This is a genomic window from Pseudomonas sp. URMO17WK12:I6 (assembly GCF_003253625.1).
Taxonomy (GTDB): Bacteria; Pseudomonadota; Gammaproteobacteria; order Pseudomonadales; family Pseudomonadaceae; genus Aquipseudomonas.
In genome coordinates, this window is record NZ_QKYZ01000013.1 from 1 (window position 1) to 198,441 (window position 198,441).

The following is a 198,441-nucleotide window of genomic DNA, read 5'->3' on the forward strand; positions in this document are numbered from 1 at the left end:
ACTTTGTTCGTCCATCGGTCGGCTCCTCTGGGCGCGAATAGAGGCGCCTTGGCTCCAGTCCTGCCGCCCATGCTTGCGTAACCACACCAGCACAGTCGACCGCCCCTGAATCCCGTAGCGCCGTTGAGCCTCTTTATAACTCAACTCGCCTTTTTCGACCTGATCGACGACTGCCAATTTAAAGCCCAGCGTGTAATCTCGCTGGCTGCGCCTTTTCCCCGTATCCATTGGTTCCTCCTGAAGATAAGTCAGAAGGTGTAAACCTTATTCAGGACGAGACAGGTAATCAAAAAAAGGCCCATCTTCGGATGGGCCTTTTTTATTGGCTACAGCATTGTGTTTAAAGGATCGGGGCTTGCAAAATGTTTGACCAAAAGGTCAGACATCAGTTGATTGACTGTTCCTTACACCGCCGCCGATTCCTGCACCACGCGAATAACCCGCTGCGGAAATGGAATATCGATGCCGGCAGTCTTCAAGCGATCGCGCGATTGTTCGTTAAACATGAACATCACATTCCAGTAGTCGGCAGTCTTCACCCACACCCGTAGAGAAACAGTGATCGAACTGTCGCCCAGTGTGGAAATCACCGCTTCCGGTGCCGGCTCAGTCAACACTCGCGGATCCTTGGCCAGGTCCAGCAACACTTCACGGGCCTTCTGCAAGTCCGCCTCGTAGTCCACACCCACATCAAATACTACTTTGCGGGTCGGCTGGCGGTTGGTGTTGGTGATGATGCCATTCGACAGATTACCGTTAGGCACGATGATGGTTTTGTTATCGCCTGTGCGCAGAACAGTGTGGAAGATCTGGATGCTGTCGACAGTACCGGCAACACCTTGGGCTTCGATCCAGTCACCGATACGGAACGGACGGAACAACAGAATCAACACGCCGCCGGCGAAATTCGCCAGGCTGCCCTGCAGGGCCAGACCGATGGCCAGGCCGGCCGCACCGATAGCCGCGACGAAGGAGGTGGTTTCCACACCGATCATCGACGCCACGCTGACGATCAGCAGAACCTTGAGGATGATGTTCGCCAGGCTGCTGATGAAGCCTTGCAGCGCCAGGTCGGCGTTGCGCAACGCCAGCAGGCCGCCCAGTTTTTGCGTGACTTTGTTGATCAGCCACCAGCCAACGGCCAGGGTGATCACCGCCAGCAACACGCGGCTGCCGTATTCCATGATCATCGGAATCCAGGCTTGAGACGCCTTGACGAGGTTGTCCACTTCAGCATTCAAATCCATCTTCTTTCTCCTGATTTCCGGCTACCCGGCACGCAAAAAATGAGCGGCAGAAAGACCGACCCCATAAGGCCCGATCGTTTCTGCCGTTGCTTGGGCCTCGGACGTCGAAATCGCCGAGAGGTTCCCGCTTGAAAGGTCAGTCGCGGAAGTTATTGAACTGCAGCGGCATGTCGAAAGTTTTGGCGCGCAGGGCGGCGATGGCTTCCTGCAGATCGTCACGCTTTTTACCGGTGATACGTACCTGCTCACCCTGAATGGCAGCCTGGACCTTGAGCTTGGCATCTTTGACGTGGGCGACGATTTTCTTCGCCAGCTCTTTGTCGATGCCTTCCTTGAGGACCGCTTCCTGCTTCATCAGCTTGCCCGACGCGTAGGCATCCTTGACTTCAAGGCATTGCACGTCGATCTTGCGCTTGACCAGGGCCAGCTTGAGGATCTCGATCATCGCTTCGAGCTGGAAATCGGCTTCAGCGGTCAGGTTGACGGTCAGGTCTTTTTCCTTGAACTCGAAGCTGCCCTTGCCTTTCAGGTCATAACGACGATCGAGTTCCTTGACGGCGTTCTCGACCGCGTTGGTGACTTCGTGTTTGTCCAGTTCGGATACCACGTCGAACGACGGCATGTAATTTCTCCAATAAAAAGGCGCGCTCGATAACGATGGAGCGCGCTTGGCTTGCGGTTAAAATCGGGCTCATTATAACGGGTCTTTTCCAACCGATACTGCGAGCCTCACATGCCAGCGACAAACCGAGTAAAAAGCTGATGTCTACCCCTTGGCATGTTCTGGGCGCCGGCAGCCTCGGCACGTTGTGGGCCACCCGTCTGGCACGGGCTTCAGTACCGGTCAGGCTGATCGTACGGGACGCGGCGCGCCTGCAGGCCTATCAGGCGGCGGGCGGGCTGACGCTGGTCGAGCACGGCGAAGCGCAGCTGTACCCGGTGCCCGGCGAAACAGCCGACAGCGACGGACCGATCAGCCGTCTGCTGGTGGCCTGTAAAGCCTATGACGCCGTAACAGCCGTGGCCCAACTCTCCCACCGACTGACACCGGACGCCGAACTGATCCTGTTGCAAAACGGCCTTGGCAGCCAGGACGCCGTCGCCGCGCAAGTCCCGCATGCCCGCTGCATCTTCGCTTCCAGTACCGAAGGCGCGTTTCGCGATGGCGACTGGCGTGTGGTGTTTGCCGGTCATGGTTACACCTGGCTGGGAGATGCCGGCCATCCAGTGGCACCGTTCTGGCTGGAGGACTTGAGCGACGCCGGCATTCCCCATGAGTGGAGCACCGACATTCTCATCAGGCTGTGGCGCAAGCTGGCGCTCAATTGTGCGATCAACCCGTTGACCGTCCTGCACGAATGCCGCAACGGCGGTTTGCAGCAACATCAGTGCGAAGTGGCCACCCTGTGCGCCGAACTCACCGAACTGCTGGAGCGCTGCGGCCAGCCGGCGGCAGCCGAAAACCTCCGGGAGGAAGTCGAACGGGTGATCAAGGCTACCGCGACCAATTTCTCCTCGATGTACCAGGATGTCGCCAATCAGCGCCGCACCGAAATCAGCTACCTCTTGGGCCATGCCTGCAAAGTTGCGTCGCGGCATCAGTTGAACCTGCCCCACCTCAATCAATTGCAGCAGCGCTTGATCGATCATCTGCACAGCCTTGGATTGCCCAGCGACTGAGCAGCGGCTACGCTGGCCACTTGTTCCTTTTCAGCGATGAACCTGATGCCATTGCGCCAGCGCCTTGAAAACCTTCCGGTCGGCCAGAAACTGCTGGCCGCCCTGCTGGTGCTGTTGACCACCGTTTTGCTGGTCGCCAACCTGACCTTTATCAGTGCCGCGTATTACATCTCCCAGGAAAGCATGGCCCCCCAGGCCCTGCAGACCATCGGCCGACTGGTGTCCAACCCGAGCCTGGTGTCCGACGCCCTGAAGTCGCCGCAAAACGCCGAACGCCTGCTCAACGAACTCAACAGTTATTCACCACTGCGTGCGGCAGCCCTTTACGACGGCACGGGTACGCGTCTGGCGCAGCTGCAACACGGCGACATGCTGAGCCTGCCAGAGCACTACCAGCACCTCGAAGCCTGGCAAGCCACGGAGTTTCGCAGCAATCAAGTGATCACCCTGCCCCGCCCCGGCACCGCTCCCGGGCATTTGCTGCTGGTGGCCAGCAGCGAATTGCCGATGGCGTTCTACACCGGGACCCTGACCGCCAGCCTGGGGATTCTGATCTTCAGCGTGCTGTTGTGGCTGGTGATCGCCCGGCAGATCAAACGCCTGATTACCCGCCCCATCCATCAGCTCGAAGAGCTGTCCCGGCAAGTCACCCGGGAAGAGAACTACGCCCTGCGCGCCTCTCGCGGCAACCACGACGAAATCGGCAGCCTCGCCGAAGCGTTCAACACCATGCTCTCGCGCATCGAGGCCCGGGAGCAGCAGCTCAAGCGCGCCCGCGACGATTCCCAGGCGGCTTACGACCAGGCCCAGGGGCTGGCCGAAGAAACCCGTCACACCAACCGCAAGCTGGAACTGGAAGTTCAGGTGCGGAGCAAGATCGAGAAAAAACTTACCGGTTTCCAGAACTACCTCAACAGCATCATCGACTCCATGCCATCGGCACTGATCGCCCTCGACGAGCAGCTTTACGTGACCCAGTGGAATCAGGAGGCCAGCGCACTGTCCGGCACGCGCCTGGACGAAGCCTTGAACCAGCCGATCTTTCTCGCCTTCAAACCCCTCAAGCCGTTCCTGCCGCAGCTCAAGCAAACCGTCGAGCAGCATACGGTGGCCAAGATCGAACGCGTTACCTGGCCCAAGGACGACGAACCCCGGCATTACGCCCTGACGTTCTACCCGTTGATGGGCGGTGCCGGACGTGGCGTGGTCATCCGGATCGACGACATCACCCAGCGTCTGTCCCTGGAAGAGATGATGGTGCAGTCGGAAAAAATGCTCTCGGTCGGCGGCCTCGCCGCCGGTATGGCCCATGAGATCAACAACCCGCTGGGCGCAATCCTGCACAATGTGCAGAACATTCGTCGACGTCTGTCCCCCGACCTGCCGAAGAACCTCGAACAGGCCGAGCAAATGGGCATCGAACTGGAAACGGTCAATAAGTACCTGAAAGCGCGTGAAGTACCGCAGCTGCTCGACGGCATTCAGCAGGCTGGCGCCCGGGCGGCGAAGATCGTGACCCACATGCTCAGCTTCAGCCGCCGCAGCACTCGGCAAATGGCGCCATGCGACCTGCCGGCACTGATCGATCAAGCGGTGGAAATCGCCGGCAACGACTTCGACCTGGCCATCGGCTTCGACTTCAAGGGCCAGGCGATCATTCGCCAGTTCGATCCGGCGCTGGGCCCGGTACCCGGCACCGCCAACGAACTGGAACAGGTGCTGCTCAACCTGCTGAAAAACGCTGCGCAAGCCATTCACCAGCGTACAGACGACCGCGAACCGGGGCGGATCATTCTGCGCACAAAACTGAATCCGCCGTGGGCGGAAATCCAGGTCGAGGACAACGGCATCGGCATGAGCGAAAGCGTGCGCAAACGCACGTTCGAGCCGTTCTTCACCACCAAGGAAATCGGTCAGGGCACCGGTCTTGGGCTCTCGGTTTCGTATTTCATCATCACCAACAACCACAAGGGCCAGATGGAAGTGCAATCGACGCCGGGCCAAGGCACTTGCTTCACCTTGCGCCTGCCTTTGTCGGGCACTGCGGTGAACTCTCAAGAACTCAATCAGCTGTCGAGGTAACCATGGGCTTTCGTTTGTCGAAGATTTACACCCGCACCGGTGACAAAGGCGAAACCGGGCTTGGTGACGGCCGCCGGGTGCCCAAGGACCATCCGCGAATCGAGGCCATTGGCGAGGTCGATACGCTGAACAGCCAGGTGGGCGTGCTGTTGGCCGGGTTGGCGGCGCAAAGTGGCGAGTTTCCCGGGCTTGGCGAAGTGATCGAGGTATTGGCGCCCTGCCAGCATCGGTTGTTCGACCTCGGTGGCGAACTGGCGATGCCGGTGTATCAGGCACTGAACACGGCAGAAATCGAACGGCTGGAAGCGGCCATTGATGTGTGGAATGAAGAGCTGGGGCCGCTGGAGAATTTCATTCTGCCCGGCGGTTCGGCGCTGATTGCCCAGGCCCACGTGTGCCGCAGCCTGGCGCGTAGTGCCGAACGCCGGTGTCAGCAGTTGAATACGATCGAACCGTTGGCCGGGGTGGGCCTGGCGTATATCAATCGGTTGTCGGATTTGTTGTTTGTGGCGGCACGGTTGATTGCCAAGCGCCAGGGGATTGCCGAGATTTTATGGCAGCCTGCGGCGAAACCTTCAAACTGATCGACTGATCATTCCCACGCGGAGCGTGGGAATGATCACAGCACTGCAAATCAAGCCTCAGGCCAGAACGCCCGAATCCCCGCCACACCCTGCGCGCCCGCTTCCCAGGCTTTCTGCCGCTCTACCGGGCCAACACCACCCAACAAGAACACCGGTTTGCTGAAGCCTTCGATCAAAGTCGACGCCAGCTCCCAACCCAGCGGCTGAGCATCCGGGTGCGTCTGGGTCGGCTGCACCGGCGACAGAGTCACAAAGTCCACGCCCATCTGCTCGGCCAGCGCCAGTTCTTCAGCGTTGTGGCAGGACGCCGCCAACCAGCGCGACGCCGGTAGCGGTCGGCCGGCCGCCGCGTACTTGCGCAACTGCGCGGCAGTGATGTGCCAGCCGGCGGACGGAAAGTCCCCCAGCCATTCAAACGGCCCCTTGATCATCAACTGCGCCTTGCCGGCACACAGCCCTGCCGCGTCCACCGCCAAATCGCGGTATTGCGGGTCATAGCCATTGGGCGCACGCAACTGAATCAGCTTGATGCCGCCCGCGATGGCTTTCTGGATACCGCGCAGCAAGGCCGGGGTTTCCAGACCGTCCGGGGTGATCAGGTACTCGCCGGGCAAGCGTGCAGCCGCGACGATCGGCTGGTTGGCGGCCGGAAACTCGTAGTCCAGCAGTTCCCGCGCAGTCACCCAGGCCAAAGGCTGGCCTTCGGCACCATGGGGTTCGCCGGTAAACGCCGAGACTTCCCAGACATCCAGCAACACCTGCTTGTCCGGGTAGTCGTGGCGAACCTTGATCAACGGTCGCGCGGTATTGACCACGATGCCCAACTCTTCGTGAAGCTCGCGGGCCAGGGCGGTTTCGACGGATTCGTTATCCTCGACCTTACCACCGGGGAACTCCCACAAGCCGCCCTGATGCTGGGTGTCGGCACGCCGGGCGATGAGGATCTTGCCGTTGCTATCGCGGATAACCGCCGCGGCCACGTGTACTCGTTTCACTGCCCGACCTCCTCCAGACCTGCCTTCTGCCAGGCCTTGAAAGCTGGCCATTGGTAAATGGTTTCGACATAGGCTGCATCGACCTCGGGCAGCTTCACTTGATAGGTGCGCAGGCGGACGGCGATCGGTGCGAAAAACGCATCGGCCAGGGTCGCGCCACCGAACAGGAACGGGCCGGCTTCAGTCGCGGCCGCACGACATTCAGCCCACAACGCCAGCATGCGCTCGATCTCGGCCTGAACGTCAGGCGGAGTCGGCAACAACGGCGCATTGTGGCTCAGGTCGAACGGCATGTTGCCGCGCATGGCGAAGAAACCGCTGTGCATCTGCGCGCAGGCCGAACGCGCCTGGGCTCGGGCGGCGGTGTCTTTGGGCCAGAGGCCGGCATCGGGAAATTGCTCGGCCAGGTACTCGGCAATCGCCAGCGAATCGGCGATGGTGCCGTGTTCGCTTTTCAGCAGCGGGACTTTCCCGGTCGGCGAATGCTTGAGCACGCGTGCGCGGGTGTCCGGCTGGTTCAGCTTGATCAGTTCTTCGGTGTAGGACGCGCCGGTCAGGTCGAGGGCCAGCGCGGCGCGCAGGGACCAGGAAGAATACAGTTTGTCGCCGATGATCAGGTGGAGGCTCATGTTCGGGCGCCTTTTGGTAAGAGTACAAGCCAGAATCTTTAGCGTCTGGTGGTCCGTCTTCGTGGGCAAGTCGGATCGCCGCACCGCTCGGCCCTACAGGTGGTGTGACCTGTAGGAACGAGGTTTGCCCGCGAAAGCGATCTGTCTTACGTGCGGTACTCGGCGTTGATCTTCACGTATTCGTGGGACAGGTCGGTGGTCCAGATGGTTTCGCTGCAATCGCCGCGACCCAGCTCGATGCGGATGGTGATTTCTTCCTGCTGCATCACCGCCGCGCCCTGGGCTTCGGTGTAGGTGGCAGCGCGCGCGCCACGGCTGGCGATGCATACCTCGCCAAGGAATACGTCGATCTTGCTCACGTCCAGGTTCGGTACACCGGCACGGCCTACAGCGGCCAGGATGCGGCCCCAGTTCGGGTCGGAGGCGAACAGCGCAGTCTTGATCAGCGGCGAGTGGGCCACGGTGTAACCGACGTCCAGGCATTCCTGGTGATTGCCGCCGCCGTTGACTTCAACGGTGACGAACTTGGTCGCGCCTTCGCCGTCACGCACGATGGCCTGGGCCACGTCCATGCACACTTCGAATACCGCTTGTTTCAACTTGGCGAACAGCTCGCCTTCGGCACGGGTGATTTCCGGCAGTGCGGCCTTGCCGGTGGCGATCAGCATGCAGCAGTCGTTAGTCGAGGTGTCGCCGTCGATGGTGATGCGGTTGAACGACTTGTTGGCGCCGTCCAGCAGCAGGTTTTGCAGCACCTCGCGGGAGACTTTGGCGTCGGTGGCGATGTAACCGAGCATGGTCGCCATGTTCGGGCGAATCATGCCCGCGCCTTTGCTGATGCCGGTGACAGTGATGGTCACGCCGTCATGCTGGAACTGACGGCTGGCGCCCTTGGGCAGGGTGTCGGTGGTCATGATGCCGGTGGCGGCAGCTTCCCAGTTGTTTTCCGACAAATCATCGAGGGCAGCTTGCAACGCGCCTTCGATTTTCTCGACCGGCAGCGGTTCGCCGATCACGCCGGTGGAATACGGCAGCACCAGGCTGGCATCAACGCCGGTCAGCTCAGCCAGCTTGGCGCAGGTGCGCTCGGCGGCGGCCAGGCCTGGTTCGCCGGTGCCGGCGTTGGCATTGCCGGTGTTGGTCAGCAGGTAACGTACCGGACCTTGCACGCGTTGCTTGGCCAGGATCACGGGAGCGGCGCAAAAGGCGTTCAGGGTGAACACGCCCGCCACTGTGGAACCTTCGGCACAGCGCATGACCACGACATCCTTGCGCCCCGGGCGCTTGATACCGGCCGAGGCGATACCGAGTTCAAAACCGGCAACCGGGTGCAACGTTGGCAAAGGACCAAGACCAACAGCCATGAATGCGCTCCTTAAAAAATGTTGGCACCGTCAGTGCGATGGACGGTGGTTTAAATGGCAAAACGCCGCGACGGCAGAAGCCGGTCGCGGCGCGGGTATTTCAGCGTTTGAAACGGGGTTTACTGGATCTGCCCGTGGCAATGCTTGTACTTCTTGCCCGAGCCGCAGTAGCACAGCTCGTTGCGGCCCAGCTTCTGCTCGTTGCGTACCGGTGCGGTGGCGAGAGCTACATCGATCTCTTCACCCAACACTTCCGGTTGCTCCAGGCCAGGCGCTTCGTCGTGCTGGAACTGCATGCGCGCAGCCAGCGCCTCGGCTTCCTGACGCAGACGTTGCTCTTCGGCTTCCGGATCTTCGCGGCGCACCTGAACGTGCGACAGCACACGAATCGAGTCGCGCTTGATCGAATCCAGCAGCTCGGAGAACAAGGTGAAGGACTCGCGCTTGTACTCTTGCTTCGGGTTCTTCTGCGCATAACCACGCAAGTGAATGCCGTGACGCAGGTGATCCATGGTCGACAGGTGGTCTTTCCACAGGTCGTCGAGCACGCGCAGTACGATTTGCTTCTCGAAGGAGCGCAGTGCTTCGGCACCGGCCTGGTCTTCTTTCTCGTTGTACGCGGCGATCAGTTCGTTGAGCAGCTTCTCGCGCAGGGTTTCTTCGTACAGGTGGTCGTCTTCGTCGAGCCATTGCTGGATCGGCAGCGCCACACCGAAGTCGCTCTGCAACGCCGCTTCCAGACCGGACACGTCCCACTGCTCAGGCAGCGATTGTGGCGGAATGTGTGCGCTGACGGTTGCGTTGAGCACGTCCTGACGGAAATCGGCAATGGTTTCGCCAATATTGTCGGCGGCCAACAAACTGTTACGCATGTGATAGATCACTTTACGTTGTTCGTTGTTGACGTCGTCGAACTCAAGCAGCTGCTTACGGATGTCGAAGTTGCGGCCTTCAACCTTGCGCTGAGCCTTCTCGATGGCGTTGGTCACCATGCGGTGCTCGATCGCTTCACCGGACTGCATGCCCAGCGCCTTCATGAAGTTCTTCACCCGGTCAGAGGCGAAGATGCGCATCAGGCTGTCTTCCAGCGACAGGTAGAAACGGCTGGAACCGGCGTCGCCCTGACGACCGGCACGACCGCGCAACTGGTTGTCGATACGGCGCGATTCGTGACGCTCGGAAGCGATCACCTGCAAGCCGCCCGACTCCAGCACTTGCTGGTGACGTTTCTGCCAGTCGGCCTTGATCTGGGCAATCTGCTCAGGGGTCGGGTCTTCCAGCGAAGCCACTTCCACTTCCCAGTTACCGCCCAACAGGATGTCGGTACCACGACCGGCCATGTTGGTGGCGATGGTCAGTGCACCCGGACGACCGGCCTGAGCGATGATTTCGGCTTCTTTTTCGTGGAACTTGGCGTTCAGAACCTTGTGTTCGATGCCTTCCTTCTGAAGCAGGCCGGACATGTGCTCGGACGTTTCGATGGTGGCGGTACCCACCAGCACTGGACGGCCCTGAGCCATGCACTCCTTGATGTCGCCGATGATCGCCGCGTATTTCTCTTCGGCGGTCAGGAACACCAGGTCGTTGTAGTCTTTACGCGCCAACGGCTTGTTCGGCGGGATGACCATGACCTGCAGGCCATAGATCTGATGGAATTCGAACGCTTCGGTGTCCGCGGTACCGGTCATGCCGGACAGCTTGTTGTACAGACGGAAGTAGTTCTGGAACGTGGTCGACGCCAGGGTCTGGCTCTCGGCCTGGATGTTCAGGTTTTCCTTGGCTTCGATGGCCTGGTGCAGACCTTCGGACAAACGGCGACCCGGCATGGTACGGCCGGTGTGTTCGTCGACCAGCACCACCTGACCGTCCTGCACGATGTACTCGACATTGCGATGGAACAGTTTGTGCGCACGCAGGCCGGCATAGACGTGAGTCAACAGGCCCAGGTTATGCGCCGAATACAGGCTCTCGCCTTCAGCCAGCAGGCCGACGCGGGTGAGCATTTCTTCGATGAACTGGTGACCGGCTTCGTTGAGTTCGACCTGACGAGTCTTCTCGTCGATGGTGTAATGGCCGGCCTTGGTGACTTCCCCTTCGACTTCCTCGATGTGCAATTCAAGCTGCGGGATCAGTTTGTTGATCTCGATGTACAGCTTGGAGCTGTCCTCGGCCTGACCGGAGATGATCAGCGGGGTACGGGCTTCGTCGATGAGGATGGAGTCGACTTCGTCGATCACGGCAAAATTGAGTTCGCGCTGGAATTTTTCTTCCATGCTGAACGCCATGTTGTCGCGCAGGTAGTCGAAACCGAATTCGTTGTTGGTGCCGTAGGTGATGTCGGCGGCGTAAGCGGCGCGCTTCTCTTCCGGCGGCTGGAATGGCGTGACCACCCCGACCGTCATGCCGAGGAATTCATAGAGCGGACGCATCCAGTTGGCGTCACGACGGGCCAGGTAGTCGTTCACCGTCACAACGTGCACGCCCTTGCCGGACAGCGCGTTGAGGTAAACGCCCAGTGTTGCCACCAGGGTCTTGCCTTCACCGGTACGCATTTCCGCGATCATGCCTTCATGCAAGGTCATGCCGCCGATCAGCTGGACATCGAAGTGGCGCATACCCATGACGCGCTTACCGGCTTCGCGGGCGACCGCAAAGGCTTCTGGCAGCAGCTTGTCGAGGGTTTCCCCTTTGGCGAGGCGGGCCTTGAACTCGTTGGTCTTGGCACGCAATTGATCGTCCGAAAGGGCCACCATTTGCTCTTCGAAGGCATTGACGAGCTGCACCGTCTTGAGCATGCGTTTGACTTCACGCTCGTTCTTGCTTCCAAAAAGTTTCTTTAACAAAGGCGCAAACATATCGGCAGGATCTTCCACACTAAAGGGATGGAGGGCGGCCCCGTGAGTCGCCCGTGCAGCCCTCATGGCCGCATGCGAACGAGCATTCTACCCGGAAACGATGGTGAGGAAAGTGGCGTTGTTCCACGATGCATGCACTGCGCTGTGACGGGGCTCACTTAAAATAAGGGCTTTTTACTGAACTTCAACCCATTGAGGGTACAAGTTACTCGTTGATTTAATGGGTAAAGCGCTCGTAAAGCAATGGGTCGGGACCAGCGGGTGCTTTCTGTTACCATGGCCGTTCTGTTACTTCAGGTGTTCGATCATGGCATTTCGCCCTCTCACGGCCAGAGCACCCGCCGTTCTGCTTCGCGAAGCCAAACCGCTGAAAGCCATCTTTGGCCACGCTCAACGCCTGGGTCATTTGCAACGTCTGGTGGAAAGCCAGCTGCAACCGGCCGCCCGCGAGCATTGCCATGTGGCGTCGTGGCGCGAAGGCAGTTTATTGCTGATTGTCACCGACGGTCACTGGGCCACCCGCCTGCGTTATCAACAAAAGCGTCTGCAACGCCAGTTACAGCTGTTCGACGAGTTCGCCAGCCTGACGCGGATCCTGTTCAAGGTGCAGCCACCGACCGTTCAGCAAGGAGCGGCTGGGCATACCATGGATTTGTCGACGGATGCCGCGGCGACCATTCAGGCGACGGCTGACGGGATTACCGACCCGAATCTAAGGGCGGCGCTGGAGCGCCTTGCGGCGCACGCAAAACCTAAATCCTGACTCAAATTTAATGTGGGAGCGCCACACCGCCGCTCCCACATTTTGACTGCGTACACTCGCTAGCGGCGCTTGCTGCCCCCAAGCAATGACCCCATCAACCCGCGTACCAGTTGTCGGCCCAATTGATTGGCCGCCTGTCGCATCGCCGATTTAAGCGCCTGTCCTGCGGCCGTACCGAGGAATTCCCCAGCCTGTTCGGTGAAACTCGGCTCTTCGGGGGCAGGTTTGCCCGGCGCGGTTTCAGGCTCCGGCGCCAACCCCTTGCGCCCCATCAGCACTTCATAGGCCGATTCGCGATCAACCGGTTTGTCATATCGCCCTTTAAACGGCGAACCGGCAATCAGCACCGTGCGCTCAGTCTCGGTCAGCGGCCCGATCCGCGATTGCGGCGGTGCGACCAGTACACGCTGGACCATCTCCGGCGTGCCCTTGTCCTGCAAGGTGCCGACCAACGCCTCGCCGATGCCCAGCTCAGTCAACACCGACAAGGCATCAAATGCCGGGTTCGGCCGGAAGCCCTCGGCCACTGCCCGCAGGGATTTCTGCTCTTTGGCGGTGAACGCGCGCAAGCCATGCTGAACACGCAGGCCCAACTGAGCCAGCACATCATCCGGCAAGTCCCCCGGCGATTGGGTGACGAAATACACGCCCACGCCTTTCGAACGGATCAGCCGCACCACTTGTTCCAGACGATCCTGCAACGCCTTGGGCGTACCGGCGAACAACAAGTGCGCCTCGTCGAAAAACAGCGCCAGCAGCGGTTTATCGGCATCGCCGCGTTCCGGCAGTTGCTCGAACAATTCAGCCAGCAACCACAGCAGGAACGTCGCGTAGACCTTCGGCGCTTCGTGCACCAGACGGCTGGCGTCGAGCAAATGGATGCGCCCGCGACCGTCCATCGCCGGTTGCAAAATATCTTCCAGTTGCAGTGCCGGTTCACCGAACAACGCTTCGGCGCCCTGCTGTTCCAGCGTCGCCAAACGGCGCAACAGTGCCTGGCTGGAACCGGTGGTCATCAGTGCCGCGTCATCGCCCAGTAATACGGGGTTATCACGCAGGTGATTGAGCAGAGCCTTCAAATCTTTCAAATCCAGCAGCAACAGCCCTTCGCGGTCGGCCACCTTGAACGCCGCATAAAGTGCCGACTGCTGACTGTCGCTCAGCTCCAGCAGGCTGCCGAGCAGCAACGGCCCCATTTCGCTCAAAGTGGTGCGCAATGGATGACCGGACTGACCGTGAATATCCCACAGGGTTACCGGATACGCCTGAGGCTTATGGTTCAGCCAGGGCATGCCGGCGATCCGCTCCGCGACCTTGCCTTGAGGGTTACCGGCGGCGCCCAGGCCGCACAAGTCGCCTTTGATGTCCGCCGCGAACACCGCCACGCCTGCATCGCTGAACGCTTCGGCCAGGCGCTGCAACGTAACGGTTTTACCGGTCCCGGTAGCGCCCGCTACCAAACCGTGACGGTTCGCCAGGCGCATGGCCTGGGCGATTGGCTGGCCAGCGAGGTCAGCGCCGATAACGAGTTGCGATGAGTCAGGCATTTTGTCACCCATGGTTAATCTTTGATCCTGCATGGCCGATAACAACCGAGAGACCAGACTGAAAATAGCGTCGGTAATTCCCTAAGGAGAGACGGAACTATCAGCTTACTTTCAACACTGCCCAATTTGCGTGCCTTTATAAAAGCACGCCCTGGACATTAAGACCTAGCGGACCCCAAGCCATGAATAAAAACCTGCGCTTCAGCCATAAAATACTGCTTGCCGCCGCCCTGATCGTTATCGCCGCATTCGCTTCGTTCACACTGTACAACGACTATTTGCAGCGCAATGCGATACGCCGCGACCTGGACAACTACCTGCAAGAAATGGGTAACGTCACCGCCAAGAACATTCAGACCTGGCTGGCGGGTCGTAGCCTGTTGATCGAAAACCTGTCACAGACCGTTGCCCTGAACGCCGAGACCGACAACGTCGCCAAACTGCTGGAACAGAAGGCTGTCACATCGACCTTCATGGGTGCCTACCTGGGCAACAAGGATGGCACCTTCATTATCCGTCCGGACAGCAAGATGCCCGACGGCTATGACCCTCGCGTCCGCCCTTGGTACAAGAGCGCGCAAAGCACCAGCGGGTCGGCCTTGACCGAACCTTACATCGACCTGGCGTCTGGCCAGTTGGTGATTTCCATCGTCGACAGCGTTCTCAAGGACGGTCAGAACATCGGTGTGGTCGGTGGCGACCTGAGCCTGCAAGCGATCACCGACAGCCTCAACGCGCTGGACTTCGACGGCATGGGCTATGCGTTCCTTGTCAGCGCCGACGGCAAGATCCTGGTCCACCCGGACAAAACGCTGGCGATGAAAAACCTCAAGGACGTCTACCCACAAGACACGCCCGTCATCGGTAATAAGCCGAGCGAGATCGAAGTCGACGGCAAAACCCGCATCGTGACCTTCACCCCGATCAAGGGACTGTCCTCGGTCAACTGGTACATCGGCCTGTCGGTGGACAAGGACAAAGCCTTCTCCATGCTCAGCGAATTCCGCACCTCGGCGATCATCGCGACCCTGATTGCAGTGGCCATCATCATTGGCTTGCTGGGCATGCTGATCCGCCTGCTGATCCAGCCGCTGCACGTGATGACCCGCGCCATGGAAGACATCGCCGACGGTGAAGGCGACCTGACCAAACGCCTGACCATCCAGAATCAGGACGAATTCGGCGTCCTTGGCACGGCGTTCAATCGTTTCGTGGAGCGAATTCATACATCGATCCGCGAAGTGTCCTCGGCCACCGGCCAGGTCAACGAAGTGGCCTTGCGGGTGGTGGCGGCCTCGAACTCGTCGATGTTCAACTCCGACCAGCAAGCTTCGCGCACCAGCAGCGTCGCCGCGGCCATCAACCAACTCGGCGCCGCGGCTCAGGAAATCGCCCGTAACGCCGCCCAGGCATCGAATCAGGCCAGCGATGCCCGCAGCCTGGCCGAAGACGGCCAGCAAGTGGTGGATCGCAGCATTGCCGCGATGAATCAGCTGTCGAGCATGCTCAGCGCTTCGAGCACCAACATCGAATCGCTGAACAGCAAAACCGTGAACATCGGGCAGATTCTCGAAGTGATCACCAGCATTTCCCAGCAAACCAACCTGCTGGCGCTCAACGCCGCCATCGAAGCAGCGCGGGCCGGTGAAGCCGGGCGCGGTTTTGCCGTGGTGGCCGACGAGGTACGCAACCTGGCGCACCGCACGCAGGAATCGGCGCAACAGGTGCAGACCATGATCGAAGAGCTGCAAGTCGGCGCCCGCGAATCCGTCAGCACCATGAGCGACAGCCAGCGCCACAGCCAGGACAGCGTGGAAATCGCCAACCTGGCGGGCGAGCGCCTGAACAGCGTGACGTTGCGCATCGGCGAAATCGACGGCATGAACCAGTCGGTGGCCACGGCGACCGAGGAACAGACGGCGGTGGTGGAGTCGATCAACGTGGACATCACCGAGATCAACACGCTGAACCAGGAAGGCGTGGAAAACCTGCAATCGACCCTGAGGGCGTGCTCGGACCTTGAGCAACAGGCTTCTCGATTGAAGCAATTGGTAGGCAGTTTCCGTATCTAGCGTCTGTTCACAGACACCGTGGCGAGGGAGCTTGCTCCCGCTGGGTCGCAAAGCGACCCCAAAATCGGGATTGAAGGTGTGTCAGATTGAACACACCAGCTGATTCTACGACTGCTTAGCAGCCGAGCGGGAGCAAGCTCCCTCGCCACTCAACGGTCCAAAGCCCTCGGCATCGCCGCAAAACCCAACCGAACATCTATCCTTCATATAGGTCAACCAAAGGGAGCACATCGAACCCGGAGGGATGTTCATCGTGCATATCGCTGACATAACCATGTTCTACGCCCCTGCCAGCGGTGGCGTGCGCACGTATCTGGATGCCAAGCACCGTCGTTTGGGCATCAAACCCGGCATTTGCCATAGCCTGCTGGTCCCAGGGGCGCATTTGAGTGAACAGGATGGTGTCTATACGGTTCCGGCCCCCGCCCTGCCCTTCGGCAAGGGTTATCGCTTCCCCCTCCGTCTCGGACCGTGGCGCAATGTTCTGCGAGATTTACAACCCGATCTGATTGAAGTCGGCGACCCTTACCTGACCGCCTGGGCCGCTTTGGACGCCAAGCGACAACTCGATGTGCCGGTAATCGGTTTTTATCACTCCGACCTGCCGATGCTGGTCAGCAATCGCATGGGCAACTGGGTTACACCCAATGTCGAGGCTTATGTCAGCAAGCTCTACGGCAACTTCGACCGGGTTCTGGCGCCAAGCCAGGTCATGGCCGACAAACTGATCGGGTTGGGGGTGAAGAACGTTTTCGTACAGCCCTTGGGCGTCGACCTGCAAACGTTCAACCCCAGCGTTCGGGATCCAGGCCTGCGGGCCGAATTGGGCATCGATGAAAACACTCACCTGCTGATCTTCGCCGGCCGCGGCTCCAAGGAAAAAAACCTGCCGGTGCTGCTCAACTGCATGAAACGCCTGGGGCGTCGCTACCACTTGCTGCTGGTGGGCTCGTCGATGCCGACCCTGGTGCCGCGCAATGTCACCGTCCTCGATGAATTCTGCCCGGCAGCGCAAGTCGCACGCCTGATGGCCAGCGCCGACGCGCTGGTGCATGCCGGCGATCAGGAAACCTTTGGCCTGGTGGTTCTCGAAGCCATGGCCAGTGGCATTCCCGTGGTGGCCGTGGCGGCCGGGGCTTTTCAAGAGATTGTTACCGATCAATGCGGCCTGCTCTGCGCGCCGAACAATCCAGTGGCGATGGCCAACACCGTTCGCGAACTGTTCAGCCAAGGCAGCGCCGCGTTGGGCAAACAGGCCCGCCGACATGTCGAGCAACATTACGCCTGGGACACCGTGGTCCACAGCCTGCTGGGGCACTATCACGCCGTACTCGGCACGCAATGGCCGCTGATCGCCAATGGCTGAGCCCATGAACACACCCAGTCTGTTGTTGGTGCTACACGACGTTGCACCGCAGACCTGGCCCGATTACCAGGCCTTCGTCGAAGCCGTCGACGCATTGGGTACAGTGCCGATGACCTGGCTGGTGGTGCCGAATTTCCACAAACATGACGACCTTGACGCACATCCGGAGTTTCGACACTTGCTGAGCCGTCGCGTCGCTCGCGGCGACGAACTGGTACTGCACGGTTACTACCATTGCGATGAAGGGTCGATTCCCACCACTCCCCGAGACTGGTTCATGCGCCGGATCTATACCCATGAAGGCGAGTTCTATGACCTGCCTCTAGACGCCGCCCTCGCCCGCCTGCGCGCCGGAATCGAGGTATTCCATCGCTACAACTGGCCGCTCGAAGGCTTTGTCGCCCCCGCCTGGCTGATGAGCGAAGGCACCCGTCAGGCGTTGCGTCAGTTACCGCTGCGCTACACCAGCGATTCGCAGCACCTGTATCGTTTGCCGGATTTCACTGCGATCGATGCCCCAGGCCTGGTCTGGAGCGCACGCAGCGCCTGGCGCCGTGGCCTGTCGAAAATCGTCAGCGATCAACGCGAACAGCGCTGGTGCCAGGCGCCGGTGATTCGTCTCGGCCTGCACCCGGTGGACATGCGCCATGAGTTCTCGCGTCAGTATTGGCTGCAAACGCTCAAGCGCTTGCTCGACGAGGGCCGTGTGCCGATGACCAAGGCCGGTTGGTTGAAACTGCAACGCGACCCCATCGGTCGCGCAGCATGAGCCGGGGAATTCTGCTGGTCATCGCGCTGCTCGCTGCGGTGCTCATCCCGTCGTTGCTGGGCGGCGGCGAGACATGGTCGCGGCTGCAAAGTTTTCCGTTGGAATGGCTGCTGATCATGTTCGGCATGATCCTGTTGTGCTGGGTGCTCAACACCCTGCGCTTGCGCCTGTTGCTGGGCGATCAGCGTGACAAGGTGAGCCGACTCAAAAGCCTCGGGGTGGTGATGTCCGCCGAGTTCGCCTACTGCGCCACCCCCGGCGGCAGTGGTGGACCGCTGACCATCATGGCCCTGTTGGCGCGCCACGGCGTGCGGCCGGCCAGGGGCAGCGCCGTGTTCGCCATGGACCAGTTGAGCGACTTGCTGTTTTTTCTCTGCGCGCTGAGCGCGATTCTGATTTATGCACTGTTCCAGCACCTCAGTCAGCGCCTGGAATGGATGCTGACGGTCAGCGCCATCTCGTTGTTCGGCGGGCTGTTCAGCTGTGTATTGATGGCTCGCTGCCACCGTTCGCTGATTCGCCTGAGTGGTCGGTTGCTCGCCCGTTTCAATGTCAAGGAAGCGACCCGGCTTCGTTGGGCGCGAAAGCTCCTGCACTTCCTGGCGGCGTTCACCGACACACTGAAGTTACCCTTTCAAACATTGATCACGGTGTTTGCCCTGACCTGTCTGCATTGGGTCTTGCGGTATAGCGTGCTGTATCTGGCGTTACGCGGGCTGGGCGTGGACTTGCAATGGGCCTGGTGCTTTCTGATCCAGATGCTGTCATTGAGTGCGGGGCAATTCAGTCTGTTGCCGGGCGGTGCCGGGGCGGCGGAACTGACATCGGCGGCGCTGCTGGCGCCGATGGTGGGGAAATCCACCGCGGCGGCAGCGATTCTGATCTGGCGGACGGTGACTTATTACTTCTATCTGGTGGTCGGTGGCCCGGTGTTTCTACTGATGCTCGGGCGGCCATTGCTGAAGAAGTTGATGAAGTTCAAGCAAGCTTAAAGATCGCCACAGGATCTTTTCAGGCCTCCCTGGCTGTATCGTCGGAATCGTCCTGCAACTGCTCCCACAACTCGGCGGCGCCGGGAAACTCCGTGCCGTCTTCGGGGCTCAGGTCGTCCGGATCGTAGCGGCTCAAACAGCCCTCGCCCAATGTGGCGGGCGCCTTGGAAACGGCTTTATCCAGCGGATCGGCCATGGTCATGTCCTCGGTGCAGAAACGGCGAAGGGCCTGAAGCGATTGAACGCCCAGGCCCTTCGGATTTCAACCGTATGGTTGTCAGAACACGACGGTTTTGTTGCCGTGCACCAACACCCGGTCTTCCAGGTGATAACGCAGACCACGGGCCAGCACCATTTTCTCGACGTCACGACCGAAGCGCACCATGTCTTCAATACTGTCGCTGTGGCTGACACGCACCACGTCCTGCTCGATGATCGGACCGGCGTCCAGCTCTTCGGTGACATAGTGGCAAGTGGCACCGATCAACTTCACACCGCGCATCGAAGCCTGATGATACGGCTTGGCGCCGACGAACGACGGCAGGAAGCTGTGGTGAATGTTGATGACTTTGTGGGCATATTCGCTGCACAAGTCGGGCGGCAGAATCTGCATGTAACGGGCAAGTACCACCACTTCGGCGTCGTGCTGTTTGACCAGGCGCGAGACTTCGGCGAAGGCCGGCTCCTTGTCCTGCGGGTTGACCGGTACATGGTAGTAAGGAATACCGTGCCACTCGACCATGCTGCGCAAATCGTCATGGTTGGAAATCACGCAGGCGATTTCGCAGTCCAGTTCGTCGCTGTGCCAGCGGTGCAACAAGTCAGCCAGGCAATGGGACTCACGGCTGGCCATCAACACCACGCGCTTCTTCTGCTCGGTGTCGGTGATGCGCCAGTCCATCGAGAACTCTTGGGCAATCGGTGCAAACGCTTCGCGAAAGGCTTCGATACCGAAAGGCAGCGAATCGGCACGAATTTCGTGACGCATGAAGAACCAGCCACTCTGATTGTCCGAGTGATGGCTCGCTTCAGTGATCCAGCCGTTATGTGACGCCAGAAAGTTACTGACTTTAGCAACGATACCGACGCGGTCCGGGCAAGCAATCACCAGCCGAAAAGTGCGCATGAGGGGGAAACTCCAGAACTTCGCAAAGGCCGCCATTCTAGCGATTGCGCAGCAAAACTGCAGTATTGATGACGCGCGGCTGCGGATTGCGGCCATCGACACAGGTTCCGGCGGTGCCATACGCCAGTGCATGGTGCTCTTGTAGCCAGCCTTCAAGAGGTTAACTGTGAATATTTGTGACGCTATTTAACTGCCTCTCCAATGTGTGTCCTATTCACCGCAACTAATTTAAGTAAAACTTCGGTTAAATGTTTACTTGATGAAACACCCTGACTATTATTGTCGCACTGTCACCCTGTCATCCAGCGCCAACATAAGGTAGTCCTCATGTCCTTGATCAACGAATATCGCGCCACCGAAGAAGCTATCAAAGAGCTGCAAGCCCGTTTGAAGAACCTGTCCCAAGACGACAAACTGCAAACCGAGCTGGAATTCGAAGGCAAATTGCGCACCCTGATGGGCGAATACTCCAAATCCCTGCGTGACATCATTGCCCTATTGGATCCAGAGTCCAAAACCAAGGCTCCACGTGGCGGCGCAGTAAAAACTACTGGCACCAAGCGTGCTCGCAAAGTTAAACAATACAAAAACCCGCACAACGGCGAAGTCATCGAAACCAAAGGTGGCAACCACAAAACTCTGAAAGAGTGGAAAGCCAAGTGGGGCGGTGACGTGGTTGAAGGCTGGGCTACCCTGCTGGGCTAAGCCACAAGCGCGTCGCAGACTGATCCGCGACCAAAAGAACGCCAGCAAATGCTGGCGTTTTTTTATGCCCGGAATTCAATCGCAAGTCATTTTCGTTTTCAAATATTCAAACGTTTGCGTAATGCCTGGACATGAATCTGCCATTCATCCAGAACCTCTTGCTGAAACGATGTAGGACTAATCGTCAATTGGGCGGCAGCTGTCAGAAAACTTTCCAGCGTATTGGGAGCGCCCCACTCCGGTGCGGACAAACGTTGCTGACAGAATATTCGCCAGCGCTCTTGCTCTTCCAGGCTCAACGTATCGGGAAAGTTGCGTGCGCGATAAAGAAACAATAATTCGGGCAAGCGTTCATCATCGAAAGGCCACTGCTCTTGTGCTAATTGCGCAGGGTCGGCGGCTCTGACTTGCTCACATAGACGTCGATCCCGATCGCCAATAAAACCGTCGTATAACTGTTGCTCGGGGTCCAGGCTCGTGGCGAAATCCTCGCGGGCATAAATTCCCGAGACTTTATCTTGCCAAAGTTGTTGTGCGGCACTTAGCCGCAGCGCCCGTTCCTGATAGAGCGCCATGTCCAGCCCCAAACGTTGCTGATCTTCGGGACGAAGTACCGATAACGGCGCCACGACCGGGCACTTGTTGATGTGTATGAGCTTGAGCGGCACGGGCAGTTCGCCTTCGGCCAGATCGTCACGGCGTGTATAAAGCCGCTGACGCAAGGCTTCGGTATCCAGATCGAGCAGCCCCTGAGGGTCCAGGTGCAGGTCACAGACAATCAGCGCGTTGCGATTGCGTGGATGCCAGGCCAGTGGCAGTACCACGCCGACATAATGGCGGGCCGCCGAAAAGCGTCCGGAAATGTGCACCATCGGCTGCAACAGCCGAATCTGGTCCATCACCTTTTGTTTGCTGCGTAACTGAAACAGCCAGTCATACAACTTCGGCTGTTTTTCACGAATCAGACGCGCCAGGGCGATTGTGGCGCGAACATCCGACAGTGCCTCGTGGGCATTCCCGTGATCGATGCCGTTGGCGGCGGTCAGGCGTTCGAGCTTGAGCGTCACCCGCCCTTCGTCATCCGTGGGCCAGACGAAGCCATCGGGACGCAACGCATAAGCCGCGCGCACGATGTCGATCAGGTCCCAGCGGCTGTTGCCGCCCTGCCACTCCCGTGCGTAGGGGTCGAAAAAGTTTCGATACAGGCTGTAACGGGTCATCTCGTCGTCGAAACGCAGCGTGTTGTACCCTGCCCCACAAGTGCCGGGCAGGGCGAGCTGGGCATGAACCCGTGTCATGAAATCAGCTTCGCTCAAACCTTGCTCGGCCAGAAGGCCAGGCGTGATACCGGTGATCGCGCAAGCCGCCGGATGCGGCAGGATGTCGTCACTGGGCTGGCAGTAGAGATTGACCGGCTCGTCTATTTCATTGAGATCGAAGTCGGTGCGAATCCCCGCCACTTGCAACGGACGGTCGCAACGGGGGTTGATGCCAGTGGTTTCGTAGTCGTACCAGAAGATCGAGGTCACGGGTTGTTCCTGAACAGAAGACCGGCGAAGTCTAGGCGCACACAGGCTGCCTCGACCAGAAATGTTGTCATTCAATCACCTCCGGCCGCATACCGTGCAATACATAGTTATGTCGTTTCCCCCCGAGAGGCTGCTAGCATCGAACGGACATCGAATCGCAAACCGGCCACAGCAAGGTTGCCCATGCTCGAGACCACAGCACTGCCACGGAAAGCAACGCTGGCCCCGCCACTCGACACGCGGTATCAGGTCGAAACGCCCGAAGGCATCGACTTGCCACTGCGCCCGGCCGGGTTGATGGTCCGTGCGCTGGCGTTCACCATCGACCTGGGCCTGCGCGGGTTGATCCTGGGCCTGCTGTTCATGGTGCTGGCGTTCCTCGGCAAACTCGGCGCGGGGCTTGGCTCGATTTTGCTGTTCGTGGTGAGCTGGTGGTACATGGTGCTGTTCGAGGTGCTCAATCAGGGGCGCTCGCCGGGCAAGCAATGGATGGGATTGCGCGTGGTGCACGACGATGGCACCCCGATCGGCTGGTCCGCGTCCTTGCTGCGCAACCTGTTGCGATTTGTCGACATGTTGCCGTTCGGCTACTTCCTCGGGGCGATCAGTTGCCTGCAACATCCCACCTTCAAACGCCTCGGCGACCTGGCCGCCGGCACGCTGGTGATCTACCGCGAACAACCGCTCACCCGACCGCAGTTACCCGATGCCCCGCCGCGGCGTGCCGCTTTCGCGCTGACGCTGACCGAGCAACGCGCCATCCTCGGGTTTGCCGAGCGCCAGGGTGAACTCTCCGAGGCGCGGGCAGGTGAACTCGCCTCGATACTCGCGCAACCGCTGCACGTTTCAGCGCCGCAGGCCGTGGCCGAACTCAACGGCATCGCCCGCGGACTGTTGGGCCCGACATGAAGCAAAGCCTATTCGAAAGCCGCCACAAGACCGAATGGGAGCAGTTTGCACTCATGCTCGAACGGCTGGAACGCGGCAAGGAAACCTCGCGAGTCGCCAGCTTCCCCAGCGACTATCGACGGCTCTGCCAACACCTGGCCCTGGCTCAGGAGCGTGGTTACAGCAGCTTTTTGGTCGACTCGTTACAGCAACAGGTGCTGCGCGGGCATCAACAGCTTTATCGGCATCGCAGTTGGCTGAGGGCCAACGTACTGAGCTTCATCCTTGCCGACTTCCCGCGACTGGTGCGCGAACAATGGCCCTTCGTGCTTGCCGCCAGCCTGATATTTTTTGGCAGCCTGATTGGCATCGGGCTGCTGGTGTATCTGTTCCCGGAACTGGTCTACAACCTGATCCCGGCCGAGCAGGTCAGTGAAATGCAAAGCATGTACGACCCTGTCGCCGGTCATCTGGGGCGCTTGGCAGAACGGGCGGCCAGTGAAGACTGGGAGATGTTCGGTTACTACATCATGCACAACATCGGCATCGCGTTTCAGACCTTCGCCAGCGGTTTGCTGTTTGGTCTGGGCAGCGCGTTTTTCCTGTTCTTCAACGGCTTGATGATCGGTGCGGTGGCCGGGCACCTGACGCACATCGGCTACGGGCAAACCTTCTGGTCATTCGTGATCGGGCACGGCGCCTTCGAACTGAGCGCCATTGCCCTGGCCGGTGCCGCCGGCCTGCAACTGGGCTGGGCGTTGATCGCGCCGGGACGTTTGCCCCGCGCCGAAGCCCTGCGAGTGGCGGCGAGCAAGAGCGTGTTGCTGATTTGCGGGGTCATGCTGTTTTTGTTGATTGCAGCGTTTATAGAAGCCTACTGGTCGTCGCGGACCGGAGTCACGCCGCTGACCAAATACCTGGTCGGCGCAGCGCTCTGGGTGTTGGTCGCGACTTATCTGCTGTTTGCCGGACGGACCCGCCATGCGCCTGAGTGACGCCAGTGCAGTGATTCGCCCACGCACAAACTGGGAAGCCATGGACCTGGGGGTGCTGCTGAGTCAGCGCCATCGACGCCTGTTGATGACCAGTTGGGCGATCGTGACCCTACCGATTTTTACCTTGCTCAGCCTGATGCTGTGGGAGTCGCCCTCCCTCGCCCTGTTCCTGTTCTGGTGGCTCAAACCGGCGTTCGACCGGCTACCGCTGTACATCCTGTCCAAAGCCATGTTCGGCGAAACACCCACGCTGAAACAGGCCCTGTGCCAATGGCCGCGCCTGCTCCCGCCGCAACTGCTGGCCAGCCTGACCTGGCGCCGCCTGAGCCTGAGCCGCAGCTTTCTGATGCCGGTGGTACAACTCGAAGGCCTGGAGGGCGAAGCACGACAACAGCGTTTACGCGTGCTGTTGCAGCGCAATGCCGGTGCCGCGCAATGGCTGACAATCATCGGCGTGCACCTGGAAACCGCGTTGTGGATCGGCCTGATGGTGCTGTTCTACATGCTCTTGCCGCTGCAGGTCGAACTGGACTGGGGCTGGCAGACCTTGATTGCCGCCGCCACACAAGACTGGCGCTGGCTGGAACACCTGACCAATGCTTTTTACGCCCTGGTGCTGGTGGTCTGGGAACCGATTTATGTCGCCTGTGGTTTCAGCCTTTACCTGAACCGGCGCACACGGCTGGAAGCCTGGGACATCGAACTGGTGTTCCGCCGCTTGCGCCAACGCCTGAGCAGCGCAGTCATCACGCTGCTGCTGGCGGCGTGTGTGCTGGTGCCGACGGGGCAAAGCGTCTGGGCCGCCGAACCGGGCATGTCACCGGACAGCCCGCGTCTGCTGGAGCAACCGCTGACCAGTCAGGCATCCCGAGACAGCATCAAGGCCATCCTCGATCAGCCACCGTTCAAGAACAAGGAAACGGTGACCCGCTATCGGTTCGGCGAAGACAAGCCCGCCGACGATACCGCGCACGGTGGTCAAACACCCGCCTGGCTGAAAGCGCTGTTCGGTTTGCTCGACAGCCAACGTTTCGGCGCATTGGCCAACCTGATCGAGGTGTTGCTGTGGGGCGCGGTGATCGGCGCCATTGGCCTGTTGATCTGGCGTTACCGCGACTGGTTGCAGGCGTTCGTCAGCCGCCGGCCAGCGCTCAACCGAAAAGTGACGCGACCATTGCCGCAGCAGGCGTTCGGCCTGGACCTCAACCGAGAAACCCTGCCCGCCGATATCGCGGCCAGCGCCGAAAGCCTCTGGCAAACCAACCCGCGTGAAGCCCTTGGCTTGCTCTATCGCGCCTTGCTCAGCCACTTGCTGAACGACTTCGACATGACGCTCAAACCCGCCGACACCGAAGGCGAAGTGCTTCAGCGCGTTGAACAATTGAAGCAACCGGCGTTGCTGGCCTTCAGTAAAAACCTGACCGCACACTGGCAGAACATGGCCTACGGGCATCGCCTGCCACCGGCGCATTTGCAACAGGAACTGTGTGACGGCTGGCGCGCATTGTTCGGCCCCGGAGCGGTCCGTTGAACCGCAAGGCATGGCTGGCGGTCGGCGGGTTCATCGTCGTGCTCTTGGGTGCGCTGAGTGCTTACCTGTATTTCAAGGCCACGCCCTATCAGGTACAAATCGAACACGGCCCGTCCCCTGAAGCCCAGGCCAATCCCTACCTGGCCGCCGAGCATTTTCTGCGCAAACAGGGCCTGACCGTCAGCCACGCCAACAGCCTCGACATCCTGCCGACCCTCGAACCGCGTCAGCACAGCCTGTTGTTGCTCGGCGACCGCTCGAACATGTCGCCGCGCCAGGTGGATCAGGTGTTGAACTGGACCCGGGCCGGTGGGCGCCTGGTATTCGTCGCCGAAGCCCTGTGGGATGAAAAGAACGGCCAAAGCAATGACCTGCTGCTCGACCGGGTGCAGTTGCACCAGTTCCTGAGCAAAGACCTCAAGGACTCGCCTCCCGATCTGCGCGATGATCCCTACCCCAAACTGACCAAGCTCTATCTGGAAAACGAAGAGGCGCCGGCCTACTTCAGCTTCGATACCGCGTTCCACCTCGACGACCCGAAAAACCTCGCCCAGGCCTGGGCCAACAGTGGCAAGGCCACGCACATGATGCAGCTGAGCCACGGGCTGGGTTCGATCACCGTGGTCACCGATGCCGACCTCTGGAAAACCCCGGCCATCAACCAGTACGACAACGCCTGGCTGCTGTGGTACCTGACGGCCGACACCGATGTGACCCTGCTGTTCAATACCGAGCACGACAGTCTGCTGACCTTGTTGTGGCGTTACTTTCCCCAAGCCCTGGTGGCCCTGATCGCCTTGATCGCTTTGGGTTTCTGGCACGTTGGCGTGCGCAGCGGCCCGTTGCTGGAGCCGGCCCCAAGGGCGCGTCGGCATCTTCAGGAACACCTGCGCGCAAGCGCCGATTTCATGCTGCGCCGCAGCGGTCAGCACAGCCTGTTGCACGCCTTGCAGCAAGACATCCTGCGTCGTGTCCGCCACCGTCATCCCGGTTTTGAACAACTCGGCGTCGCCGAACAATGGCTGGTGCTCGCACGCCTGACCGGCCACCCCACACGCGCCATCAGCCAGGCCATGAGCCCGAGACCGAAACAGCGGCTGTCCAGCGCTGAATTCAGCCGTCAGGTCGCCCACCTGCAAACCTTGAGGAACGCCTTATGAGTGAACAGATCGAGCCCGGCACCCAGACCCACGCCGCCCAGCAGCGCCAGCGCGCCGGCCAGTTGGCCCAGGCGATAAGAACGGAGTTGCAAAAAGCGGTGATTGGCCAGAACACCGTGATCGACGATGTGCTCACCGCCCTGATCGCCGGCGGCCATGTGCTGCTCGAAGGCGTGCCGGGGTTGGGCAAGACGTTGCTGGTGCGCGCCCTCGCCCGTTGCTTCGGTGGCGAATACGCCCGCATCCAGTTCACCCCGGACCTGATGCCCAGCGACGTCACCGGGCACGCGGTGTACGACCTGCAAACCGAGCAATTCAAACTGCGCAAAGGCCCGTTGTTCACCAACCTGCTGCTGGCCGATGAAATCAACCGCGCCCCGGCAAAAACCCAGGCCGCGTTGCTCGAAGCCATGCAGGAACGCCAGGTCACCCTCGAAGGCCGCGCCCTGCCCATCGCCCAACCGTTCATGGTGCTGGCCACGCAAAACCCGATCGAACAGGAAGGCACTTACCCGTTACCCGAAGCCGAACTCGACCGCTTCATGCTCAAGGTGCGCATGGATTACCCCGAGGCCGATCAGGAATTGGACATGGTGCGTCAGGTCAGCCGCTCGACCCGCGCCGACATGCTCGATGTACAACCGCTGCGCACCGTGTTGCAAGCCAAGGACGTGCTGGCCTTGCAGCGCATTGCCAGTGACCTGCCGCTGGACGATCAGGTGCTCGATTACGCCGTGCGCCTGGCCCGCACCACCCGCACCTGGCCGGGTTTGACCCTCGGCGCCGGGCCTCGCGCCTCCATCGCCCTGGCACGTTGCGCCCGCGCCCGCGCCTTGTTGCGCGGAGGCGAGTTCGTGATTCCCGACGACATCAAAGGTTGCGCCCTGGCGGTACTGCGTCACCGCGTGCGGATTGCCCCGGAGCTGGACATCGAAGGGCTGGACGTCGATCAGGTGCTCAAGCAACTGCTCGACCAAGTGCCGGCGCCACGCCTGTGAACATGGCCATCCGGACCACCCCTGTGGCGAGGGAGCTTGCTCCCGCCGGGCTGCGAAGCGGCCCCAACATTTCTGATAGGGCGAAGAACTTGCCAGCACTGCGCACTGGAGCGGGAGCAAGCTCCCTCGCCACAGGAACTGTGTGCCGATGAAACCATCCCGGCTTCTACTGGCCTGGCTTGCGGCCTTGCTAGCCATCGGCATCGTGCTGGGCGCCTTACGGGCGCTGGACATCGCCGTTCCATCAAGCCTTTTATCGATCAACTGGGGATTACTGCTAGCCCTGTTGGCCCTGGCGATACTCGATGCCATTCGCCTCAAGCGTTTGCCCTCACCGCGCCTCCAGCGACAAATGCCCGGCAGCCTGGCACTCGGTCGCTGGAGCGAAGTGCGATTGGAGGTCGAGCATGATTTTACCCAACCACTGAACATTCAGATCTTCGACCACGTACCCGACGGCCTGAGCGTCGAAAACCTGCCCCTGTCGGTCGAACTGCAACCTGGCCAACAGAGCCAGATCAGCTACCGCCTGCGCCCGCTCATGCGCGGCCATTTCAGCTTCGAATACTGCGAAATCAACCTGCCGAGCCCCATGGGGTTGTGGTCCGACAAACGCCTGCTCAACATACCCGACACCACCCGCGTCTACCCCGACTTCGCCCGCCTCTACGGCGGCCAGTTGCTGGCGGTGGACAACTGGCTCAGCCAACTCGGCGTACGCCAGCGCCAACGTCGCGGCCTGGGCCTGGAATTCCATCAACTGCGCGAATTCCGCGAAGGCGACAGCCTGCGCCAGATCGACTGGAAAGCCACCGCCCGCCAACGCACCCCCATCGCCCGCGAGTACCAGGACGAGCGCGACCAGCAAATCATCTTCATGCTCGATTGCGGCCGTCGCATGCGCAGCCAGGACGGCGAGCTCGCGCATTTCGATCACGCTCTCAATGCCTGCCTGTTGCTCAGCTACATCGCGTTGCGCCAGGGCGACGCGGTGGGCTTGAGCACCTTCGCCAGCAATCATCCGCACTACCTTGCCCCGGTCAAGGGCACAGGCCAGCTCAACGTGTTGCTCAACACCGTCTACGACCTCGACAGCACCCAACGCCCGGCCGACTACCAGGCCGCCGTCACGCAACTACTGGCCCGACAAAAACGCCGGGCACTGGTGGTGCTGGTGACCAACCTGCGGGATGAAGACGATGAAGAACTGCTGACCGCCGTCAAACGCCTGAGCAAACTGCATCGGGTGCTGGTGGCGAGCCTGCGCGAAGACTTGCTCGACAGCCTGCGGCAAACGCCGGTGCAAACCTTGCCGGAGGCGCTGGCCTATTGTGGGACGGTGGATTATTTGAATGACCGGGCGCAGCTCCATGAGCGGTTGAGTGCTCATGGAGTGCCGGTGGTGGATGCTCGGCCCTCAGAGTTAGGGGCCGAGTTGGTGACGGCGTATTTGGGGTGGAAAAAAGCTGGAACGATGTAACGTCGAATCGTATATAAAATCGTCATATCACGATGCCGACATGGATATGACGTGCGAGCACGTACGACAAGCCCTCAATCCGGGTACTTACGAAAATCAGTCCCACTCAACAACCTGAAAGCTCTATCGCAAGGAATCCATCATGGACGAGACAAAACTATTTGCTTCAGTGCTAACGCAGATCAATGAGAACCAACTGGCTTTGGGTGCCGCTATAGAAGAACTATCGAATTGGATAGCGCAACGAGGTGCTACCGAAATAGCGAATAACATCCGATGTGCATTGCAAGCGATAGATCGAAACCAAGAATTCATCTCTTTGGCACTTATTTCTATCTCCACCGATTTTAAAGAATCACAAGCTCCAAAAAAGCATGACCCTAATGACTAGCTAACCATCAAGAGTCGTAATTCTCCTCGGCTGTTACCCGATGCTCCTCATCGGGTAACAACTGACGTTCATGGTCAGTAATATGCTTGTTGTCCTCCTCCCGACTTCTCGAATAGCAGCGCTAACGGCTACAGAATGAAGCGCATCTGCCTACAAGTGTCAGCGACCCAGGCTGATTGTGGGTGGTGTCCGTCCCAACATAAGGTTCTCCTTCCCTCGCTGCCGTCCATTCGTCTACCTCCGAATCGGCGGTAGCTCCAACAAGGAGTTAACCGTGTCAATGCCTCGACCCAATTCACTCAATACCATCCCGCGTTCCCCCTACGGAACCCTCGACTCAAGAAAACTCCAAGACGCTGCCAACAGGGCTCTAGATCACTATCTCAAACAGGAAAACACTGAGCCGTGTTTTGCCAACGAACGCCCCACCGAGGAACGATCCATGAAAATGTTCACCGTTGTCCCCGATGCCAATCCCGAAGCCTTGACCATCGAGACCTACGAAACCTTTTCGACGGTCAGCATTCTGCTACTCGACCTGGCGGAAAGCCTGGACGACAAGCCGCGGCATCTGGCCATGGCAATTTACCGGATGAGTGAGTTGGGGCTGATGCTGGTGGAACGGTCGCTGGATAACGAGAAGGCGATTAAAACGACGTAGCGACGAATCCCAGTAGCAGCAGGCTGCGCCAGCTGCTACTGGTTGCGGATTTGTCAGGCTGAAGCAGGCAATGGCTGAAAGCTGAAGTACTGCGTCAACGCCTCCACCAATTGCCCGTACTCCGGCGGTGCCCGTTGCAGGCTGAACCCGGCGTCGTAATGATGGGGCGTGACGTCTTCATGGCACCACAGGCAACACGCCTTCAGGTCAATGACCTGCTGGCAGCCGTCGCTGGCGGGGATTTTCAATCGCAGGTCAAAATCGACGCCCACCATCATCGGCAACTGGCTGATGAGCATCAGCCCGTCGCTGGACAAGTTGCCCAGAAAGCCGATGGGTTTGTCGGTGACGCTGTTGAACACTTTCAGAAAAGACGGCAGTTGATGCCGCTCGATCCGGCGGTCGGTAAACATGCGCAAATGGCCCAGCAAGGCCCTTAAGCAGGGCCGCACTAATGCTTCGGAACGTGCCGGCTGCTTGATAAGCCTGGGCGCGCTCTCCCCGATCCTGGTGCGTCAGTCCTTACCACGCTGACGCTTACTGCTGCCGATCACAGGTATCACCTCGGTTTAGAGGCAAGGCTCTAAAACCGATCCATTCGACTATAGCTCACCACCGCCGGGCGGCCAGCCGTTGCATGACAGCTGCCATCAGAACTGCGTCGGGCGCACGGCCGCCGCGCTACGCGTCGGGTAATGGCCCAGGCTCTGCAAGGTTTCCAGACGGGCGCGAGCGCGGTAGGCGTATTCGCTTTGCGGGTACGAGGCAATGATGAACTGATAAGTCTGCGCCGCATCGATGAACAGCTTCTGCCGTTCCAGGCACTGGCCGCGCATCATCGACACTTCCGGCTGTACGTAGCGACGGGAACGACTTTCACGATCGACCTTGGACAGTTCGAGCATCACCTGTTCGCAGTTGCCGCGTTCGTAGGCGCTGTAGGCATTGTTCAAATGATGGTCCATCGACCAATGGGTGCAGCCCGCAGCACTGAGGGCAAGGACGGCAATGAGCACGAATCGCATAGGGGGATCTCCTGTCTTGCGCTCTGTATCGACCCGTTGTCGGAAATCTTCAGGATGGCGTGCTGCAAAGTTGTCACGTTCAATAAAGAAAGCAATAAGTAGTGCAAACGAACAATGACTACACCCAAAGACCATAGTAGCCTCTGCTAGCGCTTGAACTCAGGAGTCTTTGCATGTCCGTCCGTCGTACCAAAATCGTCGCTACCCTTGGCCCGGCCAGTAACTCGCCGGAAGTTCTCGAACAGCTGATTCTGGCTGGCCTGGACGTCGCCCGCCTGAACTTCTCCCACGGCACCCCCGACGAGCACAAGGCTCGCGCGAAGCTGGTGCGTGACCTCGCTGCCAAGCACGGCCGCTTCGTCGCCCTGCTGGGTGACCTGCAAGGCCCGAAAATCCGTATCGCCAAATTCGCCAACAAGCGGATCGAGTTGAAGATCGGTGATCAATTCACCTTCTCCACCAGCCATCCGCTGACCGAAGGCAACCAGCAAGTGGTCGGCATCGACTACCCGGACCTGGTGAAAGACTGCGGCGTGGGCGACGAGCTGCTGCTCGACGACGGCCGCGTGGTGATGCGCGTCGATACCGCCACTGCCACCGAACTGAATTGCACCGTGACCATCGGCGGCCCGCTGTCGGACCATAAAGGCATCAACCGTCGCGGTGGTGGCCTGACGGCACCGGCCCTGACCGAGAAAGACAAGGCCGACATCAAGCTCGCCGCCGAAATGGAAGTCGACTACCTCGCGGTGTCCTTCCCCCGTGACGCCGCCGACATGGAATACGCCCGTCAACTGCGCGACGAAGCCGGCGGCACCGCCTGGCTGGTGGCGAAGATCGAACGCGCCGAAGCCGTGGCCGACGACGAAACCCTCGACGGCCTGATCAAAGCCTCCGACGCGGTGATGGTGGCCCGTGGTGACCTGGGCGTGGAAATCGGCGACGCCGAGCTGGTGGGCATTCAGAAGAAAATCATTCTGCACGCACGTCGCCACAACAAGGCCGTGATCGTCGCGACCCAGATGATGGAGTCGATGATCCAGAACCCGATGCCGACCCGCGCCGAAGTGTCCGACGTAGCCAACGCCGTACTCGACTACACCGACGCCGTGATGCTCTCGGCTGAAAGTGCTGCTGGCCTGTACCCGCTGGAAGCGGTGCAAGCCATGGCGCGCATCTGCATCGGCGCTGAAAAGCACCCGACCAGCAAGACCTCCAGCCACCGCATCGGCAAGGAATTCGAGCGCTGCGACGAGAGCATCGCGCTGGCAACCATGTACACCGCCAACCACTTCCCAGGCGTGAAAGCGATCATCGCGCTGACCGAAAGCGGCTACACCCCGCTGATCATGTCGCGTATCCGCTCGTCGGTGCCGATTTACGCGTTCACCCCGCACCGCGAAGCCCAGGCCCGCGCAGCGATGTTCCGTGGCGTGTACACCGTTCCGTTCGACCCGGCCTCGCTGGCACCGAACGAAGTCAGCCAGAAAGCCATCGACGAGCTGGTCAAGCGCGGCGTCGTGCAGAAAGGTGACTGGGTGATCCTGACCAAGGGCGACAGCTACCACACCACCGGCGGTACCAACGGCATGAAGATCCTGCACGTGGGCGACCCGCAGGTCTGAGTGACCGATTGCTGAAAAACAAAAGCCCCGCCATGTGAATGGCGGGGCTTTTTTTCGTCTGTGGTGATCGTTCCCACGCAGAGCGTGGGAACGATCGGTTAGTGTTTGCTGATAAACGCTGACAACGCCGCCATCGCTTCCGGCGAGCGCAACCGCTGGGTGAACAACGCGCCCTCTTCTTCTATGACCTGGCGCAGCTGTTCCCGGTCCGGCGCTTCCTCGGGATCGCTGTCGGCAAGTCGTAACCCCTCCGCCAGTTGGCTGAGCATGGCGCGGGTCAGGGCGTTTTTCTTTTCCGGGCGGTTGAGGCGCAGGGTCAGTAAACCGCGCTCACGTTCAAACTGGATGGCGTCGGGCATGGCGTGTCCTGATCTGAGAGGATCAACTGTGGCGAGGGAGCTTGCTCCCGCTTGACCGGGCTGGCGCTCCAGTGCGCAGCGCTCACAAACTTTTGGGGCCGCTACGCAGCCCAGCGGGAGCAAGCTCCCTCGCCACAAAAATCAGCGCTCAACCATGGGGTACAAAGACATCCGCCAGCAGTTGATTGCGCGGCAAACCCGCCAGGTACAGGCGCCGGGCAAAGGCGTCGACGCTGTCGGGTGCTCCGCAGACTAAGGCCAGGGTTTGCCGGGAAACAAGGCGCAGTTGCGCCAAAGCCACGGGCAACTCAGCCGCCGTCCATAGCTCGACATTAAGGTTTTCACGGCCCTCGGCCATGGCTTGCAGGGGTTTGGCCAGATAATGCTCACTGGCATCATGGGCCAGGTGAATGACGCGGATGGCGCCCTGGTGATGCTGACGCAACGCTTCACGCAAGATGCCGAACAACGGCCCCAGACCGGTGCCGGCCGCCAGCAACCACAGCGGGCGGGTGTGCCAGTCCGGATCGTAATGCAGCGCCCCGCCGCGCAACTCGCCGAGGCGGATCGGATCGCCGATTTTCAAGCGACGCGCCGCGTCACTGAACTCCCCCGGTTGGCGGCAATCGAGGTGGAATTCCAGAAAGCGGTCTTCTTCCGGCAGGCTGGCCAGGGAATATGGCCGCGCCACCTGCCCCGCCCACAACACCAGATGCTGCCCCGCCTGATAGCGCAACGGGCGCTCGCTGCTCAGGCGCAAGCGCAACACGCTGGCGCTCAGCCAATCGCTGGCGACCACTTGCGCGGCAAGACCATCGCGCAGCGGGTCAAAAGTTTCGACTTGCAGATCGTCAACCACCTGGCACTGACAGGCCAACCGCCAGCCCTGTTGGCGCTGTTCATTGCTCAAGGCATCGGGACGGCTGTCGCTGGGCAGGCCCTCGACACATTTGACCAGGCACGCGTGGCAACTGCCGGCGCGGCAGCTATAGGGCACCGGCACGCCGTTTTGATTGAGGGCATCGAGCAGGTTACTGCCCGCCGCCACTGCCCATTGGCGTTCGCCGACCCGTAACTCAGGCATCGACATTCTCCCAGGCGGCCGCGCAACGGTTACGGCCGTCACGCTTGGCGCGGTACAGCGCCTGATCGGCGCGGTGCAAGGCGTGATCCAGATCGTGGCCCAGTTCCAACAAGGTCATGCCCGCCGACAGGCTGAGATGGGCGATCTCCAGGCCGACCAATTCGACATCCATGAAGGCTATGCGCAAGCGCTCGCAACAGGCCGTCAGGCGCTCGGCATCGCAATCGGGCAACAGCACCACGAATTCTTCACCGCCGTAACGGGCCAGAATATCGCCATCGCGCAGGCAGGCCGTGGCCACTCCGGCGAACGCTTGCAGCACCTGATCGCCGGCGGCGTGGCCGTGAACATCGTTGATGCGTTTGAAGTGGTCGAGGTCGATCAGCGCCAGGCCATGCACCACACCGACTTCCATGGCATTCAACTCGCGGGAGGCCAGGCGCAGGAAATGCCGGCGGTTGAACAGCCCGGTGAGTTCGTCGGTCGCCACCAGGCCTTCGAGCTGGCGCATCATCCCGCGCAGGGTGTCTTGATGCGCCTGCAAGGCGAACCGCCGCTGCCGCATACGCTGGCGCGACACCTGGACGTAACGGGCATAAAGCACCAGCCAGCCGAGCACCACAAACAGCACGCACACCTGCAACAGGGACTGCGTCGGGTCGTGCAGCTCGAAGTGGTAGAGCTCCCATAACGTGATGGCGCTGAAACTGAAAAACACCAGCAACGCGCAACGCACAAAAGCAATACGCGACAGATGAAACAGCCCGAACAACAGGATCAGCAGGTAAAACACCAGAAATGCACCGCGCGCCTCGTCCAGATGGGCGATCAGCCAGGATTGCCAACCCAGCCCCAGCAGAATTTGCACTTCGGTCAGGCTGGGGTCGGAACACCGCAGGTTCGTGCCGCTGTAAAAAACCGCGAACAACACGGCCTGACTGAACACCGTCAACACGCTGCCGATCACCATGCCAGCAAGGGAGTCGTTGTAATGGCCGGTGAAAAACGCCAGCCACACCAGCAGCAAGGCCAGGGCATAAGTGCCGGCCGCAAGGGCAAAGCGTTTGAGCAAAAGCCGCTGGATGGCGTTATGGGTCAATCGTTGATTCACCGTGCGAAAGGAGGCTGATCGAGTGTCCTACTCTACAGGCCGGATGCCACTTTAGTGGCGAGTCTGATAAATGACCATTCAATTTTTGTGGCGAAAATCTGGCGTCAAACCCATGACCCGCTTCCTGTGAGTCGAGCCTTGCTGCATTCCAGGTAGCAGCTGCCGAAGACTGCGTTCGCTGTAGCAGCTGTCGAGCTTGCGAGGCTGCGTTCGGCTGCGAAGCAGTCGTGAATCCGGCTGACACGGTCTGCCTGACATACCGCAAATCTCTGATATTACGACTGCTTCGCAGCCGAACGCAGCCTTCGGCAGCTGCTACAGGTTCGCGTTGTGCGGCTATATCAGGATTCGTGGCGATCCGCACCGGCGATGTATGCGACCAACGTTTGACTGTCAACGGATGTACCCGCCTTTGATGCGCGGTATACTGCCGCGCCTTTTTAGCGTCGCGCCAGCATGCCCGGCGTGCCTTGAAAGGTGTCTGCGACCGACCGATGCACCCAAGCCGCAGGCACCTTATTGAATGTTCCCGTCTTTTAGAGGAGCGCGACTCGATGACCGTGATCAAGCAAGACGACCTGATTCAGAGCGTTGCTGACGCCCTGCAATTCATTTCTTACTACCACCCCGTGGATTTCATCCAGGCGATGCACGAGGCCTACCTGCGTGAAGAATCGCCGGCAGCCCGCGATTCCATCGCGCAAATCCTGATCAACTCGCGCATGTGCGCCACCGGCCACCGCCCGATCTGCCAGGACACCGGCATCGTCACCGTGTTCGTGCGCGTAGGCATGGACGTACGTTGGGATGGCGCCACCATGGGCCTGGACGACATGATCAACGAAGGCGTGCGCCGGGCTTACAACCTGCCGGAAAACGTCCTGCGTGCCTCGATCCTCGCCGACCCGGCGGGCGCTCGTAAAAACACCAAGGACAACACCCCGGCTGTGATCCACTACTCCATCGTTCCGGGTAACACCGTGGAAGTGGACGTGGCGGCCAAGGGCGGCGGTTCCGAGAACAAGTCGAAAATGGCCATGCTCAACCCGTCCGACTCGATCGTCGACTGGGTTTTGAAAACCGTTCCGACCATGGGCGCCGGCTGGTGCCCACCGGGCATGCTCGGCATCGGCATCGGCGGCACCGCCGAGAAAGCCGCCGTGATGGCCAAGGAAGTGTTGATGGAATCCATCGACATTCACGAGCTCAAAGCACGCGGCCCGCAGAACCGTATCGAAGAGATGCGCCTGGAGCTGTTCGAGAAGGTTAACCAACTGGGCATCGGTGCCCAGGGCCTGGGCGGTCTGACCACCGTGCTCGACGTGAAGATCATGGATTACCCGACCCACGCCGCCTCCCTGCCGGTGTGCATGATCCCGAACTGCGCCGCCACCCGTCACGCGCACTTCGTGCTCGACGGTTCCGGCCCGGCCTCGCTGGAAGCGCCACCGCTGGACGCCTACCCGGAAATCGTCTGGGAAGCCGGCCCATCGGCCCGTCGCGTCAACCTCGACACCCTGACACCGGAAGAAGTGCAGAGCTGGAAGCCGGGCGAAACCGTCCTGCTCAACGGCAAGATGCTCACCGGCCGCGACGCCGCGCACAAGCGCATGGTCGAGATGCTGAACAAGGGCGAAGCCCTGCCGGTGGACCTGAAAGGTCGCTTCATCTACTACGTCGGCCCGGTTGATCCGGTGCGCGAAGAAGTGGTTGGCCCGGCTGGCCCGACTACCGCCACGCGGATGGACAAGTTCACCCGTCAGATCCTCGAGCAAACCGGCCTGTTGGGCATGATCGGCAAATCCGAGCGCGGCCCGACCGCAATCGAAGCGATCAAGGACCACAAAGCCGTTTACCTGATGGCAGTCGGCGGCGCGGCTTACCTGGTGGCGCAAGCGATCAAGAAATCCCGCGTGGTGGCGTTCGCCGAACTGGGGATGGAAGCGATCTACGAGTTCGACGTGAAAGACATGCCGGTCACCGTTGCGGTGGACAGCAAGGGTGAGTCGGTACACATCACCGGCCCAGCAATCTGGCAGCAGAAGATCAGCGAAAGCCTGGCGGTAGAAGTGCAATAAGCACTTAATCCTGCTCGCACGGCCGGTTCATCGATACTGATGACCCGGCCGTTTTTTATCCAACGCTCAAACTATTTTCGTTATAGAAAAGCTTTCAGTTCAATCAATTTGATCTTGAAAAACCCTCTCCCCCTGTCAGATCTGACAGGTTACGTCCCGCCTCAGTCTTGATAGCGTTAATCCACCCACGCCCACCGCGTGCGCACCGGATGAAACCATGGCCGATCAAGACCTCAGCATCACCACGCCTTCCATCGCCAAGAGCTCGTCGATCGCGATGATCGGCAAGGGGTGGAGCGCCATAGGCCCTACCGGCGAAGCGTCATTCACGTTGCCACTGCCCATCTCCAGCGGCCGAGGCGCTGAGCCGCAGTTGTCACTGACTTACAGCAGTCAGTCGGGCAACAGTCCGTTCGGCATCGGCTGGAATCTGAACAACGGTCAAATCCGGCGCCGGACCAACAAGGGTGTGCCGCGTTATGGCGATGATGACGAAATCATCGGGCACGATGGCCAGATATGCATGCCCGAACGCAATGCGGACGGCACGATCAAATCCCGGGACGTACGCCAGTTCAACGGCAAAGACATCGGTCTTCACACGGTGGTCCGTTATTCGCCAGAGGTCGAAAGCGTTTTTACCATCAGGGAACGCTGGGAGCCGGTAAACCCGGCGCAGGACAAACAGAAACCCATGTTCTGGCTGGTGTACGACCCCGATGGTTCATTGCATATGTACGGCAAAACAGCGGATTCGCGCATAGCGGATCCAGATGATCCACACGATCCGCTACGCGTGGGTGTGTGGCTGCTATGCGAGAGCATGACCGCCCACGGCGAGCATATTTGTTTCGATTACAAGGCCGACGATCAAGACCCCGACCCCGTCCATGACTACCGCGCCCAGCGTTACCTGCACCGGGCGTTATATGGCAACTTCACCGCCAGCCAGGATCTGTACACCTGGACGCTCGAAACCCCGGCCGATCTGGATTGGCATTTTCATTTGCTGTTCGACTATGGTGAACGCCCCCTTTCGCTGACTGAAAAACCCGCCTATGACGGCGACACTCTGCAACCCTGGCTGAATCGCCCGGATGCCTTTTCGACCTTTGCGCTTGGTTTTGAAGTGGGCACACGCAGGCTCTGTCAGCAGGTATTGATGTTTCATTATTTTCCTGACGAGTTGGGCGACCAAAAGACGCTGGTTCGGCGGCTGCTGCTCAAGTACAGCGAGAACACACCGCAATGGAGCTACAGCCAGATCACCTCGGCCCACTATCAGGCCTGGGATGCCAGCGGCTTTGTGGAAAACACCCCACCGGTGCAGTTCGAGCATTCACCTTTGAGCATCAACAAAACACCCGTACGGTTGCTCGAACCCGACAACATGCCGGGCATCGAGGATGGCGGGTTTTACCAGTGCGTCGACCTTTACGGCGAAGGCTTGCCGGGTTTTCTCTGTCGCTATGACCAGTGCTGGTACTACCGGGAACCGTTGCGTGCCGCGTCGGGGCCGGATGACATCGGTTACGGTCCTTGGAAAGTGCTGGAAAACATTCCGGTGGCGAACCGTAATAAACCTGTGCTGCAGATACTGACCGACCTGACCGGTGATGGCCGTCTCGACTGGATCACGGCCCAACCGGGCTTGAGTGGTTTCCGGACGTTGAATGCGGATCGCACGTGGGCCGAATTCAAGACCTTTGCCCAGTTCCCGACAGAGTTTTTCAGTGCGTATTCACAACTGGGCGACCTGGCTGGCGAAGGGCTTCTCTCGCTGGCGGTGATCGGGCCGCGCTCCGTGCGCTTTTACCGCAACAATCTTGAGGACGGTTTCCGGCAGGCCGAAGAGGTTCCCCATGAGCCCGGGGATGACCGGCTTCCCCTATTCGGCAATGCCGCCAGCGAACTGGTGCTTCTGGGTAATCTGCTGGGCAGCGATACGACCGAGCTGTGCCGTATACGGCACAACGAAATCAAATGCTGGCCTAATCTGGGACACGGCAAGTTCGGTAAGGGGCGGGTGCTCAGCGGTCCTGAGTTCAAGTACGACGAGTTCGATTCCGCACGGGTGCGGATCGCCGACCTCGACGGATCCGGCGCACCGGCAATGATTTATCTGAAATCCGATGCGTTCGAAATATACCTGAACCGTGGCGGCAAGGGCCTGGAGAAGGACTCGATCAAGGTGCCATGGCCTGAGGGTGTCCGATACGACCGACTGTGCGAGGTCACGTTCGCCGACCTGCAAGGCTTGGGCTGTGCCAGTCTGATCCTGACGGTGCCGCACATGACGCCCCGTCACTGGCGTTACGATTTTGTGTCGGACAAGCCCTACCTGATTACATCCAGCAACAACAATATGGGATGCAGCTCCCGCGTTATCTACCGCAGCTCGGCGCAGGAATGGCTGGATGAAAAGCAGAAATGGCTTTCTGATAAGCCGCTGGAAGTCCCGACGTGCTTTTTGCCGCTCACTGTGCAGGTTGTCAGTCGGCAACTGCAACTGGACGAAATCACCGGCAACTGCCTGAGCCAGGGGTTCAAGTACCGCGAGGGTTATTACGACCCGCTTGCTCGTGAGTACCGGGGCTTTGGCCATCTGGAGCAGACCGACAGCGAAAGCGCCACGGGCGATGATGATATCGGCTTCACGGCGCAAATCCGGACCCGCAGCTGGTTCATTATCGGCCAGTTCATGGACAGGCCACGCGATGGCTACTTCGACAGGGACACTGATGCCTTCGCGCTCGGTGCGACATTACTCAGCGAATATGATGCCCAGGAAGAGTGCGATGTGCCCTTCCCGCCCCCTGACGAAACCATCAAGTACGAAATCGCCCGGGGGATGTCCGGGACGCTCATGCGAGTCGAAACCTACAACGGCGAAGACGACCCGCTCACGGCACAGCCTTATGCGGTCGAAGAACATCGTTATCTGGTGCGTCAGGTGCGGCCTAAAGGTGACCACTACCCCGATGCGATCATCCTGCCTCTGCGGCTAGAGAAAATCAGCTACCAGTACGAACAATTTATCGACGACCCCTTGTGCCAGCATGAAATCAATCTGCGCTGGAGCAAATATGGGCTGCCTACACACTCGGTAGCCATCAACTATGCACGCCGCCGAACCATAGGCGACACCCCGCCCTTTGCCGACCCCGATGAACAGCAGTGGTGGCGCGACGCCCATGACGACGCTCAGCATTCGTATTACCTGAGCGAGACCCTCGCCCGATTCATTGATCTGGATGAAAATCCGCAGCGTCGGCGCCTGGGTTTGCCTTGGCAGCAGCGCGGCAATGCGTTGATCCTGCCCAAGGGACCTCTCCCCGGTGGACTTGACCCGACTCAGGTTTCGTTTGAGCAACTGACCGAGCATCAGGATTCTGCGCAGTGGAATGCCCTGCGGGTGCTGACCCAACAGTCGGTGCAGCGCTACCTCAAGACTGACAATCAGTCGCTGATGCCCGATGGCCAGGCCGAATTCGAGGCCCTGGCCGGCCCTCTGGAGGAGGCACAACTGGACAAGACCGCGCTGGATGCCTACAGCGATCTACCACCGCCCTTCGACATCCGGACCGAGCTGACAAAAATCGGTTACACCCCTATGGCGTTGCTGTTCGAAACACCGTCGCCGGCCAACGACGAAGACAATCTGTGGTCCGTCCGCTCCGGTTTCGCGACGTACGATAAACTCGACGGCTTTTACAAAGTGCTGGAGTACCACGAGACTCCCAGCCACGGTGTGACGAAAGCCGAATACGACCGCTATAGCATGGCGATCAAAAGCGTCGAACTGCCCGATGGCTGTACGACCCGGATCGAATACGACTATCACGCGCAGCAATTCATGCGCATCATCGATGCCAACAAAAACGTTCAGGAGGCCCTTTACGAACCGTCCGGACAGCCCCTGGCGATCAGTTTTTACGGCACCGAAAATGGCATCGCCGCCGGCTTCAAGCCTCTGAGCGAATACGTGCGCCCGGTGGATCATCGTCCGGATCCGGCCATCGAGGACCAGGAGAATGCCATTCAACAAGCCGCCAGTACGTTGCGCAAGGATCTGTTCAGCTGGATGGGGCAGCTGTCGCCGGCCGTCAGCCCCGAACTGCTCGCTGAATGGATCGCCAACGGTGATGTCCTGCCCAGCGGACATGTTTGCGCCAGCGCCCGCCTACGCTTGCAGCGAGGCGTCGCCATGACCGCGTCAGACCAGGCATTGAGCGAACTCATCGCCACGGTTCGCCAAGTGCCGGTGCACAGCGTCGTCCTCAGCGCCGACCGTTATCCCGACGATCCGGTCAGGGCCCAGATCCAGATCGTCAAAACCTGCGTGGACGGCTTCGGCCGGGTGCTGCAAACCCAGCAGTTGGTTGATCCCGGCATGGCGTATGCGGTGGATGCCGACGGCAAGCTGATCATCGAGAACGGCCAGTTTCTTGAGGTATTCGCGAATCCGCGCTGGCGCATCAGCGAACGGGTCGAATACAACAATAAAGGCCTGCCGATCCGGCAGTTCCGGCCGTTTTTCGCCAACACCCATGGCTATGTCGATGACCAGTCGCTGCGCGAACTCGGCTACTTCGATCAGCTGTTCTACAACCCGTTGGGCCAGGTGATCAAGCTGATCAATGCCAAAGGATATATTTCCCGCGAGACCTATCATCCCTGGTATCGCATCAGCGAAGACTTCAACGACACGGCCATGCCGCCACCGACGAAGCCAGCGCAGAGATTGCACTGATGTCCACCGCCATCCATCGAGGCACGCCGTCGCTTCAGGTAAATGACAGCCGCGGTCTTGCGGTTCGCCGGATCGCCTACCTGCGTACCGTGGTCGGTGAAACGCCTGTCGCGCTGGTGACCCGGCAACAATACGATGTTGCCGGGCGATTGGTGACGCAATGGGATCCGCGATTGACGGTCGCGGCTCAGACCGATATGCACAATCTGTCGGGGGAGCCCTTGTTCAGCCATCATGTGGATGGGGGGCGCACCGTTCGTTTGATCGGCCTTGCGCGCGAGACACTCCAAGTGTGGGACGGGCGCGGTACGCGGCTACGTTACGAATACAACTCGCAACAGCGGCTGATCGCCGTGCATGAACGGGCCGCAGGTGAACCCGAACAGACCACCGAACGGATCTTCTTCGGTGGCAGCTCGCCCGAGGCGACCAGCCGTAATGCGTGTGGCCGGGTCATCGAACACCTCGACCCCGCCGGCCAGCTCACCATTAGCGGCTACGATCTCAACGGGCAACCGCTGACCGAAACCCGACGTTTTCTCAACACGTCGAGCACACCGCACTGGACCCCAGACCCAGAGGATAACGAGCCTCAACTCGAACCCGAACGGTTTGCCACGAGCCACACCTACGACGCAATCGGCGCCTCGCTCAGCCGGCTCGACGCACGCAGTCACCTTCAATCCATGACCTACAACGTCGCCGGCCAATTAAGCAACATCGCCCTGCAACCTGCTAGGCAGCCACAGACCGTGGTGTATCACAGCCCGAGTTACAACGCCCACGGCCAACTTGAAAGCCAAACGTACGGCAACGGCACCGTCGATACGGCTACCTATGACCCGGCCGATGGGCGCGTGGTCGAACTCAAAACTCAATCGGCCACTGGCCAAACGCTGCAGCATTCGCGCTACACCTATGATCAGATGGGCAATGTCCTGAAGATCGTCGACCTGACCTTTACCCCCCGGCACTTCGCCAACCGGCGCATCACGAACAGCCAGGACTTTCGCTACGACAGCCTGCGTCGGCTGATCTATGCCAGCGGCTGCGAAGCACAGGTGGACCCTGGCCATCCCGGCCTGCCGGACCTGAGCCCGATAGACGACAGCCTTTTGCGTAACTATTCGCAAAATTTTTCCTACAACGCCAACGGCGGCATGACCCTCCTGAGCCACCACAGTGACCATCCCGGGCAGTCCAAAACCCTGGAAATGGTGATCGACCCCCAGAGCAACCGGGCACTGTCCAAGGACGGGGGCGAACCCGACTTTGCCAACAGCTTCGATCGATGCGGCAACCAGATTTTGTTGCAGCGCGGTGGTCAGCCCCTGCTCTACAACCTGCGCAACCAGCTCCTACGCTGCACGACAGTAGCCCGTGTCCTTCCCGCCGAGAGCGATCATGAACAGTTTGACTATGGGGCCGACGGCAAACGACTGAGAGTTCTGCGAACCACCCTGGCAAAAAATGCCGCGCTGATTGCCCAGATCCGTCATCTGCCGGGACTGGAGCTGCACGATGAAACGGACCAAGCCTTGGAAGTCATTGTTATCGACGCAGCCCCTCGCCCTATCCGCTGCTTGTATTGGGCAAGAGGCAACCCGGGGATAGAGGATTATCAGGTGCGCTATAGCCATGGCGATCATCTGGGCTCATGCAACCTCGAGACGGGTATGAGCGGCCTGTTGATCAGCCGTGAGCGATTCCACGCGTTTGGCACCACCGCCTCGTGGGCGAGCCGTTCGGTCGTGGAAGCCGACTACAAAACCGTGCGGTATAGCGGCAAAAAAATGGATGCCAGCGGTATGTACTGTTACGGGCTGCGCTATTACGCACCGTGGCTGAGGCACTGGATCGGCCCGGATCCATTGGGGAATGTGGACGGGTTGAATCGGTATTTGATGGTGAGGAATAACCCGATGAACTTTGTTGATGAACAGGGGGCCATGATGACGCCTCCTCCTTTATCGCCTGGACAAGTAGCGATTAATGTCCCCTCCACATCGTCGTCACGCAGAAGTTCCATCGAAAGCAGTACAGCGCAAGCCCCTGACACTCCAGCATTGGTGAACAATCCTGGGGAAAATCCTCCCGGCAAATTGCCGCCCAAGCCTGAGCAATCGTGGGGTGAATGGGGCAAGGGAATGGCTTTAGCAGCCGTCAACTCTAGAGTCGGGTTGGCGTTGCTTCCAGTCGGGACGTCATCGCCTGCGAACGCAGCCATCGCTTCAACGGTGCTGACTCTCACCGCGCAAATCACACTAAACGCTGCTTTTTTCAATCCGGGTTGGTCCCCTCCTGGCACTTGGGATCCCGCGGGTGACGGGGCTCTTCCGCCCGCGGATGTCACGCAAGGTATCAACCGTGCCTTCACTCTGGCCAACGCCAGCATAACCGCTGCAGGAACTGTAGCCGGGATGATTTTGGGTCCTGTAGTAGGGGGCTACGTCGATGAACTGAGAGGCACCAAGGCCAAAGCGGAAAAAAAATCCCAGGCAGGCAAGTGGATAGACACAATAGACAGGTTGATTGCGGAGCAGAGCCTTTTGGATGAAGTGACTGTAAAGGCACAGACATCGCTGCGTGAACAGGTGCTGGAAGTCGAAGCGTCGACAGGCATTACCTGGCAAACAATGGGGATGCTCGAGAAAATTACCCGTTTGAGGCCAGAAAACATCAGCGAAAGCAATGCATCGTCGCGTCGAGGATCCATATCCTCTCAAAGCTCCGGCGGCGCTTTTCAGAGAAAAGGGATAAATCGCATTCCGTTGCGCAAGACCAATGGCATTCGCTGACACCTGAGAGACGCCAGAACTTCTGACGCCTTTGTCTCTTCCGACGGGCACCATGCTATGGTGCCCGCCCGACCTACTCTCTGTTTGCGCCAGCATGCTGCCGACCTCCCGTACCCTGCGTCTGTCGTTGTACTCCCTGCTGATCGTCGCCGGTGCCGTCCTCGCCGCCACCCTGGCCATCCGCCACGCCGAACGCCAGGCGCTGGAAGAAGACGCCGCCCGCGCCAACCAGCAACTGGCGCTGTACGCCAATTCCCTGCATACCCTGATCGACCGCTACCGAGCCCTGCCCGCCGTGCTGGCGCTGGACCCGGAGTTGCGCGCCGCGCTCGATGGCCCGGTAACGCCTGAGCAGCAGGACGCACTGAACCGCAAACTGGAAAAAATCAACGGTGCCGCGCAGTCCTCGACCCTGGAACTGCTCGACCGCACCGGCCTGGCCGTGGCCGCCAGCAATTGGCGTTTGCCCAGCAGTTACGTCGGCCACAACTACGGTTTTCGCCCTTACTTCAGCCAGACCCGCACCCAGGGCGCCGGGCGCTTTTATGCGGTAGGCGTCACCAGTGGCATTCCCGGTTACTTTCTCTCCAGCGCGGTGACCCGCGACAGCGGCGAGTTCCTCGGCGCCATGGTGGTGAAACTGGAATTCCCGGAGCTGGAGCGCGAATGGCGTCAGGGCAGCGACACATTGCTGGTCAGCGATGCGCGCGGGATCATCTTCATTGCCAACCAGCCGGGCTGGCGCTATCGCCTGTTGAAACCGTTGAACGACAGCGATCACACCGAGCTCAAGGCCACCCGCCAATACGACAAACAACCGCTGACACCGCTGGATTACCAATCGCTGCAGCGCTTTGACGACAACAGTGATCTGGCGCGCGTCGTCGGACCTGACGGCACGGCAAACTACCTGTGGGAATCGCTGCCGCTGAGCACTGAAGGCTGGACCTTGCACCTGTTGCGCCGCCCGCAAGTCGCCTTCGAAGACATCCGTAACGCCGCGCTCGCCGCTGCCGGGTTGTGGCTGGCGCTGGTGTTTCTGTTGCTGTTCCTTAATCAACGCTGGCGCCTGGCCAAAATGCGCCAACGCAGCCGCGAAGAACTCGAACAACTGGTGGAAGAACGCACCCGTGACCTGCGCACCGCTCAGGACGGACTGGTGCAATCGGCCAAACTCGCGGCGCTGGGGCAGATGTCCGCAGCGCTGGCCCATGAAATCAATCAGCCCCTGACCGCCCAGCGCATGCAGCTTGCTACGCTGAGGTTGCTACTCGATCACGGCCGGGTCGACGACGCCTACAAGGCGCTCAAACCGGTGGACGACATGCTCACGCGCATGGCCGCCCTCACCGGCCACCTGAAAACCTTCGCGCGCAAAAGCCCCAGCGGTTTGCGCGAACGACTGGATCTGGCGGCGGTGGTGGATCAGGCCCTGCAATTGCTCGACGCGCGCCTGCGCGATGAACAGGTCAGCCTGGTGCTGCACCTGACCCGTCCGGCCTGGGTACGTGGCGATGCGATTCGTCTGGAACAGGTGCTGATCAACCTGCTGCGCAACGCCCTGGACGCCATGCAGGGCAAACCCTGCAAGCGTCTGGAAATCCGCCTCGAAGCCGATGAACAGCTATGGCGCCTGAGTGTGATCGACAATGGCGGCGGCATTGCCGAAGAACACTTGAGCCAGGTGTTCGATCCATTCTTTACCACTAAGCCGGTGGGTGATGGCCTGGGTTTGGGGCTGGCCGTGTCCTTTGCCATCGTCCACGAAGCGGGCGGACGCCTGAGCGCCGATAATGGCGAAAAAGGCGCGGTGTTCACCCTGACGTTGCCCATTGATCTGGAGGTAGCTGCCTGATGCTCAATTCGGTGATGGTGGTCGATGACGAAAGCAGCATCCGCAGCGCCGTCGAACAGTGGCTGAGCCTGTCGGGGTTCGAGGTGCAGCTGTTCAGCCGCGCCGATGAGTGCCTGGCGCAACTGCCGAAACACTTCCCCGGGGTGATTCTCAGCGATGTGCGCATGCCCGGCATGACCGGGCTGGAGCTGCTGGCCGAAGTGCAGCGCCGCGACGCCGATTTGCCGGTGATCTTGCTGACCGGTCACGGTGATGTGCCAATGGCCGTCGAAGCGATGCGCGATGGCGCCTACGATTTCCTCGAAAAACCCTTCAGCCCGGAAACCCTGCTGAGCAGCCTGCGTCGGGCGCTGGACAAGCGCCGGCTGGTGCTGGAAAACCGTGCCCTGCACGAACAGGCCGACAATCGCGCCAAACTCGATGCCACCCTGCTGGGAGTGTCCCGTGGTTTGCAGACGCTGCGCCGGCAGGTGCTGGATCTGGCGACGCTGCCGGTCAATGTGCTGATCCGTGGTGAAACCGGCAGCGGCAAGGAACTGGTTGCCCGCTGCCTGCACGACTTCGGCCCCCGCGCCGACAAGCCCTTCGTCGCCTTGAACTGCGCGGCGATTCCCGAGCAGTTGTTCGAGGCCGAACTGTTCGGCCATGAGAGCGGCGCGTTCACCGGCGCCCAAGGCAAGCGCATCGGCAAGCTCGAATACGCTGACGGCGGCACGCTGTTTCTCGATGAAATCGAAAGCATGCCGCTGGCGCAGCAGGTGAAACTGCTGCGGGTGTTGCAGGAGCAGAAGCTTGAGCGATTGGGCTCCAACCAGAGTATCCGCGTGGATTTGCGGATCATCGCCGCGACCAAACCCGACTTGCTGGATGAAGCCCGGGCCGGGCGTTTTCGCGAGGACCTGGCGTATCGCTTGAACGTCGCCGAGCTGCGGCTGCCGCCGTTGCGTGATCGGCGTGAAGACATTCCACTGCTGTTCGAGTTCTTCGCCCAGAGTGCCGCCGAACGCCTTGGCCGTACCTTTCCACCGTTGAGCGGGCCGCAATTGAGCCATCTGCTGAGCCACGACTGGCCGGGCAATGTACGCGAACTGGCGAACGTCGCCGAGCGCCAGGTGCTGGGCCTCGGCGAACCGGAACCGGTGGGGATCGATCCCGGCCAGTCACTGGCGGCGCAGCAGGAAGCCTTCGAAGCGCATTGCTTGCGCGCGGCGCTGACCCGGCATAAGGGCGATGTGAAAGCGGTGCTTGAAGAACTGCAACTGCCGCGCCGTACCTTCAATGAAAAGATGCAGCGCCATGGTTTGAGCCGGGAGATGTTCATATCCGATACATGACCTGTGGTAAGGAGGCTTGCCCCCTCACCACAGGTCATCGGCGGAAATCCGCTCATGCTTGCGCATACCTTGAGCGACTATCCGCTCAACAAAACCTCTCCCCCCCTCTAAACCGGCCCTCCTCCCCTTGGCACAGCTCCTGCTATAGCCCCTGCAGGCTGCGTTTACACGCGCTCCACAAAAACAATTAAACGAAGGATCCTTCAATGGATAACTCCAACGCCCTGCCCCTTGGGTCGGCTGCCGTGCCGGCTAAAGAAAGAAGCACCGCCAGCCGGATCAAATCGATCTTCAGCGGCTCTGTCGGCAACATGGTCGAGTGGTATGACTGGTATGTCTACGCCGCCTTCTCCCTGTACTTCGCCAAAGTCTTCTTCCCCAAAGGCGACACCACCGCCCAACTGCTCAACACCGCCGCAATCTTCGCCGTGGGCTTTTTGATGCGCCCGATCGGCGGTTGGCTGATGGGCCTCTACGCTGACAAGGCCGGCCGTAAAGCCGCGCTCATGGCGTCGGTCTACCTGATGTGCTTCGGCTCGCTGCTGATCGCCCTGAGCCCAGGCTATGAAACCATCGGTATCGGCGCGCCGATCCTGCTGGTGTTCGCCCGCCTGCTGCAAGGTTTGTCGGTGGGGGGTGAGTACGGCACCTCGGCGACGTACCTCAGCGAGATGGCGACCAAGGAACGTCGCGGCTTCTACTCCAGTTTCCAGTACGTGACGCTGATCTCCGGCCAGCTCATAGCCCTGGGTGTGCTGATCGTGCTGCAAAACTTCCTGACCACCGAAGAGCTGTACGCCTGGGGCTGGCGCATTCCGTTCGCCATCGGCGCGTTGTGTGCCGTGGTCGCGCTGTACCTGCGTCGCGGCATGGAAGAAACCGAGTCGTTCACCAAGAAAGAGAAAGCCCGAGAAAGCGCGATGCGCACCTTGCTGCGCCATCCCAAGGAACTGATGACCGTGGTCGGCCTGACCATGGGCGGCACGCTGGCGTTCTACACCTACACCACGTACATGCAGAAATACCTGGTGAACACCGTCGGCATGAGCATCTCCGACTCCACCACGATTTCCGCGGCCACGCTGTTCCTGTTCATGTGCCTGCAACCGATCATCGGCGGGCTGTCGGATAAAGTCGGTCGGCGGCCGATCCTGATTGCCTTCGGTATTCTCGGGACGCTGTTCACCGTACCGATCCTGACCACCCTGCACACCATCCAGAGCTGGTGGGGCGCGTTCTTCCTGATCATGGCGGCGCTGATCATCGTCAGCGGCTACACCTCGATCAACGCGGTGGTCAAAGCCGAACTGTTCCCGACCGAAATCCGCGCCCTGGGCGTCGGCCTGCCGTACGCACTGACCGTGTCGATCTTCGGCGGCACCGCTGAATACATCGCCCTGTGGTTCAAGAGCATCGGCATGGAAACCGGTTACTACTGGTATGTCACGGCGTGCATCGCGGTGTCGTTGCTGGTGTACGTGACCATGAAAGACACCCGCAAGCATTCGCGGATCGAGACCGACTGACAGCAACATTGATGGCGGCTGTACCGGCCTCTTCGCGGGCAAGCCTCGCTCCTACAGGGGTACGCGATCATCTGTAGGAGCGAGGCTTGCCCGCGAACGGGACACCTCGGTATCAGGTCAACTCAGCCGCCGTCTGCTTCGCGTACTTGCCCTGCACGTAAGACGCCCCCGCAATCATCACCACCAGAACCCCCGCCAACACCAGCGACGAACCGATGGTGCCGAAATCCAGGCCACCCTTTGCATGGGGTTTGGTCAGGAAGTCGCCCAAGGTTGCGCCGAATGGCCGCGTCAGCACGAACGCCACCCAGAACAGCAGCACCGACGAAATCTTCGTGAAGTATTTCAACAGCACCACCAGCGCAATGGTCGAACCGATCAACAGTGCGCCGCCGGCAAAACCCAGGCCCGAGTCGTCGGCCAGGTAATCGCCAAGCGCCGTGCCCAGGGTGTTGGAAAACAGAATCGCCATCCAATAGAACATCTCGCCCCGGAAGGTCTGGACCTTGGTGACGTTCAGCGAATCGCCGCTCAAGCGCCAGGCCGCGAAAATCCCCAGCAGAATCGCAATCAGGATCATCGAACCCGTGGCGTAGCCCAATTCAAGGGTGCGGTCCATGAAGTCGGACATGGTGGTGCCGGCGGTGCTGGTCGACAGAATCACGATCCAGTACAGCACCGGCTTGTAGGTTTTGGACATCAACTGCGTGACCAGCGTCAGCACAAAGACGCTGATCAGAATCAGCGAGCTGATGGCGTAACCGACATTAAGGGTCATCGACAACAAATCCCCCGCGGTTTCACCCAGGGTCGTTGCGCAGATTTTCATGACCCAGAACGCCAGGGTGATCTGAGGAAGTTTATTCATTCAAGGCAAGCTCCAGTTCGTGGCGGTCGTTTCTTCGGGTTATTGACCGGTGCGCAGACTGGCGGTGGAGCGGTGAAAAATAGGTAAGTGCAGGATGAAAATTCTGTCACGCAGACAAGAGAGCCCGATTAATCGCTGGTTAATGCCCAGTACGCATCCTGCCCCCCGTCGATCAATTCATTGCAATGTGCAAACTGGAGTTACCCATGAAAACCAAACTGATGCTTGCCCTGACCCTCTCTGTGCTGGCGGCCAATACCTTCGCCGCCGATGGTTACGACCGCACCGGTTCCGCCGTCTTCACTGCGCAAAGCAACACCGCTGACGACAGCCGCACCGACGCGGCCAAAGTCGCTACCGACAGCGTCGATCGCACCGACGCTGCCCGCACCAACTGATCCCTGTACGCACCACACAGCCCGGCTCTGGCCGGGCTTAGTCATTTCTGGGGAAAGCAAAACCCGGTGATCGCCACAGAAGCCCCAATCCCACTGATTGAAATCTGCCGCTGGCCCTTGCACCATGCTCACCTCCCGGACGCCCTCAGGAATTCACTCCATGCCCGACGATATCCATTTCTACGAACCCGCCAACGGCCATGGCCTGCCCCATGACCCGTTCAACGCCATCGTCGGCCCGCGTCCCATTGGCTGGATTTCCTCCCAGGACGCCAACGGTCGCCTGAACCTGGCGCCCTACAGCTTCTTCAACGCCTTCAACTACATCCCGCCGATCATCGGGTTCTCCAGTGTCGGGCGCAAAGACAGCCTGAACAACATCGAGCAGACCGGCGAGTTCGCCTGGAACCTGGCGACGCGTCCGCTGGCCGAGCAGATGAACCAGAGCTGCGCCATGGTCGGGCCGGAAGTCAACGAGTTCGAACTGTCCGGGCTGACCACCGCCGCGTCGAAAATCATTCAGGTGCCACGGGTCGCCGAAAGCCCGGTGTCCTTCGAGTGCAAGGTCACGCAGATCATTCAGTTGCAGCGCGCCAACAAGGAAGTGGTGCCGAGCTGGCTGATTCTCGGCGAAGTGGTCGCCGTGCATATCGCCAAATGGCTGTTGAAGGATGGGGTGTACGACACCGCCGCAGCAGAACCGATTCTGCGCGGCGGCGGGCCAGCGGATTATTTTCAGCTGGGGCCAGAGGCACTGTTCAAGATGTTCCGCCCGGGGGCGGTCAAGTGATTACCAGAGCAGGTCGGCGTCTTGTTTGACGTCTTTGAGGTGGGTCAGCTCTTTGGCCGCGGCCTCGTCGGCTTCATGAGCGGTCTTGAACGTCTGGCCTTCCAGCACTTTGTGAAAAACCGGGGCACCGGAACCACCGAGGGCTTTGACGGCAATCGCGGCGTGGTAACCGCCCTCGCCCGGTACTACTGCTGAAACGGCTTCGAAGTGTTCAAAGGCTTTACGTGCCATGTCGCGGATCCTGGCTAATGGAGAGTTGCGCCATTAAACCCTCAACCGGCCAGTTTGTGTACCGCTGCCTGGGACTGGCCGAGGGCCTGGGTCGCCGAGACATCCTTGAAAGTATGGAAATCCAGGCTGTTGACCACCATTTCCTGCACCAGCTCGGCAAAAATCTGCATCGCCGGGCTGCCGAAGTAAGCGGTCATCGCCTGTTGGCTGGCCCAGAAACCGGACACCAGCCACAGCTCGGGATCACATTGCGAGTGCTGCAGGGCGAAGCTCAGGCAACCCGGCGCGTTGCGCGACGGTCCGATCAGGGCGCTCAGGCGCGCACCGAGTTCTGCCGAACGCCCGGCGCGGGCGCGAACGAAGGCCATATGACTGACGGGGATCTGCGTAGACATGTTCAACCCTCCCAGGGAGTCGAGTGGCAGCCGTGGGACGGGCTGCGACAGGATCCAAGATTAGGCGGCGCATCACAGTCAGCGTTAGTCGATTTCTGCCGGCTTATTGCACAATCCTGCGCAACTGCAAAAAGCCTCTGTAACAGCGCGCAAAGTACTGTCACACCGCTGTCACACCACTTTTAAGCAAGTTTCATCCACATTGCCCTGCTATGGCAGCCTCGTGTATTCACCCCGCGCAGAATCAGGCAAGCTTTTGACAGGATGTGTCTACCGCTGTCCCTTGCACAAATTTAAGCTCGGCCCATGACCAACACTTCACGGAGGATTCCCTGCATGTCGTCGCTCGATCACTTTCAGGCTCCGCTTCCCGCTGACATGGAAAAACAGCGCGCGGAACTGGCCGACCTCATCCGTCGCAACACGCTGGACGATGGTTCCTATGCCACCGCCGTCGGTTCGCTGTTCATGTCGCGTCACAGCAAATCCCATGATTTCGCCCCGGGGCTGGCCCAACCGGCCCTCTGCATCATGGCCCAGGGACGCAAGGAAGTTCGGTTGGCGGACGAACACTTCAATTACGACCCGCTGAATTACCTGGTGGTATCGGTCTCGATGCCCCTGAGCGGGCGGGTGGTGAATGCCTCGCCCGAAGAACCGATCCTCGCGGTGCGGCTGGACATCGACCCGGCGGAAATCACCGCGCTGATTGCCGACGCCGGCCCCATCGGCCTCCCCACACGGCCCACGGGCCGAGGCCTGTATGTCGAGCGGATCGACGCGGCCATGCTCGACGCCGTGCTGCGCCTGGCGCGTTTGCTGGACACACCGAAAGACATCGCCATGCTGGCGCCGCTGATTCGTCGGGAGATTCTGTATCGGCTGTTGCGCAGCCAGCAGGGACATCGGCTGTATGAGATTGCCATCGCCAACAGCCAGAGCCATCGCATCAGCCAGGCGATCAAATGGCTCAACGGCAATTATGAGCAACCGCTGCGCATCGACGACCTGGCGCGGGAAGTGAACCTGAGCGTGTCGACGCTGCATCACCGCTTCAAGGCGATGACGGCGATGAGTCCACTGCAGTATCAGAAACAGTTGCGCCTGCAAGAAGCGCGACGGTTGATGCTGGCCGAAGGGCTGGAAGCGTCGGCGGCGGGGTATCGGGTGGGGTATGAAAGCCCTTCGCAGTTCAGCCGCGAGTACAGCCGATTGTTCGGAGCACCGCCGCTGCGGGACTTGGCGCGGTTGCGGTTGACGGTTTGATCCGGCATTTGTTGCGTGGCTGATGGCCTCATCGCGGGCTTGCCCGCGATGGGGCCAGTAAAATCAGGCGCTCAGTACTCGGCACGCCTCAGCCGGCAAGGTCACCGACACTGGATTGCCAACGCTCAACCCAACGTCCTGACACGGCGTGCTCAACGCGGTAAACGACACCCCGGAACATTCGACGGTGGTTTCGATGGTCGCGCCGATATCCCGCACAAACGTCACCTTACCCAGCAAGCGATTCCCCGCCGTCGCCTGGGGTTGCGACAATTGCAGGTCTTCGGGGCGAATCAGCATTTTCACTTTCTCCCCCACCACGATGCTGCTGCAGATCGGCACTTGCAGCGCATCACCGCCGGGCAGGCTGACCTTGCCATTGCCCAACGCCGTGGCCGGGAAAATATTCCCCGAACCGATGAAGTCCGCGACGAATTCATTGGCCGGGTGCCGATAAATCTCAATCGGCGTGCCCACCTGCTGCACCCGATGTTCACCCAGCACCACCACGATGTCGGCCATGGTCATGGCTTCGCGCTGATCGTGGGTGACCATGATGGTGGTGATGTTCAAGCGCTGTTGCAGCTGACGGATTTCCACCTGCATCGATTCGCGCAGCTTGGCGTCCAGCGCCGACAGCGGTTCGTCGAGCAGCAGGATTTTCGGCCGCGAGGCAATCGCCCGGGCAATCGCCACACGCTGACGCTGACCGCCGGAGAGTTTCGCCACCGGGCGATCAATCATTTCCTGCAGTTGAATCAGCTCAAGCAACTCCACCACCCGCGCCTGCTGATCGGCCTTGCTGACTCCACGCAGTTTCAACGGATAGGCAATGTTCTCCCCCACCGTCATGTGCGGGAACAGCGCCAGGGATTGAAACACCATACCGAAATTGCGCTGATGCGCAGGGGTATGGCCGATGTCTTCACCGTCCAGGCGAATCTCGCCGCCGGTCAGGGTTTCGAGCCCGGCGATCATCCGCAGCAAAGTGGTTTTACCGCAGCCCGACGGGCCGAGGAAACACACCAGTTTGCCCTCGGGCAAATGCAGGTTCACATCCTTTACCGCGCAGGCCGAGCCGTAATGTTTCTCGACGTTTTCCAGAATCAGACCAGTCATTTGAATCACCTCAAGAAATCAGAACGAAACGCCGCCTTCGCCAACCAACTTTTCCAGCGCCCAAATGAGCACGAAGTCGATCAGCACGATCAGCACGGCAAACGAGAAAACGGTAGGGTCGAGCGACGACACGGTGCGGCTGTACATCCAGATCGGCACGGTCATGACGTCGATGGTGTAGAGGAAATAGGTCACGGTGAATTCGTTGAACGAGACGATGAACGCCAGCAGCATGCCCGCCAGAATCCCCGACTTCATCAACGGCACCACCACATCGACAATCGCCCGAGTCGGTGAAGCGCCGAGCATTTGCGCGGCCTCTTCGACTTCGCTGCCAATGGAAAGCATCGCTGCCGTGCAGTTCTTCACCACGAACGGCAGCGCCAGAATCACATGGGCGATCACCAGCCGCGAAGTGGTGATCTGGAACGGCAGACTGTCGAATACCAACAGCAAGGCCAGGCCCAACACCACCATCGGGAACACCAGTGGCAGCGACATCAATTGCAGCGCCACGGCCTTGCCACGGAACTCGCAACGGGTCAGCGCGTAAGCCGCCGGCACCGCGATGATCGTGGCGAAGATCATGGTCAGGCAGGCCACCAGCAAACTGGTGCTCATGGCCTTGCCCAGGCTCAGTACGTCGCTGGCGTCCGGCGAGACGAACGTGTGCCAGGCGGCCTTGTACCATTGCAGGCTGTAGCTGCTGGGCGGAAAGTCGAGGTTCGACGCGCCGCTGAACGACATGACGATCATGGTCAGGATCGGCAATACCGCCAGCAGCAGGATGAAGCCCGAGAGGATGCCGGCGAACTTGCCGGTATCGCCCGGCAGCAACGACTGACGCTTCTTGATCAAAGTGCTCATTGGGAAGCCTCCAGCATGCGCCGACGACGGCCAGTGATGTATTCGGACAAGGTCATGATGGCCAGGGTGGTAACGATCAGCACCACGCCGGCAGCGGACGCGGCGGGCCAATTCATCAGCGGGGCGATCTGGTCATGGACCATTACCGCCAGCATCGGCACGCGCCGACCGCCGAGCAGCAAAGGCACCACGAAGCTGCTGGCGTTGTAGGCAAACACCAACGTCGCGCCGGTGATGATCCCCGGAAAACTCATCGGCAACACCACTTGGCGAAACACCTGCAGGCGACTGGCGCCCAAGGTTGCAGCGGCTTCTTCGTAAGTGCGGGCGACTCCGCGCATGGCGCTGGCAATCGGCAGCACAGCCAACGGGAACGCGGTTTGCACCAGGCCCATCAACACGCCGTTCTGGTTGTACAGCAGCATGATCGGCCGCTTGATCAGGCCCAGGCCCATCAGCGCCTGATTGAGCATCCCGCCCGGGCCGAGAATCACCAGCCAGCCGTAGCTTTGCAGTAACAGGTTGACCAGCAACGGCAACAGCACCGCCGCCAGGAAAATCCGCCGCACGAACGGTGAGGTCAGCCGCGACATGGTGTAGGCCACCGGGATCGCCAGCAGCACCGCGATCACCGCGCTGATCAGCGCCAGGCGCAGGGTCAGCAGCAAGGATTTGAGGTAGTACGGTTCCAGCAATTGCGCGTAACTGGCCAGGCTGAAGCCGGACCACTCCGCACCTTTGGTGCCCACGCTCATGCGCAGCACCAGGAGGCTGGCGGCAATCAGCACGCCGAGAAACAGCATCGACGGCGAGAGGAAAAACCACGCACGCACTGTCGGTGAGACACCCCGATTAGCGCGCGTGGGTGCGACGCTTACCGGATGGGTCAGAGGTTGGTGTTCCATAGCAAGGGTCTCGTCAATGGAAAGCAGCAAGACTGAGATTCGGCAAAACCTGTGGTGAGGGAGCTTGCTCCCGCTGGGTTGCGCAGCGACCCCAATCAATCACCGCGCCCTTTCAGATAGAACGCGGTGCCTGGTTTTGCGGCTGCTACGCAGCCGAGCGGGAGCAAGCTCCCTCGCCACAATGAATCTTCAAACCGCAGAAATCAGGAAGAAAAGATTTCCGTGTAACGACGAATCCATTGGTCATGCACGGTGGCCAGGAAGGCGTTGTCGTGCATGATCGCCTTCTCGGCAATCTGCTCCGGCGTAAGGATGTACGGGCTCTTGCGGGCTTCGGCGGAGATGATCGCCTTGGCGTTGACCGGACCGTTGTAGATGTCTTCGGCCATCTTGCCCTGCACCAGCGGGTCCAGAGAGTGGTTGATGAAGGCGTAGGCCAGGTCGGTATCGCCCGGACGGTTTTTCGGCATCACCGAGAGCATCAGGTCGGTGTAGAAACCTTCCTTCATGCCGAACGTGGCGCCCAGACCGTAGGCCGGGTCGCGGATCTGTTTGGGGAAAAACGCCGGTGCGTACAAGCCGCCCATGTCCAGGGACCCGGTGCGGAACAGCTCGGCGATCTGGTTCGGGTTTTCACCCAGGGTCACCACGCGGCTCTTGAGCTCGGCGAGTTTCTTGAAGCCTGGCTCGATGTTGTGTTCGTCACCACCGGCCAGTTTGGCGGCGATGATGATCAGGTCCATGGCCTCGGTCCAGTTCGGCGGCGGCAGGAAAATGTTCGGCGCCAGGTCGGCGTCCCACATCGCGGCGTAGCTGTCCGGGGCTTCTTTCTGGGTACGGGTGCTGTAGACCAGACTGTTGCACCACAGCAGGTAACCGATACCGTGGCCATTGGCGCCGGTGCGATATTTCTCCGGCACGTCCACCAGGTTGGGGATGCGGTTGAGGTCGGGTTTTTCCAGCAGGTTGGCGGCGGCCAGGCCTTCGGCGCCGACGCCGGCCAGGGTGATGATGTCGTACTGTGGACGATCACCGCCGGCCTTGAGTTTGGCGACCATTTCCGAGGTACTGCCGGTGCGGTCAGCGATGACCTTGCAGCCGTACTTGTCTTCGAAGGTCGCCGCGATATTGCGCAATGCTGCCAGGCCAGTGTCATCGGACCAGGTCAGCAAGCGCAGGGTCTTGCCCGTAAAGCGCGTGTCGCTGGCATTGGCCCGGATGAACGGCATGCTCATGGCTGCCGCGGCTACCGACGCCACACCCACGGTTTTGATGAATTGACGTCTGTTCAGATCATGCTTGCCCATGAAGGACTCCCTTTGTTTTTTTAAGTATGAGGTTGGTCGCAACCGTTGCATCCGCGCGGCCAGATCGGCTTGAAGTCCCCGGTTTCAAAGGACTTGAGCTTGACCAGCGGGTTCATCCTGAGGTCGTGCAAAACACCTGACTATCGATAAATACTCATTGAAGCCATGACGTTGGCGCATGCCTCCTTTCGAGGCATGCGCTCACTGTTTTCGTGCTGTCAGACGGCCCGAATCACGTGTTTGATTTCCTGGAAAGCCTGCAAGCCCCACGGCCCCAATTCGCGGCCGATGCTGCTCTGTTTGTAGCCACCCCAGGCGGTCTGCGGGAAGATCACTTGCGGTGCGTTGATCCACACAAGCCCCGCCTGCAAAGCGTTGGCGACCCGATCGGCGGCCTCGCTGTCGCGCGTGACCACACTGGCGACCAGACCAAACTGGCTGTCGTTGGCCAAGGCGATCGCCTCGGCTTCAGAGCTGAAACTGCGCACGCAAATCACCGGGCCGAAAATCTCTTCACACCACAACGCACTCTCGAGGGGCGCGTCGATGAAAACGGTTGGCTGCAAAAAATAACCGCGCGACAGGTCCGCCGGGCGATTGCCGCCGCAGATCAGCTTCGCACCAGCACTCAAGCCGCGATCGATGTGGCCCAGCACCCGCTGGTACTGCGCCTGGTTGACCAATGCGCCCATCTCCACGTTCGGGTCGAACGGGTCGGCCACGCGGATGGCTTCGGCACGGGCCTTCAATCGCGCGACAAATTCATCCGCCAGTTCATCGGCGACCAGTACGCGGCTGGTGGCGGAACACATCTGCCCGGCGTTGAAGAAACCGCCGCCACAGGCCACTTCCACGGCCAGTTCGATATCGGCATCGGCGAGCACCAGCAGCGAGGATTTACCGCCCAGTTCCAGGCTCACGCCTTTCACGGTTTCCGCCGCCCGCTGCATCACCTGCACGCCCACCGCGTTGCTGCCGGTGAAGGAAATCTTGGCGATGCGCGGGTCAGCCGACAGCGGTGCGCCAACGGCAAGGCCGGTGCCGCAGACCAGGTTGAACACACCGTTTGGCACACCGGCCTCGGCAATGATCGTCGCCAGTTCCAGCTCCGGCAGCGGCGTCACTTCAGACGGTTTGAGCACCACGCAGCAACCGGCGGCCAGGGCCGGGGCGAGTTTCCAGGCGGTGGTGACCATCGGGAAATTCCACGGCACGATCAGCCCCACCACACCGCACGGTTCGCGGCGCAAACGGGCGCTGAAATCGTCGCTCGGCAATGCCACGACACTGTCTTGTTTCGCGTCCAGGCCTTCAGCCAGACCGGCGTAATACTCGAAGGTGGCGATCACGTCGTCGACGTCGATGGCCGCTTCGAACAGCGGCTTGCCGTTGTTGCTCGACTGCAACTTCATCAACTGTTCGCGCCCGGCCTGCACGCCCGCGGCGATTCTGCGCAGGATCGCCCCGCGCTCGGCACCGGTGGTTTTCGACCATTGCTTGAACGCGTTGGCCGCCGCCGTGACGGCCTGATCGACAGCGTGAGCATCGCCGCCGTTAACGGTGGTCAGCAGGGCTTCGGTCGCCGGGTTGATCACACGCAGATGTTCGTTGCCCGCGGACCATTGGCCATCGATGAACAGGCCGTCGAGGGTCGTCGGAAAGGTCATGGGAACACTCATTGCGACACCGCCTTCATCCACTGGGTCTGGTCGATTTCAATCAGGGTCGGGCCCTGACGATCGGTGGCCAGGCGCAACGCATCACGCAAGCTGTCAACACTGTTGACCGCTTCGGCCGCACAGCCCAGGGCCTTGGCCACACCGATAAAGTCCGGGGTATAGATGTCCACGCCCACCGGCTCGATGGCGCGGTTGACCATGTATTTCTTGATCTCTTCGTAGCCCTGGTTATTCCACAGCAACACAATCACCGGCGTACGCGCTTCCACCGCACTGGCCAGTTCCGGCAAGGTGAATTGCAGGCCGCCGTCGCCGATCAGGCACACCACCGGAGGGCGCGTGCCGCCTTCGACGCTGCCACCGAGCCAGGCGCCAATCGCCGCCGGCAAGGCGTAACCGAGGGTGCCGTAACCGGTGGACGAGTTGAACCAGCGACGCGGGCGCTCCGGGTTGAAGGTCAGGTTGCCGGTGTACACCGGTTGGGTCGAATCGCCGACGAACACCGCGTTCGGCAATTCGTACAGCACGGTTTCCAGGAAGCGGGTCTGGGCCAGGGTCGGGGCGTCCCAGGTCGCGGCGAGCTCTTCTCGCAAGCGAGCGGCGCGCACCTGGCCCCAGTCATTGCGGCGCTCGGCCAGCGACTTGTGGGACAGCGCACTCAGCAGGGCCTGGGCGGCATTGCGCGAGTCGGCCACCAACGCCACCTTCGGCGGGTAATTACGCACGGTCTGGTCTGGGTCGATGTCCACGCGCAGCAGCACGCCCGGGATTTCGAAGCCGCCGGCGAAGGTGATGTCGTAATCGGTTTCGGCCAGTTCGGTGCCGATGGCCAGCACCACGTCAGCCTCGGCCACCAGCGCACGGGTGGCCACCAGGCTTTGGGTCGAACCGATCAGCAGCGGGTGGCTGGATTCGAGCATGCCTTTGGCATTGATGGTCAGGGCCACTGGCGCATCCAGCAGCTCGGCCAGTTCAGTCAGTTCGGCCGCCGCATCGATGGCGCCGCCACCAGCAAGAATCAACGGGCGCTTGGCACCGGCCAGCAGGTCGGTCATGCGGCTGATCGCGCTGGGCGAAGCACCGGCACGATCGATGTTCACTGGCACGCTGGAGAGCAGGTCATCGGCCTCTTCGACCAGTACGTCCAACGGGATTTCGATGTGCACCGGACGCGGACGCCCGGCCTGGAACAGCGCGAAGGCCCGCGCCAACACGCCCGGCAATTCCGCCGCCGACATCAAGGTATGGGAGAACGCCGCCACGCCGCCGACCAGTGCGCTCTGGTTCGGCAGCTCATGCAGCTTGCCGCGCCCGCCGCCCAATTGGCTGCGCGATTGCACGCTGGAGATCACCAGCATCGGGATCGAGTCGGCGTAAGCCTGGCCCATGGCGGTGGTGATGTTGGTCATGCCGGGGCCGGTGATGATGAAGCACACGCCCGGTTTGCCGCTGGTGCGAGCATAGCCGTCGGCCATGAACCCGGCGCCCTGTTCGTGACGTGGAGTGACGTGGTTGATGCTCGAACGGGCCAGCCCGCGATACAGCTCCACGGTATGGACCCCGGGAATGCCGAACACCTGCTCGACCCCGTAATCTTCGAGTAACTTGACCAATACTTCGCCGCACGTCGCCATGTGTTTGCCCTTTTTGTTCGTTTGAGACGCCGGGCCTGCGCAGTGTTTATGATGGAATGGCAGGCCCGGGAATGGCCTCATTGGAACGGGCGACACATAGCCGCAACAATGGATAAAAAGTCATACTAGCCATGTCCTCACGTCATACCTTGGATCCCAATGAAACGACTGCCTCCCCTGCCGGCGCTGCACACTTTTCTGATCACCGCGCAGTGCTGCAACTTCACCCGGGCCGCCGAACAGCTGCACATCACCCAAGGCGCGGTGAGCCGGCAGATCGCCGGGCTGGAAGATCATCTGGGTTATGAACTGTTCATTCGCCAGGCGCGGGGCTTGAGCCTGACCGCCGAAGGACGTGAGTGGTTGCCACGGGTGCAGCAGATTTTCGGCCTGATCGACGAGGCCGTGGAGCAGATCGGCGAGAAGCGCGAAACCTTGCAACTCAAGGCGCCGACCTGCGTGATGCGCTGGCTGTTGCCGCGCCTGTTGCAGTGGCAAAAGGAACGCCCGGATGTGCCGGTGGAATTGACCACCACGGTGAAACACGGCGTGGACTTTCATCGTGAACAATTCGACGCGGCGGTGATGTATGGCCCGCCGCCGGAGAGCTCACTGGCCTCCCATCATTTGTTCGATGAGCAACTGACGCCCGTGTGTTCCCGGCCGATGCTTGAAGGGCCACTGGCCTTGCAGACACCGGCAGACCTGCAACAACACTTGTTGCTGCATCCGACCCGGGATGAACGGGATTGGAAAGCCTGGTTGAAAGCGGCGGATATTCATCTGAGCAATGTCGGCAAGGGCCAGCATTTCGAAACCCTGGACCTGGCGATGTCGATGGCGTCCCAGGGGACAGGCGTGGCGATTGGCGATTGGTCGTTGATCGGCGATGACCTGAGCGCCGGGCGGCTGGTCATGCCCTTTGATTTGAAGGTGAAAACCGGATTGGCGTATTACCTGGTGTTCCCCGAAAAACCTGCGCCTTCGCCGAAGTTGCGCGAATTGATGGGGTGGTTGGTGGAGCAGGCGCAGGCACGCTGAACCGAAATCGCCCTGTAGCAGCCTGCGTTCGGCTGCTACAGGGGATGTGGTGTTGCGAAGTTAATACCCGACCGTAAACCGCTGGCGGGAATGCTTCGGTGTTTCCACTTCATCAAGCAACGCGATCGCGTAATCGGCAAAGGTAATCCAGCTGCGGCCCTGCGCACTCACCAGCAAGTCATCCTTGCCGACTCGAAACGTGCCCGTACGCTCACCTTCGACAAACTCCGCCGACGGCGACAGAAAGGTCCAGTCCAGGTCCTGTTCCTGACGCAAGGTGTTGAGGAAATCGGCACCGGCACTGGCCTCAGCCTTGTACTCCGGCGGAAAACCTTCGCTGTCGATCACCCGGGTGCCGCCGGGCAGCAACAGCGAACCGGCACCGCCCACCACCAGCAGACGCTTGACCCCGGCCTGCTTCACCGGCTCGATGACGGCGCTGGCGGGGATGGTGGAGAAATGTGCAGCACTGATTACCGCATCATGGCCAGCGACGGCGGCTTGCAAAGCGGCAGCATCGAGCACGTCGACGTTTTTGCTGACGACACCGGCACGCTGGCCGATTTTAGAGGTGTCGCGGGCGATGGCGGTGACGCTGTGACCGCGACGCAGGGCTTCTTCCAACAGTTGGCTACCGGCACGACCGGTGGCACCGATGATTGCGATTTTGCTCATGACGTTCTCCAGTTGATGTAACTGTGATGTATAGCGTGTGTGTAATCAGCACAACCTTTGTGGCGAGGGAGCTTGCTCCCGCTGGAGTGCGAAGCGCTCCCTGCACTCCATCAGGTACACCGCATTTACAGGTTTTACGACTGCTTCGCAGCCGAGCGGGAGCAAGCTCCCTCGCCACAAAGGCTTGTTCAGTTTCAGGTCCGACGGGTTACCACTTCATCTCGCCCTTGGCGACTTTGGCGCTCAGCTCCAGCGAGCTTTCTTCGCCCAGGGTCGGGTAGCGTTTTTTCATCGCGCCGATCAGTTCGGCTGAATCTTTCGCCTTGGCGGTTTCTTCGTCGAACGCCTTGATGTAATCAGCGGTGAACTGCACAGCCGCCAGGGAGCGAGCGCTCTCGCCCAGGTAGTGACCCGGCACGATGGTGTTCGGCTTCAAGGCTTCGATCGTGTGCAGCGTCGTCAGCCAATCGGCATGGGACTGCGTGGTCTGGGTATCAGCCATCCACACATGAATGTTTTCGGCGACAACCACGCCACCGACCACTGCCTTGATCGACGGAATCCACACAAAGCTGCGATCCGGTTGCTTGCCATCCAGGCCGAGCACCTGCAGTTTCTGCCCTTCCAGCATCAGGCTGTCGCCCTTGAGCACGTGCGGCACGATGGTTTTGTTCGGCACGTCGGCGCCCATTTTCGGCCCCCAGAAAGCCAGTTTGCCGTCGACGGTTTTCTTGATGTGATCAACCGTCGGTTGCGAGGCCAGTACCTTGGCTTTCGGGAACGCTTTGGTCACGGTGTCGAGGCCGAAGTAGTAATCCGGGTCACCGTGGCTGATGTAGATGGTGGTCAGTTGTTTGCCGCTGGCGCGGATTTTTTCCACCACCTGTTCGGCCTGGGATTTGCCGAATTGCGCGTCCACCAGAATCGCTTCTTTCTCGCCGCTGACCAGTACCGAAGTCACCGGGAAAATCGCGTTGGTGCCAGGGTTGTAGACGTCCAGGGTCAGGGTCGACGCCGCAGCGGCGTGGGCCGCGAAGCCCAGTGCGGCGGTTGCCAGAAGAATGCGTTTGATTGAAGTGAAGCCGATCATCTGTTGCTCCGTTGTCCGAATGCCGTGCTTGGCGATGGGACAGAGCTTAGTTGCCTGGTTCGATACAAAAAATGCGATGCTTGAACATAGTTTGTTTCTGAAAGCGGGCAAATCATGGATCGTCTACAAGCAATGCGGGTGTTCGTCACGGTGGTGGACCTGGGCAGCCAATCGGCCGCCGCCGATCACCTGGACCTGTCGCGGCCGGTGGTTTCACGGTATCTGGCGGAGCTGGAAGATTGGGTCGGCGCACGCCTGATGCACCGCACCACGCGCAAATTGAGCCTGACCGCCGCCGGCAGTGAAATCCTGCCCCGGTGCCGGCAGATGCTCGATTTATCCAGCGACATGCAAGCCGCCGTCAGCGAGCCGGACGACGCACCGCGCGGCCTGCTGCGGATCAGCGTCAGCACCTCGTTCGGCCAGGCGCAACTGGCCGATGCCATGGCCGCCTACGTCAAACGTTACCCCGGCGTAAGCATCGATCTGCAAATGCTCGACCGCACGGTGAACCTGGTGGATGAGCGCATCGACCTGGCCATCCGCACCAGCAACGACCTGGACCCGAACCTGATCGCCCGGCGGCTGACGGTCTGCCGCTCGGTGATCTGCGCCTCCCCCGTTTACCTGCGCGAGCACCCGGCGCCGCAGCGGGTCGAAGACCTGAGCCTGCACAATTGCCTGACCCACTCCTACTTCGGCAAAAGCCTCTGGCATTTCGAGCAGGATGGCGAACCGGTCTCGGTGCCGGTACAGGGCAACATCAGCGCCAACGAAGCCAGCACGCTGTTGCGCGCGGCGATGGCCGGGGCCGGTGTGGCGATGCTGCCCAGTTACCTGGCCGGCATGCATATCCACAGCGGCGAACTGATCCGCCTGCTGCCCCAGGCCGAGCCCCGTCAGATGAACATCTATGCGGTGTATGCCTCACGCAAGCACATGCCGGTGGCGTTGCGCAGCATGCTGGATTTTCTGGTGCTCAGATTTCCCGAAGAACCGGCGTGGGATGTGGGCCTTTAACCGGAGCAAATGTGGGGTGGTTTTGATGGCAACTCACCGGCGCTGACCTATGCTCAAAGCAGTACCCAAGGGTATTCGTTCAGAGGTCAACGCCATGAACATCAAAACAAGAAGATACCTCGCCATTTTCATCACCTGCGCGGCGACGCTGGCGCTGTATGGCACAGCCGCCTGGCGTGTCGAACAGTTGCGCAAAGTGCCCCATGACTTCGCGAGCTGCAACTTCGAGCGCTGCATCCCCCACAGCGCAAGCCTCAACGCCCTCCGGTAACGAACACCTTGTGGTGAGGGGGTCAGGACTCGCTCTTCTGATCGGCAGCGTCCTGATCGGCCTTCAAGCGGTCGCGAAAAGCCTTGGGCGAGATCCCCACCCGACGTCGAAACAAGCGTGTGAAGTTGGTCGGATCGGAAAACCCCAGCACATCGGACATTTCATAAATGGTCATGCTGGTGTAGGTCAGCAAGCGCTTGGCCTCCAGCAACTGACGCTCGTGCATGATCTGCAACGCCGGTTGCCCCGCCAGTTCACGGCACGTGCCGTTGAGGTGGGACACGGAAATCCCCAGCCGATGGGCCAGGTCCTCGACCTTGACGTGCTGGCGATAGGTCTCCTCCACCAGCTGGATAAAACCGTTGAGGTATTCCCGGGCACGCTGCGGACGCTGATTGGCAGCGCGGCGCTGGATCACCTGGCGGCTGACCCACACCATGATCACGCTGACCAGAGAATGCATGAGCATTTCCCGCGCCGGTTGATGGCCGGTGTATTCGCTTTGCAGCGCTGAAAACAGGCTGTTGAGGTACTCGCTGTCCTTGCCCGCCGGGTAGCTTTCGGCTTGGGCCAGGGCATTTACCGAATTGCCCAACTGCGCCTGAAGATGGGCGACCAGTGGCGCGGCCAGGGTGACGACGAACCCTTCGACGTCCTCGGAAAACCGATAACCATGCACCGATAACGGCGGCAGAATGATGATTGCCGGCTCAGCCAATTGTGAGCGTTTCCCTTCGATCTCAAGCTCTGCCTGACCTTTGAAGACGAAGAGCAACTGACACAAATCAGCGTGGCGATGGGGTTTTATTTCCCATTGATGTTCGCGGCTGCGTTTTGAAATGGTTTCACAGTGGAGCAAATCGGGGGTCGGCCAATCCAGGCTTTCACCGTAGAGTTTGAACACCGGAATCGATGGCAGGGCGGGCTTGTTCATCACTTCAATCCAGGCCTCGAAGGTAACGGGGCGATAATCGCACCGATTGGCAGAATGTACAGGTATCGGCTCAGTTTTCACCTTCAATTGACGGACCCGCAAGTGAAAAATGCAAGCACTCGATCCATAAAAATCATCCACCGGCGTTGGTCGCGTGGAGCTTGCGAGTCATAAAAACAATGAAAACACTAAAAACCCAAATCGCCATCATCGGCGCCGGCCCCTCTGGTTTGCTACTCGGCCAATTGCTGCATAACGCCGGCATCGACACCCTGATTCTCGAACGCCAGACCCCGGACTATGTGCTGGGACGCATCCGTGCCGGTGTCCTCGAACAAGGCATGGTAGAGCTGTTGCGTCAGGCCGGGGTGGGCCAGCGCATGGACGCCGAAGGGCTGGTCCATACAGGCTTCGAACTGGCTCTGGACGGGCGCCGGGTACACATCGATCTGCAGACCTTGACCGGTGGCAAAACCGTGATGGTGTATGGCCAGACCGAGGTCACCCGCGACCTGATGGCCGCTCGTCGGGACGCCGGGGCGCAGACGATTTATGCAGCCAGCAACGTCGTCCCCCACGGCATGAAAACCGCTGAACCCTATGTGACCTTCGACAAGGACGGCGAAACGTATCGACTCGATTGTGACTACATCGCCGGTTGCGACGGTTTCCATGGCGTGGCGCGACAGTCGATTCCTGCCGACTGCCTGAAGGTATTCGAGCGGGTGTATCCGTTCGGCTGGCTGGGGATTCTCGCTGACACTCCGCCAGTTCACGAGGAGTTGGTCTACGCGCGGCATGAACGGGGCTTTGCGTTGTGCAGCATGCGTTCGCCAACACGTACCCGTTATTACCTTCAGGTACCGGCCCAGGATCAGGTCGATGACTGGTCCGACCAACGCTTCTGGGACGAACTCAAATCCCGTCTGCCAGCGGCCCTCGCCGATGTGCTGGTGACCGGCCCGTCGATCGAGAAAAGCATCGCGCCGCTGCGCAGTTTCGTGGTCGAGCCGATGCAGTACGGGCGGATGTTCCTGGTCGGCGACGCCGCGCACATCGTCCCGCCCACCGGTGCCAAAGGCCTGAACCTGGCGGCCAGCGACGTCAGTACGTTGTTCAATATTCTGCTGAAGGTTTACCGCGAAGGCCGTGTTGATTTGCTGGAGAAGTATTCCGAAATCTGCCTGCGGCGGGTGTGGAAAGCCGAACGGTTTTCCTGGTGGATGACCTCGATGTTGCATCGCTTCGACGAGCACGACGCGTTCAGTCAGCGCATCAGCGAATCGGAACTGGCCTATTTCGTTGACTCCGAGGCGGGCCGAAAAACCATCGCGGAAAACTACGTCGGCCTTCCATACGAGGCTATCGAATAGGCTCCTATCGACTTACACTGGCGAGCACTCCCGCTCGCCTTGCTCCTTGCGGGTCCATTACTGTCCGCAGGTTTTACCGTGACCAATCTCAACCGGCCTGAAACGCCCAAACCGGCTATTCGCAGCGTGCTGATCGCCCTGATGCTGGCGATCTTTCTGGGCGCGCTGGACCAGACCATCGTCGCTGTGTCGATGCCGGCGATTTCCGCGCAGTTCAAGGACGTCAGCCTGCTGGCCTGGGTCATTTCCGGCTACATGGTGGCGATGACCGTGGCGGTGCCGATCTACGGCAAGCTCGGCGATCTGTATGGCCGCCGCCGGTTGATGCTGTTCGGCATGGGTTTGTTCACCCTGGCTTCATTGTTCTGCGGCATGGCGCAAAGCATGGAGCAACTGGTGCTGGCGCGGATCTTTCAAGGCATCGGCGCCGGCGGAATGATTTCGGTGAGCCAGGCGATCATCGGCGACATCGTTCCACCGCGCGAACGCGGTCGCTATCAGGGCTACTTCAGCAGCATGTACGCGGTGGCTAGCGTGGCCGGCCCGGTACTCGGTGGCTACATGACCGAATACCTGTCCTGGCGCTGGGTATTCCTGATCAACCTGCCGTTGGGCCTGGGTGCCTGGTGGGTGGCTTATCGCACGCTGGTAGGGCTGCCGGTGCCGCAGCGCAAGCCGATCATCGACTACCTCGGTACGTTGCTGATGATCATTGGCCTGACGGCGTTGTTGCTGGGCATCACTCAGGTTGGCCAGGGGCATTCGTGGCGCAGCCCCGAAGTGGCGGGTTTGCTCGGTTGTGCGGTGGCGGTGCTGGCGGTGTTCGTCTGGCATGAACGGCGGGCGCGGGAACCGTTGCTGCCGATGCATTTGTTCGCCAACCGCAATGCGATCCTTTGCTGGTGCACGATTTTCTTCACCAGTTTCCAGGCGATTTCCCTGATCGTGCTGATGCCGCTGCGCTTCCAGAGCGTCACCGGCGCCGGGGCCGACAGCGCGGCACTGCACCTGTTGCCGCTGGCCATGGGCTTGCCGATAGGCGCCTATTTCGCCGGGCGCCGGACCTCGGTGACCGGTCGTTACAAACCGATGATCCTGACCGGCGCGTTGCTCATGCCGTTGGCGATTCTCGGCATGGCGTTCAGTGCGCCGCAGGCGTTTGTGCTGAGCAGCCTGTTCATGTTGCTCTGCGGAATCGCTGGCGGCATGCAGTTCCCGACGTCGTTGGTGGGCACGCAAAACTCGGTGGATCAACGGGACATTGGCGTTGCCACCAGCACCACCAATCTGTTCCGCGCTCTGGGCGGTGCAGTGGGCGTGGCGTTGATGTCGGCGCTGTTGCTGGCGTTGTTGCAGGACTCCAGTTTCGCGCACCTGGCCGGCTCGTCGCTGATTGCCGAGGGCCGTTCGGGGAATGTCTTGCTCGATGGTTTGAACGCCGCGCCGGGGGATGCGCAAAACGCCTTGCGCGCCGAGCTGCTGCTGACCTTCAGGCATTTACTGATGGTCAGCGCGGCGGTGTCGCTGCTGGGGCTGGCGGCGGCGATTGCCATGCCGAACAGGGTGTTGCGCGGGCGGGAAGACAAGGTTCGATAGAAAGACCGAGGCTTGCCCGCGAAGACGTCAGCCCGGACACCACTAGCGACCAGGCGTTGTGTTGCTTTCTGTGGCGAGGGAGCTTGCTCCCGTTGGGTGGCGCAGCCGCCCCAAACCCATTCACCACCGCTATTCAGATAACCTGCGGTGCCTGATTTGCGACTGCTGCGCAGTCGAGCGGGAGCAAGCTCCCTCGCCACAAAAGTCCCACTCCACAGGCCCACTCCACACAACATCACTGCATCGGGCTATTGAGGCCGGGCGTGCAGCTGTTGTTGCAGGTTCTGGATCTGCGCCTGCAGGGTGTTGATGTTGCGGGTGACCTGGCCACGGAAGGCGTCGAACTCGGCGGTATTGTTGCCACCTTGCGCCGCGGCCGGGCGGTTGTCCTGTTGGCTTTTGAGCACGATCATGTCTTGCTCCAGACGCTCGACTGCAGCGCTCGGGTTGCCTTGCCGCTTCAGCGCAGCGATATCGGCGCCAAGGCTTTTGAGTTGGGCGTCGACTTTGCTGGTATCGGCCGGTGCGCTCTTCAACGCGGCCAGCTCGCCGCTCAAGGCTTTGACCTGGGCCTGCAACTGAGCATTGGCGGCTTGTTGTTCGCTGGCCTGCGTGGTCATTTGCGCCAGGCGCTTGTCCAGATCGGAGGTCTGGCCGAGCACGCCTTGCTGCTGTTTACTCTGATCCTGGAGTTTGCTTTCCAGCTGTTTGCTCTGGTCCTGGAGCTTGCCTTCCAGTTGTTTTATTTGCAGCTTCAACGCTTCACTGCCGGTGTTGACCGTGGACTGGCTGGCCACGACCTTGCCGGAAATGTCCTGCAAGCGCCCCGCCGCTTCCTCACTGATACGGGCGAAACTTTCCTGGGTCGCCACCAGTTGTTGTTCCATCAGCGATATCTGCTGGAAACTCCACCAGGCAAGGCCAGCGAAGGCAAAGAACAACGCACCGACCAACGCCCACAGCGGGCCGGTGCTCGGGCCTTTGACCTTGACTACCGGTGTGGTGCGCGAATGCACGGAAGTGCGCGCGGTGGTCGGAAAATCATCGTCGTCGAGGCTGTCGGCACGCAGGCTCGGTACATCGTCGAAGTCGTCGTTGGCATCGTTACGCATGGACATTGAGTCAACCTTTGTAAAACGCGGTGATGGCTTGATGCGGCGAAGTATAACCCTCGCTGCCGCACCGGTTGACCCTGAACCCCGAACTCGGTTCAGTGAGGGCCGGCCCTTGTGTGTCAGCGAATGTCCTGAGCCTTCCACCAGGCGCAAAATTCATCGAGGGCGGTCCAGAGGCTGACTTTCGGATCGTAATCCAGATAATGCCGGGCGCGACTGATGTCCAGGGTGAAATTTTTGTTCATTACCTGCATGCCCAGCCGCGACAGGGTCGGCTCGGGACGACCCGGCCACAGCTTGCAAACACCCTCGTTGAGCGCGGCAAGGCTGTAGGCCAAGCCGTAGGAACGGTAACGGGTCACCTGTGGCACATCCATATTGCGCATCACGTAATTGACCACATCCCACAACGGCACCGGCGCTCCGTTGCTGATGTTGTAGGCCTTGCCCAAGGCCGAACCGCTGGCCAGCAAGCTACTGAACAACGCCTCATTGAGGTTTTGCACACTGGTGAAGTCAACCTTGTTCAGGCCATTGCCGATAATCGCCAACCGCCCTTTGCGCTGCATCTTCAGCAACCTGGGGAAAATGCTCATGTCGCCTGCGCCCGTCACGAAACGCGGGCGCAGGGCCAGGGTTTCGAGGCCGAACTCCTGCGCACCGAAAACTTTCTGCTCGGCCAGGTATTTGGTTGCGGCGTAAGGATGCTTGAAGCGCTTGGGCACCTGGTCTTCGGTCAACCCCAGATGATCGCGGCCATCGAAGTAAATCGATGGCGACGACAAATGCACCAGGCGCCGCACCCGTTGTTTCAGGCAGGCCTCGACCACGTTCTCGGTGACCTCGACGTTGCCTTGATGGAAGTCCTGATAGCGCCCCCACAAACCGACAGAGCCTGCGCAATGGACCACGGCTTCGACGTCGGAACACAGGTCGCGCGCCAGTTGCGGGTCGCTCAAGTCGCCCTGGATGAATTCGGCACCACGGCGAACCAAATGCTCGACGCTCTCGGCCCGGCGACCGTTGACCCGCACATCCAGGCCCTGCTCCAGGGCGAAACGCGCAAAGCGCCCGCCAATGAAGCCGCTTGCGCCGGTGACCAGAATCTTCATGTATTGCTCCGAATATTTCGTTTTGCGTTTTACGTTTTGCATAGGGCGTGAGGTCTTGACGCCAGCCGTCAGTCCAACGGCACCAGCCATTGCTTCGACGAGCGCACCAATTGATCGGTGAGTAACCCCAACAGCTGACCGCCATTGCGCCAATGATGCCAGTACAGCGGCACATCGATCGGCTTATCTGGCAAAAGCTCCACCAATTGGCCGCGCGCCAGTTGCTCGCGCACCTGCAATTCAGGCACCAGGCCCCAGCCAAGCCCTGCTTCCGTGAGACGAAGAAACCCTTCGGAAGACGGGCATAAATGGTGTTCGAAACCGCCATTCACGCCGACTGACGCGAGGTAACGATGCTGCAGGAAATCGTCCGGGCCAAATACCAGCGCCGGGGTTCTGGCCAACTGATCGGCGCGCACACCTTGGGGAAAATGCCGGGCAATGAATGCAGGGCTGGCCAACGCACGGTAGCGCATCGCCCCCAACAGCACGCTGCGCGCACCGGCCACCGGCCGCTCACTGGCGCACAGACACCCCGCCACTTCGCCTGCGCGCATGCGTTTGAGGCCGACGGTCTGGTCTTCCACCACCAGGTCGAGCAACAGATGCTCCTGCGCGCAAAAATCCCCCACCGCCGCAGCCCACCAGGTGGCAAGGCTGTCAGCGTTCAGCGCGATGCGCAGGCGTTCCGGCAGGCCTTCTTCGTCCAGCGCCGGCACCAGGCTTTGCAGATCGCGCTCCAGCAATCGCACCTGCTGCACATGGTTGAGCAATCGCCGGCCAATCTCCGTCGGGGCCGGTGGCGTGACCCGCACCAGCACCGGTTGGCCAACCCGCGCCTCGAGCAGTTTGATGCGCTGGGAGATGGCCGATTGGGACAAGCCCAAGACCTGCGCGGCGCGTTCGAATCCGGCCTGCTCGATCACGGCGGCGAGGGCGGACAGTAATTTGTAGTCGAACATCAGTTTTCCTAATGAGCGATCAGCACTATTGGTTTTTCTTATACAACTTCCCACCGGAGAATGGCCAGCAAGAACTCTTGAACAAGGATCACCGACATGGCTGGCGAAACCTCTTTGGCAACCCTGCTGCGCAGCATGAGCCCGCAACTCAACGACGGCGAATACGTGTTCTGCACGCTGCCTGACGGCAAGCTGCCCGCAGGCCTTGAGATTGTCGGCAGCTTCCGCGAACAGGAAGGGCTGACGGTGATTCTGCAACGGTCCCACGCCGAGAAGGCCGGTTTCAGCTTCGACTACATCGCTGCCTGGATCACCTTGAACGTGCACTCAGCCCTTGAAGCCGTCGGCCTGACCGCCGCGTTCGCCACGGCACTGGGCCAGGCCGGCATCAGTTGCAACGTGATTGCCGGCTACTACCACGACCATTTGTTCGTCGGCCAGGCCGATGCCGAACGCGCCCTGCAGGTACTGCGGGATCTGGCGGCCAACGCGGAGTAAAAATCTTATGTGGCAAAGCTATGTGAACGGCCTGTTGGTGGCCGCCGGGCTGATCATGGCGATCGGCACTCAGAATGCGTTTGTGTTGGCGCAGAGCCTTCGACGTGAACATCACCTGCCGGTGGCGGCGCTCTGCGTAACCTGCGATGCGTTGCTGGTAGCCGCCGGGGTGTTCGGCCTGGCGACGTTGCTGGCGCAGAACCCGACTCTGTTGGCCATCGCTCGTTGGGGTGGCGCGGCGTTTCTGCTGTGGTATGGCAGCCTGGCGCTGCGTCGGGCCTGCTCGAAACAGAGCCTGCAACAAGGTGAGAACCAGACCGTGCGCTCATTGCGGGCGGTACTGCTCAGCGCTTTGGCGGTGACCCTGCTCAACCCGCACGTTTATCTGGACACCGTGTTGCTGATCGGCTCCCTTGGCGCACAACAGACCGAGCCCGGTGCTTATGTCGTGGGCGCGGCCAGTGCTTCGTTGCTGTGGTTTTTTACCCTGGCCCTTGGCGCAGCGTGGCTGGCGCCGTGGTTAGCACGCCCCAGTACCTGGCGAATTCTCGACCTGTTGGTGGCCGTGATGATGTTCGCTGTAGCGTTCCAGTTGATCATCGCTTCATGATTTATTCCAAAAGGCTCTGGAACCTCTATTCCACACAGTTGTTGCGTGGTTATGCCGCACCCCCGGTGCTATGATCCGATCCCTGCGCCGCAAAGAGTACAAACTCCCCGGCGCATGTCTGGCCGCCCGTGATCGGCCTTGCGCTCACCGCAACTGACCTGATTAGGAGAATCATCATGGCTTTCGAATTGCCGCCGCTGCCTTACGCGCACAATGCCCTGCAGCCGCACATTTCAGAGGAAACTCTGCAATACCACCACGACAAGCACCACAACACCTATGTCGTGAACCTGAACAACCTGGTGCCAGGCACCGAGTTCGAAGGCAAGACCCTGGAAGAAATCGTCAAGACTTCCTCGGGCGGTATCTTCAACAACGCCGCTCAGGTCTGGAACCACACTTTCTACTGGAACTGCCTGGCGCCAAACGCCGGCGGTCAACCAACCGGCGCTCTGGCTGATGCCATCAACGCTGCTTTCGGTTCGTTCGACAAGTTCAAGGAAGAGTTCAGCAAAACGTCCATCGGCACCTTCGGTTCCGGTTGGGGCTGGCTGGTGAAAAAGGCTGACGGTTCCCTGGCCCTGGCCAGCACCATCGGCGCCGGCAACCCGCTGACCAGCGGCGATACCCCGCTGCTGACCTGCGACGTCTGGGAACACGCTTACTACATCGACTACCGCAACCTTCGTCCGAAGTACGTCGAAGCGTTCTGGAACCTGGTCAACTGGAAATTCGTGGCTGAGCAGTTCGAAGGCAAAACCTTCACCGCTTAAGCTTCGCGCCAGTCAAAAAACCCGGCTTTTATGCCGGGTTTTTTTATGCCATCGAAAATCCGTACGTAAGGCGTGCTTTCCCACAACGCGCGCCGCATTCGCCCTCTTGCCCCCGCAGTACAGCGGTCTAACATCAACACTAGGAAAAATTGCCTCAACCGCCTCAAGTTGAGGGCCCCGGCAACCGACACAGTGTTAATAGGGCAAATACTCCAAACAGCAGCATATCGGCCAAGCTACCGGCAATATCCCCCGGGTTGGATTGTCCCTTTGACTGCCATCACGGGATTGCCAATACTCATGGCAACTTGACGCTACCCGCACGGAACAAGGAATAACCCTTTGAAGCTGGAACTCAAGAACAGCTTGTCGGTGAAGTTACTCCGGGTCGTGCTCCTGTCGGCATTGATCGTCGGCGTGGTCTTGAGCTGCGCACAGATTGTTTTCGATGCCTATAAAACACGTCAGGCGGTTGCCAACGATGCCCAGCGCATCCTCGACATGTTCCGCGATCCCTCCACCCAGGCGGTCTACAGCCTGGATCGGGAAATGGGCATGCAGGTGATCGAAGGCCTGTTCCAGGATGACGCCGTGCGCATGGCCTCCATCGGCCACCCCCACGAAGCCATGCTCGCGCAAAAATCCCGCGAGCTTCAGCAGTCCCACAGCCGCTGGCTGACTGACCTGATCCTCGGCCAGGAACGCACGTTCACCACCCAACTGGTGGGTCGCGGCCCCTACAGCGAGTACTACGGCGACCTGAGCATTACCCTCGACACCGCCACCTACGGCCAGAGCTTCATCGTCAGTTCGGTGATCATCTTCATCTCTGGCGTCTTGCGCGCCCTGGCCATGAGCCTGGTGTTGTATCTGGTTTACCACTGGCTGCTGACCAAACCATTGTCGCGGATCATCGAACATCTGACTGAAATCAACCCGGACCGGCCCAGCGCCCACAAGATCCCACAGCTCAAGGGTCATGAAAGAAACGAGCTGGGGATCTGGATCAATACCGCCAACCAGCTGCTCGAATCCATCGAGCGCAACACTCACCTGCGCCACGAAGCAGAAAACAGCCTGTTACGCATGGCCCAGTACGATTTTCTCACCGGTCTGCCGAACCGCCAGCAATTGCAGCAACAGCTGGACAAGATCCTTGTCGACGCCGGCAAATTGCAGCGTCGGGTCGCGGTGTTGTGTGTCGGGCTCGATGACTTCAAAGGCGTCAACGAACAGTTCAGCTACCAGACCGGCGACCAGTTGCTGCTGGCCCTGGCCGATCGCCTGCGGGCTCACAGCGGCCGCCTCGGCGCCCTCGCCCGCTTGGGTGGCGACCAGTTCGCGCTGGTCCAGGCCGACATCGAACAACCCTACGAAGCCGCCGAACTGGCCCAAAGCATTCTCGATGATCTGGAAGCGGCGTTCGCCCTCGATCATCAGGAAATCCGCCTGCGCGCCACCATCGGCATCACCCTGTTCCCCGAGGACGGTGACAGCACCGAGAAGCTGCTGCAAAAAGCCGAGCAGACCATGACCCTGGCCAAGACGCGCTCGCGCAACCGCTATCAGTTCTATATCGCCAGCGTCGACACGGAAATGCGTCGGCGTCGCGAGCTGGAAAAAGATCTGCGTGACGCCTTGATCCGCGACCAGTTCTACCTCGTCTACCAGCCGCAGATCAGCTACCGCGATCATCGCGTGGTAGGTGTCGAGGCGTTGATTCGCTGGCAGCATCCCGAGCATGGGCTGGTGCCGCCGGACCTGTTCATCCCGCTGGCCGAGCAGAACGGCACCATCATTGCCATTGGCGAATGGGTGCTGGACCAGGCCTGCAAACAACTGCGCGAGTGGCACGATCAGGGCTTCGTCGACCTGCGCATGGCGGTGAACCTGTCCACTGTGCAATTGCACCACGCCGAGTTGCCGCGGGTGGTCAATAACCTGCTGCAGATCTACCGCCTGCCACCACGCAGCCTGGAGCTGGAAGTCACCGAAACCGGCCTGATGGAAGACATCAGCACCGCCGCCCAGCACTTGCTGAGCCTGCGTCGCTCCGGCGCGCTGATCGCCATCGACGACTTCGGCACCGGTTATTCGTCATTGAGTTACCTGAAAAGCCTGCCGCTGGACAAGATCAAGATCGACAAGAGCTTCGTCCAGGACCTGCTCGATGACGACGACGATGCGACCATCGTCCGGGCCATCATCCAGCTGGGCAAAAGCCTGGGCATGCAGGTGATTGCCGAAGGCGTGGAAACCGCCGAGCAAGAGGCCTACATCATCTCCGAAGGCTGCCACGAAGGTCAGGGCTATCACTACAGCAAACCGCTGCCGGCGCGGGAATTGAGCGTCTACCTCAAGCAGGCCCAGCGCAGTAACGCGGCCATCCTCTGAAACAACGGCGATCTTTTGATCTGCGTGAATAAGAAATATTTGCAGGCGTAACCCTTTACAGATAATGCGAAAGATTTGCATTATGTGGCACTTTTGCGCGCCGCCCGTGCGCGCCCACTCCATCACCGAAGCAGGATGTTCGCCATGATTCGTATGCCTCTGGCCACCGCCAGTCTGCTGGCCATCGCTATTTCCCTCGCCGGTTGCGGCGAAGGCAAAGACAAGGCTGCCGCTCAACAAGCGCCGACCCCGGCCGCCAGCACAGCTGCGCCTGCTACCACCGCTAAAGTCGATGAAGCCGCCGCCAAGGCTGTGGTTGCGCATTACGCCGACATGGTCTTTGCCGTTTACAGCGATGCCGAATCCACCGCGAAAACCCTGCAAACCGCCGTCGACGCGTTCCTCGCCAAGCCGGACGCCGACACCCTCAAAGCCGCCCGGGCTGCCTGGGTCGCGGCCCGCGTGCCTTACCTGCAGAGCGAAGTGTTCCGCTTCGGTAACACCATCATCGACGACTGGGAAGGCCAGGTGAACTCCTGGCCACTGGACGAAGGCCTGATCGACTACGTCGACAAATCCTACGAACACGCACTGGGTAACCCGGGCGCCACCGCCAACATCATCGCCAACACCCAGATTCAGATTGGCGAAGACAAGGTCGACGTGAAAGACATCACCCCGGAAAAACTCGCCAGCCTGAACGAGCTGGGCGGTTCCGAGGCCAACGTCGCCACCGGCTACCACGCCATCGAATTCCTGCTCTGGGGCCAGGACTTGAACGGCACCGGCCCTGGCGCCGGCAACCGCCCAGCCTCCGACTACCTGGAAGGCAAAGGCGCTACCGGCGGTCACAATGATCGTCGTCGCGCTTACCTGAAATCCGTGACCCAACTGCTGGTCAACGACCTGGAAGAAATGGTCGGTAACTGGAAGCCGAACGTGGCCGACAACTACCGCGCCACCCTGGAAGCGGAACCGGCTGAATCCGGTCTGCGCAAAATGCTGTTCGGCATGGGCAGCCTGTCCTTGGGCGAACTGGCGGGCGAGCGCATGAAGGTTTCCCTGGAAGCCAACTCCCCGGAAGACGAACAGGATTGCTTCAGCGACAACACCCACAACTCGCACTTCTACGATGCCAAAGGCATTCGTAACGTGTACCTGGGCGAATACACCCGTGTTGACGGCACCAAAATGACCGGCGCCAGCCTGTCGTCCCTGGTGGCCAAGGCCGACCCGGCTGCCGATGCCGCGCTGAAAGCCGACTTGGCTGCGACCGAAGCCAAGATCCAGATCATGGTCGATCACGCCAACAAGGGTGAGCACTACGACCAACTGATCGCTGCCGGCAACACCGCTGGCAATCAGATCGTGCGCGACGCCATTGCCTCTCTGGTCAAGCAGACCGGTTCGATCGAAGCTGCCGCCGGCAAACTGGGCATCAGCGACCTGAACCCGGACAACGCTGATCACGAGTTCTGATCAACGCTGGCTGAGCGAATAGAAAGGCGACCTTCGGGTCGCCTTTTTCATGCCTGTCTTTTGGGTGATGCTGATGGCTTGCCCGCGATGGGGGCGACGCGGTCTGACATCAAACCCTGCCTCACATCAACCAAACGATAATTCCTCTTATTCAAACTCCCCTGCCCTGTTAGACTTTGCGCCCTTGTTTTGCTCGTCTTGCAGGATGTCCGATGCCCACGCTGCCTCTTCGCTTGTCTGCACTGTTGCTGGCCCTGGGCCTGAGTGCCTGCGATGACGCCCCGCGTTTTACCCAGGCCGAACCCGGTGAAGCCCGGTCCGGTGGCAGCGCGACAGTGCGCAAGACCGATAAGAACGCGTTCTCCTTGCCCTCCGCCAATCTGCCGCCGTCACGACGCGTCGACTTCAGCGTCGGCAACAGCTTCTTTCGCAGCCCCTGGGTGATCGCGCCGTCGACCACCACCGCCCGCGATGGCCTCGGCCCGTTGTTCAATACCAACGCCTGCCAGAACTGCCACATCAAGGACGGGCGCGGTCATCCGCCAACGCCCGATGCGCCGAATGCGGTGTCGATGCTGGTACGCCTGTCGATCCCCAATGCCCCCGCCTACGCCAAGGTCATCGAACAACTGGGCGTGGTGCCGGAGCCGGTCTACGGCGGCCAGTTCCAGGACATGGCGGTGCCCGGCGTCGCCCCGGAAGGCAAGGTGCGTGTCGATTACACGCCGGTCCCGGTACGCTTCAAGGACGGCAGCGAAATCGAGTTGCGTAAACCAATCTTGCAGATGACCCAACTCGGCTACGGCCCGATGCACCCGGACACACGTTTCTCGGCGCGCATCGCACCGCCGATGATTGGCCTGGGCTTGCTTGAAGCGATTCCCGACGAGGCCATCCTGGCCAACGCCGAAGCCCAGGCCCGGGAGAAAAACGGCATCGCCGGGCGGCCGAACCGGGTCTGGGACGACGCGCAGCAGAAGACTGTTCTCGGACGATTTGGCTGGAAAGCCGGGCAACCGAACCTCAATCAGCAGAATGTTCATGCGTTCTCTGGTGATATGGGCCTCACGACCAGCCTGAAACCCATTGATGACTGCACCGACGCCCAAACTGCTTGCAAACAGGCGCCCAACGGCAATGGTCCCGATGGCGAGCCGGAAGTCAGCGACAACATTTTGCGTCTGGTGCTGTTCTACAGCCGTAACCTCGCCGTGCCGGCCCGTCGCGATGTTGGCGCACCTGAGGTGCTGGCCGGCAAGAATCTGTTTTTCCAGGCCGGATGCCAGTCCTGTCACACCCCTCAATACACCACCGCCGCCAACGCCGCGGAACCTGAATTGGCCAATCAAGTGATTCGCCCTTACAGCGATCTGCTGCTGCACGACATGGGCGACGGTCTGGCCGACAACCGCACCGAGTTCCAGGCCAGTGGCCGCGACTGGCGTACGCCGCCGTTGTGGGGCATCGGCCTGACGCAGACGGTCAGCGGACACACCCAGTTTTTGCACGACGGCCGCGCCCGCAACCTGCTCGAAGCCGTGCTCTGGCATGGCGGCGAGGCAAAAGCGGCGCAACAACAGGTTTTGTCTTTCAACGCCGAGCAGCGCGCGGCGTTGCTGGCGTTTTTGAATTCCCTTTAATACGTATTCCTTCAGCGGGAGCCCGACATGTTCCGTCCCAAATTGTTGTTCACCAGCCTTGCCGCCCTCGCCCTGGGCGCCTGTTCGCCCCAGGATCCGCAAGCGGTCACCTCGGCGGCCATCGCCAAGCAAGTGATCCTGCCGAGCTACAGTCGTTGGGTGGAAGCCGACCGGCAATTGGCGGTCAGCGCCTTGGCGTTCTGCCAAGGCAAGGAAACCCTGGACACCGCTCGCGCCGACTTCCTGCACGCGCAAAAAGCCTGGGCCGAGTTGCAACCGCTGCTGATCGGGCCGCTGGCCGAAGGCAACCGTTCGTGGCAGGTGCAGTTCTGGCCGGACAAGAAAAACCTCGTCGGCCGTCAAGTCGAGCAACTGGTCACTGCGCAGCCGCAGATCGATGCTGCCGCCCTGGCCAAGTCCAGCGTCGTGGTGCAAGGCCTCTCGGCTTATGAATACATCCTGTTCGACAGCAAGATCGACATGGCCGACAGCGCTCAGAAAGCCAAATACTGCCCGCTGCTGACTGCCATTGGCGAGCGTCAGAAGCAACTGGCCGAAGAGATCCTGTCGCGCTGGAACACCAACGACGGCATGCTCGCGCAGATGAGCAAATTCCCCAACCAGCGCTACGCCGACTCACACGAAGCGATCGCCGATCTGCTGCGTGTGCAAGTGACTGCACTGGACACCCTGAAGAAAAAACTCGGCACGCCGATGGGCCGTCAGAGCAAGGGTACGCCACAGCCATTCCAGGCCGATGCCTGGCGCAGCCAATCGTCGCTCAAAGGCATGGAAGCAAGCCTGAGCGCTGCGCAAACCGTCTGGGTGGGTGTCGACAACAAAGGCCTGCGCGGTCTGTTGCCGAGCGAGCAAAAACCGTTGGCCGACAAGATCGACGCGGCCTACGCAGCGTCCCTGAAACTGCTTGCCGGCAACCAGCGCTCGCTGACCGACATGCTCACCGACGATGCCGGTCGCCAGCAGCTGAACGACATCTATGACAGCCTCAACGTTGTCCACCGCTTGCACGAAGGCGAACTGGCCAAGGCGCTGGGCATCCAACTGGGCTTCAACGCCAACGACGGTGACTGATGAGGGCAAGTGCCATGCTGCGACGCCAGGCTCTGACGTTAGGGAGTTTGCTGCTGGGTGCGGTGACACTGGGCGGCTGGACGCTGTTCAAGCAAAAGGACAAAAGCCCGCTGCTGCTCTCGGCGCGGGACGACGGTGACGGCAAGCACTATGCCGTCGGTTATCGACTGGACGGCACCCGGGTGTTTGCCACCCAGGTCGGTCAGCGCTGCCATGACATCATCAACCACCCGACACTGCCGATTGCGCTATTCGTCGCTCGGCGTCCGGGCACCGAGAGCTACCTGATCGACCTGCGCAACGGCACGCTATTGCAAACCGTGGTGTCGCAGCCGAACCGGCACTTCTACGGTCACGCGGTGATTCACCAGAGCGGTGACTGGTTGTACGCCACCGAGAACGACACCTCCGATCCGGGCCGTGGCCTGCTTGGTGTGTATAAGTTCGAAGGTGAGCGACTGGTGCACAGCGGCGAAATTTCCACCCACGGCGTCGGCCCGCATCAGGTGTCGTGGATGCCCGATGGCGAGACGCTGGTGGTGGCCAACGGCGGCATTCGCACCGAGGCCGAAAGCCGGGTCGAGATGAACCTCAATGCCATGGAGCCGAGCCTTGTGCTGATGCAACGCGACGGCACGCTGCTGAGCAAGGAAACACTGGCCCAGCAGATGAACAGCGTGCGGCACTTGGGTATCGCCAGTGACGGCACCATCGTCGCCGGTCAGCAGTTCATGGGCGATGCTCACGAGTCTTCGGAGCTGCTGGCAATCAAGCGTCCCGGTCAACCGTTCGTGGCCTTCCCGGTGCCTGAGCATCAGTTACAGGCCATGGGGCATTACACCGCCAGCGTTGCCGTACACAGCGAACTGCGCCTGGTCGCCCTGACCGCGCCGCGGGGCAACCGCTTTTTTATCTGGGACCTGGACAGCGGTGAAGTACGCCTGGATGCACCGCTTCCCGATTGCGCCGGGGTCGGGGCCGTGGCCGATGGTTTTGTCGTGACCTCCGGGCAAGGCCGTTGCCGGTTCTACGATTGCCGCCAGACAAACCTTGTTGCAAAACCTCTGGAATTGCCTGCGGGGCTCTGGGACAACCACCTTCACCTGATCTGAACACGCAACCTGTAGCAGCTGGCGCAGCCTGCGTCCGGCTGCGCAGCAGTCGTGAAATCAGACACCGAGTTATATCAGACGAACCGCGGTGTCTGGATTACGACTGCTTCGCAGCCGAACGCAGGCTGCGCCAGCTGCTACAGTTGGAATCCCCTTCGCAGTGGGAGTAATGTTTTCGCCTGTCTCACCTGATTTTCTCCAAGGAAATGGAAATATGCTGCGTCGCCGCATGCTGATCATGTTGGGTGTTGTCCTGCTAATCGTGCTGGTCCTGGCCGGTTACAAAGCCTTCTCCATCTATACGATGATGAAGGGCTTCTCTGTGCCGAAACCACCGATCAGCGTCGCCGTGGCCACCGCCACCGAACGTCCGTGGCAAAGCCGTTTGCCAACGGTCGGCACCCTTACGGCGCTGCAAGGGGTCGATCTGAGCCTGGAGGTCGACGGCACCGTCAAGGAAGTTCAGTTCGAGTCAGGACAGAAGGTCAAGGTCGGTCAGCCGCTGCTGCAACTCGACAGCGCCGTGGAAACCGCCCTGCTGGCAACCGCCCAGGCCGACCTGGGACTGGCGCAACTGGATTACGGTCGCGGCAGCCAACTGGTAGGCAGCCAGGCTATTTCCAAAGGTGAGTTCGACCGACTCTCGGCGGTATTGCAAAAGAGCCGGGCCACGGTCAATCAGCTCAAGGCGGCGCTGGAAAGAAAACGTATCCTCGCACCGTTCAGCGGGACCATCGGTATTCGTCGGGTAGACGTCGGCGACTACGTAGCCAGCGGCACGATGATCGCCACCCTGCAAGACCTCAGCAGCCTCTACGTCGACTTCTTTGTACCCGAGCAGGACGTGCCGAAGATCACCCTCGGCCAATCGGTACAGGTCATTATCTCGGCCTACCCGACGGAGACTTTCCCCGGCACCGTCAGCGCCATCAACCCGAAGGTAGAAAGCAGCACCCGCAACGTGCTGGTGCGCGCGACCCTGGCCAACCCCGATGGCAAACTCCTGCCGGGGATGTTTGCCAGCCTGCAGGTGTTGTTGCCCGACCCGCAGCCGCACATCGTGGTGCCGGAAAGCGCGATCAGCTACACCCTTTATGGCAACTCGCTGTATGTCGTCGCGCAGAAAAAGGCCGAAGACGGCAGCCTCGAAAAAGACGACAAGGGCGAACCGGTTCTGATCGCCGAACGACGTTTCGTCGAAACCGGCGAACGCCGCGACGGGATGGTCATGATCACCAAAGGCGTGCAGAACGGCGAAAAAGTGGTCACGGCTGGTCAGCTCAAACTGGACCACGGCGTGCACGTTGCCATCAGCGACGACAAGACCCTGGCTGAGAAGAACAGTCAGCCGCGCGCTGACTGATCAAGGAATCCCCATGGCTTTTACCGATCCGTTCATCCGCCGCCCGGTGCTCGCCACCGTGGTCAGCCTGTTGATAGTGCTGCTGGGCTTCCAGGCCTGGAGCAAGTTACCACTGCGCCAATACCCGCAAATGGAAAACGCCCTGATCACGGTGACCACCGCTTATCCCGGAGCCAACGCCGAGACCATCCAGGGCTATATCACCCAACCGATGCAGCACAGCCTGGCCAGCGCCGAGGGCATCGACTACATGACCTCGGTCAGTCGCCAGAACTTCTCGGTGATCTCGATCTACGCGCGTATCGGCTCCAACACCGACCGCCTGTTCACCGAACTGCTGGCCAAGGCCAACGAGGTCAAGAACCAGCTGCCCCAGGATGCCGAAGACCCGGTGCTGAGCAAGGAAGCCACCGGCGCCTCGGCGCTGATGTACATCAGTTTCTTCAGCAACGAGCTGAGTAACCCGCAGATCACCGACTACCTGTCCCGGGTTATCCAGCCGAAACTGGCGACCCTGCCGGGCATGGCCGAAGCCGAGATTCTCGGCAACCAGGTGTTCGCCATGCGCCTGTGGCTGGACCCGGTGAAGCTCGCCGGTTTCGGCCTGAGCGCCAGCGATGTGACCAACGCCGTGCGCCAGTACAACTTCCTCTCCGCCGCCGGCGAAGTGAAAGGCGAGTACGTGGTCACCAGCATCAACGCCAACACCGAACTCAAGTCCGCCGAGGCCTTTGGCGCAATTCCGCTCAAGGTCGACGGTGACAGTCGTGTGCTGTTGCGAGACGTGGCGCGGGTCGAGATGGGCGCGGAGAACTACAACACCATCAGCTCCTTCGGCGGCACACCTTCGGTGTACATCGGCATCAAGGCCACACCCGGCGCCAACCCGCTGGACGTGATCAAGGAAGTGCGCAAGATCATGCCGGACCTGGAAGCCCAGCTGCCGCCGAACCTCAAGGGCGAAATCGCCTACGACGCCACGCTGTTCATCCAGGCCTCCATCGACGAGGTGTTGAAAACCCTGTTCGAAGCGGTGCTGATCGTGATTGTGGTGGTGTTCCTGTTCCTCGGCGCCCTGCGTTCGGTGGTGATCCCGGTGGTGACCATTCCGCTGTCGATGATCGGCGTGATGTTCTTCATGCAGATGATGGGCTACTCGATCAACCTGCTGACCTTGCTGGCGATGGTCTTGGCCATCGGGCTGGTGGTGGACGACGCCATCGTGGTGGTGGAAAACATCCACCGGCACATCGAAGAAGGCAAGACACCGTTGGATGCGGCCATCGAGGGCGCACGGGAGATCGCCATGCCGGTGGTGTCGATGACCATCACCCTGGCGGCGGTCTATGCGCCGATCGGCTTCCTGACCGGCCTGACGGGGGCGTTGTTCAAGGAGTTTGCCCTGACCCTGGCCGGGGCGGTGGTGATTTCCGGTGTCGTCGCCCTGACGCTGTCGCCGATGATGTGCGCCATGCTGCTGCGCCACGATGAAAACCCCAGCGGCCTGGCCCATCGCCTGGACGTGATCTTCGAAGGCCTCAAGCGCCGCTACCAGCGTGTGCTTCACGGCACTCTCAACACCCGTCCGGTAGTGCTGGTGTTCGCGGTGATCGTGCTGTGCCTGATCCCGGTACTGCTCAAGTTCACCAAGTCGGAACTGGCGCCGGACGAAGACCAGGGCGTGATCTTCATGATGGCCAACGCCCCGCAACCAGCCAACCTCGACTACATGAACGCCTACACCGACGAGTTCGTCGCCATTTTCAAGGAGTTTCCCGAGTACTACTCCTCGTTCCAGATCAACGGCTTCAACGGCGTGCAATCGGGGATCGGCGGCTTCCTGCTCAAACCCTGGAATGAACGCCACCGGACCCAGATGCAGATCCTGCCGCTGGTCCAGAGCAAACTGGAAAGCATTCCCGGGCTGCAAATATTCGGCTTCAACCTGCCGTCCCTGCCAGGCACCGGCGAGGGCTTGCCGTTTCAATTCGTGATCAACTCGGCTAACAGCTACGAGGCGCTGTTGCAGGTGATGGACCGAGTGAAAAAAAGAGCGATGGAATCCGGCAAGTTTGCTTTTGTCGACGTCGACCTGGCCTTCGACAAGCCCGAAGTGGTGGTGGATATCGATCGCGCCAAGGCTGCGCAGATGGGTGTGTCCATGCAGGACCTGGGCGGTACTCTTGCAACGATGCTGGGCGAGGCGGAGATCAACCGGTTCACCATCGAAGGTCGCAGCTACAAGGTCATCGCTCAGGTGGAACGGCCCTACCGCGATAACCCTGACTGGCTGAACCATTATTACGTCAGGAACACCAAGGGCGAACTGCTGCCCCTGTCGACCCTGATCACCGTGACCGACCGCGCGCGGCCGCGTCAGTTGAACCAGTTCCAGCAACTCAACTCGGCGATTCTTTCCGGGGTCCCGCTGGTCAGCATGGGTGAAGCCATCGACACCGTGCGCCAGATCGCCCGGGAAGAGGCACCGACGGGTTACGCCGTCGACTATGCCGGTGTTTCACGGCAATACGTTCAGGAAGGCAGCGCGCTGTGGGTCACCTTCGCCCTGGCCTTGGCGATCATCTTCCTGGTGCTGGCGGCCCAGTTCGAAAGCTTCCGTGATCCGCTGGTGATTCTGGTGACTGTGCCGCTGTCGATCTGTGGCGCATTGATCCCGCTCTTCCTCGGCTGGTCGAGTATGAACATCTATACCCAGGTGGGGCTGGTGACGTTGATCGGACTGATCAGCAAGCACGGGATCCTGATCGTCGAGTTCGCCAACCAGTTACGCAAGGAGAAAGGCCTGACACCTCGCGAAGCGGTAGAGGAAGCGGCGGCCATTCGCCTGCGCCCGGTATTGATGACCACGGCGGCAATGGTGTTCGGCATGGTGCCGTTGATCATCGCCACGGGCGCGGGAGCCGTCAGCCGGTTCGACATCGGCACGGTGATCGCAACGGGGATGTCGATCGGGACGCTGTTCACCTTGTTCGTGCTGCCATGCATTTACACATTGCTGGCCAAACCCGATAAACCTTAACGTCAAAAAGCAAAAGGCCTCGCAACTGCGAGGCCTTTTATTTGGGCTTCAATCTGTTCAACTCTGTGGCCTCAGTCCCTGAGAAAGTCCGAACATGAACAGTAACAAGTCATGATCGGGTTGAGTGGCCACGGGTGCTTTGGCTACCCGGGGCAACGGACAATGTGCGTCGCCGTGCACGGAACTGAGGACCTGCGTGCGGGGCTGCTCCCAGGCAGCCACCGCCAAAGAAGCAACTGCCAAGGCTCCGGCTAAAAACAAACCTCGTGCAATTTCGAGTTTCATTGCGATAAGCCTTTGATAGCGCTGCCAAACGCCTTGTTATAAAAGTAGACGAGTTTTTCCCCGTCTGTATCGCTGAACGACGAGTGGCGACGCCCTTGCTTCAGGTCATGGGGCGCAGCTGCATAGTGCACTGCCATTCTGTTACCTCTTGCGTAATACATAGACCCGCCACATGGCATAGAGCGGTAAAAAATCCATTTGCCCCTGAATATGGAAACCCGCCTGCTCGAACTCCTTTTCAATCGTGGCAGCCGGTAACACAAATCGAGTCTGGTAACCTTCCTGCCCACGCAGCCTCTCGGCGCGCTTGCGTTTCCAGGCCTTGAAATTGCCGTCTACCCACAACGAAACAATCACGCTGTCGCGGGTGACACGCTCGAATTCACGCAGGATGGTCAGTCGTTGCTCGGCTTCACCGATGTGATGGAGCAGACGCATGCAGAAAATGCTGTCGACCGCGTTATCGGGCAAGGCAATGTCGAATGCAGACGTGTGCAAGGGTTGTACCCTTTTGACCACGTCGGCGGGTTGCGTGCGCATGGCAGTCTTGAGCATGGACACCGAGTTGTCGGCCCCGATGATGACACGGTTGTGCTTTTCCGCGAGCAACGGCCAGAAACGCCCGGCACCGCAGGGCAAATCGAGGACCAGGCCAGGTTCACCGGCCAACGCCAGGGCCTTTCGCGCCAGGTGTTCATCACGCCATTGGGACAGCCGGCGACCGAGCCCCACCTGGTGCTTGCGCACATTTTTCTGTGCGGGTTGATCGTCGTATTTTTCGGAGAAGCCGAGCTTTATCGGGCCAGCCATGACTGCAATCTCCTGAGCTTCTGATGACAACCACCTTAAGTTGCGGGGTGTCAGCGTCAGGTCATGCCTTGGTGAAAATTTCGTCAGGTAAACCCGGAATCATTTCAGGGTTTTACGGAGCCGATTTATTTTTCAACCCATTCACCGCTTTTTCTGACTCAACTCCACCTGGAAGCGACAACCGTTGGGCTCCATGTTCGTCAGGCTGACACTCCAGCCCTGGTTCTCGCAGATCCGTTGCACCAGCGACAGCCCCAGCCCCAAGCCCTCGCCACGCTTTTCGCTGCCGCGCACGAAAGGCTCGAACATCGCCTCGCGTTTTTCTTCCGGAATGCCCACACCACTATCCTCGACCACGAACCCCGTATCCGTCAGGGCCAAGCGGATAAACCCATGCTCGGTGTAATGCAGCGCATTACGCAACAGGTTGCCCATCACCGCGTGCAGAAGCGTCGCGTTATAGCGAGTGTCCGGCGGGTTGCCCAACTCGACGTTCAACGTCAGGCCCTTGGCTTCGATCGGTTCGCGCCATTGGCAAAGCAACCCGTCGGCCACCTGACTGAGGCTCTGCTGGGGGCCCATGCTGGCGTCTTCATGCTGAGCGCGGGCCAGCATGAGGAAGGTCTGCACCAACTCGCGCATCTCTGCGCAAGCCCGGGCGATCCGCTCGACCTGGGCACGCCCGCGCTGATCGATGCCGGGGTTTTCCAGCAACAATTCACAGGAACTGGCCAACACCATCAATGGCGTGCGCAGTTCGTGGCTGACGTCACTGGTGAACAATCGCTCACGGGTCAACGCCTGACGCAAGCGCCCGAGGGTGGCGTCGAAGGCCACGGCCAGCTCGCCCACTTCATCGGCGGCATAATCCGGCGCCAGTGGCGGTGCCAGACCCAACAGCTGATCGCGATGGCGCACCTGGCGGGCCAGTCGCACCACCGGCGCCATCACCTTGCGCGCCAGCACCCAGCCCAGAAATACCGCCAGCGCCAGGCTCAGTACGAACCCCACCAGCACTACGGCAAACAGCACCCGTTCACGCTCTTCGAAATCGCTCTGGTCCTGCAACAGCACGTAGCGCCGTCCGTCGACGATTTCGACCATGGCGTGATACGACAGATGGTCGCGAAAGACTTCATGAAAACCCGAGTCCAGGTGCCGCAAATCCTTGGGTAACTCAAAATCGCCCGGCCCGCCGCTGAAATAGAACAACTGGTCCGGCTCGGGGCGGTGGCTCCAGTCCGTCACGCTGTCCATCAGCAACAGGCGTTGCAAATCGCCACCCAGACCTGACGAAATCAGTTTCTCCTCCACCAGGTGCACGGTCGCGATGATGCCTATCGCGAAGGCTCCCGCGACCAATGCGCTCATCAACGCAAAGGCGATGATGATCCGTTGCGAAAGGCTCTGCTTAAACTCCATCACGGCCCTCGGCCAAGCGATAACCGACGCCGTGCACCGTGTGCAGCAGGGGTTTGGCGAACGGCTTGTCGATCACCTGGCGCAATTGATGGACGTGGCTGCGCAGGCTGTCGCTGTCCGGGCAGTCGTCACCCCACAGGGCCTCTTCGAGAATTTCCCGGCGCAGCACGTGCGGGCTTTTCTGCATCAACACCGCCAGCAACTTCAGGCCCACCGGGTTGAGTTTCAGCAGACGGCCTTCGCGCGTCACCTCCAGGGTATCGAGGTCGTAGCTCAGATCGCCGACCTGCAAGGCACGGCGACCGCCACCCTGGGCACGGCGCATGACCGCCTCGATGCGCGCCGCCAGTTCTGACAGGGCAAAGGGTTTGATCAAGTAATCGTCGGCGCCGGATTTGAAGCCTTGCAGACGGTCGTCCAGTTGATCGCGCGCAGTGAGCATGATCACCGGCGTATCACGGCGGGCGTCTTCGCGCAGGCGTTTGCACAGGGTGTAGCCATCGATACCGGGCAGCATGATATCGAGTACGATCAAGTCGTAATGCTCGGTGGCCGCCAGGTGCAAGCCAGATAAACCGTCCTGCGCGCAATCCACGGTGTAACCTTTGAGCCCCAGATAATCGGCCAGGTTGGCCAGGATATCGCGGTTGTCTTCAACCAATAGAATTCGCATCGGCACCTCCTCCGTATACAGTAACGGCCGTCTTGGCCCGCGCAGCTTAAGGCCTAGTGTGACTCAGGGCTAGGGCGGCCGGTCGTAGAATCGATGCGCTCAACCAAATAATGGTGCTAACAAGTTTTTCACTGTCGGTTCACAACCCGACTACAGCGTTCAAGAGAAACTTTCGCGCGATTGATATAGGGAATGTAGATAATGGATTGTTTGAAGACGGCGCCAATGCGCTTTCTGCTACTGGTAACCGGTTCCTGGCTGGTCATTTTTCTCCTGACCCGAAGCGTTCTCCTCCTCACTCACCTGGATGAGGCAGGCAGCGGGCTCCTGTCCGTGTTTGGCATCGGCCTGCTTTATGACCTGGGTTTCATTGCCTACGCGGCGCTGCCCATGGGCCTCTATCTGCTGCTATGCCCGCCGGCCTTGTGGCGCCGCCATGGCCATCGCTGGTTCCTTCAGGGCCTGCTGACCGTCAGCCTGTTTGCCATGCTGTTCACGTCGGTGGCCGAATGGCTGTTCTGGGATGAGTTCGGTGTGCGTTTCAACTTTATCGCCGTCGATTACCTGGTCTACTCCGACGAAGTGCTGAATAACCTGCTGGAGTCGTACCCGATCGGCAAGCTGCTGAGCCTGCTCGCGGTGCTGGCCGTGGTCCTGAGCCTTGCGCTGCGCAAATCCTTCAACGCTGCGCTGGACGCACCATTGCCTGCCATGCGCGGGCGTCTGCTGAATGCGCTCGGCCTGCTGATCGTCGCGGGCCTGAGCGCGCAACTGCTCAGCCAGGATGCGCCGCGCGCTCAGGGCGGCAATGCCTATCAGAACGAACTGGCGAGCAATGGCCCGTACCAGTTCTTCGCCGCCTTTCGCAATAACGAACTGGATTACCCGCAGTTCTACAGCACCCTGCCGACCTCCGTCGTCGCGCAACAGATTCGCGCTGAACTGACCGAGCCCAACGCTCGCTTCATCGGCGAGGATCCGCAGGACATCCGCCGGATGATCGATAATCCCGGCACCGAACGAAAACCCAACATCGTGCTGGTCACCATCGAAAGCTTCAGTGCCAAGTACATGGGCAGCAATGGCGACGATCGCAACCTGACACCAAACCTCGATGCCTTGCGCAAACAAAGCCTGTACTTCAATAATTTCTACGCCACCGGCACCCGCACTGATCGTGGCCTGGAGGCCATCACCCTGGCCATTCCACCGACGCCGGGGCGCTCGATCGTCAAGCGCGTGGGTCGTGAAAGCGGTTTCGCCAGCCTCGGCCAGCAACTTGGCGCCGTGGGTTACGACAGCGTATTCGTGTATGGCGGGCGCGGTTACTTCGACAACATGAACGCGTTCTTCAGCGGCAACGGCTATCGCGTCGTCGACCAGAGCAGCGTCGATGAATCAGAGATTCACTTCAAGAACGCCTGGGGAATGGCTGACGAAGACCTCTATAACCAGACCCTGAAACTGGCCGATGCCGACTACGCCAGGCAACAGCCGTTTCTACTGCAACTGATGACCACCTCCAACCATCGCCCCTACACCTACCCGGATAACCGTATCGATATCAAATCCGGTAACGGACGCGACGGTGCGGTGAAGTACACCGACTTCGCCATTGGTCAGTTCCTCGATCAGGCGCGCAAAAAACCCTGGTTCGATAATACAATCTTCGTCTTCGTTGCCGATCACACGGCTGGCAGCGCCGGCAAAGAAGACTTGCCGATCAGCAACTATCAGATTCCGCTGTTCATCTATGCACCGAAGCTGATCGACGCTCGGGAAACCGCACAGCTGGCCAGTCAGATCGACCTTGCTCCAACGTTGCTCGGGCTGCTGAACCTGGATTACCAGTCGACGTTCTTCGGTCGCAACCTGTTGCAGGACAATCCACTGCCGCCGCGAGTGGTGGTGGGCAACTATCAACATCTGGGCTTGTTCGACGGCAAGGATTTAGCGATCCTGAGCCCGCGTGAGGGTCTGCGTCGCCACGACGATGCACTGACCGACAGTCGCGAATCACAGGCAACCACAGGTGATCCGTTGATCACCCGCGCAATCACTTACTACCAAACTGCCAGTCATGGCTTCAAGCAACAGCTGCTCGGCTGGAAAGCGCCCACGGAGGGCATCCGCCAAGTCAGCGAACGTTAATCGAATGGCCCCGGGCTGATGCCCCGGGGTTTTTCCATTCATCAGGATCCACCATGTCATCAACCGCTGTCCGTCCCGTCTCCCGCCCGCTCAATTTCTGGCTGTGCCTGGGAGTGCCCGCCATTGCGGCGATCACCCTGATGCTGCTCGAGTTGACGTCCCTGGACATGGACCTTGCCAAGCTGTTCTATGATCCGGTCGCCGGTGCGTTCATCGGGCGCCACAGTTATTTCCTGGAAAACATCCTGCATGACCGGGCCAAGCAAGTGGTCATTGCCTTTTCGGTGTTCTCTATCCTCGGCTTTGTCAGTTCCTTTTTCATTGAAAGGCTCAAACCGTTCAAACGTGAAATGGGTTGCCTGGTGTTGTCTCTGGCGCTGTCAACCTCCTTTGTCACTCCGCTCAAAGCGGCAACGGCGGTGCAATGCCCATGGAGCCTGGAACAATTCGGCGGACACGAAACCTACAGCGAACTGCTGAGTCCTCGCCCGCATACCGACAAGCCAGGCCGCTGCTGGCCCGGTGGTCATGCGGCGACCGGCTTCACCCTGTTTGCGTTGTTCTTTGTGTTGCGTGACCGACGCCCACGGCTGGCACGCTATGCGTTTATCTTCGCTTTCACGTTGGGCTCGGTGTTTTCCATCGGCCGGATGATGCAGGGCGCGCACTTCTTCTCGCACAACGTGTGGACGGCGATTTTCTGCTGGCTGTTTTGTCTGGGTGCGTACTACAACATCCTGTACCGGCCGGCCTCCAAGACTGAACAGGCGAACGAGGCAAAACCGGTCAGCGCCTGAACCGACGCCATTGCGGGCAAGCCCTGCTCCCACAGGTTTACGCAATCCACTGTGGGATCGTGGCTTGCCCGCGATGGATGGCCGCGACGCGATCTGCGGACCTACCAAAATGAAGGCAATAAAAAGCCCCGCCTGCTCGACGCAGGCGGGGCTTTTTTATAGGGGTAAGGCTGGCTTACATCATGCCGCCCATGCCACCCATACCGCCCATGTCTGGCATACCACCGCCAGCTGCACCGTCTTTCTTCGGTGCTTCGGCAACAGCGGCCTCGGTGGTCAGGATCAGACCGCCAATCGAGGATGCAGCTTGCAGAGCCGAACGGGTCACCTTGGTTGGGTCCAGGATGCCCATTTCGATCATGTCGCCGTATTCGCTGGTGGCAGCGTTGTAACCGAAGTTACCCGCGCCTTGCTTGACCTTGTCGACAACCACGCTTGGCTCGTCGCCGGAGTTGGCAACGATCTGACGCAGTGGCGCTTCAACCGCACGACGCAGAACAGCGATACCGACGTCCTGATCGGCGTTGTCGCCTTTCAGTTCGCTGATGGCTTGCAGGGCACGGATCAGTGCCACGCCGCCGCCAGGTACCACGCCTTCTTCAACGGCTGCACGGGTAGCGTGCAGGGCGTCTTCAACGCGGGCTTTCTTCTCTTTCATTTCAACTTCGGAACCAGCGCCGACCTTGATCACTGCAACGCCGCCGGACAGTTTGGCCAGGCGCTCTTGCAGTTTTTCACGGTCGTAGTCGGACGAAGTGTCGGCCACTTGCTGACGGATCTGGGTCACGCGAGCCTGGATATCAGCCTCAACGCCGGCGCCGTCGATCACGGTGGTGTTTTCTTTGGACAGGATCACGCGCTTGGCATTACCCAGGTGTTCCAGGGTAGTGCTTTCCAGGCTCAGACCGATCTCTTCGGAGATCACGGTACCGCCGGTCAGAACAGCGATATCCTGCAGCATGGCCTTGCGACGGTCGCCGAAGCCTGGAGCCTTGACGGCTGCGACTTTAACGATGCCACGCATGTTGTTCACAACCAGAGTCGCCAGGGCTTCTCCTTCAACGTCTTCGGCCACGATCAGCAGTGGACGGCCGGCTTTGGCAACGGCTTCCAGTACTGGCAGCATTTCGCGGATGTTCGAGATCTTTTTGTCGACCAGCAGGATCAGCGGACCGTCCAGCTCGGCAGTCATGGTCTCTGGCTTGTTGACGAAGTACGGGGACAGGTAGCCACGGTCGAACTGCATGCCTTCAACAACCGACAGTTCGTTTTCCAGGCCCGAGCCTTCTTCAACGGTGATCACGCCTTCTTTACCGACTTTTTCCATGGCTTCGGCAATGATGTCGCCGATGGAGTTGTCGGAGTTGGCCGAGATGGTACCTACCTGAGCGATTGCCTTGGTGTCAGCGCAAGGCTTGGACAGGGCTTTCAGTTCCTTGACGATCGCGATGGTCGCTTTGTCGATACCGCGCTTCAGGTCCATCGGGTTCATGCCGGCAGCGACGGCTTTCAGGCCTTCGTTGACGATCGACTGAGCCAGAACGGTAGCGGTGGTGGTACCGTCGCCTGCGTCATCGTTGGCACGGGAGGCAACGTCTTTGACCAGCTGCGCGCCCATGTTTTCGAAGCGGTCTTCGAGTTCGATTTCTTTGGCTACGGAAACGCCGTCCTTGGTGATGGTCGGAGCGCCGAAGCTCTTCTCGATGATCACGTTACGGCCTTTCGGGCCCAGGGTCGCTTTTACTGCGTCAGCCAGAACGTTGACACCGGTGAGCATTTTCTTGCGGGCGGAGTCGCCGAATTTAACTTCTTTAGCAGCCATGATCGATATTCCTTAAATACTTTGTAGTAGCGGGAAAATGAGCGGGGAATCAGCCTTCGACAACAGCGAGAATCTCGTTCTCAGCCATGATCACCAGGTCTTCGCCATCGACTTTCACAGTGTTGCTGCCGGAGTACGGGCCGAACACCACCTTGTCACCCACTTTCACGGACAGTGCACGCACTTCGCCGTTGTCCAGCACTTTGCCTGGGCCTACAGCTAGGACTTCACCCTGGTTTGGCTTCTCAGCAGCCGAACCTGGCAGGACGATACCGCCAGCGGTTTTCTTTTCTTCTTCGCTGCGACGGATAACGACGCGGTCATGCAGAGGACGAAGCTTCATTGTCGATCTCTCCTAATTGTGGTTTTCATCGGCCGGTGTAGTCCCGGCGGGTTTAACAAATCCGGCGGCGCCGGGTGCGGTTCGTCGAGCGAACCGCGGAAGTCTGTCTGGCGCAATTGCCAGAAACCTTGCGGTGACCGTTACATAAGGGCGCGCGAGCCTATTTCAAGGGCCGAGAGCGAAATTTTTACGTCGATACCCTGAAAATGAACACGGCACCCAAAGGTGCCGTGTCGATGGACATGTTACTTGGAGTCGCGGTGTTCGAACTCGCCTTCGATCACGTTAGGCTCACGGCCCAACGGCTGACGTGGAGCAGGACCGCCCCGCGGCTGAAGGTCATCGGCAAACGCACGCTGGCGCATCGCTTGTTCCTCGGCGCGCTGGCGCATTTTATTGGCCAGCAGTCGACGAGAGATCGGCAGCAACATAATCAGACCCAGCACGTCGGTGACGAAGCCCGGCAGAATCAACAGACCACCCGCCAGGGCCAGCATCAGGCCTTCGAGCATGGTCTGGGCCGGCAACTCGCCGCGGCTCAGGCTTTCACGAGCGCGCAGCGCAGTAGCCAGACCGGCGATACGCAGCACGAACACGCCGAGCATCGAGCCGAGAATGATCAGCAGCAGGGCCGGGAAAAACCCGATCGCTGCGCTGACCTTGACGAATACGAACAGCTCCAACACCGGAAACAGTACAAAGAGCAACAAAAAAGGGCGCATCAAATGGTTCCTCAACGCAAGTAAGCCTTGCCAGTGTTCCTTAGATGACGTCGCCGTTTCGTGAATTCAAGCATCGGCCACTTGATTTTTCGGCCAATGTTCGGCGTGAGCCAGGAAAACCAAGGCTTCCCGGACTTGTGTCGGCGTATTACAAGGCGCTTGAAACGGCAGCCAGTAGAGCCCCTGGCCGATGCGCAAGTGCATGCCTTCGCTGTCGATGCCGACCAATTGCGCCGGCACGGTTTTCGGCAGGCCCGCCAAGTCGACATAGTGGGCGATGGCTTTGGCGTGATCGGCATTCATGTGCTCGACCATGCTCACTTCGGCCTTGCCGGCGAACGGGTTGGCGAGGGTCAGTTGGTCGACCCAGTGAATCGCGCCGAAGCCGCCGATGTAACGGTGGCGTACCGGTTTGAGCACCCAGAAATCGAAATCGTGGGCCTTGTGATAGTTCTGCGAATCCGGGAAATAGCGGTAGTAACGCTCGGCTGCCGCTTCGATGGCTGCGGTGTCCTCGAGTTTTTCCCCTTCGGCCAGGTAGGTCAGCCGACCAACGGCTTGCACGTCTTCGGCCTCGCGTTCACCCACCAGCAGCGAGCATTTCGGATCCTTCAGCAGGTTGTGAGTGTGCTGAGCGATGCGGCTGATAAGGATCAGCGGCCGGCCCTGTTCGTCCAGACAGTACGGAACCACGGAGCCAAACGGGAAACCGGGCATCGCTTTGGAGTGCGTCGAGAGCACTCCACGGTATTCCTTGAGAAGCAATTCTCGGGCATGCTTAGCCACTACAACGCTCAATTTATGACTCCTTATATAGATTCCGTCGAAAAAACGGACAGGCGTCTGGGTGAAAGTTCCAGTACGCCACAGGGGCAGTTCTCATGTGCAGCCAGGCCACATCAGGCTCAGATCGAGAGGCCCTCTAGAAGGAGAAACACTCCGATCGGCTATGGGGCTATGCGAATGCAACTCACTGACAAAGTAATCATTATCACCGGCGGTTGCCAGGGTTTAGGCCGTTCCATGGCCGAGTATCTTGCAGGTCGTGGCGCCAAGCTGGCCCTGGTGGACCTGAACCAGGAAAAACTCGACGCCGCCGTCGCCGCTTGCAAGGCCAAGGGTGTCGAGGCCCGTGCCTACTTGTGCAACGTCGCCGATGAAGAGCAAGTGACCCACATGGTCAGCCAGGTGGCCGACGATTTCGGCGCGATCCATGGCCTGATCAACAACGCCGGCATTTTGCGTGACGGCCTGTTGCTGAAGGTCAAGGATGGCGAAATGACCAAGATGAGCCTGGCCCAATGGCAAGCGGTGATCGACGTCAATCTGACCGGCGTGTTCCTGTGCACCCGTGAAGTCGCGGCAAAAATGGTCGAGCTGAACAACAGCGGCGCGATCATCAATATCTCGTCGATCTCACGCGCCGGCAATATCGGCCAGACCAACTACTCCGCCGCCAAGGCCGGTGTCGCCGCGGCGACCGTGACCTGGGCCAAGGAACTGGCGCGCTACGGAATTCGCGTGGCGGGCATTGCGCCGGGCTTCATCGAAACTGAAATGACCCTGAGCATGAAACCTGAAGCGCTGGAAAAAATGACTTCCGGGATTCCGCTCAAGCGCATGGGCAAACCCGAAGAGATCGCCCAGTCAGCGGCCTACATTTTCGAGAATGACTACTACACCGGTCGGATTCTGGAGCTGGATGGCGGGTTGCGTATCTAAAGCAATATCAAAAGATCGCAGCCTCGTGTCGAGCGAAGCGAGGCTGCGATCTCTTTTCAGCGATTTAATCGTCGCTGACGGTGATGTTCGGCATCGCCGGCGTCGCAGCTTCCTGCAATACGATCCGCGCGCCGACATGGCGGGCCAGTTCCTGGTAAACCATCGCAATCTGGCTGTCAGGCTCGGCGATCACCGTTGGCTTGCCGCCATCGGCCTGTTCGCGGATCAGCATCGACAGCGGCAACGAAGCCAACAGTTCGACGCCGTACTGGTTGGCCAGCTTCACACCCCCGCCCTCACCGAACAAATGCTCGGCATGCCCGCAGTTGGAGCAGATGTGCACGGCCATGTTTTCGACCACACCCAGCACCGGGATGTTGACCTTGCGGAACATTTCCACGCCCTTGCGCGCATCCAGCAATGCCAGATCCTGCGGGGTGGTCACGATCACCGCACCGGCCACCGGGACTTTTTGCGCCAGGGTCAACTGGATGTCGCCGGTGCCTGGCGGCATGTCGATGACCAGGTAATCCAGGTCGCCCCAGGCCGTTTGCGTGACCAGTTGCAACAAGGCGCCGGACACCATCGGCCCACGCCAGACCATCGGCGTGTTGTCGTCGGTCAGGAAGGCCATGGACATCACTTCGACGCCATGGGACTCGATCGGAATGAACCATTTCTGATCCTTGACCTGAGGACGGGTGCCTTCAGGGATGCCGAACATGATGCCCTGGCTCGGACCGTAGATGTCCGCGTCGAGAATCCCCACTTTGGCACCTTCCCGAGCCAACGCCAGCGCCAGGTTGGCGGCCGTGGTGGATTTGCCCACGCCTCCCTTTCCAGACGCCACGGCCACCACGTTTTTGACGTTGGCCAACCCCGGAATCTGTGCCTGGGCCTTGTGCGCGGCAATCACGCTGGTGATCTCGACACGGGCAGTGACCACGCCATCCAGGCCCTCGATGGCCATCTGCAACAACTGCGCCCAGCCACTCTTGAACAGACCGGCGGCGTAACCCAGCTCCAGCTGGACGCTGACGCGATCGCCCTGAATATCGATGCTGCGCACGCACCCGGCGCTGACCGGGTCCTGGTTCAGATAAGGGTCGGTGTATTGGCGAAGGACGGCTTCCACCGCTGCGCGATTGACGGCGCTCATGGGCAACTCCGATAGCAAGACTGGAAAATCAGGCGGGTATCCTAACCGTTCTGTCGCCTGGACGGGATGCTTTCAGAATATGACAAATATCTTATGACCGGCGGGTACAAAGGTCCGTGGAGGCTGGCCGTGGGGGTGAAAAATATGCGCCGGCGCTTTATAGTGGCCGACCTCCGTTTCATCAAGTAGCCGAGCCCCATGTCCGAGCCACGCAAGATCCTCGTCACCAGCGCCCTGCCCTATGCCAATGGTTCGATCCACCTCGGCCATATGCTGGAATACATCCAGACCGATATGTGGGTGCGCTTCCAGAAGCATCGCGGTAACCAATGCATTTATGTCTGCGCCGACGACGCCCACGGTTCGGCCATCATGCTGCGCGCAGAAAAGGAAGGCATCACCCCGGAACAACTGATCGCCAACGTCCAGGCTGAACACAGCGCCGACTTTGCCGAGTTCCTGGTGGACTTCGACAACTTCCACTCCACTCACGCCGAAGAAAACCGTGAGCTGTCGAGCCAGATCTACCTGAAGCTGCGCGACGCCGGGCACATCGCCACGCGCTCGATCACGCAGTACTTCGACCCGGAAAAGAAAATGTTCCTGGCCGACCGCTTCATCAAGGGCACCTGCCCGAAATGCGGCACCGAAGACCAGTACGGCGACAACTGCGAAAAATGCGGTGCAACCTACGCGCCGACCGACCTCAAGGATCCGAAGTCGGCAATCTCCGGCGCCACGCCGGTGCTCAAGGATTCCCAGCACTTCTTCTTCAAGCTGCCGGACTTCCAGGAAATGCTGCAAGCCTGGACCCGCAGCGGCACCTTGCAAGAGGCCGTGGCCAACAAGATCGCCGAATGGCTGGACGCCGGCCTGCAACAGTGGGACATCTCCCGCGATGCGCCGTACTTCGGCTTCGAAATTCCTGATGAACCAGGCAAGTACTTCTACGTGTGGCTGGACGCGCCGATCGGCTACATGGCCAGCTTCAAGAACCTGTGCAACCGTACGCCTGCACTTGATTTCGACGCGTTCTGGGGCAAGGACTCCACCGCCGAGCTGTACCACTTCATCGGCAAGGACATCGTCAACTTCCACGCCCTGTTCTGGCCAGCGATGCTCGAAGGCGCCGGTTTCCGTAAACCGACCGGCATCAACGTGCACGGCTACCTGACCGTCAACGGTCAGAAGATGTCCAAGTCCCGCGGCACCTTCATCAAGGCCCGGACCTATCTGGATCACCTGTCGCCGGAATACCTGCGCTACTACTATGCGGCCAAGCTGAGCCGTGGCGTCGATGACCTGGACCTGAACCTCGAAGACTTCGTGCAGAAGGTCAACTCGGACCTGGTCGGCAAAGTCGTCAACATCGCCAGCCGTTGCGCCGGTTTCATCCACAAAGGCAACGCTGGCGTGCTGGTGGCCGGCAACGCCGCACCGGAGCTGACCGAAGCGTTCCTGGCCGCAGCACCGAGCATCGCCGAAGCCTACGAAGCGCGTGACTTCGCCCGGGCCATGCGCGAAATCATGGGCCTGGCCGACCGTGCCAACGCCTGGATCGCCGACAAGGCACCGTGGTCGCTGAACAAACAGGAAGGCAAGCAGGATGAAGTCCAGGCCATTTGCGCCCTGGGTATCAACCTGTTCCGCCAACTGGTGATTTTCCTCAAGCCGGTGCTGCCGCTGCTGGCCGCCGATGCCGAGGCGTTCCTGAACGTCGCACCGCTGACCTGGAACGACCACACCACCTTGCTCAGCAACCATCAGCTGAACGAGTTCAAACCGTTGATGACCCGCATCGACCCGGTAAAAGTGCAAGCCATGACCGACGCCTCGAAAGAAGACCTGACCGCCAGCCAGACCGACACCGGCGAAGCTGCCGCGCCTCAAGGCAACGGCGAACTGGCCAAGGATCCGCTGTCGCCGGAGATCGAGTTCGATACCTTTGCCGCGGTCGACCTGCGCGTCGCCCTGATCCTCAAGGCCGAAGCCGTCGAAGGTGCCGACAAACTGCTGCGCCTGACCCTGGACATCGGTGACGAGCAACGCAACGTGCTCTCCGGCATCAAGAGCGCCTACCCGGACCCGGCCAAGCTTGAAGGTCGCCTGACCATGATGATTGCCAACCTCAAGCCCCGCAAAATGAAATTCGGGATCTCCGAAGGCATGGTGATGGCGGCCGGCCCTGGTGGCGAAGAAATCTATCTGCTGAGCCCCGACAGTGGCGCCAAGCCAGGTCAGCGCATCAAGTAAAGTCCTGCGCTAAACCGATCCCACAGTCGTGCCCGGCGCGACTGTGGGATTTTCATATCTGGCCCACCCTCCTTCCTTGCCGGATAATGCCTAATCTCTTTTTAGAGAGCCCCTTAAGAAAGCCCTGTTCTTACCGGCACGATCATGACCGAACTGCTTCTTACGCTTATCAGCGCTGCCCTGATCAACAACCTCGTGTTGCACTGGCCGCTGGGCGTCGATCCGGTGCTGGGCAGCGAGCGGCGACAGGTGCATGCATTGGGCATCGCGACGACGTGCCTGATGCTGATCGTCGGCACGCTCGGCCATGCGCTCTACCACTGGCTGCTGGTGCCGCTGGGGCTGACGTCGCTGCGACTGTTCGTATTCCTGCCGCTGAGCGTTCTGCTGATCGGCCCGCTGCTGAAACTGCTTCCACGGTTATTCGCCAAGCTTTCATTCGAGGGTCTCTGGCCCCTGCTGCTGGGCAATGCCGGCGTGCTTGGGCTGACCCTGCTCAACGCTCAGGACGACAAGGGACTTTTCCACGCCATAGCCTTGAGCCTAGGTGCCGGGCTGGGTTTCTGGCTGGTGCTGAGCCTGTTCAGCGACTTGCGCCAACGCACACTCGATAACGATGTCCCCCTGCCCTTTCGCGGCCTGCCGATCGAATTGATCGGCGCCGGATTGATCGCGGTGGTTTTTCTGGGATTCAGCGGGCTGATCAAAACATGAGTCTGATTCAACGCATCGATGCCCTCTTGCCGCAGACTCAATGCGGCAAGTGTGGCCACCCCGGATGCAAACCCTACGCCGAAGGCATCGCCAGCGGCGAGCCAATCAACAAGTGCCCCCCCGGCGGCAGCGAAACCATCGCAGCCCTGGCCGAGCTGCTGAAAGTGCCGGTGCTGGAATTGGACGTGAGTCGCGGCTCGGCACCGGCGCAGATTGCGTACATCCGTGAAGCCGAATGCATCGGCTGCACCAAGTGCATTCAGGCCTGCCCGGTCGACGCGATTGTCGGCGCGGCGAAATTCATGCACACGGTCATCGTCGACGAATGCACCGGTTGCGACCTCTGCGTGGCGCCCTGCCCGGTGGATTGCATCGAGATGCATCCGCTACCGCTGGCCACGCTGCCGATTGTCGGTGGGCTGGCATTCAGCCTGGAGGAGCAACAGGCCCGGGCCGCCAAGCGCAACCGCGCGCGACGCCGCTTCGAACAGCGCAATGCCCGCTTACACCGCGAGGAGCAACAGAAACTCGCCGAACGTCAGGCCCGCGCCCAACGCGCCGTGCAGCACAGTGAAGTGACGCTCGACCCGGTTCAGGCCGCGCTCGAGCGCGTGCGTGCGCAGAAGGCCGCCAATGCCGATGCGGCGCTGAAAAAGGCCAAGGTCGATCTGGCGATGAGTCGGGCGCAGCTGAATAAATCGCTCAAGGCCTTCGGGCATCCACCGACCTTCGAACAGCAATCGCAACTGATCGTGCTGCAACAGCAGTTCGAAGCTGCCGAACAGGCGCTGTTGCTGCTGGAAAGCAGTGCACCGGTGGTAGCTACTCCACCTGTTCCGACAAACGATGCCGAGCTGAAACGGGCGAAGATCCAGTTGGCCATGCGCCGCGCCGAACTCAAGAAGGCTCAAACAAACGAAGCGCCGGCCGAACAGATCACAGCATTGCAACATGCGCTCAGCGAAGCCGAGCGGCAGGTGGATGCCTATGCCGCCCCTTGAATCGGTGGATGAACGCCTTCAGCAGGCCATGAAGCTGGTGTTGCTGGCCACCCTGCCGGGAATGCTGATGTTGTTCTGGCTGTACGGTTGGGGCGTGTTGATCAACCTGATTCTGACTGCAGCTACCGCACTGGCCGTTGAAGCAGCGGTGTTACAGCTGCGCAAGCAACCTGTAAAACCGACAGTGAGCGATGGCAGTGCGCTGGTCAGCGCGACCCTGTTGGCCCTGGCCTTGCCGCCTTATTGCCCATGGTGGCTGACGGTCAGCGCTGCGGCATTCGGACTTTTTTTCGGCAAGCACCTGTATGGCGGCGTCGGCAGGAATCCGTTCAACCCGGCGATGCTCGGTTTCGCCCTGGCTTCAGTGACGTTTCCTCAGCAAATGACCCATTGGCCGTCGTCCCACGGCATGGACTTCCTCGCAGGCCTGCAACAAGTGTTCGGCTTCAACCTCGGCCAGACACCAGACGCGTGGGCCCAGGCCACCGCGCTGGACAGCCTGCGAATCAACAAAAGCCTGACCATGGACGAACTGTTTGCCGGCAACCCGGCATTCGGCCATTTCGGCGGCCGGGGCGTGGAATGGGTCAACCTGGCCTTCCTGGCCGGCGGCGCGTTTCTGCTGCAACGGCGGGTGTTCAGCTGGCATGCGCCGGTCGGCATGCTCGCCAGCCTGTTCGTCATCAGCCTGTTGTGCTGGAACGGTTCGGGCTCCGATTCCCATGGCTCGCCACTCTTCCATCTGCTCACTGGCGCGAGCATGCTGGGTGCCTTCTTCATCGTGACGGAACCGGTATCCGGCGCGAAAAACCCCACGGCCCGGTTGCTGTTCGGCGCCGGAGTGGGGCTGCTGACTTACTTGATTCGCACGTGGGGCGGCTATCCCGACGGGGTGGCTTTTGCCGTCCTGCTGATGAACCTCTGTGTACCGGCGCTGGAGCGGTTTGCTGCCTCCAGACAAGCGCAGGTCAGCCCATGAACCGAGCGACAAGCGTTGTGACCCTGGTATTACTGGCAGGCCTGGGGACAGGCGCGACTTACCTCGCGCAGTACACCAGCGCCGCACGCATTGCCGCCGAACAACGCCTGATCGACAGCCGCAATTTGCTGGATCTGCTAGCGCCCGACAGCTACGACAATCAGCCACTGGAACACCCCCTCAACGTCGAAAAAACACGCCTGCCCAACAGCACGCTGCTGAATGGCTATCTGGCGTCCAAGGCCGGCCAACCGAGCGCCGTGTTGCTGCGCAGCCAGACACTGGGCTACGCCGGCGCCATCGATTTGCTGATCGCCATCGACCCCCATGGCACGTTGCTGGGGGTCAAAACCCTCAAGCAATCGGAAACCCCGGGGCTGGGCGGCAAGCTCGCCGACTGGCCCAATGCCTGGCTGCAAGTGTTTACCGGCAAGTCTCTAGGCGAACCAAGCGACACTGGCTGGGCCTTGAAAAAGGACCGAGGGCAATTCGATCAGATCGCAGGCGCGACCATCACCTCAAGAGCGGTGATCAATGCCACCCACGATGCATTGCGTTACTTCGATGAACACCGGCAACCGCTGATCGGGAGCAGCGCCCATGAATAAGTCATCAACCCTGCAGAACTCGCTAATGCTTGCGCCTCTGATCGGCGTCACTGATTCGTTGGTAACGGCTCTAGGCCTGTGGCTGATGTTCGCTCTGGTGCTCAGTGTTTATGACGTGAGCATGGGTATCTTGCGCTCACGACTGATTCCGGCAACCCATTTACTGGCCTGCCTCCTGCTGGCTGCCACACTGACCAGTTGTGTAGAACTCGCCATGCAAGCCTGGTCGCTTCAATGGCACCAGCATCTGGGGTTCTATACCGGATTGATCGCCTTGCAATGCGTGGTGCTGGAACATAACGGTTTTTTCCAGGGCACAAGGCGTGACCGCCTGCGCCTGTGCGGCCTGTTCGGCGCCTTGATGATTGGCCTGGGCCTGCTGCGCGAGCTTATCGGCAACGGGACACTGGGTAGCCATCTGCCCTGGCTGACCGCTGCCATGCAACCGGACTGGCAAGGTTGGGTGCTCACCGCTGACGGTGGCCTGCGCTTGGCCACGCTGGCCCCCGGCGGGTTTATTCTGCTGGGGCTGCTGATCGCCGCACGTCAGGCCTGGACCCGCCCCTCCCCCACATTGACCTCCTTCGAGGAAACGCATCGCCCATGAATGCCGCAAAACGTCTGGAAATTTTCCGCAGGTTTCACGAAGACAATCCTGAACCGAAGACCGAGCTGGCCTATTCCTCGCCGTTCGAACTGCTGATTGCCGTGATTCTCTCGGCGCAATCGACCGATGTCGGCGTCAACAAGGCCACCGCCAAACTGTTTCCGGTGGCCAATACGCCGGCGGCGATTTATGCCTTGGGCGTCGAAGGATTGTCGGAGTACATCAAGACCATCGGCCTGTATAACAGCAAAGCAAAAAACGTGATCGAAACCTGTCGCTTGCTGGTAGAGCGCCATGGCGGTGAAGTACCGCAGACCCGCGAAGCGCTGGAAGCGTTGCCCGGCGTCGGCCGCAAGACCGCCAATGTGGTGCTCAATACCGCCTTTCGTCAGCTGACCATGGCCGTGGACACCCACATTTTCCGGGTCAGCAACCGTACCGGCATTGCTCCGGGCAAGAATGTGGTCGAGGTGGAGCAGAAACTGATGAAATTCGTGCCGAAGGAGTATCTGCTCGACGCCCATCACTGGCTGATTCTCCACGGACGCTACGTTTGCCTGGCCCGCAAGCCGCGTTGTGGCAGCTGCCGGATCGAGGACTTATGCGAATACAAGCAAAAGACCTCGGACGATTGAGGCTCTATTAGTTTTCTTGATTAGCCGATTGAAAAAATCTTTTTTACCCGCCGGGAAATTGTCGATATAAGGAGCGCCAAAGGCAGTCTTAGCCTGGAGTTAACCTTATGAGCACTGGCAAAGAGCAATTGGACGTAGAAGACGACTTCACCGCCGTTGAGGCCGATGACGCAGAACCGGTGGTGGAAGTAGCGAAGACCAACCTGAGCAAACGCCGCACCATCGACAATCTGCTGGAGGAGCGCCGACTGCAAAAGCAATTGGCCGATTACGATTTTGACCTATGACACCTAAAAGCCTCCCGAAACGGAGGCTTTTTACTAAGTGCCCATCCCCGACAAACGCCCGCTCATCGCCCCTCGTCAAACGCTGACATACTCATACCAGGCCATTACGTTGAGCCAATTCAATAAGATCGACCAGTGAGCGAGCATTGAGCTTCAGCAACAGGCGAGTCTTGTAAGTACTGACGGTTTTATTGCTGAGGAACATCCCATCGGCGATTTCCTTGTTTGTCTTTCCTCGGGCCAACTGCTGAAGGACCATCATTTCCCGCCCGGACAAACGATCCACCATATCGGCTTCACTGGCATTCCCAAGACTGGAGCGCACAGTATGCAGCGCCTGATTAGGAAAGTAGCTATAACCTGACAATACAGCCTTTATTGCACTGAGCAACTCAGTAAGGTCCTGTTGTTTACAGACATATCCGGCGGCACCCGATTGCATACAACGCATGGAAAAATGTCCTGGAGCCTGGGACGTCAATATCAGCACTTTAAGAGGCATCGCCGCCGAGGTCAGGCGCGCGATAACTTCCAACCCATCCAGCTTCGGTATTCCAATATCCAGGATAACGATATCCGGCATAAGTTCACGAGCAAGTTGCAATGCATCCACGCCATTGTCTGTTTCTGCAATGACTTCGTAGCCATGACGCTCCATTAGCATACGTACCGCAAGACGAATGACGGGGTGATCATCCACGATCAGCACTTTATTCATGGGCAATTCCAATTTTCGCTGTTCGAATTTTTAGAGCCCGCACCATAGCCTAGTCGTTTCACCCATGGCATGCCGTCCCCCTCGACCACTCGCACCGAGAGACATTACCTACAAACAACACGGATTATTCCTACAAGAAATCATTGCGCATGATGAGCCAGGGATTTTATTGGCCGAACACTGCTAAACGCTTCGACAATGTCTTTGTAACAATTCACACCCCAAAAAAACAGGGTTCAACGCCCTTGGTCCGACAGACCGCGACTATTAAGCTACCCTTAAAGGTAACGAGTATCTTGCAGAATTTTACATAACCCGGCCCGAACCACTCGAAAAAACTTACATACAGCAACACTTCACAACCCAAACAAACCCACACAACTTTAAAACAAATAAACAGCCATACCCAGACCCAGAACAATACAGTTACTATATCAACCTCAACCACACAACAAAAAGAAACTTAAAATAACAAATACAAAAAAACACACTCATACATGCATCACCACCAAAACACACCCTATAAACCAACAGAGAAAAAGATAATACCTAATGAGTAAAAAACATGACAAAACTCAAAAAAAGAATCACCAACCCCATGACAATCATTGCAATATTTGCAGCACTGTCCGAAACATCAGCTGCTGTATCGCTGCCCTTTCTTGACCACAAGGAGAGAGAACTCTACATCTGGTTTCTGATCAGCTTTCCCTTTTATTTGCTTTTTCTTTTCTTCGCCACACTTAACTTCAATTATCGATCGCTTTACGCGCCCTCCGATTTCGAGAAGGGAAAGCATTTTATAAAAGTCATGGACAACGCTGATCACTCTGGAAACAGCACTTCCAGTGTGTCGCCTGAACGCTCGGTCCAACACCATGTGCAGCTGCCCGCGCCGCTAAAGGATCTGCACATCATTGATGCACGCTGGATAACCAAAAAAATGGGGTTCAGCGCCCTGATGGAGAGTATCCAGCACGCTCCGGATAATCCTGCACACGTGATCGTATTTCTCACGTGTGCCGATTCGGAGGTAGTGCTGAAGGACAGTGCGCTCAAACACTGGAAACAACTAAAGAAACGCAGCAACGCAACGTTCTGTGTTTCTTACAATTTGAGCTCACATGGCGTGACGATCATGGGCTAGGTTTTGACCCGTCGCACAGAGCAAGGCAGCCCTTGAAGTGAGATCAAAGGCAGGCAGCAAAAGGAACGGTTGGAAGAAACCAGCAGAAAGCGAAACGTAATATGCAGCAGCCCTTTTTCAGAACTGTGGCCTTGTCATCGACAAGGCCACAGTTCCATTACCGCATCAAAGGACTCAGAACAGCTTGCGGCCTTTGTTCGCCGCGATACGCATGCGCAAGGCGTTGAGCTTGATGAAGCCCGCCGCATCGGCCTGGTTGTAGGCGCCGCCATCTTCCTCGAAGGTCGCGATGTTGGCGTCGAACAACGACTCGTCGGACTTGCGTCCGGTGACGATCACGTTGCCCTTGTACAGTTTCAGGCGCACTACGCCGTTCACGTGGGCCTGGGAAGCATCGATCATCTGTTGCAGCATCAGACGCTCTGGGCTCCACCAGTAGCCGGTGTAGATCAGACTGGCGTATTTAGGCATCAGCTCGTCTTTGAGGTGAGCCACTTCGCGGTCCAGGGTGATCGATTCGATCGCACGGTGAGCGCGCAGCATGATGGTGCCGCCAGGCGTCTCGTAGCAGCCACGGGACTTCATGCCCACATAGCGGTTTTCGACGATGTCCAGACGGCCGATACCATGTTCGCCACCGATACGGTTCAAGGTCGCCAGCACGGTGGCCGGGGTCATTTCGACACCGTCCAGTGCAACGATGTCGCCGTTGCGGTAGGTCAGTTCCAGGTACTGCGGTTTGTCGGGAGCTTTCTCCGGGGAGACGGTCCAGCGCCACATGTCTTCTTCGTGCTCGGTCCAGGTGTCTTCCAGCACGCCGCCTTCATAGGAGATGTGCAGCAGGTTGGCATCCATCGAGTACGGGGATTTTTTCTTGCCGTGACGCTCGATCGGAATCGCGTGCTTCTCGGCGTAGTCCATCAGCTTCTCACGGGACAGCAGGTCCCATTCGCGCCATGGAGCGATCACTTTCACGCCTGGCTTCAAGGCGTAGGCGCCCAGTTCGAAACGAACCTGGTCGTTGCCCTTGCCGGTCGCGCCGTGGGAAATGGCGTCAGCACCGGTTTCGTTGGCGATTTCGATCAGGCGTTTGGCGATCAACGGACGAGCGATGGAAGTACCCAGCAGGTACTCGCCTTCGTAAACGGTGTTGGCGCGGAACATCGGGAACACGAAATCACGCACGAATTCTTCGCGCAGATCGTCGATATAGATTTCTTTTACGCCCATGGCCTGTGCCTTGGCGCGGGCCGGTTCGACCTCTTCGCCCTGACCCAGGTCAGCGGTGAAGGTCACTACTTCACAGTTATATGTATCCTGCAGCCACTTGAGGATCACCGAAGTGTCCAGGCCGCCGGAATACGCCAGAACGACCTTGTTTACGTCCGCCATGCCATCACTCCACGGGGTTCTACGGAAAGCTGTCAAGTCTACCGCTCATGCAGGATAATTTACAGAGGCGCGACAGCTTATGACGACGAAGCGACAGATTATGTCGAGCGAGCGACGAATTCAGCAGGTTCAGGAGGTCGTCGCGCTGCTCGCGGCGGCGGTGGCTTGAGGCGCCGGTTTCTCGGTCGGTGCGACCCGCTCGAGACGTACGGCAACCCGGCGGTTCTTCGCCCGGTTGGCGGCATTGTTGTTGGGCGCTAGCGGATAGCGCTCACCGTGAAAACGCAGGGTGATCTGCGATTCCTGCACACCATTGGCCTTGAAGAAATCCATCACCGCCAGCGCCCGGCGTCGTGACAGTTCACGGTTGGTCAGCCGGTTACCGCTATTGTCGGAATGGCCATCGAGTTCAATGTGGTTGACCGTCGGATCGGCCTTCATGAACTCCAGCATGACCTGCAACTGGGCCTTGGCCCTGGCATCGAGATCGATACCCTCCCCCGGAAAGCCGACCTCGGATTGCTTCACTTGCTCGAAATTCTGTGGCAACAGCTTGGCGACGCAACCCTGATAGTCACCATAGGCCTTGCTGAACTTGACCGGCAGCAGACGCACTTCAGACACCCGACCGTCGCCCGATGAGTGTCGTACGACCGGGCTGCGCCCCTCCATCAGCCCGCTGATCAGGCGCCCGGCCTGCACTTGCGAACTGTTGAACAGCACGTTGCCACTACCGATTCTCACCGAGCCCAGGTTAATGTCGCCACGCCCCGGCTGCCATGGCGCAGCCGCCGCCAGCAAGGTGGCGGAACCCCCACCGATCATTGAGTTGTAGGCCTTCAGTCGAAATGTCGCCTGCTCTCCGGCGCGCCGCACAAACTCACCCGAACCGAAATCGGTGATCGGTTGAGTCAGGCGGCATTCGAACTTGTCGCCTTCGACCGTCCACTCGATGCTCTCCAGGCGAGTCTGGAAAGTGAGCGCCATCGCGGGAAGGCTGGCAAACACACTGAGCAAGGCTAAATAACGCTGGCGCACGGGAGGCTCCACTGGCTTCTACGACAAAAAGACCGACACACATATTCACGGCCTGCCTGTTGGGTATCGGAAGCTTGTCGTAAAACTTGATAGCGAGTGCCTGGAAGAGTCTTTTCCGGTAGCATTCCCCTGAGTTTGACCCGCCTGGAATCCCCTCATGTCCGACCGCCTGACCCTGCTGCGTCCCGACGACTGGCACATTCATCTTCGCGATGGTGCCGTGTTGACCAATACCGTCGCGGATGTCGCGCGCACCTTTGGTCGCGCCATCATCATGCCCAACCTGGTACCTCCGGTGCGCAACGCTGCTGAAGCCGATGGCTATCGCCAGCGGATTCTCGCCGCACGTCCGGCCGGCAGCCGTTTCGAACCGCTGATGGTTCTGTACCTGACCGACCGCACCCAGCCCGAAGAAATTCGTGAGGCCAAGGCCAGCGGTTTCATTCACGCCGCCAAGCTGTACCCGGCAGGCGCGACCACCAACTCGGACTCTGGCGTCACCAGCATCGACAAGATTTTCCCTGCACTGGAGGCCATGGCCGAAGTCGGGATGCCCTTGCTGGTTCACGGTGAAGTCACCCGTGGCGATATCGACGTTTTCGATCGGGAAAAAATCTTCATCGATGAGCACATGCGTCGCGTGGTCGAGCGTTTCCCAACGCTCAAAGTGGTGTTCGAACACATCACCACCGCCGATGCCGTGCAGTTCGTCAACGCGGCTTCGGCCAACGTTGGCGCCACCATCACCGCGCATCACCTGCTGTACAACCGCAACCACATGCTGGTGGGTGGGATTCGGCCGCACTTCTATTGCCTGCCGATCCTCAAGCGCAATACCCACCAGGAAGCCCTGCTCGACGCCGCCACCAGCGGCAGCGACAAGTTCTTCCTCGGCACCGACTCGGCCCCCCATGCCCAGCACGCCAAAGAAGCGGCTTGCGGCTGTGCCGGTTGCTACACCGCTTATGCCGCGATCGAGATGTATGCCGAAGCCTTCGAACAGCGTAATGCGCTGGACAAGCTCGAAGCCTTCGCCAGCCTCAATGGCCCGCGTTTCTACGGTCTGCCGGCGAACACCGATCGCATCACCCTGGTCCGCGAAGAGTGGACCGCCCCAACCAGCCTGCCATTTGGCGAGCTGACCGTTATCCCGCTGCGCGCCGGTGAAAAACTGCGCTGGCGCCTGCTGGAGGAACACGCGTGAGTGAAGACCATTTCGACGACGAACAGGACGGTCAAGGCGGTGGAGGTGGTCCTCGTCATCCAATGGCTGCCAGATTCCGTGGTTACCTGCCGGTTGTCGTCGACGTAGAAACCGGTGGCTTCAACTCGGCCACCGACGCCCTGCTGGAAATTGCTGCAACCACTATCGCCATGGATGAAAAAGGGTTCGTGTACCCCGATCACACCTACTTCTTCCGGGTTGAGCCATTCGAAGGCGCCAACATCGAAGCAGCAGCCCTGGAATTCACCGGGATCAAACTCGATCACCCGTTGCGCATGGCAGTGAGTGAAGAAGCGGCGCTGACCGATATCTTCCGTGGCATTCGCAAGGCCCTGAAAGCCAACGGTTGCAAACGGGCGATTCTGGTCGGTCACAACAGCAGCTTCGACCTGGGTTTCCTCAACGCGGCAGTCGCGCGCCTGGACATGAAACGCAACCCGTTTCACCCGTTCTCCAGCTTCGACACCGCGACCCTCGCCGGTCTTGCCTACGGTCAAACCGTACTGGCCAAGGCCTGTCAGGCAGCGGACATCGACTTCGACGGTCGTGAGGCTCATTCGGCTCGCTACGACACCGAGAAGACTGCTGAGCTGTTCTGCGGCATCGTCAATCGCTGGAAACAGATGGGCGGCTGGGAAGACTACAACGACTGAGGCTGGTCGCCGGTTTATCCCGCCCATAAAAAAACCGGCCTCAGTGAGGCCGGTTTTTTATTGCCGGACGCCTGGCTTACAGCGCAGCAGCGTGCTCGGTCAGGTAAGCCGCAACGCCTTCTGGCGAAGCGTTCATGCCTTTGTCGCCTTTTTTCCAGTTGGCAGGGCAAACTTCGCCGTGCTCTTCGTGGAATTGCAGAGCATCAACCAGACGGATCAGCTCTTCCATGTTACGGCCCAGCGGCAGGTCGTTGACGATCTGCGAGCGGACAACGCCTTTGTCGTCGATCAGGAACGCACCACGGAAAGCCACGCCGTCAGCGGACTGAACGTCGTAAGCCTTCATGATTTCCTGCTTGATGTCAGCAGCCATGGTGTAACGAACCTGGCCGATACCGCCATTGTTCACCGGGGTGTTGCGCCACGCGTTGTGGGTGAAGTGCGAGTCGATCGAAACGGCGACCACTTCAACGTTGCGTGCCTTGAAGTCAGCCATGCGGTTGTCCAGAGCGATCAGCTCGGACGGGCAAACGAAGGTGAAGTCCAGTGGGTAGAAGAACACCAGGCCGTATTTGCCTTTGATGGCCGAGGACAGGGTGAAGCTGTCGACGATTTCGCCATTGCCGAGTACGGCCGGTACGGTGAAATCAGGGGCTTGTTTGCCTACGAGTACGCTCATTGGATATCTCCTGGTGTAATAACGTTGAAGAACAGGGCTCATGCCAGCCTGTCACCCTCAGGCGACAGCCCTGTGACACGAACCTCCTTCGCAAAAGGCCGACCATCATACACCGCGTTTTTCGCCTGTCCTTAGCGGTTTTTTTCTGACGGGCAAAATGGCCACTTCTATTTTTTTTCATAAAGCGCGAGAGGAAACCGTTCGTCAGTCAAAGGCCCTTATGACAAAAAGCCTTCAGAAACCACTTTGACAATCATTCTCGTTAACATTAAGATCCATCGCAATTGAGTCACAACCAGCGACGGTTCTCACTTATGTATGTCTGCCTCTGCACTGGCGTCACCGACGGTCAAATCCGCGATGCAATCTATGAAGGTTGCTGCAGCTACAAAGAAGTCCGTCTGGCTACCGGCGTAGCCGGCCAATGTGGCAAATGCGCTTGCCTGGCCAAGGAAGTGGTGCGTGAAACTCTGGGCAAACTGCAAACGGCCCAGGCGGCGATCCCCTACCCCGTAGAATTTACAGCCGCATAACTACCGTATTTCGAAGAACCGGACTTGATGTCCGGTTTTTTTATGTCTGAAAATCAATCGCTTAGGCCTTAGACGCGGAACACAAACATTCTTATTCCGATTAATTTTCATTTAAGTTTCAATAACTTAGGTTTGACACTGTTAATTACGCGGCTCAAACTCCGCCTTATATACAGCTAATACAGGGCAGGACTCCCACCATGAAAGGCGACGTTACAGTCATCCAGCATCTCAACAAAATCCTTGCCAATGAACTGGTCGCGATCAATCAGTACTTCCTGCACGCGCGCATGTATGAAGATTGGGGCCTGAACAAGCTCGGCAAGCACGAGTACCACGAATCCATCGATGAGATGAAGCACGCCGACAAGCTGATCAAGCGCATCCTGTTCCTTGAAGGCCTGCCGAACGTCCAGGACCTGGGCAAGCTGCACATCGGCGAACACACCAAGGAAATGCTTGAGTGTGACTTGAAGATCGAACGCGACGGTCATGCCGACCTGAAAGTCGCTATCGCCCATTGCGAAACCGTTGGCGACTTCGGTAGCCGTGAATTGCTCGAAGACATTCTTGAATCCGAAGAAGAACATATCGACTGGCTGGAAACCCAGCTGGGCCTGATCGATAAAGTCGGCCTTGAGAACTATCTGCAATCGCAGATGGGCGAAGAGTAAGTTCTACGCCGCTAACCCCGACGCAATAAAAAGCCCCGCTCTCTTTACAGAGGCGGGGCTTTTTACGTGCTGAAGATCAAAAGATCGCAGCCTGCGGGAACCGAATCAGGCTTCGGTCTTGGCAGCGGCGGCTTTGGCGGCGGCGTCTTTGATCAGTGCCTGCAACGAACCGTCGGCAGACATTTCAGTCATGATGTCGCTACCACCAACCAGCTCACCGGCAACCCACAGTTGTGGGAAGGTTGGCCAGTTGGCGTACTTTGGCAGGTTGGCGCGGATTTCCGGGTTCTGCAGGATATCCACATAGGCAAACTTTTCACCACAGGCCATCACAGCCTGGGCGGCTTTCGCGGAGAACCCACACTGCGGGGCATTCGGCGAGCCTTTCATGTAAAGCAGAATGGTGTTGTTGGCAATCTGCTCTTTAATCGTTTCGATGATATCCATGGAGCACCTCGGCTGAACTTTCCGACTCAGTGGTCGGCACGGTGGCGCATTGTAACGGAAACCCGAGCGCCATGCTCGGCCTCCCCGACAGACATGTTCACGCCGCCGCAACGGTCACCGGCACGCCGTTCAATGCCGCATTGCCCGACAACTCATCGAGCTGACATTCGTCAGTCAGGTCATTGGCGCTGGAACCTGGCTGGCCACTGGCAATCGTCATCTGCACGCCCGGTCGCGCATGACCCCAACCGTGGGGCAGGCTGACCACTCCTTTCATCATATCGAGGCTGGCGACCACTTCAACCTCGATCACGCCGACCCGTGAACTGACGCGCACCCGCTGCCCATCGCTGAGCCCGCGGCTGGCCAGGTCGTCCGGGTGCATCAGCAGTTGATGGCGCGGCTTGCCCTTCACCAGGCGGTGATAGTTGTGCATCCATGAGTTGTTGCTGCGCACATGGCGGCGACCGATCATCAGTAACTCATCGGCGGCTGGTGCTTGCAACGCCGCAAAGCGCGCCAGATCGGCGAGGATCTCCACAGGCGCCGCCTGGACGCGCTGATTGGCCGTCTTCAGACGAGGCGTCAAATTGGGCTTGAGCGCGCCGAGATCGATACCGTGAGGGTGATCGAACAAGGTCGCCAGCGACAGTTTGTGCCCTGAAGCATCGCCATACAGGCCCATCCGCAGCCCCCGGTCAATCATCTGCGCCGGCGCAATGGCCGGTTTCAGCGCCTTGCCGGTCTTCGCCGCAAAGGCCTCGGCCAGCCCCACGAAGATCTCCCAGTCATGCAGCGCGCCTTGCGGCTTGGCGAGAATCGCCCGGTTGAAACGGGTGACGTTGCGCACCGCGAACATATTGAAGGTGGTGTCGTAGTGATCGTTTTCCAGCGCCGAAGTCGACGGCAGGATCAGGTCGGCATAACGCGTGGTTTCATTGATGTACAGGTCGACGCTGACCATGAACTCCAGTCCGTCCAGCGCCTGCTCCAGCTGTCGGCCATTGGGCGTGGACAGCACCGGATTACCCGCCACGGTGATCAGCGCACGGACCTGCCCTTCCCCCTCGGTGAGCATCTCTTCGGCCAGCGCCGACACCGGCAACTCGCCACCGTATTCAGGACGCCCGGACACGCGGCTTCGCCACAGGTTGAAATGGCCACCCGATGTGGACGCCACCAGGTCCACCGCCGGCTCGGTGCACAACGCACCGCCGACACGATCAAGGTTGCCGGTCACCAGATTGATCAATTGCACCAGCCAATGGCACAAGGTGCCGAAGGCCTGGGTCGAGACGCCCATGCGGCCATAGCAGACCGCCGTCGGGGCTGCCGCGAAGTCCCGCGCCAGTTGACGGATCTGTTCGGCGGGGACTGCGCACAGCGGGCTCATGGCCTCGGCAGTGAAACCTGCGATCGCCTTACGCACTTCATCCAGCCCATCGACCGGCAAATGACTGTCGCGGGTCAGGCCTTCAGCGAATAACGTATTGAGCAGCCCGAACAACAGCGCCGCATCGCCGCCGGGGCGCACGAACAGATGCTGGTCGGCAATCGCCGCCGTTTCGCTGCGACGCGGATCGACCACCACCACTTTGCCACCCCGGGCCTGAATCGCCTTGAGGCGCTTCTCCACATCCGGCACGGTCATGATGCTGCCGTTGGAGGCCAGCGGATTACCGCCCAGGATCAACATGAAATCAGTGTGATCGATGTCCGGGATCGGCAACAGCAAGCCGTGGCCATACATCAAATGACTGGTCAGGTGATGGGGCAACTGATCGACCGACGTCGCGGAAAACCGGTTACGGGTTTTCAACAGGCCGAGGAAGTAATTGCTGTGGGTCATCAACCCGTAGTTGTGCACGCTGGGGTTGCCCTGATAGACCGCCACCGCGTTCTGCCCGTGACGCTCCTGAATCGCCGCCAGGCGTTCGGCTACAAGGCTGAACGCATCTTCCCACTCGATAGGCTGCCACTCGCTACCCACTCGCTGCATCGGCTGACGCAGGCGATCCGGGTCGTTCTGAATGTCTTGCAGGGCCACCGCCTTGGGGCAGATATGCCCACGGCTGAAGCTGTCCTGAGGGTCGCCCTTGATCGAGGTGATCTGCACGCCGCTGCCTTCGACCTCGGTGGTTTCGATGGTCAGGCCGCAGATGGCTTCACACAGGTGGCACGCACGGTGATGGAGAGTCTTGGTCATGGCCAGTCTCTGTTTTGTTCTGGGCGGGCAATGTCGGCCGCGGGAACAAAACTATGGCGCGTGACTTGCCACCGCGCCAGCGACGTTCGTCTTGTGAATCGACGACCATCAGGCCGGCCGATGGCAGCAAGGAGATCAGTTCGGCGGCAGACTCGGCGGCGCCTGCAGCTGGATTTCCTCGATGGTTTCGATCTGCTCGTGGGCGACGTGCACGCCGGTGAGCTCGCCGATCAGCCGCCAATGCTCGTCGAGCCCGGCACTGATGGTGGCCATGCGGTCGATCATGCGCCGGCCAGCCGCCTTGGTGACTTCGTCTTCACTGCGTAACAACTCGAAAGACATCGAGGTCATGGAAGCAGTGAGGTGGGTCAGAGAGCGAGCCGTAAGGCCGAGTAGCTCCATCAATAACTGTTCTTTCGATTCCATTCCTGAGGCTTCCTGCGTCGCTCGTGCTTTAGTTATAACCCAGCACTTTGCATTAGCAAATGTTTCAGACCAGACACATTGCCCGCCAAAGGCTCGAATGACAGGTCAAAAACCGACTGCCAATCTGTCGCCCACGCCCTGTCTGATTGCCAAGCCCGGCGAGCCCAGTGTACAAATGCTCAGCTGCTGTCAGGAAACAGGCTTCAAAAGCGCTACTGCGGTCACCCCGTAGCCTCTCTGAAATCCTCTAAACACCGTAGCCTATTGGAAAAACGCGACATTTAATGTCAATATCGCGCCTCCCCCTATTTCGTCGCCCCGTGCGGCTTACGCCGCAGGTCTCGCCCGTTTTTCAGTTAAACAAGGCTTTGAGTATCTGCGGTCTGTTGCAAAAAGGTAGTCAATGATGAGCGCAAGGCACTTTCTCTCCCTGATGGATTGCACGCCCGAAGAGCTGGTCAGCGTGATCCGTCGAGGCGTTGAGCTCAAGGACCTGCGTAACCGCGGCGTACTGTTCGAGCCTTTGAAAAACCGCGTCCTGGGGATGATTTTCGAGAAGTCCTCGACCCGTACCCGTATTTCGTTCGAAGCCGGCATGATCCAGCTCGGTGGCCAGGCGATCTTCCTGTCGCCGCGCGACACTCAGCTGGGCCGTGGCGAACCGATCGGCGACGCCGCCATTGTCATGTCGAGCATGCTCGATGCAGTGATGATCCGTACGTTTTCGCACAGCACCCTGACCGAATTCGCCGCCAATTCGCGAGTCCCGCTGATCAACGGCCTGTCCGATGACCTGCACCCGTGCCAGTTGCTGGCCGACATGCAAACCTTCCTCGAACATCGCGGTTCGATCCAAGGCAAGACCGTGGCCTGGATCGGCGACGGCAACAACATGTGCAACAGCTATATAGAAGCGGCGATCCAGTTCGACTTCCAGTTGCGCATCGCCTGCCCGGAAGGTTACGAACCCAACCCTGAGTTCGTGGCCAAGGCCGGCGATCGGGTAAGCATCGTCCGCGATCCTCGGGAAGCCGTACGCGGCGCGCATCTGGTGAGCACCGACGTCTGGACCTCCATGGGCCAGGAAGAGGAAACCGCCAAGCGCCTGAAGCTGTTCGCACCGTTCCAGGTCAACCGGGCGCTGCTCGACCTGGCCGCACCGGACGTGCTGTTCATGCATTGCCTGCCGGCCCACCGTGGCGAGGAAATCAGCCTCGACCTGCTCGACGACCCGCGTTCGGTGGCATGGGATCAAGCCGAAAACCGTCTGCATGCACAAAAGGCCCTGCTCGAGTTTCTCGTCCCACCTTCGTACCATCACGCATGAGCCAGCCATTACTGCTGAACCTGCGCAATCTGGCCTGTGGTTATCAAAACCAGCGGGTTGTGCAGAACCTCAACCTGCATTTGAATGCCGGCGATATCGGTTGCCTGCTGGGCTCTTCGGGCTGCGGCAAAACCACCACCCTGCGGGCCATTGCCGGTTTCGAACCGGTGCACGAGGGTGAGATCCAGTTGGCGGGCGAGACCATCTCCAGCGCCGGCTTCACCCTCGCCCCGGAGAAACGCCGGATCGGCATGGTGTTCCAGGATTACGCGCTGTTTCCGCATTTGAGCGTGGCCGAGAACATCGCCTTCGGGATCCGCAGGCATCCGCAAAAGGATCGTATCACCGAAGAACTGCTCGAACTGGTCAACCTGAAAAACCTCGGCAAGCGCTTTCCCCATGAACTGTCCGGTGGCCAGCAGCAGCGGGTTGCACTGGCCCGCGCCCTGGCGCCGGAACCGCAACTGTTGTTGCTCGACGAACCGTTCTCCAACCTCGATGGTGAGTTGCGACGCAAGCTCAGCCATGAAGTACGCGACATCCTCAAGGCTCGCGGCACCAGTGCGATTCTGGTGACCCACGACCAGGAAGAAGCTTTCGCGGTCAGCGACCATGTCGGCGTTTTCAAGGAAGGTCGCCTTGAACAATGGGATACCCCCTACAACCTCTATCACGAACCGCTGACACCGTATGTGGCCAGCTTCATTGGCCAGGGTTACTTCATTCGCGGTCAGTTGAGCAGCCCGGAGTCGGTGCAGACCGAATTGGGTGAATTGCGCGGCAACCGTGCCTACACCTGGCCGATCGGTGGCGCCGTGGACGTATTGCTGCGTCCGGACGACATCGTCTATGCACCGTCCAGCCCACTGAGGGCGCAGATTGTCGGCAAGAGCTTCCAGGGTGCCTCAACGCTGTACCGCTTGCAGTTGTCTACGGGCGCGCAGCTGGAGTCGATTTTCCCAAGTCATGCCGATCATCTGGTCGGTGCTGAAGTCGGCATTCGGGTAGCGGCGGAACACCTGGTACTGTTCCAGGCCTCCGGTAGTACAGCGGCGCAGATTCCGACGATCGAGTCCGGGGTTCGGCGCTACGGCGCCGCCAGCTGAACAATGCGGACATAGGTGGGAGCGAGCTCCCACCTATTGGATTTTCGTTTAACCCAGCATTAGCGTTCCGCTCGCGACCAGCGTCGCATTCCCGCCAATACTCACCCGATCCCCTTCCAGCTGACAAAACAACTCCCCACCCCGCGCCGAGCACTGATAAGCCGTCAGACTCGACTTGCTCAAGCGTTTCGACCAGTACGGAATCAGGCTGCAATGGGTTGAACCGGTCACCGGGTCTTCGTTGATGCCGATCGCCGGGGCAAAGTAGCGCGACACAAAGTCATGCTTGTTGCCTTTGGCTGTCACGATGGCGCCCGGCCATGGCAGTTTCGCCAGGGCGATCATGTCCGGCTGACAATCGAGCACCGCCTGCTCGGACTCCAGCACCACCAACAATTCCTTCGAGCCCAGCACATCGACCGCCTCGACGCCCAAGGCGCGCTCGACATCCCGGGTCATGCCCACTTCCGACGGCACGACTGCCGGGAAATCCAGCCACAAGCGCCCACCCTCTCGGGTGACACTCAACGGGCCGGACTTACAGATGAAGTCCAGTCGCTCGACCGGTTCTTTATAGAGTTCAAAGAGCACGTAGGCGCTGGCCAGGGTCGCATGACCGCACAATGGGACTTCAGTAATCGGGGTAAACCAGCGGATGCGCCAGACAGAACCCTCACGCACCAGGAACGCGGTTTCGGCGAGGTTATGTTCGGCGGCGATTTTTTGCATCAACTCATCGTCAAGCCAAGCATCGAGCCGGTACACCATCGCCGGGTTGCCACTGAACGGCCGATCACTGAACGCATCGATCTGATGAAACTCAAGCTGCATGGCACTTCTCCCTTTCTTCAGATCGCCGAGCATGAAGCCTGGCATAGCCCTTCACCAGTGACAGAACGAACCAATTTCCACCATACAGCGCCGGGTTGTAAGCCCGAGACCTTTTGCTCAGGCACGACCGATATCGGCGAACTTCGCCTGGGTGTGTTCGGCCAACACGGCAGGCGCCAGTTCGACTTCCAGACCGCGCCGCCCGGCGCTGACGAAGATGCTGGAAAACGGCTGGGCCGAATGATCGATAAACGTGCGCAGGCGCTTCTTCTGCCCGAGCGGGCTGATACCGCCCAACAGATACCCCGTCGAACGCTGCGCAGCGGCTGGATCGGCCATTTCGACTTTTTTCACGCCTGCGGCCTGTGCCAGCGCCTTCAAGTCCAGACTTCCGACGACCGGCACCACCGCCACCAATAACTCCCCCTTCTCGCTGGCCGCCAGCAATGTCTTGAACACCTGCGCGGGGGCCAGGCCCAGTTTTTCCGCGGCCTCCAGACCATAGGACGCTGCCTTCGGATCATGTTCGTAACTGTGCACACGATGTTCGGCACGAACTTTTTTCAACAAATCCAATGCGGGGGTCATGACAGCTCCAGACTTGGCGGCAGAAGAAAAATACTGCGCAGGATTCTAGGTCATTGATCGATAAAAGGCTCTATTGCGCTGCTATTTCCAAAGCATGGCCGGGCTTTCGGTCGTTCGTCCACACGCCTCTCGTCAGATGAACGATGCGATCATTCACAGGACTAATAGTTTAAATATGACTGATGGTTCACTTTCGACCTTTGACAGCAGTGCTTCTTGTCTATATTTTTTCGAATGTGAACACAGCACGAACGTCTCACCGCAGCACCCGGCAGTAAGCCGAGCACAGGATGGGGATCCTGCCTCGGTGAAAATCGCGCTTTGACCTCGATGGAAAAGCGCCACACAACAACAAAAAACGAGGTTTTCAATGACAACTGCGTTACAACAACCGTCGCTCTCGAGCCAATGCATGGCCGAGTTTCTGGGTACTGCACTGCTGATCTTTTTCGGTACCGGCTGCGTTGCCGCGCTCAAGGTGGCGGGTGCCAGCTTCGGTTTATGGGAAATCAGCATCATCTGGGGGGTTGGCGTCAGCATGGCGATCTACCTCACCGCCGGCGTTTCCGGTGCGCACCTCAACCCTGCCGTGAGTATCGCGCTGAGCATTTTCGCTGACTTCGAAAAGCGCAAACTGCCTTTCTACATCTTCTCCCAGGTCGCTGGTGCCTTCTGCGGGGCATTGTTGGTTTACACGCTGTACAGCAACCTGTTCTTCGATTTCGAACAAACTCACCAAATGGTTCGTGGCACCGAAGCCAGCCTTGAATTGGCCTCGGTGTTCTCCACCTTCCCGAACCCTGCCCTGTCCACGGGCCAGGCCTTTCTGGTTGAAGTGATCATCACCGCCATTCTGATGGGCGTGATCATGTCGCTCACCGACGACAACAATGGCCTGCCCAAAGGACCGCTGGCGCCGTTGTTGATCGGCCTGCTGATTGCCGTGATCGGCAGCTCGATGGGGCCGCTGACCGGTTTCGCGATGAACCCGGCCCGCGACTTCGGTCCTAAACTGATGACTTTCTTCGCAGGCTGGGGTGAAATTTCCTTCACTGGCGGACGCGATATCCCGTACTTCCTGATTCCGGTTTTTGCACCGATTGTCGGTGCCTGTCTCGGTGCTGCAGCTTATCGCGGGCTGATTGCCCGTCATCTGCCCAGCGCCATACCTGCTACAAAGGACGCAGCACTGGCCATTGACGGCAAACCAAGAACGTCTTGAAACCGTTGGCGCGTGATCCTGCCCATTTTGATCCCGCGCCTGACTTCACTTCCTTATTTCGTCCAAGGCAATCGACATGACCGACATTCAGAATAAGAACTACATCATTGCCCTCGATCAGGGTACGACCAGCTCCCGCGCGATCATTTTCGATCGCGACGCGAACGTGGTTTGCACCGCCCAGCGTGAATTCGCACAGCATTACCCGCAAGCCGGTTGGGTCGAACACGACCCGATGGAAATCTTCGCCACCCAGAGCGCCGTGATGGTCGAGGCCCTGGCTCAAGCCGGCCTGCATCACGACCAGGTCGCGGCCATCGGCATCACCAACCAGCGCGAAACCACCGTGGTCTGGGACAAGACCACTGGCCGCCCTATCTACAACGCGATCGTCTGGCAGTGCCGCCGCAGCACCGAAATCTGCCAGCAGCTCAAGCGCGACGGCCACGAGCAATACATCAGCGACACCACGGGCCTGGTCACCGACCCGTACTTCTCCGGCACCAAGCTCAAGTGGATCCTCGACAATGTCGAAGGCAGCCGTGAGCGGGCGCGCAAGGGTGAACTGCTGTTCGGCACCGTAGACAGCTGGCTGATCTGGAAATTTACCGGCGGCAAGGTGCACGTCACCGACTACACCAACGCCTCGCGCACCATGCTCTTCAACATCCACACGCTGGAGTGGGACGCGAAGATGCTGGACGTCCTCGACATCCCGCGCGAGATGCTGCCGGAAGTTAAGTCCTCGTCCGAAATCTACGGCCACACCAAAAGCGGCATCGCCATTGGCGGTATCGCCGGCGACCAGCAGGCCGCCCTGTTCGGCCAAATGTGCGTCGAGCCAGGCCAGGCGAAAAACACCTACGGCACCGGCTGCTTCCTGCTGATGAACACCGGCGACAAAGCAGTGAAGTCCAAGCACGGCATGCTGACCACCATCGCTTGCGGCCCGCGTGGCGAAGTGGCCTATGCGCTGGAAGGCGCGGTGTTCAACGGTGGCTCCACCGTGCAGTGGCTGCGAGACGAGTTGAAAATCATCAACGACGCCCACGACACCGAATACTTCGCCAACAAGGTCAAGGACAGCAACGGCGTGTACCTGGTGCCGGCCTTCACCGGTCTGGGCGCTCCGTACTGGGACCCGTATGCCCGTGGTGCGTTGTTCGGCCTGACCCGTGGCGTACGCGTGGATCACATCATTCGTGCCGCGCTTGAGTCGATTGCCTACCAGACCCGCGACGTTCTGGACGCCATGCAGCAGGATTCCGGCGAACGCCTGAAAGCCCTGCGCGTGGACGGCGGTGCAGTGGCGAACAATTTCCTGATGCAATTCCAGGCCGACATCCTCGGCACTCAAGTCGAGCGCCCGAAAATGCGCGAAACCACCGCGTTGGGCGCCGCTTACCTGGCGGGTTTGGCCTGCGGTTTCTGGGGCAGCCTGGACGAGTTGCGCGGCAAGGCGGTGATCGAGCGCGAGTTTGAACCAGCGCTGGACGAAACCGCGAAGGAAAAACTCTACGCCGGCTGGAAAAAAGCCGTCAGCCGCACTCGCGATTGGGAACCGCACGAAGGCGCTGAATAAGCCACGGACCGGACTCGTATCCGGTTGTAACTGGTAGGGAGCGGATTCCTGCGGCATCATGGGCAAATTTTGCACGGCAGCCCAAAGGAAGCCCCATGAATCTGCCTCCCCGTCAGCAGCAAATCCTTGAACTGGTCCGCGAACGCGGCTATGTCAGCATCGAGGAAATGGCCCAGCTGTTCGTCGTTACACCGCAAACCATCCGCCGCGATATCAATCAATTGGCGGAAGTGAATCTGTTGCGTCGCTATCACGGCGGCGCAGCCTACGACTCCAGCGTCGAAAACACCGCCTACGCCATGCGCGCCGATCAGATGCGCGATGAAAAGCAGCGTATCGGCGAAGCCATTGCGGCGCAGATTCCCGATCACGCCTCGCTGTTCATCAATATCGGCACCACCACCGAATCCATTGCTCGGGCGCTGCTCAACCACAGCCACCTGAAGATCATCACCAACAACCTGCATGTGGCCTCGATGCTCAGCGCCAAGGACGACTTCGACGTGCTGCTGACCGGTGGCAACGTGCGGCGTGACGGTGGCGTGGTCGGTCAGGCCAGCGTCGACTTCATTAACCAGTTCAAGGTCGACTTCGCCCTGGTCGGCATCAGTGGAATCGATGAAGACGGCAGCTTGCTGGATTTCGACTATCAGGAAGTGCGGGTATCCCAGGCGATCATCGCCAACGCCCGACAGGTGATTCTCGCGGCGGACTCCAGCAAATTCGGGCGCAATGCCATGATTCGCCTGGGGCCGATCAGCCTGATCGATTGCCTGGTCACCGACCAGCCGCCTTCGCCGGCCCTGGCGCAATTGTTGAGCCAGCACAAGATTCGGCTGGAGGTCGTGTAAGCACATCCCCCCTGTGGCGAGGGGGCTTGCCCCCCCGTTCGGCTGCACAGCAGACGCCAATCAGACAACATGTTCTTCCTGAGATACCGCGGTAGCCGGTTATAGGACCGCTTCGCAGCCCAGCGGGAGCAAGCTCCCTCGCCACAAAAGCACTCCCTACCATCATTCAATGTTCGAATATTTTCCTTTAACGGCCCTTCGATCAGTATTTTCAATCGAAGCACACTGGCTGTGGGCGTCTTTATGGGCTAGTATTTTCGCAAATGAACATTAATGTTCGAATTCAAATATAGAAATCAAAAAAGCCCGAGGCCAGCCGATGCCCACTTCTACCTTGCCTACGCCCCCTCTCGCCGAGGTCTACGATATCGCCGTCATTGGTGGTGGGATCAATGGCGTGGGGATCGCAGCGGATGCCGCCGGTCGCGGCCTTTCGGTGTTCCTTTGCGAAAAGGATGATCTGGCCAGCCACACCTCGTCGGCCAGCAGCAAGCTGATCCACGGTGGCCTGCGCTACCTGGAGCATTATGAGTTCCGCCTGGTGCGCGAAGCCCTGGCCGAGCGCGAAGTGCTGCTGGCCAAGGCGCCGCACATCGTCAAACAGATGCGCTTCGTGCTGCCCCACCGCCCGCACCTGCGTCCGGCCTGGATGATCCGCGCCGGTCTGTTCCTTTATGACCACCTCGGCAAACGGGAAAAACTCGAAGGCTCGAAAAGCCTGAAGTTCGGCCCGGACAGCCCGCTGAAAAGCGAAATCACCAAAGGCTTCGAATATTCCGATTGCTGGGTCGATGACGCACGCCTCGTCGTACTGAACGCCATGGCTGCCCGCGAGAAAGGTGCCCACGTTCATACGCAAACCCGCTGCGTCAGTGCCCGTCGCACCAAGGGCCTGTGGCACATGAACCTGGAACGCGCCGATGGCAGCCTGTTTTCGATCCGCGCCAAGGCACTGGTGAACGCTGCCGGCCCATGGGTCGCCCAGTTCATTCGTGACGACCTGAAGATGGAATCGCCATACGGCATCCGTCTGATCCAGGGCAGCCACCTGATCGTGCCAAAACTGTACGAAGGCGAATACGCGCACATTCTGCAAAACGAAGATCAGCGCATCGTCTTCACCATTCCGTACCTGAACCACTTCACCCTGATCGGCACCACCGACCGCGAGTACACCGGCGACCCGGCAAAAGTGGCGATCACTGAAGGCGAAACCGATTACCTGCTGAAAGTGGTCAATGCCCACTTCAAGAAACAACTCAGCCGCGCGGACATCCTGCACAGCTACTCCGGCGTTCGTCCGCTGTGCAACGACGAATCCGACAACCCGTCGGCCGTCACCCGCGACTACACCCTGGCGTTGTCGGGTTCTGGTGAAGAAGCACCGTTGCTGTCGGTGTTCGGCGGCAAGCTGACGACCTACCGCAAACTGGCCGAGTCGGCGCTGGCGCAATTGGCCCCGTACTTCACGCACATCAAACCAAGCTGGACCGCCAGCGCGCCCCTGCCCGGTGGCGAAGACATGACGACTCCGCAGGCATTGAGTTCGCGGATCCGCGACAAGTTCGACTGGATCCCCACTGAGATCGCCCGACGCTGGTCCACCACTTACGGCAACCGCACCTGGCGAATGCTCGAAGGCGTGGAAAACCTCGGTGACCTGGGCGAACACATCGGCGGCGGGCTCTACACCCGCGAAGTCGACTACCTGTGCAGCGAAGAATGGGCGACCACCGCCGATGACATCCTGTGGCGCCGCAGCAAGCTTGGGCTGTTCACCACTGCGGCGGAACAGCAGAAGCTCAAGGATTACCTGAACAAGCTCGAACAGAACCGCAGCAAGATCGAAGCAGCCTGATCGGATATCCGGTTAAACCAAAGCCCCTGAATCTCACGATTCAGGGGCTTTTTCATACCGCGCATTACTGTAGGAGCGAGGCTTGCCCGCGAAGAACGATAAAGCGGTTCAACAGACAGACCGCAGTGCCCCCTTCGCGGGCAAGCCTCGCTCCTACAGTTTTGTGTGAGTCAATCCATTCGGTTTTCCGAACGCGACTCCTCGGTCGATTCGGAAAACCGGATCATCCGACAACAAACTCAACGTCACCAACATTAAAATACTCTTAAAAATCAATAATTTGATAGATGATGCATGGTCTGGCACGAGTCATGCTCTACTCTCCCGGACGAATGTTTATTGCGCTACTCCTTCAGGAGCCGCCAGGCATTCGAAGCACCAAAAAAGGCCGATGAACTGGCTCCATAAAAAAAACAATGTCGAGGAAAATTTGATGCGCATCGTTCCCCATCTCCTGGGCGCAGCCATTGCTGCCGCTCTGATTAGCACTCCAGTTTTCGCCGCCGAACTCACCGGCACACTGAAGAAGATCAAAGAGTCCGGCACCATCACCCTCGGGCATCGTGACGCTTCCATTCCGTTTTCCTACATCGCGGACGCTTCCGGCAAACCGGTTGGCTACTCCCACGATATCCAGCTGAAAATCGTCGAAGCCATCAAGAAAGACCTGGACATGCCCAACCTCCAGGTCAAATACAACCTGGTGACCTCGCAAACCCGTATCCCGCTGGTGCAGAACGGCACCGTGGACGTCGAGTGCGGCTCCACCACCAACAACGTCGAGCGTCAGCAACAAGTTGATTTCTCCGCCGGCATCTTCGAAATCGGTACCAAGCTGCTGGCCAAGAAAGACTCGCCCTACAAAGATTTCGCCGACCTCAAAGGCAAGAACGTCGTGACCACCGCCGGCACCACGTCCGAGCGCATCCTCAAGTCGATGAACGCCGACAAGCAGATGGGCATGAACGTGATCTCCGCCAAAGACCATGGCGAATCCTTCCAGATGCTGGAAACCGGCCGTGCCGTGGCCTTCATGATGGACGACGCCTTGCTGGCCGGTGAAATGGCCAAGGCCAAGAAGCCGGATGACTGGGCCGTGACCGGCACACCACAATCGTTCGAAATCTACGGCTGCATGGTTCGCAAGGGCGACGCACCGTTCAAGAAAGCCGTCGACGACGCAATCATCGCGACCTACAAGTCGGGCGAGATCAACAAGATCTACGAAAAATGGTTCATGCAGCCAATCCCGCCAAAAGGCCTGAACCTGAACTTCCCGATGAGCGACGAGCTCAAGACCCTGATCGCCAATCCGACCGACAAAGCGGCTGACGAAAAGAAATCCTGATTTCTGACTAACGTTCCCCCCTGAGAAGGCCTCTGCCCTTTCAGGGGTTGTCACTCCCTGCTGGCATTTCTGGAAACACTCGAACCGGTGGTTGTCGAGCCGTTCGCGTGTGCCTGACCGTCATCGGGCACTTGTACATCGATCGAATCCGAGGGGAGACCCTAATGAATTACAACTGGGACTGGGGCGTGTTCTTCAAGTCCACCGGCGTGGGCAGCGAAATTTATTTCGACTGGTACCTCTCCGGTTTAGGCTGGACCATCGCCATCGCCGTCGCCGCCTGGATCATCGCGCTGCTGCTGGGCTCGATCCTGGGTGTCATGCGCACGGTGCCGAATCGCATCGTATCGGGCATCGCGACCTGCTACGTCGAACTCTTCCGTAACGTGCCACTGCTGGTGCAGCTGTTCATCTGGTACTTCCTGGTGCCCGACCTGCTGCCGCAAAACCTGCAGGACTGGTACAAGCAGGACCTGAACCCGACCACCTCGGCCTTCCTCAGTGTCGTCGTGTGCCTGGGCCTGTTCACCACGGCCCGGGTTTGCGAACAAGTGCGCACCGGTATCCAGGCGCTGCCCCGCGGCCAGGAATCCGCTGCCCGCGCCATGGGTTTCAAGCTGCCGCAGATCTACTGGAACGTACTGCTGCCCCAGGCTTACCGCATCATCATTCCGCCGCTTACTTCGGAATTCCTGAACGTGTTCAAGAACTCCTCCGTCGCGTCGCTGATCGGCCTGATGGAGCTGCTGGCGCAGACCAAACAGACCGCCGAGTTCTCCGCCAACCTGTTCGAAGCCTTCACCCTGGCAACGCTGATCTACTTCACCCTGAACATGAGCCTGATGCTGCTGATGCGCGCGGTCGAGAAGAAAGTCGCCGTGCCGGGCCTGATTTCCGTAGGGGGTAAATGATGGAATTCGACTTCTCGGGCATCATTCCGTCCCTGCCGGGTATGTGGAACGGCATGGTCATGACCCTCCAGCTGATGGCCCTGGGCGTGAGCGGCGGGATCATCCTCGGCACGGTCCTGGCGTTGATGCGCCTGTCCCACAACAAACTGCTGTCGAACATTGCCGGCGCCTACGTCAACTACTTCCGCTCGATCCCGCTGCTGCTGGTCATCACCTGGTTCTACCTGGCGGTGCCGTTCGTATTGCGCTGGATCACCGGCGAAGACACCCCGATCGGCGCGTTCACCTCGTGCATCGTGGCGTTCATGATGTTCGAAGCAGCGTACTTCTGCGAAATCGTCCGGGCCGGGGTGCAGTCGATTCCCAAGGGCCAGATGAGTGCCGCCCAGGCCATGGGTATGACGTATGGCCAGATGATGCGGTTGATCATCCTGCCGCAAGCGTTCCGCAAGATGACCCCGCTGCTGTTGCAACAAAGCATCATCCTGTTTCAGGACACCTCGCTGGTCTACGCGGTCGGCCTGGTGGACTTCCTCAATGCCTCGCGTGCCAGTGGCGACATCATCGGCCGCTCCAATGAGTTCCTGATCTTCGCAGGTCTCACGTACTTCATCATCAGCTTTGCCGCCTCGCAGCTGGTCAAGCGTCTGCAAAAAAGGTTCGCCGTATGATCTCTATCAAGAACGTCAACAAGTGGTATGGGGACTTCCAGGTACTGACTGATTGCAGCACCGAGGTCAAAAAAGGCGAGGTGATCGTGGTGTGCGGGCCGTCCGGTTCCGGCAAATCCACCCTGATCAAGTGCGTCAATGCACTGGAACCGTTCCAGAAAGGCGACCTGATCGTCGATGGCACGTCCATCGCCGATCCGAAGACCAACCTGCCGAAACTGCGTTCGCGGGTGGGCATGGTGTTCCAGCATTTCGAACTGTTCCCGCACCTGACCATCACCGAAAACCTGACCATCGCGCAGATCAAGGTGTTGGGTCGCAGCAAGGAAGAAGCCACCAAGAAAGGCCTGCAACTGCTTGAGCGCGTCGGGCTGTCTGCCCATGCGCATAAGCACCCGGGCCAGCTTTCCGGTGGCCAGCAACAGCGTGTGGCGATTGCCCGTGCGCTGGCGATGGACCCGATCGTCATGCTGTTCGACGAACCGACCTCGGCACTGGACCCGGAAATGGTCAACGAAGTGCTGGACGTGATGGTGCAACTGGCCCACGAAGGCATGACCATGATGTGCGTGACCCACGAAATGGGCTTCGCCCGCAAGGTCGCGGACCGGGTGATCTTCATGGACGCCGGCAAGATTATCGAAGACTGCAGGAAAGAAGAGTTCTTCGGCGACATCAACGCCCGCTCCGAGCGTGCGCAGCATTTCCTCGAGAAGATTCTGCAGCACTAAGAAGGAAGGCACCGCTCCCCTAATTGTGGGAGCGGGCTTTTGTGGCGAGGGGGCCGCTGTGGCGAGGGGGCTTGTCCCCCTCGCCACAAAAGCCCCCTTGCCATACAGCAACTCCCACGGGGCCCGTGGGGATATGGATATTGTGTTGTGGTTGACCCAAGGCATCTGTGATGAAATGCGACTCCACTCTCTATCGCGCCGCGCCGCCATCACTCGCCGTGAAACCCCGTTTGATTCGCCATCTGTTCCTGCCGCCGCTGATCATCGCCCTGATGATCGGATTGGGTTACATCGGCTTCTGGGTCAGTGAACACTACGGCATTCGCAGCCTCAGCGAGAATGGCCAGCGTCAGCTGGAACTGCACGCGCGCGCCGTCGAAAGCGAGATCAGCAAATACACCTACCTGCCCAGCCTGCTGGAACTCGAATCGAGTGTTTCCCAGCTGTTGGCAGACCCGTCGCCGGAACTGCGGCAGAGGGTCAACGAATACCTCGAAGGCCTGAACCGGCGCAGCCGCAGTCGGGCCATTTATGTGATGGACACCACCGGACGCGTACTGGCCACCAGCAACTGGCGCGATGTCGACAGTTATCTGGGCGAAGACCTGTCCTTCCGCGCCTACTTCCAGAACGCCGTGCGCGGCCAGCCGGGGCGGTTCTACGGCATCGGCAGCACCAGCGGCGAACCCGGCTATTACCTGGCTCATGGCCTGGAGGAACATGGCAAGATCACCGGCGTCGCGGTGGTCAAGGTGCGCCTCGAAGCCATGGAAGAACGCTGGCAGCGCGCGCGCCTGGAAGCGTTCGTCAGCGATGAGAACGGCATCATCATCCTCTCCAGCGATCCGGCGCGGCGGCTCAAGTCGGTGCTGCCGTTGAGCGACGACACCAAGGAACGCCTGGCCCGCAGCCTTCAGTACTACTGGTATCCGCTGAATGAACTGCAACCGCTGGCCCGAGAGAAACTGGCTGAAGGCGAGGAAAAACTGACCTTCCCCGCCAACAGCGAACTGGTGTCCGATGAAGAGAACATCAGCTACCTGTCGCAAACCCGGCCGCTGAGCGACACCCCATGGAATTTCACCCTGCTCACGCCCCTGCAAGACCTGCGGCGTGAAGCGATCAATCAGGGAATCCTGGTGGCGGTGGCGTTTGCCCTGGTGGCCTTCCTGCTGATCGCCTGGAACGAGCGGCGCAAAGTGATCGCCACCCGCCTTGCGGCGCGGGAAGCCTTGCAGGAAGCCAACAATCAACTGGAGCGTCGGATTACCGAACGCACCACTGACCTGCGTGCCAGCAACGAACGGCTCAAGGGGCAGATTCGTGAGCGTCGGCAGGCTGAAGAAACCTTGCGCCGCGCTCAGGATGAACTGGTCCAGGCCGGCAAACTGGCGGCCATCGGCCAGATGTCCACCAGCATCGCCCACGAATTGAACCAACCGCTGGCAGCCTTGCGGACCTTGTCCGGCAATACCGTGCGCTTTCTGGAGCGCGGTCAGCTGGATGTGGCCAGCACCAATCTCAAGACCATCAATGAACTGATCGACCGCATGGGCCGGATTACCGCCAGCCTGCGTTCCTTCGCCCGACGCGGCGATGACCAGGGCCAGGCCAGCCTCGGCAAAGGCGTGGACGCCGCCCTGCAACTGCTGGGCAGTCGGATGGAAAGCGTGCCGCTGCAACTGCATCGCGATTTCACCGACGTGCAGGTGCAGATCGACCAGACCCGTCTGGAGCAGATCCTCGTCAACCTGATCGGCAACGCGCTCGATGCCATGCAGTCGCAGCCCCAACCGACGTTGTGGCTCGAAGGCGAGGAATACGACGGCAAGTATCGCCTGCGGGTGCGCGACAACGGCCACGGCATCGATGCCGAAGCGCGCAAGCATCTGTTCGAACCATTCTTCACCACCAAGCCCGGCGAACAGGGCCTGGGCCTCGGCCTGACCCTGTCGGCGAGCCTGGCCGCCGCCACGGGCGGGCATCTGGGTGTCGAACACCCGGCCAGCGGTGGCACCACCTTCGTCCTCAGTTTACCGTTGGTAAGCCCTACTCCCGCCGAGCCAATATGAACAACGACCTAAGTGTGCTGATCGTCGAAGACGACCCCCATGTGCTGCTCGGTTGCCAACAGGCACTGACGCTCGAAGACATTCCCTGCATCGGCGTCGGCAGCGCCGAAGAAGCGCTGGAGCGGGTGGGCGATAACTTCGCCGGCATCGTCATCAGCGACATCCGCCTGCCGGGCATCGATGGCCTGGAACTGCTGACCCGGCTCAAGGCCCGTGATCGCAGCCTGCCGGTGGTGTTGATTACCGGCCACGGCGACATCTCGATGGCCGTCGGCGCGATGCAGAAAGGCGCCTACGACTTCATGGAGAAACCCTTCTCCCCCGAACGCCTGGTGGACGTCGCCCGCCGTGCACTGGAGCAACGCAGCCTGGCGCGGGAAGTCACCTCGTTACGTCGCCAACTGTTCGAGCGCGATTCCCTCGAAGGCCGGATCATCGGTCGCTCGCCGGCCATGCAGAACCTGCGGGAACTGATCGCCAACGTCGCCGATACGTCGGCCAACGTGCTGATCGAAGGCGAGACCGGCACCGGCAAGGAACTGGTTGCACGTTGCCTGCACGACTTCAGCCGTCGGCACAGCAAACAGTTCGTCGCGCTGAACTGCGGTGGCCTGCCGGAGAACCTGTTCGAAAGCGAAATCTTCGGCCACGAGGCCAACGCTTTCACCGGTGCCGGCAAACGGCGGATCGGCAAGATCGAACACGCCGATGGCGGCACGCTGTTCCTCGACGAAGTGGAAAGCATGCCGCTGCCGTTGCAGATCAAGCTGCTGCGGGTGCTGCAGGAACGCACCCTCGAACGCCTGGGTTCGAACCAGAGCGTGGCGGTGGATTGCCGGGTGATCGCCGCGACCAAGTCCGACCTGGATGAGTCGAGCAAGGCCGGCGAGTTTCGCAGCGACCTGTATTACCGCTTGAACGTGGTCACCCTGGAACTGCCGCCGCTGCGCGAACGCCGCGAAGACATCCTGCAATTGTTCGAGCACTTTTTGCAGCAGTCATCCCTGCGCTTCGACCGCTCGCTGCCTGAACTGGACAACCAGACCGTGTCGATTCTGATGAGCCACGACTGGCCAGGCAACGTGCGCGAACTGCGCAACGTCGCCGAACGCTTCGCCCTCGGTCTGCCGGCCTTCAAGAAGACCGGCGCCAGCGGCAGCAATCAGGGCCTGGCCTTCGCCGAAGCGGTGGAAGCCTTCGAACGCAACCTGCTCAGTGACGCCTTGCAGCGCAGCGGCGGCAACCTGACCCAAGCCAGCCAGGAACTGGGGATGGCCAAGACCACACTGTTCGACAAAGTGAAGAAATACGGGCTGAGCCACTGATGGACCTGATTTTCAAAGCAACCCTGGGCGCGGCGGTGGTGGTGATCCTCGCCATGCTGGCCAAGACCAGAAACTATTACATCGCAGGCCTGGTGCCGCTGTTTCCGACCTTTGCGCTGATCGCTCATTACATCGTCGGCAAAGGGCGTTCACTGGATGATCTGAAGACCACCATCGTGTTTGGCATGTGGTCGATCATTCCGTACTTCGTCTATCTGGCGACCTTGTATGTGATGGTCGACCGGATGCGACTGGAGGCTTCGCTAGCGGTGGCGGCAGTGGCGTGGTTGATGGCGGCGACAGTGCTGGTCAGCGTGTGGGTGCGCCTGCACGGCTAAATTCAAAAAAATCGCGGCCTGCTGCATTTGCATACACCTGCAGGAGCTGCGAAGGCGGCTCCTGCAGGTGTAAGTGGTTACTGCCCGTAAACCTTCTGCAACTGCGTTGGTGTCAACGCATCCTCAAACGGCACCGGCACCGATTTCACCGCCCCGTAGAGGTTGCGATAACGCCAATAGTTTCCGTTGTTGGCCAGTTGATAACCACGCTCGACCACTCGCTGGCCATCAAGGTTATAACGCAAGGTTTCCTGGGCGGTCGCTGGTGGTGTCGGCTGCATCAGGTCAGTGGCCAGAACCCGCATCGATTCATCGATACACTCGTCGAGCACCGCCGTGACCTTAGCCAAATCGAGGTCGCCGTCGTCGATGCACTGCTTGCCACAGCGCCGAATCGGCTGGCTGACGACTTCGATCCGCATGCGATACAGCGCCGAACCGGCAATATCCTGGACCTGCACCTGATTGATCAGCACGAAACTGCCGCGATCGGGGGTAAGCATCAGTTTGGGCTCAATCACCAGGCGTGCGGTGACCTGCCCTTCTCCTTGCTTGAACCCGGCCGCTTGCGAAGCCTGTTGATAGCGCTGTTGCAGGCGCTCCTGCAATGGAACGCCTGCAAGCAAGTCGGCCATCGGTCGCGCCTCGTTGAGCGCGGTTTTTTCCGCATCGCGCTGCAAGCTGCCGCTGCCCATCTGGGTGTTGATCAGGCTGGCCACCAGCAAACCGGCAAGCCCGGCACCGTTGCCTGAACTGGCCACCAGATTATGACTCGACGACGCAGCCTTCAAGGCCGCCTGCGAGTCAATCACGGTGCTGGCACCCACAAAGGATGGCGGCAACTGCACGTCGACCTTAAGCCCGTGGGCCTGGATGTAAGGCAAGGCACTCTGGTCCTTGAAACCGGCCTCAGGAGCCGGTTTTTGCGCACACCCCGTCAGCATCAGCAGGGCCAGCGCACCCGCCACTATGGGCAGGCGCGTCATTGCGCGAACGGGGTGATCATTTGCTGACGGCTATTGTCCATAGCCTGATAGAACGCGTTGGACAAGTTGGTATAGGTCGGCTCGTCCCATTCGCCCTGGGCGGCTTGCGTAGCGACAAAGGGTTTGAACCACAGCAGTTTGTTGTCTGCCAGATCGATCACCATGCCCTGTCCGCCCACCTGCGCCATCGGTACGCTGGTCGGCACAACGCTGTAGTAGCTGCGGGTGGCACCGGTGGCGTAGACATTCACCAGCAGCAGACGATCGACGCCGTAGGCGGCCTTGACCGGCGTCATGTCACGGGTCATGTAGCCTTCGCGGAAACTGGTTTCCTTATACGCATTCAGGTCGACCGGCTCGTTGATCCGCTTGGCTTTGTAACCCTTGGCCTGCAGCTTGGCGACAAGGACATCCGGCAAGGTGTGAAGGTCGCCCACTTGCCATTTTGCGACGTTGTCACTGAGCTTGCTGTTAACGCCCTTGTTGATGGCGTAATCGAGAATCCCCTGATTGCCGGTCAACGCCAGCACCGGCTCCGGCACCACAGTGATCGCCACGCCAATAGTAGGTTCTTTGGCATCCCAGAACTGCTGGTCCAGCGGTACTGGAGGTTGCACGTGGGCACAACCGGTGAGGGTCAGGCAGGCGAACAACATCAGTGCTGCCCAGGTGCGTAGAACGTGAAGATTCATGGATCAAGTCCCTATGATTATTAACGATGCTGCTTATGTCGGCAGCATCGGCAAAAACTGTAGTGGCACATTGATATATTTTGCAACCGCCCGAGGGGCCACAGCGCGCAGCAGATCCCTTGTGGGAGCGGGCTTGCTCGCGAAGGCAGTGTGTCAGTCGACATCTGCTTTGACTGATACACCGCCTTCGCGAGCAAACCCGCTCCCACAATTGGATTTGGGTGTTACAGAAGATTGCGTTCGGCCACGGGATCAATCTGCACCCAGTGCGAAGTATCTTCGCGATGGGCCTGCAAATACGGCAACACCGCCGCCAGCAACGGTGCCTTGAACGCTTCCTGAAAACGATGGGCCAGCCCCGGAATCAACTTCAACTGACTGCCACGAATGTGTGCCGCCAGATGCACGCCATGCATCACCGGCAACAACGGATCAGCGGTGCCGTGAACCACCAGCGTCGGCACGCGCAGTTGGTTGAGCAGATCTACACGACTGCGCTCGGCAAGGATCGCCATGATCTGGCGCTTAACGCCTTCCGGGTTAAACGCCCGGTCATAAGACAGCGCCGCTTGATGCAGCAACGCCTGCCGATCATCAGTGACCGAAGGACTGCCCAGCGCCGCCAGCAAATCAGCCTGTTGCTCCAGCGCCACTTCACGATTCGGCGCACCGCGTCGCGCGAGCAACTGCACCAGCGCCGCACTCGGCGCCGGCAAGCCTTCGGCACCCGAGCTGGTCATCAGCAACGTCAGGCTCTCGACCCGCTGCGGCGCCATCGCCGCCAGATGCTGGGCGATCATCCCGCCCATGCTGGCGCCCAGCACGTGAAATTGCTCGACGTGCAAGGCGTCCATCAACCCCAGTGCATCGTCGGCCATGTCGGTCAGCGTATAAGGCGCGGCCACCGGTAAACCGAGTTTGTAGCGCAGCACTTCGAACGTCAGGTTGGCCTCGGCCGGTGCCTGGCGCCAAGTGGACAGGCCAACATCGCGATTGTCATAGCGAATCACCCGGAAACCCTGCTGACACAACGCGACCACTACCTCATCCGGCCAGTGAATCAACTGCCCGCCCAGGCCCATTACCAGCAACAACGCAGGGTCGGACGCACGGCCGATGCTCTGGTACGCCAGACTCACCTGATCCAGATCGACCCGTTCGGTCGGAACATTGACATCGCAACGAGACGCCGCCAAAGACGGGAAATTGAACAACACAGCGATCAGAAAGACCGCTGTGGATAAAAATCGTGCACGCATGAAAAACACCGAAACGCAGAACTCCAGTAGAGCGCGAGTCTGATGAAGTTTGTTCAAGCGCGCTGCCACAGTTACGTGACAGTTTGATGAAGAGTGCTGAACGGTTGTGGGGCATGCGGGCCCACCGCTCATCGGAAAACAACCTCAGCCTGTTATTTATGACAGTTGCCAGCCGCCAGCTTCGAGCCTTCAATCCTCTGACGCACCAATGCCCAGCGGTTCAGGCACCATCTCAAAATCGGAGCATGCTATGAGCGCTTTTACAGCAGAACAATTGGCCGCACTGCAACACGAAAGCCCGCAGCAACCGGTCGATCCGTTCGCAGAGATCAAGTCAGAGGGGGTATTTACGCAGGATGGAATACTCAATCTGTATCCTGCCCTGATTCCTGGCTGGCACAAGGTCGACTATCCCGTGGCATCGTACGGGGTCAACGCTGACGAAACGGCTGGCGCCGGAATTGGCTGGCTGATTCTCTTCCACTCCTACGAATTGATGGCGGCGCAAGACACGATACGGCTGTACATGGGCAAACGCCTTGAGCCGGGTCAAGTCCCGGATCCGACAGAGGAAGGTACCCTGATCAAGACAGTCGTGGTCCCTTCCGATCACAACAACCAGGACGTACTCAGCCTCATTCCCAGAACCGCCATTGAAAGACCGGGCATCCACCGGTTGTGGTACACCGTCGACCGCACCAGTGGCAATGGTCCCGAGTCCTCGGACGGAATCGTCGTATGGTTCAAGCCGACCTTCCCGGACAGCCTCGATCCGACGGGCAACTCCAGCGAACGAGTGCCCTTGCAAGCCCCTGAATTCCCATCGATTATCGATCAGGCGATGGTTGAGAGAGGCGTTGATTTCATCATTCCGCGCTGGCCGATCATGAGCCCGGGGGACACAGTTTTGATGACTGTAGGCAATCAGCTCGTCGCTTACGTGATCAAGCCCGAAGAGATTGATCAGGACATCACGATTTTTGTCCCATCATCCGTTCTTGAATTGATAGGGCCTGCCAAGCCATTGCTCGTCAGTTACAGAATTCACGATCAGGTGTACAACAGCAGCCACACTTCAAAAATTGGTGACGGGGAGCTGGTTCCGGATAAAACCTATCTGGACATGTGCTGGGTAAATGAAACGGTGGATGACGTGTTGTTCATCGACACTCTCGATGGCCATCCAATGGAAGTTGTCGTGCCCGTTAAAAGGGGGGACGCCATCACCGGGGACACCGTGGAGCTCAAGCTTTATGACCCCAGGACCGAATTTTCACGTCTCTTTGGTCCCCTGATCTACAGGACACCCAGCGTAACGTTCCCTGTTCCCTATGCGGTCGTGAAGCAACTCGCCCCTGCGACCATAACGCTGAGTTACGAACGCATCAGAATCGAGAAAGGCGAGAAGATCCGCACGCCGTCCTACCCGTACTCTCCCGAGCTGATCGGCGAAAAATATCGCGGGCCCGCCCCTACAGCCCCCCAGGCCCATGGCGGCGTACTGTCGCCAGACCTTGCAGAGACCGTTGTGTATGTCGGCCCGGACATCAAGGGGCTTGAAATTGGCGATAAGGTAACGTTGACCTGTCTGAGCACGAGCGCAGGTGGCACCACTCGCCTGCAAATAGAAGAGAGGTTTGTCACTCGTTCGATGGTGATCCCAGGGGCGGGAATCATCGTGCCGTTCGAGATCGACACGAGGCACTTTGACACGTACCTGAGTGGCTCATTCAAGGCTACTTACACCGTAACCGGGGAAAATCACCTCGCCCCCCTGGAATCTCATGCTTTGCTTTTGCACATCGGCCCCGTCCAAGACACCTTGGATGTCGTCAATGTCGGCAAGGACGAAAACGGTGTACTCGATCCCAAGGATATTCCCTTCGGCACTCCGGCCATTTGCCCGGCAAAGGCCCATACCCAGGTCGGCGACACGGTTTACCTTCAGGTGTGGACCGCTGACGACAGACTCGTCTGGGTCGACTCGCTACCCATTACCGCCGCTCACATCGGTAAGGACATTGAGTTCAGATTGACGTTCGAACTGATCGACTCGCTGAACCACCAGGTCATCCGTATCGACTGGTACATTGAACGTAACCGAGCACTGCCGCTGACGGCGCCCGAACTGGAGTTACGCGTTGGGGATGTAGCTCTGGAGCTCCCGCCTCCAACGCTCGTTGAGGTGTCCTCCGGCAACCGAATCAATCCGCGGCTTACCGAAAAAAGCACGACCGTCGAAATCACCTATAAAGGCATGTCCGCCGCCCATCGTATCGCTCTGATCGTGATTGGCCGCGCCGGCTTGGGCAGCCCTGTCGTGGCCACGCAGCCAGGTAACGCCAACGGTACGCTACTGATCGAATTGCCACTGACGACAGTGCCCGCCAACCTGCGTCACTTCATGAAACTTCGATACCGTGTGTCCCAGCCCGAACTACCTGACCAATACTCCGGCGTCACCACTTATGAAGTCACCGCTGTACCCGATGAAGCCATCGTGTTTCCGAGCCTCAGCATTGCACAAGCGCCGGATCACAAGACGCTGGACCTCAGCACGTTTCAAGGCGATGCGCGCTGGAGTCTGGCGCGCTGGCTATTTATCGCCATAGGGACCCGAATGCGCGTGGCCTTGGGTGGAAGCAATGCGGCGGGAGCCGATCATCCCATCATATTGTTCGATGGCGTGATTACTGCCGATCATGTGACAAGTGGGTTGAGCGGAGTCATCAACCGTCAGCAACTTGAACTGTTCAAGGATGGCGGTCAGGTGATGGGGCTTTCGATTGCGAACTTCAACAACAAGGGTGGCGTCGACACGTTTTTCCCTGTTCGTGAGTTAACACTCCTGAACAAGACCTGGAGTCTGCTCATCAATAGAGCGATCGATGCCAATACAAACGCTTCGATTCCCAACGGCGGCAGCACCAAAACCAATCGCGTGACGTTGTCCGGCACGGGTAAACCGGATAGCACACTTACACTGTTCCAAAACGATAATGTCCCGAAACCCATCGACTCATTCAAAGTGCCCGACAGCGGCAACTGGAGTTACACCGTCACAGTAACGGCCTCGTCGTTTTATCGACTTACCGTTATGGAGCAACCCACAGGGCGAACCTCGAACCTGTGGACGTTCAGTGTATTGGCACCCGAACCGGCTCCCGTCAGACCGCACATATTACTGGCGCTTAATGCAAGAGGTCAGAGCCTGTATGACTACCAGCACACAAGGACGACCGGTATCAGCGTGAATGGCGTTGCCGCGCCCGGTGCAATGGTGCAGATATTGCTCAATGGGATCGTCGTTCAGGACCGCGTTTACGTGGGCACTAATGGCTTCTGGCAGTCTGTCCTTTTTGGAGTGGGTTCTGGCACACACCAGCTCAGCGTAAGAGGCTTGTATGGCAACTATCCCGTTTCGCTGGTGTTCACACAGTCGGTGACCTACGGCTAGGGTACTGAGCGGTCGTATTCAAGACCAAGTCGCCTGCTTCGCGAGCAAGCCCGCTCCCACAGGATTGATGTCGTACACAACTTCTGTGATCGACCTCTCCCCCGTGGGAGCGGGCTTGCTCGCGAAGGCGCCAGAACAGGCGCCGCAGGATTTAGGCCAACTGACTACGCAACTGCCGCGCCGCCGCCACCATATTGACCAACGCCGCCTCAGTCTCTGGCCACGCGCGGGTCTTCAACCCGCAATCGGGGTTTACCCACAACCGCTCGGCAGGAATGCGCTTCACCGCTTTGCTCATCAACTTGACCATCTCGGCCGTGTCCGGCACCCGGGGCGAGTGGATGTCGTAGACGCCCGGGCCGATGTCGTTCGGGTAGTCGAAGGCTTCGAAGGCTTCCAGCAATTCCATATCCGAGCGTGAGGTTTCGATGGTGATTACGTCGGCGTCCATCGCCGCGATGGATTCGATCACGTCATTGAATTCGCTGTAGCACATGTGGGTGTGGATCTGGGTTTCGTCACCCACACCCGATGCACTCAGGCGGAACGCTTCCACCGCCCAGTCGAGGTATTCCTGCCATTGCGCCCGGCGTAGCGGCAGGCCTTCGCGGAACGCGGCTTCGTCAATCTGCACGATCTTGATGCCCGCAGCTTCCAGGTCGACCACTTCATCACGCAGGGCCAACGCCAACTGCTGCGCCTGGATTTTGCGCGAAACGTCTTCGCGCGGGAACGACCACATCAGCATGGTCACGGGACCGGTGAGCATGCCTTTCATGATCTTGTCGGTCAGGCTTTGCGCGTAGGTGATCCAGTCGACGGTCATGGCGTTCGGGCGACTCAGGTCGCCGTAGATGATCGCCGGCTTGACGCAGCGCGAACCGTAGCTCTGCACCCAGCCGAACCGGGTGAAGGCATACCCCTCAAGCTGTTCGGCGAAATACTCGACCATGTCGTTGCGCTCGGCTTCACCGTGCACCAGCACGTCCAGCCCCAGGCGTTCCTGGATTTTCACGGCGTGGCGGATTTCGCTGTGCATGGCATCGGTGTAATCGTTGGCCGAGAGTTTGCCTTGCTTGAAGGCCTGACGAGCCAGGCGGATCGAACCGGTTTGCGGGAACGAGCCGATGGTGGTCGTCGGGAATGCCGGCAGCTGCAAGCGCGCGCGCTGTTGCTCGATCCGTTTGGCAAACGGCGAATGGCGTTGGCTGTCTGCCGCGCCGATGGCGTTGATGCGGGCCTGGACATCCGCCTTGTGGATACGCGGCGATTGGGCGCGGCTGGCCTGGATGGCGCGGCTTTCAGCCAGGGCGGCTTGCACCTTGGGCGCTTGCGGATCGTTCAGGGCATCGCGCAGCACGGCGATCTCACCGCACTTCTGCACGGCAAACGCCAGCCAGCTTTTCAGTTCGGGGTCGAGTTTGTCTTCACGCGCAAGGTCCACCGGGCTGTGCAGCAGCGAGCAGGAACTGCTGACCCACAAGTTATCGCCGAAGCGCTCCTGGGCAAATTGCAGTTGTGCCAGGGCTTGCTCCAGTTCGCAGCGCCAGACGTTGCGGCCATTGACCAGCCCCACCGAGAGAATCTTGTAGGTCGGCAGTCGATCCAAAACCTGGCCGAGCTGATCCGGCGAACGCACCGCGTCAATGTGCAAACCTTGTACAGGCAGGCCGACGGCCAGCCCGAGGTTGTCTTCCAGGCCACTGAAGTAGGTGGCTACGAGCTTTTTCAGCGGCGAGTATTGGAGGATGTGGTAAGCGCGCTCGAAGGCGTTTTTCCAGGACTGTGGCAGGTCGAGGGTCAGGATCGGCTCATCGATCTGCACCCACTCCACGCCTTGGGCGGCGAGGCGGCCAAGGATTTCACCGTAGATCGGCAGCAGGCGTTCCAGCAGGTCGAGCTTGTCGAAGTCGTTGCCTTTGGCTTTGCCCAGCCACAGGTAAGTCAGCGGGCCGATGATCACCGGCTTGACGTTGTGGCCGAGGGCCTTGGCTTCTTCGACTTCATCGAACAACTGTTCCCAGCTCAGTTTGAATGATTGGTCTGCGCTGAATTCCGGGACCAGGTAGTGGTAATTGGTGTCGAACCACTTGGTCAGTTCCTGGGCGTATTGCGCGGTGCCGTGTTCGCTGCCGCAGCAGGCTGCCGTGGCGCCACGCGCCATGGCGAACAGAGTGTCGAGGGTCGGCAGGCCGCGTTCATCCTTGACGCTGTCGAAACGCTCGGGGATCACACCGAAGGTCAGGGAATGGGTCAGTACCTGGTCGTACCAGGCGAAGTCGCCGACGGGCAGCAGGTCGATGCCGGCGTCTTTCTGCAATTGCCAGTGGGTGGCGCGCAGTTGGCGGCCGACGCTGTTCAGGGCGTCCTGATCGAGATCGCCCTTCCAGTAGGCTTCGAGGGCTTTTTTCAGTTCGCGGTCGGCACCGATGCGCGGAAAACCAAGTGTGTGGGCCAGGGCCATGGTGAATTTCTCTCTATAAAGGATGCTGTAAAACATGCTGCTATTGTCGACAGCTCAGCCAACATGAGACAAACTCAACCTTTTCGTGTTGATCACAAGTTTTCCTCATGGAGCCCTCGGTGCTTGAAATCCGTCACCTGAAAACCCTGCACGCCCTGCGCGAAGCCGACAGCCTGGTGGATGCAGCCGACCGCCTGCACCTGACCCAATCGGCGCTGTCCCACCAGTTCAAGGAGCTGGAAGAACGCATGGGCATGCCGCTGTTCGTGCGCAAGACCAAACCGGTGCGCTTCACCAGTGCCGGCTTGCGCCTGCTGCAGCTGGCCGACGCCACCCTGCCGTTGCTGCGCAGTGCCGAGCGCGACATTGCACGGCTGGCCGGTGGCACGGCGGGGCGTCTGCACATGGCGATTGAGTGCCACAGTTGCTTCCAGTGGCTGATGCCGACCATCGACCAGTTCCGCGATGCCTGGCCGGAAGTCGAGCTGGATCTGGCCTCGGGCTTCTCCTTCGCCCCGCTGCCGGCGCTGGCCCGAGGCGACCTGGACCTGGTGGTGACCTCCGATCCGCTGGAACTGGTGGGCATCACTTACGTGCCGTTGTTCACCTACGAAGCCATGCTCGCGGTGGCAAACCAACACCGCTTGGCGAGCAAGCCGTACATCGTGCCCGAAGACCTGCTCACGGAAACCTTGATCATCTACCCGGTGGAACGCGATCGGCTGGACATCTTCACCCGCTTCCTGGAACCGGCCGACATCGAACCGGCGCAGGTGCGCACCTCGGAACTGACGGTGATGATGATGCAACTGGTGGCCAGCGGTCGCGGTGTCTGCGGCATGCCCCATTGGGCGCTGCATGAGTACAGTTCACGGGGTTATGTGAAGGCCAAGCGACTGGGGGAGAAAGGCTTGTTTGCGACGTTGTATGCCGGGATCCGCGCCGACATGCTGGATGCGCCGTACATGCGCGACTTTTTGCTGACGGCCAAGGACACGTCGTTTTCGACGCTGGATGGGGTTAGTGCGGTGCGATAGAGCAACCGATCAAGGCTCAGGGGTAATCTCGCGCCACATGTGGATCTTGTCGAAGTAGTCTTCGCCCACCCGCACCGCCAACGGTTCCAGGCCAAACTGCACGAAGCCGCAGCGCTGATACAGTTTGAATGCCGCTTCATTGCCGGCGGTGACGGTCAGCTGGATCAGCCTCAGGCCCTGATGACTCTGCGCTTCAGCCAACGCGGCCTGTAACAGTTGATAACCGAGCCCGCGCTGGCGCACCTTGCCGGTCACGTACATGCCAAACAGCGTCGCCTTGTGCCGGGCCTTTTCCCGAGACTCGAAGGCCAGGCCGACGATGCCTGCCAGTTCCCCTTCCTCGAACGCCCCGAGCACTCGGTCCAGCTTGCTGGTCAGGCGCGACTCCCACCACCCCAGCGGCATCGTGGCGCGCTCGCGCACGCTGGAGGTGAACGCCTGGGGATGCGAGTCGTAGGCTTCGAGCATCAGCGCCCGATAATCCAGGGCATGACTGGCATCAAGCCGCTGAATCCACATGTTCAGGCCACTCGCCGCTGCTCAAACATCAACCGCACCGCCAGCCCGGACAGGACGAAGCCCATGAAATAGCGCTGCATCGCCAGCCAGTTCGGGTTGTTGACGAACCAGGAGGCGATGCCTGCGGCGAACAGCGCGATCAGCAGGTTGACGCTGAAGCTCACGCTGATCTGGGTCAGGCCGAGGATGATGCTCTGGTTGAACACCGAACCGTGCTCAGGGGAAATGAACTGCGGAAACACCGACAGATAAAACACCGCGATCTTCGGGTTCAGAGCGCTGGTGAGAAAACCCATCGTGATCAATTTGCGTGACGAGTCCGCCGGCAACTGCTGCGCCTCGAACGGCGAACGCGCACCGGGCTTGACCGCCTGCCAGGCCAGCCACATCAGGTACAACGCACCGGCCCACTTCAGCACCTCGTAGGCCACCGGCACAGCCATGAACACCGCGGTCAAACCCGCTGCAGCAGCGAACAGGTGCACTAGAAATCCCGCGACCACACCCAGCAATGACGTCACCCCGGCCTTGCGTCCCTGGCAGATGGAACGGGAGATCAGGTAGATCATGTTCGGCCCCGGCGTGAGTACCATCAGCAACGCCGCGGCGGCAAAAATCAGCAAGTCTTGAAGTGGAATCATGGGCATCCTGTCCTTGAAGTCAGAGGGTCTGGGTGATCAGGCGGTTTCGATCAGTGAAGCTCGATAAAACGGCAAGATCAGGTCTCGTGTCAATGGCGCCAGCGAGAGATCGCCGTCGGTGGCCGGGTCGATCCAGCGCACCTCTTCGATTTCCGCCGCCGGGCAAACGTCAGAATCGATGGTCAGCTGAAACAGTTCGGCCTGTACGACAAAACCCGGCTCGTTGGCGGCCGGTGCCGAGAATGGCCCCAGGTAGGTGGCGTGCGCCGGATCGATGACCAGTCCCAATTCCTCCTCCAGCTCACGGGCCAGGGCGTGGACCGGTTGCTCATGAGCCTCGATCTTGCCCCCCGGCTGCATGAACGCCTGGGTGCCGCGCTTGCGCACCAGCAAGGTGCGACCGTCGGGGCCGATCAACAGGGCAGCGGCAATGTGGATGATGCGGGGCGAAGCGGCGGATGAAAGCGTCATGGATCAGGATTGGCCTTGGGTAAAAGGCGCAAGGATCACATGAGCGCCGGCTTTTCGTCACGTCGAAAAGCACTGTGGCGAGGGGGCTTGTCGGAACGCCGCACCGCCCCGTTTGAGTGCGTAGCACTCACAAGATCTCTGGTACATCAGAGTTTTTGGGGCTGCTTCGCAGCCCAGCGGGAGCAAGCTCCCTCGCCACAAGAGCCCGCTCCCACTGTTGATCAGTGCTGATAGCTCAACTCGTCTCGAGAATCGCCACTTCCTCGGGCACTTTCACAAAAATGCTGTACTTGGCACCTTCCATCGCCTCGAACGCGATCAGTTTCTCCACCAGCGGCCCGTTCAACACCTTGCCGGCATTGAGCAGCAGCATGCCGTTGTCGGCATTCAGGTTGCGCGCCAGGATCATCCCCGCCGCCAGGTCCCGGGTGGTCAGCACCTTGACCGTCGGATCGGCCAGCGTCACATCGCTCAGGTAAGCAGCACAGACCTTAATGAAATCCTCCACCAGTTCCGGGTCATAGAGCCGACCGGCGTACTGGCGGATATACACCAGGGCTTCATCGCTGTTCATCTGCCGTTCGAGGATCAGCCCGCGCTGCAACTCGATGAAGTCCACCGCCAGTTTCAGCAACCGCGAACCGAGCGGAATGGCCTCGCCCTTGAGCCGATCGGGAAAACCGCTGCCGTCCCAACGCTCCTGGTGGTGCAGGATCAGCCGCGCGGCATCTTTCATCGGGTCGAGCGTCATCAGCAGCGACTCACTCTGCTTCGGATAACCCCGATAGCGCTCGCGGTCATTGTGATGCAGCAGATCCGAAGGCGTGCTCATCATGCTGTCGGTCCAGCTCAATTTACCGATGTTGTAGAGCGCCGCCGCCATGGTCAGGTCTCGACTGGTGGCTTCGTCCAAGTAATGGAGTTTGCAGTACACCCGCACCAGTTCGATGATCTGCCGGTTGGTCTGCTTGGCAGGTGGCAGGCGCAGGTTGGCCAGCAACGAAAACACTTCCGTGCCGGTGACATAGCTGCGTTTGAGCTCTTCGTAAGCCAGGTCCAGCATGTCAGCGGTCTGTTGCAGCTCGCTGGTGCGGGCCGCGACGTGTTTTTCCAGGGTGGTGTTGAGCAGCTTCAGTTTTTCGTTCTGGTCCCAGGTCTCCTGCACCAGACGCAACCGCTCACGCTCGGAATACTGATAGGCCAGCGATTGCCGCAGCGTCAGCAGCATTTCCTCATCGTGCCAGGGCTTGCTGATGTAACGATGGATCTGCCCTTCATTGATGGCTTTGATAATGGCCGAGGGGTCGGCATAACCGGTCAACATGATCCGGGTGGTGTCGGGGTAGCGCTGATGGACGTGGGCCAGCAGCGTGGCGCCGTCCATATTAGGCATTCGCGCGTCACTCATCACCAGATCGACCGACCGCTGCTCCATGATTTCCAGGGCCTGGGCACCGCTGGTGGCCAGCAGCACCTCATAGGGCTGGCTGCGTAGCAGGCGGCGCAGGCTGTTGAGAATCGACTCCTCATCGTCGACCAGCAGTAACGTGGGTTTATCGGTCACAGTCGTGGGGAGCTGCTCTTCCATGGCGATACCTCAAGTGAAACCAGCCTCTTTATGTCAGGCGCGAAAAAACTTCCTCTGACTTTCCCGAGCCTGAGCTACAGGCTAGATGATTTTCCGACCGACTCCGCAAATGATTCGTTTCAGTCAACCGGGCGAATATCCGACCGGACGACTATGCTCAGGTCACTCGGATCCAAACGATGCCCGCTCCGTCCTGCACTCAGGGAAGGGATACCCTCTATGAGCTCATCGCACCAAACTGCTGTCGGTACAGGCGCATGTCAGTGAATACGCTGCTTGCGCGGACTAATCGTCGGATTCTCATCGTCGACGACACTGCGTCGATCCACGAGGATTTCGCCAAGATTCTCAGCCCGTCATCGATCGAAGACGACAGTCTGGCCAGCGCTGAAAACGCCCTGTTCGGCACCCCCGTGTCGGTATCGTCGCAAGGTTTCATCATCGAATCCGCGTTTCAGGGCCGTGAGGCGCTGGACAAGGTCGAGACCGCGCTGGCGAATGACTCACCCTACGCGATGGCCTTCATCGACATGCGCATGCCGCCGGGCTGGGACGGCCTGGAAACCATCGAGCGCCTGTGGCAGGTCGATCCCAAGCTGCAAGTGGCGCTCTGCACCGCATATTCCGACTATTCCTGGGAAGACATCGACGAGCGCCTGGATCTGGGCGATCGCCTGCTGATCCTGAAAAAACCGTTCGATGCCATCGAAATCCGCCAGATGGCCAGCGCATTGACCGCCAAGTGGCAAATGACCGAAGACGCGGCACTGAAGATGTCCCTGCTGGAGCAAGCGGTCGAGGAGCGCACCCGGGAGCTGTCCGACGCCAACATCATTGTGCAGAACAGCCCGACCATTCTGTATCGGCTGCGGGGCGAACCGTCGTTTCCGTTGATGTATATCTCCCACAACATCACCAAATACGGCCACATCGCGGCGGCCCTGGTGGCTTCTTCCAACTGGGCTCAGGAGCTGATCCATCCCGACGATCAAGAGAAAGTCGACACCGCCATGGCGCGGGTGCTGGACCGCCATGCAGCCGGTGCTTCCATCGAATTCCGGATGCGCACCGGCGACGGTGACTGGCGCTGGGTCGAAAACCGCTACATCCCGGTGCGCGACGATGAAGGCCGCTTGCTGGAAGTCGAAGGCATCATCATCGACATCACCGAACGCAAACTGGCCGAGGAAAAGATCGCCCTGCTGGCCCGCACCGACGGGCTGACCGGGCTGGCCAACCGCGCGACGCTGATCGAGCGCCTGCATCAGGCGTTCGCCGCCGCCCGGCGCGGGGCCACCCCGTTCGCCATGTTTTACCTGGACCTGGATCACTTCAAGCGCATCAACGACACCTTGGGCCACCCGGTGGGTGACCTGTTGCTGCAGGAGGTCGCCCGACGGATCAAAACCTGCGTGCGGGAAAACGACGTGGTCGCCCGTCTGGGGGGCGACGAGTTCGCGATCCTGCAACTGGACGTCGGCGATCCGACCCAATCAGCGGCCCTGGCCGCCAAGGTCCGCGATGCACTGGTGCTGCCCTACTCCCTGGCCGGCAACGACGTGCGGGTCTCGGTCAGTATCGGCATTAGCAGCTACGCCCAGGTCAGCCTCAGCGCCGACAGCCTGTTGACCCAGGCCGACATGGCGCTGTATCGCTCCAAGGAAAAGGGCCGCAACCAGTACCACTTCCATTCCGAGGAAATCAATCAGGAAGTGGTCGAGCGCATGACCATCGCCAACGACTTGAAAACCGCCATCGAACGCGACGAGCTCGAACTGCGTTACTGGCCGGAAGTAGACCTGAGCAGTGGCAAGATCCTCGGCATGGAAGCGCAGGTCAGCTGGAATCACCCCATACGCGGTTTACTGGAAGCCCCCGCATTCCTGCCCGCGGCGGAAAAGACCGGCATCATCATCGCCCTCGGTCACTGGGTGCTGGAGCGCGCCTGTCGGCAAATGCACCAGTGGCGCGATGAAGGCATGGCACCACCGGTGGTGGCGATAAAACTGTCCCTGGCCCAGCTCAAGAGTGGTCCCGAGCTGATCTATGACGTGTTGCGCACCACTGCCCGCTGGGATCTGTGCCCGTGGGACCTGCGTTTCGACGTCACCGAAGCGACCCTGGCCCAGACCAAGTGGACGCACAACGATATCCTGCCACGCCTGCGTGAGCTGGGGGTGAAGATCGCCATCGATGACTTCGGCACCGAATACTCTTCGTTCGACTACCTCAAGACTTACCAGGTCAATCACCTGAAACTCGCTCAGGCGTTCATCGACACCGCCGCCCACGACGCGGCCAGCGCCACCACCTTGCGGGCCATTATCAATTTCGCCCGCGACGTCGGGATCGGCATCATCGCCGAAGGTGTCGAAACCCAGGAGCAACGTACTTCGCTGATGGCCACCGGTTCACCGATGAATGCCCAGGGCTACTACTTCAGCAAAGCGGTCAGCAGCCAGCAGGCCGCCGAACTGTTGAAAGCCGGGAGCATCGTGTGCGCGAATCACAATCCCGGAGCAATGCCGGGTGATTCGCAACGTGCCACGGAGGACAAGGAATGAAAACTCCGTTCATCCAGGCCAACCGGCGCATTCTGATCATCGATGACACGCCCTCGATCCATGAGGACTTCCGCAAGATCCTGGGCGCCGATACCGACGATGAACTCACCCTCGCCGGCACTGAAGCCGCGCTGTTCGACACCCCGCAAACGACTCGGCTGGTCTTCCAGCTCGACTCCGCCTATCAGGGCCAGGAAGCACTCAAACTGGTCAAGCGGGCCCAGGCAGAAGGTCGCCCTTACGCCATGGCGTTCACCGACATGCGCATGCCGCCTGGCTGGGATGGTCTGGAAACCATCGAGCGGCTCTGGAAGGTCGACCCTAACCTGCAAATCGCGCTGTGCACGGCGTTCTCCGATTACACCTGGGAAGCCATGGCCGAACGGCTGGAGTTCGGCGATCAATTGCTGGTGTTGAAAAAACCTTTCGACAGCCTGGAAATCCGCCAGATGGCCAGCGCCCTGACCTGGAAGTGGCAGATGGCGCAGGACGCGGCGATGAAAGTACTGAGCCTTGAGCAAACCATCGAAGCCCGGGTCCATGAACTGCTCAAGGTGTCTCATCTGTTGCAGTACGACGTGTTGACCGAGCTGCCCAACAGCACCTTGCTGGGTGACCGGCTGAACCAGTCCCTGGCCTTGTCCAGACGCCATGACAAACAACTGGCGGTAATGTTTCTGGGGCTCGACCGCTTCAAGCGGATCAACAATGCGTTGGGCCACCCGACCGGTGACGAGATGCTCAAGCGTGTCGGGCAAAGCCTGGTGGCCTGCGTGCGCGCCTCCGACTCGGTGTTTCGCTACGGCTCCGACGAATTTGTGGTGATCCTGGCCGACATCCACCACCCCCAGCAGACCAAGGGCATCGCCGAAAAACTGTTGAACGCCATACGTGCGCCCCAGCACGTCGCCGGGCACGACTTGAGCGTGACGGCCAGCCTGGGCATCAGCATCTATCCCGATGACGGTTTCGATGCCATCGCACTGATCAAGAAAGCCGAAACCGCGATGCGCAACGTCAAGGAAAGCGGCCCCAACGATTTCAGCTTTTTCATCGATGAGATGAACCAGCGCGCGCGGGAACAGCAGACCATCGAGTCGGGGATTCGCCTGGCACTGGAGCGGAACGAGTTTGTCCTGCACTACCAACCGAAACTCGACCTGGGCAGCGGCAAGGTGGTCGGCGCCGAGGCGTTGATCCGCTGGCAAAAACCGGGGCACGGCTGGATCTACCCGACAGACTTCATTGCAGTGGCCGAAGACAGCGGCTTGATCGTGCCGTTAAGCAAATGGGTGCTGGCCCAGGCCTGTCGGCAAGCCCGTACCTGGCAGGCAAAGGGCCTGCCGAATCTGTGCATGTCGGTGAACGTGTCGGCCATCGATTTCCGCCAGCGGGATTTTGTCGACGGCATCGAACAGATACTCCAGAACACAGGCATGGACCCGGCCTTGCTGGAGCTGGAAATTACCGAAGGCGTATTGATGCAGAACGTCGATGCCACGATGGTCGCGCTGAGTCGGCTCAAGGCATTGGGGGTACGGCTGGCCATCGATGACTTCGGCACCGGCTATTCCAGCCTGAGTTACTTGCAACGGTTTCCCATCGATGTACTGAAAATCGATCAATCGTTCATTCGTGGCCTGGGCCGTGACAGCAACGACGCGGCTCTGGTCGGCGCCATCATCAGCCTGGGCAAAAGCCTCAATCTGACGGTCATTGCCGAAGGGGTGGAAACCCTCGAACAACTGAATTTTCTCAAGGCGCTCCATTGCGAGGAAGGCCAGGGTTACTACTTCAGCAAAGCCGTGGAGCCGGACGCCTTCGTGCAATACCTGACCTCCGTAAAGCCCCTCTCCTGAACGATGTGCAACGACACACAGGCCCTGAGCCAAGGAATCACAAGATGTCACGTTCCTTCTGCTACTTGCTCCTTGCGCCTCTACTCGGTTGTTGTCTGATAGCCAGTGGCGCACCGCTGGACGAACCGCTCAAACCCTTGCCCGCAGTGCCCGAGCAGAATCCCTTGCAAGTCGAACTCGGTCGCCGGTTGTTCAACGAACCACGGCTGTCGGTCAACAACAGCCTGTCCTGCGCCAGTTGCCATCGTCTGGAAATCGGCGGCGCCGACGACAAGGCATTGTCCACTGGCTTCAAGGGCGATCCCTTGACGATCAATACCCCGAGCGTGTTCAACGCGAGCCTGAACTTCCGGCAATTCTGGAATGGCCGCGCCGATTCTCTGGAAACCCAGGCCCACGAAGTGGTGCAGAGCCCCAGTGAAATGGGCAGTCATTGGGAACAAGTGGTCCAGATGCTCTCCGCCGACCCGGATTACAAAAACGCTTTCACCAAGGCCTACCCGGACGGCGTCACCATGAACAATGTGCAAAGTGCCCTGGCCACCTACGAGCGCACGCTGATCAGTGCCAACTCGCGCTTCGACCAATACCTGTCGGGCGATACCGACATTCTCACGACTGACGAGAAATACGGTTACCAACGTTTCAAAGACTACGGCTGCATTGCCTGCCATCAGGGGGTGAACATCGGCGGCAACATGTTCCAGAAATTCGGGGTCATGGGTGATTACTTTCAGGCTCGTGGCAACCCCACCGAAGCCGATCTGGGCCGCTATCTGGTCACCAAGGCCGAAGAGGACCGCAACGTGTTCAAGGTGCCGAGCCTGCGCAATGTCGCCGTGACCGCGCCGTACTTTCACGACGGCTCGGCTAAAACCCTCGAAGAAGCGGTAGACGTGATGTTCAAGTTCCAGCTCGGTCGTGTGCCCTCCGACAAGGACAAGGACCTGATCATCAAATTCCTCAAGACCCTGACCGGTGAATGGGGAGGCAAACCTTTATGAAAACGTTCCCCCGTCGCAACCTGGCACTGCTCGCAGCCGTGGCCGTGCTGCTGGCCTCGACGCTGTTGTTCCTGTACCTCAAGTCCAGCTCGAACGAGACGTCGACCTACGCCGAATCCCGGGACCTGATCGGTCGGATCAAACAGTTGAACGCGCAATGGGAAACCGAGATTCTCAAGGCCAGGATCGCCATCAGTCACAACTACGATCCACTGGTGACACCGCTGAGCGAGATGACGCGCCTGTGGCAGCGGTTCGAGAGCATGGAGTCCAATCACGGCCGCAACGACACGCCGACCTGGCGTGCCAGTCATGAGGCATACCTTGCCGCCATCCAGGAAAAAACCCGGCTGGTGGAGCAATTCAAATCCCACAACGCGGTGCTGCGCAACTCACTGGCGTTCCTGCCCACGGCCGAAGACGACATCCAGCAACCGCTTGCCCAACTGCCCGATGAAGACAAGCTGCAACTGCAGAACATCGCCACCGACACTTACGACCTGCTGCTCAGCAGCCTGGAATTCGCCCAGGTCACCTCCGACGATAAAGCGGCGGATATTCTGCTGGGGATGAACAAACTGGGGGTTAACAAGCAACGATTGCCGGAGCAGTTTCACAGCCCGATCGATATTTTGAGTAACCACGTCACCCTGATCCTGCGTGAGCAACCGGTGGTCAATCGGTTACTGGAAAACATCGAGGCCATTCCCGTGGCCGAACGACTGGACGACATTACCGGCCTGCTGAACAAAGACCAGCAGCAATCCGATGCCATCGACCAGCGCTACCACTTCTACATGTTGGTGTTTTCGACGCTGCTGGTGCTGGTGCTGGTGTACCTGGCGATTCGCCTGATGCGCAGCTTCGGGGAGACTCAGCGGGTCAACAAGGAACTGCAAACCGCCAACGAAGTCCTCGAACAACGGGTCGAAGAGCGCACCCGCGAACTCAAGGATACCCAGAGCGAATTGCTCGACACCGCGCGTCAGGCCGGCATGGCCGAAATCGCCACCAACGTGCTGCACAACGTCGGCAACGTGCTCAACAGCGTGAACATCTCGGCCGATCTGGTCAGCCGTCGGCTGCGTAGCAGCAAGGCCCAGGGGCTGGGCAAGGCGATGCAGCTGATCAACGAGCATCAAAGCGACCTCGGCACTTTTCTGACCCAGAACGAAAAAGGAAAACTACTGCCCGGCTATTTGAATCAACTGGTGGAGGCGATTGCCCTCGAACAGCAAGGCATGGCCGAGGAACTCGCGCAGTTGAGCAAAAGCGTCGATCACATCAAAGACATCGTCGCCACCCAGCAGTCCTACGCGGGGGCCAACAACCTGGTGGAACCGCTGTACATCAGCGAATTGCTCGAGGACGCCCTGCGCATGAACGCAGGCGCCTTGACCCGGCATCACGTCACGGTGGTCAAGGAGTACGGCGACGTACCGCAAGTGATGGGCGACAAGCACCGCTTGTTGCTGATCCTGATCAACCTGATCAGCAACGCCAAATACGCCATGTCCGACCTCAGCAACCGAGCCCGACAGATCACCCTTGGGGTAAAAGTCGTCGAGGACACGATCCTGCAAATCAGCGTCAAGGATGACGGCGAAGGCATTGCGCCGGAAAACATGACGCGGATCTTTGCCCACGGTTTCACCACCCGCAAGGAAGGCCACGGCTTCGGCCTGCACAGCTGCGCGCTGGCCGCGATCGAAATGAACGGCCACCTCACCGCCCACAGCGACGGGCCGGGCAAGGGCGCCCTGTTCACCTTGCAGATCCCGTTGAACCCCGTCATGGAGGAAGCATGAGCGACCTATCAAACCGCCGCATTCTGCTGATCGACGACACCCCGTCCATCCATGATGACTTTCGCAAGATCCTCACCCCGACATCGGCCAAACATGCGGAACTGGACGAAATGGAGGCCGCGCTGTTCGGCAGCGAAGTGAAATCCACCCAACCGCTGTTCGAACTGGATTCGGCCTACGGCGGTCAGGAGGGCCTGGGCAAACTCGTCCAGGCCTTACAGGAAAACCGCCCCTACGCCCTGGCCTTCGTCGACATGCGCATGCCCGAGGGCTGGGACGGTGCACAGACCATCGAACACCTGTGGCAGGAAGACCCGAGCCTGCAAGTGGTGGTGTGTACCGCCTATTCCGACTATTCGTGGGATGAACTGCTGGAGCGCCTGCACGCCCACGACCGCCTGCTGATTCTGAAAAAACCGTTCGACAATATCGAAGTCCAGCAGATGGCCAACACCCTGCTCACCAAATGGGACATGACCGAACGGGCGTCTATCCAGATGAGTCATCTGGAGCATCTGGTGGATCAGCGCACGACCCAGTTCAAGCAGGCCAGCGAAGCATTGCAGCGGGAAATCGACGAGCGCAAACAGCTGGAAAGCCAACTGGTGCAGTCGGAAAAACTCGCCTCGCTGGGGCAACTGGCGGCGGGTGTCGCCCATGAAATCAACAACCCCATCGGCTTCATTTCCTCCAACCTCGGCACCCTCGATGGCTATTTCAAGCAACTGCAGACCATGCTCAATGCCTATCGGGAGGCGGAAGCGGCCATTACCTCAAGCGAGGTCCTCGAACGTCTCGGCCAGCTCCGGGAAAAGGTCGAGCTGGAGTTTCTGCGCGAAGACATTCCGCTGCTGATCAAGGAGTCCAAGGACGGCATCAATCGGGTCGGGCAGATCGTCAAAGACCTGAAAGACTTCTCCCGCGTCGACTCCAATCAGGAATGGCAGTGGACCAACCTGCAACAGGGCATCGAGTCGACGCTGAACATCGTCGCCAATGAACTCAAGTACAAGGCCGATGTGGTGAAGGAGTATCAAACGCTGCCTGACATCGAATGCCTGCCGTCGCAGATCAATCAGGTGATCATGAACCTGATCGTCAACGCGTCTCAGGCCATGGGGCCGGAACGGGGCACCATCACCCTGCGTACCGGGCTTGAAGGTGAAACGGTGTCGATCGAAGTCGCGGACACCGGATCAGGCATCGAACCGGAATGCCTGCAGAAAATATTCGACCCGTTCTACACCACCAAACCGGTGGGCCAGGGGACAGGGCTCGGGTTGTCCCTGTCCTATGGCATCGTGAAAAAACATCGGGGCGATATTTCGGTACGCAGCGAAGTCGGCGTGGGTACCACGTTTCGGGTCGAGCTGCCGGTGCGCCAATCGAAAGCGGCTGTCTGACCAGCCGAACAAGGGATCAAATCTCAATCCAGGCTGTTTTCGTTTATTCTCCAGGCGCAGAATGCCTGACGCTCTGTGCTTACACAGGAGATCTCTGTGGCGAGGGAGCTTGCTCCCGCTGGATCGCGAAGCGATCCCAATACAGGCAATGCGTTCAGTCAGACAAATCCTGTCAGCAGGTTTTGCGACTGCTGCGCAGCCGAGCGGGAGCAAGCTCCCTCGCCACAAAAGCCTGTATACCACGGTCCAACATGACCGAGTCCGAACCCAAGGAAACCGTATGAGCCTGTCACTCCTGAGCCGCTACGCCTTCTTTGCCGTCTGTGTGATATTCACCCTCGCCAGCCGGCCCTTCCTGGCATACGACTGGCTCTGGCCGATCGCCGCCGTCACCGGCGTCCTCAGCCTGGTGGGCCTGTTCGACCTGCTGCAAAGCCCTCATGCGGTGCGCCGCAACTACCCGATCCTGGGCAATATCCGTTATCTGGTGGAGGGCATTCGCCCGGAAATCCGCCAGTACCTGCTCGAATCCGACAGCGATGCCCTGCCCTTCTCCCGGGCCCAGCGTTCGCTGGTGTATTCGCGGGCCAAGAACGAGAGCGCCGACAAACCTTTCGGCACGCTGATCGACGTGTATCAGTCGGGTTTCGAATTCATCGGCCATTCGATGCGCCCGGCGCCGTTGAGCGACCCGAGCAGTTTCCGGGTGATGGTCGGCGGTCCGCAGTGCACCCAGCCGTACTCGGCGTCGGTGTTCAACATCTCGGCCATGAGCTTCGGCTCCCTCAGCGCCAACGCCATTCGCGCGTTGAACCAGGGCGCCAAACTCGGCAACTTCGCCCATGACACTGGCGAAGGCAGCATCAGCCCCTATCACCGGGAAAACGGCGGCGACCTGACCTGGGAACTGGGCAGCGGCTACTTCGGCTGCCGCACCGCCGATGGCCGCTTCGACCCGGAACGCTTCGCCGCCCAGGCACAGAACCCGCAAGTGCGGATGATCGAAATCAAAATGAGCCAAGGCGCCAAACCCGGCCACGGCGGGATTCTGCCCAAGCACAAAGTCACCCAGGAAATCGCCGAAACCCGTGGCATCCCGATGGGCGAAGACTGCATTTCGCCGTCGCGCCACAGCGCGTTTTCCACGCCGATCGAAATGATGCACTTCATCGCGCAACTGCGTGAACTGTCCGGCGGCAAACCGGTGGGCTTCAAGTTCTGCCTGGGCCACCCGTGGGAATTCATGGGCATCGCCAAGGCCATGCTGGAAACCGGCATCCTCCCGGACTTCATCGTGGTCGACGGCAAGGAAGGTGGCACCGGCGCCGCGCCCGTGGAATTCACCGACCACATCGGCGTACCGATGCGTGAAGGCCTGTTGTTCGTGCACAACACCCTGGTGGGCCTGAACCTGCGGGACAAGATCAAACTCGGCGCCAGCGGCAAAATCGTCAGTGCCTTCGACATCGCCAGCGTCCTGGCCATCGGTGCCGACTGGGCCAACTCGGCGCGCGGCTTCATGTTCGCCATCGGCTGCATCCAGTCGCAAAGCTGCCACACCAACAAATGCCCGACCGGCGTCGCCACCCAGGACACCCTGCGCCAGCGCGCGCTGGTCGTTCCGGACAAGGCCCAGCGCGTGTACAACTTCCATCGCAATACACTGAAGGCCCTGGCCGAAATGCTCGCCGCCGCGGGTCTCGACCATCCTTCACAGCTATCGGCCAAGCATCTGGTGCGACGCATGTCGGCGACCGAGATCAAGCTGTTTTCGCAGTTGCATGTGTTCCTCAAGCCGGGGGAGTTGCTGACCGGTGAGGTAAATGGCGAGTTTTACTCGCGGATGTGGCAGATGGCACGGGCGGACAGTTTTGAGCCTAACGAAACGGCTGCCGCATAGGGTGTTTTTGCGCGCCGACCTCAACGGTTGGCGCTCCCTCCAGAATGAACAAACGAGCCTCACTGTCTCCCTCTTTCAACGTCAGCACCTGTTTCCAGTGTTCGGGAAACAAGGCGTCATGTTCAGGGCGCACATAACCCGTTACCCACCAGACCCTCTTGGCGTTCAGTTTCAGGGTCGAAAAGTCATTGAAGAGAATCCAGAGCAGATGGCGGGGAATGAGTGCCCAACCACCGTATTCGGCGGTTCCCCACAGGGTGCCGGTCGGCGATTTGACGACGTATAGCCTTGGTTGAATGCCGGTGGCGTTGTAGTAGGTGAACGGCAAGTACCAATACAGGTTATCCACAATGATCTCGTCACCCGGACGCACCTCGCGACCAAGACCTGCTACCACGGCGTCCAGTTTCGCGTCTCTGCGAATGCTGGTGCCGTTCATCTCATCCGTTTGTTCGTAAATCGCCGACAGCCCGTGCACTTCCACCAAGACAATAAAAATCATGGCGACAGCAGCAAGGACAGCGTGGCGTTGGCTCCATGCGTCCAGTGCGAGCGCAACGATAAGGGGCAACGCAGCGGCGGCGAATACCAGGTACCTGGCATTGAAAACCGGCACGATCAGCGACACCAGAAACACGGTCAGCGCCGGCACAAAAAAATAGCCCACCAGCAAAACACTGAAGGGTCGCTCGTTGCGTGCCTTGAACAGTACCTCAGCGGCGCAAACCATGATCAAAACCAAGGGTGTCGCGCGCCATAAGTCACTGGTCGAACCCTCCATCACCACCAGTTGCCAAACGAAGGTCAGCACCGTCGGCCAGGTCAGCGGCGGTATCCATTCGAGCCCGTCCATTCGCAGCAATTGACTGACGAGAGGCGGTGCCCACGGCAGGTACAACACGACGATTGCACTGTTTACCAGTATCCACGCACGTACGGGGACCGTGTCCTGGACCTTGCGCACCCGCCACCAAAAAAGCCAATGCACCAACACGCACAATGCGGCGAAGTAGTGCGTGTAAAAAGCCGCCGTCATCAGCAGCACGTAAACGGCCGGGTAACGCTTTTGATCCGGCGCCTTGACCCAGCACACCAGCGCCACAGTCGCCCCCATCAGCCAAAACCCCAGCAAGGTATACATTCGCACTTCCTGGCTGTAGCGCACCGATATCGGCAGCAACGCCAACAACAATGCTGCGATCCAGATCGCCCTTCGCGTCGCCAACAGGCTCATCAATTTAATGCCCAGCAACAGCGTGCCGACATCAGCCAGTGCGCTCAGGGACCGCGCAGACAACACGCCATGACCGAACAGCACCATCCAGTAATGCAGCAAGACATAGTAAAGCGGCGGATGAACATCCCGAGCCGTCGTGGCCCAGATGTACGCAGGCGAGCCCTCGGCCAGCAGTATGCTGTAAGCCTCGTCGTACCAGATGACCGGCACGGTGATGGCGTGAAATCTCGCCAACAATGCGATCGCCAGCACCCCCAGCAAACCCGCACCGTCGGCAACCCCGGATGGCAAGCGTTTGAGATAGATCACAGGAGCGCTCACCGTTTCACCACGCAAGCGTGGCGATCGGCGTCGGCTCTTTCATCACGATAAAACCGTAGTCACCCAACAGATAGAGGTTGTAGAACTTGTTATCCACCAGCGGTGGATAACCCTGATAACCCATCAACGTCGCGTTGCGTCGCTCCCGCTCCGCGACCACGTTGGTGATGCCCGCTTTCGGCAGGTTTTCCGCCAGCATGTAGAAGTTGATGTTCAGCAGATAATGCAAAACCGGCATCCGCTTGAACGAGCCCGCAGCCTCCACCAGCCAGTGATCGGAATAACTCACCGACATGTAAATGCGCTTGGCCTCGCGCAGTTGCCGATGGGATGCAATGTCATGCCCCAGGGAAAACAACGCGCTGGAAGCGAAGGTGTTCTGCACCGACAGTACGCGACCATAGGCGTAGGACAGCGAAAGCATGGCCAGCAACGGAACCACCAACAGCAGCGTCAGCCGCTCATGAATATGTGCCAGCGCCAGATGGCTCAAATAGAACAGCAGCACCAACAGCACTGCGAACCCCATCAAGGTTCTGGCGCCTTCATTGAAATCCCGGAAAAACAACACAGCCCCCGACACTAGAAAAATCACGGTCGGCACAGTCAGCACACACGCCAGGCCCATCAGCACTTTTCTCAACGCCGTGTCCTGGCGTGCCACCACGTTCCGGGCCAGCTGCACGCTGCCCGCGATGGCGCACAACAGCAGCACGGCGAACACCCAGGTGAATCCACCGTGAAACAGCAGCACGACTTTTTCCAGCACGCGGCCGATGTTGATTTCCAGTTGCAGCCAGGGTGCTGCCGCCCAGTTCAGGAACAAAACACGGGTCTGATCCATGTATGGATAAGCGGTGACGCTGTAGATCAAGCCGCCGAGCACCACCTGGGCGAGTTTCCAGCCGATCAACTCGCACCATTGCGGCCAGGCCCATTTATCGTTCGCGCCCCTGAGCAGTTCGAGGCAACACAGGCCCAGAAATACATTAATACTCACCTGATAGAGCCCCAGCCCCAGGGCAATCAGGAAGGCCGGCACCAGCCATTGCAGGATGCGCGAAGGATGACGAAACGTGATCGCATAGATCACCGCCACCAGGCTCAAGGCATTGGCCGGTCCGTCGTATTGATACGACAGGTTCTGCAGGAAGAACGGGTTGTACCAGAGCGGCAACACCACCATGCAGCAGGATAGCGTCGGCTGCGGGTAGTAATGAAACGTCAGGCTGGTCAACGCAAAAGTCATGGCCAGGGAGGCGATCAACAGCGGCAACGGAAAGATGTTCGGCGCGGCATCGCTGAAGGTCAGCGCGTTGTAGAACAGCTCGGTGAACAACCGCCCCTGCCCCACCCAGTCCGTGCCGGCGGACAGTGAACGCCAGTTGTCATCGATGTAGGGATAGTCGGCGAGGATCAGCGGAATGACATAGATCAGCGTCGCGAGTTGAAAAAACAGCCAGACCCGACGACGGCCGATTTCGCCGCTGAAAAAATCGCTCAGTCTGCCCATGCTAAAGCCCGACCCGGTCTTTGCCGCCGATGACGTCTTTGATCACATACCGGGGCCGATGCTTGGCTTCGATGTAGATGCGACCGACATACTCTCCAAGAATGCCGATGCCGATCAGTTGCACACCGCCCAGAAACAATATGGCCGTCATCAATGAAGGGTAACCGGGGACGCTGTTGCCGAAGAAAATCTTGTCCAGCACCATGTACACCGCATACAGCACCGCGAAGATTGAAATGCCCCCGCCGATGTAAGTCCACAACTGCAAGGGTACGGTGCTGAACGAGGTAATGCCTTCCAGCGCCAGGTTCCACAGCTTCCAGCCATTGAATTTGCTGCGTCCCGCCACCCGCTGGGCCCGCTCGTACTCCACCACCACGGTGGTGAAACCGGCCCACGAAAGAACGCCTTTCATGAACAACTGATGCTCGGGGAGTGCGCGAATCACATTGACCACCTTGCGATCCATGAGGCGGAAATCCCCGACGTTCTCTTCGATACGGGTGTAGGAAATCCTGTTCAGCAGGTGGTAGAACATTGCCGCACTGTGGCGTTTCAGGTAACTGTCGCTGGCACGGTCCCGGCGCTTGGCGAGTACCACATCGGCACCTTTTTGCCACTCGGCAATCAACCTCGGGATGACGCTGATCGGGTCCTGCAGGTCCACGTCCATGGGGATCACCGCATCGCCAGTGGCGTACTCCAGCCCGGCAAACAACGCCGGCTCCTTGCCGAAGTTGCGCGAGAAATTGATCAGCAATACCTGTTCATCGACCTGGGCCAGCGCCTTGGCCTGCTCAGCCGTCTGATCGGTACTGCCGTCGTTGATGAACACGATCTCGACTTCATAAGGGTCAAGTTTCAACTCACGACGCACCGCCTGATGGAACAGACTGATCGCCTGCTCTTCGTTGAATACCGGGACAATCAGCGAAACCTTCACGTTTCACACTCCTGAGAACCGAAGTGTAGATGCTCGCCAGATGCCATCATGGGGAGTTCTGGTGCGCGGACAGTCCGGCAGACCGACGGCCACGCCGTTCGATCCGTTCGCTATAAGCATCTGAGACATTCGGTAATATCCAGCCTTTTGCAATTGCCTGTGAATAACGGCACCCTGCGCGCCGCCAATGTGCGGCGCACCCTCTTTTGCTGCGCCGGCAACTCCTTATTCAACAGCCCGTTCAAGAGCCCGCCTTCATGACGTCTGGACGCGATCACCGAATCGACTTTTTCCGCGGCCTGGCCCTGATTTTCATTTTCTGGGACCACGTGCCACAGAACCCGCTCGCGCAGTTCACGGTGCGTAACTTCGGCTTCAGCGATGCGGCGGAGATTTTCGTGTTCCTGGCCGGTTACGCGGCCGTGCTGGCCTACGGCAAGATCGCCCGGCGCGACGGGCTCATGGTCGCCACGGTGAAAATCCTGCGACGCGCCTGGGTGCTTTATGTAGTGCACATCTTTTTGCTGGCGCTGCTGATGGGCATCGTGTTTTTCGCCAACAGCCACGTGGAAACCCGCGATCTGGTGCAGGAAATGGGCTTGCAGTATTTCCTCAGCAATCCGCAGCAAGCGTTGATGGACGAGTTGCTGCTGCGCTTCAAGCCGAACCTGATGGACCCGTTGCCGCTGTACATTCTGTTGCTGCTCGGCCTGCCGCTGGTACTGCCGATGCTGCTGCGCAAGGCTGAATACGTGGTGGGGCTGTCGGTGGTGTTGTACCTGCTGGCGCCATGGTTGCAGTGGAACCTGGCGGGCACCGACGGGGGCGTGTGGTTTTTCAATCCGATGGCCTGGCAGCTGCTGTTTATTCTCGGGGGCGCGGCGGCGATTCACCGGCAAAGGCCTCGGGCGCCGCAACCTCGACCGCTGACTCGACAGCCGGTTTTCATCGCGGCTCTGACCTATCTGGTAATGAGCGGGATGATCGCGCTGTCGTGGAAATGGCCGACCGTGCATGACGCGTTCATGCCCCAATGGCTCGGCGAATGGCTCTATCCGATCAGCAAGACCAACCTCTCACCGGCGCGTCTGCTGCACTTCCTCGCCCTCGCCTACGTCACCGCCAGGTTGTTGCCGAACACGGGCTGGACGCAACACTGGCTGGCGCGACAAAGCTGTCGCATGGGCCGATATTCCCTGGAGGTGTTTTGTTTTGGTGTGTTGCTGGCGCCGTTGGCGGACATGCTCAATGCCTTGGGTGGGAACGTATTGGCGATGCAGCTATTCAGCGCAATGTTGGGGGTCGGATTGATGGCGTTGCTGGGGGTTTGGCTGGATTTCAATAAGCGGTTGAATGTGCCGATACCCGTGGCAGCCGTTTAAATGCAAAAGCCCCGATCATTCTGACCGGGGCTTTTGTATGGCTGGCGTTACAACTTACGAAGCCGAACGCACCGCGCCTTGCGTCACATTGGTCGGCTGCAACTTGAACATGTAGAACAACACCGTCAGCAGTACCAGGAACGCCGGGCCCACATACAGCGCCACTCGGGTGTCCGGGAAGTACGCCATCAGGCCGACCACCAGCACCAGGAAGGCCAGCGCCAGATACGAACTGACCGGGTACAGCCACATGCGGTATTTCAGGCCGGCACGTTCGCTGGCGCTCAGGCCTTTGCGGAACTTGAGCTGGGCCAGCAGGATCATCACCCAGGTCCAGATCGCGCCGAAGGTGGCTATCGCGGTAACCCAGACGAAAACCTTCTCAGGCACCATGTAGTTGAGCAGCACGCCCAGCAACAACGCGCCGATCGACAACAGCAACGCACGACGGGGCACACCGCCGTTCGAGGTTTTGGCGAAACCGGCCGGGGCCTGGCCGTTCTGCGCCAGGCTGTAGAGCATGCGCCCGGTGCTGAAGATGCCGCCGTTGCAGGACGACAACGCCGCGGTGATCACCACGAAGTTGATGATGCCGGCGGCGGTCTTGATGCCCAGACGCTCGAAGGTCATCACGAACGGGCTGCCCTGGGTGCCGATTTCGTTCCACGGGTAAATTGACAGGATCACGAACAAGGCGCCGACGTAGAACAGCAGAATCCGCCAAAACACCGAGCCGATCGCATTGGGGATGGTCTTCTGTGGGTTCTTCGCTTCACCGGCAGTCAGGCCGATCATCTCGACGCCGAGGTAGGCGAACATCACCATTTGCAGGGACATCAACACGCCTTGCACGCCATTGGGCATGAAGCCGCCGTGGGCCCACAGATTGGAAATCCCCAGGGCGACGCCGTCGTTGCCGAAGCCGAACGCGATCACGCCAATACCGCCGACCACCATCGCAATGATGGTGACGATCTTGATCAGGGCGAACCAGAATTCGAACTCACCGAAGGCTTTCACCGCGATCAGGTTGATCGAGCCCATGCTGACCAACGCGGCAAGTGCCCAGATCCAGCGCGGCACGTCGGGGAACCAGACGCCCATGTACACCGCCACTGCGGTGATTTCCGCGACGCAGGTCACCAGCCACAGGAACCAGTAGTTCCAGCCGGTCAGAAAGCCCGCCAAAGGCCCGAGATAATCCTGGGCATAACGGCTGAACGAGCCGGCGACCGGATTGTGCACGGCCATCTCGCCGAGGGCGCGCATGATCACCAGGATCGCCAGACCGCCGATGATGTAGGAGAGCATGATGGCCGGACCGGCCATTTCGATGGCCTTGGCCGAACCCAGGAACAGGCCGACGCCGATACAGGCACCGAGTGCCATCAGGCGAATATGCCGTTCGCCCAGTTCGCGTTTAAGCGGGCCGCCCTGAGCGGTCTCGCCGTGAGGCAGGTGATTGCCGACTGGCATAGGGGTGCAACCTCGTCTTGTTATTGGATATGACCACCGAGTGTCGAAGCGCCGACCGATAAGCCGGTGCCTGGTGAAACCGGGCCTGTCTTGTGGACAGACACGTCTTGCAGGACAAAACCTCCAAGATCAGCGGGGCGTGCAGTATAAAAAGCTAACGACAGGTGTTTTCACTATATAAAACACAATATTCAGCGATAACTAACGGGTAATTCCCGCAGAACGGAGTGGTATTACCTGGCTTATGCAGGTTTTTTCGCCACTGAAACCGCACGGAGTATTGCACAGCAATGGTGCATCGTCATGCCCCTACCTAGGCAGCATTTACCTCTTCGATGCGTCTAGCTCAAACCTTTCAGACGCCCGCCCTTGTGGCGAGGGAGCTTGCTTCCGCTCGACTGCGCGCAGTCGCAAACCCGGTGAATCGTATTTATCAGACAAGTCCGGAATTGGGGCCGCTTCGCAGCCCAGCGGGAGCAAGCTCCCTCGCCACAAAAGCGCTATTCCCAATTGGATCCTGCATGGTTTTCGGAAATTTCAGTCAAATGTTGCAGATTCAGGTTTGGAGATAGGGACTAGGGTCAAAGGGGGAACTTCAAAAGGGCGCAAGGAATGCATCCACAACCAAATTCACATCTGCTACGCCATGGACGATGTTCAGAACAGGGTCGGGCCTATCTCATCACAGCGGTTGTGCACCAACGCCGCCGAATATTCACTGATTGGCGGTTGGGACGTCTGTTAGTTACCGAACTCAAGCGGGCCCACGACCAGAAGTGGGTCAACTCAATAGCGTGGGTCGTCATGCCAGATCACTTCCATTGGTTGGTACAACTCGAACAACACTCCCTGGCGCAACTCATGCAAGCCACCAAATCTCGCAGCACACTCTCCATCAACCGAGCGTCAAACAATGAAGGGGCTTTTTGGCAAAGCGGCTACCACGACCGGGCAATCCGCGATGGAGAAGGACTCCTGCCATTCGCTCGTTACATTGTTGCCAATCCATTGCGCGCAGGGTTGGTCAATAAAATTGGCGATTACCCACTATGGGATGCCTGTTGGCTATGAACCCAGCAGCACCATAACCCTGTGGCGAGGGAGCTTGCTCCCGCTCGGCTGCGCAGCAGTCGTGAATCCTGTACATGCGGTGTGTCTGAAAAAATCCGGTGTTGCTGGTTTTTGGGACTGCTGCGCAATCCAACGGGGGCAAGCCCCCCTCACCACAGGTATGCTCCCTCGCCACAACAGCCCTTCTCCATAGGTAATCGTGCGCATCTGATATTTGGTTGTTCACAATTTTTTCACCAACGCCAACCACCGTCTAAGCTTCAAACAAGTCCGATCAATCTGCGTGAATGGATCAGTCGACTATGGGCGCTTTGTGGCAAACCGATTCGAGTGACACTGTGGTTCCGACTGAACGTGTGGATGAAGCGCCTTTACCTGAAAAACCCCGTCGTTCACGGCACGGCTGGGGGGCGTTCTGGTTGCTGCTGCTGATTATCCTGATTGTCCTGGGCCTGGCCGCGGCCAAGGAAATGCGCACCTCCAAGTTCCAGGCCCGGGAAATCAGCAAATATGCCGCCTCGCTGAAATACGAACTGCAACCCGGCCCCAGCGACGCGATTCGCTACCCTGGCGAAGGCCCGTTCGATCAGCGTCTGGGCTACAGCTCCCTGGATGAATTTCTGCCGCGCCTGCTCAAGCGCGATTACGTCATAGCGGCGCAAACCCGCTTTTCGCCTGCGCTGATGAAGTACAGCGACAAGGGCTTTTTCATTCCCTATACCGAGAAAATCCAAGCCGGGCTGTCGATCACCGATTGCCGTGCGGCCCCGCTGTATCAGTTCAAGTATCCACAACAGCTCTATTCAAGCTTTGCCGCGATCCCGCCGGTGGTGGTCAACAGCTTGCTGTTCATCGAAAACCGCTTTCTGCTCGATCCGCACCAGCCCCTGGCCAACCCCGCCGTGGACTGGCCACGGTTCGGCATGGCGGCGTGGTCCCAGGTAGCCAAGCTGTTGCGCCTGCCCGGCCAATCGGCGGGCGGCAGTACGCTGGCGACACAGCTTGAGAAATATCGACACTCGCCCGACGGCTTGACCGTGTCGGGCGCGGAAAAAATCCGCCAAATGATTTCCGCCAGCGTGCGGGCCTATCAGACGGGGCCGGAAACCCTTCAGGTACGGCAAAATGTGATCCGCGATTACCTCAACAGTGTTCCGCTGTCCGCAGTACCGGGCCACGGTGAAGTGCATGGCATGGCCGAAGGTTTGCGTGTGTGGTACGGCGCCGACTTCAACAAGGCCAACGAACGGCTGGCCAGCACCGACACCGATCAGAAAAGCCTGGCGGAAAAAGGCCTGGCCCTGCGTGAAATGCTGTCGCTGATGATTGCTCAACGCCGCCCTTCGCACTACTTGACCAAGGGCCGCGATGAATTGGCCAGCCTGACCGACAGCCATATTCGCCTGCTGTCACAAAATGGGGTGATCGATGCACCGCTCGCGGCGGCGGCACTGGCCAGCCAAGTGACCTATCGCGACTGGCAGACCCAGCCCACCATCCAACCGATCGAAACCAACAAAGGCATCAGTGTCGCGCGCAGTCGCCTGGGCAGTTTGCTCAACCGGCCGCTGTATGACCTCGACCGCCTCGACCTTTCCGCCACCAGCACCCTGCAAGGCGAGCTGCAAACCCAGGCCACCGCATACCTCAAGCATCTGGCCGACCCAGCCTATGCAGCGGAAATCGGCCTGATCGGCGAACGCCTGCTCACCCCCACCAGCACCACGCAGGTGCGCTACAGCTTCACCCTGTTCGAACTGACCCCGGACGGCTCGCGGGTACGGGTGCAGACCGACAGCACCGACCAACCGTTCGACATCAATGAAGGCAGCAAGCTGGAACTGGGCTCCACCGCAAAAATGCGTGTGCTCACCACTTACCTGCAGATCATCTCCGAATTGCACGATCGCTACGCAGGCATGACCGTTGCCGAACTGAAGAAAACCGAAGTCGCCGAACAGGATCGCCTGAGCAGCTGGGCCGTCGATTACATGATTCAGAACACCGACCGCAGCCTGCCAAAAATGCTCGGCGCCGCACTGGATCGCAAATATTCGGCCAGCCCCGGCGAGGCGTTTTTCACCGGTGGTGGGCTGCACACGTTCGTTAACTTCCGCAAGGAGGACAACGGCCGCATGCCGTCCCTGCGCGATGCCATTCGTGAGTCGATCAACCTGCCGTTCATCCGGCTGATGCGCGACCTGGTGCGCTACAGCACCTACGCAGGCCCCAATAGCAGCGCCGAATTGCTCAAGGACGACCGCGACCCGCGGCGTCAGGAATACCTGGCCCAGTTCGCCGACCGCGAAGGCACCGCATTCCTGTTGCGGTTCTGGAAGAAGTACCAGAACAAAGACACCCAGACCCGCCTCGAGACCTTCCTCGACAGCATGCACCCGACACCGATCCGCATGGCGGCCGTGCATCGCTACCTATTCCCGCAGGCCGACCAGGAGAGCTTCAACACCTTCGTGCGCTCACACCTCAAGGGCGCCAAGCTCACGGAAAAACTCACCGACGAACGCCTCGAACGTCTGTACCTGAGTTACGGCCCGGGCAGCTACGACCTGCCGGATCAGGGCTTCATCGCCAAGGTCCACCCGCTGGATCTGTGGCTGATGGGCTACTTGCTGAACAACCCCGACGCCAAGTTCAGCCAGATCGTCAAAGCCAGCGAATTCGAACGCCAGGAGGTTTACAGCTGGCTGTTCAAAAGCAAACACAAGGGCGCCCGTGACAGCCGTATCCGTACGATGCTGGAGATCGAGGCGTTCCTCGACATTCATCAACGCTGGCAGAAAGTCGGCTACCCGTTCGATCACCTGGTGCCCTCGCTGGCCACCGCCATCGGCAGCTCCGGCGACCGCCCCGCCGCACTGGCGGAGCTGATCGGCACCATCCTCAACGACGGTGTACGCCTGCCGACGCTGCGTATCGACAGCCTGCACTTCGCGGCCGGTACGCCCTATGAAACCCAACTGATCAACAATCCGGTCGTCGGCAAACGCGTAATGCCTTCCGAGGTGGCAACCGCCATGCGCGAGGCCTTGTCGCAAGTGGTGGATGCCGGCACGGCCAAACGCGTGGCAGGCAGTTTCAAACTGGCCAACGGCACCCCGCTGGCCATGGGCGGTAAAACCGGGACCGGCGACAACCGCATCGAAGCCATCGGTCCGGGAGGGCGGATTCTGAGCTCGAAATCGATCAACCGCACAGCAACATTCGTGTTTTACATCGGCGATAGCCATTTCGGCACCTTGACCGCCTACGTGCCGGGGCGCTCGGCCGAAGCCTTCAAATTTACCTCGGCGTTGCCCGTGCAAGTGCTCAAGGGCATGGCGCCCATCCTGATGCCGTATCTGCAACCGGGGAGTGGCACCGGATGTTTGCCCGTGGAGCTCTCCCGCCGCTGACCGGGTGGTAAATAGTTATTTTCGGCATGGAAAATTCCAATGCTTTCGGCACTCTCCACAGGTGTTCCGCGCAGTAATTCAGACTTTTACTTTGAGCGACGAAGGATAGGCTGTTGCCTTCCATAACTGCTCAAGGCTGATAAAAACAATGTCAGATTTACAAGGACGTAAAACTGCCCGCCCAGGAGGGGCAGACGACGATAAGGGCCGTCACTACGCTTTCATCCAGAGTCGAATTCACCCGACATTCAAGGATGCTTCGTTGCGCAGGGCGCGGGAACTGAGCCTCACACAAACCCGTTCCGGACAATGGATCAGGACCGCCACTCAATCTGCTCACACACAGTTACAAGATGCCAACCTTGAACTCTGGTCTGCCCAGAACAAGGTGGATCGGTTTCTCGAAGAGTTACAAAACGTTGATGACTTCGCTGAACCCTTGCTCACCGATGCATTGATGAAACAGTACGGGGTCGATGTCGATGTCAGAACCACTTACTTGCATCTTTACTTACCCAAGGAACGCCCCTGGTATGCCATCGACGTCACAGGCGGCGTCGTCACCCGAACCGTCTCCCTGCTGAACGCTGCCCTGCACAACTTCGCACGCAGCGAAACCTGCGAGCCGGATTCCGACTTCATCAGCCAGCCCGATGAGCGCGGTCTGTTCGACGTCCTGCCGGTCAAACGCAAAATGTCCATCGCCCAGTTCCAGACTCTGTGTCGCGAGCTGGACATTGGCGCGCGCTATGCCCGATACCTTGAAGACCGCTTGCTACCCGGCGATGCCGTCGCCAGGCGTTTTCTGCAACTCAAAATCATCGACAGCGAGAAAGCTGCCTTTAAGGCAGCCGTTCAACAAGCGCTGATGACCGGCGACATTGATGCCGACGCGAGCGACCTGATCCTGAAGATGCTCGATGGCCAGCGCAACCTCACCCGCAAGGGCCGGGTAATGCATTTCGCTGAACTGTCCATTCTGGACAGCCGGCTGGCCGGGATCGTATTGATCACACCGGACCTGTACCGTGAGCACAGGCGAGAGGTCGTGCCGATATTCGCGTATGTCCCGCAAGACCCTGAACATCCGTTGAAAGAGTACCCTTCAACGGTCGCCTTCATGAATGAACTGACTCGCCAGCTGCGGGACAACCCGCTCATCTCGTCCACTGGAATGACTTATCGCCAGTTCTTCAGCCGGTTCGTCGATCAGCCGGAGCGAGGGCATTTTTTCGGTGGGTTGCAGCAGCGTCTGTTCGAGGTGAAATGGCATCAGAAAGATCCGCTGGATCCAGGGCCCAGCTGGCGGGAAGTGCCGGTCGAGCAACCCAATCTTCGTTTCAGCGCCGTACCGATCCGCGGCGAATTCTGGAAATACCGCTTTGAGCAGAAGCTGAACAAAATCCTCAATGACGCCCGACACATCGCCGTGTCCACCGCCGACACCGATCGCAATGCCCGATGGGCCTGGTGGGAGAATTTCAAGAAAATAGTCTCGGACATCTTCAACGTCGCCCTGATGGTCGTCACACCGTTCGTGCCGGGGTTGGGGGAATTGATGATGGCCTACACCGCCTATCAGATCGCCAACGATGTCATCGAAGGCTTCGTCGACATGACGTTGGGGCTGTGGAACGAAGCCGTCGAGCACATCGTGGGTGTGGTGGAGGATGCCATTCAACTGGCGGCGTTCGCCGCCGGGGCAAACATTGGCAAGGTCGTGCGTCTGAAACTCTCGCCACTGATCGAAGGCATGAAACCGGTCACGCTGCCCAATGGCGAGCCACGCCTGTGGCATCCCGATCTGCGGCCTTACGAACTGCCGGATGTGAAGCTGTCGGCCGACTCCGGTCCTGACGAACTGGGCCTGCATACCCACCAGGGCCAGGACATCCTGCCGCTGGATGAAACACACTTCGCCGTGCAGAAAGACCCGCAAACCGGCAACTACCACGTCAAGCATCCACACCGCGCCGATGCGTATTCACCCGAGTTACGACACAACGGCCTCGGCGCCTGGACTCACGAAGGCGAAAACCCGCGAGCATGGAGTACCCCGAAACTGCTGCGCCGTCTCGGCCACACCGTCGACGGTTTGACCGACGCGGATCTCGAACGCGTGCGCATTGCCAGCGGCACCGACGACGGCGCACTGCGCCGGATGTACATCGACAACACGGCTGCGCCACCGCTACTGGACGACAGTCTCGAACGCCTGCACCTGCAGCGCCAGGCCCGGCACAGCATTGAACGGATTCGCACAGGGCTGGCGCTGGATCCGTCCTCCTACTGGTTTGAACCGCTGGCGACCTACCTGGACGGCTGGCCTGCGGATAAATCGCTGAAGGTTTATCACAACGACGACCTGACCGGTCCCTTTCGCCAGTACGGCAATCCCCAGGCAACGGACGGGCAGACGCTGTCCATCAGCCTGTCGCATCTGTTGAGCAACCGGTTTGCGCCAAGCCTGGTCAACTTCCTCGATGAAGCGGAATTGCAAGCGGTACTCGGCCGGCCAATGGCGAAAATCGAACAGGTGCAAGCGCTGCGCGATCGGCTGGCGGACGAAGCCAATCGCCTGCTTCCAGACATCGTCAATCAGCTGTACCAAGGCGCACAAGCATCGGACGATCCGCAAATCAGGCTCGTTCGCCATGAGTTTGCACAGCTGCCGTCCCGTGCGGTGAAGACCCTGCTGAGCCGTGCCGACAGCCCTGACCTCAAGCGAATGGGACAAGAGCAGCGCCTGCCTTTGAACATCAAGATCCGCGCCCGTGAAGCAGACTTCGAAGTCCGGGCAAACCATGCCTATGAAGGGTTCTACGACGATGCGCAGTGGGTGCCGGAAACCGAAAGCCTGGTGCTCAATGCGCTCAGGATTCATTCCGACACGTTCAATGAGTTACGCATCGAAGTACGCGAAGGCAGCGATGCCGGCCCCCTGCGCTGCAGCGTGGGTACGCAGGACGCGTCGACCGTCCGGATACTGGTCCGGGATGAGGTGAACTGCTTCGAAGTCTGGGACGCGCAAAACCACAAATTGCGGGAAGCCGCCGATTTTTTCGAAGCGGTGCTCAACGCCTTGCCGAAAAACAAACAGACGCAATTGGGTTATCGACCCGGCCAGGGCCGTTTTTTCAAACAATGGGTCATGGTCAAGACCCAGACGCCTGCCGAACGCCGCACCGTGCTCCTCGCGCCACCGATCCGTCCGCGGGCGGATCACGAAGACATGATGCTGTTGCGCGGCCCTGGCTTGTCCACCCGCAAAGCCACCCTCACGGAAAGGGTGCGGGACCTCTACCCCCACTTCAACGAACGAGAAGCCGATACCTTTGTGCGATCCCTTGGCTCGCCGGAACAAGGGCATCAGACCCTGACACGACTGGACCGCGAACTGCATGATCTTGAGGTGCTGCTCAATAAATGGCGATATCGGCAACCTGATAGCTGGGGCCCGGATCGCCAAGGGTTCGTCCGCGGTGGCGGGCTGCACATCAGCGAACGGCTCATCGATTGTTTCAGGAGAAAGCCCACCGTATTCGGCGAGCGCAGCACCACTTCCGATGGCGGCTATGCACTGGACCTTTCCACGGAAATCGACGCTGTCGACCTCGAGCGTTGGTGGAAGGAACTGCCGGACATCAAGCACTACCTCGATCAGATCACCACGTTGAACCTGGACCGCACGACGTTCTCCCAGAAAGCCTCCGGCCTGTTGAAAGACTTCCCCCACCTGCGGCAACTGAGCGCCCGCGGTTGCGGCTTGACGCAGCTGCCCGACAGCATCGGCAAGATGCATTACCTGCGCACGCTACGACTGATGAACAACGACATCAGGCTGACGCCGGCGTCGGTCGGGCAGCTGCGAAACCTGACCCGTATCGAAACACTCAGGCTCGATGACAACCCAAGGCTGGGGATGCTGCCGAACGTTGAGCGCATGCCCAGGCTCAGCATCCTGAGTCTGAGCAACACGGGGGCCACCACGTGGCCCGACGGGCTCTTTGCGCCCAACAAGCGTCGGCCTCGAGGATTTTTTCTGGATCTGCAGGAAAACCCGATCAGGATCATTCCCACCGTCGTGCCCGGCTCTGACGATGCGTTTATCGTGGCGCGGACCCGCCTGTTCGAAATGAACCTGTCTCAGGCCAATGTCGTCAAGTTCCAGGCGTATCGACGCTCGGTCGGCATCTCGCCCACACAGGTCTATACCGACGCCGCCACCGACGCGATGGCCCAATGGCCGATGAAGGATGACTCGGAGTGGTGGAGTGCCGAAGTCTCCGGGTTGGGGACCTTCCGCCAGGAAGCCTGGCACGACCTGATGTCCGAGCCTGGCTCTGAAGGGTTTTTCGCCTTGATCCAGAAACAGACCACCTCGGCCGATTACCGGGCCGGCGGTGAATTGCGTAATCAACTGAGCAGCCGGGTATGGCGAATGGTCGAAGCCGTCGACCTGGACAGCGAGTTGCGCGCCGATCTGTTCGAAATGGCAACGTCGCCCACGACCTGCGCCGATGCGGGAGCCCAGATGTTCAACCACATGGGCATCAAGGTGCTTGCCTCCGAAGCCTATGCCTTGTCGACATCGGGCGCCATGCTGGAAAGCAGGTTGGTCAGGTTGGCAAAAGGGGCGGCCCGTCTTGCGCGGGTGGAAGATATTGCACGGGCCGATTTCGCCAAACGTCCGGGCGGCGACGAAATTGAAGTGTACCTCGCCTATGAGAGCGGCCTGGCGCAACGTCTCGATTTGCCGTGGCAATCGACATTGTTGCGGTATCCCGAATTGGCCAGGGTGAACGCTGAAATGCTCGACACGGCGTTCGACACGGTAATGTCGATGGAAGCCGGCGACGGGTTGGTCAATGGAATGATCGAACAGCCGTACTGGGAGAAATACCTGCGTGACACCTATCCCGCGGAGTTCCGGCGCAATGCCCGGATGTATGAACACAGGACCGACCTGCTGGATGAACTGCGCGAGGCCCAACGCGCCTGGGCCGGTTCCAAAGAGCAGTTGATTGTGCAACGACGCGCGCTCAAGCAGCGGTTACTCGACCTTGCCAGTCAACTCAACGTCCCGGAAAGCCTTGTGCTCACCGGCGAGGAAATGACGGACGAGGTCTATGGCGGTTTGCTCAACGACATCGGCTACGAGGAAAAACAGCTGAGCCGTCGGTTGACCCGAGCGGCACTGCAGAACGCCGGATAATCAGCCCCATCCCTGAAGGCGATCACGCCTTCAGGGCGTCTTCCACTGTTATCCCACTTCGGAGTCCCATATCACGGTGATGTTTCCGGAATAACTGGACGACACCCCGGGCTGGATCATGTAATCCACATAATTCGGTGCAATCTCGAAATGCAGGGTGCCTGGCGCGCGATCAACGTAGAAACCGGGCCTGAACTCCTGCGCATTCACCTGGCCTATGCGCAGCGGTCGACGGTTGACCGGTTGGCCGCTGACGTCCGTCAAGCCATTGGGCAGGCTGACACTCAGTTGTACCTGGGCAACGCGACTGGAAACAGGGTCGCGGATCAAGCAATGCGTCGACCCGCCCTCTCCGCACTCCAGGTGCATTTTGAAGCGGCTCGACGACGAGATGTTGAACGTCTGATCGCGAAACAGCCGGGTCGGTTTACGCCCCTGGGTCAGCCAGGCTTGCCAGCCACCCTGCGGCACCAGTTCAACGCTGCTTCCACCGGGCGGGATCTCGACTTTCAACGTATGTTCAACGCTTAAAGTGAAATTGAGGGTGATCAGATCGTCGTCAGGCAACATGACATCGCCCATGTCGAAATCCTGATGCGGCCCGACGGTGTAGTTCAGCACGCCGCGATAGGTGCCTGCCGACATTTTGAGCGGGTTGGGCGTGGCCAGCTCGTAGCTGAACCCCGTGTTTTCATAAGCGAACTGGTAGTCCTGGGTAATGTCTTTTTGTGCCTGCTTGGCACACACCTCCGCATTGGCCGGCACTCGCCAAAAGAACGCATAGTACAAGGCAGTGCCATAACCCACCCCGCCATATCTGCAGGGAGGAGGCGCGTTGACCCAGGTACTTTGCCAGACCCCTGTGGGTAGAGGCGTCTTGATCGTGTAAGCGGCACCGATACCGTTCACGCGCATCCTGAGCGTCTCGGACTCACCGGTATCGTCGTGCACCACCGTGACGTCTCGCCAGGATGAAGGAACCCGGAACATCGCGCCCCGACGCTGCTCATGCAGCGCCGGTATATCTGCCGCCGCCCGGAAGCGAACGGGCAACAAAATGCTGAAAACACCCTCCTCGCAGTACTCGGGGTGATCTCCGCAATACCCGCCCTGAGGGGTCGTATTGATAAAGGTGTTTTGCATCGGTTTCGCCGGATCGGGACGAAATACCGCGGTCATTTCAACGGTGCTGGCGAGCGCGGTCTGCATGAACGCCCCCGCCAAACCCAAGCCGCTCAGCGGGATGATTTTCCTGAGCATTTCCATGATTGCTGCACTCCTTTTCACTGCATTGGCGCAAGACACTAAACTTCTGAATCCCACACCACTGTCACGCGTCCCGAATACTGTCGTTGTTGTCCGGGGCGAAGCATTTCTGCCACTTCACTGGCGGGTATTTCGAAATGCAGCGTTCCCGGTTTGCGATCCACATAAATCCCTGGCATGAACAACTGCGTGCCACTGCCATCCAGGCTTAGTGGCCGACGATTGACAGGTTGACCGTCCGCGTCCATCAAACCATGGGGCAGACTTACGCCGACGTTCAGCGGCACAAAGTGACCGGACAACGGTTCATTCAGCGAGCAGGTATTGCCTTGGACGTACTGACACTGCAACTGCATTTTGAAACGTGAACTGGCGGAAATGTTGAAGGTCTGGTCGCGAAACAGGCGCGTCGGTTTTCGCCCTTGCGTCAGCCAGGATTGCCAGCCGCCCTGCGGGATCAGTTCAACACGGCTTCCACCTGGAGGCACCTCGACCTTGAGGGTGTGCTGTACGTCCAAAGCGAAGTTCAACTTCAATGAAGTACTGCTGGGCAGCATGATGTCGCCCATGTCGAAATCCGCCCCAGGGCCAACGCTGTAGGTCAGATTGCCAGCATATTTGCCCGAGGACATACCTAACGGGTTAGGGGTCACCAGTTCATAGGCAAAATCGAGATAGCTATATCGCAGCCAAGGCACATTGAATTTAGCCTGTTTATGGCACGAGCCATCGGTTGGGGTTTTCCAGAAAAAACCATAGGTATTCGACGTGTACAAACCCACGCCGCTGTAAAGACAGGGAGACGGTGCGTAAACCCAGCTCTGCCCCCACAGTTGACCGTGGGCAAGCCGATAATCGTCGCCTCCACCTACCAGACTGATCACGTCTTCGGTCACATATCTGGATCCTATACCCGCAATGCGCACCTTAACGGTTTCCGCTTCGCCGGTGGATTCGTGGAAAACCGTCAGATCTCGCCACTGCGCTGGCGCTTTTATCAACGCACCCTTGCGTGGATCCTCGTGATGGGCGGTGATCGGCGCGATGGATTCGAATTGGATCGGCACCCTGAGACTGAACATTTCGTTGTCGACGCATTGCTGAGGATAACTGGCGCAATAACCACTGGGTGGCGTGTCATTGTGGAATTTATTGCGTTGCGGATTCGCCGAGTCCGGTTTGAACGAGGCTTGAATCTGTACCTCCTGGGCCCATACCGAAGATAGCGATCCCAGGAGCAAGGCCATTACACCTGCACATTGTTGTAATGCTTGAAAACGAATCATCTCTTTAGGCCTCACAGAATCGGTATCAAGTACCCGGCATCACCGCGTTGAAGATCATGTTGACGCTGCCAAAGTAACTGCCGGGCTTGTAAACCCCATCGGCAGGCGGCATCGGGAGGATTTCCAGCACCACGCGTTTACCAGGCGCGGCCTCGGCCAGGGACACCACTTCGCTGCTCTCGTGCTCGCTCAACTGTTTGCCGTTGAACAGCACCCGCAAGGCAATGTCATGGGCGTCGGTGCCGTTGGACAGATACGGCCGGCCTTCCAGCCGCGCCTCGATCGAGCCCGCTTCGTTCTTCACGTCGAAGTACTTGCGCAAGCCACCCAGTGTCGACGACGTCAAGTTCCAGGGCAGTTGCTGTTCGCGATGGATCCAGCCCGGGTCCGATGGAATGACATAGAACACCTGGGTCGGAATCGTCACGAACACTTCGAAGGTGTGCTCTTCCCGGGCGGCGAAGACATCAGCGCTCGTCCACATCGCGACAACCGACAAAAAGACCTGGGTCAGCTTCCTGCTCATGGGTTATCCCTTCACGTTCAGTTTTTTGCTGCGTTCACCTTCAACCAGGGTGAAGCGATATTCGCGACCGGCCTGTTTTTCGAACTCAAAAGTGCGCCCCGCCAGAATGTGATGCTTGGTCGTGGGCTGGCAGTCCTGCTCGTTTTTAACCGAACAATCCTTGAACTCATCGATCACCACCACGCTGTTGCCGTTGTTGCGAATCCGATACATGCCTGCGCCGTTTTCAATCGCACTGTCGAAGCGTGTTTCCTTTGGCCGTACGAAAAACACCGCGCCGTAACCCGCCAGCACGGTAACCCCGGCCGACAGGGATTTTTTGTAGTCTTCCCGCTCTTCGCCGGACACCGCGAATTCGTCCTCCTTCTCCGGCACCACGGGTACGAATCGCACCCGGAAATAACGCTCCCTGTCGCGCTCGCCCATGAACAGCAGACGAGTGCCCTGCATGCCATTGGCAGGCACGATCAGTCGCGCGGGACTTGCCATCAAACCATCGCGGGACTTGCCGTCGGTGTTGGATTTGAGCGGCACTTCCTGCGACTTGCCGTCGGCGTCGTAGAGAATTTCGAGAATGTTTACCTTGACGAATGTAGTGCTGTCGCCGCCATTGAATACACGCTTCAGATAGGTGCTTTTACCACCGTCCAGATAATCGTAAACGGTGCCGATATTGATACTCGGTCCGGCATGAACAGCTTGGGAAAACAAACAAAAACCCACAAATGCCAAAAGACGTTTCATCGTCCCTACCTCGTTAATTAATCAAGTTTTCCCGGGGGGGTTAACCCGCGGTTGGAGCCATGAAAGTCGCATCGGCCAACGTATCCGGCGTGCAACGCAAATCGCCGATCATCAGCACGTTGTTTTCGGTACGCCCATTGTTCGGGTCCAGGCGGAACTGGCACAGCAATTGGCTGCCGTGGCGCACTTCCAGGGTCGGTGAACCCGCATTCATTTCCATGGAGAAGAAACCGTCCACTTCGCTCACCCCACGGCTGGCGTGGTTGATGATGTGATGGCCTTTGAGTGGGTTGCCCTGCGGGTCGATCAGGCGCCCGAGGACGGTCAGGGTTTTCATCACTTTCACCTGGCGATATTCCACACCGCCCTTGTTCAGGTGATAGCTGGAACGGGCCGGTTGGATGGTGGCGGCGGGAACGTGGTTGCCCTCGAAATCGAAACTGACCGAGCTGCTTTTGTACGCGGTGATCGGCACGAAATTGCGCCCGGGCTTGAGCACCGCGCTGCCGCCGCTCAAATCATCGGCGCGCAAGGCGATGTCCTCGATGTCCGACTCCACGTCGATGATCATGCCGGCACCGTTGCGGTGATATTGGCTGGTCATGACCATTTTTTGCCCGCCGACGGCCACGGTGCTGTCGAGGTTCAAGCCCCCGGTAAGGTCGTTGTTGAAGGACGAGCGCTGGATGAAGCCGTCGCCGTTGACAAGGTCGGAACTCATGGTCGCCATGGCATTCAACCCGATGCCGTAGGTGTCGGTGATGGCCGTGGCGGAGACGCTTTGCAGCAGATGGTCCTGAAGGGTTTTGCGGTAGGTGATCGAAGCGTTGTTATCGCGCCCGCCATCACGGTCGGTGCGAGTGCCGATGCTGCCGGAAAGCTGTTCACCGGGGCCACCCAACGCGATGTTGACGCTCAAGTCGATACCCCGATTGCGGTCGTCTCCCGAACTCACGCTGCCCGGTCGATCAAACAGCGACAGGCGCCAATTGGCGTCACTGCCAAACAGTTGGGTGCGCTGGGTCCAGCCCAGATCCACACCCGTCCCGTTGGTGTTGCCTTCGCTGTGGGACACCCGGGCATTGACCGAGCTTTTGCTGTTGAGTCGATGATTTATCGACAGGGAAGAGTTGCTGGTCTGGCCAATAAATACATTGCGCTGACGTACCCGCGTGCCATCGGGCAGCGTGTCGTACAGCCGGGTGGTATCGAGCCAGCTACGGTTGTGGCTGGCGACGATGCTGCCGCTGCCATAGGAATAAAGCCCTTGCACGTCGAAGCCGGTACCGTAGTCCTCGGTTTTGTAGACGTTGGCATAGACGCTGGCGTTGTTGACGATTGCCCAATCGACCGACGTGCCGTACTGCAGAGCGTCGCGCACCTGTCGACCCGACAAGCCCAGGATGACTCGCGGGTGCAGCAGGAAGTTGAACGCGGCCCCCGCCGTCATGTCGCCCTCGGCCTGCTCTTCCCAGTTGCTGAGCAATTTCGATTCGCGGCCGGCGAACAGGTTATAGCGCCAGCGCTCGTCATGGTTACGCCAGTTGTTGGGTTTGTAGACCAGCTCTAGGGTGCTGGAGGTGATTTGGCCGTCTTCGATCAGACGCACTTCCACTTCATAAATACCGCCGGGCAGCGGACGCGTATCGAGGGTCTGCAACCCGGCAGGCACCGCCTGGGTGTTGATCAGCAAACCGTCGCGGTAGATCTCCACCGAACCCTGTCGATTGGCGGTGACGTAAATCGGATAGACCGCCGGTTTCGGGTTGTTGATGGCCAGGCTGTCGGAGCTGCCGTACATGACGCCCAATGCGGTGTCGGGGCTCGCGCCGAAGGCACGTGGCTGACGGGTCAGGCCTTCGGACGTCGGTGTGAAATAGCCCAGGCGCAGAAAATTGCCCTCCAGCTCGCGCTGGGTAAAGAGCTCATGCACCGCGTGATACAGCTTGTTATCCAGACCGCCCAGTCGAGACAGTTGCAGATTGACGGCCTGGGTCCAGTTACCCAGACTGCTGCTGGCTTCCAGGCCGTAGCGCCCGCCCAGGTCCTGGTTCTGCCCGCCGTTGAGGTTCAGCTGGTTACGCACGATCAACCCGGTGCTGCCGCCTTCAGGCAGGTTGTAATAACGCTGTACCTGATCGTCGCGCTCAGCGTTTTGGGTGAGGATCGACACCAGTGAGTTTTCAAGGCTGTAGTGCACGGCCAGCAGTTGCTCGGGGCAATTGGCCTGGCAGCCGCCGAGCGCCACCCCTTGTTTCAGATAGTTGGCCCAGATGTCGCGTTCACTGGGCTTGATCATGCTGTCGCTGACATCGGCGAAGTCAACGAGGGTGATGCGATCGTCGCGGGTCAACACGACCATCGCCTCACCGAGAAACTGTTGGTCAAGTTCCACGCGCACCGCCAGTGGCACATCAAAGAAATGCTCTTCGAATTCGGTCGGCAACCCCTTGGCCTGCGCCAACAGACTTCGAGGTGTATGGCCGTTTTCCGTGGGCGCGGCCAGGGCAGTTGCACAAAAACATAGGGCAAGCGCCGTCGCGATGGGCGTCATCGGGAACATGAACGAAATACTCTGAAGATAAATTCGTTGAAACCCGATCGACAGGCAAAACTTGCCCGCCGATCGGTAAGTGTTATGAATTAAGGATGAACCTTAGTTAATAACGGTATTACGGAATGCGAGGAATGGCATCGAAGATCACCACTGGATTGGCGGTGTACAGGCCATTCTGGGTGTCGGTTGGTTTGGTAGCGGCAATCACCAGGTCAGCTTGCATGCCGCCGTTGGACTCGGCGTCACCGACCACTTCCTGCGACACGCCGGTCAGGGTTGTGCCATTGAACATGTAACTCAATGCGATGGTGTTGATGCCGTTGGACAATGGCTGCGGGCCGCCTTCGACGTAGGCGCCGACCGAACCGTTGGTGTGTTGTACATCATAAGTCGCACGGATCGGAGTCAATGTACCGGAGCCCAACACATAGCCCATTTTCTCGTCTTTACCGAAGTTCGGATCCCGCGGCTGAGCGTGGAAAACCTTGCTTGGAATGGTGGCGCTGATATTGATGGACGTGCGCGATTCTTCCGCAGCGAACGCTACCGAAGAGCTCAGGGCCAGCAGGGTCATCGGAACGGCGATTGCAAACTTCTTGAACATTGTTGAGTACCTGTCTTTTTCAAAGGATCGGACCGTGGAAAGTCACAACAAGCCAACACCCGGCACGAAGCATGGCGTTTTTGCTTAACTTTCGACGCCGGAGAATGATCGACCAATCGCTTGAAAAAGTAAGTACGTAACTTCCGAAGAACATGTAGTAACAATAGCTCTCGAACAGCAGGAAAAAAGTTAAAAAAACAGCAACTTTATTGTTTTGCCCTCAGAGAAATACTACACACAGTTTTAACTGAAAAAACACACAGACAAGAACTGTTTTAAACTTCCGTAAGACCAATACTACTGTTCAGACAAGAATAGACCAGCAATAAACGGAAGAATTTTATAATTAGTTCAATTACTCTAAAAATCAACCTTAAGTAGCATCCTCGTCACTCCCTTGCGCTCCCACTCGCGCCTTTCCCCAAGCCCTCCAATCTCGACCGTTGGTCAAGAACGCTTGCGCCAGCCTTAAGATATATCTTAAGTTGTATCTAAACACGACGAGAGAAAGCAAAAATGAGAGACCATCATTCCCCCCACCGCGAACACGGCGACGGCCGCGACGGCTTCGAGAAACGCCCAGGTCCCGGCCGAGAGCGCGGCGGTCGAGGCCCACGCGTATTCGCCCCTGGCGACCTGAAATTGCTGCTGCTGGCACTGATCGCCGAGCAGCCGTGCCACGGCTATGACCTGATCCGCCAGATCGAAAGCATGTTCGACGGCGCCTACAGCCCCAGCCCTGGCGTGATCTACCCGACCCTGACCTTCCTTGAAGAAAGCGAATTGATCCTGGGCGACGCCGAGGGTGGCAAAAAACGCTACAGCATCACCGACGCCGGACGTCTGTCATTAAGCGAGCAGGCGATTGCCCTGGACGGTGTGCGCATGCGCATCGAAGTCAGCAAGCGCTCATTGCGCGGCCAGGACCGCCCGGCCGAGATCCATGAAGCGGTGCACAACCTGCGTCATGCCTTGCAAATGCACCATGGTCGCTGGAGCCCGGAAGAAATCCTGCGGGTGCGCGACCTGCTCAACAACACGGCCAAAGCCATCGTCGACGGCCCCGCCGTTCAACCCGTTTCGGAGAAAGTCGAATGACCGACGTTATCGTGCCATCCCAAACCATTCACCGTGTCAGCCACGAGATCAAACGCCGTCGCCTGCAAGTGCTGCGGGTGGTTGACCTGACGCCGCGCATGCGCAGGATTACCCTGGGCGGCCCGGAACTCGCAGGCTTCGTCAGCCTCGGCACGGATGACCACGTCAAACTGCTGTTCCCGCAAAACGCAGCGGAACAGGCCGCGCTGGAAACCCTGGTACTCGGTGCCGGCAAGGACAACGGGCCGATGCCCGCAATGCGCGACTACACGCCCCGTCGTTACGACCTGGACACGCTGGAACTGGACATCGACTTCGTGCTGCACGGCGACGGCCCTGCCTCGACCTGGGCCGAGCAGGCCAAACCCGGCCAGTTCCTGCACATCGGCGGGCCGCGTGGCTCGATGATCGTGCCGGACATCTTCGACAGCTACCTGCTGATCGGTGACGAAACCGCCCTGCCCGCCATCGCCCGTCGACTCGAAGGCCTGGCCGCCAATCGGCGCGCACTGGTGATCGTGGAAGTGGAAAACGGCGCCGAACAACAACGCCTGGAAAGCGCCGCGCAAGTCGATGTGATCTGGGTGCTGCGTGAAGGCGGCAAAAACAACCTGCTGACCACCGTGCAACAGATCAAAGTGCCCGCTGGCAATCTGTATGCGTGGGTGGCGACCGAAACCAAAGCGTCGCGGCAGATCCGCCGGGCATTGCTCGATGAGCATGGGCTGGACGAGCAGTTTGTGAAGGCTGTCGGCTACTGGCGGCTGGAAGACAGCGACGAGGAATAAACGCCACGCTGTGGCTGCATGCTTTTTGTGGCGAGGGAGCTTGCTCCCGTTGCGTCGCGCAGCGGCGCTAAAACCTGCAACGGAGTTTTAACCGGCACAGCATATTTGCTGATTTTGCGACTGCTTTGCAGCCGAACGGGGGCAAGCCCCCTCGCCACAAAAACTCCCTCGCCACAGTCAGTGTTCACTTGCGATCCGTACGCCACCGATCCAACCCGATCACCAACAGTGAAACCAGCACAAACCCCGCCAACAATCCCCCAGCATTCACGAACACCTGTGGATAACCCAGTTTGTCGACATCAATGAACGGATAGGGATAAACCGCCAGCAGATGCCCACGCCAAAGCGAATAGCCGAAGTACACCAGCGGATAAATCACCCACAACGCAATGTGCCGCAGCCGCAACGTCCCCTTGGGTACACAGAACCACCAATAAACCAGGAACAGCAGCGGCATGACGTCATGCATCAGCTCATCGGCCAGCCATTGCCAGCCTTCGGGATGCCATAAATGGCGCAACAACAGGCTGTACGCCACGCCGACCACCGCGATACTCACCGCAATGGCACTGCTCACCCACGGCTGCAAAAACCAGCGTCGCGCCGCCGACTCGCGAGACGTCAGTTCACAGGTCAGCACCACCGCCACCAGCGTATTGGTCAGCACCGTGAAAAAGCTGAAAAAACTCACCAGCCCGCCCAGCAGGCTGGCCGCGATACTCCAGCGGGCATAGAGAATCAGGTACATCTGAATGCTCAAGCCTGCCCAGCCCAGAATCGCCGCCACGGCCACACAACGACGCCTCGCGATCGAGGGTATGACCATGCTCAGACCGGGCGCTTGGTGCGCATCAGTTTCACGTACAGACGCTCGACCTTCTCCCGCGCCCACGGAGTTTTGCGCAAAAAGGTCAGGCTCGACTTGATGCTTGGGTCGCTCTTGAAGCAGCGGATATCGATACGCTCGGCCAGCCCCGACCACTCGTAGTGCGCAACCAGGGCGTTGAGGATTTGCTCCAGCGTCACGCCGTGCAGGGGATCAGGGTTGTGTTCGGTCATGCCGGGCCTTCGAACGATGAAAGGATGGGGAGCCGCGCACCTTAACGGAGGCTTTCGTCCGGTGGAAGGGCTCCGGACAGAGGCATTCGTCAGAGACTGAATTAACTGTAGGTGAGTTGGCCATCATCCGAGGGACAAACGTCAGGAGATAGCACCCGGCTCAGTAATAACGACGCGGGTCCGAATCGATCAGGCTGGCCAGCTTGGTCAGGGCAAACCGCAATTCGTCCTGGCTGGTGGGCGACATCAACACCAGTCGCACGCAGCGCGTAATGCCGCTACGTTCGGCCTGGAACTGGGTACCGCTGAGGACCAGCACACCGTTGGCACGGGCCAGCATGGTGAATTCGTCGCTGGTCCAGGGCTCGGGCAACGTCAACCAGACGTGGTAGGAATACGGCTGGGTCTTGAGCTCGAAATTGGCGAAGATTTCCTGAGCGATCGCCTGCCGCCCGGCGGCCTCGTTGCGCTGAATGCGTATCAGCTTTTTATCCAACCCCTCGGTGATCACGTTGCTGGCCAACTGAGCGGTCAATGGCGACGGCATCCAGACGCTGCTGCGCACCATGGAGGTCAGGCGCGACAGCAGTTTCGGCGGGCTATAGAGATAGCCAATCCGCAAGGCCGGCATGACCGACTTCGACAGACTGGTCAGGTACACCGAACGATCCGGGGCAAACGCCGACAGCGGCTTGATCGACGGGTCGGTGGCCAGAAAACCGTAGATGTCATCGTCCAGGATAATGAAGTCGAACTCCTCGGCCAACGCCGCGATTTGTGCCCGACGTTTTTGCGACATGATCGCCGCCGTTGGGTTCTGGCACGTCGCCACGCAGACCAGCATCGCCGGTTTCTCACGCTGGCACAGCTCACGCAGCGCTTCGGGAATGATCCCTTCATCGTCCATTGGTACGCCACGCAGGCGTCGTTCGAGTCCATGGGCAAGGGAAATGATGCCGGGGTAGCAGAGCTCCTCGCAGAGCACCAGATCACCGGCGTTGGTCAACGCACTCATCGCGACCATCAAACCATGCTGTGCGCCGGCGGTGATCACCACTTGCTGCCATTGTGCATCGGGCAACGAATGGCGCAGCCATTGCGCGCCCGCCTCGCGATGAGCCGGATGACCGCCATCGGGGGCATAGTCGAGGGTATGGGCAAAATCCGTGCTTTTGGCCATGCCCACCAAGGCTCCACGCAACCAGTATTCCAGGGTTTCGCTGTAAGGCTTGATGATCGAAAGGTCCAATAACTCAGACTGCCCAAGATTCAGCGAAACGGCACTGTTGCTGGCCGGCAGTTCCAACTGTTTCTGGTTGAGCACATAAGTGCCACGCCCCACTTCCCCCTGCACCAGACGCCGCCGATGGGCTTCGCTATAGGCACGACTGATGGTACCGGGCGTGACATTCAGCGTGGTGGCCAGCTCCCGCAGGGTCGGCAGACGATCACCTTCGTTCAACACGCCGTTGCTGATATCGCGCGCCAACGCGTCGGCAATCGACAAATACATCGGCTGGCTGAACTCGCTTAGCTGAGGAACCCACATGAATGATCGCTACCCATCGTAGAAATGATGAATATCCGAGCATATCACATGGTGGTTAGGCAACTAATAAATGGATTAAATCAATAAATTGAGTCGATTGATTCGGCGAATGAATCGAAAAGCATCTTTCATGCAAAATATTTTTCAAAAACGATATTTTCTTATAAATCAAATAGTTATTTGAAAAAAGCCTGACAAATACAGCTTGATAGCAAAAAAACATCTCGTAACAACCTCCTCGCCTATTGAATCAACTCAATTCATTCAAATACACTCATCTCGAATCGAAGCAATCGACTCAATCTCATTCTGAATCACCGCGTGCCAGCCACGCCAAGCCGAGACATCATGGACACACTCAGAAAGGATCTATCCCTGTCAGCGATCATTGCAGGCTTCATCGCCGTGATCATTTCCTATGCCGGCCCGCTGATCATCGTGTTTCAGGCGGCCCGGGAGGCACACCTGCCCAATGATCAAGTGTCGTCCTGGATCTGGGCTATTTCCATCGGCAGCGGCATTACCGGTCTGTTATTGAGCTGGCGCTTGCGGATTCCGGTGATTACGGCATGGTCGACACCGGGTGCGGCGTTGCTGGTGTCGATGCTGCCCACGGTCTCCCTGCCCGAGGCCATCGGCGCCTATGTGGTGGCTTCGGTGATTATCGCGGTGGTCGGCTTGTCCGGTGCGTTCGACAAATTGATGAGTCGCCTGCCAAAAGCCATCGCCGCCGCCATGCTCGCCGGCATCCTGTTTCGTTTCGGCGCTGAACTCTTCACCTCAATCAAGCTGCAGCCGAGCATGGTGCTGTCAATGATCGCGGCGTACCTGCTGTTCAAACGCTTTTCACCGCGCTACGCCATCCTGTCGGTATTGATTGTCGGCTGCGCCGTGGCCGCCTCGTTCGGTGGACTCAACACAGGTTCGATCACCGTCGATGTCGCTCACCCGATCTTCATTGCCCCGCAGTGGAGCTGGCACGCGATCATCAATATCGGCCTGCCGCTGGCCCTCGTCACCCTGACCGGGCAGTACGTGCCGGGCATGGCGGTGTTGCGCACCTCGGGCTACAACACCCCCGCGCGCTCGATCATTTCGGTCACAGCCATCGGCTCGATTTTGATGGCGCCATTCGGCTCCCATGGCTTAAACCTGGCAGCCATCACCGCCGCTATCTGCACCGGCCGCGAAGCCCATGAAGATCGCGACAAGCGCTACATCGCCGGGATCGCCTGCGGGGTGTTCTACATTCTGATGGGCATCTTCGGCGCGACCCTCGCTTCGGTGTTTTCTGCCTTGCCCAAAGAGCTGATCGCCTCCCTCGCCGGCCTGGCCCTGTTCGGGGCGATCAGCGCCGGGCTGACCGGAGCCATGGCTGACGAGAAACAACGCGAAGCGGCGCTGATCACCTTCCTGGTCACCGCCTCGGGCATGAGTTTCCTGGGGCTGGCCGCTGCATTCTGGGGGCTGATCTTCGGGCTCGTGGCACATTTCGTACTGACCTACACCCGGGAAAGCAAATCCGGCACCGTCGTCGAGGGCAGCCGACCATGACCGCTCGTTACGACTTCATCGTGGTTGGCGGCGGGATTGCCGGGGTATCCGCCGCCTATGAACTGGCGGCTCACGGCAGCGTGTGCCTGCTTGAACGCGAACCACAACTGGCCTATCACACCACCGGGCGTTCGGCGGCGATTTCCATGGAAAGCTACGGCAACCAGCAGATCCGCTCGCTGACTTGTGCCTCCCGGAGCTTTTTCGAGAATCCGCCCGAGGGGCTCGCCGAACATCCATTGTGGGCACCACGGGGTGCGTTGATCGTGGCCCAGGCGGCACGTGTGGATAAGTTGGCCGCCCGTTTCACCGCGGTTCTCGGGCAGGTGCCGACGGCGCAGTTCCTCGACGAGAAACAAGTCCTTGAACTGGTGCCTTACTTGGCAGAGGGCGCGTGGAGCGCGGGGATTTTCGAACCCAGCGCCTTCGATCTGGATGTACACGGCATTCATGGTGCCTATCTTGGCGGCCTGCGCGCTCGCGGCGGTGTGGTCAAACGTGAGACCGAAGTGTTGCGGGGCCAGTACCGTGCCGGTCACTGGACGTTACACACCCAGGATGGCCAGCACCTCGAGACCGCGATTGTGGTCAACGCCGCCGGCGCCTGGGCCGATGAATTGGCCGAGCGCTGCGGTTTGCCGAAGGTAGGTGTGCGGCCACTGCGCCGCACGGTGCTGGCGGTCGATCCGCAATGCGACGTGCACCGCACACCATACCTGGGAACGGTCGACGAAGACATTTTCATCAAGCCGGAAGCCGGACGCCTGATCGTCTCGCCTTGCGATGAAAGCCCGTCGTTGCCTTGCGATGCCCTGCCGGATGAACTCGATCTGGCCATCACCATGGATCGCCTGCAAAACACCACACGGCTGCGCCCTCGCTCGATCATCAACAAGTGGGCAGGCCTACGCACCTTTGTTGCCGACCGTTCGCCGGTATTGGGCCAGGACCCGTTGCAGGAAAGTTTCATCTGGCTTGCCGCACTGGGCGGCTACGGCATTCAGGCCGCACCGGCCATTGCCCGGTTGTGCAGTCACGCCGCACTGGGCAACGCAATGCCGTCCGACCTGGCGGCCCTGCACCTCAACTACCAGCACTTTTCCCCGGCGCGTTGCCGTGACGAGGAATTCTCGGCCCTGGCCGTGCGACAGGTTGCCGACTTGCACTAACCCCCCAACCCACTAACAAGGATCGTCATCATGCAGACCAACGCTCAACTCCAGCCCTTGGCCAAACCTTTTCTGGGCGAAGAAAACGTCATCTTCACCGACAAGGCCCCGCTGCCTCTGGGCACTTACTCCCAAGGCATCAAGGTCAGTCATGGGCAGACCATCTACCTGTCGGCACAGACCCCGGTCTCGGCGTTGAACAATGAAGTGCTGGCTCAGGATTTCGAAGGGCAACTGCGTCAGACCCTGGACAATCTGGCGCAGATGGCCGAAGCCGCGGGCGGCACTCTGGCGAACGTGGTCAAGGTCACTGCGTTCATCACGGACCTGAGCGAGTTCCCGACCCTGAACCGGGTCATGGAAGAGTATTTCACCCAGCCTTATCCAGCCCGCACCACCGCCGGCGCCAGCGCCTTGGCGCGCAATACCCTGGTCGCCATCGACGCCATCATGGTGGTCTGAAAAAAAATCTTCGGATAGCGAAGTACCCGTCGGTCCGGCGCATCGGAGTGATCCGTGTTTCCGCGCTGAACCGACGTTGTCAGGGAAGCGTACTTTCAAGGGTTGGCCATGAAGAAGTCTTACAGAGAGTATGTATTGCAGTGCCTGGCTTGCGAACGCCGCTACCAGCCACATGAAGTCAGCTACTACTGCCCCCATTGCAAAATCGATGGTGCTCTCGATGCGCTCTACGATTACCCGACACTGGCACGCGAATGGTCACGGGACAGTCTGGCTCATGACCACGCCCGGGGAATGTGGCGTTATGACCGGCTGATGCCGCTGAATTCCACGCAGTTCATTCCACCATTACTGGTGGGTAACACGCCGTTGTATTCACGTCCCGAATTGCTCGGCAGAGAGGCGCCAATCAAGGTATTCATCAAGGATGAATCCCGGCAGCCTACCGGCTCATTGAAGGATCGCGCCAGCGCCCTGGCTGTAGCCCATGCGATGCAATCCGGTGCGAGCACCGTCGCCGTCGCCAGCACTGGCAACGCTGCTTCGGCGCTGGCCGGAATGAGCGCGAGCCTGGGTCTGCGCAACGTGATTTACCTGCCAAAAAGTGCTCCCCGCGAGAAACTCGCACAAATGCAGGGCTACGGTGCCGAGATCGTACTGGTCGATGGGCAATACGACGAAGCGTTCGAACAATGCTTCGACGCCTGCGAAACCCATGGCTGGTACAACCGCACCACCGGCATCAATTCGTACATGAGCGAAGGCAAGAAAACCGTGGCTTTCGAGATGTGCGAACAGCTCGCCTGGCAAGTCCCGGATCTGGTGTTTGTCCCAGTCGGCAATGGCTGCATCCTGGGCTCGGTGTACAAAGGCTTCTTCGATCTGCTGCAACTGGGCTGGATTGAACGCATGCCACGGCTGATCGGCGTACAGGCGCAAAACAGCAATTTCATGTATCGAGCCTGGCGCAGCGACCAGCCGATGCAGCAGACCGAACGCATTACGCCTACCAGCCTCGCCAGCAGCATCAACGTGGCCCTGCCGCGCGACCGTCTCAAGGCCTTGCGCGCGGTAACGGCCAGCGAGGGCGAGTTCATCTGTGTCAGTGACCCGAGCATTGTCGCAGCGGCGTCCAGACTGGCCGCCAGCACCGGCGTTTTCCCCGAAGCCGGGGCCGCCAGCGCCTTCGCCGGTCTGCTCAAATACGCCGAAGAACACCCCGACACGCCGCAAACCGCCGTGGTGCTGATCACCGGCAGCGGTCTGAAAGACACGTCCATTTTTCTTTCCGATACCAGCAAAAGCCAGTCACGGGTGTTGCCGCGTCACGCGCCAGCCCCCTTGGCTGAAGCACTCATTTAAAGGAATGCCCTCCATGAGCCTGCAGAATCTAGACCCCACCCTCGCTCGCCTGATCGGCCGCGAACGCAACCGCCAGGAAACCCACCTGGAGTTGATCGCCTCGGAAAACTACGTCAGCGAAGAAGTGCTGGAAGCCCAAGGTTCGGTGCTGACCAACAAGTACGCCGAAGGCTACCCAGGCAAGCGCTATTACGGTGGCTGTAAAGTGGTCGACGAGATTGAAAGCCTCGCCATCGAACGTGCCTGCAAACTGTTTGGTAGCGAATATGCCAACGTCCAGCCGCACTCCGGCTCCCAGGCCAACCAGGCCGTGTTTCTCGCTGTGCTCAACCCTGGCGACACGATTCTGGGAATGTCCCTGGCCGATGGCGGCCACTTGACCCATGGCGCCTCGGTAAACTTCTCCGGCAAGTTCTACACCGCCTATTCTTACGGCCTGGAAAAACACAGCGAAACCCTCGACTACGCCGAGATGGAAGCCCTGGCCCGGGAACACCGGCCGAAAATGATCATTGCCGGTGCCTCGGCGTATTCAAGGACCATCGACTTCCAGCGTTTTCGCAACATCTGCGATGAAATCGGGGCGTACCTGATGGTCGACATGGCGCACTACGCCGGACTCATCGCAGCCGGCCTGTACCCCTCGCCGGTCGGCATTGCCGACTTCGTCACCTCGACCACTCATAAAACGCTGCGCGGCCCACGGGGCGGTCTGATCCTGGCCAAACGCGAACATGCGGCGTTGCTCGACAAGACGATATTCCCGGTCTATCAGGGCGGACCTCTGATGCACGTCATCGCCGCCAAGGCCGTAGCGCTCAACGAAGCCCTCGGCGATGAGTTCAAGCACTATCAGCAACGCGTCATCGACAACGCCAGGACCATGGCGAATATCCTTACTCGACGCGGCCTGCGGGTGGTGTCAGGGGGCACCGACTGCCACATGTTCCTGCTCGATCTGCGCGCGAAGAACATCACCGGAAAAGATGCCGAGGCGTTGCTCGAGAGCGCCCACATCACCTTGAACAAGAACGCGATCCCCGACGATCCGCAAAAACCTGCGATCACCAGCGGCATCCGCATTGGTACACCCGCCCTGACCACGCGGGGCTTCGGTGAAGCCGAATGCGCCGAAGTGGCCAACCTGATTGCCGACCTGCTTGAGCAACCGACCAATGCGGCACTGCTGGACAATGTCCGTCGACGGGTGATGCATTTGTGTGAATGCTTCCCGGTCTATCTGTTGAATTGACGGCCCTGAAACATAGCGAGGCGGACTATTCAGTCCGCCTTTTTTTTGCGCCACCTGGCACTGCGGCGACCGGTCGCAGCCGACTGTTACCAAATCCGAAATGATCCATGTCAGTAAAAGCCCTTTCTCAATGTGTTACAGAACATTATCCTTACGCCCGTCCAGCTGAAACGCTTCTCCCCTGCTGCATTCCTGCTGCGTTCAGCGCATCCCCTTTAGAAAAAGATCAAGAATTCCTTCTCTATGCCTGATTTTCAAACTCCGCGAGACAGCGCTGTCTCACCCGCTGTGTCCAGCCGAAAAGCCCTGAAGCTGATCAGCGGGTTCACCGCGCTGGGCCTCGCCACTTGCACCCAGGCCGCGCCAGCCTTCGATAGCGACTCGTCATGGATGCTGGGTGACTGGAACGGCACTCGCACCGAACTTTCGGAAAAAGGCTACGACTTCAAAGTCGATTACACCGGTGAAATGGGCAGCAACCTGCACGGCGGCTACGACCATGACCGTACCGCGCGCTACAGCGATCAGTTTGCCTTGGGCACTCACCTGGACTTGCAGAAGATTCTGGGTTGGGACGACGCTGAATTTCAGCTGACCATCACTGAACGCAATGGCAACAACATCAGCAACGACCGGATCAACGACCCGCGTGTCGGCGGTTTCACCTCGGCGCAGGAAGTCTGGGGCCGTGGCCAGACCTGGCGCCTGACACAGATGTGGTATCAGCAGAAATTATTCGACCAGAAGCTCGACATCAAGGTCGGCCGCTTTGGCGAGGGTGAAGACTTCAACAGCTTCCCCTGCGACTTCCAGAACCTGGCGTTCTGTGGCTCCCAGGTCGGTAACTGGGTCGGCGGCATCTGGTACAACTGGCCCGTCAGCCAGTGGGCCATGCGCGTCAAATATCACCTGACGCCAGAGTTCTACGCACAAGTCGGAGCTTACGAGCAAAACCCGTCCAACCTGGATCGCGGCAACGGTTTCAAGCTCAGCGGCAGCGGCACTCAGGGCGCAATCCTGCCGGTAGAACTGGTCTGGACCCCGAAGCTCAATGGCCTGCCGGGTGAATACCGCGCCGGTTACTACTACAGCAGCGCCAAGGCCAGCGACGTCTATAAGGACAGCAATGGCCAGCCGGCCGCCCTGAGCGGCGAGGCTTACCGCAGTGCATCGAGCAAACATGGCGTATGGCTCGGTATTCAGCAGCAACTGACCAGCCGCGCTAGCGACAATTCACGCGGCCTGAGTGTGTTCGCCAACGCCACGATGCACGACAAGAAGACCAACGCCATCGACAACTATGTCCAGGCCGGTGTCGTCTACAAAGGCCTGTTCGATGCCCGCGCCAAGGACGATATCGGCTTCGCGCTGGCCCGTGTCCACGTCAACCCGGCCTACCGCAAAAACGCCGAGGCCACCAACCAGGCCCGCGCCGCCTTCGACTTCGACGATCCGTCGTTCCTGCCCCCGCAAGACACCGAATACAGCAGCGAGCTCTATTACGGCGTGCACGTCACCAACTGGCTGACCGTGCGCCCGAACCTGCAATACATCCGCCACCCCGGTGGCGTGAACAAGGTCGACGACGCGCTGATTGGCGGGATCAAGATCCAGTCATCGTTCTGATCAAACGCATAAAACCTGTGGGAACTGGCAAGCCTGCTCCCATCAGGACCGCATCAACCAAACACTTTTTCGATGAACCATGCCCGCGCCAGATCGTCATCTACAGTGAACTTGCGCGGCACTACTTAAAACGTCACGGAGAACCACACTATGAGCACTGATGGTGCTTTGAGTCGAAGCCGTTTATTGCCGACCCTGCTCGGCATTCTGCTTCTACTAATGGGCCTGGCCTTGCTGGCCGGGGGGATTAAGCTGAGCATGCTCGGCGGCTCGCTGTATTACCTGCTGGCCGGTATCGGCCTGATGGTGGCCGGTGGGCTGCTGCTGGCCGACCGTTATGCGGCGCTGAGCGTGTACGCTATGGTGCTGTTCGCCAGTACCGTCTGGGCACTGTGGGAAGTCGGTCTGGACTGGTGGCAACTGGTGCCGCGTCTGGCGCTGCTCTTTACCCTCGGCATCGTCATGCTGCTGCCATGGTTTCGTCGCCCGTTGCGTCGCGGCGACTTCAACCCGGTCGGCACCGGTGTGCTGAGTGCTGCCGTGGTCATCGCCGGTATCGCCGCGCTTGCCAGCCTGTTCACCAACCCCGGTGAAATCAAAGGCCAACTGGACCGTGACGCCGTGCCTGGCATGAGCAACACCGCCCCGGCCATGCCGGATGGCGACTGGAACTCCTACGGCCGCAGTGCCCATGGCGATCGCTACTCGCCACTGGCGCAAATCACCCCGCAGAACGTCAGCAAACTGGTTCCCGCCTGGACTTTCCGCACCGGTGACTTGCCTGGCCCGAACGACCCGGGCGAAACCACCGCCGAAAACACCCCGCTCAAAGCCAACGGCATGCTCTATGTCTGCACGCCGCACAGCCAGGTGATCGCACTGGACCCGGACACCGGCAAGGAAATCTGGCGTTTCGATCCGAAGCTCTCCACGCAGAACGCGGCGAACTTCAAGGGTTGGGCGCACATGACCTGCCGTGGCGTGACCTATCACGATGATGCCGCCTACGCGTCCGAGCAGAGCCCGACCGGCACTGCCAACGCGCCAGTGACCAGCGTCTGCCCGCGCCGGATCTTCCTGCCGACCGCCGACACCCGCCTGATCGCCCTGAACGCCGACACCGGCAAGATGTGCGAAGACTTCGGTAACGGTGGCCAGGTCGACCTGACCGCCAACATCGGCAGCTTCACCCCTGGTGGTTACTACTCCACTTCGCCACCGGCGGTCACCAAAGACCTGGTGGTGATTGGCGGCCACGTCACCGACAACGTTTCCACCGACGAGCCAAGCGGCGTCATCCGCGCGTTCGACGTGCACACCGGCAAACTGGTGTGGAACTGGGACAGCGGCAATCCGGACGACACCACGCCGATTGCCGAAGGCAAGGTCTACACCCGCAACTCACCGAACATGTGGTCCATGTTCGCCGTCGACGAAAAACTCGGCATGCTCTACCTGCCGATGGGCAACCAGACCCCGGATCAGTTCGGTGGCGCGCGTACCCCTGAATCGGAACTGCACTCCGCCGGCCTGACCGCGCTGGACATCGCCACCGGCAAAGTGCGCTGGCACTTCCAGTTCACTCACCATGACCTGTGGGACATGGACGTCGGTGGCCAGCCAACCCTGATGGACCTGAAAACCGCAGACGGTGTGAAACCGGCGGTGCTCGCGTCCACCAAGCAAGGCAGCATCTACGTGCTGGACCGCAGCAACGGCCAACCGATCGTGCCGATCAATGAAATCCCGGTACCGCAAGGCGCGGTGGAAGGCGACCACACTTCGCCGACCCAACCGATGTCCGACCTGAACTTCGTGCCGCCGACCCTCAAGGAACGCGACATGTGGGGCGTGACCCCGTTCGATCAGATGCTGTGCCGGATCGACTTCAAATCCCTGCGTTACGACGGCATGTTCACGCCGCCATCGCTGCAAGGCTCGATCGTTTATCCGGGTAACTTCGGCGTATTCGACTGGGGCGGCATGTCGGTTGACCCGGTGCGTCAGATTGCTTTCGTGAACCCGAGCTACATGGCGTTCAAATCGAAACTGATCCCGGCGGCCGAAATCGCCAAACAAGGCCCTCGCGTCAGCGAAACCCAAGGCGTACAGCCCAACAAAGGCGCGCCATACGGCGTGATCCTCGAAGCCCTGCTGTCGCCAATGGGCCTGCCGTGCCAGGCACCGGCGTGGGGTTACGTGGCGGCGGTCGACCTGACCACCCACAAAACCATCTGGAAGCACAAGAACGGCACCGTGCGCGACAGCTCGCCGGTTCCGATCCCTCTGAGCATGGGCGTACCGAGCCTGGGCGGGACCTTCACCACTGCCGGTGGCGTGGCCTTCCTGAGCGGCACCCTCGACCAGTACCTGCGCGCCTACGACGTGAAAAACGGCAAGCAGCTGTGGGAAGGCCGCCTGCCAGCCGGCGCGCAAACCACACCGATGACCTACACCGGCAAGGACGGCAAGCAATACGTGCTCGTTGTTGCGGGTGGTCACGGCTCGTTGGGCACCAAGCAAGGTGACTATGTGATTGCGTACAAACTGTCGGAATAAACGGTAGCGGCAGTTAAAACAAAGGCGACGCCCTGTGAGGGGCGTCGCCTTTTTTTGTGGGCGCTGCAATCCCCGCCATCCCAAAATCCCTGTAAGTGCGGGGCCCTTTGGAGACCCAAGACCTGTCAAAACCCTGAACACACACTCTGAAATAGCCAGGGCCATTGAAACCACCCCCCACCTGCCCCATCTAAGATCCATACCCTATTGCGCAGGTGCCCCATGACCGACCAGCAAGAATTCCCTGAAGACCCGAGCGAATACGCCGAAACAGACAAAAACGAACACCCTTCAACCGGCAAAGGCCTCACCCTGCCTGGCCAGAACCTGCCGGACAAGGTCTACATCATCCCGATCCACAACCGGCCTTTCTTCCCGGCGCAAGTGCTGCCGGTGATCGTCAACGAAGAGCCGTGGGCCGAGACTCTCGAACTGGTGAGCCAGTCCGACCACCATTCCCTGGCCCTGTTCTTCATGGACGCCCCCCAGGACAACCCGCGCCATTTCGACACCAAAGCCCTGCCGGAATACGGCACGCTGGTCAAAGTCCATCACGCCAGCCGCGAAAACGGCAAACTGCAATTCGTCGCCCAGGGCCTGACCCGGGTGCGCATCAAAACCTGGCTCAAGCACCATCGCCCACCGTATCTGGTGGAAGTCGAATACCCGCACCAGCCCACCGAGCCGACCGACGAGGTCAAGGCCTACGGCATGGCGCTGATCAATGCGATCAAGGAGCTGCTGCCGCTGAACCCGCTGTACAGCGAAGAGTTGAAAAACTACCTCAACCGCTTCAGCCCCAACGATCCGTCGCCCCTGACCGACTTCGCCGCCGCCCTGACCTCGGCCACGGGCAGCGAGTTGCAAGAAGTGCTCGACTGCGTGCCGATGCTCAAGCGCATGGAAAAAGTCCTGCCGATGCTGCGCAAGGAAGTCGAAGTCGCGCGCTTGCAGAAAGAGATTTCCGCTGAAGTTAACCGCAAGATTGGCGAACATCAGCGCGAGTTCTTCCTTAAGGAACAACTCAAGGTCATCCAGCAAGAGCTGGGGCTGACCAAGGACGATCGCAGCGCCGACATCGAACAGTTCGAGCAACGCCTGACGGGCAAGGTGTTGTCGCCCCAGGCGCAGAAACGCATCGTTGAGGAAATGAACAAACTGTCGATCCTCGAAACCGGATCGCCGGAATACGCGGTGACCCGCAACTACCTCGATTGGGCGACTTCGGTGCCGTGGGGCGTGTATGGCGAGGACAAACTCGACCTCAAGCATGCGCGCAAGGTGCTGGACAAACACCACGCCGGCCTCGACGACATCAAGGACCGCATCCTCGAGTTCCTCGCAGTCGGTGCCTATAAAGGCGAGATCAGCGGCTCCATCGTGTTGCTGGTAGGCCCGCCGGGCGTGGGCAAGACCAGCGTTGGTAAATCCATCGCCGAATCCCTCGGTCGACCGTTCTACCGCTTCAGCGTTGGCGGCATGCGTGACGAAGCCGAGATCAAGGGCCATCGCCGCACCTACATCGGCGCACAACCGGGCAAACTCGTCCAGGCGTTGAAAGACGTCGAAGTGATGAACCCGGTGATCATGCTCGACGAGATCGACAAGATGGGCCAGAGCTACCAGGGCGACCCGGCCTCGGCGCTGCTGGAAACCCTCGACCCGGAACAGAACGTCGAATTCCTCGACCATTACCTGGACTTGCGCCTGGACCTGTCGAAAGTGCTATTCGTCTGCACCGCCAACACCCTGGACTCGATCCCCGGCCCGTTGTTGGACCGGATGGAAGTGATTCGCCTGTCGGGTTACATCACCGAAGAAAAAGTTGCCATCGCCAAGCGTCACCTGTGGCCGAAACAGCTGGAAAAGGCCGGCGTATCCAAAGGCAACTTGAGTATTAGCGACACTGCATTGAGGGCCTTGATCGACGGCTATGCCCGTGAGGCCGGAGTCCGTCAGCTGGAGAAAAACCTCGGCAAACTGGTGCGCAAAGCGGTGATGAAACTGCTCGATGAACCGAAAGCCGTCATCAAACTCGGCCCCAAAGACCTGGAAGCCTCACTCGGCCGCCCGGTGTTCCGCAACGAGCAAGTGCTGTCCGGCGTCGGCGTGATCACCGGGCTGGCCTGGACCAGCATGGGCGGCGCGACCCTGCCGATCGAAGCCACGCGCATTCACACCCTCAACCGAGGCTTCAAACTTACCGGGCAACTGGGGGACGTGATGAAAGAGTCGGCAGAAATTGCCTACAGCTACGTCAGCTCCCATCTGAAGCAATTCGGCGGTGACCCGACATTCTTCGATGAAGCCTTCGTCCACCTCCACGTACCGGAAGGCGCAACGCCGAAAGACGGCCCGAGCGCCGGCGTGACCATGGCCAGTGCCCTGCTTTCGCTCGCCCGTAACCAGCCACCGAAAAAAGGCGTAGCCATGACCGGTGAGCTGACGCTGACCGGGCATGTACTGCCGATTGGCGGTGTGCGCGAGAAAGTCATCGCGGCGCGTCGGCAGAAAATCAATGAACTGATTTTGCCGGAGCCTAATCGGGGTAACTTCGAAGAGTTGCCGGACTACCTGAAGGAAGGCATTACCGTGCACTTTGCCAAGCGCTTCGCGGATGTGGCGAAGATATTGTTCTGAGCCGTCACCTGATCGTTTCCATGGGTTGGGAATAATCAGACTCAACAAAAAGCCCGCTGACCTTTTAAGGGGGCAGCGGGCTTTTCATTTGTGCTACGTCTGCGGATCTAGATTATCGAGCACGCGGTTCATCATCGACTATCAAGCTCGCCTCCACGAATGCTGTCTCAAAAACTCACGAAACTGAGTTCTGAATACAATATTCCGATCATTTGACTCAGTTTCAAACGATTCTGAGACAAGCGAGCTGCCGCAGGCTGCGATCTTTTGATCTTGAAAACCAACGTCAAAAGATTGCACCCGCCATGGACTGATCGGCTGTCAGGCCGCCTTCGCGGGCAAGTCGGATCGCCGCACCGCTCCCCCCTACGATGGAGCGGCGTACACCCACCCCTCACCACTCAACAGGTCGAGCGTTAGCTCGCCTGCCGCTTTTGATCTTGATTCACCCGCCCCTTCGGGAGGCTGAGTGGAGGTGTTCATCTGGGGATTGGCGCGCAGCGCCGTTCGACGCAGTCGAACACATCGCATGTAGGTTGAAGCGAAGCCAACCGTAGGGCGATGCCCCCAGATGGATACCGGAGCGAAGGAACCCCGAGCCTTAGCGAGGGGCCGGACG

Annotated in this window: 162 protein-coding genes and 1 pseudogene; 93 read left to right on the forward strand and 70 right to left on the reverse strand. The window is 59.6% G+C overall.

Going from position 1 to position 198,441, the window contains the following annotated elements:
- From F475_RS21675 to F475_RS21685, 3 genes and pseudogenes are all read right to left on the reverse strand, one after another.
- A pseudogene (locus F475_RS21675) lies at positions 1 to 228 on the reverse strand (IS3 family transposase); the annotation flags it as partial.
- A 176-nt stretch (positions 229 to 404) separates the two neighbouring features.
- Positions 405 to 1,247 carry a mechanosensitive ion channel family protein gene (locus F475_RS21680; RefSeq protein ID WP_064616353.1) on the reverse strand — a complete coding sequence of 281 codons (843 nt, stop codon included), beginning with the start codon at positions 1,245 to 1,247 and terminating at the stop codon, positions 405 to 407.
- Between the two features lie 136 nt (positions 1,248 to 1,383).
- Positions 1,384 to 1,869 (reverse strand): YajQ family cyclic di-GMP-binding protein, encoded by a 486-nt coding sequence (locus F475_RS21685; protein ID WP_018926510.1) that lies wholly within the window; start codon positions 1,867 to 1,869, stop codon positions 1,384 to 1,386.
- A gap of 140 nt (positions 1,870 to 2,009) precedes the next feature.
- Between F475_RS21685 and F475_RS21690 the strand changes: the two genes are divergently transcribed.
- The 3 genes from F475_RS21690 to F475_RS21700 are packed head-to-tail and all read left to right on the forward strand — an operon-like array spanning position 2,010 to position 5,593.
- Positions 2,010 to 2,927 carry a putative 2-dehydropantoate 2-reductase gene (locus F475_RS21690; protein ID WP_111454694.1) on the forward strand — a complete coding sequence of 306 codons (918 nt, stop codon included), beginning with the start codon at positions 2,010 to 2,012 and terminating at the stop codon, positions 2,925 to 2,927.
- A gap of 45 nt (positions 2,928 to 2,972) precedes the next feature.
- Complete coding sequence (locus tag F475_RS21695) at positions 2,973 to 5,009, forward strand: HAMP domain-containing sensor histidine kinase (protein ID WP_064621203.1); 2,037 nt, start codon at positions 2,973 to 2,975, stop codon at positions 5,007 to 5,009.
- 2 nt (positions 5,010 to 5,011) lie between these two features.
- Complete coding sequence (locus F475_RS21700; protein WP_018926513.1) at positions 5,012 to 5,593, forward strand: cob(I)yrinic acid a,c-diamide adenosyltransferase; 582 nt, start codon at positions 5,012 to 5,014, stop codon at positions 5,591 to 5,593.
- 50 nt (positions 5,594 to 5,643) lie between these two features.
- Here F475_RS21700 and F475_RS21705 read toward each other — a convergent pair whose 3' ends face one another.
- The 4 genes from F475_RS21705 to secA form a co-directional block, all read right to left on the reverse strand.
- Positions 5,644 to 6,588 carry a Nudix family hydrolase gene (locus tag F475_RS21705; RefSeq protein WP_018926514.1) on the reverse strand — a complete coding sequence of 315 codons (945 nt, stop codon included), beginning with the start codon at positions 6,586 to 6,588 and terminating at the stop codon, positions 5,644 to 5,646.
- On the reverse strand, positions 6,585 to 7,217 hold the full coding sequence (locus F475_RS21710) for a glutathione S-transferase family protein (RefSeq protein ID WP_019581491.1): 633 nt from the start codon (positions 7,215 to 7,217) through the stop codon (positions 6,585 to 6,587). The genes F475_RS21705 and F475_RS21710 overlap by 4 nt, the downstream gene beginning before the upstream one ends.
- 146 nt (positions 7,218 to 7,363) lie before the next feature.
- Positions 7,364 to 8,581 (reverse strand): bifunctional glutamate N-acetyltransferase/amino-acid acetyltransferase ArgJ, encoded by a 1,218-nt coding sequence (argJ, locus tag F475_RS21715; RefSeq protein ID WP_111454695.1) that lies wholly within the window; start codon positions 8,579 to 8,581, stop codon positions 7,364 to 7,366.
- A 119-nt stretch (positions 8,582 to 8,700) separates the two neighbouring features.
- Positions 8,701 to 11,436 carry a preprotein translocase subunit SecA gene (secA, locus tag F475_RS21720; RefSeq protein ID WP_018926517.1) on the reverse strand — a complete coding sequence of 912 codons (2,736 nt, stop codon included), beginning with the start codon at positions 11,434 to 11,436 and terminating at the stop codon, positions 8,701 to 8,703.
- 307 nt (positions 11,437 to 11,743) lie between these two features.
- Between secA and F475_RS21725 the strand changes: the two genes are divergently transcribed.
- Positions 11,744 to 12,199: a DUF721 domain-containing protein gene (locus tag F475_RS21725; protein WP_018926518.1), complete on the forward strand. Its 456-nt coding sequence runs from the start codon at positions 11,744 to 11,746 to the stop codon at positions 12,197 to 12,199.
- 59 nt (positions 12,200 to 12,258) lie between these two features.
- On the opposite strand, the gene F475_RS21730 is transcribed toward F475_RS21725, so the two are convergent.
- On the reverse strand, positions 12,259 to 13,746 hold the full coding sequence (locus tag F475_RS21730; RefSeq protein WP_111454752.1) for a helicase HerA-like domain-containing protein: 1,488 nt from the start codon (positions 13,744 to 13,746) through the stop codon (positions 12,259 to 12,261).
- A gap of 182 nt (positions 13,747 to 13,928) precedes the next feature.
- On the opposite strand from F475_RS21730, the gene F475_RS21735 reads away from it, so the two are divergent.
- The 4 genes from F475_RS21735 (at position 13,929) to F475_RS21750 (ending at position 18,945) form a co-directional block, all read left to right on the forward strand.
- Positions 13,929 to 15,818 (forward strand): methyl-accepting chemotaxis protein, encoded by a 1,890-nt coding sequence (locus F475_RS21735; protein ID WP_018926520.1) that lies wholly within the window; start codon positions 13,929 to 13,931, stop codon positions 15,816 to 15,818.
- A 244-nt stretch (positions 15,819 to 16,062) separates the two neighbouring features.
- A complete protein-coding gene (locus F475_RS21740) occupies positions 16,063 to 17,184 on the forward strand; it encodes a glycosyltransferase family 1 protein (protein ID WP_111454696.1) in 1,122 nt (373 codons plus the stop codon).
- A complete protein-coding gene (locus F475_RS21745) occupies positions 17,177 to 17,953 on the forward strand; it encodes a DUF2334 domain-containing protein (protein WP_026286452.1) in 777 nt (258 codons plus the stop codon). The genes F475_RS21740 and F475_RS21745 overlap by 8 nt, the downstream gene beginning before the upstream one ends.
- Positions 17,950 to 18,945 carry a lysylphosphatidylglycerol synthase transmembrane domain-containing protein gene (locus tag F475_RS21750; protein WP_111454697.1) on the forward strand — a complete coding sequence of 332 codons (996 nt, stop codon included), beginning with the start codon at positions 17,950 to 17,952 and terminating at the stop codon, positions 18,943 to 18,945. The genes F475_RS21745 and F475_RS21750 overlap by 4 nt, the downstream gene beginning before the upstream one ends.
- A 19-nt stretch (positions 18,946 to 18,964) precedes the next feature.
- Here F475_RS21750 and F475_RS30525 read toward each other — a convergent pair whose 3' ends face one another.
- Together F475_RS30525 and purU are read right to left on the reverse strand one after the other, a co-directional pair.
- A complete protein-coding gene (locus F475_RS30525; RefSeq protein WP_018926524.1) occupies positions 18,965 to 19,141 on the reverse strand; it encodes a hypothetical protein in 177 nt (58 codons plus the stop codon).
- Between the two features lie 81 nt (positions 19,142 to 19,222).
- Entirely contained in the window at positions 19,223 to 20,071 is an 849-nt protein-coding gene (gene purU / locus F475_RS21755) for a formyltetrahydrofolate deformylase (RefSeq protein ID WP_018926525.1), read from the reverse strand.
- Positions 20,072 to 20,398: 327 nt separating this feature from the next.
- On the opposite strand from purU, the gene mvaT reads away from it, so the two are divergent.
- Positions 20,399 to 20,776, forward strand: coding sequence for a histone-like nucleoid-structuring protein MvaT (gene mvaT / locus F475_RS21760; RefSeq protein ID WP_007933316.1), 378 nt, complete (start codon positions 20,399 to 20,401; stop codon positions 20,774 to 20,776).
- Between the two features lie 98 nt (positions 20,777 to 20,874).
- On the opposite strand, the gene sbcB is transcribed toward mvaT, so the two are convergent.
- Positions 20,875 to 22,305: an exodeoxyribonuclease I gene (sbcB, locus tag F475_RS21765; RefSeq protein WP_111454698.1), complete on the reverse strand. Its 1,431-nt coding sequence runs from the start codon at positions 22,303 to 22,305 to the stop codon at positions 20,875 to 20,877.
- A 183-nt stretch (positions 22,306 to 22,488) separates the two neighbouring features.
- Between sbcB and F475_RS21770 the strand changes: the two genes are divergently transcribed.
- From F475_RS21770 to F475_RS21805, 8 genes are all read left to right on the forward strand, one after another.
- Complete coding sequence (locus F475_RS21770; protein WP_018926528.1) at positions 22,489 to 23,214, forward strand: RDD family protein; 726 nt, start codon at positions 22,489 to 22,491, stop codon at positions 23,212 to 23,214.
- Positions 23,211 to 24,188: a stage II sporulation protein M gene (locus F475_RS21775; RefSeq protein WP_064616342.1), complete on the forward strand. Its 978-nt coding sequence runs from the start codon at positions 23,211 to 23,213 to the stop codon at positions 24,186 to 24,188. Before F475_RS21770 ends, F475_RS21775 begins: the two co-directional genes overlap by 4 nt.
- Entirely contained in the window at positions 24,175 to 25,719 is a 1,545-nt protein-coding gene (locus F475_RS21780) for a DUF4129 domain-containing protein (RefSeq protein ID WP_111454699.1), read from the forward strand. Before F475_RS21775 ends, F475_RS21780 begins: the two co-directional genes overlap by 14 nt.
- Positions 25,716 to 26,879 carry a DUF4350 domain-containing protein gene (locus tag F475_RS21785; protein WP_111454700.1) on the forward strand — a complete coding sequence of 388 codons (1,164 nt, stop codon included), beginning with the start codon at positions 25,716 to 25,718 and terminating at the stop codon, positions 26,877 to 26,879. Before F475_RS21780 ends, F475_RS21785 begins: the two co-directional genes overlap by 4 nt.
- Positions 26,876 to 27,877 carry a MoxR family ATPase gene (locus F475_RS21790; RefSeq protein WP_064616339.1) on the forward strand — a complete coding sequence of 334 codons (1,002 nt, stop codon included), beginning with the start codon at positions 26,876 to 26,878 and terminating at the stop codon, positions 27,875 to 27,877. Before F475_RS21785 ends, F475_RS21790 begins: the two co-directional genes overlap by 4 nt.
- A 148-nt stretch (positions 27,878 to 28,025) precedes the next feature.
- Positions 28,026 to 29,357 carry a DUF58 domain-containing protein gene (locus F475_RS21795; RefSeq protein ID WP_111454701.1) on the forward strand — a complete coding sequence of 444 codons (1,332 nt, stop codon included), beginning with the start codon at positions 28,026 to 28,028 and terminating at the stop codon, positions 29,355 to 29,357.
- Between the two features lie 142 nt (positions 29,358 to 29,499).
- A complete protein-coding gene (locus F475_RS21800) occupies positions 29,500 to 29,748 on the forward strand; it encodes a hypothetical protein (protein ID WP_111454702.1) in 249 nt (82 codons plus the stop codon).
- 274 nt (positions 29,749 to 30,022) lie between these two features.
- Entirely contained in the window at positions 30,023 to 30,409 is a 387-nt protein-coding gene (locus tag F475_RS21805; protein WP_371924385.1) for a DUF6124 family protein, read from the forward strand.
- 53 nt (positions 30,410 to 30,462) lie between these two features.
- Here F475_RS21805 and F475_RS21810 read toward each other — a convergent pair whose 3' ends face one another.
- On the reverse strand, positions 30,463 to 30,822 hold the full coding sequence (locus F475_RS21810; protein ID WP_111454703.1) for a PilZ domain-containing protein: 360 nt from the start codon (positions 30,820 to 30,822) through the stop codon (positions 30,463 to 30,465).
- Between the two features lie 237 nt (positions 30,823 to 31,059).
- Positions 31,060 to 31,434, reverse strand: coding sequence for a tol-pal system YbgF family protein (locus F475_RS21815; protein WP_064616335.1), 375 nt, complete (start codon positions 31,432 to 31,434; stop codon positions 31,060 to 31,062).
- Positions 31,435 to 31,607: 173 nt separating this feature from the next.
- Between F475_RS21815 and pyk the strand changes: the two genes are divergently transcribed.
- Positions 31,608 to 33,059 (forward strand): pyruvate kinase, encoded by a 1,452-nt coding sequence (gene pyk / locus F475_RS21820; protein ID WP_018926537.1) that lies wholly within the window; start codon positions 31,608 to 31,610, stop codon positions 33,057 to 33,059.
- Between the two features lie 98 nt (positions 33,060 to 33,157).
- On the opposite strand, the gene F475_RS21825 is transcribed toward pyk, so the two are convergent.
- The 3 genes from F475_RS21825 to F475_RS21835 form a co-directional block, all read right to left on the reverse strand.
- On the reverse strand, positions 33,158 to 33,418 hold the full coding sequence (locus tag F475_RS21825) for a hypothetical protein (protein WP_111454704.1): 261 nt from the start codon (positions 33,416 to 33,418) through the stop codon (positions 33,158 to 33,160).
- 148 nt (positions 33,419 to 33,566) lie between these two features.
- Positions 33,567 to 34,502 carry an iron-sulfur-binding ferredoxin reductase gene (locus tag F475_RS21830; protein ID WP_111454705.1) on the reverse strand — a complete coding sequence of 312 codons (936 nt, stop codon included), beginning with the start codon at positions 34,500 to 34,502 and terminating at the stop codon, positions 33,567 to 33,569.
- Complete coding sequence (locus F475_RS21835; protein ID WP_026286454.1) at positions 34,495 to 35,601, reverse strand: diguanylate cyclase; 1,107 nt, start codon at positions 35,599 to 35,601, stop codon at positions 34,495 to 34,497. Before F475_RS21835 ends, F475_RS21830 begins: the two co-directional genes overlap by 8 nt.
- A gap of 566 nt (positions 35,602 to 36,167) precedes the next feature.
- On the opposite strand from F475_RS21835, the gene F475_RS21840 reads away from it, so the two are divergent.
- The 6 genes from F475_RS21840 to F475_RS21865 all read left to right on the forward strand — a co-directional run bounded on the left by F475_RS21840 (position 36,168) and on the right by F475_RS21865 (position 49,957).
- Positions 36,168 to 37,691: a fumarate hydratase gene (locus tag F475_RS21840; RefSeq protein ID WP_018926542.1), complete on the forward strand. Its 1,524-nt coding sequence runs from the start codon at positions 36,168 to 36,170 to the stop codon at positions 37,689 to 37,691.
- Positions 37,692 to 37,908: 217 nt separating this feature from the next.
- On the forward strand, positions 37,909 to 42,444 hold the full coding sequence (locus F475_RS21845) for a SpvB/TcaC N-terminal domain-containing protein (RefSeq protein WP_111454706.1): 4,536 nt from the start codon (positions 37,909 to 37,911) through the stop codon (positions 42,442 to 42,444).
- Positions 42,444 to 45,242: an RHS repeat domain-containing protein gene (locus F475_RS21850; RefSeq protein WP_111454707.1), complete on the forward strand. Its 2,799-nt coding sequence runs from the start codon at positions 42,444 to 42,446 to the stop codon at positions 45,240 to 45,242. Before F475_RS21845 ends, F475_RS21850 begins: the two co-directional genes overlap by 1 nt.
- A gap of 94 nt (positions 45,243 to 45,336) precedes the next feature.
- A complete protein-coding gene (locus F475_RS21855; RefSeq protein ID WP_111454708.1) occupies positions 45,337 to 47,097 on the forward strand; it encodes an ATP-binding protein in 1,761 nt (586 codons plus the stop codon).
- The gene (locus F475_RS21860) at positions 47,097 to 48,431 is read left to right on the forward strand and encodes a sigma-54 dependent transcriptional regulator (RefSeq protein WP_111454709.1); all 1,335 of its coding nucleotides are present in this window, start codon (positions 47,097 to 47,099) and stop codon (positions 48,429 to 48,431) included. Before F475_RS21855 ends, F475_RS21860 begins: the two co-directional genes overlap by 1 nt.
- A gap of 206 nt (positions 48,432 to 48,637) precedes the next feature.
- Positions 48,638 to 49,957 (forward strand): MFS transporter, encoded by a 1,320-nt coding sequence (locus F475_RS21865; RefSeq protein WP_018926549.1) that lies wholly within the window; start codon positions 48,638 to 48,640, stop codon positions 49,955 to 49,957.
- A 112-nt stretch (positions 49,958 to 50,069) separates the two neighbouring features.
- On the opposite strand, the gene F475_RS21870 is transcribed toward F475_RS21865, so the two are convergent.
- Entirely contained in the window at positions 50,070 to 50,825 is a 756-nt protein-coding gene (locus F475_RS21870) for a membrane protein (RefSeq protein ID WP_018926550.1), read from the reverse strand.
- Positions 50,826 to 51,031: 206 nt separating this feature from the next.
- Between F475_RS21870 and F475_RS21875 the strand changes: the two genes are divergently transcribed.
- Complete coding sequence (locus F475_RS21875; RefSeq protein WP_018926551.1) at positions 51,032 to 51,223, forward strand: hypothetical protein; 192 nt, start codon at positions 51,032 to 51,034, stop codon at positions 51,221 to 51,223.
- A gap of 160 nt (positions 51,224 to 51,383) precedes the next feature.
- Entirely contained in the window at positions 51,384 to 52,013 is a 630-nt protein-coding gene (locus F475_RS21880; protein ID WP_018926552.1) for a flavin reductase family protein, read from the forward strand.
- On the opposite strand, the gene F475_RS21885 is transcribed toward F475_RS21880, so the two are convergent.
- Complete coding sequence (locus tag F475_RS21885) at positions 52,014 to 52,244, reverse strand: hypothetical protein (protein WP_019581518.1); 231 nt, start codon at positions 52,242 to 52,244, stop codon at positions 52,014 to 52,016.
- 41 nt (positions 52,245 to 52,285) lie between these two features.
- Positions 52,286 to 52,639: a putative quinol monooxygenase gene (locus F475_RS21890; protein WP_111454710.1), complete on the reverse strand. Its 354-nt coding sequence runs from the start codon at positions 52,637 to 52,639 to the stop codon at positions 52,286 to 52,288.
- Between the two features lie 336 nt (positions 52,640 to 52,975).
- On the opposite strand from F475_RS21890, the gene F475_RS21895 reads away from it, so the two are divergent.
- Positions 52,976 to 53,905: an AraC family transcriptional regulator gene (locus F475_RS21895; protein WP_111454711.1), complete on the forward strand. Its 930-nt coding sequence runs from the start codon at positions 52,976 to 52,978 to the stop codon at positions 53,903 to 53,905.
- A 63-nt stretch (positions 53,906 to 53,968) separates the two neighbouring features.
- Here the strand turns inward: F475_RS21895 and F475_RS21900 are convergent, their stop codons facing one another.
- The 6 genes from F475_RS21900 to F475_RS21925 form a co-directional block, all read right to left on the reverse strand.
- Complete coding sequence (locus F475_RS21900; RefSeq protein WP_111454712.1) at positions 53,969 to 55,024, reverse strand: ABC transporter ATP-binding protein; 1,056 nt, start codon at positions 55,022 to 55,024, stop codon at positions 53,969 to 53,971.
- 18 nt (positions 55,025 to 55,042) lie between these two features.
- A complete protein-coding gene (locus F475_RS21905; protein WP_018926557.1) occupies positions 55,043 to 55,891 on the reverse strand; it encodes an ABC transporter permease in 849 nt (282 codons plus the stop codon).
- Positions 55,888 to 56,796 (reverse strand): ABC transporter permease, encoded by a 909-nt coding sequence (locus F475_RS21910; RefSeq protein WP_019581522.1) that lies wholly within the window; start codon positions 56,794 to 56,796, stop codon positions 55,888 to 55,890. Before F475_RS21910 ends, F475_RS21905 begins: the two co-directional genes overlap by 4 nt.
- 203 nt (positions 56,797 to 56,999) lie before the next feature.
- Positions 57,000 to 58,103, reverse strand: coding sequence for an extracellular solute-binding protein (locus F475_RS21915; RefSeq protein ID WP_018926559.1), 1,104 nt, complete (start codon positions 58,101 to 58,103; stop codon positions 57,000 to 57,002).
- A 218-nt stretch (positions 58,104 to 58,321) separates the two neighbouring features.
- Complete coding sequence (locus F475_RS21920) at positions 58,322 to 59,770, reverse strand: aldehyde dehydrogenase family protein (RefSeq protein WP_111454713.1); 1,449 nt, start codon at positions 59,768 to 59,770, stop codon at positions 58,322 to 58,324.
- An 8-nt stretch (positions 59,771 to 59,778) separates the two neighbouring features.
- Entirely contained in the window at positions 59,779 to 61,416 is a 1,638-nt protein-coding gene (locus tag F475_RS21925) for a 5-guanidino-2-oxopentanoate decarboxylase (RefSeq protein ID WP_018926561.1), read from the reverse strand.
- A gap of 159 nt (positions 61,417 to 61,575) precedes the next feature.
- On the opposite strand from F475_RS21925, the gene F475_RS21930 reads away from it, so the two are divergent.
- The gene (locus F475_RS21930; protein WP_018926562.1) at positions 61,576 to 62,457 is read left to right on the forward strand and encodes a LysR substrate-binding domain-containing protein; all 882 of its coding nucleotides are present in this window, start codon (positions 61,576 to 61,578) and stop codon (positions 62,455 to 62,457) included.
- Positions 62,458 to 62,517: 60 nt separating this feature from the next.
- Here F475_RS21930 and F475_RS21935 read toward each other — a convergent pair whose 3' ends face one another.
- Together F475_RS21935 and F475_RS21940 are read right to left on the reverse strand one after the other, a co-directional pair.
- Positions 62,518 to 63,132 carry an NAD(P)-dependent oxidoreductase gene (locus F475_RS21935; RefSeq protein ID WP_018926563.1) on the reverse strand — a complete coding sequence of 205 codons (615 nt, stop codon included), beginning with the start codon at positions 63,130 to 63,132 and terminating at the stop codon, positions 62,518 to 62,520.
- 208 nt (positions 63,133 to 63,340) lie between these two features.
- On the reverse strand, positions 63,341 to 64,222 hold the full coding sequence (locus F475_RS21940) for an MBL fold metallo-hydrolase (RefSeq protein ID WP_111454714.1): 882 nt from the start codon (positions 64,220 to 64,222) through the stop codon (positions 63,341 to 63,343).
- A 114-nt stretch (positions 64,223 to 64,336) separates the two neighbouring features.
- On the opposite strand from F475_RS21940, the gene F475_RS21945 reads away from it, so the two are divergent.
- Both F475_RS21945 and F475_RS30530 read left to right on the forward strand, forming a co-directional pair.
- Positions 64,337 to 65,242: a LysR family transcriptional regulator gene (locus F475_RS21945; RefSeq protein ID WP_218281487.1), complete on the forward strand. Its 906-nt coding sequence runs from the start codon at positions 64,337 to 64,339 to the stop codon at positions 65,240 to 65,242.
- 94 nt (positions 65,243 to 65,336) lie between these two features.
- Positions 65,337 to 65,513 carry a hypothetical protein gene (locus F475_RS30530; RefSeq protein WP_167331182.1) on the forward strand — a complete coding sequence of 59 codons (177 nt, stop codon included), beginning with the start codon at positions 65,337 to 65,339 and terminating at the stop codon, positions 65,511 to 65,513.
- Between the two features lie 22 nt (positions 65,514 to 65,535).
- Here F475_RS30530 and F475_RS21955 read toward each other — a convergent pair whose 3' ends face one another.
- On the reverse strand, positions 65,536 to 66,447 hold the full coding sequence (locus F475_RS21955) for a helix-turn-helix domain-containing protein (protein ID WP_111454716.1): 912 nt from the start codon (positions 66,445 to 66,447) through the stop codon (positions 65,536 to 65,538).
- 179 nt (positions 66,448 to 66,626) lie between these two features.
- On the opposite strand from F475_RS21955, the gene pobA reads away from it, so the two are divergent.
- On the forward strand, positions 66,627 to 67,820 hold the full coding sequence (pobA, locus tag F475_RS21960; protein ID WP_064616324.1) for a 4-hydroxybenzoate 3-monooxygenase: 1,194 nt from the start codon (positions 66,627 to 66,629) through the stop codon (positions 67,818 to 67,820).
- Positions 67,821 to 67,898: 78 nt separating this feature from the next.
- Positions 67,899 to 69,416 carry an MDR family MFS transporter gene (locus F475_RS21965; RefSeq protein WP_018926569.1) on the forward strand — a complete coding sequence of 506 codons (1,518 nt, stop codon included), beginning with the start codon at positions 67,899 to 67,901 and terminating at the stop codon, positions 69,414 to 69,416.
- A gap of 248 nt (positions 69,417 to 69,664) precedes the next feature.
- Here F475_RS21965 and F475_RS21970 read toward each other — a convergent pair whose 3' ends face one another.
- The 3 genes from F475_RS21970 to F475_RS21980 form a co-directional block, all read right to left on the reverse strand.
- A complete protein-coding gene (locus F475_RS21970) occupies positions 69,665 to 70,534 on the reverse strand; it encodes a hypothetical protein (protein WP_018926570.1) in 870 nt (289 codons plus the stop codon).
- Between the two features lie 116 nt (positions 70,535 to 70,650).
- Positions 70,651 to 71,643, reverse strand: coding sequence for an NAD(P)-dependent oxidoreductase (locus F475_RS21975; protein WP_111454717.1), 993 nt, complete (start codon positions 71,641 to 71,643; stop codon positions 70,651 to 70,653).
- Between the two features lie 68 nt (positions 71,644 to 71,711).
- The gene (locus tag F475_RS21980) at positions 71,712 to 72,605 is read right to left on the reverse strand and encodes a LysR family transcriptional regulator ArgP (protein ID WP_018926572.1); all 894 of its coding nucleotides are present in this window, start codon (positions 72,603 to 72,605) and stop codon (positions 71,712 to 71,714) included.
- 96 nt (positions 72,606 to 72,701) lie between these two features.
- On the opposite strand from F475_RS21980, the gene F475_RS21985 reads away from it, so the two are divergent.
- The 10 genes from F475_RS21985 to F475_RS22030 all read left to right on the forward strand — a co-directional run bounded on the left by F475_RS21985 (position 72,702) and on the right by F475_RS22030 (position 86,606).
- Positions 72,702 to 73,103: an ACT domain-containing protein gene (locus tag F475_RS21985; RefSeq protein WP_018926573.1), complete on the forward strand. Its 402-nt coding sequence runs from the start codon at positions 72,702 to 72,704 to the stop codon at positions 73,101 to 73,103.
- Between the two features lie 7 nt (positions 73,104 to 73,110).
- Complete coding sequence (locus F475_RS21990; RefSeq protein ID WP_018926574.1) at positions 73,111 to 73,713, forward strand: LysE/ArgO family amino acid transporter; 603 nt, start codon at positions 73,111 to 73,113, stop codon at positions 73,711 to 73,713.
- 176 nt (positions 73,714 to 73,889) lie between these two features.
- Positions 73,890 to 74,486, forward strand: coding sequence for a superoxide dismutase (locus F475_RS21995; RefSeq protein WP_007938876.1), 597 nt, complete (start codon positions 73,890 to 73,892; stop codon positions 74,484 to 74,486).
- Between the two features lie 342 nt (positions 74,487 to 74,828).
- Positions 74,829 to 76,880, forward strand: a complete 2,052-nt coding sequence (locus F475_RS22000; protein WP_111454718.1) for a bifunctional diguanylate cyclase/phosphodiesterase — start codon at positions 74,829 to 74,831, stop codon at positions 76,878 to 76,880.
- Positions 76,881 to 77,024: 144 nt separating this feature from the next.
- Entirely contained in the window at positions 77,025 to 78,359 is a 1,335-nt protein-coding gene (locus tag F475_RS22005; RefSeq protein WP_018926576.1) for an imelysin family protein, read from the forward strand.
- A gap of 212 nt (positions 78,360 to 78,571) precedes the next feature.
- Complete coding sequence (locus tag F475_RS22010) at positions 78,572 to 79,999, forward strand: di-heme oxidoredictase family protein (protein ID WP_111454719.1); 1,428 nt, start codon at positions 78,572 to 78,574, stop codon at positions 79,997 to 79,999.
- A 27-nt stretch (positions 80,000 to 80,026) separates the two neighbouring features.
- Complete coding sequence (locus F475_RS22015; protein WP_018926578.1) at positions 80,027 to 81,091, forward strand: imelysin family protein; 1,065 nt, start codon at positions 80,027 to 80,029, stop codon at positions 81,089 to 81,091.
- A 14-nt stretch (positions 81,092 to 81,105) separates the two neighbouring features.
- Positions 81,106 to 82,203: a DUF1513 domain-containing protein gene (locus F475_RS22020; protein ID WP_111454720.1), complete on the forward strand. Its 1,098-nt coding sequence runs from the start codon at positions 81,106 to 81,108 to the stop codon at positions 82,201 to 82,203.
- A 214-nt stretch (positions 82,204 to 82,417) separates the two neighbouring features.
- The gene (locus tag F475_RS22025; RefSeq protein ID WP_111454721.1) at positions 82,418 to 83,566 is read left to right on the forward strand and encodes an efflux RND transporter periplasmic adaptor subunit; all 1,149 of its coding nucleotides are present in this window, start codon (positions 82,418 to 82,420) and stop codon (positions 83,564 to 83,566) included.
- 13 nt (positions 83,567 to 83,579) lie between these two features.
- Entirely contained in the window at positions 83,580 to 86,606 is a 3,027-nt protein-coding gene (locus F475_RS22030; RefSeq protein WP_018926581.1) for a multidrug efflux RND transporter permease subunit, read from the forward strand.
- 57 nt (positions 86,607 to 86,663) lie between these two features.
- Here F475_RS22030 and F475_RS22035 read toward each other — a convergent pair whose 3' ends face one another.
- The 4 genes from F475_RS22035 to colR all read right to left on the reverse strand — a co-directional run bounded on the left by F475_RS22035 (position 86,664) and on the right by colR (position 89,796).
- The gene (locus tag F475_RS22035) at positions 86,664 to 86,891 is read right to left on the reverse strand and encodes a hypothetical protein (protein WP_026331876.1); all 228 of its coding nucleotides are present in this window, start codon (positions 86,889 to 86,891) and stop codon (positions 86,664 to 86,666) included.
- A 141-nt stretch (positions 86,892 to 87,032) separates the two neighbouring features.
- Positions 87,033 to 87,701, reverse strand: a complete 669-nt coding sequence (locus F475_RS22040) for a class I SAM-dependent methyltransferase (protein WP_018926583.1) — start codon at positions 87,699 to 87,701, stop codon at positions 87,033 to 87,035.
- 141 nt (positions 87,702 to 87,842) lie between these two features.
- Positions 87,843 to 89,123 carry a HAMP domain-containing sensor histidine kinase gene (locus F475_RS22045; RefSeq protein ID WP_064616320.1) on the reverse strand — a complete coding sequence of 427 codons (1,281 nt, stop codon included), beginning with the start codon at positions 89,121 to 89,123 and terminating at the stop codon, positions 87,843 to 87,845.
- On the reverse strand, positions 89,113 to 89,796 hold the full coding sequence (colR, locus tag F475_RS22050; protein WP_007938890.1) for a two-component system response regulator ColR: 684 nt from the start codon (positions 89,794 to 89,796) through the stop codon (positions 89,113 to 89,115). Before colR ends, F475_RS22045 begins: the two co-directional genes overlap by 11 nt.
- Positions 89,797 to 89,997: 201 nt before the next feature.
- On the opposite strand from colR, the gene F475_RS22055 reads away from it, so the two are divergent.
- A complete protein-coding gene (locus F475_RS22055) occupies positions 89,998 to 91,947 on the forward strand; it encodes an LTA synthase family protein (protein ID WP_111454722.1) in 1,950 nt (649 codons plus the stop codon).
- A 53-nt stretch (positions 91,948 to 92,000) separates the two neighbouring features.
- A complete protein-coding gene (locus tag F475_RS22060; RefSeq protein ID WP_064616318.1) occupies positions 92,001 to 92,744 on the forward strand; it encodes a phosphatase PAP2 family protein in 744 nt (247 codons plus the stop codon).
- Between the two features lie 175 nt (positions 92,745 to 92,919).
- On the opposite strand, the gene groL is transcribed toward F475_RS22060, so the two are convergent.
- The 4 genes from groL to F475_RS22080 all read right to left on the reverse strand — a co-directional run bounded on the left by groL (position 92,920) and on the right by F475_RS22080 (position 96,429).
- Positions 92,920 to 94,566, reverse strand: coding sequence for a chaperonin GroEL (gene groL / locus F475_RS22065; protein ID WP_018926587.1), 1,647 nt, complete (start codon positions 94,564 to 94,566; stop codon positions 92,920 to 92,922).
- Positions 94,567 to 94,615: 49 nt separating this feature from the next.
- A complete protein-coding gene (locus F475_RS22070) occupies positions 94,616 to 94,909 on the reverse strand; it encodes a co-chaperone GroES (RefSeq protein ID WP_018926588.1) in 294 nt (97 codons plus the stop codon).
- 245 nt (positions 94,910 to 95,154) lie between these two features.
- Positions 95,155 to 95,631, reverse strand: a complete 477-nt coding sequence (locus tag F475_RS22075) for an FxsA family protein (protein ID WP_018926589.1) — start codon at positions 95,629 to 95,631, stop codon at positions 95,155 to 95,157.
- A 66-nt stretch (positions 95,632 to 95,697) separates the two neighbouring features.
- A complete protein-coding gene (locus tag F475_RS22080) occupies positions 95,698 to 96,429 on the reverse strand; it encodes a HugZ family protein (RefSeq protein ID WP_026286457.1) in 732 nt (243 codons plus the stop codon).
- A gap of 165 nt (positions 96,430 to 96,594) precedes the next feature.
- Between F475_RS22080 and F475_RS22085 the strand changes: the two genes are divergently transcribed.
- Positions 96,595 to 97,353: an SDR family oxidoreductase gene (locus tag F475_RS22085; RefSeq protein WP_018926591.1), complete on the forward strand. Its 759-nt coding sequence runs from the start codon at positions 96,595 to 96,597 to the stop codon at positions 97,351 to 97,353.
- A gap of 64 nt (positions 97,354 to 97,417) precedes the next feature.
- Here the strand turns inward: F475_RS22085 and apbC are convergent, their stop codons facing one another.
- On the reverse strand, positions 97,418 to 98,512 hold the full coding sequence (gene apbC / locus F475_RS22090) for an iron-sulfur cluster carrier protein ApbC (RefSeq protein WP_018926592.1): 1,095 nt from the start codon (positions 98,510 to 98,512) through the stop codon (positions 97,418 to 97,420).
- 198 nt (positions 98,513 to 98,710) lie between these two features.
- Here apbC and metG point away from each other — a divergent pair, with 198 nt between their 5' ends.
- The 8 genes from metG (at position 98,711) to F475_RS22130 (ending at position 105,596) form a co-directional block, all read left to right on the forward strand.
- The gene (metG, locus tag F475_RS22095; RefSeq protein ID WP_111454723.1) at positions 98,711 to 100,765 is read left to right on the forward strand and encodes a methionine--tRNA ligase; all 2,055 of its coding nucleotides are present in this window, start codon (positions 98,711 to 98,713) and stop codon (positions 100,763 to 100,765) included.
- Positions 100,766 to 100,909: 144 nt separating this feature from the next.
- Positions 100,910 to 101,479 carry an electron transport complex protein RnfA gene (locus F475_RS22100; protein ID WP_064616316.1) on the forward strand — a complete coding sequence of 190 codons (570 nt, stop codon included), beginning with the start codon at positions 100,910 to 100,912 and terminating at the stop codon, positions 101,477 to 101,479.
- Positions 101,476 to 102,480 (forward strand): electron transport complex subunit RsxB, encoded by a 1,005-nt coding sequence (rsxB, locus tag F475_RS22105; protein WP_111454724.1) that lies wholly within the window; start codon positions 101,476 to 101,478, stop codon positions 102,478 to 102,480. Before F475_RS22100 ends, rsxB begins: the two co-directional genes overlap by 4 nt.
- Positions 102,467 to 103,459, forward strand: coding sequence for an RnfABCDGE type electron transport complex subunit D (locus F475_RS22110; RefSeq protein ID WP_018926597.1), 993 nt, complete (start codon positions 102,467 to 102,469; stop codon positions 103,457 to 103,459). Before rsxB ends, F475_RS22110 begins: the two co-directional genes overlap by 14 nt.
- Complete coding sequence (locus F475_RS22115) at positions 103,456 to 104,067, forward strand: RnfABCDGE type electron transport complex subunit G (RefSeq protein WP_064616314.1); 612 nt, start codon at positions 103,456 to 103,458, stop codon at positions 104,065 to 104,067. Before F475_RS22110 ends, F475_RS22115 begins: the two co-directional genes overlap by 4 nt.
- Positions 104,060 to 104,674 carry an Rnf-Nqr domain containing protein gene (locus F475_RS22120; RefSeq protein ID WP_018926599.1) on the forward strand — a complete coding sequence of 205 codons (615 nt, stop codon included), beginning with the start codon at positions 104,060 to 104,062 and terminating at the stop codon, positions 104,672 to 104,674. The genes F475_RS22115 and F475_RS22120 overlap by 8 nt, the downstream gene beginning before the upstream one ends.
- Positions 104,671 to 105,309 carry an endonuclease III gene (gene nth / locus F475_RS22125; RefSeq protein WP_018926600.1) on the forward strand — a complete coding sequence of 213 codons (639 nt, stop codon included), beginning with the start codon at positions 104,671 to 104,673 and terminating at the stop codon, positions 105,307 to 105,309. The genes F475_RS22120 and nth overlap by 4 nt, the downstream gene beginning before the upstream one ends.
- 107 nt (positions 105,310 to 105,416) lie before the next feature.
- Positions 105,417 to 105,596, forward strand: a complete 180-nt coding sequence (locus F475_RS22130; RefSeq protein WP_018926601.1) for a PA3496 family putative envelope integrity protein — start codon at positions 105,417 to 105,419, stop codon at positions 105,594 to 105,596.
- A gap of 91 nt (positions 105,597 to 105,687) precedes the next feature.
- Here F475_RS22130 and F475_RS22135 read toward each other — a convergent pair whose 3' ends face one another.
- Entirely contained in the window at positions 105,688 to 106,314 is a 627-nt protein-coding gene (locus F475_RS22135) for a response regulator transcription factor (protein ID WP_018926602.1), read from the reverse strand.
- A gap of 565 nt (positions 106,315 to 106,879) precedes the next feature.
- Between F475_RS22135 and F475_RS22140 the strand changes: the two genes are divergently transcribed.
- Positions 106,880 to 107,461, forward strand: coding sequence for a hypothetical protein (locus F475_RS22140; protein WP_064616313.1), 582 nt, complete (start codon positions 106,880 to 106,882; stop codon positions 107,459 to 107,461).
- 174 nt (positions 107,462 to 107,635) lie between these two features.
- Here F475_RS22140 and F475_RS22145 read toward each other — a convergent pair whose 3' ends face one another.
- Together F475_RS22145 and F475_RS22150 are read right to left on the reverse strand one after the other, a co-directional pair.
- Positions 107,636 to 108,853, reverse strand: coding sequence for an argininosuccinate synthase (locus tag F475_RS22145; protein ID WP_020799894.1), 1,218 nt, complete (start codon positions 108,851 to 108,853; stop codon positions 107,636 to 107,638).
- Between the two features lie 129 nt (positions 108,854 to 108,982).
- A complete protein-coding gene (locus F475_RS22150; protein WP_018926605.1) occupies positions 108,983 to 109,891 on the reverse strand; it encodes an OmpA family protein in 909 nt (302 codons plus the stop codon).
- A 157-nt stretch (positions 109,892 to 110,048) separates the two neighbouring features.
- Here F475_RS22150 and pyrC point away from each other — a divergent pair, with 157 nt between their 5' ends.
- Entirely contained in the window at positions 110,049 to 111,095 is a 1,047-nt protein-coding gene (gene pyrC / locus F475_RS22155) for a dihydroorotase (protein ID WP_018926606.1), read from the forward strand.
- On the forward strand, positions 111,092 to 111,769 hold the full coding sequence (gene rnt / locus F475_RS22160; protein WP_007938919.1) for a ribonuclease T: 678 nt from the start codon (positions 111,092 to 111,094) through the stop codon (positions 111,767 to 111,769). The genes pyrC and rnt overlap by 4 nt, the downstream gene beginning before the upstream one ends.
- A gap of 76 nt (positions 111,770 to 111,845) precedes the next feature.
- Here the strand turns inward: rnt and F475_RS22165 are convergent, their stop codons facing one another.
- Positions 111,846 to 112,448, reverse strand: coding sequence for a peroxiredoxin (locus tag F475_RS22165; RefSeq protein ID WP_018926607.1), 603 nt, complete (start codon positions 112,446 to 112,448; stop codon positions 111,846 to 111,848).
- 314 nt (positions 112,449 to 112,762) lie between these two features.
- Between F475_RS22165 and F475_RS22170 the strand changes: the two genes are divergently transcribed.
- The gene (locus F475_RS22170; RefSeq protein WP_018926608.1) at positions 112,763 to 112,981 is read left to right on the forward strand and encodes a bacterioferritin-associated ferredoxin; all 219 of its coding nucleotides are present in this window, start codon (positions 112,763 to 112,765) and stop codon (positions 112,979 to 112,981) included.
- A 200-nt stretch (positions 112,982 to 113,181) separates the two neighbouring features.
- Positions 113,182 to 113,655: a bacterioferritin gene (bfr, locus tag F475_RS22175; RefSeq protein ID WP_007898512.1), complete on the forward strand. Its 474-nt coding sequence runs from the start codon at positions 113,182 to 113,184 to the stop codon at positions 113,653 to 113,655.
- Between the two features lie 105 nt (positions 113,656 to 113,760).
- On the opposite strand, the gene grxD is transcribed toward bfr, so the two are convergent.
- The 3 genes from grxD to F475_RS22190 form a co-directional block, all read right to left on the reverse strand.
- Positions 113,761 to 114,102 carry a Grx4 family monothiol glutaredoxin gene (gene grxD / locus F475_RS22180; protein ID WP_007938922.1) on the reverse strand — a complete coding sequence of 114 codons (342 nt, stop codon included), beginning with the start codon at positions 114,100 to 114,102 and terminating at the stop codon, positions 113,761 to 113,763.
- 97 nt (positions 114,103 to 114,199) lie between these two features.
- A complete protein-coding gene (locus F475_RS22185; RefSeq protein ID WP_111454725.1) occupies positions 114,200 to 116,308 on the reverse strand; it encodes a molybdopterin oxidoreductase family protein in 2,109 nt (702 codons plus the stop codon).
- 135 nt (positions 116,309 to 116,443) lie between these two features.
- Positions 116,444 to 116,734, reverse strand: coding sequence for a hypothetical protein (locus F475_RS22190; RefSeq protein ID WP_018926610.1), 291 nt, complete (start codon positions 116,732 to 116,734; stop codon positions 116,444 to 116,446).
- Positions 116,735 to 117,140: 406 nt separating this feature from the next.
- On the opposite strand from F475_RS22190, the gene argF reads away from it, so the two are divergent.
- A complete protein-coding gene (gene argF, locus F475_RS22195; RefSeq protein ID WP_026286458.1) occupies positions 117,141 to 118,061 on the forward strand; it encodes an ornithine carbamoyltransferase in 921 nt (306 codons plus the stop codon).
- Positions 118,058 to 119,167, forward strand: a complete 1,110-nt coding sequence (locus F475_RS22200; protein WP_111454726.1) for an ABC transporter ATP-binding protein — start codon at positions 118,058 to 118,060, stop codon at positions 119,165 to 119,167. Before argF ends, F475_RS22200 begins: the two co-directional genes overlap by 4 nt.
- Before the next feature lie 48 nt (positions 119,168 to 119,215).
- Here F475_RS22200 and F475_RS22205 read toward each other — a convergent pair whose 3' ends face one another.
- Both F475_RS22205 and ybaK read right to left on the reverse strand, forming a co-directional pair.
- Complete coding sequence (locus F475_RS22205; protein ID WP_111454727.1) at positions 119,216 to 119,998, reverse strand: PhzF family phenazine biosynthesis protein; 783 nt, start codon at positions 119,996 to 119,998, stop codon at positions 119,216 to 119,218.
- A gap of 117 nt (positions 119,999 to 120,115) precedes the next feature.
- Positions 120,116 to 120,586 carry a Cys-tRNA(Pro) deacylase gene (gene ybaK, locus F475_RS22210; RefSeq protein WP_111454728.1) on the reverse strand — a complete coding sequence of 157 codons (471 nt, stop codon included), beginning with the start codon at positions 120,584 to 120,586 and terminating at the stop codon, positions 120,116 to 120,118.
- A gap of 370 nt (positions 120,587 to 120,956) precedes the next feature.
- Between ybaK and F475_RS22215 the strand changes: the two genes are divergently transcribed.
- The 11 genes from F475_RS22215 to F475_RS22265 all read left to right on the forward strand — a co-directional run bounded on the left by F475_RS22215 (position 120,957) and on the right by F475_RS22265 (position 133,495).
- Positions 120,957 to 121,808 (forward strand): MIP/aquaporin family protein, encoded by an 852-nt coding sequence (locus F475_RS22215; protein WP_019581559.1) that lies wholly within the window; start codon positions 120,957 to 120,959, stop codon positions 121,806 to 121,808.
- Positions 121,809 to 121,884: 76 nt separating this feature from the next.
- Complete coding sequence (glpK, locus tag F475_RS22220) at positions 121,885 to 123,390, forward strand: glycerol kinase GlpK (RefSeq protein WP_018926616.1); 1,506 nt, start codon at positions 121,885 to 121,887, stop codon at positions 123,388 to 123,390.
- 95 nt (positions 123,391 to 123,485) lie between these two features.
- Entirely contained in the window at positions 123,486 to 124,241 is a 756-nt protein-coding gene (locus F475_RS22225; protein ID WP_007938932.1) for a DeoR/GlpR family transcriptional regulator, read from the forward strand.
- A 319-nt stretch (positions 124,242 to 124,560) separates the two neighbouring features.
- Positions 124,561 to 126,099: a glycerol-3-phosphate dehydrogenase gene (gene glpD / locus F475_RS22230; RefSeq protein WP_018926617.1), complete on the forward strand. Its 1,539-nt coding sequence runs from the start codon at positions 124,561 to 124,563 to the stop codon at positions 126,097 to 126,099.
- Positions 126,100 to 126,532: 433 nt separating this feature from the next.
- On the forward strand, positions 126,533 to 127,447 hold the full coding sequence (locus F475_RS22235) for a glutamate/aspartate ABC transporter substrate-binding protein (RefSeq protein WP_026286460.1): 915 nt from the start codon (positions 126,533 to 126,535) through the stop codon (positions 127,445 to 127,447).
- A gap of 164 nt (positions 127,448 to 127,611) precedes the next feature.
- Entirely contained in the window at positions 127,612 to 128,358 is a 747-nt protein-coding gene (locus tag F475_RS22240; protein ID WP_018926619.1) for an amino acid ABC transporter permease, read from the forward strand.
- A complete protein-coding gene (locus F475_RS22245) occupies positions 128,358 to 129,029 on the forward strand; it encodes an amino acid ABC transporter permease (RefSeq protein WP_111454729.1) in 672 nt (223 codons plus the stop codon). The genes F475_RS22240 and F475_RS22245 overlap by 1 nt, the downstream gene beginning before the upstream one ends.
- Positions 129,026 to 129,760 carry an amino acid ABC transporter ATP-binding protein gene (locus F475_RS22250; protein ID WP_018926621.1) on the forward strand — a complete coding sequence of 245 codons (735 nt, stop codon included), beginning with the start codon at positions 129,026 to 129,028 and terminating at the stop codon, positions 129,758 to 129,760. The genes F475_RS22245 and F475_RS22250 overlap by 4 nt, the downstream gene beginning before the upstream one ends.
- A 170-nt stretch (positions 129,761 to 129,930) precedes the next feature.
- Positions 129,931 to 131,832 (forward strand): sensor histidine kinase, encoded by a 1,902-nt coding sequence (locus tag F475_RS22255; RefSeq protein WP_064616311.1) that lies wholly within the window; start codon positions 129,931 to 129,933, stop codon positions 131,830 to 131,832.
- A complete protein-coding gene (locus tag F475_RS22260) occupies positions 131,829 to 133,157 on the forward strand; it encodes a sigma-54 dependent transcriptional regulator (protein ID WP_019651348.1) in 1,329 nt (442 codons plus the stop codon). The genes F475_RS22255 and F475_RS22260 overlap by 4 nt, the downstream gene beginning before the upstream one ends.
- 8 nt (positions 133,158 to 133,165) lie before the next feature.
- Positions 133,166 to 133,495 (forward strand): GlpM family protein, encoded by a 330-nt coding sequence (locus F475_RS22265; RefSeq protein ID WP_172901245.1) that lies wholly within the window; start codon positions 133,166 to 133,168, stop codon positions 133,493 to 133,495.
- Positions 133,496 to 133,572: 77 nt separating this feature from the next.
- On the opposite strand, the gene F475_RS22270 is transcribed toward F475_RS22265, so the two are convergent.
- From F475_RS22270 to F475_RS22285, 3 genes are all read right to left on the reverse strand, one after another.
- Entirely contained in the window at positions 133,573 to 134,481 is a 909-nt protein-coding gene (locus tag F475_RS22270) for a hypothetical protein (RefSeq protein WP_111454730.1), read from the reverse strand.
- A complete protein-coding gene (locus F475_RS22275) occupies positions 134,478 to 135,173 on the reverse strand; it encodes a hypothetical protein (protein ID WP_111454731.1) in 696 nt (231 codons plus the stop codon). The genes F475_RS22270 and F475_RS22275 overlap by 4 nt, the downstream gene beginning before the upstream one ends.
- A gap of 224 nt (positions 135,174 to 135,397) precedes the next feature.
- Positions 135,398 to 136,432 carry an alpha/beta fold hydrolase gene (locus F475_RS22285; RefSeq protein ID WP_111454732.1) on the reverse strand — a complete coding sequence of 345 codons (1,035 nt, stop codon included), beginning with the start codon at positions 136,430 to 136,432 and terminating at the stop codon, positions 135,398 to 135,400.
- A gap of 250 nt (positions 136,433 to 136,682) precedes the next feature.
- Here F475_RS22285 and F475_RS22290 point away from each other — a divergent pair, with 250 nt between their 5' ends.
- Positions 136,683 to 139,889: a hypothetical protein gene (locus F475_RS22290; protein ID WP_111454733.1), complete on the forward strand. Its 3,207-nt coding sequence runs from the start codon at positions 136,683 to 136,685 to the stop codon at positions 139,887 to 139,889.
- A gap of 151 nt (positions 139,890 to 140,040) precedes the next feature.
- On the opposite strand, the gene metE is transcribed toward F475_RS22290, so the two are convergent.
- Positions 140,041 to 142,353 (reverse strand): 5-methyltetrahydropteroyltriglutamate--homocysteine S-methyltransferase, encoded by a 2,313-nt coding sequence (gene metE, locus F475_RS22295; protein ID WP_111454734.1) that lies wholly within the window; start codon positions 142,351 to 142,353, stop codon positions 140,041 to 140,043.
- Positions 142,354 to 142,472: 119 nt separating this feature from the next.
- On the opposite strand from metE, the gene metR reads away from it, so the two are divergent.
- Positions 142,473 to 143,390, forward strand: coding sequence for a transcriptional regulator MetR (gene metR, locus F475_RS22300; RefSeq protein WP_111454735.1), 918 nt, complete (start codon positions 142,473 to 142,475; stop codon positions 143,388 to 143,390).
- A gap of 9 nt (positions 143,391 to 143,399) precedes the next feature.
- Here the strand turns inward: metR and F475_RS22305 are convergent, their stop codons facing one another.
- The 4 genes from F475_RS22305 to F475_RS22320 form a co-directional block, all read right to left on the reverse strand.
- Complete coding sequence (locus tag F475_RS22305; RefSeq protein ID WP_111454736.1) at positions 143,400 to 143,909, reverse strand: GNAT family N-acetyltransferase; 510 nt, start codon at positions 143,907 to 143,909, stop codon at positions 143,400 to 143,402.
- Positions 143,910 to 143,911: 2 nt separating this feature from the next.
- Positions 143,912 to 144,550 carry a LysE family translocator gene (locus F475_RS22310; RefSeq protein ID WP_064616303.1) on the reverse strand — a complete coding sequence of 213 codons (639 nt, stop codon included), beginning with the start codon at positions 144,548 to 144,550 and terminating at the stop codon, positions 143,912 to 143,914.
- Positions 144,551 to 144,586: 36 nt separating this feature from the next.
- Positions 144,587 to 145,021: an NUDIX domain-containing protein gene (locus F475_RS22315; RefSeq protein ID WP_111454737.1), complete on the reverse strand. Its 435-nt coding sequence runs from the start codon at positions 145,019 to 145,021 to the stop codon at positions 144,587 to 144,589.
- Positions 145,022 to 145,256: 235 nt separating this feature from the next.
- Complete coding sequence (locus F475_RS22320) at positions 145,257 to 146,609, reverse strand: HD domain-containing phosphohydrolase (RefSeq protein ID WP_019581571.1); 1,353 nt, start codon at positions 146,607 to 146,609, stop codon at positions 145,257 to 145,259.
- Between the two features lie 257 nt (positions 146,610 to 146,866).
- Here F475_RS22320 and F475_RS22325 point away from each other — a divergent pair, with 257 nt between their 5' ends.
- The 6 genes from F475_RS22325 (at position 146,867) to F475_RS22350 (ending at position 157,147) form a co-directional block, all read left to right on the forward strand.
- Complete coding sequence (locus tag F475_RS22325) at positions 146,867 to 149,173, forward strand: EAL domain-containing protein (RefSeq protein ID WP_018926632.1); 2,307 nt, start codon at positions 146,867 to 146,869, stop codon at positions 149,171 to 149,173.
- The gene (locus F475_RS22330) at positions 149,170 to 151,032 is read left to right on the forward strand and encodes a bifunctional diguanylate cyclase/phosphodiesterase (RefSeq protein ID WP_064616301.1); all 1,863 of its coding nucleotides are present in this window, start codon (positions 149,170 to 149,172) and stop codon (positions 151,030 to 151,032) included. Before F475_RS22325 ends, F475_RS22330 begins: the two co-directional genes overlap by 4 nt.
- 44 nt (positions 151,033 to 151,076) lie before the next feature.
- The gene (locus F475_RS22335; protein ID WP_111454738.1) at positions 151,077 to 152,036 is read left to right on the forward strand and encodes a cytochrome-c peroxidase; all 960 of its coding nucleotides are present in this window, start codon (positions 151,077 to 151,079) and stop codon (positions 152,034 to 152,036) included.
- On the forward strand, positions 152,033 to 153,844 hold the full coding sequence (locus tag F475_RS22340; RefSeq protein ID WP_064616300.1) for a DAHL domain-containing protein: 1,812 nt from the start codon (positions 152,033 to 152,035) through the stop codon (positions 153,842 to 153,844). Before F475_RS22335 ends, F475_RS22340 begins: the two co-directional genes overlap by 4 nt.
- Positions 153,841 to 155,247, forward strand: coding sequence for an ATP-binding protein (locus tag F475_RS22345; RefSeq protein WP_111454739.1), 1,407 nt, complete (start codon positions 153,841 to 153,843; stop codon positions 155,245 to 155,247). Before F475_RS22340 ends, F475_RS22345 begins: the two co-directional genes overlap by 4 nt.
- A 280-nt stretch (positions 155,248 to 155,527) precedes the next feature.
- The gene (locus F475_RS22350; RefSeq protein ID WP_111454740.1) at positions 155,528 to 157,147 is read left to right on the forward strand and encodes an FMN-binding glutamate synthase family protein; all 1,620 of its coding nucleotides are present in this window, start codon (positions 155,528 to 155,530) and stop codon (positions 157,145 to 157,147) included.
- Here the strand turns inward: F475_RS22350 and F475_RS22355 are convergent.
- Genes F475_RS22355 through F475_RS22365 form a run of 3 tightly spaced genes read right to left on the reverse strand, consistent with a single transcriptional unit; the run spans position 157,125 to position 161,161 of the window.
- Positions 157,125 to 158,720 carry a glycosyltransferase family 39 protein gene (locus tag F475_RS22355; protein ID WP_111454741.1) on the reverse strand — a complete coding sequence of 532 codons (1,596 nt, stop codon included), beginning with the start codon at positions 158,718 to 158,720 and terminating at the stop codon, positions 157,125 to 157,127. The two genes, F475_RS22350 and F475_RS22355, sit on opposite strands and share 23 nt — an antisense overlap.
- Positions 158,710 to 160,218, reverse strand: a complete 1,509-nt coding sequence (locus F475_RS22360) for a glucosyltransferase domain-containing protein (RefSeq protein ID WP_064616296.1) — start codon at positions 160,216 to 160,218, stop codon at positions 158,710 to 158,712. The genes F475_RS22355 and F475_RS22360 overlap by 11 nt, the downstream gene beginning before the upstream one ends.
- A gap of 1 nt (position 160,219) precedes the next feature.
- A complete protein-coding gene (locus tag F475_RS22365) occupies positions 160,220 to 161,161 on the reverse strand; it encodes a glycosyltransferase family 2 protein (RefSeq protein ID WP_018926640.1) in 942 nt (313 codons plus the stop codon).
- A 257-nt stretch (positions 161,162 to 161,418) separates the two neighbouring features.
- Here F475_RS22365 and F475_RS22370 point away from each other — a divergent pair, with 257 nt between their 5' ends.
- Positions 161,419 to 162,543 (forward strand): OpgC family protein, encoded by a 1,125-nt coding sequence (locus F475_RS22370; RefSeq protein WP_064616294.1) that lies wholly within the window; start codon positions 161,419 to 161,421, stop codon positions 162,541 to 162,543.
- Between the two features lie 54 nt (positions 162,544 to 162,597).
- Here F475_RS22370 and F475_RS22375 read toward each other — a convergent pair whose 3' ends face one another.
- Positions 162,598 to 164,019 carry an amino acid permease gene (locus F475_RS22375; protein WP_064616292.1) on the reverse strand — a complete coding sequence of 474 codons (1,422 nt, stop codon included), beginning with the start codon at positions 164,017 to 164,019 and terminating at the stop codon, positions 162,598 to 162,600.
- 612 nt (positions 164,020 to 164,631) lie between these two features.
- Between F475_RS22375 and F475_RS22380 the strand changes: the two genes are divergently transcribed.
- From F475_RS22380 to F475_RS22390, 3 genes are all read left to right on the forward strand, one after another.
- Positions 164,632 to 165,090, forward strand: a complete 459-nt coding sequence (locus F475_RS22380; RefSeq protein WP_082920823.1) for a transposase — start codon at positions 164,632 to 164,634, stop codon at positions 165,088 to 165,090.
- Positions 165,091 to 165,392: 302 nt separating this feature from the next.
- Positions 165,393 to 168,503, forward strand: a complete 3,111-nt coding sequence (locus F475_RS22385; protein WP_064616291.1) for a transglycosylase domain-containing protein — start codon at positions 165,393 to 165,395, stop codon at positions 168,501 to 168,503.
- 262 nt (positions 168,504 to 168,765) lie between these two features.
- Positions 168,766 to 173,718, forward strand: a complete 4,953-nt coding sequence (locus tag F475_RS22390; RefSeq protein ID WP_371924390.1) for an NEL-type E3 ubiquitin ligase domain-containing protein — start codon at positions 168,766 to 168,768, stop codon at positions 173,716 to 173,718.
- Positions 173,719 to 173,766: 48 nt separating this feature from the next.
- Here F475_RS22390 and F475_RS22395 read toward each other — a convergent pair whose 3' ends face one another.
- The 6 genes from F475_RS22395 to F475_RS22420 all read right to left on the reverse strand — a co-directional run bounded on the left by F475_RS22395 (position 173,767) and on the right by F475_RS22420 (position 180,701).
- A complete protein-coding gene (locus F475_RS22395; RefSeq protein WP_064616287.1) occupies positions 173,767 to 174,984 on the reverse strand; it encodes a hypothetical protein in 1,218 nt (405 codons plus the stop codon).
- Between the two features lie 38 nt (positions 174,985 to 175,022).
- Positions 175,023 to 176,270, reverse strand: a complete 1,248-nt coding sequence (locus F475_RS22400) for a hypothetical protein (RefSeq protein WP_111454743.1) — start codon at positions 176,268 to 176,270, stop codon at positions 175,023 to 175,025.
- 25 nt (positions 176,271 to 176,295) lie between these two features.
- A complete protein-coding gene (locus F475_RS22405; RefSeq protein ID WP_111454744.1) occupies positions 176,296 to 176,796 on the reverse strand; it encodes a CS1 type fimbrial major subunit in 501 nt (166 codons plus the stop codon).
- A 3-nt stretch (positions 176,797 to 176,799) separates the two neighbouring features.
- Positions 176,800 to 177,540 carry a molecular chaperone gene (locus F475_RS22410; RefSeq protein ID WP_111454745.1) on the reverse strand — a complete coding sequence of 247 codons (741 nt, stop codon included), beginning with the start codon at positions 177,538 to 177,540 and terminating at the stop codon, positions 176,800 to 176,802.
- A gap of 40 nt (positions 177,541 to 177,580) precedes the next feature.
- Positions 177,581 to 180,103: a CS1-pili formation C-terminal domain-containing protein gene (locus F475_RS22415; RefSeq protein ID WP_111454746.1), complete on the reverse strand. Its 2,523-nt coding sequence runs from the start codon at positions 180,101 to 180,103 to the stop codon at positions 177,581 to 177,583.
- Between the two features lie 109 nt (positions 180,104 to 180,212).
- Positions 180,213 to 180,701 (reverse strand): CS1 type fimbrial major subunit, encoded by a 489-nt coding sequence (locus F475_RS22420; protein WP_111454747.1) that lies wholly within the window; start codon positions 180,699 to 180,701, stop codon positions 180,213 to 180,215.
- 516 nt (positions 180,702 to 181,217) lie between these two features.
- On the opposite strand from F475_RS22420, the gene F475_RS22425 reads away from it, so the two are divergent.
- Positions 181,218 to 181,799: a PadR family transcriptional regulator gene (locus F475_RS22425; protein WP_018926652.1), complete on the forward strand. Its 582-nt coding sequence runs from the start codon at positions 181,218 to 181,220 to the stop codon at positions 181,797 to 181,799.
- Positions 181,796 to 182,587, forward strand: coding sequence for a siderophore-interacting protein (locus F475_RS22430; RefSeq protein WP_111454748.1), 792 nt, complete (start codon positions 181,796 to 181,798; stop codon positions 182,585 to 182,587). Before F475_RS22425 ends, F475_RS22430 begins: the two co-directional genes overlap by 4 nt.
- Positions 182,588 to 182,771: 184 nt before the next feature.
- On the opposite strand, the gene F475_RS22435 is transcribed toward F475_RS22430, so the two are convergent.
- The 3 genes from F475_RS22435 to F475_RS22445 all read right to left on the reverse strand — a co-directional run bounded on the left by F475_RS22435 (position 182,772) and on the right by F475_RS22445 (position 185,198).
- Positions 182,772 to 183,416: a Pr6Pr family membrane protein gene (locus F475_RS22435; protein WP_026286466.1), complete on the reverse strand. Its 645-nt coding sequence runs from the start codon at positions 183,414 to 183,416 to the stop codon at positions 182,772 to 182,774.
- Positions 183,417 to 183,418: 2 nt separating this feature from the next.
- Positions 183,419 to 183,649 (reverse strand): VF530 family DNA-binding protein, encoded by a 231-nt coding sequence (locus tag F475_RS22440; RefSeq protein WP_018926655.1) that lies wholly within the window; start codon positions 183,647 to 183,649, stop codon positions 183,419 to 183,421.
- 160 nt (positions 183,650 to 183,809) lie between these two features.
- On the reverse strand, positions 183,810 to 185,198 hold the full coding sequence (locus F475_RS22445) for a PLP-dependent aminotransferase family protein (RefSeq protein ID WP_064616271.1): 1,389 nt from the start codon (positions 185,196 to 185,198) through the stop codon (positions 183,810 to 183,812).
- A 348-nt stretch (positions 185,199 to 185,546) separates the two neighbouring features.
- Between F475_RS22445 and F475_RS22450 the strand changes: the two genes are divergently transcribed.
- From F475_RS22450 to lon, 8 genes are all read left to right on the forward strand, one after another.
- Positions 185,547 to 186,752 (forward strand): benzoate/H(+) symporter BenE family transporter, encoded by a 1,206-nt coding sequence (locus F475_RS22450; RefSeq protein WP_018926657.1) that lies wholly within the window; start codon positions 185,547 to 185,549, stop codon positions 186,750 to 186,752.
- Positions 186,749 to 187,921: an FAD-binding oxidoreductase gene (locus F475_RS22455; RefSeq protein ID WP_018926658.1), complete on the forward strand. Its 1,173-nt coding sequence runs from the start codon at positions 186,749 to 186,751 to the stop codon at positions 187,919 to 187,921. Before F475_RS22450 ends, F475_RS22455 begins: the two co-directional genes overlap by 4 nt.
- A gap of 30 nt (positions 187,922 to 187,951) precedes the next feature.
- Entirely contained in the window at positions 187,952 to 188,383 is a 432-nt protein-coding gene (locus F475_RS22460) for a Rid family detoxifying hydrolase (protein WP_007941724.1), read from the forward strand.
- Positions 188,384 to 188,491: 108 nt separating this feature from the next.
- Complete coding sequence (thrC, locus tag F475_RS22465) at positions 188,492 to 189,745, forward strand: threonine synthase (RefSeq protein WP_026286467.1); 1,254 nt, start codon at positions 188,492 to 188,494, stop codon at positions 189,743 to 189,745.
- Between the two features lie 13 nt (positions 189,746 to 189,758).
- The gene (glyA, locus tag F475_RS22470) at positions 189,759 to 190,997 is read left to right on the forward strand and encodes a serine hydroxymethyltransferase (protein WP_018926660.1); all 1,239 of its coding nucleotides are present in this window, start codon (positions 189,759 to 189,761) and stop codon (positions 190,995 to 190,997) included.
- 243 nt (positions 190,998 to 191,240) lie between these two features.
- Positions 191,241 to 192,623 carry a carbohydrate porin gene (locus F475_RS22475; protein WP_111454749.1) on the forward strand — a complete coding sequence of 461 codons (1,383 nt, stop codon included), beginning with the start codon at positions 191,241 to 191,243 and terminating at the stop codon, positions 192,621 to 192,623.
- Between the two features lie 150 nt (positions 192,624 to 192,773).
- Positions 192,774 to 195,182 carry a glucose/quinate/shikimate family membrane-bound PQQ-dependent dehydrogenase gene (locus F475_RS22480; RefSeq protein ID WP_064616269.1) on the forward strand — a complete coding sequence of 803 codons (2,409 nt, stop codon included), beginning with the start codon at positions 192,774 to 192,776 and terminating at the stop codon, positions 195,180 to 195,182.
- Between the two features lie 222 nt (positions 195,183 to 195,404).
- Positions 195,405 to 197,822 carry an endopeptidase La gene (gene lon / locus F475_RS22485; RefSeq protein WP_111454750.1) on the forward strand — a complete coding sequence of 806 codons (2,418 nt, stop codon included), beginning with the start codon at positions 195,405 to 195,407 and terminating at the stop codon, positions 197,820 to 197,822.
- The last annotated feature ends 619 nt before the right edge of the window (positions 197,823 to 198,441 follow it).

Coding starts and splice junctions, on each gene's coding strand:
- F475_RS21680 (WP_064616353.1), bottom strand. CDS start 1,247: ATGGATTTGAATGCTGAAGTGGACAACCTCGTCAAGGCGTCTCAAGCC.
- F475_RS21685 (WP_018926510.1), bottom strand. CDS start 1,869: ATGCCGTCGTTCGACGTGGTATCCGAACTGGACAAACACGAAGTCACC.
- F475_RS21690 (WP_111454694.1), top strand. CDS start 2,010: ATGTCTACCCCTTGGCATGTTCTGGGCGCCGGCAGCCTCGGCACGTTG.
- F475_RS21695 (WP_064621203.1), top strand. CDS start 2,973: ATGCCATTGCGCCAGCGCCTTGAAAACCTTCCGGTCGGCCAGAAACTG.
- F475_RS21700 (WP_018926513.1), top strand. CDS start 5,012: ATGGGCTTTCGTTTGTCGAAGATTTACACCCGCACCGGTGACAAAGGC.
- F475_RS21710 (WP_019581491.1), bottom strand. CDS start 7,217: ATGAGCCTCCACCTGATCATCGGCGACAAACTGTATTCTTCCTGGTCC.
- argJ (WP_111454695.1), bottom strand. CDS start 8,581: ATGGCTGTTGGTCTTGGTCCTTTGCCAACGTTGCACCCGGTTGCCGGT.
- secA (WP_018926517.1), bottom strand. CDS start 11,436: ATGTTTGCGCCTTTGTTAAAGAAACTTTTTGGAAGCAAGAACGAGCGT.
- F475_RS21725 (WP_018926518.1), top strand. CDS start 11,744: ATGGCATTTCGCCCTCTCACGGCCAGAGCACCCGCCGTTCTGCTTCGC.
- F475_RS21730 (WP_111454752.1), bottom strand. CDS start 13,746: ATGCCTGACTCATCGCAACTCGTTATCGGCGCTGACCTCGCTGGCCAG.
- F475_RS21735 (WP_018926520.1), top strand. CDS start 13,929: ATGAATAAAAACCTGCGCTTCAGCCATAAAATACTGCTTGCCGCCGCC.
- F475_RS21740 (WP_111454696.1), top strand. CDS start 16,063: ATGTTCATCGTGCATATCGCTGACATAACCATGTTCTACGCCCCTGCC.
- F475_RS21745 (WP_026286452.1), top strand. CDS start 17,177: ATGGCTGAGCCCATGAACACACCCAGTCTGTTGTTGGTGCTACACGAC.
- F475_RS21750 (WP_111454697.1), top strand. CDS start 17,950: ATGAGCCGGGGAATTCTGCTGGTCATCGCGCTGCTCGCTGCGGTGCTC.
- F475_RS30525 (WP_018926524.1), bottom strand. CDS start 19,141: ATGGCCGATCCGCTGGATAAAGCCGTTTCCAAGGCGCCCGCCACATTG.
- purU (WP_018926525.1), bottom strand. CDS start 20,071: ATGCGCACTTTTCGGCTGGTGATTGCTTGCCCGGACCGCGTCGGTATC.
- mvaT (WP_007933316.1), top strand. CDS start 20,399: ATGTCCTTGATCAACGAATATCGCGCCACCGAAGAAGCTATCAAAGAG.
- F475_RS21770 (WP_018926528.1), top strand. CDS start 22,489: ATGCTCGAGACCACAGCACTGCCACGGAAAGCAACGCTGGCCCCGCCA.
- F475_RS21775 (WP_064616342.1), top strand. CDS start 23,211: ATGAAGCAAAGCCTATTCGAAAGCCGCCACAAGACCGAATGGGAGCAG.
- F475_RS21780 (WP_111454699.1), top strand. CDS start 24,175: ATGCGCCTGAGTGACGCCAGTGCAGTGATTCGCCCACGCACAAACTGG.
- F475_RS21790 (WP_064616339.1), top strand. CDS start 26,876: ATGAGTGAACAGATCGAGCCCGGCACCCAGACCCACGCCGCCCAGCAG.
- F475_RS21795 (WP_111454701.1), top strand. CDS start 28,026: ATGAAACCATCCCGGCTTCTACTGGCCTGGCTTGCGGCCTTGCTAGCC.
- F475_RS21800 (WP_111454702.1), top strand. CDS start 29,500: ATGGACGAGACAAAACTATTTGCTTCAGTGCTAACGCAGATCAATGAG.
- F475_RS21810 (WP_111454703.1), bottom strand. CDS start 30,822: ATGTTTACCGACCGCCGGATCGAGCGGCATCAACTGCCGTCTTTTCTG.
- F475_RS21815 (WP_064616335.1), bottom strand. CDS start 31,434: ATGCGATTCGTGCTCATTGCCGTCCTTGCCCTCAGTGCTGCGGGCTGC.
- pyk (WP_018926537.1), top strand. CDS start 31,608: ATGTCCGTCCGTCGTACCAAAATCGTCGCTACCCTTGGCCCGGCCAGT.
- F475_RS21825 (WP_111454704.1), bottom strand. CDS start 33,418: ATGCCCGACGCCATCCAGTTTGAACGTGAGCGCGGTTTACTGACCCTG.
- F475_RS21830 (WP_111454705.1), bottom strand. CDS start 34,502: ATGCCTGAGTTACGGGTCGGCGAACGCCAATGGGCAGTGGCGGCGGGC.
- F475_RS21840 (WP_018926542.1), top strand. CDS start 36,168: ATGACCGTGATCAAGCAAGACGACCTGATTCAGAGCGTTGCTGACGCC.
- F475_RS21845 (WP_111454706.1), top strand. CDS start 37,909: ATGGCCGATCAAGACCTCAGCATCACCACGCCTTCCATCGCCAAGAGC.
- F475_RS21850 (WP_111454707.1), top strand. CDS start 42,444: ATGTCCACCGCCATCCATCGAGGCACGCCGTCGCTTCAGGTAAATGAC.
- F475_RS21855 (WP_111454708.1), top strand. CDS start 45,337: ATGCTGCCGACCTCCCGTACCCTGCGTCTGTCGTTGTACTCCCTGCTG.
- F475_RS21860 (WP_111454709.1), top strand. CDS start 47,097: ATGCTCAATTCGGTGATGGTGGTCGATGACGAAAGCAGCATCCGCAGC.
- F475_RS21865 (WP_018926549.1), top strand. CDS start 48,638: ATGGATAACTCCAACGCCCTGCCCCTTGGGTCGGCTGCCGTGCCGGCT.
- F475_RS21870 (WP_018926550.1), bottom strand. CDS start 50,825: ATGAATAAACTTCCTCAGATCACCCTGGCGTTCTGGGTCATGAAAATC.
- F475_RS21875 (WP_018926551.1), top strand. CDS start 51,032: ATGAAAACCAAACTGATGCTTGCCCTGACCCTCTCTGTGCTGGCGGCC.
- F475_RS21880 (WP_018926552.1), top strand. CDS start 51,384: ATGCCCGACGATATCCATTTCTACGAACCCGCCAACGGCCATGGCCTG.
- F475_RS21885 (WP_019581518.1), bottom strand. CDS start 52,244: ATGGCACGTAAAGCCTTTGAACACTTCGAAGCCGTTTCAGCAGTAGTA.
- F475_RS21890 (WP_111454710.1), bottom strand. CDS start 52,639: ATGTCTACGCAGATCCCCGTCAGTCATATGGCCTTCGTTCGCGCCCGC.
- F475_RS21895 (WP_111454711.1), top strand. CDS start 52,976: ATGTCGTCGCTCGATCACTTTCAGGCTCCGCTTCCCGCTGACATGGAA.
- F475_RS21900 (WP_111454712.1), bottom strand. CDS start 55,024: ATGACTGGTCTGATTCTGGAAAACGTCGAGAAACATTACGGCTCGGCC.
- F475_RS21905 (WP_018926557.1), bottom strand. CDS start 55,891: ATGAGCACTTTGATCAAGAAGCGTCAGTCGTTGCTGCCGGGCGATACC.
- F475_RS21910 (WP_019581522.1), bottom strand. CDS start 56,796: ATGGAACACCAACCTCTGACCCATCCGGTAAGCGTCGCACCCACGCGC.
- F475_RS21915 (WP_018926559.1), bottom strand. CDS start 58,103: ATGGGCAAGCATGATCTGAACAGACGTCAATTCATCAAAACCGTGGGT.
- F475_RS21920 (WP_111454713.1), bottom strand. CDS start 59,770: ATGACCTTTCCGACGACCCTCGACGGCCTGTTCATCGATGGCCAATGG.
- F475_RS21925 (WP_018926561.1), bottom strand. CDS start 61,416: ATGGCGACGTGCGGCGAAGTATTGGTCAAGTTACTCGAAGATTACGGG.
- F475_RS21930 (WP_018926562.1), top strand. CDS start 61,576: ATGAAACGACTGCCTCCCCTGCCGGCGCTGCACACTTTTCTGATCACC.
- F475_RS21935 (WP_018926563.1), bottom strand. CDS start 63,132: ATGAGCAAAATCGCAATCATCGGTGCCACCGGTCGTGCCGGTAGCCAA.
- F475_RS21940 (WP_111454714.1), bottom strand. CDS start 64,222: ATGATCGGCTTCACTTCAATCAAACGCATTCTTCTGGCAACCGCCGCA.
- F475_RS21945 (WP_218281487.1), top strand. CDS start 64,337: ATGGATCGTCTACAAGCAATGCGGGTGTTCGTCACGGTGGTGGACCTG.
- F475_RS30530 (WP_167331182.1), top strand. CDS start 65,337: ATGAACATCAAAACAAGAAGATACCTCGCCATTTTCATCACCTGCGCG.
- F475_RS21955 (WP_111454716.1), bottom strand. CDS start 66,447: ATGAACAAGCCCGCCCTGCCATCGATTCCGGTGTTCAAACTCTACGGT.
- pobA (WP_064616324.1), top strand. CDS start 66,627: ATGAAAACACTAAAAACCCAAATCGCCATCATCGGCGCCGGCCCCTCT.
- F475_RS21970 (WP_018926570.1), bottom strand. CDS start 70,534: ATGTCCATGCGTAACGATGCCAACGACGACTTCGACGATGTACCGAGC.
- F475_RS21975 (WP_111454717.1), bottom strand. CDS start 71,643: ATGAAGATTCTGGTCACCGGCGCAAGCGGCTTCATTGGCGGGCGCTTT.
- F475_RS21980 (WP_018926572.1), bottom strand. CDS start 72,605: ATGTTCGACTACAAATTACTGTCCGCCCTCGCCGCCGTGATCGAGCAG.
- F475_RS21985 (WP_018926573.1), top strand. CDS start 72,702: ATGGCTGGCGAAACCTCTTTGGCAACCCTGCTGCGCAGCATGAGCCCG.
- F475_RS21990 (WP_018926574.1), top strand. CDS start 73,111: ATGTGGCAAAGCTATGTGAACGGCCTGTTGGTGGCCGCCGGGCTGATC.
- F475_RS21995 (WP_007938876.1), top strand. CDS start 73,890: ATGGCTTTCGAATTGCCGCCGCTGCCTTACGCGCACAATGCCCTGCAG.
- F475_RS22005 (WP_018926576.1), top strand. CDS start 77,025: ATGATTCGTATGCCTCTGGCCACCGCCAGTCTGCTGGCCATCGCTATT.
- F475_RS22010 (WP_111454719.1), top strand. CDS start 78,572: ATGCCCACGCTGCCTCTTCGCTTGTCTGCACTGTTGCTGGCCCTGGGC.
- F475_RS22015 (WP_018926578.1), top strand. CDS start 80,027: ATGTTCCGTCCCAAATTGTTGTTCACCAGCCTTGCCGCCCTCGCCCTG.
- F475_RS22020 (WP_111454720.1), top strand. CDS start 81,106: ATGCTGCGACGCCAGGCTCTGACGTTAGGGAGTTTGCTGCTGGGTGCG.
- F475_RS22025 (WP_111454721.1), top strand. CDS start 82,418: ATGCTGCGTCGCCGCATGCTGATCATGTTGGGTGTTGTCCTGCTAATC.
- F475_RS22030 (WP_018926581.1), top strand. CDS start 83,580: ATGGCTTTTACCGATCCGTTCATCCGCCGCCCGGTGCTCGCCACCGTG.
- F475_RS22035 (WP_026331876.1), bottom strand. CDS start 86,891: ATGAAACTCGAAATTGCACGAGGTTTGTTTTTAGCCGGAGCCTTGGCA.
- F475_RS22040 (WP_018926583.1), bottom strand. CDS start 87,701: ATGGCTGGCCCGATAAAGCTCGGCTTCTCCGAAAAATACGACGATCAA.
- F475_RS22045 (WP_064616320.1), bottom strand. CDS start 89,123: ATGGAGTTTAAGCAGAGCCTTTCGCAACGGATCATCATCGCCTTTGCG.
- colR (WP_007938890.1), bottom strand. CDS start 89,796: ATGCGAATTCTATTGGTTGAAGACAACCGCGATATCCTGGCCAACCTG.
- F475_RS22055 (WP_111454722.1), top strand. CDS start 89,998: ATGGATTGTTTGAAGACGGCGCCAATGCGCTTTCTGCTACTGGTAACC.
- F475_RS22060 (WP_064616318.1), top strand. CDS start 92,001: ATGTCATCAACCGCTGTCCGTCCCGTCTCCCGCCCGCTCAATTTCTGG.
- groL (WP_018926587.1), bottom strand. CDS start 94,566: ATGGCTGCTAAAGAAGTTAAATTCGGCGACTCCGCCCGCAAGAAAATG.
- F475_RS22070 (WP_018926588.1), bottom strand. CDS start 94,909: ATGAAGCTTCGTCCTCTGCATGACCGCGTCGTTATCCGTCGCAGCGAA.
- F475_RS22075 (WP_018926589.1), bottom strand. CDS start 95,631: ATGCGCCCTTTTTTGTTGCTCTTTGTACTGTTTCCGGTGTTGGAGCTG.
- F475_RS22085 (WP_018926591.1), top strand. CDS start 96,595: ATGCAACTCACTGACAAAGTAATCATTATCACCGGCGGTTGCCAGGGT.
- apbC (WP_018926592.1), bottom strand. CDS start 98,512: ATGAGCGCCGTCAATCGCGCAGCGGTGGAAGCCGTCCTTCGCCAATAC.
- metG (WP_111454723.1), top strand. CDS start 98,711: ATGTCCGAGCCACGCAAGATCCTCGTCACCAGCGCCCTGCCCTATGCC.
- F475_RS22100 (WP_064616316.1), top strand. CDS start 100,910: ATGACCGAACTGCTTCTTACGCTTATCAGCGCTGCCCTGATCAACAAC.
- rsxB (WP_111454724.1), top strand. CDS start 101,476: ATGAGTCTGATTCAACGCATCGATGCCCTCTTGCCGCAGACTCAATGC.
- F475_RS22110 (WP_018926597.1), top strand. CDS start 102,467: ATGCCGCCCCTTGAATCGGTGGATGAACGCCTTCAGCAGGCCATGAAG.
- F475_RS22115 (WP_064616314.1), top strand. CDS start 103,456: ATGAACCGAGCGACAAGCGTTGTGACCCTGGTATTACTGGCAGGCCTG.
- F475_RS22120 (WP_018926599.1), top strand. CDS start 104,060: ATGAATAAGTCATCAACCCTGCAGAACTCGCTAATGCTTGCGCCTCTG.
- nth (WP_018926600.1), top strand. CDS start 104,671: ATGAATGCCGCAAAACGTCTGGAAATTTTCCGCAGGTTTCACGAAGAC.
- F475_RS22130 (WP_018926601.1), top strand. CDS start 105,417: ATGAGCACTGGCAAAGAGCAATTGGACGTAGAAGACGACTTCACCGCC.
- F475_RS22135 (WP_018926602.1), bottom strand. CDS start 106,314: ATGAATAAAGTGCTGATCGTGGATGATCACCCCGTCATTCGTCTTGCG.
- F475_RS22140 (WP_064616313.1), top strand. CDS start 106,880: ATGACAAAACTCAAAAAAAGAATCACCAACCCCATGACAATCATTGCA.
- F475_RS22145 (WP_020799894.1), bottom strand. CDS start 108,853: ATGGCGGACGTAAACAAGGTCGTTCTGGCGTATTCCGGCGGCCTGGAC.
- pyrC (WP_018926606.1), top strand. CDS start 110,049: ATGTCCGACCGCCTGACCCTGCTGCGTCCCGACGACTGGCACATTCAT.
- F475_RS22165 (WP_018926607.1), bottom strand. CDS start 112,448: ATGAGCGTACTCGTAGGCAAACAAGCCCCTGATTTCACCGTACCGGCC.
- F475_RS22170 (WP_018926608.1), top strand. CDS start 112,763: ATGTATGTCTGCCTCTGCACTGGCGTCACCGACGGTCAAATCCGCGAT.
- bfr (WP_007898512.1), top strand. CDS start 113,182: ATGAAAGGCGACGTTACAGTCATCCAGCATCTCAACAAAATCCTTGCC.
- grxD (WP_007938922.1), bottom strand. CDS start 114,102: ATGGATATCATCGAAACGATTAAAGAGCAGATTGCCAACAACACCATT.
- F475_RS22185 (WP_111454725.1), bottom strand. CDS start 116,308: ATGACCAAGACTCTCCATCACCGTGCGTGCCACCTGTGTGAAGCCATC.
- F475_RS22190 (WP_018926610.1), bottom strand. CDS start 116,734: ATGGAATCGAAAGAACAGTTATTGATGGAGCTACTCGGCCTTACGGCT.
- argF (WP_026286458.1), top strand. CDS start 117,141: ATGAGCGCAAGGCACTTTCTCTCCCTGATGGATTGCACGCCCGAAGAG.
- F475_RS22200 (WP_111454726.1), top strand. CDS start 118,058: ATGAGCCAGCCATTACTGCTGAACCTGCGCAATCTGGCCTGTGGTTAT.
- F475_RS22205 (WP_111454727.1), bottom strand. CDS start 119,998: ATGCAGCTTGAGTTTCATCAGATCGATGCGTTCAGTGATCGGCCGTTC.
- ybaK (WP_111454728.1), bottom strand. CDS start 120,586: ATGACCCCCGCATTGGATTTGTTGAAAAAAGTTCGTGCCGAACATCGT.
- F475_RS22215 (WP_019581559.1), top strand. CDS start 120,957: ATGACAACTGCGTTACAACAACCGTCGCTCTCGAGCCAATGCATGGCC.
- glpK (WP_018926616.1), top strand. CDS start 121,885: ATGACCGACATTCAGAATAAGAACTACATCATTGCCCTCGATCAGGGT.
- F475_RS22225 (WP_007938932.1), top strand. CDS start 123,486: ATGAATCTGCCTCCCCGTCAGCAGCAAATCCTTGAACTGGTCCGCGAA.
- glpD (WP_018926617.1), top strand. CDS start 124,561: ATGCCCACTTCTACCTTGCCTACGCCCCCTCTCGCCGAGGTCTACGAT.
- F475_RS22235 (WP_026286460.1), top strand. CDS start 126,533: ATGCGCATCGTTCCCCATCTCCTGGGCGCAGCCATTGCTGCCGCTCTG.
- F475_RS22240 (WP_018926619.1), top strand. CDS start 127,612: ATGAATTACAACTGGGACTGGGGCGTGTTCTTCAAGTCCACCGGCGTG.
- F475_RS22245 (WP_111454729.1), top strand. CDS start 128,358: ATGGAATTCGACTTCTCGGGCATCATTCCGTCCCTGCCGGGTATGTGG.
- F475_RS22250 (WP_018926621.1), top strand. CDS start 129,026: ATGATCTCTATCAAGAACGTCAACAAGTGGTATGGGGACTTCCAGGTA.
- F475_RS22255 (WP_064616311.1), top strand. CDS start 129,931: ATGAAATGCGACTCCACTCTCTATCGCGCCGCGCCGCCATCACTCGCC.
- F475_RS22260 (WP_019651348.1), top strand. CDS start 131,829: ATGAACAACGACCTAAGTGTGCTGATCGTCGAAGACGACCCCCATGTG.
- F475_RS22270 (WP_111454730.1), bottom strand. CDS start 134,481: ATGACGCGCCTGCCCATAGTGGCGGGTGCGCTGGCCCTGCTGATGCTG.
- F475_RS22275 (WP_111454731.1), bottom strand. CDS start 135,173: ATGAATCTTCACGTTCTACGCACCTGGGCAGCACTGATGTTGTTCGCC.
- F475_RS22285 (WP_111454732.1), bottom strand. CDS start 136,432: ATGCGTGCACGATTTTTATCCACAGCGGTCTTTCTGATCGCTGTGTTG.
- F475_RS22290 (WP_111454733.1), top strand. CDS start 136,683: ATGAGCGCTTTTACAGCAGAACAATTGGCCGCACTGCAACACGAAAGC.
- metE (WP_111454734.1), bottom strand. CDS start 142,353: ATGGCCCTGGCCCACACACTTGGTTTTCCGCGCATCGGTGCCGACCGC.
- F475_RS22305 (WP_111454736.1), bottom strand. CDS start 143,909: ATGTGGATTCAGCGGCTTGATGCCAGTCATGCCCTGGATTATCGGGCG.
- F475_RS22310 (WP_064616303.1), bottom strand. CDS start 144,550: ATGATTCCACTTCAAGACTTGCTGATTTTTGCCGCCGCGGCGTTGCTG.
- F475_RS22315 (WP_111454737.1), bottom strand. CDS start 145,021: ATGACGCTTTCATCCGCCGCTTCGCCCCGCATCATCCACATTGCCGCT.
- F475_RS22320 (WP_019581571.1), bottom strand. CDS start 146,609: ATGGAAGAGCAGCTCCCCACGACTGTGACCGATAAACCCACGTTACTG.
- F475_RS22325 (WP_018926632.1), top strand. CDS start 146,867: ATGTCAGTGAATACGCTGCTTGCGCGGACTAATCGTCGGATTCTCATC.
- F475_RS22330 (WP_064616301.1), top strand. CDS start 149,170: ATGAAAACTCCGTTCATCCAGGCCAACCGGCGCATTCTGATCATCGAT.
- F475_RS22335 (WP_111454738.1), top strand. CDS start 151,077: ATGTCACGTTCCTTCTGCTACTTGCTCCTTGCGCCTCTACTCGGTTGT.
- F475_RS22340 (WP_064616300.1), top strand. CDS start 152,033: ATGAAAACGTTCCCCCGTCGCAACCTGGCACTGCTCGCAGCCGTGGCC.
- F475_RS22345 (WP_111454739.1), top strand. CDS start 153,841: ATGAGCGACCTATCAAACCGCCGCATTCTGCTGATCGACGACACCCCG.
- F475_RS22350 (WP_111454740.1), top strand. CDS start 155,528: ATGAGCCTGTCACTCCTGAGCCGCTACGCCTTCTTTGCCGTCTGTGTG.
- F475_RS22360 (WP_064616296.1), bottom strand. CDS start 160,218: ATGGGCAGACTGAGCGATTTTTTCAGCGGCGAAATCGGCCGTCGTCGG.
- F475_RS22370 (WP_064616294.1), top strand. CDS start 161,419: ATGACGTCTGGACGCGATCACCGAATCGACTTTTTCCGCGGCCTGGCC.
- F475_RS22375 (WP_064616292.1), bottom strand. CDS start 164,019: ATGCCAGTCGGCAATCACCTGCCTCACGGCGAGACCGCTCAGGGCGGC.
- F475_RS22380 (WP_082920823.1), top strand. CDS start 164,632: ATGCATCCACAACCAAATTCACATCTGCTACGCCATGGACGATGTTCA.
- F475_RS22385 (WP_064616291.1), top strand. CDS start 165,393: ATGGGCGCTTTGTGGCAAACCGATTCGAGTGACACTGTGGTTCCGACT.
- F475_RS22395 (WP_064616287.1), bottom strand. CDS start 174,984: ATGGAAATGCTCAGGAAAATCATCCCGCTGAGCGGCTTGGGTTTGGCG.
- F475_RS22400 (WP_111454743.1), bottom strand. CDS start 176,270: ATGATTCGTTTTCAAGCATTACAACAATGTGCAGGTGTAATGGCCTTG.
- F475_RS22405 (WP_111454744.1), bottom strand. CDS start 176,796: ATGAGCAGGAAGCTGACCCAGGTCTTTTTGTCGGTTGTCGCGATGTGG.
- F475_RS22410 (WP_111454745.1), bottom strand. CDS start 177,540: ATGAAACGTCTTTTGGCATTTGTGGGTTTTTGTTTGTTTTCCCAAGCT.
- F475_RS22415 (WP_111454746.1), bottom strand. CDS start 180,103: ATGTTCCCGATGACGCCCATCGCGACGGCGCTTGCCCTATGTTTTTGT.
- F475_RS22420 (WP_111454747.1), bottom strand. CDS start 180,701: ATGTTCAAGAAGTTTGCAATCGCCGTTCCGATGACCCTGCTGGCCCTG.
- F475_RS22425 (WP_018926652.1), top strand. CDS start 181,218: ATGAGAGACCATCATTCCCCCCACCGCGAACACGGCGACGGCCGCGAC.
- F475_RS22430 (WP_111454748.1), top strand. CDS start 181,796: ATGACCGACGTTATCGTGCCATCCCAAACCATTCACCGTGTCAGCCAC.
- F475_RS22435 (WP_026286466.1), bottom strand. CDS start 183,416: ATGGTCATACCCTCGATCGCGAGGCGTCGTTGTGTGGCCGTGGCGGCG.
- F475_RS22440 (WP_018926655.1), bottom strand. CDS start 183,649: ATGACCGAACACAACCCTGATCCCCTGCACGGCGTGACGCTGGAGCAA.
- F475_RS22445 (WP_064616271.1), bottom strand. CDS start 185,198: ATGTGGGTTCCTCAGCTAAGCGAGTTCAGCCAGCCGATGTATTTGTCG.
- F475_RS22450 (WP_018926657.1), top strand. CDS start 185,547: ATGGACACACTCAGAAAGGATCTATCCCTGTCAGCGATCATTGCAGGC.
- F475_RS22455 (WP_018926658.1), top strand. CDS start 186,749: ATGACCGCTCGTTACGACTTCATCGTGGTTGGCGGCGGGATTGCCGGG.
- F475_RS22460 (WP_007941724.1), top strand. CDS start 187,952: ATGCAGACCAACGCTCAACTCCAGCCCTTGGCCAAACCTTTTCTGGGC.
- thrC (WP_026286467.1), top strand. CDS start 188,492: ATGAAGAAGTCTTACAGAGAGTATGTATTGCAGTGCCTGGCTTGCGAA.
- glyA (WP_018926660.1), top strand. CDS start 189,759: ATGAGCCTGCAGAATCTAGACCCCACCCTCGCTCGCCTGATCGGCCGC.
- F475_RS22475 (WP_111454749.1), top strand. CDS start 191,241: ATGCCTGATTTTCAAACTCCGCGAGACAGCGCTGTCTCACCCGCTGTG.
- F475_RS22480 (WP_064616269.1), top strand. CDS start 192,774: ATGAGCACTGATGGTGCTTTGAGTCGAAGCCGTTTATTGCCGACCCTG.
- lon (WP_111454750.1), top strand. CDS start 195,405: ATGACCGACCAGCAAGAATTCCCTGAAGACCCGAGCGAATACGCCGAA.